This window comes from Hyphomicrobium sp. GJ21, from assembly GCF_001006785.1.
In the GTDB taxonomy this organism is placed as follows: Bacteria; Pseudomonadota; Alphaproteobacteria; order Rhizobiales; family Hyphomicrobiaceae; genus Hyphomicrobium_B.
Genome location: NZ_CDHO01000003.1, coordinates 1,019,877 through 1,245,110 on the forward strand (window position 1 = coordinate 1,019,877; position 225,234 = coordinate 1,245,110).

General features: G+C 60.1%; 224 protein-coding genes and 2 tRNA genes (2 of these 226 running past the window's edge). 127 read left to right on the plus strand and 99 right to left on the minus strand.

From position 1 onward, the window contains the following. Positions 1-503, plus strand: partial view of a CBS domain-containing protein gene (locus HYPGJ_RS18845; RefSeq protein ID WP_052750903.1) — the end only. It extends 730 nt beyond the left edge of the window; only the last 503 of its 1,233 coding nucleotides appear in the window; its start codon lies beyond the left edge, outside the window; its stop codon occupies positions 501-503. A gap of 64 nt (positions 504-567) precedes the next feature. Next, positions 568-1,284, plus strand: coding sequence for a glycoside hydrolase family protein (locus HYPGJ_RS13080; protein WP_046847539.1), 717 nt, complete (start codon positions 568-570; stop codon positions 1,282-1,284). A gap of 17 nt (positions 1,285-1,301) precedes the next feature. Here HYPGJ_RS13080 and HYPGJ_RS13085 read toward each other — a convergent pair whose 3' ends face one another. Genes HYPGJ_RS13085 through flgF form a run of 3 tightly spaced genes read right to left on the minus strand, consistent with a single transcriptional unit; the run spans position 1,302 to position 4,042 of the window. Further along, a complete protein-coding gene (locus HYPGJ_RS13085) occupies positions 1,302-1,892 on the minus strand; it encodes a hypothetical protein (RefSeq protein ID WP_046847540.1) in 591 nt (196 codons plus the stop codon). A 37-nt stretch (positions 1,893-1,929) separates the two neighbouring features. Beyond that, positions 1,930-3,300 carry a FliI/YscN family ATPase gene (locus tag HYPGJ_RS13090; protein ID WP_083984124.1) on the minus strand — a complete coding sequence of 457 codons (1,371 nt, stop codon included), beginning with the start codon at positions 3,298-3,300 and terminating at the stop codon, positions 1,930-1,932. Positions 3,301-3,319: 19 nt separating this feature from the next. Further along, positions 3,320-4,042: a flagellar basal-body rod protein FlgF gene (gene flgF, locus HYPGJ_RS13095; RefSeq protein WP_046847541.1), complete on the minus strand. Its 723-nt coding sequence runs from the start codon at positions 4,040-4,042 to the stop codon at positions 3,320-3,322. 184 nt (positions 4,043-4,226) lie between these two features. Between flgF and motA the strand changes: the two genes are divergently transcribed. The 22 genes from motA to HYPGJ_RS13205 all read left to right on the plus strand — a co-directional run bounded on the left by motA (position 4,227) and on the right by HYPGJ_RS13205 (position 23,089). Continuing rightward, positions 4,227-5,111 (plus strand): flagellar motor stator protein MotA, encoded by an 885-nt coding sequence (gene motA, locus HYPGJ_RS13100; protein WP_046848398.1) that lies wholly within the window; start codon positions 4,227-4,229, stop codon positions 5,109-5,111. A 79-nt stretch (positions 5,112-5,190) separates the two neighbouring features. Next, positions 5,191-6,165 carry a FliM/FliN family flagellar motor switch protein gene (locus HYPGJ_RS13105; protein WP_244466128.1) on the plus strand — a complete coding sequence of 325 codons (975 nt, stop codon included), beginning with the start codon at positions 5,191-5,193 and terminating at the stop codon, positions 6,163-6,165. A 98-nt stretch (positions 6,166-6,263) separates the two neighbouring features. Beyond that, complete coding sequence (locus HYPGJ_RS13110; RefSeq protein WP_101536156.1) at positions 6,264-6,686, plus strand: FliM/FliN family flagellar motor switch protein; 423 nt, start codon at positions 6,264-6,266, stop codon at positions 6,684-6,686. Positions 6,687-6,695: 9 nt separating this feature from the next. After that, a complete protein-coding gene (locus HYPGJ_RS13115) occupies positions 6,696-7,706 on the plus strand; it encodes a FliG C-terminal domain-containing protein (protein ID WP_046847542.1) in 1,011 nt (336 codons plus the stop codon). 23 nt (positions 7,707-7,729) lie between these two features. Continuing rightward, on the plus strand, positions 7,730-8,812 hold the full coding sequence (locus tag HYPGJ_RS13120) for a flagellar type III secretion system protein FlhB (protein ID WP_046847543.1): 1,083 nt from the start codon (positions 7,730-7,732) through the stop codon (positions 8,810-8,812). Between the two features lie 13 nt (positions 8,813-8,825). Further along, entirely contained in the window at positions 8,826-9,248 is a 423-nt protein-coding gene (locus tag HYPGJ_RS13125) for a hypothetical protein (protein ID WP_046847544.1), read from the plus strand. Between the two features lie 107 nt (positions 9,249-9,355). Beyond that, a complete protein-coding gene (locus tag HYPGJ_RS13130; protein ID WP_046847545.1) occupies positions 9,356-9,733 on the plus strand; it encodes a flagellar basal body protein in 378 nt (125 codons plus the stop codon). A 2-nt stretch (positions 9,734-9,735) separates the two neighbouring features. Continuing rightward, positions 9,736-10,155 carry a flagellar basal body rod protein FlgC gene (gene flgC / locus HYPGJ_RS13135; protein ID WP_046847546.1) on the plus strand — a complete coding sequence of 140 codons (420 nt, stop codon included), beginning with the start codon at positions 9,736-9,738 and terminating at the stop codon, positions 10,153-10,155. Continuing rightward, on the plus strand, positions 10,152-10,478 hold the full coding sequence (locus HYPGJ_RS13140; RefSeq protein ID WP_046847547.1) for a flagellar hook-basal body complex protein FliE: 327 nt from the start codon (positions 10,152-10,154) through the stop codon (positions 10,476-10,478). The genes flgC and HYPGJ_RS13140 overlap by 4 nt, the downstream gene beginning before the upstream one ends. An 11-nt stretch (positions 10,479-10,489) precedes the next feature. Next, positions 10,490-11,278: a flagellar basal-body rod protein FlgG gene (gene flgG, locus HYPGJ_RS13145; protein WP_046847548.1), complete on the plus strand. Its 789-nt coding sequence runs from the start codon at positions 10,490-10,492 to the stop codon at positions 11,276-11,278. Then, entirely contained in the window at positions 11,275-11,736 is a 462-nt protein-coding gene (flgA, locus tag HYPGJ_RS13150) for a flagellar basal body P-ring formation chaperone FlgA (protein ID WP_046847549.1), read from the plus strand. The genes flgG and flgA overlap by 4 nt, the downstream gene beginning before the upstream one ends. Then, positions 11,733-12,836, plus strand: a complete 1,104-nt coding sequence (locus tag HYPGJ_RS13155) for a flagellar basal body P-ring protein FlgI (RefSeq protein WP_046847550.1) — start codon at positions 11,733-11,735, stop codon at positions 12,834-12,836. The genes flgA and HYPGJ_RS13155 overlap by 4 nt, the downstream gene beginning before the upstream one ends. Next, complete coding sequence (locus tag HYPGJ_RS13160) at positions 12,833-13,438, plus strand: MotE family protein (RefSeq protein ID WP_046847551.1); 606 nt, start codon at positions 12,833-12,835, stop codon at positions 13,436-13,438. The genes HYPGJ_RS13155 and HYPGJ_RS13160 overlap by 4 nt, the downstream gene beginning before the upstream one ends. After that, positions 13,422-14,162 (plus strand): flagellar basal body L-ring protein FlgH, encoded by a 741-nt coding sequence (gene flgH, locus HYPGJ_RS13165; protein WP_046847552.1) that lies wholly within the window; start codon positions 13,422-13,424, stop codon positions 14,160-14,162. The genes HYPGJ_RS13160 and flgH overlap by 17 nt, the downstream gene beginning before the upstream one ends. Positions 14,163-14,174: 12 nt before the next feature. Beyond that, positions 14,175-14,687 carry a flagellar basal body-associated FliL family protein gene (locus tag HYPGJ_RS13170; protein ID WP_046847553.1) on the plus strand — a complete coding sequence of 171 codons (513 nt, stop codon included), beginning with the start codon at positions 14,175-14,177 and terminating at the stop codon, positions 14,685-14,687. Next, entirely contained in the window at positions 14,684-15,427 is a 744-nt protein-coding gene (gene fliP, locus HYPGJ_RS13175) for a flagellar type III secretion system pore protein FliP (RefSeq protein WP_046847554.1), read from the plus strand. Before HYPGJ_RS13170 ends, fliP begins: the two co-directional genes overlap by 4 nt. A gap of 220 nt (positions 15,428-15,647) precedes the next feature. Then, positions 15,648-16,601, plus strand: coding sequence for a flagellin (locus tag HYPGJ_RS13180; RefSeq protein ID WP_046847555.1), 954 nt, complete (start codon positions 15,648-15,650; stop codon positions 16,599-16,601). A 177-nt stretch (positions 16,602-16,778) separates the two neighbouring features. After that, entirely contained in the window at positions 16,779-18,464 is a 1,686-nt protein-coding gene (gene fliF / locus HYPGJ_RS13185) for a flagellar basal-body MS-ring/collar protein FliF (RefSeq protein ID WP_046847556.1), read from the plus strand. A 29-nt stretch (positions 18,465-18,493) separates the two neighbouring features. Next, the gene (locus HYPGJ_RS13190; RefSeq protein WP_244466131.1) at positions 18,494-19,048 is read left to right on the plus strand and encodes a hypothetical protein; all 555 of its coding nucleotides are present in this window, start codon (positions 18,494-18,496) and stop codon (positions 19,046-19,048) included. Continuing rightward, positions 19,045-20,322 carry a MotB family protein gene (locus tag HYPGJ_RS13195; RefSeq protein WP_046847558.1) on the plus strand — a complete coding sequence of 426 codons (1,278 nt, stop codon included), beginning with the start codon at positions 19,045-19,047 and terminating at the stop codon, positions 20,320-20,322. Before HYPGJ_RS13190 ends, HYPGJ_RS13195 begins: the two co-directional genes overlap by 4 nt. Continuing rightward, entirely contained in the window at positions 20,319-21,593 is a 1,275-nt protein-coding gene (locus HYPGJ_RS13200; protein WP_046847559.1) for a hypothetical protein, read from the plus strand. Before HYPGJ_RS13195 ends, HYPGJ_RS13200 begins: the two co-directional genes overlap by 4 nt. After that, on the plus strand, positions 21,590-23,089 hold the full coding sequence (locus HYPGJ_RS13205; protein WP_046847560.1) for a flagellar hook-length control protein FliK: 1,500 nt from the start codon (positions 21,590-21,592) through the stop codon (positions 23,087-23,089). The genes HYPGJ_RS13200 and HYPGJ_RS13205 overlap by 4 nt, the downstream gene beginning before the upstream one ends. 288 nt (positions 23,090-23,377) lie before the next feature. On the opposite strand, the gene HYPGJ_RS13210 is transcribed toward HYPGJ_RS13205, so the two are convergent. The 3 genes from HYPGJ_RS13210 to HYPGJ_RS13220 form a co-directional block, all read right to left on the minus strand. Continuing rightward, positions 23,378-23,650, minus strand: a complete 273-nt coding sequence (locus HYPGJ_RS13210) for a hypothetical protein (protein ID WP_046848401.1) — start codon at positions 23,648-23,650, stop codon at positions 23,378-23,380. Positions 23,651-23,767: 117 nt separating this feature from the next. Further along, positions 23,768-24,211, minus strand: coding sequence for a molecular chaperone DnaJ (locus HYPGJ_RS13215; protein ID WP_046847561.1), 444 nt, complete (start codon positions 24,209-24,211; stop codon positions 23,768-23,770). Positions 24,212-24,290: 79 nt separating this feature from the next. Next, the gene (locus tag HYPGJ_RS13220; protein WP_046847562.1) at positions 24,291-24,707 is read right to left on the minus strand and encodes a PilZ domain-containing protein; all 417 of its coding nucleotides are present in this window, start codon (positions 24,705-24,707) and stop codon (positions 24,291-24,293) included. Between the two features lie 332 nt (positions 24,708-25,039). Here HYPGJ_RS13220 and HYPGJ_RS13225 point away from each other — a divergent pair, with 332 nt between their 5' ends. The 9 genes from HYPGJ_RS13225 (at position 25,040) to HYPGJ_RS13265 (ending at position 32,380) form a co-directional block, all read left to right on the plus strand. Continuing rightward, positions 25,040-25,870 (plus strand): response regulator transcription factor, encoded by an 831-nt coding sequence (locus HYPGJ_RS13225; RefSeq protein ID WP_046847563.1) that lies wholly within the window; start codon positions 25,040-25,042, stop codon positions 25,868-25,870. Further along, on the plus strand, positions 25,815-27,068 hold the full coding sequence (locus tag HYPGJ_RS13230) for a flagellar hook protein FlgE (RefSeq protein ID WP_046847564.1): 1,254 nt from the start codon (positions 25,815-25,817) through the stop codon (positions 27,066-27,068). The genes HYPGJ_RS13225 and HYPGJ_RS13230 overlap by 56 nt, the downstream gene beginning before the upstream one ends. Positions 27,069-27,096: 28 nt before the next feature. Continuing rightward, positions 27,097-28,560: a flagellar hook-associated protein FlgK gene (gene flgK, locus HYPGJ_RS13235; RefSeq protein ID WP_046847565.1), complete on the plus strand. Its 1,464-nt coding sequence runs from the start codon at positions 27,097-27,099 to the stop codon at positions 28,558-28,560. Positions 28,561-28,564: 4 nt separating this feature from the next. Then, the gene (locus HYPGJ_RS13240) at positions 28,565-29,620 is read left to right on the plus strand and encodes a flagellar hook-associated family protein (RefSeq protein WP_046847566.1); all 1,056 of its coding nucleotides are present in this window, start codon (positions 28,565-28,567) and stop codon (positions 29,618-29,620) included. Between the two features lie 39 nt (positions 29,621-29,659). Next, a complete protein-coding gene (gene flaF / locus HYPGJ_RS13245; RefSeq protein ID WP_046847567.1) occupies positions 29,660-30,004 on the plus strand; it encodes a flagellar biosynthesis regulator FlaF in 345 nt (114 codons plus the stop codon). After that, a complete protein-coding gene (gene flbT, locus HYPGJ_RS13250; RefSeq protein ID WP_046847568.1) occupies positions 30,004-30,420 on the plus strand; it encodes a flagellar biosynthesis repressor FlbT in 417 nt (138 codons plus the stop codon). Before flaF ends, flbT begins: the two co-directional genes overlap by 1 nt. Then, positions 30,417-30,827: a flagellar hook assembly protein FlgD gene (flgD, locus tag HYPGJ_RS13255; protein WP_046847569.1), complete on the plus strand. Its 411-nt coding sequence runs from the start codon at positions 30,417-30,419 to the stop codon at positions 30,825-30,827. The genes flbT and flgD overlap by 4 nt, the downstream gene beginning before the upstream one ends. Further along, positions 30,824-31,093, plus strand: a complete 270-nt coding sequence (locus HYPGJ_RS13260) for a flagellar biosynthetic protein FliQ (RefSeq protein ID WP_046847570.1) — start codon at positions 30,824-30,826, stop codon at positions 31,091-31,093. The genes flgD and HYPGJ_RS13260 overlap by 4 nt, the downstream gene beginning before the upstream one ends. A gap of 270 nt (positions 31,094-31,363) precedes the next feature. Then, entirely contained in the window at positions 31,364-32,380 is a 1,017-nt protein-coding gene (locus HYPGJ_RS13265; RefSeq protein WP_244466133.1) for a GGDEF domain-containing protein, read from the plus strand. A 51-nt stretch (positions 32,381-32,431) separates the two neighbouring features. Here HYPGJ_RS13265 and HYPGJ_RS13270 read toward each other — a convergent pair whose 3' ends face one another. Together HYPGJ_RS13270 and HYPGJ_RS13275 are read right to left on the minus strand one after the other, a co-directional pair. Continuing rightward, positions 32,432-33,295, minus strand: coding sequence for a PilZ domain-containing protein (locus tag HYPGJ_RS13270; protein WP_046848402.1), 864 nt, complete (start codon positions 33,293-33,295; stop codon positions 32,432-32,434). 59 nt (positions 33,296-33,354) lie between these two features. After that, positions 33,355-34,995 (minus strand): EAL domain-containing protein, encoded by a 1,641-nt coding sequence (locus HYPGJ_RS13275; protein WP_244466135.1) that lies wholly within the window; start codon positions 34,993-34,995, stop codon positions 33,355-33,357. Between the two features lie 380 nt (positions 34,996-35,375). Here HYPGJ_RS13275 and HYPGJ_RS13280 point away from each other — a divergent pair, with 380 nt between their 5' ends. The 11 genes from HYPGJ_RS13280 (at position 35,376) to HYPGJ_RS13335 (ending at position 45,288) form a co-directional block, all read left to right on the plus strand. Then, a complete protein-coding gene (locus HYPGJ_RS13280) occupies positions 35,376-35,666 on the plus strand; it encodes a PilZ domain-containing protein (RefSeq protein WP_046847573.1) in 291 nt (96 codons plus the stop codon). Positions 35,667-36,168: 502 nt separating this feature from the next. Next, positions 36,169-38,499, plus strand: a complete 2,331-nt coding sequence (locus HYPGJ_RS13290) for a methyl-accepting chemotaxis protein (protein WP_046847575.1) — start codon at positions 36,169-36,171, stop codon at positions 38,497-38,499. Next, positions 38,499-38,954 (plus strand): STAS domain-containing protein, encoded by a 456-nt coding sequence (locus tag HYPGJ_RS18855; protein ID WP_052750904.1) that lies wholly within the window; start codon positions 38,499-38,501, stop codon positions 38,952-38,954. The genes HYPGJ_RS13290 and HYPGJ_RS18855 overlap by 1 nt, the downstream gene beginning before the upstream one ends. Continuing rightward, positions 38,954-39,316 carry a response regulator gene (locus HYPGJ_RS13300; RefSeq protein ID WP_013217024.1) on the plus strand — a complete coding sequence of 121 codons (363 nt, stop codon included), beginning with the start codon at positions 38,954-38,956 and terminating at the stop codon, positions 39,314-39,316. Before HYPGJ_RS18855 ends, HYPGJ_RS13300 begins: the two co-directional genes overlap by 1 nt. 33 nt (positions 39,317-39,349) lie before the next feature. Continuing rightward, positions 39,350-41,515, plus strand: a complete 2,166-nt coding sequence (locus HYPGJ_RS13305; RefSeq protein WP_046847576.1) for a chemotaxis protein CheA — start codon at positions 39,350-39,352, stop codon at positions 41,513-41,515. A 4-nt stretch (positions 41,516-41,519) separates the two neighbouring features. Continuing rightward, positions 41,520-41,987: a chemotaxis protein CheW gene (locus HYPGJ_RS13310; RefSeq protein ID WP_083984186.1), complete on the plus strand. Its 468-nt coding sequence runs from the start codon at positions 41,520-41,522 to the stop codon at positions 41,985-41,987. Then, on the plus strand, positions 41,984-42,874 hold the full coding sequence (locus HYPGJ_RS13315) for a protein-glutamate O-methyltransferase (RefSeq protein WP_046847578.1): 891 nt from the start codon (positions 41,984-41,986) through the stop codon (positions 42,872-42,874). The genes HYPGJ_RS13310 and HYPGJ_RS13315 overlap by 4 nt, the downstream gene beginning before the upstream one ends. Then, complete coding sequence (locus HYPGJ_RS13320) at positions 42,871-43,920, plus strand: chemotaxis response regulator protein-glutamate methylesterase (protein ID WP_046847579.1); 1,050 nt, start codon at positions 42,871-42,873, stop codon at positions 43,918-43,920. The genes HYPGJ_RS13315 and HYPGJ_RS13320 overlap by 4 nt, the downstream gene beginning before the upstream one ends. Before the next feature lie 9 nt (positions 43,921-43,929). Then, positions 43,930-44,319, plus strand: a complete 390-nt coding sequence (locus HYPGJ_RS13325) for a response regulator (RefSeq protein WP_046847580.1) — start codon at positions 43,930-43,932, stop codon at positions 44,317-44,319. After that, on the plus strand, positions 44,316-44,864 hold the full coding sequence (locus tag HYPGJ_RS13330) for a chemotaxis protein CheD (protein ID WP_046847581.1): 549 nt from the start codon (positions 44,316-44,318) through the stop codon (positions 44,862-44,864). The genes HYPGJ_RS13325 and HYPGJ_RS13330 overlap by 4 nt, the downstream gene beginning before the upstream one ends. 25 nt (positions 44,865-44,889) lie before the next feature. Continuing rightward, a complete protein-coding gene (locus HYPGJ_RS13335) occupies positions 44,890-45,288 on the plus strand; it encodes a hypothetical protein (RefSeq protein ID WP_046847582.1) in 399 nt (132 codons plus the stop codon). Positions 45,289-45,304: 16 nt separating this feature from the next. On the opposite strand, the gene HYPGJ_RS13340 is transcribed toward HYPGJ_RS13335, so the two are convergent. The 8 genes from HYPGJ_RS13340 to HYPGJ_RS13375 all read right to left on the minus strand — a co-directional run bounded on the left by HYPGJ_RS13340 (position 45,305) and on the right by HYPGJ_RS13375 (position 52,008). Beyond that, positions 45,305-45,871, minus strand: a complete 567-nt coding sequence (locus HYPGJ_RS13340; RefSeq protein ID WP_046847583.1) for a hypothetical protein — start codon at positions 45,869-45,871, stop codon at positions 45,305-45,307. Beyond that, positions 45,855-46,313, minus strand: a complete 459-nt coding sequence (locus HYPGJ_RS13345; RefSeq protein ID WP_083984126.1) for a flagellar basal body-associated protein FliL — start codon at positions 46,311-46,313, stop codon at positions 45,855-45,857. Before HYPGJ_RS13345 ends, HYPGJ_RS13340 begins: the two co-directional genes overlap by 17 nt. A gap of 5 nt (positions 46,314-46,318) precedes the next feature. Further along, positions 46,319-46,810 (minus strand): hypothetical protein, encoded by a 492-nt coding sequence (locus HYPGJ_RS13350; RefSeq protein ID WP_046847585.1) that lies wholly within the window; start codon positions 46,808-46,810, stop codon positions 46,319-46,321. A 1-nt stretch (position 46,811) separates the two neighbouring features. Next, positions 46,812-47,168, minus strand: coding sequence for a rod-binding protein (locus HYPGJ_RS13355; protein WP_046847586.1), 357 nt, complete (start codon positions 47,166-47,168; stop codon positions 46,812-46,814). A 33-nt stretch (positions 47,169-47,201) separates the two neighbouring features. Beyond that, positions 47,202-47,618, minus strand: coding sequence for a hypothetical protein (locus HYPGJ_RS13360; RefSeq protein WP_046847587.1), 417 nt, complete (start codon positions 47,616-47,618; stop codon positions 47,202-47,204). Beyond that, the gene (locus HYPGJ_RS13365; RefSeq protein ID WP_046847588.1) at positions 47,611-48,375 is read right to left on the minus strand and encodes a flagellar biosynthetic protein FliR; all 765 of its coding nucleotides are present in this window, start codon (positions 48,373-48,375) and stop codon (positions 47,611-47,613) included. Before HYPGJ_RS13365 ends, HYPGJ_RS13360 begins: the two co-directional genes overlap by 8 nt. After that, entirely contained in the window at positions 48,372-50,465 is a 2,094-nt protein-coding gene (flhA, locus tag HYPGJ_RS13370; protein WP_046847589.1) for a flagellar biosynthesis protein FlhA, read from the minus strand. Before flhA ends, HYPGJ_RS13365 begins: the two co-directional genes overlap by 4 nt. Before the next feature lie 211 nt (positions 50,466-50,676). Then, positions 50,677-52,008 (minus strand): UDP-glucose/GDP-mannose dehydrogenase family protein, encoded by a 1,332-nt coding sequence (locus tag HYPGJ_RS13375; protein WP_046847590.1) that lies wholly within the window; start codon positions 52,006-52,008, stop codon positions 50,677-50,679. Between the two features lie 343 nt (positions 52,009-52,351). Here HYPGJ_RS13375 and HYPGJ_RS13380 point away from each other — a divergent pair, with 343 nt between their 5' ends. The 6 genes from HYPGJ_RS13380 (at position 52,352) to HYPGJ_RS13405 (ending at position 57,072) form a co-directional block, all read left to right on the plus strand. Further along, positions 52,352-52,675 (plus strand): hypothetical protein, encoded by a 324-nt coding sequence (locus HYPGJ_RS13380; protein ID WP_244466138.1) that lies wholly within the window; start codon positions 52,352-52,354, stop codon positions 52,673-52,675. After that, entirely contained in the window at positions 52,672-52,851 is a 180-nt protein-coding gene (locus HYPGJ_RS13385) for a hypothetical protein (protein ID WP_046847591.1), read from the plus strand. The genes HYPGJ_RS13380 and HYPGJ_RS13385 overlap by 4 nt, the downstream gene beginning before the upstream one ends. Before the next feature lie 234 nt (positions 52,852-53,085). After that, on the plus strand, positions 53,086-53,349 hold the full coding sequence (locus HYPGJ_RS13390; RefSeq protein ID WP_046847592.1) for a hypothetical protein: 264 nt from the start codon (positions 53,086-53,088) through the stop codon (positions 53,347-53,349). Between the two features lie 123 nt (positions 53,350-53,472). Continuing rightward, positions 53,473-54,639 carry a ceramide glucosyltransferase gene (locus HYPGJ_RS13395; protein ID WP_046847593.1) on the plus strand — a complete coding sequence of 389 codons (1,167 nt, stop codon included), beginning with the start codon at positions 53,473-53,475 and terminating at the stop codon, positions 54,637-54,639. A gap of 364 nt (positions 54,640-55,003) precedes the next feature. Further along, complete coding sequence (locus HYPGJ_RS13400; RefSeq protein WP_046847594.1) at positions 55,004-55,531, plus strand: DNA starvation/stationary phase protection protein; 528 nt, start codon at positions 55,004-55,006, stop codon at positions 55,529-55,531. Positions 55,532-55,551: 20 nt separating this feature from the next. After that, on the plus strand, positions 55,552-57,072 hold the full coding sequence (locus HYPGJ_RS13405) for an apoptosis inducing factor family protein (RefSeq protein WP_046847595.1): 1,521 nt from the start codon (positions 55,552-55,554) through the stop codon (positions 57,070-57,072). A gap of 2 nt (positions 57,073-57,074) precedes the next feature. Here the strand turns inward: HYPGJ_RS13405 and HYPGJ_RS13410 are convergent, their stop codons facing one another. The 4 genes from HYPGJ_RS13410 to wrbA all read right to left on the minus strand — a co-directional run bounded on the left by HYPGJ_RS13410 (position 57,075) and on the right by wrbA (position 60,018). After that, a complete protein-coding gene (locus HYPGJ_RS13410; protein ID WP_046847596.1) occupies positions 57,075-57,713 on the minus strand; it encodes a flavin reductase family protein in 639 nt (212 codons plus the stop codon). Between the two features lie 4 nt (positions 57,714-57,717). Continuing rightward, positions 57,718-58,359 (minus strand): dienelactone hydrolase family protein, encoded by a 642-nt coding sequence (locus HYPGJ_RS13415; RefSeq protein ID WP_046847597.1) that lies wholly within the window; start codon positions 58,357-58,359, stop codon positions 57,718-57,720. After that, complete coding sequence (locus tag HYPGJ_RS13420; protein ID WP_046848404.1) at positions 58,356-59,291, minus strand: ring-cleaving dioxygenase; 936 nt, start codon at positions 59,289-59,291, stop codon at positions 58,356-58,358. Before HYPGJ_RS13420 ends, HYPGJ_RS13415 begins: the two co-directional genes overlap by 4 nt. A gap of 127 nt (positions 59,292-59,418) precedes the next feature. Then, positions 59,419-60,018 (minus strand): NAD(P)H:quinone oxidoreductase, encoded by a 600-nt coding sequence (gene wrbA, locus HYPGJ_RS13425; RefSeq protein ID WP_046848405.1) that lies wholly within the window; start codon positions 60,016-60,018, stop codon positions 59,419-59,421. 114 nt (positions 60,019-60,132) lie between these two features. Between wrbA and HYPGJ_RS13430 the strand changes: the two genes are divergently transcribed. Further along, complete coding sequence (locus HYPGJ_RS13430; protein WP_046847598.1) at positions 60,133-61,050, plus strand: LysR family transcriptional regulator; 918 nt, start codon at positions 60,133-60,135, stop codon at positions 61,048-61,050. A gap of 1 nt (position 61,051) precedes the next feature. On the opposite strand, the gene cobF is transcribed toward HYPGJ_RS13430, so the two are convergent. Beyond that, the gene (gene cobF / locus HYPGJ_RS13435) at positions 61,052-61,816 is read right to left on the minus strand and encodes a precorrin-6A synthase (deacetylating) (RefSeq protein ID WP_046848406.1); all 765 of its coding nucleotides are present in this window, start codon (positions 61,814-61,816) and stop codon (positions 61,052-61,054) included. 144 nt (positions 61,817-61,960) lie between these two features. Between cobF and HYPGJ_RS13440 the strand changes: the two genes are divergently transcribed. Next, positions 61,961-63,385: a DUF6513 domain-containing protein gene (locus HYPGJ_RS13440; protein WP_046847599.1), complete on the plus strand. Its 1,425-nt coding sequence runs from the start codon at positions 61,961-61,963 to the stop codon at positions 63,383-63,385. A gap of 15 nt (positions 63,386-63,400) precedes the next feature. Here HYPGJ_RS13440 and HYPGJ_RS13445 read toward each other — a convergent pair whose 3' ends face one another. Next, positions 63,401-63,868: a MarR family transcriptional regulator gene (locus tag HYPGJ_RS13445; RefSeq protein ID WP_083984127.1), complete on the minus strand. Its 468-nt coding sequence runs from the start codon at positions 63,866-63,868 to the stop codon at positions 63,401-63,403. A gap of 451 nt (positions 63,869-64,319) precedes the next feature. On the opposite strand from HYPGJ_RS13445, the gene HYPGJ_RS13450 reads away from it, so the two are divergent. The 7 genes from HYPGJ_RS13450 to HYPGJ_RS13475 all read left to right on the plus strand — a co-directional run bounded on the left by HYPGJ_RS13450 (position 64,320) and on the right by HYPGJ_RS13475 (position 68,629). After that, positions 64,320-64,637, plus strand: coding sequence for a hypothetical protein (locus HYPGJ_RS13450; RefSeq protein WP_046847600.1), 318 nt, complete (start codon positions 64,320-64,322; stop codon positions 64,635-64,637). 220 nt (positions 64,638-64,857) lie between these two features. After that, positions 64,858-65,259 (plus strand): hypothetical protein, encoded by a 402-nt coding sequence (locus HYPGJ_RS13455; protein WP_046847601.1) that lies wholly within the window; start codon positions 64,858-64,860, stop codon positions 65,257-65,259. A 32-nt stretch (positions 65,260-65,291) separates the two neighbouring features. Beyond that, positions 65,292-66,137, plus strand: a complete 846-nt coding sequence (locus HYPGJ_RS13460; RefSeq protein ID WP_083984128.1) for a lytic murein transglycosylase — start codon at positions 65,292-65,294, stop codon at positions 66,135-66,137. A 544-nt stretch (positions 66,138-66,681) separates the two neighbouring features. Continuing rightward, positions 66,682-67,227 carry a hypothetical protein gene (locus HYPGJ_RS13465; RefSeq protein ID WP_046847602.1) on the plus strand — a complete coding sequence of 182 codons (546 nt, stop codon included), beginning with the start codon at positions 66,682-66,684 and terminating at the stop codon, positions 67,225-67,227. Between the two features lie 224 nt (positions 67,228-67,451). Further along, positions 67,452-68,135, plus strand: a complete 684-nt coding sequence (locus HYPGJ_RS13470) for a ParA family protein (protein WP_046847603.1) — start codon at positions 67,452-67,454, stop codon at positions 68,133-68,135. A 42-nt stretch (positions 68,136-68,177) separates the two neighbouring features. Continuing rightward, positions 68,178-68,327 carry a hypothetical protein gene (locus HYPGJ_RS19345; protein WP_013216989.1) on the plus strand — a complete coding sequence of 50 codons (150 nt, stop codon included), beginning with the start codon at positions 68,178-68,180 and terminating at the stop codon, positions 68,325-68,327. A 128-nt stretch (positions 68,328-68,455) separates the two neighbouring features. Next, positions 68,456-68,629, plus strand: coding sequence for a hypothetical protein (locus tag HYPGJ_RS13475; RefSeq protein WP_244466139.1), 174 nt, complete (start codon positions 68,456-68,458; stop codon positions 68,627-68,629). Between the two features lie 79 nt (positions 68,630-68,708). Here the strand turns inward: HYPGJ_RS13475 and HYPGJ_RS13480 are convergent, their stop codons facing one another. Next, positions 68,709-68,966 carry a hypothetical protein gene (locus tag HYPGJ_RS13480; RefSeq protein WP_046847605.1) on the minus strand — a complete coding sequence of 86 codons (258 nt, stop codon included), beginning with the start codon at positions 68,964-68,966 and terminating at the stop codon, positions 68,709-68,711. Positions 68,967-69,548: 582 nt separating this feature from the next. Between HYPGJ_RS13480 and HYPGJ_RS13490 the strand changes: the two genes are divergently transcribed. From HYPGJ_RS13490 to HYPGJ_RS13505, 4 genes are all read left to right on the plus strand, one after another. Further along, positions 69,549-69,625 (plus strand) — tRNA-Met (locus HYPGJ_RS13490). A gap of 182 nt (positions 69,626-69,807) precedes the next feature. Beyond that, entirely contained in the window at positions 69,808-70,278 is a 471-nt protein-coding gene (locus tag HYPGJ_RS19350; RefSeq protein WP_083984129.1) for an AlpA family phage regulatory protein, read from the plus strand. A 147-nt stretch (positions 70,279-70,425) separates the two neighbouring features. Then, the gene (locus HYPGJ_RS13500; RefSeq protein ID WP_143440529.1) at positions 70,426-70,947 is read left to right on the plus strand and encodes a hypothetical protein; all 522 of its coding nucleotides are present in this window, start codon (positions 70,426-70,428) and stop codon (positions 70,945-70,947) included. Between the two features lie 344 nt (positions 70,948-71,291). Continuing rightward, positions 71,292-73,307 carry a molybdopterin-dependent oxidoreductase gene (locus HYPGJ_RS13505; RefSeq protein WP_046847608.1) on the plus strand — a complete coding sequence of 672 codons (2,016 nt, stop codon included), beginning with the start codon at positions 71,292-71,294 and terminating at the stop codon, positions 73,305-73,307. 27 nt (positions 73,308-73,334) lie between these two features. On the opposite strand, the gene HYPGJ_RS13510 is transcribed toward HYPGJ_RS13505, so the two are convergent. The 3 genes from HYPGJ_RS13510 to HYPGJ_RS13520 all read right to left on the minus strand — a co-directional run bounded on the left by HYPGJ_RS13510 (position 73,335) and on the right by HYPGJ_RS13520 (position 75,973). Then, the gene (locus HYPGJ_RS13510) at positions 73,335-73,820 is read right to left on the minus strand and encodes a cupin domain-containing protein (RefSeq protein WP_046848410.1); all 486 of its coding nucleotides are present in this window, start codon (positions 73,818-73,820) and stop codon (positions 73,335-73,337) included. 138 nt (positions 73,821-73,958) lie between these two features. Next, the gene (locus HYPGJ_RS13515; protein ID WP_200185737.1) at positions 73,959-74,606 is read right to left on the minus strand and encodes a response regulator transcription factor; all 648 of its coding nucleotides are present in this window, start codon (positions 74,604-74,606) and stop codon (positions 73,959-73,961) included. A 2-nt stretch (positions 74,607-74,608) separates the two neighbouring features. Then, entirely contained in the window at positions 74,609-75,973 is a 1,365-nt protein-coding gene (locus tag HYPGJ_RS13520) for a sensor histidine kinase (protein WP_046847610.1), read from the minus strand. Positions 75,974-76,253: 280 nt separating this feature from the next. Here HYPGJ_RS13520 and HYPGJ_RS13525 point away from each other — a divergent pair, with 280 nt between their 5' ends. The 9 genes from HYPGJ_RS13525 (at position 76,254) to HYPGJ_RS13575 (ending at position 84,975) form a co-directional block, all read left to right on the plus strand. Beyond that, positions 76,254-76,730 carry a DUF3280 domain-containing protein gene (locus HYPGJ_RS13525; RefSeq protein ID WP_244466140.1) on the plus strand — a complete coding sequence of 159 codons (477 nt, stop codon included), beginning with the start codon at positions 76,254-76,256 and terminating at the stop codon, positions 76,728-76,730. Between the two features lie 291 nt (positions 76,731-77,021). Continuing rightward, positions 77,022-78,077, plus strand: coding sequence for a linear amide C-N hydrolase (locus tag HYPGJ_RS13530; RefSeq protein WP_046848412.1), 1,056 nt, complete (start codon positions 77,022-77,024; stop codon positions 78,075-78,077). A gap of 504 nt (positions 78,078-78,581) precedes the next feature. Beyond that, positions 78,582-79,562 carry a helix-turn-helix domain-containing protein gene (locus HYPGJ_RS13540; protein WP_046848413.1) on the plus strand — a complete coding sequence of 327 codons (981 nt, stop codon included), beginning with the start codon at positions 78,582-78,584 and terminating at the stop codon, positions 79,560-79,562. 305 nt (positions 79,563-79,867) lie between these two features. Further along, a complete protein-coding gene (locus HYPGJ_RS13545) occupies positions 79,868-81,682 on the plus strand; it encodes a methanol/ethanol family PQQ-dependent dehydrogenase (protein WP_244466142.1) in 1,815 nt (604 codons plus the stop codon). Positions 81,683-81,795: 113 nt separating this feature from the next. Further along, entirely contained in the window at positions 81,796-82,482 is a 687-nt protein-coding gene (locus HYPGJ_RS13550) for a pentapeptide repeat-containing protein (protein WP_046847613.1), read from the plus strand. 38 nt (positions 82,483-82,520) lie between these two features. Beyond that, a complete protein-coding gene (locus HYPGJ_RS13555) occupies positions 82,521-82,922 on the plus strand; it encodes a hypothetical protein (RefSeq protein ID WP_101536135.1) in 402 nt (133 codons plus the stop codon). Between the two features lie 11 nt (positions 82,923-82,933). Continuing rightward, on the plus strand, positions 82,934-83,362 hold the full coding sequence (pedF, locus tag HYPGJ_RS13560; protein WP_046847615.1) for a cytochrome c-550 PedF: 429 nt from the start codon (positions 82,934-82,936) through the stop codon (positions 83,360-83,362). A 369-nt stretch (positions 83,363-83,731) separates the two neighbouring features. Beyond that, positions 83,732-84,313: a cytochrome c(L), periplasmic gene (gene moxG / locus HYPGJ_RS13570; RefSeq protein ID WP_046847617.1), complete on the plus strand. Its 582-nt coding sequence runs from the start codon at positions 83,732-83,734 to the stop codon at positions 84,311-84,313. Positions 84,314-84,408: 95 nt separating this feature from the next. Next, positions 84,409-84,975, plus strand: a complete 567-nt coding sequence (locus tag HYPGJ_RS13575; RefSeq protein ID WP_046847618.1) for a cytochrome b/b6 domain-containing protein — start codon at positions 84,409-84,411, stop codon at positions 84,973-84,975. A 114-nt stretch (positions 84,976-85,089) separates the two neighbouring features. On the opposite strand, the gene HYPGJ_RS13580 is transcribed toward HYPGJ_RS13575, so the two are convergent. The 5 genes from HYPGJ_RS13580 to HYPGJ_RS13600 all read right to left on the minus strand — a co-directional run bounded on the left by HYPGJ_RS13580 (position 85,090) and on the right by HYPGJ_RS13600 (position 90,675). Further along, positions 85,090-86,550: a methyl-accepting chemotaxis protein gene (locus HYPGJ_RS13580; protein WP_052750905.1), complete on the minus strand. Its 1,461-nt coding sequence runs from the start codon at positions 86,548-86,550 to the stop codon at positions 85,090-85,092. Between the two features lie 761 nt (positions 86,551-87,311). Further along, on the minus strand, positions 87,312-87,593 hold the full coding sequence (locus HYPGJ_RS13585; protein WP_143440530.1) for a PilZ domain-containing protein: 282 nt from the start codon (positions 87,591-87,593) through the stop codon (positions 87,312-87,314). Positions 87,594-88,004: 411 nt separating this feature from the next. Continuing rightward, the gene (locus HYPGJ_RS13590) at positions 88,005-88,703 is read right to left on the minus strand and encodes a DUF4336 domain-containing protein (RefSeq protein ID WP_046847620.1); all 699 of its coding nucleotides are present in this window, start codon (positions 88,701-88,703) and stop codon (positions 88,005-88,007) included. 576 nt (positions 88,704-89,279) lie between these two features. Then, entirely contained in the window at positions 89,280-90,458 is a 1,179-nt protein-coding gene (locus HYPGJ_RS13595) for an alpha/beta fold hydrolase (protein WP_046847621.1), read from the minus strand. Then, positions 90,448-90,675 (minus strand): hypothetical protein, encoded by a 228-nt coding sequence (locus HYPGJ_RS13600; protein ID WP_046847622.1) that lies wholly within the window; start codon positions 90,673-90,675, stop codon positions 90,448-90,450. The genes HYPGJ_RS13595 and HYPGJ_RS13600 overlap by 11 nt, the downstream gene beginning before the upstream one ends. Before the next feature lie 332 nt (positions 90,676-91,007). On the opposite strand from HYPGJ_RS13600, the gene HYPGJ_RS13605 reads away from it, so the two are divergent. Both HYPGJ_RS13605 and HYPGJ_RS13610 read left to right on the plus strand, forming a co-directional pair. Continuing rightward, positions 91,008-91,298, plus strand: coding sequence for a metalloregulator ArsR/SmtB family transcription factor (locus HYPGJ_RS13605; protein WP_244466250.1), 291 nt, complete (start codon positions 91,008-91,010; stop codon positions 91,296-91,298). Next, positions 91,285-92,226, plus strand: coding sequence for an SRPBCC family protein (locus tag HYPGJ_RS13610; protein WP_046847624.1), 942 nt, complete (start codon positions 91,285-91,287; stop codon positions 92,224-92,226). The genes HYPGJ_RS13605 and HYPGJ_RS13610 overlap by 14 nt, the downstream gene beginning before the upstream one ends. A gap of 352 nt (positions 92,227-92,578) precedes the next feature. On the opposite strand, the gene HYPGJ_RS19355 is transcribed toward HYPGJ_RS13610, so the two are convergent. The 17 genes from HYPGJ_RS19355 to HYPGJ_RS13690 form a co-directional block, all read right to left on the minus strand. Further along, positions 92,579-92,761: a hypothetical protein gene (locus HYPGJ_RS19355; protein WP_052750906.1), complete on the minus strand. Its 183-nt coding sequence runs from the start codon at positions 92,759-92,761 to the stop codon at positions 92,579-92,581. A gap of 145 nt (positions 92,762-92,906) precedes the next feature. Next, positions 92,907-93,839, minus strand: a complete 933-nt coding sequence (locus HYPGJ_RS13620; protein WP_046847626.1) for a transporter — start codon at positions 93,837-93,839, stop codon at positions 92,907-92,909. 190 nt (positions 93,840-94,029) lie between these two features. Continuing rightward, the gene (locus tag HYPGJ_RS13625; protein ID WP_046847627.1) at positions 94,030-94,971 is read right to left on the minus strand and encodes an efflux RND transporter periplasmic adaptor subunit; all 942 of its coding nucleotides are present in this window, start codon (positions 94,969-94,971) and stop codon (positions 94,030-94,032) included. Further along, positions 94,968-95,204 (minus strand): DUF3302 domain-containing protein, encoded by a 237-nt coding sequence (locus HYPGJ_RS13630; protein WP_046847628.1) that lies wholly within the window; start codon positions 95,202-95,204, stop codon positions 94,968-94,970. Before HYPGJ_RS13630 ends, HYPGJ_RS13625 begins: the two co-directional genes overlap by 4 nt. A gap of 29 nt (positions 95,205-95,233) precedes the next feature. Beyond that, positions 95,234-96,343, minus strand: coding sequence for a DUF1254 domain-containing protein (locus tag HYPGJ_RS13635; protein WP_046847629.1), 1,110 nt, complete (start codon positions 96,341-96,343; stop codon positions 95,234-95,236). 24 nt (positions 96,344-96,367) lie between these two features. Continuing rightward, on the minus strand, positions 96,368-97,816 hold the full coding sequence (locus HYPGJ_RS13640) for a DUF1254 domain-containing protein (protein ID WP_046847630.1): 1,449 nt from the start codon (positions 97,814-97,816) through the stop codon (positions 96,368-96,370). Beyond that, positions 97,813-98,826: an HAD family hydrolase gene (locus tag HYPGJ_RS13645; protein ID WP_052750907.1), complete on the minus strand. Its 1,014-nt coding sequence runs from the start codon at positions 98,824-98,826 to the stop codon at positions 97,813-97,815. The genes HYPGJ_RS13640 and HYPGJ_RS13645 overlap by 4 nt, the downstream gene beginning before the upstream one ends. Before the next feature lie 21 nt (positions 98,827-98,847). Further along, a complete protein-coding gene (locus tag HYPGJ_RS13650; RefSeq protein ID WP_046847632.1) occupies positions 98,848-100,650 on the minus strand; it encodes an arylsulfatase in 1,803 nt (600 codons plus the stop codon). A gap of 92 nt (positions 100,651-100,742) precedes the next feature. After that, positions 100,743-101,822, minus strand: coding sequence for a DUF3300 domain-containing protein (locus HYPGJ_RS13655; RefSeq protein WP_046847633.1), 1,080 nt, complete (start codon positions 101,820-101,822; stop codon positions 100,743-100,745). A gap of 17 nt (positions 101,823-101,839) precedes the next feature. Then, positions 101,840-102,841, minus strand: coding sequence for a formylglycine-generating enzyme family protein (locus tag HYPGJ_RS13660; protein WP_083984187.1), 1,002 nt, complete (start codon positions 102,839-102,841; stop codon positions 101,840-101,842). 704 nt (positions 102,842-103,545) lie between these two features. Beyond that, positions 103,546-104,238, minus strand: coding sequence for a response regulator (locus HYPGJ_RS13665; RefSeq protein ID WP_046847634.1), 693 nt, complete (start codon positions 104,236-104,238; stop codon positions 103,546-103,548). Further along, positions 104,235-106,955 carry a sensor histidine kinase KdpD gene (locus tag HYPGJ_RS13670; protein WP_046847635.1) on the minus strand — a complete coding sequence of 907 codons (2,721 nt, stop codon included), beginning with the start codon at positions 106,953-106,955 and terminating at the stop codon, positions 104,235-104,237. The genes HYPGJ_RS13665 and HYPGJ_RS13670 overlap by 4 nt, the downstream gene beginning before the upstream one ends. A gap of 3 nt (positions 106,956-106,958) precedes the next feature. Then, entirely contained in the window at positions 106,959-107,537 is a 579-nt protein-coding gene (gene kdpC, locus HYPGJ_RS13675) for a potassium-transporting ATPase subunit KdpC (protein ID WP_046847636.1), read from the minus strand. A 27-nt stretch (positions 107,538-107,564) separates the two neighbouring features. Then, a complete protein-coding gene (gene kdpB / locus HYPGJ_RS13680; protein WP_046847637.1) occupies positions 107,565-109,616 on the minus strand; it encodes a potassium-transporting ATPase subunit KdpB in 2,052 nt (683 codons plus the stop codon). A gap of 10 nt (positions 109,617-109,626) precedes the next feature. After that, positions 109,627-111,336: a potassium-transporting ATPase subunit KdpA gene (gene kdpA, locus HYPGJ_RS13685; protein ID WP_046847638.1), complete on the minus strand. Its 1,710-nt coding sequence runs from the start codon at positions 111,334-111,336 to the stop codon at positions 109,627-109,629. A gap of 19 nt (positions 111,337-111,355) precedes the next feature. Then, positions 111,356-111,442, minus strand: coding sequence for a K(+)-transporting ATPase subunit F (gene kdpF, locus HYPGJ_RS18565; protein ID WP_070104070.1), 87 nt, complete (start codon positions 111,440-111,442; stop codon positions 111,356-111,358). Positions 111,443-111,679: 237 nt separating this feature from the next. Next, the gene (locus HYPGJ_RS13690) at positions 111,680-113,014 is read right to left on the minus strand and encodes a hypothetical protein (RefSeq protein WP_046847639.1); all 1,335 of its coding nucleotides are present in this window, start codon (positions 113,012-113,014) and stop codon (positions 111,680-111,682) included. 341 nt (positions 113,015-113,355) lie between these two features. Here HYPGJ_RS13690 and HYPGJ_RS13695 point away from each other — a divergent pair, with 341 nt between their 5' ends. Further along, positions 113,356-114,300: a magnesium transporter CorA family protein gene (locus tag HYPGJ_RS13695; RefSeq protein ID WP_046847640.1), complete on the plus strand. Its 945-nt coding sequence runs from the start codon at positions 113,356-113,358 to the stop codon at positions 114,298-114,300. A gap of 67 nt (positions 114,301-114,367) precedes the next feature. Here the strand turns inward: HYPGJ_RS13695 and HYPGJ_RS13700 are convergent, their stop codons facing one another. Continuing rightward, the gene (locus tag HYPGJ_RS13700) at positions 114,368-115,324 is read right to left on the minus strand and encodes a PAS domain-containing protein (RefSeq protein ID WP_159108303.1); all 957 of its coding nucleotides are present in this window, start codon (positions 115,322-115,324) and stop codon (positions 114,368-114,370) included. Positions 115,325-115,668: 344 nt separating this feature from the next. Next, positions 115,669-116,892, minus strand: a complete 1,224-nt coding sequence (locus HYPGJ_RS13705) for an FAD-dependent oxidoreductase (protein WP_046847642.1) — start codon at positions 116,890-116,892, stop codon at positions 115,669-115,671. Positions 116,893-117,143: 251 nt separating this feature from the next. Between HYPGJ_RS13705 and pabB the strand changes: the two genes are divergently transcribed. After that, positions 117,144-119,045: an aminodeoxychorismate synthase component I gene (gene pabB / locus HYPGJ_RS13710; protein WP_052750908.1), complete on the plus strand. Its 1,902-nt coding sequence runs from the start codon at positions 117,144-117,146 to the stop codon at positions 119,043-119,045. Here the strand turns inward: pabB and HYPGJ_RS13715 are convergent. The 3 genes from HYPGJ_RS13715 to HYPGJ_RS13725 form a co-directional block, all read right to left on the minus strand. After that, on the minus strand, positions 119,016-119,213 hold the full coding sequence (locus HYPGJ_RS13715; RefSeq protein ID WP_244466144.1) for a hypothetical protein: 198 nt from the start codon (positions 119,211-119,213) through the stop codon (positions 119,016-119,018). The genes pabB and HYPGJ_RS13715 overlap by 30 nt on opposite strands. Before the next feature lie 149 nt (positions 119,214-119,362). Continuing rightward, positions 119,363-119,539, minus strand: coding sequence for a hypothetical protein (locus HYPGJ_RS13720; RefSeq protein WP_244466146.1), 177 nt, complete (start codon positions 119,537-119,539; stop codon positions 119,363-119,365). A 171-nt stretch (positions 119,540-119,710) separates the two neighbouring features. Then, a complete protein-coding gene (locus HYPGJ_RS13725; protein ID WP_046847645.1) occupies positions 119,711-121,519 on the minus strand; it encodes a hypothetical protein in 1,809 nt (602 codons plus the stop codon). A gap of 560 nt (positions 121,520-122,079) precedes the next feature. Between HYPGJ_RS13725 and HYPGJ_RS13730 the strand changes: the two genes are divergently transcribed. Further along, positions 122,080-122,967: an alpha/beta fold hydrolase gene (locus HYPGJ_RS13730; protein WP_046847646.1), complete on the plus strand. Its 888-nt coding sequence runs from the start codon at positions 122,080-122,082 to the stop codon at positions 122,965-122,967. Here the strand turns inward: HYPGJ_RS13730 and HYPGJ_RS13735 are convergent. After that, positions 122,936-123,505: a DUF2147 domain-containing protein gene (locus HYPGJ_RS13735; protein ID WP_244466149.1), complete on the minus strand. Its 570-nt coding sequence runs from the start codon at positions 123,503-123,505 to the stop codon at positions 122,936-122,938. The two genes, HYPGJ_RS13730 and HYPGJ_RS13735, sit on opposite strands and share 32 nt — an antisense overlap. A 356-nt stretch (positions 123,506-123,861) precedes the next feature. Here HYPGJ_RS13735 and HYPGJ_RS13740 point away from each other — a divergent pair, with 356 nt between their 5' ends. From HYPGJ_RS13740 to HYPGJ_RS13750, 3 genes are read left to right on the plus strand one after another with little or no spacing between them, the layout of a single operon-like run. Further along, positions 123,862-124,992 (plus strand): ABC transporter permease, encoded by a 1,131-nt coding sequence (locus HYPGJ_RS13740; protein WP_083984132.1) that lies wholly within the window; start codon positions 123,862-123,864, stop codon positions 124,990-124,992. Then, on the plus strand, positions 124,989-125,741 hold the full coding sequence (locus tag HYPGJ_RS13745) for an ABC transporter ATP-binding protein (protein WP_046847649.1): 753 nt from the start codon (positions 124,989-124,991) through the stop codon (positions 125,739-125,741). The genes HYPGJ_RS13740 and HYPGJ_RS13745 overlap by 4 nt, the downstream gene beginning before the upstream one ends. Next, entirely contained in the window at positions 125,734-126,840 is a 1,107-nt protein-coding gene (locus tag HYPGJ_RS13750; protein WP_046847650.1) for an efflux RND transporter periplasmic adaptor subunit, read from the plus strand. Before HYPGJ_RS13745 ends, HYPGJ_RS13750 begins: the two co-directional genes overlap by 8 nt. Positions 126,841-126,941: 101 nt before the next feature. Here HYPGJ_RS13750 and HYPGJ_RS13755 read toward each other — a convergent pair whose 3' ends face one another. From HYPGJ_RS13755 to bcsS, 6 genes are all read right to left on the minus strand, one after another. Next, the gene (locus HYPGJ_RS13755; protein ID WP_046847651.1) at positions 126,942-128,075 is read right to left on the minus strand and encodes a tellurite resistance TerB family protein; all 1,134 of its coding nucleotides are present in this window, start codon (positions 128,073-128,075) and stop codon (positions 126,942-126,944) included. A gap of 91 nt (positions 128,076-128,166) precedes the next feature. Continuing rightward, a complete protein-coding gene (locus tag HYPGJ_RS13760) occupies positions 128,167-131,301 on the minus strand; it encodes an efflux RND transporter permease subunit (protein WP_046847652.1) in 3,135 nt (1,044 codons plus the stop codon). Next, the gene (locus HYPGJ_RS13765; protein ID WP_046847653.1) at positions 131,301-132,515 is read right to left on the minus strand and encodes an efflux RND transporter periplasmic adaptor subunit; all 1,215 of its coding nucleotides are present in this window, start codon (positions 132,513-132,515) and stop codon (positions 131,301-131,303) included. The genes HYPGJ_RS13760 and HYPGJ_RS13765 overlap by 1 nt, the downstream gene beginning before the upstream one ends. After that, positions 132,512-133,153, minus strand: coding sequence for a TetR/AcrR family transcriptional regulator (locus HYPGJ_RS13770; protein WP_046848417.1), 642 nt, complete (start codon positions 133,151-133,153; stop codon positions 132,512-132,514). The genes HYPGJ_RS13765 and HYPGJ_RS13770 overlap by 4 nt, the downstream gene beginning before the upstream one ends. Before the next feature lie 419 nt (positions 133,154-133,572). Beyond that, complete coding sequence (locus tag HYPGJ_RS13775) at positions 133,573-133,878, minus strand: hypothetical protein (protein WP_046847654.1); 306 nt, start codon at positions 133,876-133,878, stop codon at positions 133,573-133,575. A 26-nt stretch (positions 133,879-133,904) separates the two neighbouring features. Next, a complete protein-coding gene (bcsS, locus tag HYPGJ_RS13780) occupies positions 133,905-134,684 on the minus strand; it encodes a cellulose biosynthesis protein BcsS (protein ID WP_244466151.1) in 780 nt (259 codons plus the stop codon). A gap of 481 nt (positions 134,685-135,165) precedes the next feature. On the opposite strand from bcsS, the gene HYPGJ_RS13785 reads away from it, so the two are divergent. Continuing rightward, positions 135,166-135,594, plus strand: a complete 429-nt coding sequence (locus HYPGJ_RS13785; protein ID WP_046847656.1) for a hypothetical protein — start codon at positions 135,166-135,168, stop codon at positions 135,592-135,594. A 67-nt stretch (positions 135,595-135,661) separates the two neighbouring features. On the opposite strand, the gene HYPGJ_RS13790 is transcribed toward HYPGJ_RS13785, so the two are convergent. Beyond that, positions 135,662-136,273 carry an invasion associated locus B family protein gene (locus tag HYPGJ_RS13790; protein ID WP_101536136.1) on the minus strand — a complete coding sequence of 204 codons (612 nt, stop codon included), beginning with the start codon at positions 136,271-136,273 and terminating at the stop codon, positions 135,662-135,664. A 384-nt stretch (positions 136,274-136,657) separates the two neighbouring features. On the opposite strand from HYPGJ_RS13790, the gene coxB reads away from it, so the two are divergent. From coxB to HYPGJ_RS13850, 12 genes are all read left to right on the plus strand, one after another. Next, the gene (gene coxB / locus HYPGJ_RS13795) at positions 136,658-137,635 is read left to right on the plus strand and encodes a cytochrome c oxidase subunit II (protein WP_052750909.1); all 978 of its coding nucleotides are present in this window, start codon (positions 136,658-136,660) and stop codon (positions 137,633-137,635) included. Between the two features lie 93 nt (positions 137,636-137,728). Next, the gene (gene ctaD / locus HYPGJ_RS13800) at positions 137,729-139,354 is read left to right on the plus strand and encodes a cytochrome c oxidase subunit I (protein WP_046847658.1); all 1,626 of its coding nucleotides are present in this window, start codon (positions 137,729-137,731) and stop codon (positions 139,352-139,354) included. 100 nt (positions 139,355-139,454) lie between these two features. After that, positions 139,455-140,378 carry a heme o synthase gene (locus HYPGJ_RS13805; RefSeq protein ID WP_046847659.1) on the plus strand — a complete coding sequence of 308 codons (924 nt, stop codon included), beginning with the start codon at positions 139,455-139,457 and terminating at the stop codon, positions 140,376-140,378. 11 nt (positions 140,379-140,389) lie between these two features. Beyond that, complete coding sequence (locus tag HYPGJ_RS13810) at positions 140,390-140,551, plus strand: hypothetical protein (protein WP_013216860.1); 162 nt, start codon at positions 140,390-140,392, stop codon at positions 140,549-140,551. Further along, entirely contained in the window at positions 140,551-141,165 is a 615-nt protein-coding gene (locus HYPGJ_RS13815; RefSeq protein WP_046847660.1) for a cytochrome c oxidase assembly protein, read from the plus strand. The genes HYPGJ_RS13810 and HYPGJ_RS13815 overlap by 1 nt, the downstream gene beginning before the upstream one ends. A 134-nt stretch (positions 141,166-141,299) precedes the next feature. Beyond that, positions 141,300-142,235, plus strand: coding sequence for a cytochrome c oxidase subunit 3 (locus HYPGJ_RS13820; RefSeq protein ID WP_046847661.1), 936 nt, complete (start codon positions 141,300-141,302; stop codon positions 142,233-142,235). 226 nt (positions 142,236-142,461) lie between these two features. Continuing rightward, positions 142,462-142,767, plus strand: a complete 306-nt coding sequence (locus HYPGJ_RS13825; protein ID WP_052750910.1) for a DUF983 domain-containing protein — start codon at positions 142,462-142,464, stop codon at positions 142,765-142,767. Positions 142,768-142,769: 2 nt separating this feature from the next. Continuing rightward, positions 142,770-143,555, plus strand: a complete 786-nt coding sequence (locus tag HYPGJ_RS13830) for an SURF1 family protein (protein WP_046847663.1) — start codon at positions 142,770-142,772, stop codon at positions 143,553-143,555. A 103-nt stretch (positions 143,556-143,658) separates the two neighbouring features. Further along, positions 143,659-145,059, plus strand: a complete 1,401-nt coding sequence (gene thrC / locus HYPGJ_RS13835; protein WP_046847664.1) for a threonine synthase — start codon at positions 143,659-143,661, stop codon at positions 145,057-145,059. Then, entirely contained in the window at positions 145,056-146,357 is a 1,302-nt protein-coding gene (locus HYPGJ_RS13840) for a pitrilysin family protein (RefSeq protein WP_046847665.1), read from the plus strand. Before thrC ends, HYPGJ_RS13840 begins: the two co-directional genes overlap by 4 nt. A 7-nt stretch (positions 146,358-146,364) precedes the next feature. Continuing rightward, entirely contained in the window at positions 146,365-146,976 is a 612-nt protein-coding gene (locus tag HYPGJ_RS13845; RefSeq protein ID WP_046847666.1) for a GNAT family protein, read from the plus strand. Next, positions 146,976-150,695, plus strand: a complete 3,720-nt coding sequence (locus tag HYPGJ_RS13850) for an EAL domain-containing protein (protein ID WP_046847667.1) — start codon at positions 146,976-146,978, stop codon at positions 150,693-150,695. Before HYPGJ_RS13845 ends, HYPGJ_RS13850 begins: the two co-directional genes overlap by 1 nt. 35 nt (positions 150,696-150,730) lie before the next feature. Here HYPGJ_RS13850 and HYPGJ_RS13855 read toward each other — a convergent pair whose 3' ends face one another. After that, on the minus strand, positions 150,731-151,348 hold the full coding sequence (locus HYPGJ_RS13855; protein WP_046847668.1) for a YqgE/AlgH family protein: 618 nt from the start codon (positions 151,346-151,348) through the stop codon (positions 150,731-150,733). A gap of 162 nt (positions 151,349-151,510) precedes the next feature. Here HYPGJ_RS13855 and HYPGJ_RS13860 point away from each other — a divergent pair, with 162 nt between their 5' ends. Continuing rightward, complete coding sequence (locus HYPGJ_RS13860; protein WP_052750911.1) at positions 151,511-152,347, plus strand: protein-disulfide reductase DsbD domain-containing protein; 837 nt, start codon at positions 151,511-151,513, stop codon at positions 152,345-152,347. A 51-nt stretch (positions 152,348-152,398) separates the two neighbouring features. Beyond that, a complete protein-coding gene (locus HYPGJ_RS13865; protein ID WP_046847669.1) occupies positions 152,399-152,893 on the plus strand; it encodes a peroxiredoxin in 495 nt (164 codons plus the stop codon). On the opposite strand, the gene rnhA is transcribed toward HYPGJ_RS13865, so the two are convergent. Genes rnhA through ispH form a run of 3 tightly spaced genes read right to left on the minus strand, consistent with a single transcriptional unit; the run spans position 152,890 to position 155,341 of the window. After that, a complete protein-coding gene (gene rnhA / locus HYPGJ_RS13870) occupies positions 152,890-153,369 on the minus strand; it encodes a ribonuclease HI (protein WP_046847670.1) in 480 nt (159 codons plus the stop codon). The two genes, HYPGJ_RS13865 and rnhA, sit on opposite strands and share 4 nt — an antisense overlap. Next, a complete protein-coding gene (locus tag HYPGJ_RS13875) occupies positions 153,366-154,337 on the minus strand; it encodes a homoserine kinase (RefSeq protein WP_046847671.1) in 972 nt (323 codons plus the stop codon). Before HYPGJ_RS13875 ends, rnhA begins: the two co-directional genes overlap by 4 nt. A gap of 26 nt (positions 154,338-154,363) precedes the next feature. Continuing rightward, positions 154,364-155,341 (minus strand): 4-hydroxy-3-methylbut-2-enyl diphosphate reductase, encoded by a 978-nt coding sequence (ispH, locus tag HYPGJ_RS13880; RefSeq protein WP_046847672.1) that lies wholly within the window; start codon positions 155,339-155,341, stop codon positions 154,364-154,366. A gap of 225 nt (positions 155,342-155,566) precedes the next feature. On the opposite strand from ispH, the gene HYPGJ_RS13885 reads away from it, so the two are divergent. After that, positions 155,567-156,193, plus strand: coding sequence for a hypothetical protein (locus HYPGJ_RS13885; protein WP_244466153.1), 627 nt, complete (start codon positions 155,567-155,569; stop codon positions 156,191-156,193). A gap of 89 nt (positions 156,194-156,282) precedes the next feature. Here the strand turns inward: HYPGJ_RS13885 and HYPGJ_RS13890 are convergent, their stop codons facing one another. The 10 genes from HYPGJ_RS13890 to HYPGJ_RS13940 all read right to left on the minus strand — a co-directional run bounded on the left by HYPGJ_RS13890 (position 156,283) and on the right by HYPGJ_RS13940 (position 165,135). After that, positions 156,283-156,774 (minus strand): ATP synthase subunit B, encoded by a 492-nt coding sequence (locus HYPGJ_RS13890; RefSeq protein ID WP_046847673.1) that lies wholly within the window; start codon positions 156,772-156,774, stop codon positions 156,283-156,285. A 9-nt stretch (positions 156,775-156,783) separates the two neighbouring features. Further along, complete coding sequence (locus HYPGJ_RS13895; RefSeq protein ID WP_046847674.1) at positions 156,784-157,347, minus strand: ATP synthase subunit B; 564 nt, start codon at positions 157,345-157,347, stop codon at positions 156,784-156,786. Positions 157,348-157,382: 35 nt separating this feature from the next. After that, positions 157,383-157,607 (minus strand): F0F1 ATP synthase subunit C, encoded by a 225-nt coding sequence (locus tag HYPGJ_RS13900; protein ID WP_013216842.1) that lies wholly within the window; start codon positions 157,605-157,607, stop codon positions 157,383-157,385. Positions 157,608-157,671: 64 nt separating this feature from the next. Then, complete coding sequence (locus HYPGJ_RS13905; RefSeq protein ID WP_200185764.1) at positions 157,672-158,388, minus strand: F0F1 ATP synthase subunit A; 717 nt, start codon at positions 158,386-158,388, stop codon at positions 157,672-157,674. Positions 158,389-158,448: 60 nt separating this feature from the next. Beyond that, the gene (locus tag HYPGJ_RS13910) at positions 158,449-158,850 is read right to left on the minus strand and encodes an AtpZ/AtpI family protein (protein WP_046847676.1); all 402 of its coding nucleotides are present in this window, start codon (positions 158,848-158,850) and stop codon (positions 158,449-158,451) included. 242 nt (positions 158,851-159,092) lie between these two features. Continuing rightward, complete coding sequence (locus HYPGJ_RS13920) at positions 159,093-159,338, minus strand: hypothetical protein (RefSeq protein WP_046847678.1); 246 nt, start codon at positions 159,336-159,338, stop codon at positions 159,093-159,095. Positions 159,339-159,418: 80 nt separating this feature from the next. Further along, positions 159,419-162,880, minus strand: a complete 3,462-nt coding sequence (gene smc / locus HYPGJ_RS13925; RefSeq protein WP_046847679.1) for a chromosome segregation protein SMC — start codon at positions 162,878-162,880, stop codon at positions 159,419-159,421. Positions 162,881-162,940: 60 nt separating this feature from the next. Next, positions 162,941-163,735, minus strand: a complete 795-nt coding sequence (locus HYPGJ_RS13930; RefSeq protein WP_046847680.1) for a DsbA family protein — start codon at positions 163,733-163,735, stop codon at positions 162,941-162,943. A 15-nt stretch (positions 163,736-163,750) separates the two neighbouring features. Next, a complete protein-coding gene (locus HYPGJ_RS13935; protein ID WP_046847681.1) occupies positions 163,751-164,452 on the minus strand; it encodes a DsbA family protein in 702 nt (233 codons plus the stop codon). Positions 164,453-164,583: 131 nt separating this feature from the next. Further along, a complete protein-coding gene (locus HYPGJ_RS13940) occupies positions 164,584-165,135 on the minus strand; it encodes a DciA family protein (protein WP_046847682.1) in 552 nt (183 codons plus the stop codon). 98 nt (positions 165,136-165,233) lie between these two features. Between HYPGJ_RS13940 and mutY the strand changes: the two genes are divergently transcribed. Beyond that, positions 165,234-166,346 carry an A/G-specific adenine glycosylase gene (gene mutY, locus HYPGJ_RS13945; RefSeq protein WP_046847683.1) on the plus strand — a complete coding sequence of 371 codons (1,113 nt, stop codon included), beginning with the start codon at positions 165,234-165,236 and terminating at the stop codon, positions 166,344-166,346. Positions 166,347-166,352: 6 nt separating this feature from the next. Here mutY and HYPGJ_RS13950 read toward each other — a convergent pair whose 3' ends face one another. From HYPGJ_RS13950 to HYPGJ_RS13960, 3 genes are all read right to left on the minus strand, one after another. After that, positions 166,353-167,480 (minus strand): DNA methyltransferase, encoded by a 1,128-nt coding sequence (locus HYPGJ_RS13950; RefSeq protein WP_046847684.1) that lies wholly within the window; start codon positions 167,478-167,480, stop codon positions 166,353-166,355. A 119-nt stretch (positions 167,481-167,599) separates the two neighbouring features. Next, on the minus strand, positions 167,600-168,295 hold the full coding sequence (locus HYPGJ_RS13955; RefSeq protein WP_052750912.1) for a ribonuclease HII: 696 nt from the start codon (positions 168,293-168,295) through the stop codon (positions 167,600-167,602). 30 nt (positions 168,296-168,325) lie between these two features. Next, positions 168,326-169,441, minus strand: coding sequence for a PA0069 family radical SAM protein (locus HYPGJ_RS13960; RefSeq protein WP_046847685.1), 1,116 nt, complete (start codon positions 169,439-169,441; stop codon positions 168,326-168,328). A gap of 143 nt (positions 169,442-169,584) precedes the next feature. Between HYPGJ_RS13960 and HYPGJ_RS13965 the strand changes: the two genes are divergently transcribed. Next, positions 169,585-170,289 (plus strand): glycosyltransferase, encoded by a 705-nt coding sequence (locus HYPGJ_RS13965; RefSeq protein ID WP_046847686.1) that lies wholly within the window; start codon positions 169,585-169,587, stop codon positions 170,287-170,289. Here the strand turns inward: HYPGJ_RS13965 and moaB are convergent. The 3 genes from moaB to HYPGJ_RS13980 all read right to left on the minus strand — a co-directional run bounded on the left by moaB (position 170,286) and on the right by HYPGJ_RS13980 (position 172,494). Continuing rightward, entirely contained in the window at positions 170,286-170,828 is a 543-nt protein-coding gene (gene moaB / locus HYPGJ_RS13970) for a molybdenum cofactor biosynthesis protein B (protein ID WP_046847687.1), read from the minus strand. The two genes, HYPGJ_RS13965 and moaB, sit on opposite strands and share 4 nt — an antisense overlap. 88 nt (positions 170,829-170,916) lie before the next feature. After that, positions 170,917-171,456, minus strand: coding sequence for a GyrI-like domain-containing protein (locus HYPGJ_RS13975; RefSeq protein ID WP_244466155.1), 540 nt, complete (start codon positions 171,454-171,456; stop codon positions 170,917-170,919). Positions 171,457-171,639: 183 nt separating this feature from the next. Then, positions 171,640-172,494: a uracil-DNA glycosylase gene (locus HYPGJ_RS13980; RefSeq protein ID WP_046848422.1), complete on the minus strand. Its 855-nt coding sequence runs from the start codon at positions 172,492-172,494 to the stop codon at positions 171,640-171,642. A gap of 135 nt (positions 172,495-172,629) precedes the next feature. Here HYPGJ_RS13980 and HYPGJ_RS13985 point away from each other — a divergent pair, with 135 nt between their 5' ends. The 3 genes from HYPGJ_RS13985 (at position 172,630) to HYPGJ_RS13995 (ending at position 177,293) form a co-directional block, all read left to right on the plus strand. Then, a complete protein-coding gene (locus tag HYPGJ_RS13985) occupies positions 172,630-174,318 on the plus strand; it encodes an electron transfer flavoprotein-ubiquinone oxidoreductase (protein ID WP_046847689.1) in 1,689 nt (562 codons plus the stop codon). A gap of 208 nt (positions 174,319-174,526) precedes the next feature. Beyond that, positions 174,527-176,344 (plus strand): tetratricopeptide repeat protein, encoded by a 1,818-nt coding sequence (locus HYPGJ_RS13990; protein ID WP_046847690.1) that lies wholly within the window; start codon positions 174,527-174,529, stop codon positions 176,342-176,344. An 82-nt stretch (positions 176,345-176,426) separates the two neighbouring features. Then, positions 176,427-177,293: a 4-(cytidine 5'-diphospho)-2-C-methyl-D-erythritol kinase gene (locus tag HYPGJ_RS13995; protein ID WP_046847691.1), complete on the plus strand. Its 867-nt coding sequence runs from the start codon at positions 176,427-176,429 to the stop codon at positions 177,291-177,293. A gap of 14 nt (positions 177,294-177,307) precedes the next feature. On the opposite strand, the gene HYPGJ_RS14000 is transcribed toward HYPGJ_RS13995, so the two are convergent. Then, a complete protein-coding gene (locus HYPGJ_RS14000) occupies positions 177,308-178,336 on the minus strand; it encodes a polyprenyl synthetase family protein (protein WP_013216823.1) in 1,029 nt (342 codons plus the stop codon). 87 nt (positions 178,337-178,423) lie between these two features. On the opposite strand from HYPGJ_RS14000, the gene HYPGJ_RS14005 reads away from it, so the two are divergent. The 7 genes from HYPGJ_RS14005 (at position 178,424) to glyS (ending at position 184,447) form a co-directional block, all read left to right on the plus strand. After that, positions 178,424-178,657 (plus strand): DUF2007 domain-containing protein, encoded by a 234-nt coding sequence (locus tag HYPGJ_RS14005; protein ID WP_046847692.1) that lies wholly within the window; start codon positions 178,424-178,426, stop codon positions 178,655-178,657. Beyond that, positions 178,644-179,444 (plus strand): methyltransferase, encoded by an 801-nt coding sequence (locus tag HYPGJ_RS14010; RefSeq protein ID WP_046847693.1) that lies wholly within the window; start codon positions 178,644-178,646, stop codon positions 179,442-179,444. The genes HYPGJ_RS14005 and HYPGJ_RS14010 overlap by 14 nt, the downstream gene beginning before the upstream one ends. Before the next feature lie 78 nt (positions 179,445-179,522). Further along, positions 179,523-180,356: a S49 family peptidase gene (locus HYPGJ_RS14015; RefSeq protein WP_046847694.1), complete on the plus strand. Its 834-nt coding sequence runs from the start codon at positions 179,523-179,525 to the stop codon at positions 180,354-180,356. A gap of 20 nt (positions 180,357-180,376) precedes the next feature. Then, positions 180,377-180,586, plus strand: coding sequence for a hypothetical protein (locus HYPGJ_RS14020; RefSeq protein WP_013216819.1), 210 nt, complete (start codon positions 180,377-180,379; stop codon positions 180,584-180,586). Between the two features lie 150 nt (positions 180,587-180,736). Then, on the plus strand, positions 180,737-181,681 hold the full coding sequence (locus HYPGJ_RS14025) for a glycine--tRNA ligase subunit alpha (protein WP_083984133.1): 945 nt from the start codon (positions 180,737-180,739) through the stop codon (positions 181,679-181,681). After that, complete coding sequence (locus HYPGJ_RS14030) at positions 181,678-182,139, plus strand: hypothetical protein (RefSeq protein ID WP_046847695.1); 462 nt, start codon at positions 181,678-181,680, stop codon at positions 182,137-182,139. Before HYPGJ_RS14025 ends, HYPGJ_RS14030 begins: the two co-directional genes overlap by 4 nt. Before the next feature lie 76 nt (positions 182,140-182,215). Next, the gene (gene glyS, locus HYPGJ_RS14035; RefSeq protein ID WP_046847696.1) at positions 182,216-184,447 is read left to right on the plus strand and encodes a glycine--tRNA ligase subunit beta; all 2,232 of its coding nucleotides are present in this window, start codon (positions 182,216-182,218) and stop codon (positions 184,445-184,447) included. Positions 184,448-184,457: 10 nt separating this feature from the next. Here the strand turns inward: glyS and chrA are convergent, their stop codons facing one another. The 5 genes from chrA to HYPGJ_RS14060 form a co-directional block, all read right to left on the minus strand. Continuing rightward, the gene (gene chrA, locus HYPGJ_RS14040) at positions 184,458-185,660 is read right to left on the minus strand and encodes a chromate efflux transporter (RefSeq protein WP_046847697.1); all 1,203 of its coding nucleotides are present in this window, start codon (positions 185,658-185,660) and stop codon (positions 184,458-184,460) included. 84 nt (positions 185,661-185,744) lie between these two features. Further along, entirely contained in the window at positions 185,745-186,056 is a 312-nt protein-coding gene (locus tag HYPGJ_RS14045; protein WP_046847698.1) for a hypothetical protein, read from the minus strand. Positions 186,057-186,230: 174 nt separating this feature from the next. Beyond that, positions 186,231-188,135, minus strand: a complete 1,905-nt coding sequence (gene abc-f, locus HYPGJ_RS14050) for a ribosomal protection-like ABC-F family protein (RefSeq protein WP_046847699.1) — start codon at positions 188,133-188,135, stop codon at positions 186,231-186,233. Between the two features lie 40 nt (positions 188,136-188,175). Next, on the minus strand, positions 188,176-188,526 hold the full coding sequence (locus HYPGJ_RS14055; protein ID WP_046847700.1) for a DUF3147 family protein: 351 nt from the start codon (positions 188,524-188,526) through the stop codon (positions 188,176-188,178). Positions 188,527-188,532: 6 nt separating this feature from the next. Beyond that, positions 188,533-189,960 carry a DUF4339 domain-containing protein gene (locus tag HYPGJ_RS14060; RefSeq protein WP_046847701.1) on the minus strand — a complete coding sequence of 476 codons (1,428 nt, stop codon included), beginning with the start codon at positions 189,958-189,960 and terminating at the stop codon, positions 188,533-188,535. 240 nt (positions 189,961-190,200) lie between these two features. Between HYPGJ_RS14060 and ndk the strand changes: the two genes are divergently transcribed. Together ndk and HYPGJ_RS14070 are read left to right on the plus strand one after the other, a co-directional pair. Then, the gene (gene ndk, locus HYPGJ_RS14065; protein WP_013216810.1) at positions 190,201-190,623 is read left to right on the plus strand and encodes a nucleoside-diphosphate kinase; all 423 of its coding nucleotides are present in this window, start codon (positions 190,201-190,203) and stop codon (positions 190,621-190,623) included. Between the two features lie 70 nt (positions 190,624-190,693). Further along, a complete protein-coding gene (locus tag HYPGJ_RS14070; protein ID WP_046848424.1) occupies positions 190,694-191,209 on the plus strand; it encodes a DinB family protein in 516 nt (171 codons plus the stop codon). A gap of 175 nt (positions 191,210-191,384) precedes the next feature. Here HYPGJ_RS14070 and HYPGJ_RS14075 read toward each other — a convergent pair whose 3' ends face one another. The 5 genes from HYPGJ_RS14075 to HYPGJ_RS14095 form a co-directional block, all read right to left on the minus strand. After that, a complete protein-coding gene (locus HYPGJ_RS14075; protein ID WP_046847702.1) occupies positions 191,385-191,585 on the minus strand; it encodes a hypothetical protein in 201 nt (66 codons plus the stop codon). A 339-nt stretch (positions 191,586-191,924) separates the two neighbouring features. After that, a complete protein-coding gene (locus HYPGJ_RS14080; RefSeq protein WP_046848425.1) occupies positions 191,925-193,286 on the minus strand; it encodes a cytochrome P450 in 1,362 nt (453 codons plus the stop codon). Positions 193,287-193,484: 198 nt separating this feature from the next. Continuing rightward, entirely contained in the window at positions 193,485-194,141 is a 657-nt protein-coding gene (gene purN, locus HYPGJ_RS14085; protein WP_046847703.1) for a phosphoribosylglycinamide formyltransferase, read from the minus strand. A 53-nt stretch (positions 194,142-194,194) separates the two neighbouring features. Continuing rightward, complete coding sequence (locus HYPGJ_RS14090; RefSeq protein ID WP_046847704.1) at positions 194,195-195,274, minus strand: glycosyltransferase family 1 protein; 1,080 nt, start codon at positions 195,272-195,274, stop codon at positions 194,195-194,197. A gap of 225 nt (positions 195,275-195,499) precedes the next feature. After that, positions 195,500-195,760, minus strand: coding sequence for a hypothetical protein (locus HYPGJ_RS14095; RefSeq protein WP_046847705.1), 261 nt, complete (start codon positions 195,758-195,760; stop codon positions 195,500-195,502). A gap of 226 nt (positions 195,761-195,986) precedes the next feature. On the opposite strand from HYPGJ_RS14095, the gene HYPGJ_RS14100 reads away from it, so the two are divergent. Then, positions 195,987-197,804 (plus strand): methanol/ethanol family PQQ-dependent dehydrogenase, encoded by a 1,818-nt coding sequence (locus HYPGJ_RS14100; RefSeq protein ID WP_046847706.1) that lies wholly within the window; start codon positions 195,987-195,989, stop codon positions 197,802-197,804. Between the two features lie 38 nt (positions 197,805-197,842). On the opposite strand, the gene purM is transcribed toward HYPGJ_RS14100, so the two are convergent. Beyond that, positions 197,843-198,973, minus strand: coding sequence for a phosphoribosylformylglycinamidine cyclo-ligase (gene purM / locus HYPGJ_RS14105; protein ID WP_046847707.1), 1,131 nt, complete (start codon positions 198,971-198,973; stop codon positions 197,843-197,845). Positions 198,974-199,189: 216 nt separating this feature from the next. On the opposite strand from purM, the gene HYPGJ_RS14110 reads away from it, so the two are divergent. From HYPGJ_RS14110 to HYPGJ_RS14140, 7 genes are all read left to right on the plus strand, one after another. Continuing rightward, positions 199,190-200,308, plus strand: a complete 1,119-nt coding sequence (locus HYPGJ_RS14110; protein WP_244466157.1) for a DUF2066 domain-containing protein — start codon at positions 199,190-199,192, stop codon at positions 200,306-200,308. Positions 200,309-200,483: 175 nt separating this feature from the next. Then, complete coding sequence (locus tag HYPGJ_RS14115) at positions 200,484-201,038, plus strand: CDP-alcohol phosphatidyltransferase family protein (RefSeq protein WP_046847709.1); 555 nt, start codon at positions 200,484-200,486, stop codon at positions 201,036-201,038. A 53-nt stretch (positions 201,039-201,091) separates the two neighbouring features. Continuing rightward, positions 201,092-202,165: an AI-2E family transporter gene (locus HYPGJ_RS14120; RefSeq protein WP_046847710.1), complete on the plus strand. Its 1,074-nt coding sequence runs from the start codon at positions 201,092-201,094 to the stop codon at positions 202,163-202,165. Between the two features lie 15 nt (positions 202,166-202,180). Beyond that, positions 202,181-202,855, plus strand: a complete 675-nt coding sequence (locus tag HYPGJ_RS14125) for a DnaA/Hda family protein (protein ID WP_013216798.1) — start codon at positions 202,181-202,183, stop codon at positions 202,853-202,855. 89 nt (positions 202,856-202,944) lie between these two features. Then, positions 202,945-205,116 (plus strand): RNA degradosome polyphosphate kinase, encoded by a 2,172-nt coding sequence (locus HYPGJ_RS14130; RefSeq protein WP_046847711.1) that lies wholly within the window; start codon positions 202,945-202,947, stop codon positions 205,114-205,116. A 15-nt stretch (positions 205,117-205,131) separates the two neighbouring features. Beyond that, positions 205,132-206,667 (plus strand): Ppx/GppA family phosphatase, encoded by a 1,536-nt coding sequence (locus HYPGJ_RS14135; RefSeq protein WP_046847712.1) that lies wholly within the window; start codon positions 205,132-205,134, stop codon positions 206,665-206,667. A 78-nt stretch (positions 206,668-206,745) separates the two neighbouring features. Continuing rightward, positions 206,746-207,696, plus strand: a complete 951-nt coding sequence (locus HYPGJ_RS14140; protein WP_046848426.1) for a J domain-containing protein — start codon at positions 206,746-206,748, stop codon at positions 207,694-207,696. 332 nt (positions 207,697-208,028) lie between these two features. Here HYPGJ_RS14140 and rnd read toward each other — a convergent pair whose 3' ends face one another. Continuing rightward, the gene (rnd, locus tag HYPGJ_RS14145) at positions 208,029-209,183 is read right to left on the minus strand and encodes a ribonuclease D (RefSeq protein WP_046848427.1); all 1,155 of its coding nucleotides are present in this window, start codon (positions 209,181-209,183) and stop codon (positions 208,029-208,031) included. Positions 209,184-209,443: 260 nt separating this feature from the next. Between rnd and aspS the strand changes: the two genes are divergently transcribed. From aspS to HYPGJ_RS14165, 4 genes are all read left to right on the plus strand, one after another. After that, entirely contained in the window at positions 209,444-211,240 is a 1,797-nt protein-coding gene (gene aspS / locus HYPGJ_RS14150) for an aspartate--tRNA ligase (RefSeq protein WP_046848428.1), read from the plus strand. Positions 211,241-211,332: 92 nt separating this feature from the next. Further along, positions 211,333-212,277 (plus strand): 2-dehydropantoate 2-reductase, encoded by a 945-nt coding sequence (panE, locus tag HYPGJ_RS14155; protein ID WP_083984135.1) that lies wholly within the window; start codon positions 211,333-211,335, stop codon positions 212,275-212,277. Positions 212,278-212,380: 103 nt separating this feature from the next. Continuing rightward, positions 212,381-212,902, plus strand: a complete 522-nt coding sequence (locus HYPGJ_RS14160; protein ID WP_046847713.1) for a thioredoxin family protein — start codon at positions 212,381-212,383, stop codon at positions 212,900-212,902. Between the two features lie 68 nt (positions 212,903-212,970). Beyond that, positions 212,971-213,057 (plus strand) — tRNA-Leu (locus HYPGJ_RS14165). A 147-nt stretch (positions 213,058-213,204) separates the two neighbouring features. Here the strand turns inward: HYPGJ_RS14165 and HYPGJ_RS14170 are convergent. The 5 genes from HYPGJ_RS14170 to HYPGJ_RS14190 form a co-directional block, all read right to left on the minus strand. Further along, complete coding sequence (locus HYPGJ_RS14170) at positions 213,205-214,557, minus strand: ferric reductase-like transmembrane domain-containing protein (RefSeq protein ID WP_046847714.1); 1,353 nt, start codon at positions 214,555-214,557, stop codon at positions 213,205-213,207. A 439-nt stretch (positions 214,558-214,996) separates the two neighbouring features. Further along, positions 214,997-215,209: a hypothetical protein gene (locus tag HYPGJ_RS14175; protein WP_046847715.1), complete on the minus strand. Its 213-nt coding sequence runs from the start codon at positions 215,207-215,209 to the stop codon at positions 214,997-214,999. Next, positions 215,206-215,565, minus strand: coding sequence for a DUF3240 family protein (locus tag HYPGJ_RS14180; protein ID WP_244466158.1), 360 nt, complete (start codon positions 215,563-215,565; stop codon positions 215,206-215,208). The genes HYPGJ_RS14175 and HYPGJ_RS14180 overlap by 4 nt, the downstream gene beginning before the upstream one ends. After that, the gene (locus HYPGJ_RS14185; protein WP_046847717.1) at positions 215,496-218,660 is read right to left on the minus strand and encodes a CusA/CzcA family heavy metal efflux RND transporter; all 3,165 of its coding nucleotides are present in this window, start codon (positions 218,658-218,660) and stop codon (positions 215,496-215,498) included. The genes HYPGJ_RS14180 and HYPGJ_RS14185 overlap by 70 nt, the downstream gene beginning before the upstream one ends. A 3-nt stretch (positions 218,661-218,663) precedes the next feature. Beyond that, the gene (locus tag HYPGJ_RS14190) at positions 218,664-219,641 is read right to left on the minus strand and encodes an efflux RND transporter periplasmic adaptor subunit (protein ID WP_244466160.1); all 978 of its coding nucleotides are present in this window, start codon (positions 219,639-219,641) and stop codon (positions 218,664-218,666) included. Positions 219,642-219,908: 267 nt separating this feature from the next. Between HYPGJ_RS14190 and HYPGJ_RS14195 the strand changes: the two genes are divergently transcribed. The 5 genes from HYPGJ_RS14195 to HYPGJ_RS14215 all read left to right on the plus strand — a co-directional run. Continuing rightward, on the plus strand, positions 219,909-220,529 hold the full coding sequence (locus HYPGJ_RS14195; protein WP_348270907.1) for a response regulator transcription factor: 621 nt from the start codon (positions 219,909-219,911) through the stop codon (positions 220,527-220,529). Between the two features lie 8 nt (positions 220,530-220,537). Beyond that, a complete protein-coding gene (locus HYPGJ_RS14200) occupies positions 220,538-221,905 on the plus strand; it encodes a HAMP domain-containing sensor histidine kinase (protein ID WP_046847720.1) in 1,368 nt (455 codons plus the stop codon). A 133-nt stretch (positions 221,906-222,038) separates the two neighbouring features. Further along, the gene (locus HYPGJ_RS14205; protein WP_046847721.1) at positions 222,039-223,193 is read left to right on the plus strand and encodes a transporter substrate-binding domain-containing protein; all 1,155 of its coding nucleotides are present in this window, start codon (positions 222,039-222,041) and stop codon (positions 223,191-223,193) included. A 10-nt stretch (positions 223,194-223,203) separates the two neighbouring features. Then, the gene (locus tag HYPGJ_RS14210) at positions 223,204-223,803 is read left to right on the plus strand and encodes an ANTAR domain-containing protein (RefSeq protein WP_046847722.1); all 600 of its coding nucleotides are present in this window, start codon (positions 223,204-223,206) and stop codon (positions 223,801-223,803) included. 219 nt (positions 223,804-224,022) lie between these two features. Continuing rightward, positions 224,023-225,234 carry the 5' portion of a transporter substrate-binding domain-containing protein gene (locus HYPGJ_RS14215; protein ID WP_244466162.1) on the plus strand. Its footprint extends 6 nt past the window's final position, so 1,212 of the gene's 1,218 nt are visible here — the first part of the coding sequence; the start codon lies at positions 224,023-224,025; its stop codon lies beyond the right edge, outside the window.

The following is a 225,234-nucleotide window of genomic DNA, read 5'->3' on the forward strand; positions in this document are numbered from 1 at the left end:
TGTCGGCGCTGCAACGACTGCACGCCGGCAATTGCGAAGGACTGGCTGATCTCGATTGGACTGATCAGATGCGTGTATCCGATATTTTGAAGACCAAGGGCTCGGCCGTGAAAACGATCGAGCCGAACGCAACCCTGCGGACACTGGCGCACAGTTTCAGAAAAGAATCCGTCGGCGCCATGCTCGTGCTCGATGCCGAAAGGCGTCTGCTGGGCATCGTTTCGGAGCGCGATCTTGCTCGCGCCATCGATGATTTCGGCACCGGCTTGCCGGAAATGCGGGTATCCGACCTCATGACGCGCTCGGTCGTGACCTGTGCTCCCGAAGACAGCGTTGCGATCGTCGCCAACGTCATGACGCAGCGCCGCATCCGGCATTTGCCCGTCGTCGTGAACGGCATCGTCGTCGGCCTCATCAGTATCGGTGACGTTCTCAAGCACCGTCTGGATGAGGTGCAACTCGAGGCCGACGTTTTGAGAGACGTGGCCCGCGCCCGCCGCTGACCCGGCCGCGCCGGGTCGTCAAGCAGACCAGTTTGCTGCAAGGTCCGCATGGCAAGCATGGCGCATGCTGGACCAGAGCTATCTCGACGCCATTAAAAAATTCGAAGGTTTTTCCGCCGAAGCCCGCTGGGACTACGCGCAGAACTCGAACGGCTATGGTACGCGCGCGCGTTACGCGGGCGAAGTCATCGACAAGGCGGAAGCCGATCGCCGCTTCGCCGGAGAGATCGAGAAAGCCGCCGATTTCGTCGATCGGTTCGCGCCGGGCCTGGATGACGGCAGCCGCGCGGCTCTGACGTCGCTGACCTACAACGCCGGAACGGCCTGGAGCCAGAGCGGCCTCGGTGAGGCGGTCTCGAACGGCGACATGAACAAGGCGCGCTCGCTTTTCCTGCAATATCACAAGGCCGGCGGCGAAGCCGTCGACGGCCTCGTTCAGCGTCGTCTGCAGGAAGTTGCCTGGTTCGGTTCAGGAGCGTTAGCGGCGCAATCGCAATCGCAATCGACGTCGGTCGTCGCGATGGCGCAGCAGCCGAACTCGGCTCCGCCGACGGAGATCGAAAGCCCTGTCGCGCCGCAGACGGCAGCGTCGCATCCGAGAAGCGTCGTTCGTCTCGCCGACAGCAGTTCGGAACCGCGCTCGTCGCCGGATCGCGCCTTCGCCGATTTGGGTAGCGATCCCGCGTTGCTGGCGCTGCTCGCCCACATCGGAAAAAGTCAGCCGACGCGTGAGGCCGACGATCAGCGCGCTGAGCCTCGGACCGAGCCGCAGGCCGTCTGATTGCGGCAAGCAGACCGCTAGCCCCCAGCCCATTGCACAATCATTGCAACCAGCCAGAACAACACGGCGGCGATGACCGCGAAGCCTAACGGCGAAACGCGGCTGACCAACGCCAATAGGGACGCGGCGCCGCCGAAAGCGCCTAAATTTTCTTGCGCCGCGCGAGATCGTTCGGCGGCGGATGCTGCTTGCCGCTGCACGAACGCTTGCAGATCCGCCGAGACCACGTAGGGCATCGCCTGCATGCGCACTTGATCGGTGCTTGCCTTCGGCTCCGGCAAGCCTGCGTCGTCGCTGCGAACGAACCCATCCGTGGCATACCGGGTCGCGGCGAGCTTGGAAGCCGAGGTGTCGCCGTCAGCCGGGCTTTGCGATTTCGACTGGGGAGCGGCAGCGCTCTCCGCAGCATGCAGTTGCTCGTCGAGGAGTGTCAGCAGAACCGCAGTAACGGCTTTGTTTTCCGTGTCGATCGGAGGCGCTTTCGGTTGCGCAGCCGTTGGCGACGTTTCTGCTGCCGGACCGTCTCGCCGGCGCAGAAGCTCGCGCTCACCGTTCATCAAGGCGCTGTTGGCGAGCAGCCGGCCAACGGCCTCTGGAGTGTTCGCCATCCGTGGTCCACCTCAAAGTCTGCCTGCGTCGCGATCTTTACCGCGATGGCGGAGCATTCGCGCGCGGGTTCGACAGGGTTTGAGCGAGAAACGCAAAAACATCCTCGACGGGCGTTTCGTTGAGATCCTGCTTCAGCGCATCGTAGACGCGCGGCACGGTTTCGAGCGCCCGGTCGAGCGTCAGGTCGCTGCCGGGCCGGTAGCCACCGATGGCGCGGAGATCGCGCGTATCTTCGAAACGGGAAATGCTCTCGATCAGCTGTGTCGTGAATTGCGATTGCTGTTTCGTTCGAATTTTCGGCGCTAGCCGCGATAGCGACGCCAGCGGATCGACAGCCGGCAATCGCCCCTGGCTTGCGATGCTCCGCTCCAGCACGATGTGCCCATCGAGAATTCCGCGTGCCGCGTCCGCAATCGGATCGTTGTGATCGTCGCCGTCGACGAGCACTGAAAGAATGGCCGTGATCGTGCCCGCGCCCTCTTCGCCGGTTCCGGCGCGCTCCAGAAGTCGTGGCAGCGCGCTGAAGACGCTCGGCGGATAGCCACGCGCGACGGGCGGTTCATCGGACGCGAGCGCCAGTTCGCGCATGGCGTGCGCATAGCGCGTCAGCGAGTCGATGATCAGCAGGACGTTCTTGCCCTGATCGCGATAATACTCCGCAATGCACATCGCGGCGGCGGGCGCCAGGCGGCGCATCATCGGGCTCTCGTCCGAAGTCGCGACAACGGACACGACGCGATCGCGCGAGGCGCTGAGCGTATCGTCGAGAAAATCGCGAACTTCGCGACTACGTTCGCCGACGAGCGCGAGAACCGTCACGTCGCTCGAAGGGGCGCGGCTGAGCATGGCGAGCAACGTCGATTTGCCGACGCCCGAGCCGGCGAAGATGCCGATGCGCTGACCCGCGCAGATCGGCGTGAAGAGGTCGATCGCCTTGACGCCGGTCTTTAATTGTTCGCCGAGGCGGCTCCGGCGCATCGCGGCCGGCGGGCTGCCTTGAATCGGAACGGCGCGATCGCCCGCGATGAGCGGCCCCTGATCATCGATGGGATGCCCGAGCGCATTCAGCGTCCGCCCAAGCCACGACTCGTGTGGCGACAACGTCAGCTGGCCCGACAGTGCCGTGACGGATGCGCCAAGCTCGATCCTGTGATCGGCGATGAACGGGGTGACGTTGATGACCTGCGCTTCGATGCTCGCGACCTCGGCCAGCACCGATCCGCCAATGCCCGCGATCGAGACCGCATCGCCGATAGAGACGAATTTCGACAGCCCGGTCACGACGATGTACGTCGGGCTGATGCGCGCGACCCGACCCGAAACCCGATGCGCCGGCCGGCGCGCCGCCGCGAGTGCCAGCATGGCGTCGAGCCGGTCGAACGCGGACGCCGAAGCTGCTGCTGTCACGGGCGGAGCCTATGGGTCATTACGAGCCCGCGATCGTCTTCAGTGAATCCTGCAACGAGGATTCCGTTTCGCGCAGTACGTTGCTGACGGCGTCGAAGCTTCGCTGCAGCGTCGTCAGATGCGTCATTTCGAGGATGGGATTGACGTTCGATTTCTCGACGTATCCCTGGACGACGCCCGTTCGCAAAAAGTCGATCTCCGGCACTGCGGCCTGATCGGTGATGACGGATGCGCCGTGGCCGCGCGTCAGATTTGCGCCCTGCGGCATGCGATAAAGTCCGAAGGCGCCGAGATTGTTGCCGTCCTGCACGATCGTACCGGCCTTGTTGATCGTGATGCGCCCCCCGTCAGGATCGAGCTGCACCGGCGAACCGCCCGCGTCGAGGAACGGATCGCCCGACAGGTTGGTCAGAATGCCGTCGGCGCGCATCTGCATGCGGCCGTCGCGCGTATAGGCCGGGCCGGTCGGCGTCTGTATCGCAAGCCAGGCATCGCCCCGGACCGCGATGTCCAGGGGATTGTCGGTCTGAGTAAGCTCGCCGCCTTCGTTCGAAAGATGGGTCCGGCCCTGGGAAACGAAGCTGACGGCCGTCTGCCCGGATTTCGAGAGCACCTCTTCGAACGACATTTGTTCGGCCCGAAATCCGGCCGTCCCGGCGTTCGCGACGTTGTTGGCGACGGTATCGAGCCGGCGCTGCAGCGCGAGTTGCGCGGAAAGCCCGACGTAAATGTTCGATTGCATGGCTCGTTGGTCTCGCGGGCGCTGTTCGGACTTCGAGAGTTCGGCCCACCGAATTTAGGGATGCGAGCTTGTGGGGGCCTGACGCCGATGTGAGCCCTAACGCCGCTCAGGCGGCCGGGTAAGTCCCGCGCAAGGCGAAGCGCCCCTTATGGGATATCCGAACGAAGCTCTTGAGGGTGCCCGCGTGACAATCCTGATCGGCCTATTCATCACCCTGGCTTGCATGTTGGGTGGCTTCACGGCCATGGGCGGGCACGTCATGGTCATCTGGCAGCCCTGGGAATACGTCATCATCTGTGGCGCCGCGCTCGGCACGTTCGTCGTCGCAAATCCTATGAAAACAATCAAAGATTGCGGCAAAGCCACCACTCAGGCGTTCCGCAACGACGTGCCGACGATGGGAGAGCACATCGAGCTGCTGTCGCTGCTCTTTTTCATGATGCGCGAGCTGCGCGACAAGTCCCGGGCCGAGATGGAAATGATCATCGACGCGCCACAGGATTCGGAAGTCTTCAAGCGCTCGCCGAGCGTCACCGCCAATGACGAGCTGACGACATTCATCTGCGACTATTTCCGCTTGATCATCATGGGCAATGCCCGCACCCACGAGATCGAATCGTTGATGGACGAAGAGATCGAGACGGCGCGCCACGACAAGCTCAAGGCCTATCATGCGCTTGTCGCGGTCGGCGACGGCCTTCCGGCTCTCGGCATCATCGCCGCCGTGCTGGGTGTTGTGAAGGCGATGGGCGCGATCGACCAGTCGCCGGAGATTCTGGGCCACCTCATCGCATCGGCCCTCGTCGGCACGTTTGCCGGCATCTTCTTCTCTTATGCGGTCGTCGGCCCCCTCGCGACGAAGGTCAAGATTGTGCGCGAAAAGCGGCTGCGCTCGTACGTCATCGTCAAGCAATCGCTGCTGGCGTTCATGAACGGCGCCATGCCCCAAGTTGCGATCGAGCACGGACGCAAAGCCATTTCCGCTTACGAGCGGCCGACGATCAACGAAGTCGAAGCGGCAACGATCAGCGGCGGTGCGCGGGCAGCCGAGAGCAAGAAGGCAGCCTGATGATGTCGCGCAGCGCCCTTCCGAGCTCGAAGCCATCGCTGCCGGCTCAGCGTGACTGCGCTCGTTCAACCGGACGGGGATGCCCGTGACGGTCGATGCTCCCGCCGAGCTGATAGCCGCGCACAAGTCGCTGGAGCGCGCCCTGTCGGCTGGGCAAAACCGGCCGGATCGGCTGCCGGGGTTGCAAACGATCTTCGGTCAGTTGCCGCGCATCATGGTCGAGGAACTCGGCAGCGTTGCGTCGTCGCCTCTGAAGGCGCGGCTGCTCGATATTTCGGCGTCGACCATCGGAGAAAGCTGCAATCTGCCGCCCAACACCTATGCCGGCGTTGTTCGCGCCGAGCGCTGGCGGAACTGGCTGTATTTCATTTCCGATCCGACGCTCACCGTGCTTTTCGTCGAATCGGCGCTGGGATGTGAAGGTCTTCCGGCTGGAGGCCTCGCCGAACGCAATCTGACGAAGACCGACGCCAACATCCTCCGCGTGATGTTCAAGCGCGTCGCGCGCGCCCTGACACACGCGTTTTCGCTGCTCGTCGACGTTCAGCTCGACCTTGGCGATGTCGTCGATAAGATCGAACTCGAGCCACAACTCAGCACATCGTCGCCCGTCATCTCGGTGCGCCTTGCGATCGAATATTTCGGCCAAACCGGAATTTTGACCATCGTCATTCCGCAAGCCGCGATCGAGCCTGTCCGCGATTTGCTGGCCGCCGCTTCCGCGGGAGAAGCAGCCGGCGCCGCACCGCCGTCGGCGCGGGCATATGACGACACATCGTGGTCTAAGCAACTCTCGGAAGAGATCGCGCGGGCCTTCATCGGGCTCAACGGCATTCTTGAAGAACGGCCGATCTCGCTTGGCGAAGTCCAGCGCTTTGCCGTTGGGTCCGTCGTCGAGCTGACGAGTACGTCCTTGGCGCGCGTCCGCCTCGACGCGGATGAAATCCCGCTGTTCTGGTGTGAATTGGGCAAGCGCGACGGCACGCTGACGTTACGGATCGAAGACGATTTCGATCAAAACAAAGAGACGATCGATGAATTCTACGGCCTCTAGATGTGCACATGACACAAGGCTGCGGCAGGGTTGAGCGGTAATTATCGCGAATTGGGCGACTAGCGAATCGAAGGCACAAGGCAATGGCGGCGAGCGACATGGACGAAACGGAGCATGGGGGCGAGCCTGCCGTGCAAGACTTCGATCAGCCCTTTGCCGGCATGGGCGCGACCGGTTTTGGCGACGGCGAAAGCTCAGTGGGTTTCCCGGACATCATGCCTGCCGGCTCGGAGGCTGGCGGCATGGAAGAACCGCACATCGAAGTCGACAATAGCGCCATGATCGCGGGCCTGCCCGTGATGATGAAGGTCGTGCTCGGCTCGGCGAAGATGCCCGTCGCGACACTCGCGAAGCTCGCCAAGGGTTCGGTCGTCAAGCTCGACAAGATGGTCGGCGATCCGGTCGATATTCTCGTCAACGGGCATCTGATTGCGCGCGGCGAAGTCGTCATCCTCAATGAAGCATCATCGCGCTTCGGCGTCGTGCTGACGCAAGTCGGCAAGATCAGCCCGGGCAAGTAGGCAAAACGCATGATGCCGCGAGACGCCGGACCCGATTCGCACAATCCTTCTCGTCCGCTGACGGGCGCGGAGAAAGTCGGCGTACTGCTGCTCGCGCTCGGCAAGGAGCGGGCAAGCGGCCTCCTCAAAAAATTCAACCCGGAAGAGCTGAACATCATCGTTCGCTCGACCGAGGTGATGCCGACGATCTCGGCTTCGGAATTGGAAAAGATTGTCGAGGAATTCGAAAGCCAGCTTGGCCTCGGAACGCCTTTCGTCGGACGCCCCGAAGACGTCAAGCGGCTCGTGACGGATGTCATCACCGAAAACAAATCGTCGCTCGATGCCGACTCATTCGTAACGCATCAGGATATCTGGGCGCGATTTGCGGGACTTCCCGACGATATCCTGCATGGCTACATGAAGGCGCAGTCCCCGCAGGTCGCGGCCTATTATCTGGATCGCCTCGGTAGTGAGCGCGCCTCCGGCATTCTAAAAAGTTTTTCGCCCGCCGAGCGCAACGATTTGATGAATCGCATTCTCGGGCTGGGACAGGTCGCGCCGCAGGTTATCGAAGCCCTTGAGACGTCGCTGCACGCGGAGCTGTTCGACAACGATCGCCGCTCTTCGGACAAGCATCTGACCATGGCCGGCATTCTGAACAACATGGACAAGGATGAGTCGGCCGCCATCCTGCAATATCTGACGTCGATCAAGCCGAAAGACGCCGAAGCCATCCGCAAGATGCTCTTCAAATTCGAAGATCTCATCATGCTGCCCGCGCGCGCCATGACGGTGCTGATGGACGGCATTCCGGTTGAGCGGACTGTGATTGCGCTGCAAGGCGCGGACTCTGAGCTTCAGAACAAAGTCCTGGCCGCGCTGTCGCCGCGTGCGCGCCGCATGGCCGAAGCGGAATTGCAAGGCCCTGCCAACGTGGCCGCGCGCGACGTTGCGGAAGCGCGTCGCGCAATCGTCGATTCTGTTCTGCGCCTCTCGGCGGAAGGCAACATCGAAGTTCCGTCTCAAGAAGCCGCCTAACGCGGTAGCGACAGGATCTTCCCGTGTCCGAACAAGATCAACAAAGCCGGACAGAGGAAGCGACCGATAAAAAGCTTCTGGACGCGCGCAACGATGGCAACGTGCCGTCCTCGCGCGAAGTCCCGAACTTCCTGTATCTGATGGCGGCGCTGCTCGTGATCGCCGTCCTCGGACAAACCTTCGCAAGTCATCTCGGCAGCCTGCTCGTCGGACTGCTCGCGAACGCCGGCTCGATTCGCCTCGGAAACGGCGGCGATGTGATGCTGCTGTTCGATGTCGTCGGCAAAGCGGCGGCTGTCGTCACCGCGCCGATCATTCTGGCATTCGGCGCCGCGGGCGTGATTGCATCCGTGGCGCAAAATCCGCCCATTCCGATTGCAAAACGCGTCATTCCCGACATCTCGCGCCTGTCGCCGGCCAAGGGCCTGAAGCGGATATTCAGTCTTTCCGGGCTTTTCGAGTTCCTGAAGCTGTCGCTCCGGCTCGTCGTCGTCGTCGTCACCAGCGTCGCGATCCTGATGTATATGTGGCACGACTTCACGAATTCGATCTGGAACGATCCGTCCGCCATTCTGACGCTGTCGCAGAAAAGCGTCGTCGCGCTTCTGATCTCCCTTGCGCTCCTGTCGTTCACGCTCCTGATTTTCGACCTGCCCGTCGCGCATGTGCTGTGGCGGCGCTCGTTGCGCATGGCGCGGCAGGAAATCAAGGACGAGCAGAAGCAGATGGAAGGCGATCCGCTGATGAAGGCGCGGCGCCGCTCCATCGCCAAAGCCCGCTCGCGTCAGCGCATGTTGAAAGGCGTGTCGAAGGCGACCATCGTGGTCGCCAACCCGACCCACTTCGCCGTCGCGTTGCGTTATGTGCGCTCCGAAGGCGGCGCGCCGCGCGTCGTCGCCAAGGGACAAGACCTGATCGCGCTGAAAATCCGCCGGATCGCAGAAGAAAATGCAATTCCGGTCATCGAAGACAAGGCTCTCGCAAGGTCCCTCTATGCAAAAGTAGAGGTGGATCAAATGATCCCTGCCGAGTTCTACCGTGCCATCGCGGAAATCCTGATCCGCCTGCAGGCACGGCGAAATCGCCAGAACCCTGTCCGCACCTGAAGGGCGCCCGTCGATGATACAAAAGGTTCGCGTCGATCACTCTTTCGAACGTGAGCGAATTCTGGGCGATAGCGTTCGCAGCGTCGCCGCCGATTTGCGGATGATCGACCTGCCCGACATCGTCACGTTCCTGAAATCCGGCCAGATCGGCTGCGTCAGCGCGCTGGTGCAGGCCTCGATCGAGCTGTCTTTCAAACCCGAAACACTGAAATTCGGCCATTCGGGCGACGTCTATCTCGACTGGGGTGACGAGCCGCGCGTTTCATTCGACATGGAATTCCATCATCAGGCCATCCATGTCTATTTCCGTTTGATGCTCGAAGCGGAAGAAGCTGGCGTCGAGATTACCTACATCTCATTCGATGGCGAATCGCTGGCGCCTGACCAGAACACCACGCGCCTGCACGAAGCGCTCGGCGAAGCCCGTCTGAACTGAAATGTCAGCCAACGGCGTGTGCCGCGGCGCACGTCCGCCGGCATCTGTTCAGGCCGACGCAAGCTGGCGCATGCAAACAAGGGTAGAGCCATATCGAGGATCGCCCAATGCAGCCGCTGCAACTCTTTGACCTGGCGTTTCGCCAAAACGAGTGGCTAGCACAGCGCCAGTCGGTGATTTCCCAGAACGTCGCGAACGCCAATACGCCGGGATACAAAGCGCGCGACGTCGAAAGCTTCGAGGATGCGATGCGTAAAGCCGTCCCGATGGCGGTTACGAATCCCGATCACTTCGCGCCCGCGGGCGATGGCCTCGTTCAGGCCCGCGACAACGATCCAAACCAGGCCGAGGTTCTCGTATCCGGCAACGACGTCAGCCTGGAGCAGGAATTCCTGAAATCGGGCGAGGTGATGCGCGGCTATAGCATGAACACGCAGATCATGCGGACCTTCTCCGGCATGCTGCGCTCGGTTACGAAGGGCTGAAGATGAGCGATCCTCTCATCGCATCGACGAGATCCGCGGCCTCCGGGCTCTTCGCGCAGTCGGCGCGCATGCGGGTCGTCTCGGAAAACATCGCGAACGCATCGACCACCGGCAAGACGCCCGGCGCCGATCCGTATCAGCGCAAAACGATCAGCTTTCAGAGCGTGATGGACGAAAACGCGGGAGCCGACCTCGTTCAGGTCGACCAGATCTCGCGCGATGAAACGCCGTTCGAAACACAATACATGCCCGGCAATGCCGCCGCCGACAGCAATGGCATGGTCAAGATGCCGAACGTCAACATGATGGTTGAGCTCGCCGACATGCGCGAAGCCTCGCGCTCGTACACCGCGAACACACAGGTCATCAAACAGGTTCGCGAACTCGTTTCCATGACCATCGATCTTATGAGGTCGACATGAGCTTATCGATTGCGATGCTGTCACCTGAGATCAATCGCATCGGCGGCACTGCGCCGACGACCGCGCCGGCGATCACCCCGCCCGCATCCGCCGGTTCGGCGCCCCAGACCAGTTTCGCCGACACGCTTGCGTCAATGGCGACTGACGCGATTTCGACGATCAAGGCCGGCGAGACGACGGCAACGGCCGGCATGAAAGGCCAGGCCTCGCTGCAGCAGGTCGTGCAGGCCGTCATGATGGCCGAGCAGACGCTTCAAACGGTGGTGGCGGTTCGCGACAAAGTCGTGGGCGCGTACCAGGAAATCAGCCGAATGCAGATTTGAGGACGTAATCGATGAGAGCGCTTTCAATTGCCGCAACCGGCATGTCGGCACAGCAGACGAACGTCGAAGTGATCGCCAACAACGTCGCGAACATCAACACGACGGGTTTCAAGCGGGCGCGTGCCGAGTTCACCGATCTGCTTTATCAGACCGATCGCGCCGCCGGCACCATGGCGCGCGACGATGATACGATGATCCCCGAAGGCAACCAGATCGGCCTCGGCGTGCGCACCGTCGCGATCCGTCACCTTTCGATGCAGGGCGCGTTGTCGCCGACCAGCAACAAGCTCGACTTGGCGCTCGATGGCAGGGGCTATTTTCAGGTTCAGGGCGAAAACAACGAAATTCTTTATACTCGCGACGGTGCGTTCAATAAGGATGCGAACGGCCAGCTCGTGACGCTCGACGGCAACGTCGTCATTCCCAACATCACGATTCCGTCCACCGCAACGGACGTTCAGATCAATGCGTCCGGACAAGTGTACGCGATCATCGGCGCGACGGGGCAGCAACAGCTTCTCGGTCAGTTGAGCATCGCCAACTTCGCCAACGAGGCGGGTCTCGATGCCCTCGGCGGCAACCTGTTCCGTGAAAACCAGGCGTCGGGCGCCGCCGTGATCGGCAATCCTGGCGATTCCGGATTTGCGAAAATCCACCAGGGTTATCTCGAAAGCTCGAACGTCGATCCGGTGAAGGAAATCACCGAGCTGATAGCGGCGCAGCGCGCTTATGAGATGAACTCGAAAGTCATCAGCGCCGCCGACGACATGTTCAGCACCATCACCAAGAACATGCCATGATGAAATCTCTCGCGCTCGGCACAGTTATCATGATGGGGTTCGCTGGCGCGGCATTCGCCGACGATGCCCTGCGCACGGTTTTCGTGCCGAACAACGTCATCTATCCCGGCGACATGATCACGGCCGATGCGCTCGTCCAACGCCAAGTCCGCGTCAGCTCCGGCAATATGGCCGTCTTCGGCGAAAATCCGAAAGACCTGATCGGCAAGATGGCGCGACGCACGCTGCTGCGAAACGAGTATGTGCCCCGCTCCGCCGTGCGCGAGCAGGACGCCGTTCTGCAAGGCAAGCCGTACAAGGTCATTTACAATTCGGAATCGCTCTCGATCGTGGGCGAAGGCATCGCGCAAAAAGCCGGCGCGGTCGGTGACATCATTTCAGTGCGCAATCCCGCCACCGGCGTGATGTTCAAGGCACGTGTGCAGGCGGATCAAACGCTGGCGGTCGACGAGCAATGAGAATTTGCGTCGCATTGCTGCTGTTCATTCTCGGCGCGGGCTCGGCCGCTGCCGCGACGCGTATCAAGGACATCACCGACGTCAAAGGCATTCGCACCAACCAGCTCGTTGGTTACGGCCTCGTTGTCGGATTGAACGGCACAGGCGACACGCTCCGCAACTCGCCCTTCACGCAGCAATCCGTGCAAGCGATGCTCGACCGAATGGGCGTCAATATTCGTGGCTCGCAATATGAGCCGCGCACGCGCAACGTCGCCGCCGTGATGGTCACGGCCGAGCTACCGGCGTTTGCGAGCAAAGGCTCGCGCTTCGACGTCACGGTGTCGTCGATGGGCGACGCAAAATCGCTTGCGGGCGGATCTCTGATTTTGACGTCGCTTTCGGGTGCCGATCAGGTGATCTACGCCGCGGCACAAGGTCAGATCACGATCTCCGGCTATCTTGCGAAGGGCGCCGCCGAAAGTATCACATCGGGCATTCCGACCCGCGGACGCATCCCGAACGGCGCCATCGTCGAACAGAACGCTCCGGGAATGCCTGTCGAGGGAATGCCGCTGGTTCTTGAATTGCGCAATCCGGATTTCACGACCGCGATCCGCATTCAGGATGCGATCAATTCCTTCGCAGGCCAGCGCTACGGCATGAAAGTCGCGAGGGCAGAAGATTTCCAAAGCATCACGCTCAGCCGCCCTCGCGGTCTGTCTGCGACGCGTCTGTTCGCGGAAATCGGCGAGATCACCGTCGATCCCGATCAGACGGCGCGCGTCGTCATTGATGAAAGAACGGGCACGATCGTCATCGGCAGCGAAGTGCGCATTTCGACCGTCGCTGTGGCGCACGGCAACATCACCGTGCGCGTGAAGGAGCAGCCAAGGGTTTCGCAACCGCTCCCGTTCTCGAACGGGGAGACGGTGACGGTTCCCGACACCGAGGTGGACGTCCACGAAGCCGGTGGCAGTATCGAAACCGTGCGTGGCGCGAGCCTGCGAGAACTCGTCTCGGCGCTCAACCGCATGGGTCTGAAGCCCATCGGCATCATTGCGATTCTCCAGGCGATGAAAACGTCGGGCGCGTTGCAGGCGGAGCTGGTGGTGCAATGACGACGTCTGAGCATCATCGGTCCAGCTTATCGCGCGTCGCGTGGTGTCGTGCCGTCGTGTCGGTTTTTGTGCTCGTACTTTTTTGCGCGGCCCCCGTCACTGCTTCGGAAGACTCCAAAGGTGACAAGGACAGGCAGGCGGCTGACTCGCTGCCGTTGCCGCCGGTCACGCCGCAGCAGTTGAGCCCAGCGGAGCAATACTGCTCGAGCGTCGTCGATGCGACAGCCGCCGCGCAGATCGCGCAGCAGACCAGCAATCTGGAAAAGGCCAGCAAGGAGCTTGCCGGTCGCGTCGCCCTTCTCGACGCCAAGACGGCGGAGCTGAAAAGTTGGGTCAAAAAACGTGAAGATTTCACGGCGAAAGCGACCACAGCGCTCCTCGACATCTACAGCAAGATGAAGCCGGACGCGGCGGCGCATCAGCTGACCGAGATGAATGAGCTGACTACCGCGGCGATCATCGCCAAGCTTTCCCCCAAGGTCAGCAGCCTCATTTTGGCGGAAATGGACACGGCGAAAGCCTCACGCATTACGGGAATCATTGCCGGCGCGAGCGAGGTCGCGGCGAAGCTGGAGTCGATGGCCGATGCGCAGCATAAATAGGCCAAGACCGAGCGCACTTTGGGCGACGTGCCTGGCGCTTTTGCTGCCGGCCTGCGCATTAGACCAGCTGAAAGAAGTCAGCCGCGAGCCGGTCATGTCTCCGGTTGGAAGCGGCTTGCTGCCGGAACGCCTGCCGCATGTTCAGCTTCCTGTGACGAAGGCCGCGTATACCTCCGGCAATTCGACGTGGCGCGATTCCGGTGCCGATCTTTTCCGTGATGCGCGCGCCTTCAAGAACGGCGACGTCGTCACTGTCAAAGTCCAGATCAAGGATCAGGCGACGCTCGGCAACACGCTCAACCGCAAACGCGATTCGAGCGTCGGCCTCACGTCCTCGCTCGACTATGATCTTGGTTTCGGCGGCGCCGGCGGTTCCGGTTCCGGCAGCCTGAACGGCAATCTCGATCGCACGACGTCGACGGATTCAAAGGGCGGCATCACGCGGTCGGAAAATATCAACCTGCTCGTCGCCGCTGTCGTCAGCGAAGTTCTGCCCAACGGCAATCTGGTCATCAGCGGCACGCAGGAAGTCCGCGTCAACTTTGAGGTTCGCGTCTTGAGCGTCGCGGGCATCATCCGGCCGCGCGATATCTCGACGGACAATCAGATTTCCTACGACAAGATCGCCGAGGCGCGTGTGTCCTACGGTGGCCGCGGTCGCGTGATGGAGGTTCAGCAGCCTGCTTACGGCCAGCAGATCCTCGACATCATAGCGCCGTTCTAGGACCGGATCGGCATGGCGCAGGCGCTCATACCAAGCAATGGACCTGCTCCGAGCGCCGCGCCGAGCACGGCGGACCTCGTCAAATCCATGATCGCGGCGGTTATTCTTGGGGTCGCGGGCGGCGGCGCATTTGGATATTTCGCTGTTCCGGTCGGCCCTGCACCGGCGCCTGTCGAAGAAGCAAAACCTGCGAGCGTCGCGCCGGAAGCGCCTTCGGCCGGACGGTTTCCGAGCGATGCGCTGGAAATCTCGATCCCTTCGATCATTGTTGACTTGAGTGGTGAACCGAAGGCGCGAGTCCGCCTGGACGTTTCGATTGTCGCCGTGCATGGCACATCAGACGGCAGTGTGCTGAAGAACGAGGTTCGCGAGGATATTATCGCCTACCTCAAGGGGCTGACGGTCGCGGACATTCAGGGCGTCAGGGGCCTGCAGAACTTGCGCGAGCAACTTGAAGATCGCGCGAAGATTCGTGGTCGTGGCGCGATCCTGGGATTGTTGATCGGCGGGTTCGTGATCGAATGAGCAAGCGACTGTTCCTGCTGGCGCTCGCTCTCTCGGCTCTGACGCCGACGATGGCGTTCGCCCAGACGATCGACCTCAACACGCTGTTCCCGGCAGGCGACGCATCGGTCTCGGGACGTATCGTCCAGTTGCTGGTCGTGATGACCGTACTGTCGGTCGCCCCCGGTCTCCTGATGATGGTGACGTCGTTCGCGCGGTTCGTGATCGCGCTGTCATTCCTCCGCTCGGGCCTTGGGCTTCAGACGACACCGAGCAATATGATTCTCGTCAGCCTTGCGCTGTTCATGACCATGTTCGTCATGGCGCCCACGTTCCAGGCGGCCTGGGACAACGGCGTCAAGCCGATGGTCGAGAACAAGATCAGCCAGGAAGAGGGCTACACACGGACGACCGAGCCGTTCCGCGCCTTCATGAAGGCGAACGTCCGCGAGAAGGACATCGCGATTTTCCAGGACCTGTCGGCGGAGCGCTTCGGCGAGGCGAACAAAGCCGGCCCCGACGACCTTCGCGTCCTCATTCCAGCGTTCATGGTCTCGGAGCTTCGCCGCGGCTTCGAAATCGGTTTTCTGGTGACGCTGCCGTTTCTGGTCATAGATCTTGTGGTGGCAACGATCATGACCGCGATGGGCATGATGATGATGCCGCCCACAGTGGTGTCGCTACCACTTAAGATATTGTTCTTCGTTCTAGTCGACGGCTGGAGCTTGCTCGTCGGCGCGCTCGTCAAATCCTTCACATAAAGCCGGTGACGTTTCCGCGCGTCCGTTGTGCCTGGGCCTCATAATAGTTTCGCCCGGCGCCCCCGCTGGTAACCATTAAGAAATAACTCTCCGGTAATTCATGGGCCCATGACAGAGTGGTCGAGTCGAGCCACAGGCATGAAGCCGATCTGCCAAGCCGGCAAACCCGGTATGTCCCCAGTAACGCGCATATTAAGTGCCGAGTAGAAGGACAAGGGACATGGGCATGAATAGCATTAACACGAACGTCGCAGCTATGACCGCGCTGCAGTCGCTGCAGCAGACGTCGAAAGACATGTTGACCACGCAGAGCCGCATTTCGACGGGCTTGCGCGTTGCTTCAGCTTCCGACAACGCCGCTTATTGGTCGATCGCGACCTCGATGCGCTCCGACAACGCCGCTCTTTCGACGGTTCAGGACGCGCTCGGCCTCGGCAAGGGCACCGTCAACGTCGCCTATACGGCGATGAACAGCAGCATCGATCTCGTCTCGCAGATGAAGCAGAAGCTTGCTGCAGCTCTCGGACCGGGCGTTGATCGCAGCAAGATCCAGTCGGACATCACGGAACTCCAGAACCAGCTCAAGGGCGTTGCCGATTCGGCAAGCTTCTCTGGTGAGAACTGGCTCTCGGTCGACTCGTCGGCCACCGGCTACAACGCGACGAAGTCGATCGTTTCGTCGTTCACGCGCAACTCGAGCGGCGCAGTCTCGATCGGCTACATCACGGTCGATACGTCGAAAGCCGTTCTGTTCGACGCCGGCACCGGCACGGGCTCTGGCGGCATCCTCGACTCGCAGCGCGACTCGACCGGCGCCGTCGTCTCGACGGGCGGCACGTCGATCATGAACATCGACATCAGCTCGCTGGACAACAGCGCTGCCGACCAGGCGACGCTCTCGGGCTACGTCCAGGCGGTTTCCAAGGCACTCGACGAGATGACCTCGGCAGCCACCGGTCTCGGCGCCAACCAGACGCGTATCAATCTGCAGAGCGACTTCGTGTCGACGCTGCGCGATTCGATCACGACGGGCGTCTCTCAGCTCGTTGACGCTGACATGAACGAAGAATCGACGAGACTTCAGGCCCTGCAGGTTAAGCAGCAGCTCGGCGTCCAGGCGCTCAGCATCGCCAACCAGTCGAGCCAGAACATCCTCTCGCTCTTCCGCGGCTGATGAATAAGGATCGGCGCTGAGGCGCCGAACCACTCTCACGTCCCTTCTATCAAGACGGGTCGCCGGTCAGCGCCTTGGTTGCCTTTGCAGCCGTGGCGAGGACCTGGCGGCCCGTCACCTTTACACAAGGTTCGCTCTCTACCGTCGGCTTGGAACCATGCCGGTAGGGTCCGAAAGATGGATTGGCGCCAATTCCAGAATCTATACAGCAGTCTCAAAGGTTTGGGACGGCAGCGCCTGATGGCGCTTGGCGCAGCGGGTTTCCTCGTCTTCGCGCTGATCTCGATCGGAAGCTACTTCGCGTCGCGTTCGAGCTTCGAGACGCTTTACGTCGGCCTGACGCCGCCTGACATCTCCAGCATGGGCCGCGAGCTGGCGCAGGCCGGTATCCCGTTCGAAGCCAGTCTCGACGGAACCAAGCTCGGTGTTCCGGTCGGGCAAGCCGAGCAGGCGCGCGCCCTGCTCGCGGAAAAAGGTCTGCCCGGAAGCCCGAATGCAGGTTACGAGCTGTTCGACAAGCTCGGAGCGCTGGGTCTTACCTCGTTCATGCAGGAAGTGACGCGCGTGCGCGCACTCGAAGGCGAACTGTCGCGCACGATCCAGTATTTGAAAGGCATCCGCGCCGCTCGCGTCCACATCTATCTTCCGGACCAGAACGGTCTGAGGACGAAAAAGCAGGCTCCGACGGCGTCCGTCGTCATCAAGACCGATGTCGCGAGCGATGCGACGGCGGCGCCCGCCATCAAGCATCTCATCGCTGCCGCTATTCCTGATATGAAACCGGACGACGTCCAGGTCATCGGCACCGACGGAACGTTGCTCGGCGGCAGCGGCAGCCCAACCGGCGATGTTCCGGTCCAAATGCTCGATCTCGAGCGCACCATCTCGACGCAGGTGCAGGACAGCGTGCGCCGCGCCCTGTCGCCGTACCTCGGCATCGACAATTTCGAAGTGAGCGCAATCGCGCGTCTGAACATCGACAAGCACCAGACGACGGAAACGAAATACGACCCAGAGTCCAAGGTCGAACGCTCGACGCGCGTCATCAAGGAAGCGCAGAGTTCGACCGATGGCTCCGGCAAAACCGACGTCAGCGTCGAGCAGAATATTCCGAACGAAGCGCCGGCGACAAAAGAGCAAAACAAGCGCGCGCAGGACCGCAAAGAGGAAACGACGAACTACGAGATCAGTTCGCACTCCGCCTCCACCACCAGTGAAGGCTACAAGGTCGACAACATCTCGCTCGCCGTCGTCGTCAACAAGAAGCGTATCGCTGAAATCATCGGCAAGGACGCCAAGACCGAAGATATCGACAAACAGGTTGCCGAGATTGAGAAAGTGGCGCTGTCCGCCGCCGGTCTCGACACCAAGCGCGGCGATCGCATCAGCGTTGCGGCTGTCGAATTCGCGCAATCACCCTTTGGCGATATCACGGCGCCCAGCACCGACTGGAGCGTGATGCTGATGGGTCTTGCGGGAACCGGAATCAAATCACTGACCATTCTTCTGGTCGCAGCCATCGTCGTCTTCGCCGGCTTCAAGCCAGCGATGCGTCTGTTGCTGACCGGAAGCGCAGCGACCGCCATCGAAAGCAATGGCACGGTAGCGGCGCTCGCAGGACCGGCGCTCGCGGATGCTGGCGGCGTCGCGGCGCCTCTCGACATGCCCGAGATGGCATCGCCGCTGCTTGAACCCGGGGCCAATCCATTCGATTCCGATTTCGGCTCGTCGGGCTTCGCGGGCGATGGAATGTCGTTCGGCCGCTCGCTTGCGTTTGGTCCCGTCGAGAAGCTTGGCGCGATTATTGATCGTGACGAAGATCAGGCCACTGCCATCATGAAGCATTGGGTCAAGAACGGATGACCGCCAGGGTGCTCAGTCGGGCATTTCCAATGCTTTCGGACTTCGATCATCCGAATGCCGCTGCAGTGAAGCCTGACCACGAAACGGAACTCAAGACGGCGTTCGACGACGGCTACCAGCAGGGATTGTCCGAAGGCCGCGCCGAAGCGCAGGCGGATGCGGAAGTGAGGCTGGCGGAAGCGGAGACGCTGTTTCTCGAACGCCTCAACCTCGAACGCAACGGCTTCCGGCAGGAATGCGCCGACGTCCTTGCGGCCCGCTTGGAAGGTGCCGTGAAGCTCATTGAGCGCGCGGTCGGCGAACGCGTCGCAACGCTGATTCGTCCCTGGATTGTCGAACAACTGCGGGAGCGCGCCGTGCAAGACCTCGAAGCAGCGATCACACGGGCGCTCGTCGAGGGCGCCAAAGTCCATATCGAGGCTCCGGCGGAAATGCTGGAGCACCTGCGCAGCTCGCTGCCGAACGACGCGTTCCAAATCGGCTATTCGGAAAGCACGTCCTCCGACGTTCGAGCGCATATCGAGGACACCGTCATCGAAGCGAACATTGCCGCGTGGATTTCTGAGCTTGAGGCGGCGACATGAGCAACGGCCAGGAAGACGTTTCATCGCAACCGCTCGTCATCGTACGCCGCCGTCGCAGTCACGACGAAGAGCATCACGGCGGCGTCTGGAAGATCGCCTATGCCGACTTCATGACGGCCATGATGGCGTTCTTTCTCGTCATGTGGCTGATCAATGCCGCCGATAAAAAGACGATCGTGCAGGTCGCGGCTTATTTCAATCCGATGCGGCTGACGGATCGCTTCGCCGCGCCCAAGGGCCTCGAAGATCTGAACGAGATCGATGCGAAGCAGAGCGAGGAGAAGACCGAAAAGGGCCTGAGCGAGCACCCGGATCAAGCGCAGAAACGCAGTGCGCCCAAGGCGGGCAAGGCAAACGTCGGCGAGGGGATGGACGAAGAAGCGCAAAAGAAAAGCGCGTCCGCCGGCGGCAAGAGCGCGGAGGCGCAGAAAGAAGAAGCGCTCTTCGACAATCCCGGTCAGCTTCTGGACAAGCTTGCAGACGAAGCCAAGGCCAGCCAGTCCATGACGGCGCCAAGCGCGTCGGACAACAATATCAGCGATCCGTTTGATCGCGCCGATCGCCGGACCGGAAAGTCGTCGGCTACCGAAAGGCTTGCGTCGCAACCCAATCCCGCGCCTGCGGCACCACAAGCGGCAACTGCGAAGGCGTCCCCGCCGCCATCCGGCGTGGCAGGCAAGGACGTCGCGAAGAATGCGCGCGCGCTGGAGGCTCAAGATACGAAACAGGCCGCTACCGCGCTCAATGCCAAAGACCAGAATGAGGCCGCAAATGCGCCGAAACCTTCAGATGCGAGCGCCGACGTAGCCGAGGAAGCAAAAGCCAAAAAGGTGCAGGACGACATCAGCAGTGCCTTGGCGAAAGGTTCCCGTGCCGCGCCCGAGATCGAGGTGAAGGCGACGTCTGAAGGCTTGCTCGTCAGTTTGCTCGATGACGCCGACTTCGGCATGTTCGAGGTCGGCTCCGCGAAGCCGCGTCCCGCGTTGGTTCTCGCCATGAGCAAGGTGGGTGACGTTCTGAAATCTCTGCCTGGCAGCATCGTCGTCCGCGGGCACACCGATAGTCGCGCCTACAAGAACGGCAACTACGACAACTGGCGTCTTTCCGCGGCGCGTGCGCAAATGGCTTATTACATGCTCGTGCGCGGCGGCATTTCTGAAACGCGATTTTCAGCAATCGAAGGCCGCGCCGACCGGGACCCTAAAAATCCCTCCAATCACGAAGCACCGGAAAACCGCAGGATCGATATCCTCATCAAAGAGGCCAAGAAATGAAGCGTCTGGCGTTGATCGCTGGCGCTGCGGTCGTGCTTGCCGGCATAGGGGCAGGCGCGTATTTTTATGTGCTGCCGATGTTCACGTCAGGCGACGCAGCGACGTCGCAACCCAAAGTCAGGGCCGCAGCATCGCCGGGCGATCTGGGCGTCAACACCGAAAAGGGCGCCGAGCTTCGCCGACTGCTCGCACGCTTGGGAGCCGTGCAGGATCTCGTTGTGCACGGCGACGATGGCGCACTGGTCGATCAGGGCCGCCTCTTGTCGGAAATCTCAACTATCGTGCGCGCTTTTGAGAAGCCCGATTGGGACAACTATGCGCAGGTTCGCGACGCTTTCGTTTACGTTTTGAGCGGCGGCGATTACGCGGTGCTGAAGCCGCTGGCGAACGACGAGACGCGCTACGAAGCCGATCGCACGCTGGCGCAAGGCATAATCAAATACGCGCAGGGCCAGACAAGCGCGGCGCGAAAGCTCTGGGCCGACGTCGAACCGCGATCCGTCGATGTCAGTTTGGTCGGACCATTCGCGCTGGCGCGAGCGTCGCTCTATATCGGCAACGACGATGCTAAAGCTGTCGGGCTCCTCGATGAAGCCCGTCTCGCCTGTCCGCATACCGCAATCGAGGAAGCGGCCGTTCGTCGAGAGATTCCGGTGCTTGTCAGCAAAGGTGACACGCATCGCGCCATGCTGCTGCTGACCGACTATCTCCGGCGATACGGAAGATCGATTTACGCCTGGAAACTCTTTCGCGATTTTTCGGCTGCGGCCGCCAAGCGCGACGAATTCGATAGCCGCGATATGGTCGAGAAGCTGACGGAAGCAACGTCAACGGCAGACCGTCAGTCGCGCATCGATCTGCTCCTTGCGATGGCGGCCGCAGCATTGCCGTCGGGCCGCATAAGTCTGGCTCAGGCCGCCGCGAACGAAGCGCTGACATTGAAACCCGATAACGCCGAAGATCTCGACCGGGCCATGCTGTATCAGGCCGCTGCGAACGCGCCGAGCACGCGCGCGGCCGAAGCGCTGTCGGCATTGCGCCAAATCACGGCCGATCGCCTGACCGGCAATGACGTCGAAATCCGTGAGGTTGCGGGCTACATCGCGCAAACGGTCACGCAGAATAAATTTGCGGCAGCGGGCGACGCTCGCAATGCGGAGATGGACGTTTCGCGCGCGGCAACGGAGCTGTCGCGCGTATCGACGGCCGTCAAAAGCGCCGATGCCGCCATCGAAGAAGCCAACATGATCATGTCTGGGACCAAGAAATGACCGAAGTCGCTTCGCGCGCCGCACAGGGCCAAAGCATCATCGATACGATTTCAGGTCGGAGCCCGGCACAAACATATCGCGGGTCGAGGCCGAGTCCGAAGTCGCAGGATACTGACGTATCTAGCGATCGGGTGCGCGATCGTCCCGCCGGGCAAGCAAACGTTCGCGAACAGCGCACCAATCCCAAATCGGTCGACAAGACCACGAAGGTAGATGAAAAATCTCAACGCGAAAGCCGATCGGACGATGATGCGCTGACGTCGTTCGAGGCAACCGTCGACACGCTCGGCGGCCAGGAAGCGCAGCCCGCTCCGGCTTCGATAAATCCGCCGCTGGGATGGAGCGCTCCGCCCGCAACCGTGCCTGCGCCGGAGACGGCATCGAACGACGATAGCGCCGCGACGAGTGTCACGAACGCAGCGATTCCCGGCCACATCCTCAAACAAGCCAGTGTCGTTGCGCTGCTCGAGACGAGGCAGCGCCTGATGGCGGCGCAGGACACGACGCCGGCGCCGCATTGGGGCCCCGCCGAGTCCGACGTCGAAGAAACAGTCACGATGCCCGTGTCGGTTCAATCGCGCGAGGCGCATTGGGTTTTTGACAATAGGAATGCCGGATCGGACAGCCGGATGTTTGACACGTTGACGAACAAGTCCAACGCGGAAAACGCCCTCTCGTCGTTGAGCGCTGCTGCCGGGCGGAAAAGTGATGCGGGCGCACCCAAGCTTTCGACGGATATGATCGGCGCCGCACGAAGCGCGGAGCCGCAGCCGACGACCGGTACAGCGCCGCAGCAAAACTTCAGCGATACGCAAGGCGGCGGAGCGGGATCACACAAAGAGTCCGCAACGCCGGACGCAGGCGCGCGCCGGATTCTGGACGCATCCTCATCCAGGCCTGTCGAAAACATCACGCAGGATGTTCCGGAAACACCGCCTCCCCTGTCTGCCGCGACACAACAGGTTCGCAGCGGCGTGCTCACCGCGCTTGCTGGCGACCACACCAGCGCCGAACCATTCACCCCGCGGCAACCAGCCGATCAGCCTCCGGCTGCAGGCTACGTTTTGCGAAGCATTGATTTGACGCTTTCACCGCCCGATCTCGGCACGGTCAGATTGAAACTCAGCCTCAAAGCCAGCGCTCTCGATATTGACGCCGAGGCATCCAAAGCGGCGACAGCCAAGCTGCTCGACGATGACCGAAAGGGTTTGGAGCAAAGTCTGCGCGACGCCGGCTACGATGTGAAGAATCTGAAGATTTCGGATATCTCGTCCAGCTCCAATTCAAACTTGAACAGCTCACTGAACAACGGCAGTTCGACGTTCCAGGATGGAAGCCAGGCGCGCGCAAACTTGGGTGGCCGCCAGGACGAGGGGATGCCGCGGCGCGAGGGTGAAATGCCGGATCAATCGCAGCAACGACGACGCAATGACAGTCAGCAGCCGTCGAGCGCTGACATTGCAAGCGGCAGGCAGGCAAACGCGATCTATATTTAGGATCTGTTGATATGACGCAGCAGGAATCGCTCGGAGCGGGATTGCGCGGCCCGTTTGATTTGGCCGCCGATACGATCGAAGAAGAGCTGGTCGAAAACTGCCCGGGGGCCTACGCCCTCGGCTTCATCGATAATTTAGGCCGTTTCTCGATCACGTTCGTCGGCAGCGACGGCAGCGATCTGAAGTCCATATTGAAGCAGCGAATTGGCACGGCATCGCAATTCAAGTTTCGCCACTTCGCGCAGCCGCAGCAGGCTTTCGAAAAAGAGTGCGAAATGTTCCACCAGTTTATGCCGGTTGGAAACTTTCTACACCCTGGCCGGCCGGCAGGGACGGATTGGACTTGCCCGCGCTGCCGCAGATAGGGCGCGGCCCTTCGATGAGGCTGACGAGATCGGCAAGCGCCTGATGATAGCCGGAATGCCAGTACGCGCATTCGGCGGTATCGCGATCGAGATGGCGATGCTCGCGCAGTTGATTTGACCAGAGACTATCGAGACGTTCGCCAAGCCCGCTCATGCGCGCGCGAAGGATCTGCAGGTCGAGGGAATTCTCACTCATCATAGGCCCCGTGATTTCATATGGCCGTCTCGGACCATAACGGAGACCATACGCGATATTCGTCGCAACATCGCGAACGGGGCAGGTTGCATTTTAACAAAGTCTGGCTACCGGTTGTTAACCGTTCGAGCGACGCTGTCGGGCGAGATGCCTGTCCATGAGATCGTTTGCAATCATCATGCGTTGCGTCGCGATCTCTCTTAGGTCGGAAGGAACCCGATCGGGATGATTGCGAAGCGCGAATTCTCTGCGGAGTACGGCGATCTCGTGTTCCGTCGCGGCGGAATGCAGACCGAGCTCGCTCAGAATTTTTTGCGGATCGAGCGCGCCGCTCAGCGTGCTCTCGCTCTCGTTGCGATAAGCCGTTCGCCGGGTATCGCGATCCGGATCCTCGCGCTGAGGCGTTGCGCGAGCCTGAGCCGCAACATCCCACGCGGCCTCGAGGCTGCTGATCGAGAACCGATGCGAAGGCGATGGCGCTTCGCTCGGCGCGTCGGCGTCATTGAAGAAATCCGTAAGAAGCGCTTCAAAATTCGACGGCAACGGCGTGCGAATGCGCATGATACGTCTGAAAGCTGACCTCGGCTCAGCAAGAAATAGCAGGCACGCCTTGCGGAACGCTTACGCGGCGTGGCCTTCGCTACGACCGCCGCGTCGCCTTCTGCAGCGTGACGGCCTTCCCGAAAAATGCGCTACCGAGATCCTCGAAGTCGAGGCGGTCGTCGACATTCGGCACTGGGGCGCGAAAAGCGATCCCGATGTGCTTGTCCCGGATCCAAGACACATGCCCATCGACGGGCGTTCCATCGAAAAGCGTCAGTACAACCCGCTCGTCGATGTTCGGGACGGCACCGTCGAGAATTCGGATCTTTGCACCGGTTTCAGACAGATCGACCAGGTCGCAAATCATATTGGCGCTGCGAAAGCGCATCGCCGCATGTTGGCTTGCCGAATGGCGAAAATCGTTGCGCCGCTCGAACGCCCGCACGTCGTCGGCCGTAGCGATATCACGGCCAAATGCATCTCGACGAAGTTTGCGCGTTCTCGTTTGTTTCATCACACTCAATTTCTGTGATGCGCCGTAAGGCCAAGACCTCGATCGGCTACGAATATGTCGGCGAATATCATTCTGTATTGAAACGCAAATTCGCTACGATATCGCTATTCAAATGAATCCAATTGAATGCATTGAGTTAATTATTTGGAATCATATAGGAAAATCAGCCTCGATCGAGGCGATACAACCATCGCATCGCGGACTAAACCTCTCCAAATTGATTTGGTGTGCTTTTTGTGACCCATGCAATTACGAAATAATTGTTAATAAGTCACATGAATCACTGTATCTGCGTTGAAGCGGCGTGCACTGAATTATGCGGGGGAACTTTGATGTTCGTTGTTCTGGACGACCGGTCCACGGTCGCGGGAGGCTGTGTCGCGTGCTTTGAACGCGAGGGCATCGCAGCAGTTGCGGTTGAGTCGCACGAATTTCCTGAATGGTTTGAATCAGTTAATGATTCCGACCTCTCCGTCATCGAAGGATTTCTGATCGGTTCCGTCGAGCATCGGCGGCAGATCTCGTCCCGCATCCGCTCGCGATGCCGGGCACCCCTCATCGGCCTGATCGAGGCAAGGGCGTTGAATGAAACGCTCGAACTTTTTTCACTCGGGTTCGACGATGTCCTCGCCAAGCCTTTTCATGTCCGCGAAGTCCTGGCGCGCAGCGGCGCGATTCGCCGCCGGATGAAAATGGCGGAGCAGTGCGTCGACATCGCCGGCATCCGCATTTTCTTCGACGGACGCGATCCGCTGGTGAACGGCGAAGTGCTGTCCCTGCCGCGCCGCGAACGCCGAATCCTCGAATGCCTCGTTCTCAGCCGCAACACGCGCGTGACGAAGACGCAGATTTTCAATCGCGTGTACGGCATTTTCAACGACGAGATCCACGAGAACGTCATCGAAAGCCACATCAGCCGTTTGCGTAAACGCCTGAAGCAGCGGCTCGGCCACGACCCAATCGATTCCCAGAGGTTCCTCGGATATCGCCTCAAGGAATTTTCGGCGGACGAACAGATGTCCTCAGCGGAAGAGGCTGCAAACAGTCTCACGCAAGGCCCGAATGCTTCTCTTGAGCAAACTATCATTCCCGAGCAGGAGAGCGTCGATGGGCCTTTACGGATTAATGACTACCAGCATCTCAGGCATGGCTGTCCAGTCTGACCGTATGGGAACCGTCGCGGACAACATCGCGAACGTCAATACAACCGGCTACAAGGAAGCTTCTGCGGAATTTGCGACACTCGTCGCTGAAGGTCACGTTGCATCATACGTCCCTGGCTCCGTCTCGACCATCGCCCGCCGTGCGGTGACGCATCAGGGCGACTTGAGCTACACGAATTCGCCGACGGATCTCGCGGTCAGCGGCAACGGCTTCTTCATGGTTCAGAGTCCGTCGGGCACGCCTTACCTGACGCGCGCCGGCAGTTTCATTTCGACAAATGGCGAACTCGTCAATGCCGCCGGGTTTACGTTGCTCGGCTACGATCTTCTCAACGGCGGAAGCTCATCGGTCATCAATAGCGCCGCTGGTCTGGTTCCGGTCGGAACCGCAAACTTGGGATTGAAGGCCACCGCCTCAACGGCCGGCAACTTCCAGGTCAATCTTCCGGCCGACGCCGCCGTCTCGACCAGTCTTCCATCTGCGAACGCGGCTGGCGCCGATTTCGCCGGCAAGACGTCGATCATCACTTACGATAATCTCGGTCACAAGGTTACGCTCGATATTTACTCGGCGAAGACTGGTCCCAATCAGTGGGAAATCTCGGTCTATGACAATGCCGGCGCCAGCGCTGGCGGCGGATTCCCATATGCAGCCGGATCGCAACTCACGACGCAGGCTCTGACGTTCAGCGGAACTACCGGAAAATTGACATCGCCGTCGCCCGCGACGCTTTCGGTCAACGTTCCCAATGGCGCAACGTTGAATTTCAATATGGGTAATACCACGCAGCTCGCCGGCGCCTACATCCCCGTCGACGCAAGCGCGAATGGCAACGGACCGTCCGCTGTCGATCGTCTCGAGATCAGCGCGCAAGGTATCGTCACCGCCGTCTATGCCGACGGCTCTCGCGTCGACGCCTTCAAAATTCCGCTTGCGAACGTCGCGAGCCCCGACAACCTGACGGCAATTTCCGGAAACGTGTTCGCGACGAACAAGGAATCCGGTGACCTTCAGCTTGGAACGGCCAATTCCGGCTCGCTCGGAAAAATCGTTTCCGGTGCTCTTGAAAAATCGAGCGTCGATCTCGCTTCCGAGCTGACGACGATGGTCGAAGCTCAACGCAGCTACACAGCAAACTCGAAGGTGTTCCAGACGGGCACCGAGCTCTTGGATGTGCTCGTCAATCTCGTGCGGTAATCGGGAGTTCTAGGGGAAGGTCCCGCAGATGTCGTTGACGTTGAGTACGGACACAGCGCGGTCAAGTCTGCAGGCAACATCCGAGCAAATCTCGGTGGTGTCGCGCAATATCGCGCGCGTGCACGACCCCGACGCGACGCGCAAAATTGCGACGCTCGTCAGCGGTCCGGGCGTCGGCGTCAGCGTTCCCCGCATCGATCGCACGTCGGATCAACTCCTTTTCAATACGTATCTGACAGCCAATTCGGCGAGCCAGGCGCAGACGTCAATCACATCGGCGCTCGGCCAGCTGCAAAGCACCGTCGACGATACCGATCAGGAACACTCGCCCGCCGCGCTGATCGCAAAGCTCAGCGCGACGCTTCAAACGTATTCCGGTGATCCGCAGAATCCGGCCGTCGCCGCAAGCGTGGTTTCCGCCGCGAAGAACGTGTCGAATGCGCTGAATTCCGCATCCGCGACGGTTACGCAGGTGCGGCAGCAGGCGGATTCCGACATTGCGACGTCCGTTGCTAATATCAACGATCTTCTCTCGCAGTTTGAGAATCTCAACAATCAGGTCATTCGCGGCTCGACCAACGGCCGCGATATCACCGACGTCCTCGACGCGCGCGACGCAGTCCTGAAGCAGCTTTCGACGGAAGTCGGGATACGAACGGTTTCGCGCGATAACGGTGACATGGCGATCTACACCGATAGCGGTGTGACGCTGTTCGACAAGGCGCCGCGCGCCGTCACGTTCCAGCAAACGCAGAATCTTGCCGCCGGTGCGCCGGGGGCTGCGGTCTATGCCGATGGTGTCCCGATCGCGGGAACGTCGCATATCCTCGAGATCCAGTCCGGCAAACTCGCGGGTTTGATGTCGGTTCGCGATGATATCGCCGTGACCTATCAGAGCCAGCTCGACGAGATGGCGCGAGGTCTGATCAACGCATTTGCCGAAACGGATCAGTCGGCAACGCCGACGCTCCCCGCAGCGACGGGATTGTTCACCTATTCGGGCGGACCGGCGATCCCGGGGAGCGCCATCGCAGGCCTCGCAAGCTCGATCAAAATCAACGCCAGCGTCGATCCCGGCCAGGGCGGCAATGCCGAGTTGATCCGCGATGGCGGCATCTCAGGCGCCAGTTACAAATACAATTCGGCCAATGCGCCGGCATTCACGGATCGCATTCAAAGCCTGATTTCAGGCCTGAATTCTGGGCAAACATTCGACGCGTCGACGCAGCTTCCATCATCCTCTTCGGTGATGGACTACGCAAAGAACTCGGTCTCTTGGCTTGAGGCGTTGCGCCAGTCCGCGACCGCCGAGGCCGATTACCGGAGCACCGTTGCGCAACGCGCCACCACTTCACTCTCGCAGGCGACCGGCGTCAATCTCGACGAGGAAATGACCAACCTTCTCGATCTCGAACGGACGTTCCAGGCGTCGTCGCGGTTGATCAACACCGTCAACGAAATGCTTTCAACTCTCATTCAGTCATTGAGCTAAGACGATGCTCACACCGACATTCATATCGACGTCAGCCTTATCGAGCGAAACGAAAGCCTCGATTGCGAGGATTCAGCATCGTCTCGTTGATGTCCAAAAGGAGCTCGCTACCGGCCGTCACGCGGACGTCGGCCTGACGCTCGGTGCGCAGACGGGAGTCGCGGTTTCGCTGCGCCAGGACATCTCGCAAATTCAATCGATCAAGGATACGAACTCGCTTGTGCTGACGCGCATGCAGGCGTCGCAGGCCGCTCTCAATACGCTCGCGACGACGAGCCAAACGTTCCTGAATGCGCTGACGCCGGCACAGTCCACCAGCACAATGTCCGGCACCATCGTGCAGCAGGCCAACGCCGCGATGCAGTCGATCCAGGATCAGCTCAATTCGTCGTTGGATGGTCAGTATCTTTTTTCCGGCATCAATTCTGACGTCAAACCACTCGACGATTATTTCGCAAATCCGCCGTCCGCGAGCGCGCAGGCGGTCAACGCTGCGTTCGTTGCGAAGTTCGGGATGAGCCCGAGCGATCCCGGCGTGTCGGCGATATCAGCGTCCGACATGCAGGATTTCCTCCAAAATGAGTTTGCCGATCTATTCTCGGATCCGAACTGGTCAGCAAACTGGTCGGATGCCTCTGATAAATCGGTAAACAGCAGAATCTCGCGGACGGAAACGGCCAATACGTCGGTCACCGCGAACGACCAGACGTTCCGGCAACTGACGCAAGCATTTGCGATGGTGGCGGGCCTCGGGTTCCAGAATCTGAATAGCTCGACGCAGAAAGTCGTCCTGCAGCAAGCGACACAACTCGTCAGCAACGGCATCGGTGGATTGACGAGGGTGCAAGCGTTCCTCGGCGTAACACAGCAGCGCGTGTCCGACTCCAATGAGCAGATCGATACGCAGATCGATTTTCTCGAAAAATCCATCAGCGGCCTCGAATCCGTGGATCCAGCGGAAGTGACGACGCAGATCTCGGATCTCTCAACGGCACTCGAAGCGGCCTACAGCGTTACAAATCGTTTGAGCAAACTAAGCATCATGGACTTCCTCTCTTGATAACCCGGCGCATGTAGCGCCGAAGGACCGGACTGAAACATGTATAAGTTCTCTTACGAAGAGACGTTGAGCGACTCCGCCGGCCGCAAGCGCGAGAATGAACGCCTCGCGCTCGAGCAGTCCGTATCGATGCTGAGATCCGCTGAAAAAGCTGGCGCAAATTCGCGCGAAGCCGTCGACGCGATCTGTTTCCTCAACCGGCTTTGGAGCTTCCTTCTCGAAGATCTCGTCAAGCCGGAGAATGCGCTTCCGGACGATATCAGAGCGAATTTGATTTCTATCGGAATCTGGATGCTGAAGGAAGCGGACGCCATCAGCAGCGGCAAGTCGAAGAATTTCGCAGGCTTGATCGACGTTTCAAGCGTCATCGCGGAAGGTCTGTGATGGCCGGTGGATTGAAAATCACCCTGCGTGCCGGCGAGCGGATTTTCGTCAATGGCGGCGTGCTCAAAGTCGATCGCAAAGTCAGCATCGAGCTGATGAACGACGTGATTTTTCTCCTCGAGCAGCACGTCATGAAGCCCGAGGAAACGACGACGCCGCTCCGCCAGCTCTATTTCATGGTGCAGATGATGCTCATGGACCCGGCGCTGCACATGAAGGCGCGGACGATGGCGAAGGAGTCGGTCGCAAATCTTCTTGTGAGTATCCGCGACGGAAAAATGCTGCAGGGCTTGATAGAAACAAGCGATTTGCTCGATGCCGATCGCCCCTTTGAAGCACTGAAGAAAGTAAGAATGCTTCTTCCATTAGAGGCGGCAAGCGCCGTCACGCAGGAACCGAGCAAGGAGGTCGCATGACCACGATTCCCCCAACAGGCAACACATCCGGAACGTCAAACGCCGACGCGAATGACAAAACGAAAAACTCCACCCTGAATTACAACGACTTCCTGAAACTTATGGTCGCGCAACTCCGCAACCAGGATCCGTTGAACCCGACCGATTCCACCGAGTACATGTCGCAGATCGCGCAATTCTCGAGCGTTGAGCAGGGCATCAATACAAACGCGAAACTCGACCAGCTGCTTGTGAATTCCAATATCTCGCAGGCGAGCACGATGATCGGCTTGTCGTTGACATCTGCGGATGGCTCGGTGTCCGGCATCGTCACGTCCGTGCGCATCGATTCGACGGGCTCCACAGCGATTCTAAATAACGGCAAGGAAGTTCCGATCACTCAGGGCGTCGTGCTGGGGTATCAATGACGGAAGGCGACGCGCTCGGCATTGTCCAACAGGCGATCTGGCTGACGATCATCCTCGCCGGTCCCGTCATCGCATCTGCGATGATCATCGGCGTCGGCGTGGCCTTTTTTCAGGCGTTGACGCAGGTCCAGGAGATGACGCTGACGTTCGTACCGAAAATCATCGCCGGATTTCTCATTATCCTGATGACCGGAAGTTACAGCGGAAGTCTGCTCAAGGTTTTCACTGAGCAACTCTACCTTCGAATTGCGACGGGATTCAAATAGCGCACAGACAATGATGCTAATACGCTTGATAAGTCGCAGCTGTGCTTAGTTTTTACAGCCTACGAAATTCGTAAATAGCCGATAATGATAATAGAAAAGCGGACGCCAACCGGCTACGGCGTACACTGATATCGCAACCGGATATATTGCACCTCGATTGAGCGGTGGTTTATGGGCACGATAACTTCAAGGCAATTTCCATTTTCGGCCGTGATCATGATTACGAGTCTCGTCGCCGTAGCCTCCGCTTATTTCCTATGGACTTTGTGGATGCGGAGCGACTTCGGGCTTACAACCTGGGGGGAATGGTCCGACATCAGCTGGCAGGTTGCGGAGGTCGATTCTCGCGGCCGCATCATTCGCCTCGGATCGCACCCGATGGCCATTGCGGCATTGGCCGGAACCGTTTCGGTTTGCTTCGTCGCTTTCATGCTTGGCGCTTGGCAGTTTTTGACCGGTAATGAAGTCCGCCGCAAAAAGGATAACGACGCCGCATCAAACCGCATCGAAAAGGTCGGTCAGGAACTCGATGACGAGGTCTTGGTGCTGTTGGGCCTGTTGCGCCAGCATACCGACGTCAGCAGCCTGCACTCCGAAGTGCTGGCAAAGGTCAACAAGACGCTTCCATCGCTGACGACGGCGGATCAGGTGAGAGGCGTCGTGCAGCGTCTGATTGCCGAAAACACAAAGATTCGCAGCGAAGTCGACGTTTTGAACGCGCGCTTGCAGCATTCGCAAACACAGATCGAAAAGTTACGCTCCAGCCTGAGCGAGAGTCAGCATCTCGGAATGCTCGATGCCGTGACTCAGCTCAAAAACCGCCATTGGCTCGAAGCAAATCTGCATCGTGAAGTTAAGGCCGCGTCGGAACTCAACGAGCCCCTTTGCCTCATCATGGCCGACGTGGATCACTTCAAGAAAATCAACGATACGTTTGGCCATACCGTGGGCGACGAAATCCTCAGACGCTTTGGTGAACTGCTGTCGAAGAACATCAAGGGCCGCGACACGGCGGTACGCTACGGCGGCGAAGAGTTTGTCGTGGTGCTGCCGCAAACTCAGATCGAGGGCGCGGATAATCTTGGCGAACAAATTCGCGACGAACTGCAACGAAAGAAATGGATGCACCACAGGACCGGCAAGCCCATCGGTACCGTCACGGCATCCTTCGGCATCGCCGAGCTTCGTCCCGAGGACGGCCCCGAGTCTCTGCTTGAGCGTGCCGACGCGAAACTGTACGAAGCAAAAGCAGCTGGCCGCAATTGCGTGAAATCGGACAGCGATTAAGCCTATCCGCTGAGATAATGCGGTCGCGACGCACATCCCGTGCGTAAAGCGTCAGCCGGATATCAAAGGATCATCATCGGCGAGCGGGCAGTCGAATCGGACGCCAGCCTTGCCGTTCTTCGACCACACGATCAAGCCCGGCACTTTGCGGCCGTTCCGCAGGATGACGACGACAGCATCTTTCAGACGAAACTCCTGATCGCAATCGACGTTCAAATCGTTCCTCGAAGCATCACGCACAAATGCGGAAAATGCACCCGCCTGCGAGAAGATCTTGCATGGCTGCGCCGCGGAAAACCTCGGACTTTGCCGGCGTTGCGGCAGGATCGGCAAGGCCACTTCGCCCTGCTGATTGATGCACGTCTGCGATCCTGTGATGGCCTCTTTCAAAAATCGGCTGAGCAGCAGAGCATTTCCGGTGTAGGCGCCGTTGAGCCGCCAGCGCGTTTCGGGCTCAAGGTCCAACACGGCATCGCGACAATCCTCCGCAAGCTTTCGCCACACGACGGCAATCTGCTCGAGCTTGGCGAGCGGAATTTGCGGACCGGCGAATAGTCCCGCGCTGTCGAGCAACGGCATCGTAAGCTTTTTGGCATCCGCGAGATCGAAGTAGGCGCGTGCAATGGCAGCTGCGAGGTCGCGCGGCAGCCCAATGTCCTGCCACGAGCGTAACGCAATCTTGACGATCGGCGACTCGACAGGAATGAGGTTATTGCAGGCACGTAGCATCCAGCTTCGCCGCGACGCCAGGCTCGCATTCATGCAGGACGCGATCCCACCGATCTGCAGTGCCGTCCAATGAAACTCGCAGACGAGAGCTTCAAATCGCGCGAAGCCATCCGCCGTGCCGCTCACCGGCGGCGAGGCGCGCCGCGGTTTGATAGGCTCGGACGATTTTAAAAGTGCCCCCAGCATTTCGACATTCCCCACGGATTCATATTTCGCAAGCGCGCTTGAAGATCCTTCCTCCAGATTCAAAGCGGCTGCGAAAACAGCTCTCGAATTTTTTCTGACGGAACCGCAGGCGAAAACAGAAAGCCCTGCGCTTCGATGCATCCCTCGGCGCGCAGGAGATCCAGCTGTTGCGTGGTTTCGACGCCCTCCGCGACGCTCGTCATCCCAAGATTGTAGCCAAGCTGAATGATCGAGCGACGCAGCGTTGCCGACCGCTTTTGGTTGGCAGTGTTCGAAACAAACGAACGATCGATCTTGATTTTGTCGAACGGGAAGCTCTGCAGATAGCTTAGAGACGAAAACCCTGTTCCGAAATCGTCGATTGCAAACCGCACGCCGAGCTTCTTGAGACGCTCGAGCGTTGCCGCAGCGCTCTCGCGGTCCGTCATCAAAAGCGTTTCGGTGATTTCGAGGACAAGGCGCGAGGCAGGCAATCGCTTTGAGAGTGCCAAGATCTTGTCAACGAGATTCCCGCCGCTGAACTGTGCCGCGGAGATGTTGACTGCGATCCAAATGTCGTCGGGCCATCGGCTCGCTTCGGCGCACGCTGTCTTGAGAACCCAGTCGCCGATCTGTCCAATGATGCCGCACTCTTCCGCCACAGGAATGAATTCCGATGCCGGGATCAGGCCGCGCTCGGGGTGGCGCCAGCGGATCAACGCTTCGCAGCCGACGATCTTGCGCGTCTTGATGTTGACGATGGGCTGATAGTGAAGCTCGAACGCATTATTGGCGAGAGCTTCGCGCATCTCCGTTTCTATTTGCATGCGCTGGTCGTGCTGCCCGTCATTGGGTGTTCCAAAAAATGCGGCGTTCTCTTGTTCGCTGGTCAGCGAAGTCTGGCGTTCGAGCGGCCTGCTTTGAACATCGTCGTGAGACGGCCGGGCAGATGCTGCCAAAGATTGTCGGCAACCAGAGATATCTGTCGCTATGCTGACAAATCCGCCTCGCGCGAGAGGAATGGTGCGGGTAGCCGTGACGGAACCGTCGGAGTGGTGGCGCTCGATGCCCTGAGCAGCTGGGCTGGCGGCCGACGCAATTTGGTTGCGGACGTAAGCTTCAATATCGGCCGCCGCACATTCGTTGCGTCGCGCCTCAGCGCGATAGAAATCCTCAGCGGTCTGCGGGAGGTCGGAGATTGCCGCGCTGGAGCAGCTGATGGAGTCGAGTTGGCGCTCATTACAAAGAAGAAGCTTGTGATCCTTGTCGAAGGCAGCAACGCTTCCGGGGAAATTGTCGACGATGGTCCGGAGCAGTTCGGCGTTGACGTCCAGTTCGCTGCGCAGCCGCAGAAGCTCCGTGATATCGCGCTGAACCGAGAGATACCCTTTGAGGCCGTTACGGCTGATGAGCGGAACGATCAGGGCGTCAACCCAGTATGTACGGCCTTTCTTGCAACGGTTCATCACCTGCGCGCGCCAAGGCCGTCCAGCCTTCAACGTGCGATAGGCATCAGCCCAAAAGGCCGAAGGGTGATGCAATGAATTCAGGATCGCGTGCGATTGGCCAATGAGTTCGCTTCGAGAATATCCGCTAAGCCGCGCAAAAGCGTCATTGACGTGAAGAATCCGGCCATTTGGATCGGTGATCGAAATAATGCCGAATTGGTCGAGTGCAGAGGCAAAGCCGCGCCGCCCCCAGGACGTTTCCGCAAAATTCACGTTTGCAGGCCGGCGCCGGCCGGAGGAGCGGGCGACCGCAGCATTAGACGCTAAACCGTCGAAATTGAGAGCCATGCCGCCACGTGCCGAGATAGGAATGCCGCACAAGCGATCTCACCATCACAGGTGATATACGCCGATCCGATGCGAACAATTTGATGGAAACATCTTAACGTCGCCTTAGTCGAGTTTCGAAAAGGGGCAACGCAGGCCGGGGAAAGAGACATTTTAAAAAAGCAGAGCCTGCATTGAAATTGGGGCCGCGAATGGAGATTCAGATGCAACCCGGCAAGCCAATTGGATAGAAGGCGAAAAGGCGTTTTAAGGGCCCCGCAAGTTATTCGCGCAATGGTCACCTCGAATATTGAAGTGAGGGTGTCTTGCCTATTGATAAGAGGCCGGAGCGACGGCAATTCGGGAGACGGTCGGTATTCAAATCGGCAGTCATTATCACGAGTGACGGCCGCCGTTTGCCGGGCGCAGTTGTCGATTTTTCCGATGCTGGCGCGCGAATCAAGCTCACGGAAACGGCCGCTGTTGGGCCGGATTTGGAACTCGAAATTCCGGGCGACGATTTCGTCGTGAAATGCCGTTTGGCGCATTCGGAAGGCGTTTATATTGGCGTCAAATATACGAAGCCGCCGCGTCGAATTTCCTGGGCGACGCGCTAGTGGGAAAAATAAAGTCGGAAGGAATGGGCCGTCAGGTATTGAAAAGACTCGCATAATCGCAAGTCGGCAACGAAATCACAAAAATAAATACATCATTTTCGCGGCGTAAACCAATTCGATAACATTGCGAATTATTTTTGCCGAACGGTTGCTTGATAGTTGAAATCATAGGCATGACGCCGCGCAACCGTGTCGGCTACAACCCGACATGTTCCGAGCTCAAAGAAGCAGGAACAAGACGATGGCGCCTTTCACCCGATCATCGGCCCTCGTGCCGATGCGCGCGAATTCAATCGATCGATATGATCTTCGATCCCGCGTAATTCGCGGTCGCAGCTTCCGCTCTTCGCTGCACCAGCGCGCTCCATCGCAAAGCGAACGTGCATTCCAGCAGCGCTGACGAACCAACGAGCCTCGACTGTGAGGCCGTTTCCGAATGCGCATCGGCTACCGATTCCAGCAAGCCGCCTCCCCACCGCCACATCAAACCAGGTCAAAAAAAATGGTCATCGGGCATATCAATAGCAAATGGTCAATGCCGCGTCGGCTTGCACTTATATCGGCCGTATTTCTGATTCCGTCGCTCGGTCAGATGTACATGTATGCGGAGCAGAAGCGCACACAGATCAATGAACTTCAGAAGGAGGTCGAAGGCGCTAAGCTCGCTCGAGCCGTCTGGGACGAGATGAGTAGCGACCAGACTGGCGCCTCTGGAATGAGCAGCCGGTTGGCGACACTTGCGCGAACGACGGGCCGAGGGCTTGGAGTCGAGCCGGCCATCGATACATTTGCGAATGCCAAAACCGCGACCGACAAAAGCAAGGCCGGCTCGGAATTGCTGAACACCATCGCCGACGCATCGGCAATGTCCGCAGATTTGTCGGCCGATACGCACAACGCTCAGAAGATTTTCACTGAAAGCCTGTCGGCGATCGCGCAAAACTTGGTCAGTCTTCGCAGCACGCTCACTGCGCCGCAAGCCAGCGAAGCCGCGCTTGCAATCGACTATGCCGCGCTAAATGGCGCGCTGGAGAATCTGCGCAAGCCGCTTACCGATATCAAGACAATGGATGCCGCTAACGGTGAGCAGCGAGCCCTGGCAGATGCTGGCGTTCAGCTCATCGCTCACATCGATCAAATCGCGTCGGCGATCAAGGCCGCCAACTACCAGCGTCCAGCTCTCGGTGCTGATGTGATCGCCGCTGTGTCTGCGGCACATAAGGCGACGGGTACCATGGCAGCCAATGCGGGCGAGCTGTTCATTCAGCTGGCGGAGGATCGCAATAACGAGGCGCAAACCGGGCTGTATCGCACTCTCGCCTTGCTTATCGCGGCGACCATTCTAGCGGTCGGAGTTGTGACGGTCCTTGCGAGAGGCATGTCAAAGCGGCTCGCGAGCCTCGTCCGCGCCATGGATCAGATCAGCAAGAAGGATCTCAGCGTCGAGATCCCCTGCCTGACGGATCGCAATGAGAACGGTCAGATCGCCCAGGCGCTCGCACGCTTCAAAGAGGCTGCGGTCGAGCAGAAGGCAATGACGGATGCGGCTGTCGAAGCGGCAAAACAGCAGCAGGAGCAAGGCGATCACTATGCCCGCGAACATGAGCGCTTCATGGATGCGTTCACGATGGCGGCAGATCGCATCTCTCGCGGCGATTTCGAGCATCATATCACGGAGAAGGTCATCTCCGAATATGAGCCGATCATCAGCCAGATGAACCTGATGATGAGCCAGCTGGAGCAGGCGCAGGTTCAGAAGCGCGAAGCTGAAAAGCAGATCAACGTCGTCGTCGAGTCTTTAGGCGCCGCGCTTTCGGAACTCGCCGCAGGCGATCTCGAAACGGGTCTCTATATCGACGTCGCGCCGGAGTTCGCAAAGCTGAAGGCGGACTTCAACTCCGCAGCGACGACGCTGAAGAGTACGATTTCTCTCGTCAAAAAAGGCACGGCCAGCATCAAGCTTGGCACGGGTGAAATTTCGCAGGCTTCGGACGATCTTTCGCGCCGGACTGAAAACCAGGCGGCCAGCCTCGAAGAGACGGCGGCAGCGGTCAAGGAAATCACCGACACGGTCAACAAGACGGCGCGCGGTGCAACGCATGCTCGTGAGACGGTCTCCGTCGCAAAATCGGATGCCGAGAAGAGTGGCGAAGTGGTGCGTCGAGCAATCGAAGCGATGAACGGCATCGAAAGCTCATCGAAGCAAATCAGCCAGATCATCGGCGTGATCGACGAGATCGCATTCCAGACCAACCTTCTCGCCTTGAATGCCGGCGTCGAAGCCGCGCGGGCTGGCGATGCGGGTCGTGGATTTGCGGTCGTCGCGTCGGAAGTCCGGGCATTGGCGCAACGCTCCGCCGAAGCCGCGAAAGAGATCAAAGGATTGATCTCGGCTTCCACGGGACAAGTCTCGCAGGGCGTGCAGCTCGTCGGTGAGACCGGCCTCGCTCTGACCCGGATTGTGACGCAAGTCGCCGAAATCAATTCGATCGTCAGCGAAATTGCAGCAAGCGCAAACGAGCAGGCGCATGGGCTCGAGCAGGTGAACACCGCCGTCAACGAAATGGATCAGGTGACGCAGCAGAACGCGGCGATGGTCGAGGAAGCGACGGCGGCGACGCAAACGTTGGCGCAGCAGACCGAAGAACTCGCGACGCTGGTCAGCCGCTTCAAGACTGGCGACGAGACCGTCGTTGACATTGCGCCACGACGCGAAGCGGCAAAACCGGCCGTGCGTGTCAGCAACTCGGCAGGCCGGGCAAAAGTAGCCGCAAACGGCAGCGGTCGCTCGTACGCGGCCGCAGGCGCTGACGCCGGTTGGGAGGAATTCTGATGCCTCGCGCAAAAAAGAAATCAGCTATCCCGAGCCGTGGTCCCAAGAAAACGGCTGCCGCCAAAGGATCAAAGACGAAGGCGAGTTCGGAAGCCATAGCGCCTACGATCGATACCTTTGAATTCGCCGCGGACGAAGCACCAATCTCGACGGCGTCACCGATTGTGGAGGATCAGCCGTCGCAGCCGTTGATGCTGCCGGATTGTCTCGATTCGGCGGCCGCGATCACGATCAAGGAAATGCTGCTGACACAGCGTGGCAATGCCATCGCCGTCGATGCAAGCCAGGTTCGACGCGTCGGCGTGCAGTCGTTGCAGGTGCTCGTCGCCGCGGCAAGATCATGGCAGCGCGACGGCCTCGGCTATCGCCTGGAAAACCCAAGTTCTGAATTTCTCGAGACGATCGCGCTCGTTGGACTGCCGCATCAAGAGTTGCTGCTTGAAGGACATCAGTAATGCAAACGATTCTCACGGTCGACGACTCGCGCACGATGCGCGACATGCTGCGAATGGCGCTTGTCGAAGCTGGTTTTAATGTCGTGCAGGCGGTCGACGGGGTCGACGGCCTCGACGTTCTCCAGCAGTCGACGCCCGACGTCATCGTCACAGACATCAACATGCCGAAGATGGACGGCTTCGGTCTAATTGAAGCGGTGCGCAAGGACAATCGGTACCGGAAGGTTCCCATTCTCGTTCTGACGACGGAAAGCGACGCGGCGAAAAAGCAGCGCGCCAAAGAAGCCGGCGCAACGGGATGGATCGTCAAGCCATTTGAGCCGACGAAACTCATCGCCGCCATTCGGCGCGTCGCGGCTTAACACGGCAATCAGGGGGTGACGGTCGTGGACTCAATGGCGGCAATTCGGCAAACCTTTTTTCAGGAGTGCGAAGAACAGCTCTCCGAAATGGAAATCGGCTTGCTTGCGATGGACGAAGGCAGCACCGATTCCGAAACGGTGAATGCGGTCTTTCGCGCAGTGCACTCGATCAAGGGTGGGGCGGGCGCGTTCAAACTGACGCAGCTCGTGCAGTTTGCGCATACGTTCGAGACGGCGCTCGATTTCGTTCGAAGCGGAAAACTCAATCCGACGTCGGAAATGATGAAAATCATGCTCCGCGCCGCTGACGTTCTTGCCGACCTTGTCGAGGCGTCGCGCGAGGGTAGAGAAATAAATGAAGCGAGCTATGAAACCGTCGCTTCCGACATCAAAAGCCTGACGCTGATCGACGGCAAAGAAGAGGTCGAAGAAGCAATCGACTTCCAGCCGACCGTAATCGATTTTGGATTTTCTGGCGTCTCTGTGGAAGCGGCGCCCGAGGAAGAGGTATCGGCCTCGCACGAGTATCGCATCGGCTTCACACCGCGGCCGGAACTCTACGCCAACGCCAACGAAACGGCCCTCGTACTCCGCGAGCTGAATCGGCTCGGGTCAATGGAGGCAACGTGCGATGCTTCGGCACTACCCGACCTTGAGAACATTGATCCGAACGGCGCATATTTTTCCTGGTCTATCCGCCTAACGTCGGGCCAAGAGATCGCGGACGTTCGTGAAGTCTTCGAGTTCGTCGAGGGCGAAGCCGAACTCTCGATTGAAAGCGACGGTCAGCCGGAAGTCTCCGATGCCGACATCGCTGCGCTGCTCGCGAAAGCGCTTGGAGCCCCGGCAGCCCCGGAGGCAGACGCTGTAGCGGAAAGCGCGATGCCAGCGCAGGAAATTGAAATCGCACCGGTAGTGGCCGAAATAATTCCGGCTCCGGCTGTGGCGGTTGAAGCAACGAAGCCGGACGCCAAATCGGCTGCCGTCCCCGCGCAGACGACGATCCGGGTTGAGTTCGACCGCGTTGATCGCCTGATCAACCTCGTCGGCGAGCTTGTCATCAACCAGGCTATGCTTTCGCAGCGAGTCATCGAGGCAAATTTTTCAGGCTCGTCGTCCGTCATTATCGGGCTCGAAGAGCTCGAGCAGTTGACGCGCGAGATTCAGGAAAGCGTGATGGCGATCCGCGCGCAGCCGGTCAAACCGCTGTTCCAGCGCATGTCGCGCATCGTTCGCGAAGTCGCCGACGCAACGGGTAAGGAAGTCCGTCTCAAGACCGACGGTGAAGCGACCGAAATCGATAAGACGGTTGTCGAGCGTCTCGCCGAGCCGTTGACGCATATGATCCGCAATGCAGTCGATCATGGCATCGAATCGCCCGAGCAGCGACTCGCCGCCGGAAAGCCCGCGGAAGGTTTGGTGCGTCTGACAGCCGCCCATCGCTCGGGTCGTATCGTCATCGAGATTGCTGACGACGGCGCCGGCATCGATCGACCCAAGGTGCGAGCTTCGGCAATCAAGAAGGGGCTTATCCCAGCTGACGCTCAGCTGACGGATAGCGAAATCGACAATCTTCTGTTTCTGCCAGGCTTCTCGACCGCTTCGACGATCTCGAATATTTCCGGTCGCGGCGTCGGCATGGACGTCGTGAAGCGATCCATCCAGGCGCTCGGCGGCCGCATTTCGATTTCATCGCGTCCCGGCCAGGGTTCCACGTTCTCGATGAGCCTGCCGCTGACGCTTGCCGTGCTCGATGGCATGGCGGTTTCCGTCGCCGGACAGACGCTGGTCGTACCGTTGACCGCGATTGTCGAAACGCTCAAGCCGAAGAAGACCGATATTCACGCGCTCGGCGCTGAAGGCCGCGTCATGTCGATTCGCAATACATTTGTGCCGCTGATCGATGTCGGTACGCAGCTCGGATTTCGTGAGACCGCCGCGCAGCCGGAAAACAGCGTCGCGATCCTCGTCGAAACGGGTGGTGGCGCACGGAATGCGCTGCTCGTCGATTCGATTCAGGATCAGCGGCAGGTCGTCATCAAAAGTCTTGAAGCAAATTACGGCACCGTCGAAGGCATCGCTGCGGCGACGATTCTCGGCGATGGGCGCGTTGCGCTCATTCTCGATGTCGACGCCTTGGTGACGGGTTCATTTGAAGAATCAGTGTCCGGCGAGCTTCGCTATGGAACGGGAGGTTAGGATCGTGCAAGAGAACGGACCGGCAGCCAAAGCTGCAAACAGTGAATTCGTAGCGTTTCGCGTCGGCGCGCAGGAATTCTGTATCGACATTATGTGCGTGCGTGAAATTCGCGGTTGGACAATGGCAACCCCGTTGCCGCACGCACCGGACTACGTCCGTGGCGTGATCAATCTGCGCGGAGCTGTGCTTCCGATCGTCGATCTCGCGATGCGTTTTGGACTGGGTCTGACGGAGTCGACGCCGCGCAGCGTCATCATCGTCGTCCATATTCATCAGCAGATCGTGGGGTTGCTCGTCGACGCCGTGTCCGACATTCTGACCTCATCGGCAGACTCGATGCAGCCGACGCCGGATATCGCGTCCGAAATGGCGAAAACCTTCGTCAAGGGCGTGTACGCGGTGGACGGGCGCATGATCAGCATCGTCGCGCTGGACAATGTATTGCCGATTGCAGCAAAGGCCGCGGCATGACACTGGCGGTTCAGCGCGCGCCGGCGAGAGCCGCGGATGCGCCACTTGTCACCGGCGAGTTTGCGTTTGCCGCGGCGGACTTCCGCGCGATTGCGGAAATCGCCAAGGCCGAAGCCGGCATCGATCTCCCGGAGTCCAAAGCGACGCTCGTTTACTCGCGGCTGGCCAAGAGATTGCGCAGCCTCGGACTTCCAAACTTTACCGAGTACATCGACCGGGTTCACGGCGACGACCAGGAGCGCGGCAACATGATCGCCGCGCTGACGACCAACGTGACGCGCTTTTTCCGTGAGCCGCATCATTTCGAATATCTCAAGAAAAACGTTCTCGAACCGCGCGCCGCCCACATTCGCAAAGGCGGACGCCTGCGCCTCTGGTCGTCCGCCTGCTCGAGCGGACAAGAGCCGTACTCGATGGCGCTCACGGTTCTCTCCGTCTTTCCTGACGCGCGGCAACTCGATATCCGAATTCTGGCAACCGACCTCAATCCGAACGTCGTCGCGCATGGCAAGCGCGGTCTCTATCGCAACGAGGAGGTCGCCGAAGTCCCCCAGGCTCTGCGCACGAAATGGCTCGAGCCGGTGACAGGCGACGCCGACAGCATGCGCGTCGGAGAAGCGGCGCGTGCACTGGTTGCGTTTCGCGAACTCAATCTGATGGGCAACTGGCCGTTCAAAGGGCCGTTCGATGCGATCTTTTGCAGAAACGTCGCGATCTACTTCGATCACGAAACGCAGGGAAAAATCTGGAAGCGCCTCGCGAGCCTGCTCGCGGACGGCGGCGATCTTTACATCGGACACTCCGAACGCGTGTCCGGACCGGCAATGAACATCCTGACCGCAAACGGCGTTACGAGTTATCGCAAGAAAAGCGACGCACAGAGATGAAAAGAATAAGAGTTCTCGTAGTTGACGATTCCTCGACGATGCGCGGTCTGATCGCGACGGCGCTCTCGTCGGATGCCGAAATCGAAGTCGTCGGACAAGCGGAAGATCCGCTGCAGGCCCGGCAGGCGATCAAGGCGCTGAATCCAGATGTCGTGACGCTCGACGTCGAGATGCCGAATATGAGCGGCCTCGAATTTCTCGAAAAGATCATGCGGCTGCGGCCGATGCCGGTCATCATGGTGTCGACGCTGACGAGCCGCGGTGCCGAGGAAACTGTGCGCGCGCTCGAGATCGGTGCGGTCGATTGCATTGAAAAGCCAAGGCCCGGCAACGAACACAATTTTGAGGAGCTGCCGTTCAAGGTCAAGATCGCTGCGATGGCACGCGTTCGCCCGCTGACGACCGAAAGCGAGAGACAAAAAAATGCGGTCGAAGCCAGATCCGCGCACGGGCAGTATGCTTCCGATGGGCGCGTGCTCGCGATTGGCGCTTCCACGGGCGGCGTCGAAGCGCTGATCGAACTTCTGTCGCATTTTCCTGAAAACTGTCCGCCGACCGTCATCGCGCAGCACATGCCGGCGTCGTTTACGAAGAGCTTCGCAAACCGCCTCAATCGTCTATGCCCGGCGCAGGTGCAGGAAGCGACGCATGGAGCAAAACTCGCGCCGGGTCAGGTATTCCTGGCGCCGGGCGGATCGCTTCATCTCGAAATTGCCGGCAAGGGTGACTTGCGCTGCGTTATGAAAGCAGGCGACCGGGTCAACGGTCACTGCCCTTCGGTCGACGTTCTGTTTGAATCGGTGGCGCGCTCGTGCGGATCGCGCTCAGTGGGCCTCATACTGACCGGTATGGGCCGCGACGGCGCGTCCGGACTGTTGTCCATGCGCAAAGCAGGCGCCAGAACATTCGGACAGAATGAATCCAGCTGCATCGTGTACGGAATGCCGAAGGCTGCATTCGACATCGGCGCAGTTGAAAAGCAGTTGCCACTCGACCGCCTCGCAGCGGCAATAGTGTCAGAAACGTCAACAATCAAAAAACACTAGGAGGCCAATATGCCCTCAATGCAGCAACTCTCGATCATGGTCGTTGACGATACGTCCGTCAGCCGCGCGCTCTTGACCGACGGCCTCGATCAAATCGGGCTTAAATCGTTCAAAGTCGCCAAGGACGGCGAGGAAGCCCTTAAGCTGATGATGACGACGCCATGTCATCTCGTCATATCCGATTTCAACATGCCGAAAATCGATGGCATTCAGTTGCTGCGTGCTTTGCGTCAGCACGGCCCGACGAGCAAGGTCGGTTTCATCCTTGTGACGGGTAAGGGCGACAAAGCGCTGATCGATGAAGGCAAAAAGTGGGGCCTGAACAATTTTCTCGCCAAGCCCTTCACTGTCCCGGCATTGAAAACGTGCATCGAGGCTGTTGTCGGAAAGCTGACATGACGTCAGGGTTGAGGCGAGATAATCGCGTTCACATCATCCAGGGCGAGTACTTCGTCACCGGTGACAGCGAACTCGTGGTGACGACGATCCTCGGGTCATGCGTCGCGGCCTGCATTCGCGATCCGCTGGCGGGCGTTGGCGGCATCAACCATTTTCTTTTGCCGGGAACGAACACACGGACGAAAGCGGGCGAGGCGGAACGTCTCGGCGTTCACCTGATGGAGCTGCTTGTGAACGGTTTGCTCAAGGCCGGCGCCCGTCGCGAGCGGCTGGAGGCGAAGCTGTTCGGCGGCGCGAGAACAGTGCGAAGCCACAATGATATCGGCAAGCACAATGCGGAATTCGCCGAGCGGTTTCTGCGCGACGAAGGCATCGCCTACGTCGGCGGCAGCACCGGCGGCCTGCAAGGGCGACGGATACAGTATTGGCCGGTTTCCGGACGCGCACGGCAGAGTCTGCTCACCGGCACCGTGGAGATCGAACGTCCGCCTGTGACGGCGCCTCGCGTCGTGGCGAGCAACGCGGGCGAACTCGAACTGTTTTGAATTTTCTGACGGGACGCGGAACAAAATGAGCGGCGACAAAAACAATACAAATGGTGCAGCAGGCGCGCTCGTGCCCGTTCCCGAAGTCCTGACGATGGTGAGCGAAGAAATCCGCATGCTGTCGGACGGCGTCAACGATCTGCAGGAATTGATCGGGAATCTCGTCGTTGCCGGAGCTTTCGGCGGATCGCATTCACTCTACGAGTTGCAGTCTCTGGACCGTATCTCGCAAAGTCTCGAAGCGATCTCCGACTATCTCGGAGGCGCTTCGAAAATATCGTCGCCGGATTGGAAGATCGATGTCGCCGAAGCCTCGCGCTGCGTGAGAATCGCCGAAATGAGCGATCGTTTGAACGGTATCAAACGGGACGACGCATCACATAACGGCGCCGGCGATTTCGACGACTTCGAGCTGACCGCCTAAAGAGATCGCGAGAACATCACGCCCCGACGAATTCGCGCGCTGCATCAATCGAGATGAATCGGCGGCGGCCGATGAGAGTGTCGATCTCGATCGTGCCGTCGTCAAATTCCATATATTCGCGACCTGCCAGCTTGCCGCCGATGAAGGGCGGTCTGGGCGCCGGCGGCGGCAGTGGAGCAGGCTGTTCCGGTGCGAGTTGTTTCCGCTCCAGCAACGGTTGTCGACGTGCGCCGCCCGGGAAAGCGATGCGAACCGAAAGCCCTTTGCCTTCGATCATCGGCAGAACCTTCATCGCGATAGCCCCGATGAGAATGCTCTGCGCCAGCGTCAACGCCATGAGGCGATGAATCCAAACCGCGGGCGTATCGGAAAGCAGCGCCGAATAACCCGCAACAAAAATTGCGGCCGACACGATGACAAGTCCGGCAAGAACGGAAACCGTGGTGGCGCGAGCGGCGAAGTTGGTCCGCCGAGTGCCGAGGTCGGCAAGCGCTTCGTCGACGTTGCGGAGCTTCAGCGCGTTGGCAAGCTCGGATTGACGCAGAACATCCTCGAAGGCGTAGCGATTATGGAGCGCGTTCATGGTTTTTCATCATGTCCTGCTTGGAGAGGTAGGTCCAGCTATCGATCATCACGTCCTTGACGACGTTGCGGCCAAGGCGCTCGTTCGTGCCCGAGGCGATGTTTGCCGATAGCTCTTTGATGGCATTCTTGCGCCCGGCCTTGAGATCCTTCGGCGCAGTTTCGTAGATCAGTCGAAACGCTTCATCGGCGACGAAAGCTTCCGGCTGCACCGAGCTCTCTTTGAGCAGGTCGGCGTCCGCAGTAAACTGAAGGCGTGTCACCACGTAGCCGAGAACCTCCCCATCAGAAAGAATGGGGACGCTGACCATCGGCGTCTTCAGCATCTGCAGTTTATGATTTTCGGATTTGTTCGGCTCCGCGCTCATCGATGATTTCCACGCGACCGCGCCATAGACGCCGCCGACCGTCGAAAGACATGCAACGAAAGCGAGCAGGATCATCCGTATCACGGCGCGTTCCTGTAAGGTCCGATGTTGCGCGTATACGTGCCGTCCGATTCAGCATTCTGGATCGCGTCCGACAGCATCGCTGCGATTTCTTTGACGGCATCGAGATGCAGGCGGATCTTGCGCAGGTTAACCGAGAGCTTTTCGCGGAATTGCGCAAGGCGAAGCTGCAGGTCTGTATTGACGTCGGATTTCTGCAAACGCCGGAGCGCCTGATTGAGGTCGAGAAGCCCCTGGCTTTTGCGATCGTTCGATGTCTTGAAATCGAACTTCAATGACTTGTCCAAGGCGTGCGTTTCTTCGTCGAGATAGCCCTCGATGCGTGCGATCACCGCAAAGACCATCGCACGCGCGACATCCGCATCGTGCGTGCCCGCGCGCGGCATGGCGGGTCGGCGTGCACTCGCGGCGGCCAGGCCGCCCATTGGCGCGGCGGACCTGGCGCTCGGAAGAGGCGTTTTGACTTTTTCGCCGAATGCGCCGGTGCTCATGCTACTTGTCCTTAAGTCGTCCGGTTTCAGATTTGAGGATCATGTTCGCAATGCCGAGCGTGCCCGTCTTGGACAGACTTGTCGCGAGCGTGTCCGTCATCATCGAGCGCCACATCGTGCCCGACGTTCCTTCGCCGAACAGCGATGCGGAATCTTTCGGCATCGACGCGTCGATCATCTGGCGCAGATAGACAGCCTCGAATTGCTGCGCGACCTCTTTGGCTTTTTTCGTCGCCGCAGGGTCGGCCTGCGGTGCGGCTGCTTCCGTGCTGGCGGCAGCCGTCTTCGCCGGCCGGACTGTTTGCCCGGCTGTCCAGGTCGCGACGTCAGCGGCCGAGGTGCGAAGGATGGCGGACATCAAGAAATATCACTTCGAACATGGAAGATTGTCTCAGCTTGGACGCGGAGACTTACCCCGGCCTTGCGCGCCGACGGCTTCCTGAAATTCGAGCAGAGCCTCGAGTTCGGCCTGTTCGCGCTTGCGCGCATCTTCGCCTTTTGCCTCAGCGAGAAGGCGGTCGGCGCTCCGTCCGCGGGCGGCTGCCTCGGCATAACGCTTCAGCGCGATCTCGTGTTCGCGCGACAACTGTTGGATTCGCCGTTCGAGACGGCCGACGCGGCTCGACAGCAGCGCGGTGAAGAGACCGTTGACGGGCGACGGACTTTCTAGGCTGCGAAATATGTCGTCCTGGGCTGCGCGCAGCGAAGCGATCTCTTGCGTCAAATCGCTGACGCGCACGCGCTCCACCGTCTCAAGGTCGTGGAACACATCAGCAATGCGGCCAAGTTTTTTGGTCTGGCTAGCCATTTTGACCCAGCGTTGCGATCGCCTGCATGACGAGCGAAGAAAAGATGCCGATTATTCCGCCGTCGATCTGCAGCAGGATGATGAGTCCACCGAGAACGACGAACGGCGTCGAGACGAAGTATGACGGAATCTGCGGGATCATCTTGTTGAGAAACCCGAACGCGAGGTTCACCATCACGGAATAAACGACGAGCGCCGCGCTGAGCTGCAGCGTCAGCTTGAACGCCGAGCCGAACGTCGAGACGATCATAGAAAGATTGGGAGGCGCTGCGAATTCGGAGCCAACTTTAAGCGCTGCATAGGAATTCTGAAGCATTCGGATGATGGCGATATGCAGATCGGCCACGAAAAACATCACGACAGCGGGCAGCGTTACGAAGACGGAGTACGGCGTCGATGGATCGTTGCCTTCGATCGCGTGCGAGAATGCCGATCCGTAGCCGGCGAGGTTGGCCATCGCGATGGCTGCGAATTCGAGCGCGAGAAAGAAGATGCGTACGATAAAGCCGAGGAATAAGCCCGCCAGGCTTTCAGTGACGATGATCGAAACCAGTCCCTCGGCGGGGCCTGCCGCCACCGGCCGTACGTCGTCGTAAACGATCGGCATGATCGCGAGCGAAATGGCGATCGCGACGAAAAGCCGGAGCTGCACCGGGATGCGGTCGCTCGAAAACCCCGGCAACACCATGAAGCACGCGCCGACACGGCAGAAAACGATAAGCGGCACCAGAAGCGTTTGCTGCGTCAGCTCGCTCATGAAACCGAGCCGAGCGACTGAATCTGCACGCCGCGGCTGATCTCGAGGTGCGAGAGCACCGGCAACGTGCCGTAGAGGCGTTCTGTGACGGTGTGGACGTAAGGTCGCGTCTCGGCGGCCGTGACCAGAACGAATTGATGACCGGCATCCATAAGCGGCTGTACGACGCGCGCGAGGTCGGCGCCGAATTGCTCGATGAGACGCGGATCGATATCGAATTCGATGATCTCGCCCTTGGCGTCGCGGCGCAACGCCTGATGGAACGCGACTTCCCATTTGTTGCCGAGACGAACGATCTTCAGGTAGTTGTTGTCGCTGAGGTCGCCGCAAATTTGCGAAGCCAGCCGCATGCGCACATGCTCGGTGATCTGCTCGGCCTTGCGCGAGAACGGTGCGATTTCAGCAACCGCTTCCAGGATGAGATGCAGGTTGCGAATGGAAATCCGTTCCGCAAGGAGCATCTTCAGAACGCCTTGCAGGCCCGAATAGGAAATCTGCGACGGGCAGATTTCTTCGAGCAGCTTGCGGTATTCGGGGTCGAGCCGATCGAGAAGCGAACGCAGGTCACGATAGGAGAGAAGCTGCGCGAGGCTGTTGCGGATGACTTCCGCCACGTGCGTCAGAAGCACGGAAGAATTTTCGACCGGCACGAAACCGTCGCGCTTCAACGCGTTCGTAAAGATATCGGGCACCCAGATCGCCTTCATGCCGAACGCCGGTTCGCGCGTCTCATCGCCTGGCGTGTCGGGCTTCGGCCCGTCGCCGACAACGACCAGGACGTCGCCGAGTCGAAGCTCTGCGCTGGCGACGACCGTGCCGTGCACCTTGATCTGATAGCTCTTCGACGGCACCGAAAGATCTTCGGCAAGTTTGATTTCCGGAACGACGAAGCCGTACTGCTTCGCGAACTTGCGGCGCATCTTCGCGACACGCTGCGGAAGATCGCTGCTCGGACGCATCAGAACGGTCGAAATCTGCTTGCCGAAGCAGATCTCGATTTCCGTCGTCTTGAGCTGATCGCGAATGGATTGCCGCGATTGCTCTTCCGGCGACAACGCCTGATCGGTTGTCTTGGCCGATGCGGCAGCGCGGGCTCCGGCTTCCTTCTGTCGTGTCAGGCCGATGCTTATGAAACCCAGGACGCCACCGATGGCAGCGAACGGCAGCAGCGGGAGTCCGGGCGCCGTGGCGAGAACGGCCATGACGCCGCCCGCCAGCATCAACGCGCGCGGATAGTTGCCGAACTGGCTGACGATCACGCCTTCGGTCGAGCCCTGCGTGCCGCCCTTGGAAACGAGCAGGCCGGCTGCAAGCGACACGATCAACGCCGGCATCTGCGTGACGAGACCGTCGCCGACAGACAGCTTGACGAACGTATCTAGCGCCCGCTCGAACGGCAGATCGTGGCGCGTCACACCGATGATCACGCCGCCGAAAATGTTGACGGCCGTGATGATCAGGCCAGCGATCGCATCGCCGCGAACGAATTTCGACGCACCGTCCATGGCGCCGAAGAATTGGCTTTCTTCTTCGAGTTCGCGGCGGCGGCGGATCGCTTCCTTTTCGTCGATGGCGCCCGACGAAAGATCGGCGTCGACCGCCATTTGCTTGCCGGGCAGCGAGTCGAGCGTGAACCGCGCGCCGACTTCCGCGATACGCGTCGCGCCCTTGGTGATGACGACGAAGTTGACGGTGACGAGAATGATGAAGACGATGATGCCGATGACGAAATCGCCGCCCATCACGAACTGGGCGAAGCCCGCGATGACGTGCCCCGCCGCCGTCGGTCCTTCCGCGCCTTGCGAAAGAATGAGGCGCGTCGTCGCCACGTTGAGCGCAAGTCGCAATAGCGTTGCGATCAGCAGAATGGTCGGGAACGCGGAGAATTCCAGCGGGCGTCGTATCCACAACGCGACCATCAGAATGACGATCGACAGCGCGATCGACAGCGCCAACCCCATGTCGATCATGAACGAGGGGAGCGGCAGGAACAGGATTGTCAGAATGGCGACGACGCCGACCGCGAGACCAGCGTCGCGCTGGCCCAATACGAGTCCGATGCCGCTGTCTGCGGTCTTTGTTGCTGCCATAAAGCGAGGGTCCCCGATGCGCTGCGCCGGCAAGCTTGCAATCTGAAGCTTGCGCGAGGTCGTCGCCGGAACGGGAAACTCCGCCTTAAATCGGATTTCTGCTGCCGATTCGCCTCACCGATCAGGGCGATAACGATGACGCGTATCGGCAACTTGTCCTATTGGCGAGATGCAATGCCCCGCCAATAGGGAACGCCAAATCGAACGACGATCAGCCGGTCTTTTGGCTGGCCGTGTGCCTGCCGCGGCCGATGCCGGTGTACGCGATGCCAAGCTCCCGGACCGCCGCAGGATCGAGGACGTTCCGCAAATCGACGATCGTGCTGCCGCTCATGCGCGACTTGATAGCTTCGAGATTGAGCGCACGGTATTCGTTCCACTCGGTAACGATCACGAGCACGTCGGCTCCGGTCGCGGCTTCATCGGCGCTTTCGCACCATGTGACGCCGGGAAGCATCGGCTCGGCTTGCTTGCGGCCTTGCGGATCGCAGGCCCGGACCGTTGCGCCGCGTTCCTGCAGCATTGGAACGATCAGCAGGCTCGGCGCATCGCGCATATCGTCGGTATTCGGCTTGAACGTCACGCCGAGGATTGCGACGGTCTTGCCGCGCACCGATCCGCCGGCAGCCGCCTCGATGCGCACCGCCATGGCGAGTTTACGCTCGTGGTTGACCCGTTCGACCTGCTCGATGATCGAGACCGGAGCACGCGCTTCGCGCGCCGTTCTGACCAGCGCCGAGACATCTTTCGGGAAGCACGAGCCGCCATAACCCGGACCCGGATGCAGAAACTTGTCGCCAATTCGCCGATCCCGGCCGATGGCCGATGCAACTTCCTGCACATCGGCGCCGACGGCTTCGCACACGTCGGCGATTTCATTGATGAAGCTGATCTTGAGCGCGAGAAACGCATTCGCGGCATACTTCGCGAGCTCGGCCGATTCCCGTTCGACGAACATGACCGGAGAGCCGCGCAGCGCGAGCGGTTTGTAAAGGCGTTCCATGACGTCGCGTGCGCGCGGGTCGTCGGTTCCGACGAGCACGCGGTCGGGATGCGTGAAGTCCTGGATCGCCGAACCTTCGCGCAGGAATTCCGGATTCGAGCACACCGCGACATCCGCATCAGGGCGTTTCGCCTTGAGTCGTCGTTCGATCTCGCGGCTTGTGCCGACCGGAACCGTCGACTTGGTCGTTATGACGGTGAAGCCGTCGAGATATTGCGCTGTCTCCTCGACCGCAGAGAAGACGTAGGAAAGGTCCGCATAGCCGTCGCCGCGCCGCATCGGCGTTCCAACCGCGAGAAAAACAACGTCGGCATTTGCGACAGATGTTTTGAGATCGTCCGTGAACACCAGCCGTCCGGCTTTGACGTTGCGCTCCATGAGCGCTTCCAGACCCGGCTCATAGATCGGAGATTGCCCGGCTTTGAGTGCGGCCAATCGGTTGGGGTCGTTATCGACGCAGTTTACGGTCCACCCGAAATCGGAAAAGCAGGCCGCCGAAACGAGCCCGACGTAACCCGCTCCGATCATGCAAATCTTCATAAAGGCTCCCCAGGGTGCGATAAATCTGTGCTGAAACAATGACTTGGCGACAGGCGGACGCCTTGCTGCACTGCCGTTTGTTTCGGGTGCGCGATTTGTTTCAGAACCGCCCCGAAAAGCAATCCACTTCTTCTTCTTTTACTTTACGAGGCCACTCGGCTTTCTTGCATCTGTCGGCGCGCCATTGCGTCGGCCGCGGTGATTTCGGAAGCGACTTGCGCCGCGTCATCAAACGCTAAGCCTCACGCACGCCGTGGGCTCCGCAGATGGAGACCGCTATGACTGACCTGATCAAAGATCCCCTGGCCAAGATACCGGGCGCATTCGCGCCGATGTCCTGTTGTTGTGGCTGCTGATCACGTTCCCGCAGTTCAACGCACTGACCCAACAACTTGATGACCAGAGGATGCTGGCGCAACCGCCGGCAACAGATGAACTCATGTCCAAATCGTATGTCATTGAAGTCGGCGACGACCAGGCCGGCGTGATCATTCGCGAAGATGGCGAGCGCGAATATCAGTTTCATGCGGCTCTTCGCAGCTATCACGCGCTCGAAGGCCGCCGTTTCGCAAACGCGCTTCTCGCGGAGCGTGCAGCCATCGCACACGCGGTCAGCCGTCGCCGGCGTCGTCACGCGTCAGCTGCACTGGAGGGCGCGTCGCTATGAGTGAACGCTACAGCTATTTCCAGAGGCTGCGCGGCCAGCCGAAGCGCATTAAAACGCGCGTTTCCCGCGAAGTTTACATTCTTTCGCGCCAGCAGAAGACTGAAACCGGGAACAACCAGGCGGTATGGGACCCACTGCCAGCGATCGCGGCCGTCGGACCGGAACCGGATTTCTGACACCTCCATTAAGCCACGCTTTGCACTCCTGGACTTGGCCGCTCGTTAGAGCGAGCAGAAACTTCAACCGGCGCACAACGCGCCGGTTTTTTCGTTCCGGCCTTTTCGTTTGAGCCTGTCCTGCGAAGTGACGTGCAACGGCTCGCGATCAGCCGCGTCTTTGGTGCCGTCGCTTGACATCCGGCGCGCCGATCGACGATGCAGCTATCTCAGCGTTCGGAGCGAGGGGCTCTCATGGGCGATCATTTCTGGCCTGCACTTTATCCCGGCATCATCGTTGGGCTCTTGTACGGCCTTTCCTTGCGTGGCTTCGCGAACATCGTGCTCGGCACAATCGGCGGCCTTATCGGCTCGGCGATTGCATACTGGGGCCTCGTCAACGCGGGTCTCAACGAAGGACTCCCTTCGGTCGCAGGCATGGTGGCGCTGGCGCTACTCGGCGCTTACGGAGCAACGTCACTCTACACGCGTCTCACGAACAGACCGCCGGCTGGCTGAGACGAAACCTCTTTCGCCGCGCTGCGTGCCAACTCGCGTTCCTGTCATGCACCCGTCGCCGATCCGTCGTCGAAATTTCATCAAATCCTGAAATTCAGCGATAGGCTTTGCGACGGAGGCACGATGGCCGGATTGGCGACGGCGGCATTGATCTTTTGCGCCCTGGCGACGGCAATACATCTCATTACCATCGCTCTCGCACTATTCCGCGTGCTCGCGCGCACAAAGCGCCGCGAACCGGAATCGACGCCGGTCAGCATCGTGCGGCCCGTCTGCGGTATCGACCATTTCGACGAGCTGACTCTGCGCTCGACATTCGAGCTTCAGAGCGATTCCTACGAAATCATCTTCTGCGCCGCGCGCGAAGGCGATGCGGCCGTGCCTCTGGTTCGCAAGCTGATCGCGCAACATCCGCACATTCCGGCGCGGCTGCTGATTGGCGACGATCGTCCAACGAGCAATCCAAAGCTGAACAACGTCGTCAAAGGCTGGGAAGCCGCGCGCCATCCTTGGATCGTGCTAGCCGACAACAATGTCCTGATGCCGCCTGACTATCTCGACGATATGTTCGCGGCTTTCGGACCCGGCGTCGGATTGGTGTGCTCGCCGCCGGTCGGCAGTCGTCCGATCGGTTTTCAAGCCGAGCTCGAATGCGCGTTCCTCAATACCTATCAGGCGCGATGGCAATCGGCGGCCGACGCAGTCGGCTTCGGCTTCGCGCAAGGAAAATCGATGCTCTGGCGGCGCGATATTCTGGACGCCGTTGGCGGCATCGAAGCGCTGGGCCGCGAAATCGCCGAAGACGCGGCGGCAACGAAGATCGTCCGCGCGCGCGGCTTGAGCGTGCGCCTCGTCGACCGGCCTTTCGAGCAGCCACTGGGCCCGCGCAAACTCCGTCAAGTGTGGGACCGGCAGGTGCGCTGGGCCCGCCTGCGGCGCGCGACGTTCCAGCTATTCTATGCGCCGGAGGTCTTCACCGGAAGCTTTTTTCCGATATTGGCAGGCGTCGCCGCCGCGGCGAATTTCGATGTCGATCCGCTCGTGGCTCTGACGGCTCTCGTTGGCGTCTGGTACGGAGCCGAAGCAGTGTTGGCATCCGTCGCAGGTTGGCATCTCCGCCTGATGTCGCCGCTGGCATGGATGACGCGAGACCTTCTGTTGCCGGTGCTTTGGCTCGAAGGCTGGTCGGGCGATACGTTCGTCTGGCGCGGAAACGACATGAGCGTCGCGAAGGGTCAAGAGATCTCGCAATCACCGAGCCATGCGCTGGCCGCCACTAGCGACCGCTGACGCCGCGCCGAGCCCGCACGCGACACAAGCGGCTCAACGCGATTGCATCGCCTTTCAATAAAACCCCGAGCATTAACGCATTTTGGCGCGGGCATGTGCAGGGCCGAGGAACCTTCGGGTTCAATCGGACATCCAAAGCTTGATCGTCGTCAATTGCTCGGATGCCTGGATTCAGCTGGCCGGGCCGGCGGCGGCATGATGCTGGTTGAGCGGCAGCTCAAACAAAAAAAATTGATCAGCTAATCGTAACGAACGGAGCGAATAATTATGTTGCGCGTTGTCCATCTCGCCGAACCAGTCACGGTACGTCTGTTGGATCGACTCTCCCCCTCGTTAGCCAACCCGCATCATAAGGAAGACCGTCATGAAGCCCGAATCCGCCAAAGCCCGGCGCAAGGCGCCTCTCGATACGCCTTCGATCTTCTCCGATAACGCGATCAAGGACATTGCCGGTGCGTTGACCATTCTTCTCGCCGACGTATTCGCAATCTACGTGAAGACGAAAAACTTCCACTGGCACATGTCCGGTCCGCACTTCCGCGACTATCACCTGATGCTCGACGAGCAGGGCACGCAGATTTTCAACATGACCGACGACATCGCCGAGCGCGCCCGCAAGATCGGCGGCACCACGCTCCGTTCGACCGGCCAGATCGCCAAGCTGCAGCGCGTCCTCGACAACGACGCCGATTACGTCACGCCTGAGGACATGTTGTCCGAATTGCGCGACGACAACATGCAGCTCGTCCGTTCGATGCAGGAAGTACACGACCTCTGCGACGAGCATAACGACGTGGCAACCACGAGCCTGCTCGAGAATTGGATCGACGAAACAGAGCGTCGCGTCTGGTTCCTGTTTGAAGCAACGCGGCAGGTGCCGAACGGCGCATAATACGACGACGGAGAATAGGCATGTCATCGAACGAGCAGCAACTTTCCGGCCCGGATTTCGCGCGCGGTGTTCCCGCATCGGACATCGTGGACGGCAAGATGCTGCTCGGTCACTTTGATGGCGAAGCTGTTCTGCTCGCGAAAACTGGCGCCGAAATATTCGCCGTCGGCGCCACGTGCACGCATTACAATGGGCCGCTCGCCGAGGGATTGTTGGTCGGCGACACGGTTCGCTGCCCCTGGCATCATGCGTGCTTCAGCCTGCGGACAGGAGAAGCGTTGCGCGCGCCCGCGCTCAACCCCGTATCCTGCTTCCGGATCGAGGAAAGCGGCGAAACAGTTTTCGTCCGCGAAAAGATCGAGAAATCACCAAAGCAGCAGGTCAAGCCCGACAGTCATGTTCGCTCGGTTGTGATTGTCGGGGGCGGAGCGGCAGGCAATGCGGGAGCAGAAATGCTGCGCCGGCAAGAGTTCAAAGGCACCGTTACGATCCTGAGCGCCGACGACGCGCTGCCCTACGACAGACCCAATCTTTCCAAGGACTATCTTGCGGGAAACGCCTCCGAGGATTGGATCCCACTCCGAACGCCGGACTTCTACAACGAACAGAAGATCGACGTACGGCTCAAAACGCGCGTCGTTGCGATCGATACCGTTGAGCGCGAGGTAACGCTCGCGGATGGAAGCCACGTAGCTTTCGACGCGCTATTGTTGGCGACAGGCGCGGCACCCGTTCGCCTCGATATCCCCGGCGCAGGGCTGCCGCACGTGCATTATCTTCGTACGCTGGATGATAGCCGCGCGCTGTTCGCCAAAACCAAAGATGCGAAGCGTGCCGTTGTCATAGGCGCGAGCTTCATCGGGCTTGAAACGGCCGCATCGCTCCGCGCGCGCGACATCGAAGTTCACGTCGTCGGCCCGCAGTCGCGCCCGCTCGAACGCGTTCTTGGCGCCGAACTCGGCGACATGATCCGTGCGATCCATGAAGAGCGCGGTGTCGTCTTCCATTTCGGAACGACGGCCGTGGCGATCGACGAAGACATGGTGACGTTGAAGTCAGGCGATCGGATTCCCGCTGATCTGGTCGTCGCGGGTATCGGCGTTCAGCCGGATACCGCACTCGCCAAGGCTGCTGGACTGACGATCGACAACGGCGTCGTCGTCGATCAGTATCTGCAAACGAGCGTGCCGGGCGTTTACGCAGCCGGTGATATCGCGCGCTGGCCCGACCCGCACAGCGGCGCGCCGATCCGCGTCGAACACTGGGTGGTGGCTGAACGTCAGGGGCAGACGGCCGCAATCAACATGCTTGGTGGTCGTCAGCCCTTCGATGCCGCGCCATTCTTCTGGAGTCAGCATTTCGACGTCACGGTATCTTACGTCGGCCATGCGGAAAAATGGGATAAGATCGAGATCGACGGCGACCCGTCATCCCGCGATTGCAAAGTCACGTATCTGAAAAGCGGCCGCACGCTCGCCGTCGCGACCGTCTCGCGTGATCTCGAGAGCCTGCGTGCCGAGGTCGAACTCGAGAGCAGCTGAACTCAGCCGCCGCGTGCGGATCGAACGCTGTAGGCCGCCGGCCGTTCGATCTGAAAGATATCGCTGGTCGTCGAATACCAATCGCGTCCATGCAGCCGCCCGATCAGATCAAGCGCTGGCGTATCGATGTAGCGCTTCTCCGCATCGAGCACGAATTCGTCCGCCACGTGCGCGTGTACGATCTCGCCTAGAACGATGAGCTGGCTCGGCGCAACTTCGATCGGGGTGTGCAAACGGCATTCGAACGCGACGGGGCTCGCTGCAATTCGCTCCGGCTTCACCTTCACCGACGGCAACGTTGCAAGATCGGCCATCGACAGCTCGTCGACATCCGGCGGAGCATCGACGGATGTCAGGTTCATGGCCTCGGCCACAGCGCGGGGCACGAGGTTGACGACGAATTCGAGCGTGTCGAGAATGTTGCGCGCGCTGTCTTTCATCGAACCGTCGGCATTGGCTTGTATTCCGATTGCGATGATCGGCGGCGTCTTACTCATGGCGTTGAAAAAGCTGAACGGCGCCGCATTGCGAACGCCGTTCTTGGAGATTGACGAGACCCAGGCGATGGGCCGCGGCACGATCGTGCTCGTCAGGATTTTATAACGGTCGTCGGCCGCGAGCCGTTCGAAGTCGAACTCCATTCCGTCACCCCTCAGACGTGCCTATGCTGCGCAGAATTCTTTCGACGTGGTCGATCTCATCCTGCACGATGGTGTGACCGATACCTGGATAGATGATCTCGGTCACGTCGCCGCCGTGCGCGCGAAGCACGTTGGCCGATTCATGAACCCGCGCCAGCGGAATATGAGAATCGACATCGCTGCACCCGAGGAACACAGGCGTGCCTGCGAGCTGACCGGGATAATCCCAGGTCGTGCCCTCCGGCCCGATCAATGCACCGCTGAGCGCCGCGACTCCGCCGTAGCGCCGCGCATTGCGGACCGCGAACTCTAGAGCCAGGCATGCGCCTTGGGAAAATCCCAGAAGCGCGATGCGCTCGGCCGGGAGGCCCTGCTTCCCGAGATCATCGACGATGTCGGAAAGCATGGTCAGCGCGTGACCGAAATGCGGTTCGTTCCGCGCGAAGGGTGCCATGAACGAGTATGGATACCAGCTTCCCGACGGCGCTTGCGGCGCGATGTAAGCGATGTCCGACGTCGCGAACGCGTTGGCGAGGCCGAGCATGCTCTCGGCGCTCGCCCCGCGTCCGTGTACCAGAACAACGGCCGCACGGGCGGCACCGATGGGTGCGCCCGCGCGGATGACATTGGATTTCAATGTCGTCATGCTGCCTGCTCCAAAGGCTGCAAGCTCGCTTCGATTTCTTGCCGCTGGCTTTCCAGGAATGCAGGCAATTTCAACGCCTGTCCCAGGGTTGCCACCGTTTCGTCGATCGCGAAGCCCGGTTCATCGGTTGCAATCTCGAAGATCACGCCGCCCGGCTCACGAAAGTAGATCGAACGGAAGTAATTGCGATCGATCTGCTCCGTGACGTGCAGGCGATGGCCCTCCACGAGCTTGCGCCGCATTTCGGCCTGCGCTTCGTCCGTCGTCGCGCGGAACGCGACGTGGTGGACGGAGCCTCGGCCCATGTTGCCCGCGAGAAATCCTTTCGCCTCGCGGATCTCGATGACGCTACCGGCCGTCGTTCCGTTGGCAACGAAACGCGTGACCGGACCTTCGACGCCGCCTTCGCTGAAGCCGAGAACATCGGTCAGGATGGCCGCCGTCGGCTTTGCGTCTTCGAGCAGAAGCCTGATGCCGTGAAACCCGCGAATGGCGTGTTCGGCGGCGATACCGCCTCCCAGCCATGCCGCTTCGGTTTCGGCACCTGCGACGCCGACAAGCGCCAGGCTCATGCCGTCCGGATCGGTGAAGCTCAGAACGGACTGCCCGAAGCGCTTTTCGATAGCTTCGTGCGGCACGCCCTTCTCAACGAGCCGATGTGCCCAGTAACCGATCGCTGCTTCGGGAACGCGAAACATCGTCTGCTGCGCAAGCCCGACGCCTGCTCTCCCTTTCGGCGCATGCGCCCAAGGAAAGAACGTGAGGATCGTGCCCGGATGTCCTTCCTCATCGCCGAAATAGAGATGATAAGTCCCCGGATCGTCGTAATTGACCGTCTTCTTCACGAGCCGGAGGCCGAGCACCCGCGTGTAAAAATCCAGGTTGCGAGATGCGTCGCCTGCGATGGCGGTGATGTGATGAATGCCAGACATGACGAATCCTTTCTCCCGTACGAAACGGGATTTCATGGTCGAAACTTCAAATGCTCCTTAGTCTCTGATCTTCAACACGTGGCGGCGTGTGCGGACCGTCGCCAATTCGGCGACGATCCAGCGGTTGTCAGCCAGCGAGACGCGCCGCGATCTGTGCGACGTGACGGCCCTGGAAGTGCGCCCCGGCCAGTTCGTTTGCCGAAGGCTGTCGCGAGCCATCGCCGTCCGCGATCGTCGAAGCGCCGTACGGCGAGCCGCCAGTCACCTCCTTCACGCCCATCTGCCCCTGGAACGAATAGGGCAGCCCGACCACCACCATGCCGTGATGAAGCAGCACGGTGTGCGTCGAAAGGATCGTGCTCTCCTGGCCGCCGTGCTGGGTCGCGGTGGACGTAAATACGCTGCCGACCTTTCCGATCAGCTTGCCGCCAGCCCACAGGCCGCCGGTCTGATCGAGAAAGTTCTTCATCTGCGCCGGCATGTTTCCGAAGCGCGTCGGAACACCGATAATGATCGCATCGTAGTTCGGCAGCTCGTCGACGGTCGCGATCGGCGCGGCCTGGTCGAGCTTGAAATGCGATTTGCGTGCGATCTCTTCCGGCACCAGCTCTGGCACCCGTTTGATCACGACCTCGGCGCCGGCTTCTCGCGCGCCCGCCGCAACGCTCCCAGCCATCGTCTCGATGTGGCCGTAGCTGGAATAGTAGAGAACAAGAACCTTGGTCATTGCGAATGCCTTCTCCGTCCATGCAACTCGTTCGATGAGAGGGAATATGGTTCGTTGACGAAAAACGAGCAATCATGGATATAGTTGCCAGTCTGGTTCCAATTTGGATACAAAATGGATAAGCTGGAAGCGATGAACGCCTTCGCAAAAGTCGTCGCGAGCGGCAGCTACGCGGAGGCGGCAAGACGGCTCAATTTAACGCGCTCTGCCGTCAGCAAGGCCGTCATGGAGTTGGAGCAGGCGCTCGGCGCCAGGCTTCTCGACCGCACGACGCGGCGCGTGACGCCAACCGAGGCGGGCCTCGCCTACTACGAGCGCTGTCTCGCCATTCTCGCGCAGGTGGACGAGACGGAAGCCCAGATTTCCCGTCTCCACGACGAGCCGAAGGGTGTCCTGAAGGTCAACGCGCCGATGTCGTTCGGCACGCTTTACCTCGGAGACGCCGTCGCCGACTTCATGATCCGCTACAGCGATTTGAAAGTCGAGTTGACCCTCACCGACCGTTTCATCGACCCGCTCGAAGAAGGCGTCGACGTGACCGTGCGGATCGGTGCAATGGTGGATTCGAGTTTGATTGCGCGGCGCATTTCTCCGGCTCGCATCGTGCTCGTTGCGTCGCCGGACTATCTGAAGGCGCACGGCACGCCGCAAAGCCCATCCGACCTCGCGGAGCATCGCTGCCTGAGTTACGGCCATATGACGTCGATGCAGCGCTGGCATCTGACCGACAGAGGCGAACCGGTTTCCGTGGCGATCGGCGCCTGCCTGTCGTCGAACAACGGTGACGTGCTGCGCGAAGCGGCGCTGAAAGGCATTGGCATCGCGTTGCTGCCGACGTTCATTGCCGGAAAGGACATCGCCGCGAAACGCTTGCAGATCGTTTTGCCCGAGAACCAGCCGGACGATCTAACGATCCACGCGCTCTATGCGCCAAACCGCTATCTCGCCGCAAAAACTCGCGTCTTTATTGATTTTCTCGTCGATCGTTTCGGGAACACGCCGTCGTGGGACGTCTGCTTCGCGAAACGCTAGCTCATTGCCTCGGTGTCCGGCGTAGCAGGTATGTATCCATGATCCAGCCTTTACGCGCCCGTTCCTCCGCGCGCACACGCTCGATCTCGTCGACCTGATCCGCAAGCTTTCCGGAAGCCAGAACCTCGTCCGGTGTGCCGAGGTAGGCGCCCCAATAGATAGCGACGTCCTCGTCGGCCAGCGCCCGAAGACCCGATCCGTTATCAAGCATCACGACGGCCGTATCGACGCCTTGAGGGAGACCCTCGAGAAGCTTTCGGCCTGTCGTGATGTGCACCGGTTCGCCAATCGCATTGAGCGCGATCTTGTGCTGAGCCGCGAGTGCCTGCACGCTCGTGATGCCCGGGATCACTTCGTAGTCGAAGGCGATCTTTCCCTCGGCGACAATCTGCTGAATGACGCGGATCGTGCTGTCATAGAGCGACGGGTCGCCCCAGACGAGAATGCCTCCGACCTCGCCGTCTTTGAGTTCCGTTGCAATGAGACGGCTGAAAATCGTGGCCTTCTCGTCGTGCCAGGATTTGACACCTGATTTGTAATCAGGGGTGCCGGCATCGCGCACCGGGCTCGCGGCCTCGACGATGCGGTACGCATGGTTGGTGATGAAACGCTCGCAGATCGTCGTCCGGAGCTTGACGAGATCGTCCTTCGCCTCACCCTTGTCGAGAACGAAGAACACGTCGACCCTATTCAGCGCCTTGACGGCCTGCATCGTCACGTAGTCCGGATTTCCGGCCCCGATCCCGATGAGCAGCAATGTCTTCATGTTCGGGGACGCTCCAGCCTCTCGCGCCCGGCGCAGGCGCATACTTTTTTACTTTGCCGCGTTACGCTGCTGTAGAGATTGCAACGGCGGTCATTCAGTGCCAATGCACCGTTTAACCGATCTTGAAAGGGAATTCCCCGGCCAATGGCCAAGCGCGTCGTTTTGGTAACCGGATCGTTGGCGGAGCCGCGCGTCAAGCGTATCGTCGACGATCTGAACGATAAGGACATCGAGCCGATCGTCGCCAATGTCGGCGTCAAGGTCGCGGCACTGATGACGGCGGACATCGTCGAGCGCCGCCTGAAGCTGCCGGAAGATATCGATCGGGTCATCATGCCGGGACGCTTCCGGGGCGACCTTGAGCGCTTGTCGGACTTCTTCGGAACGCGCTTCGAGCGGGGGCCTGAAGAGATCGCGGACCTGCCGTCCTACCTCGGGCACGCCCAGCGAGAGATCAATCTCACCGAATACGACGTCACGATTTTCGCCGAGATCGTCGATGCGACGCTGATGACCTGCGATCAGATCGTCGAGCGCGCGCGCAAGCTGCGCGCCGACGGCGCCAACGTGATCGACCTCGGTTGCTTGCCCGACAGTCCATTTCCGCATCTGGAGGATGCGATCGCAGCGTTGCACGCGGACGGAGCTAAGGTCAGCGTCGACTCCTTCCGCGCCGACGAGCTGTCGCGCGCGACGCGCGCGGGCGCGGACTATCTTCTGAGCCTGTCCGAAAAGACGATCTCGATTGCGGACGAGGGGCCGGCCGTTCCGATCCTCGTGTCCGCGGGCGCCGCCGACATGGAGTCCCTCGACCGCGCGATCGACATCATGATCGCCAAGGGCAAGCCGTTCTATGCCGATCCGATCCTCGATCCCATTCACTACGGATTCACGGCCTCGGTCGCGCGCTATTACGATCTGCGCAAGCGCCGCCCCGATGTTCCGATCCTCATGGGCATCGGCAACGTCACCGAGTTGACCGACGCCGATACGACCGGCATCAACGCCGTGCTCATGGGCATGTGCTCGGAACTGCACGTGACGGCCGTACTCGCCGTGCAAGTCAGCCCGCATTGCCGTACGGCGATCAAGGAATTCGATCGCGCCCGCCGTGAATTCTTCGCCGCGCGCAAGGCCGACGCGCTACCGCAAGGTTTCGGCATGGGATTGATGGCGCTTCGCGATCGCAAGGGTTTCGCGTCTACGCCCGCCGAAATCGAAGCGCTCGCGGCGGTGCTGCGCGATAAGAATTATCGCATCGAAGTGGCCGAGGACGGAGTGCACATCTACAACCGCAACGGTCACTACGTGTCAGACGATCCGTTCAAACTCTATCCGAACCTTCAGCTTGGCGACGACGTGGGACACGCCTTCTATCTCGGCGTTGAAACGGCGCGCGCCGAAATCGCCTACCGGCTTGGGAAGCGCTACGCCCAAGATGAGCCGCTGCCCTTCGGCATTGTCGCCGAGGTTCCGGGCGCCGCCGAAGATGCGCATGCGATGAAGTTCAAGGAAGCGGGTTCGACGTTCGCAAAGCCGAAAGTGGAGAAGGATGCCGGCGCGGAGTAGCGGCCTAAAGCGGCATTAGCGCCGCTGGAACGTCCGCAACAGCTTGCGCAGCGTCGGACGAATGCTTTTCAGTTCTTCGACATGGATCGTCGACAGCTTGTCGATGGTCGCGTTCCCGGACTTCGTCAGCGAGACCTGAATTTTCCGCCCGTCGGTCGGATCGGGATTGCGCTCCACCAGGCCGAGATCCGAGAGCCTGTCGACAAGCTCGACGACGGTGTGGTGGCGAAGCAGCAGCCGGTCGGCGATCTCTCCGACGCTCAGAGAGTCTCGTCCGGGCGCGCCCTTGACCGAGAGCATCAGCTGATGCTGCTGTGGGGTAACGCCCGCGCCGTTCGCGGCCGCCTCGCTGAAGGCAAGAAATTTTCGCAGCTCCCAGCGGAATTCCGCGAGCGCTTCATAATTCGCTTTCGTCACAGTCGACTTTTTGCGCCGCGCCGCCGTCTTGGACGCCGGAGACGATTTCGGATTTTTGGTGACCAAAGGTGGCTCCTGTTTTGGCGGGCAGAGCGGAGGGATGACGACTCGGGAATCCAGCCTGATAGTCCGGCAACTTCCTATTAGCGAATGGCCGCCGCCTTTCAAGCGTTCCGCGGCGCCAATTCGCCGCTGCCGGAAGGCGGGGTATTGGGAATATATATCGGAATGCGATATAAAATTTATCCGCGGAATGTAACGTTATTCTCCCCGCGCCGACGCTTAGTACAGGGAAAAGGCTGCCGCCGTAAACGTGACTTTGGCCTATGGTAACGGGAGCCAGCCGGGGTGTCGTCCCGCCGGCCCGGGAGAACCAACGCCGGTAGCTGACAATAGTTTACGCTCTCTTTTTTCAGCCGGGAGCACTACGGCCCACCCCTCGCCAGCGCTTCTGCATTCAGCAACCATTCAGGCCGGACGGCGTTTCTCACAGTCAGTTTGACTTGGAGTCATCGCCATGAAAACTCTGATCTCTGCCGTTGCGGCCTCGGTAATCGCCAGCTTTGCGCCGGGCGTCGCGTCGGCCGCTGATTTCGGCGGCTACGACGAGCAGGAAACGGTCATCGAAGAGCGCGCCCCCGTCGTCGAACGAGAACGCATTGTGGAGCGCCGCTACTACGAGCCTGCTGACGAATACTACTATGAAGACGACGCACCGGTCGTGACGTATTACAGCCGCCCCTATCGTCGGCCATACCCCTACTACGCCGGCTATCCGTATCGCTTCGGAGCGTATTACGGCCACGGCCACTGGGGCCACCGCGGCCGCTGGTAATTTTCCGGTAACAAATGAGACCGAGCCCGGCCGCTTGCTTCGCTACGGGCTGGGCTCGTTTCGGTTTGGTGTCGACCGAGCCGCGATCACTCCGCTTTGCGCGGCCAGATTTCAGCATTCTCTTAATGCTGATCCGCGATGCACGCGGCATTTTTGCGATAAATTTACCTCGTCCATCAACTCTATGATCTGCACCGTCGGGCGTAGAGGAGAGAAGTGCATGTTGAGCGCGAGACACGGCATCGCCGCCCTGGCTGCGGTGCTGGCCAGCGTCGCCCTTTCTGCGACCGCAGAAGCGACCTATCGCGGCTGCGGGTTCGATCGCTACGGATATCACCCGCCGGACTTCAGAGGTTGCGATCCGGTCGTCGAAGTCGTCGTCGTGCGTCCGCCCGTCGTCCGACGTGCTCCCGTGGTCCGAGTGAAACGCGTGCGAAGAGTGAAGCCGGTTCAACGTGTACGGCCGGCGCCACGTGTGCGCAGCGTTGTCGCGGTTCTGCCGCCGCCGCCCCCTCCGCCGACATTCGACAACTATTACGCGTCCAGGCCCATCCAGCCCGGCTGCTATTTCGATAACGGCTACGATATGCGCGTGCACCGGATCTGCTACAGTGGCTGGTAATCGCCCATTGTGTCAGTAAAAGCAGAGTCCTCATGCGTTTGAATCCAAGCTTCTCGAGAAGCGCGTCGTTGCGGGTCGCGCTCGTATTCGCTTCGCTGTGCGCGTCGGCAACGGCCGGCGTCGCCGCCCAATGTGGTAACGGTCCGCAAGGCTTTGATGCCTGGCTGCAAGGCTTCAAATCCCGGGCGGCCGCGCAGGGCATTAAACCCGAGACGGTTTCGCGCGCATTGTCAGGCGTTACGTACGACCCGACCGTCATTCGCCTTGATCGCTCGCAGCATTCCTTCAAGCTCAGCTTTCAGCAATTCTATGCGCGCCGGGTCAACGGCGCCCTCATCAATCGCGGCAAGTCTTTGATGCGCACGCATCGCGCCACGCTGGACCGCATCGAAAAGCGGTTCGGCGTTCCGGGAGCGGTGATCGTCGCGATCTGGGGATTGGAAACGCATTACGGCGCCGACGCCTCGGCACGCTATTCGATCCTGCGGTCGCTCGCGACGCTGGCCTACGATTGCCGCCGTTCCGAATTCTTCACTAGTCAGCTTCTGGATGCGATCCGGATCGTCGGTCGCGGTGACTTGTCGCCGAGCCAATTGCGCGGCGGCTGGGCCGGCGAAATTGGACAGACGCAGTTTTTGCCGACGCCCTATGTCCGCTATGCCGTTGACTTCGACGGCAACGGCCATCGCGATCTCGTGCACAGCGTGCCGGACATCCTGGCCTCGACCGCGAATTTCCTCGCAAGCCACGGCTGGCAGCGCGGCGGCTCATGGCAGCCCGGATCGGCAAACTATGGCGTCATCGGCCAATGGAATAAGGCTGAGGTCTATCAGCGGACCATCGCCGCAATGGCGACGCAGCTTGCGGGCGGCGGTTGAGCAAAGCGTCCGGAGCGCTCGCGAACTCGGGCGCTCCGCTAAGCCGTTAGTCTCGCTGTCCTTTTGATCGGACCGACAACAAGGAAGGATGCGTCCATCCCGCGCATGCGAAATTTTTTGTCTCTCTCGCGCGCCGAGCCATACGTTGCCCATGATTTCCGTTTGATTGTGGCGCTGCGCGAAAGTCGGCGCGGTATGCAGTCATGGAAATAGGAGTCGGGAGTGGCGTGGGTAAATGGGTCGTCTGACACAGCACTTCAGCCGCTGGTCAGGCAGTTGCGTGATGCGCTGAGAAGCGCTGAAACTGAACTTCAGCGCCGGTGCTTCATCTCTTCTGAAATATCTGAAGCCCTTGCCTCCGCCGATGCGTACCTGGGTGAGCGAGGCGCTGCGCAAGGCTCGACTGTATCTTCTTCTCCCGAGCGCGCACGCCGATTGATCCGACGCGTTTAAGCACGCGCGAAATCATCACGATACGGATAATTCGGTCACGCTGCCGCCTTGCTTCTTAGGTGAAATCTCCTGGGGAGAAGGGCAGTGTTCCATGCGTATTTTTGCTCTGGAAGTTCTCTTCGCTGTCGGCGTCTTCAGCATGCCGGCGGTCGGTTCTGAACAGGTTCGGCAGGACAACGCGCCCCTGCCGCAATTCATGCCAGCGAAAGCTCGTGCCGGCCTCGCCAATACCAGACTGGCGGCGGACGAGACCCGCAAAGCGGCCGAAGAGCTCAGCGCCAAATTTTCCGGCGATCAGGCGTCGTCGCCAGCGAGTGTCGCAACCGATCGCGAGAACTCGGCACCTGTTCCGTCCATTGCAGACGATCCCCGAACGGACGCGCAAACTTCGGCGCGCGTCGCAGTGCTGCGAGCGCGGCCGTCCTCGGCTTCCAGCAAGCCGAAAAGCACGCGTGCAAAGGCGGCGAAATCGAACGTATCGAAATCCCGGTCTGCGAAGTCCGTTGCACGCTCAGCGCGAGGGTCATCCGTCGATGCGCGGGCGAAGGACCTGACGCCAGACACGGTCCCAGGCGCGAAACTCGGCTGGCAAACAGGCGTCATCGGGATGCTGACAAACCCCGCATTCTGGCACTGAGCGCCCCATCGCTTTGCCGCGACTCTGTGCAAATTTGAGACAGTCTTAGTCTGGATCGGAGGAGAAGCCTCGGACAGGCCGTCGGCACGATCTCAGTAAACTATGGCCGAGACTTTTCTCGCGCGGCTCTTACAAGGCCGTCGCGAGCGCCCGCCCGCGTGCTAAGCTCAACCCATTGCGAGGGGTCCGCCTAGTCCTAAGCCGGCGGTAGGGAGAGGAAGGCAATGCCGGTCGTCGTATCGTTTGTGGGTCAGAAAGGCGGCGTGGGAAAAAGTACCCTCGCGCGGGCGTTCGCCGCCATCGCGGCACGCGGCAAACTGAAAGTGAAGCTTGCCGATCTCGATGTAAATCAGCAGACGTCTGTGCGCTGGGCCAGGACGCGCTCCGCGCGCGGGAATGGATATCCCGTCGAAGCGGAAGCCTACACGACATTCGAAGATGTCCTGGCGAACATCAACGGTTTCGATCTCATCATCGTCGACACGCCCGGACACGCAAGTCCCGTTACGCTCGATATCGCGCGGTCTTCGCAAGTCGTTATCCTGCCAACGGGAGCGAGCACCGATGATTTGTATCCGACCGTTCTGCTTCTTTACGAACTGGAGCAGATGGGGATTCCAAAAGAGCGTCTCGCAGTCGCGCTCTGCCGCCTCCTCGAGCAGCGTGAGGAGCATGCGGCTCGAAAATATATCGAGACCGCAGGTTACGAAGCGTTGGTCGGATCGATACCGGAGCGCTCCGGCTATCGTAGCGCGCACAATCTAGGTCAATCGATCACGGAGACGAGCGACCAGACATTGAATCGCCGCGCGCGCACGCTGATGGAAAGCCTGCTCGAAAAGGTGATGAGCCAGCTGCAGGGATCGAACACGTTTCAAAAACGGGAAGGCAACGGCAGCGTCGCCTGATGTTCGGCGGCTTGTGTTGCAAGGCTTGATGGAAGGGATGCCATGCCTCAGGAAGATCGCGCCTCGACGTCCGGAAACCAACGCTTCGCGAAGTGGGCAATCTTTTTAATCTTGGCGGCCGGCCTTGCCTGGCTCGGCGCCTACCTTCTCGGTGAACAGATTTACGATGCCGCCGTTCGGGTGACCCACTGACCTTCGAAATCGCAACGGAAATTTCAGACAGTTAACAGGCACGCGGCTTGCACATCTCGATCCGGCCAGGATCGCGACGTATGGCGATCCGGCTAGGATTAACGGACGCCAATAGCCGGAAGCACGTCATGTCTGAGGACAATGTCATCTGGGTCGATTTTCGCCTGTCGAAGGATATTCGCTCCAAGCAGGAATTGTCGTTCGCCGAGCGGATGAAAAATTACTCGGAACGAACCCGCAATCATCTGCAAGCGTCCAGAACGGCGCTTGAAACGATCCGTCAGTCGCTCGGCGTGAAATGATCGGGCACGCAGTCCATTCATTCGTCAGCAGTCGTACGCTGATGAATGTGGCCTTGGCAGCCGCTGGGCGAAGAGTGCCTTAGTTCCTCGCCGACTCTAACAACGCATCCGCAAGAATTTGCGAAGCTCCGACCATCTCGTGCAGCCCCGTGGAGCCGCCCTTCAAAATGCCGAGCGTGATGCTCTCATTGTCTGTTGCGATGGAAGCGTAGCAAACGGCTTTGAGTTCGCCGAGTTCGGCTTTTGCAAGCAGCTCTTTGAGGCCATTCACGAGGTCGGCCCGTTCCTGCTCGTCTTTCTTTGCGCGCTGGGAATTTAGCAGTACCAAATTGGTCATCTCGCGAACCTCTCGAAGCGATAGCTGCGGGCGCTTGAAGACTCTAACTTTCGAAATGTTGGCATGCCCGCGAGCCGCCTTCGAGGGGGCAGCGCGAATTGCCTGTGGGTTGTCGCTTCAAGTGTTACCATCCGGACTCGCGCCGCAAGTTCGCAACGTCGGATGACGAAAAAAGTTCGCGCAAATTGGGCGTGCCGACTGCTGAAAACGTTCAGCGCCGCAAAGCCCCGAATTCCGGCGCTGATCCTGTGAAAGATGGCCTGCATCAGGTTCGCGGCGCGTGAGACGAGGCGCTTATCCTCCAAGATCCAGTAGCGCGGCGAGATTAGATTGCGGCACCCCCTGTGCTGCGTTTCCAGTGTTGGATGACGCTTCGGAAAAGGCGACCCTGCACCGCGCACGGTCGAGCAGCGACGGCACGGTCTCCCGGCGTTCGGCTGCGCCGATCGGTCCATTGCAGAAAAACCGTCACAAGGGGTTCCCACCCGGATTTTTTGTGCTATAGCCGCGGTCTGGGCCGCTCCGAAACGAGCGGCCTTACTTATCCGGATGGCGTCGCTCGATCAGCACGCCGATTGGTGACGCGGGGTGGAGCAGCCCGGTAGCTCGTCAGGCTCATAACCTGAAGGTCGTTGGTTCAAATCCAGCCCCCGCAACCAACTGATTTTACAGATAAATCTCGAAATTATAGGAATACTGAAAAGGCGTCAAATTCGCGCGCCGTGGCGTATCCGTGGCAAATAGACTTCGGAAGCTTGCGCAACTTGGCGTCTCAGGCTGTTTTGCCTGATAGCGCAAATCACCGACAATATGTGTGGCGGACACAGAAGGTCGACCGCACATGTCCAAGCTAACAGCAGATCAAGCGGAAGCACGTGCTGTGGAGTGGGAAGCGCAGCGCCGAGACTACGAGCGCATGCCGCGCGCCGACCACTTCAGAGAGGCTTCTGCGCTTGACGTCGTCGACACGTGGCGCACCCAGAAGAACCTGGACGGCCGTCGCCTGACTAAGTTTGAATTCGGTTGCTTGGTTGAGCGCTGGACTGAGATTTTTGGAAAGTCCCGAAAACTGATGGCGATACGTCAGGCGATGACGTTTGCAAGCGCGCCTGAGCCAATGCCGGCAGACGACACAATGCTTCGCGTGCCGGACGTTGTGCGCCTTACGGGCATCTCACATACGACGATCAAGCGCATGCAAGCGGACGGGCGTTTCCCAAAAGCCATGCGTCTAGGCGAACGTGCCAAGGGCTGGCCAGCGCGCGAGATAAAGGCGTGGCTGGAAACTCTCGACGAACAACGCCGTCAGTAGCGCGAGACGTCATCACTCCGCGCCTAAGACCTTGCGAGACACCCGAGATGCTGTGCGCGTGGCCAATAGGCGAAAGGCCACCCGCCCCTTTGCGAATAGGCGAGAGGGCACCCGGCACCCAAAACTGCGGCCGGGGCCCCGTGTAGTTTGTATTGGCTCAGACAGACGGGCTCGATTTCCGGACAAGCGGACGAGAAACGAACCGAGGCAGATTTGCTGGTACGCGAGCTGAAACTAGGTGGTGGTGTCGCTAGTAGGTTCTATGGGTTGATTGCAAATTACGGGCAGAGCTGGCTTCGTCCTACGCTTTGGCTTTTCTTGTTTGCGTTTGTAATTTTTCCGCCGCTGTATTTGGTGAACAGCGGCACACTCCCGTTAAGCAGAGCGGGTTTCGATAATTTCGTTTCACACCAAACGCTTCCCTGTCGGAACGGTCCGGAGGGCGATGCACTGTCTGCGGCCTTGGACTTGTCGGTCAAAAACGCGTTGATTGTTGCGTCCGAGAATGAAGCCCGCGACGCTCGTATCGATGCCTGCCTGGGCAACAGCGGACCGCAAGGACGTCAAGGCATGGTCGCGACTTTACTTGAGGCTACGCAGAAAATTCTGACGTTGATTTTTGTATTCTTTATCGGCGCATCAATTCGGCGGCGGTTGCTTATTCGGTAGGTCGCTCTGCGATATGATCGCAATACGATAGCGGCGCCACGTTATGGTTTTAAACGACTTATTTTAGTCAGCGCGAGACTTACTGCAAATTTGGACTTATAGCGTGAGCGTCATTTAACGCGGTTGGCCGGGGCAGCATGCGGAACGTCGCCTTCATTGCGCTTATAGCATCGGCAGAATGCGCCGCAGCAGCCAGAGGACTTCTAGAAAGTTGCTGGCGCCTGAAGTCCGATTTTGGCTGGGCCTCGCCACGCCTGTCCCAAAGTCGTCAATACCGCGATGAATGTTTGAGTCGGGGGATTATCGCTAGTAATGTGGGCTGACTGGCCTGCAGGAGTTCGGCGATGACGGACCGCACCGCAATCCGCACGACATGCCCTCGCGATTGCTACGATGCCTGCGGGATCGTGGTGAGAAAGTCGGAAGACGGCGTCATTAACGTCGTGGGCGATCCCAATCACAGTGTCAGTAGAGGCGCGTTGTGCGGAAAATGTTCGATTGCCTATAATGGTACTTGGCGGGATCCGGACGTTCGTTTGGTCCGTCCGTTAAAACGTATCGGACCCAAAGGCGCAGGAGCTTTTGAGGCCGTAAGCTGGGATGATGCGCTTGCTGACATCGGAGATCGCCTGAACGCGATACGCGACCGCGACGGTGGAGCGGCGATACTGCATACCCATTATACTGGAACATGCTCTCTAATCGCTGGCACATTTCCAATGCGGTTCTTCAATCGCATTGGTGCGACCGAGGTCGACCCAGATACAGTGTGCAACAAGGCAGGCCACGTCGCGTTGCAATTGATGTACGGAGACTCGATGCGCGGTTTCGATCCGCGCACCATCGACGCCTCTGAATGCGTGATGATCTGGGGAGCCAATCCGTCGACATCGGCGCCGCATATCCATCAATATTGGCTCTCAGAGACGCACGCGACCAAGATTGTCATCGATCCTATTCGCCATGAGACCGCAGCTGCGGCTGATATTCATTTGCAGCTCTATCCAGGGACAGATGGTTCGCTGGCGTTTGCGATGTTGCACGCTATACGGGCAGCGGGTCGAATAGATCAGACTTTCCTGGCTGCGCACTCGATCGGCTGGGACGAGATCGATTGCCAATTGGATGCTTGCACCCCAGCGTGGGGTGAAGCGATGACGGGCGTGCCCGCACGCCTCATCCAAGATGCGGCGCTCTTGTATTCAGCGGGACCTTCGCTGCTATGGATGGGGCAAGGCTTCCAGCGCCAATCCTTCGGCGGCAATGCCATGCGCGCGGTCGGACTTTTACCGGCAGCTACTGGCAACATCGGAAAGTGTGGGGCCGGTTTTCTCTATCTCAATGGTTGGGACGCGCGCGGTGTCGATCCGGCCTATTTGACGGCGACCCACATCAATCAAACGCCTGTGCCTGCGATCAGCCACATGGATCTCGCGAGTCGCGTGGAGTCGCCTCAGACGAAGGCGCTCTTTACTTGGAACAATAACATCGCCGTATCGAGCCCCGAACAACGGCGGCTGAGGCGAGCGCTCGAGCGTGAAGACATGCTCCAGATTACGCTGGACCTCTTTCAGACGGATACCGCGAATTACGCTGATTATGTGCTTCCGGCCGCGAGCTTTCTCGAGTTCGACGACGTGGTAATGTCGTATTTCAATTTCTCCATTTCAGCGCAAGTGAAGGCAATGCCGGCCCTTGGGGAGACGTTGCCTAACCAGGAAATCTTCAGGCGTCTCGCGGCGGCGATGGGCCTTATGGAGCCGGAGCTTTTTGAATCGGACACAAGCATGCTCGGTAAGATCCTTGATCAAGCAAAGCCGGGTTTGACGTTCGATGAATTGGCAGCATTGGGCACAATAGTTCATCCAGTCGAACCCGTGGTGCAGTTCGAGCTTCACGATTACAAAACGCGCTCAGGCAAAATCGAACTGAGTGGTAGCGCTTTCATTGATGCGGGACTTCCGCGCGCGCCTTTCCCGTCGGCCGAGGCGAGGCCTGAGGGTGGCGAGCTTCGTCTTTTATCTCCGGCATCGAAATGGCTGATGAACAGCAGCTTCGGAAATGATCCCAAGAACCTGAAACAGCTTGGGGTGGAAGAGGCCTTCATGCACCCAGATGATGCGCGGCAGCGTGGAATTGCGAATGGTGCGCGCGTGAGGATCACAAACCCAACCGGCGGAATTACATTGCGGCTTGCCATTTCAACAGACGTGCCGATGGGCGTCATCCTCGCGCACAAGAGCCGTTGGGCGGCTCCTGGTACTGATGTCAACATCAACGCGCTTAATCCAGGCAGAAAGGCAGATCTCGCCGATAGCTGCGCTGTTCACAGCATCAATGTAGCAGTCGCTCCAGTCTGAACCGGCTGATGCAGTCGGGCTGAGCCTTTATTTACGCGGATCGTCGTCAGGATTGACGTACTTAATGTTCCACGGACCTGTCGCGGTGAGTAGAACGACGCTCTCATCCTCGTTCCACAGGTAGTGGGCGTGGCTGGCGGGCAATGTGAAGCTGCCGCCGACACTCATCTTGTCGCCCTTCTTCCGATCCAGCTTTTCTCCCATACCATTCCAGACCGTGCCTTTGAGTACGGTGACGACTTCGGCAAAGGGGTGAGTATGGGCGGGGATCTCATAGTTCGCGGGGAACTTGAGATAGGCCATGAAGACGCCGGGCTTGGCGGGATCGCCGATCACAAGCGCGCTCTTGGCACCGTGGGGGAGGAGCGGCTCATCTTTCCATGCGATGCTATCGAGCTTGAAATTTTCCATCTTGTCGGTGGCCAAGCGGGAGATTTGATCGTTTTGAGCCAACGCGTAATTGGATAGCACTGCGAGAACCAAGCTCGCCAACCCCGCCACCAGAACCCTCATGCTCATCTCCTCGTCCTCGGTGCGACCTGCCGCACGGCCGTTTCATAGAATTCGAGTGGGGATCTCATGGCAATGGCGATTTGCCTGCTAATGCTTGGGAAAACTGCCCGTCCTAGCGAGTTCCAGGATCGCGTCACATTACGAAATGGGTGGCGTCGCCAGACCTTGCCTCAGGCAGTAGTAGACAAGTTCGATGTCCGTTCGCACTCCCAGCTTCGACTTGATTGCGTAATGATAATTGGCAACGGTCTTCGGACTGAGGTTGAAAGCTTGGGCGATTTCGTCGGTGGTTTTCTCATCTAAAATCATACGCAGAATTTCGAACTCCCGTGGGGACAGAGTTTCGAGCGCGGTGTCCTCGTTGAACAGCCGGCTGGCTGCGATCGCGCTGTTGATTTCTGCGCAGAGTGCGGGACGTCCCGAGAACACGGTGCGGATGGCGCTGATGAGAACGTCAGGCGGACTGCTTTTGGTCACGTAGCCTTGCGCACCGGCTTTGAATGCTTGTTCGGCATAGGATGCGTTCGCGTGCATCGTGAACATGAGAATTCGTGCCTCGGAATCGTAGAGACGGAGTTGACGCACGAGATCGATGCCGCCTCTTCCGGGCATCGAGATGTCGACGACAGTCACGTCAGGCGTAAGATTTTTATACGACTGATAGGCGGAGGCGGCATCGCCTGCCTCGCCAACAACGTCGATTCCGTCCTGGCTTTCAATCAGACGCCGATATCCCTGCCGCACAACGGCGTGGTCATCAACGAGGAGAACACGGATTTTCTCCATCGTCAGGTTCTCGGCCGGGCTAGAAATTCAACACGCAAGCCAAAGCCGCCCGAGGGTTTGGGGCCGGCGGCAAACCGTCCGCTCAATGCGAGAACGCGTTCGCGCATGCCGATCATCCCCCAGCCGCCGAATGTGCTCGTATTTTGCGAAGGCCGCCCGCAACCATCGTCGTCGACCGAGACTTCGATTTTATCGGTTCCGGATTCGTTGAATTTGTGCAGCATCACTTTCACGTTCAAAGCGTGGGCGTGACGCGCGGCATTGTTCAATGCTTCCTGGATAATGCGGTAAACATGAGCGCTTGCTTCGGAGCTCAAGTCTTCAAGGTTGCCGTTCGTTTCCAGTGTATAACGCGTGCTGCCCTGGGCGAGACTATTATACTTCTCAACCAAATTTCGCAGACTCTCGATAAGCCCGAGATCGTCGATTTCGGGAGGGCGCAAGTACGTGAGCGTCTTTCGCAGGGAGATCATCAGCTCCGAGGTCATCGTCTCGAGCTCGTTCGCGTCTTGCGTCGCGGAAGGATCATTGCGGTTGACCTTGCTGCGGACACAAGCCGCAACGGCGTTTATGCCGCTCAGCTGTTGCGCAACGTCATCGTGAAGCTCTCGTGCGATGTGCAGTCTTTCTTGTTCTTGCGCGTCTACGAGCTTGCGCGCCAATTCGGCTCTATCGGCTGTGGCTTTGGAAAGGTCACGCGATAACGCGTTAAAGACCTCGCTGATCCGATTGAGTTCGGCGAGTTGAAATGCCGGCAACCGGCATTCGAGTTCGCCCTGGGCCAAGCGATTGAGGCCGCCGAGGATTTCCTTGGTCGGCGCCAAGGCGCGATCAATGACCCAGTAAGTTACGATGCAGAGCGTTGCGATAAGAGCTGCAGATAGACCGAGCATTGGAGCTATCGTGGTCCAGGCCTGGTTTGCGGTCGCGAGAGGCTCGGAACTGCTCACGACGGTTCCGTGAAGCTTTCCCCGGTATGATATTGGGTAAGACGCAGATGCTTTCGCATCGAGAAACATGCGGTGCGCTGAGAGAAACCAATCCGGGGCGGTGATCGCCGCTGCGTTCACGCCTTGACAGCTAGACCTCAAAATCGAGCCGTTGACGTCGAGAAATCTGATGCACTGCCCTGGCTGCAGAACGAACGACGTCACCATATCCCAATCGGGAAATCTCAGGGGTGTATCTATGGCTGTTCCGATGCGGACCAATTGAAGGTCAAGCTGACGGCCGACGGAATCCGCGAGCCGTTCGTTCTGGCGCTTTACTTTGTTGGCAGTCGCGACAACCGTGAAAGCCGAACCTGCGATAAAGCAAGCCAATGCGACGAACACGATGCGGCGCACCAATAGCCATTTGAGATCCATAGCCACGGGCTCCTTAGGAGTCCAATGGTTAGGGCAACGAGGCGCAGGTGGGAAGAAAGCACGGCGAAGATCGTGTGAAATGCCCAAAGAAAGTCGGGCGATCCGCCGTTGTGAACTTTTACGATAGCTTGGCAGTATTAGCCAAACGCTATTTGGCGATACTTTCCTTCAACCCATGCGAACGGATGGCATCATGTTTGACAGTACGCTTCAATCCGCGCGCGCCGAAGCGCTTCGTCGGGTTATGTCGAGTCTTTGCGCGATGGCAATCGCTGGGCTCATGACTGCCGTAATTTTTGCAGGCACCGCCTATGCGGAGCCGCAACGCATCGCGTTGCTGGGCGTCCACTTCCAGAATGACAACGAGGGCTATGAGCCGACGACCGACGCCGAGAAAAATCGTTTGAATATGATTTCGACGGCTTTCAAAGAACAGCTCGAAGCCTCCGGCAAGTATACCTTTGTCCCTGTTCCAGCCTCTGAGCAGCAAAAGATCGATGCCGGACAGCTTGTCGGCGCCTGCGGTGGCTGTGAATTTGATTACGGGCGCGATCTCAATGTCGAGCACGTCGCCTGGATTCGCGTGCAGAAAATCTCGAATCTCATTCTCAACATTAATGTCTATATGGCGGACGTCGCGAAGCGGAAAGTGACGTTCATTCATAGCGTCGATCTCAGGAACAATACGGATGAATCCTGGATGCGGGGCCTCAATTATCTCCTTCAGAACTATCTTCTGCCCGGCGCGCAGGGCTGAGATTGCTTGTGCCTGAGATCTGGCCGCGGTGGTCCAGCATTATGAGAATTGCGTCCTTCGCCTTTGCGCTATGTGTGGTTTGCGCTTCTCTTCCGGCAAGAGCTGGCGAAATGGCGACACGCGGCGTCGGCCATCTCCGCTTTGCGGTAGGTGCCAATCTCGACCGCGCTACTCGCGGGCGTCGGAGCGGGCAACGCTTGCCCAATTGAGCGGATTTGACTTTCTTCGGCAGGATCGCCTTCATAGGATTTGGCTAGAAGCAATTGGCATCGCTGAACCGGGATGGCCACAATGAGACGTTCGGTCACGACCTGCACTGCGGTCCTCATGTCTGCGGGCGTGATGGTATCTTCCGCGGCCTACGCCTGCACGCGCTTCGTCTACCACGGAGCCAATGATGAAGTGATCACGGCACGTTCCATGGACTGGAAGACCGATGTCGGGACCAACATTTGGATGTTCCCGCGCGGCATGAGGCGGTCTGGAGAAGCGGGACCGAATTCGATCCAATGGACGTCGAAATACGGCAGCGTTATCGCCTCGGGTTATGACATCTCGACAACGGATGGCATGAACGAGGCCGGGCTTGTCGCCAATGTGCTGTGGCTGGTCGAATCCTCCTACCCGAAATACGACGGTAGGATGCCCGGTCTATCGATCGCGGCCTGGGCGCAATATGTCCTCGACAATTTCGCCACGGTGGATGAAGCCGTCGATGCGCTGGCAAAGGAACCCTTCACTATCGTCACGGACAACGTGCCCGGCGATAACAAGCTCGCCACTTTGCATCTCTCGCTCTCGGATGCCGGCGGCGACAGCGCGATCATCGAGTATATCGATGGCAAGCAGGTCATTCATCACAACCGCGACTATCAGGTGATGACCAATTCCCCCACCTTTGAAAAGCAGCTAGCCCTGAATGAATACTGGAAAGACATTGGCGGCACCGTCATGCTGCCCGGCACAAATCGCGCGTCGGATCGTTTTGCGCGCGCCGCCTTCTATGTGAATGCAATCCCGAAGAGCGAGGATCCGGTCGAGGCCATCGCCAGCGCCTTCAGCGTAATCCGTAATGTCTCCGTTCCGTTCGGCATCTCGACGCCTGACCAGCCTAATATATCCTCGACGCGCTGGCGGACAGTCGCCGATCAGAAGCGCAAGCTCTACTTTTTTGAATCAGTGCTCACGCCAAACATCTTCTGGGTCGATCTGACGAAACTGAACTTCTCCGAAGAAACCGGTAAGGTGATGAAACTCGACCTCGGTCCTAACCAGACGCACATTTACGCTGGTGTGGCCAACGGTCAATTCAAGGAAACCGAACCTTTCAAGTTCCTGGGGCTCTAAGCCAAGGAGCGGAAGGTAACGTATCGCAGGGTGCAGCGGCGCCTGCGGATATTTCAATCGTCTCGGGTTGCTCGAAGTATGCGGTTTATTTTTCCGCATAGCCACGCTTTCCGGCGCGGCCGTTAAACCCGTCGCGGCTCATAATCGCGCCACGTTGCGTGGCGGGATGATCGCGCCCGGTTTCGGAAGGTCAAACGTTGTTGGCATTTTCACGCTATCGGGAAACGGTTGGGTCAAGCGAAGCGCAACGAAAAAGCCAGTGAGTGAACTATTCCTTCCAACGCAAAATATTTCGAAATCATTCCAGGAATTATTCCCTGTCGATCGCGTAAACAATTGGCGGTCGTTGTTCGAATTGATGGCTCTGATTGCTGAATAAGGAAGAGAAAAGGCTTCTCTCTACGTAGGTCGAATTGCTTTTTCGAGCGGCGATGAACAGTTTCGCCTCGTCGCCTGTTGCGCAGGACTATTCCATTGGGAACCTCCGCATACGCAGAGCTCAAGATGAACGAGTTCGGAAGAAATGACCGCGAAAGTCATGGGGACTATGTACGCGCTGCTGTGGAATCTATTTCATCAGCGGCGCGATCGTCACTTGCCGCGTCGTGGCGTCGATCATTGCTTTATCACAAGCTTGACCCTGAAGCCGCCTTACGTCCGGAAAGGGTCGAGACATCGATTGTAAAAAAGTCGACCGAGCGGCTCGGTCGTTTGATGAGAAGCGCGGGACCGATACTCGATCATGTTTTCAAAGGCGTGGGTTACTCTGGCTGCTGCGTCTTGCTTGCAAACTCCGAGGGATTGGTTCTCGACCACCGCGCGAAGCCTACGGACGACCAGATGTTCGGAAAATGGGGGCTTTATACCGGCTCGGTCTGGAGTGAAGGCAATGAGGGTACAAACGGCATAGGAACCTGTCTGGCTGAGCAACGTCTCGTGTCCATTCTTGGCAATCAGCATTTCCATATTCGCAATGCCGCAATGAGCTGCATCGGCGCCCCGATTTTCGACGAAAACGCGCGTTTGGCGGCGGTTTTGGACGTGTCGTCTTGCCTCGGTGACGACCAGATAGGAGCGGTAGCTGCGCTTATTGCGATGGTGGTTTCCGATTCCGCGCGAAAAATCGAAAACGAGAATTTCCGTGAAGCATTTCCGAGCTGTCGCATCGTTGTCGCGCCGGGTCACGGCATGCGTTATTCCTCACTGCTTGCCGTCGATCGCTACGACATCGTTATGGGTGCGACTCGAGGAGCGCGCCAGATTCTGAGACTTTCGGAAGATGCACTTTGTCGTCCGCTCTCGGACATTCTCACAGCAGAGAGACAGTTATCGGATCTAAAGGCCGCTGAACGAGCGGAACTCCAACGCGCGCTTTCTCGCTCGAAAGGCGATGTGTCGGCGGCGGCGCGGGATCTCGGTATCGGGAGGGCCACCCTATATCGAAAAATGAAAAAGCTCGGGATCCTCGGCACAACCGCCGCCTGAGAGTTCGTCTCTGAACGTCGCAATATTGTTTGACCTGCCATCTGTCTCAATTGCGAGACACGTAGCCACCGAGCGGTCTCTCGCTCCGATGACATAGGCTGCAATTTATTTTCAAACTGCATTTCCGAGTTTGGTCGATCGTCTGCCCAAGAAACAATGACCGGGCGATCGAGATCAAACGCGAGGCAAAAATCAAAACTGGGAGAAGAAAACGCATGGCAAGGGAATTTTACCATTGCGTAAGCCGCGCGGCGTTATTCGCGGCCACGGCGACGCTCGCTATTTCCACCGCAGATTTTAGAGCGATGAGCGCAGAAGGTGCTCACACGACTAAATCCGTTACCTACGAAGATCTCGCCAACGACGATAAGACCACCAACGACGTTCTGACGTACGGAATGGGGCAGCACATGCTCCGCTACAGCACACTCGATAAGATCAACGTCAACAACATCGGCATGATGAAGCCGAAATGGACGTTCTCGTTCGGCGATGAAAAACAGCGCGGCCAGGAAGGCCAAGCGCTTGTGCACGACGGCGTTATTTACATCACGGCATCCTATTCGCGCATCTTCGCGCTTGATGCAAAGTCGGGTAAAAAGCTTTGGTCCTACAGCGCGCGCTTGCCCGACGATATCCGCCCGTGCTGCGACGTCGTCAGTCGCGGTGCTGCAATCTATGGCGATAAAGTTTTCTTCGGCCAGCTCGATGGCAGCATGACGGCGCTCGACAAAGATACGGGCAAAGTCATCTGGTCGAAAAAGTTCGACGATCATGAAGCTGGTTATGCTTTCACCGGCGCGCCATCGATCATCAAGGATCAGAAGACCGGTAAAGTTTTGCTGATCCACGGGAACTCTGGTGACGAGTTTGGTGCGGTGGGCAAGCTCTATGCTCGCGATCCCGACACTGGGGAAGAAATTTGGATGCGGCCTCTCGTTGAAGGGCATATGGGGCGGTTGAACGGCAAGGATTCAACGACGACGGGTGATGCGAACGCGCCATCCTGGCCTAACAACGCGAAGGGCGAAAAGGTTGAGGCTTGGCATCACGGCGGAGGCGCGCCGTGGCAGACGGCTTCGTTTGACGCAAAGACCAACACGATCGTCGTTGGATCTGGCAACCCGGCGCCTTGGAATGCGCACTATCGTACCCCCGGCGACAGCCTTTTCACATCTGGTCAAGCCTATGTCGATCCGACAACGGGTAACTTGATTGGCTTCTTTTCGCATACGCCGAACGATGCATGGGATTATTCGGGCAATAACCCAATCCTCCTTTTTGACTTTGAGAAGGACGGTAAGACGATCCGCGCCGGCGCCCATGCCGATCGCAATGGCTTCTTGTTCATCACCGATCTCGACAAAATGACGGAGCGCAAGGGTAACAAGAGCAGCGATATTTCGCGGCAGGCCGGCGGAGCGCTCGCGATATGGCCCTTCGTACGCGATATCAATTGGACCAACGGCTGGAATGTTGCGACGGGCCGTCCCAATGAGCCGCAGGGAGCGGATTCCAAGCGACCGCCGGCTCCGCTGCCGGGTAAAGACAAGGGCGAGTCCATTAAGGTCACACCGAATTTCCTTGGTGGCACCAATTGGATGCCGATGTCCTACAATCCTGAAACGAAGCTGTTTTACATTCCGTCCAACGATTGGACGGAAGACTACTGGACCGAAAATGTCACCTATAAGAAAGGTGCTGCATATCTCGGTCAGGGTTTCCGCATCCACAAGCTGTTTGACGACCACATCGGTGCGTTGCGCGCAATTGATCCTGTGACAGGCAAAATTGCCTGGGAATCTCTTGAGCCGATGCCGCTATGGGCCGGTACGCTCACCACCAAGGGTGGGTTTGTAATCACCGGAACGAGCGATGGCTTCGTCAAAGCTTTCGACGCCAAGAATGGTAAGGAACTATGGAAGTTCCAGACCGGGTCCGGCGTTGTTTCGCAGCCGGTCACCTGGGAAATGGACGGAAAGCAGTACGTCGGCATCGCCTCGGGATACGGCGGTGCGGTTCCGCTCTGGGGCGGCGACATGGCTGACCAGACCAAGCAGGTCAGTCAGGGTGGATCCTTCTGGGTGTTCGAAGTTCCAGAGAGCACCGCGTCCAACTGATCTCTCGTCTGGCGCTGTTTAACACTACGCCTTGCCTTTCCCTAGACCAGCCTGGCAGCGGGTTTCTGCACGTGCTTCCGCTGCCTTTTTCCTTTTGCGGGTGAGGAAACCCTATGTTCCGATTTCCAGCTTTCAGCAGAGTGTCAGCGGCTTTGCTTGCGCTGATCGTGACGGTACCGACGATGATGGCGGTGCACGCTCAAGACTATCCCGTCATCGTCAACAAAGAGGAGCGGCCGGATCCCTGGATCGTGAACGGTTGCAAAATCGTACCGAAATCCAATTGCGAGGGAGCAGATTTGAGGCACGCCGATTTGAAGCATGCCAACCTCTTTGGGGCCAATTTGCAGAATGCCAAGCTTACGCGTGCGGACTTGCGCCATGCGAACCTGACCAACGCCAATCTTACAGGCGCCAATCTCGACGCTGCCAAGCTGCAATATGCATTTCTTCCCGGCGCCAACTTGTCGGGCGCATCACTGCGTGGTGCCGATCTCACTTATGTCCGAGGTGCCAAAGCCAATTTCACGAATGCCGATCTTAGCGCGGCAAACCTCGAAGCGGCCTTCTTGAAAGGCGGCAATTTCCTCGGCGCGATTTTTAGAAATGCCGATCTTCAAGAGACAAAATTGTACGAAGCAAATCTCACGTACGCTGTGCTCGAAGGCGCGAAATTGAGGTTCACGATATTTCAGGATGCCGTCATGGACGGTTGTTCGGGCTGCCCCATGAACTGGCAGTACGGCGAAAAGCCGTGGGAGCAGGATGAAAGCCGATGGGAGCCTGCTGCCGGCCAATGAGACGCGTCATCTGCACAGGCATGAGAGGAGCTGCAGTATTGACGGTTCTCGCGGTCGAAACACCTGCGCTTGCCCATAATGAACTTGACGGCGTTCGCGCCTGCTTGCTTCGGACGGAAAGCGCGGATCGGCTAGCCTGTTTCGATCGCGAGGTCCGCAAGCTCGCCAAGCCGACATTCGAGGGACGCCTCAATGTCGTTACCGAACCGTTCGTGATCGAGAAGCCGACGCTGCTTCGATTTCAAAGTGATGGTGTAATTTTTGTTCTCTATCTCAAGAACGGCAACGACGAAGTCATTCAGAATCTTCACATCGGCGGCGGCGGCGAAGGAACCTATCTCATCGCCAAGCCAGGCACGTACTTCCTTCAGATCAACGGAAGTGACCACTGGCGAATTTGGCTGGAACCACAGAATGTTTCTTCACCTCTACAAAATTAAGGGAACTGCGCATGACAACGACGAAAGCTGTTGTTTCGATATTGGCTATATTGGTGGCCGTTGCAGGCGCGAGCCGGGCATTTGCTCACGGTGATATGGCTCCGTCGCCAGTTGATACAACCGGACTCGCACCGCTCGGAGAAGAATGGCGCGCGACAAACCCCTATAGAGGGAATGCGAAAGCCATAGAAATCGGTGCGCGAGGATATAACTCCAACTGCGCGCGCTGCCATGGGCTCGATGTGAAGTCGGGAGGTATGGCACCCGATCTCCGGGGGCTGCCGTCGGATGACGAAGGCGATGCATGGTTTCTCATGCGCATCCGCAGCGGGGCAACGCGCGATGGCCGCGTTAAGATGCCACCGTTCGAAAACATTCTCAGCCAGGAGGCGATGTGGGCAATACGCTCATATATCGAATCCCAGCCCAAAGACCAATGAGCCGGATAGCGGTGGTGCTCCTGGCCGGCATGATCTGCGGCACGGCGCAGGCCGTAACCGCGGAGTATCAGATCAGACGGATCGTCTATCTTAAAACGAGTTGCGGTCTCGAAAGTCTTGTTACTCTCGAAGCATCGTCGGGACGGGAGAGATTCAAGGCTACGTGCAATAATATCTCCGCATACCCCAAAGGATTGGAAATCATCTGCACCGATCCGGTCGACGACCGGTCGTGCATGATCACGACCCGCGCCGTGAGATTCGATCAGCTTCAATTGATGCGGCCAACAAATTGAATGGCAATTGCACTCACGCGAGTTCGCCGCAGCAACGATATGGATTAGGGCGCTGCAGAGGGAAAATTTGCCGATGAAGTTTGCCTTGCTCGTTTCCGCTCTGACTTTCACTGCATTGAGTGTTCTCGCGCAAACGGCAGCCGCGGAACAGGTTTTCCGGAGTACGGCTACTGACGAAATTCTTGATGTCGACGGCACAGCGCGCAGGGGCGGCAGGAATACACCAGCAGTCAAAAAATTCAGGGAAACCGGGGTAGATGCCTACGTCGAAGTTGCAGGCTGCTTGCCGTTGGGTGAGGCGATTTTCGTCGAGTCCTGCTCGGGATGTCATGGCGCGGTGGGGGAGGGCAAGATCGGACCGGCACTCAACGACTCCGTCTGGATCTATTCGAAAAACAAAACCGACAAGGGCATTTTTGAAACCATTTTCGGCGGTGCGAAGGGGCTAATGGCAGCTCACGGACAGGATATTGAACTCGACGATCTGTTGAAGCTCATCGCCTGGCTTCGTCATCTTCAGAAAGACGATGTCACGAATGCCGAATGGCTTACCGCCGAGCAGAAAAAGACATTCAAGTCATTCGATGTTCGGCGATGGAAAGAGACAGAAAGGCCGGCGGCGGAAAAGCAGCAGTGCGCATTTCCTTCGAAATAGCAGCTGAACGAGTCGACGTGATTGTGCGGGATGCAAGTCCCCGTTCGTAAGACATCCCGGAAAGAATGCCGGCGAACCTGAAGCTAGGATGCGCCATGACTAATTTACGTCACACGTTCTTCGCGCCTCCATCCGATCGCCTGCCTTTAGCGACGATCGTGCTCCATTGGGTTGTGGCTATCGGAATGGTTGGGATGCTGCTCTACGGATTGGAGCTGTGGTTGATTCCCAGCGGGCCGGCAAAAGCCGCCCTGATACCGCTTCACAAATCATTCGGTATTGTGGTTGGCGTGCTGGCGCTTCTTCGCGCTTGTGTTCGTATCTATGAGGGATTTCCGACGGCGATCCCGGCGAATGTTAGAGATCGCGAACCCTTGCTGGCGTATTGGGTTCATGTGGCGTTGCTAATAATGACCTTGATTCTGCCGCTGTCGGGGATCGCCAAATCGATCACCTATGCGCGCCCTGTTGCCGTTTTTGGTTTCAACATTATCCCGCAGCTCTTAGACAAAAAGATTGAATTCTGGCACAGCGTGGCATCGCTAACCCACAACGTTGCCGCTGTGCTTTTGACTATTTTTTTATTCGTGCACACAGGGGCGGCCATTTTCCATCACTTTGTTCGTAGAGATGCGAAGCTCCGCCGAATGTTTGGTTTCTAGCCGGCGTTATGAGACGTGAACTGGTCGATTGGGGAGTATGGTAGCGTCTGGGTCACCCGCGAGGTTCGGAATGAGATCCGGAGTGAGAGAGGATGACGCTTTGGCGGTTTCGCCTCAAGACTTCAGACCCATGCGAAATCCACCCCAGTGCCGTCCGCGAATGACAATCGGTGCCGAGATATCTTTCATTAGCGCATGCTGACCGCCGCCCATGTCTCGACGGTAAGTTTGTAGCAGGAAGGGTTGAGTGTTGCGTCCCGCGCGAAGCCCGGTACGGTCGTTAAAGATCCTGCGGTTGCGCGAGTTCGCGGCATTCCAGGACGGATCGGAACCCTGTGGCTTCGAATACGCAAGATTGTGAGTCGGCAGATAGCCATTGCGATCGACGGCCGCACAAAATGCAATCCGGCTCGAACTCGCCAAAACTTGTTCCTGAATCGCAGGAAGAACGCGATCCGTGTAGTCCATGAAGCGCGTTGCCACCTGCTGCGGGTTTGTGCCCGGAATTGGCTTATATTGCTCGTCAAAGAGCGCGTCCTGGGTAATCTCGCCTTTGTCCAGGCCTCGCTCAAAAACCGCTTTTATTTCGGCGGCGGCTTTTTGGCAGGTCAAGATGAGGGCGCTGTCTTTCGTCTCAAACCCTGCCTGGGCGATGAACAACATCAGGTCTTCGCTGATGCTCAGGATGTTCTCAGACCGCTCCCGCGTCTTGCTAAGTTGAGTACCGGCGGTTCCAACAACTGTCACGAGATCGCTGACCCGCTCGCTGACCTGTCGAGAATTCGTGGCATTGCTGTGGACAGGATCACCCAGATCCTCGATGCCGCTGGTCAATTGCTGGACGCTACTGACCAGTGACTGGATTTGTTGCGTCGAGCCCTTCGCGCTGTTCGAAGCCTCGATGGCAGATTGTGCCCACTCAGAATTGTGACGCGCGACTGCGAGCATTTGATCGAGTGTTCCTTGCAACGCTTGTAGGTTCGCCCTGTTCTCGAGAGAGAATTTACGAACCTGATTTGCGAGGGCCTTGATCGACTGGGCAATCACCGCAAAGCCGCGACCCGCGTCGCTGGCCCGCGCTGCCTCCACGCCGGCGTTGATTGCGATCATCTGGGTTTCCATCGAGATCGACTCGATCGCGGCACTTGCCTCTTGCACTTTAGCTATTGTATCGCGTGCTTGTTCGGCCGAGCGTGTGATGCCAATTATGCCCTCGCCCAGTGCCTGCATGTTATCTATGGCAGTCGCGAGAGTATCGGATACCTGCTCCGAACTCTTACTGAGGACGTGCCGCGTCTGATCGGCTGTGGTCTTCAGCTCGCCCATCGCCGTCCTGATCCGGTTATTGGTCTCAGTGCTGCGATCGACCGAGTCGACGACGTTTTCGAGCGTTTCGCGAAGGTGGTTGTTAAGGCCGGCGAGATCTTCGACAATCCCGGCGATATCAGCGATCTCAAGTCCAAGACGCCCCGCCCTATCGCCGATCTCACTAGCACGGGGCACTGCGGCGGTGCTCGCATCCTGGGGATCGAGCGTGGGCAAGGCCGGAATTTTTGCACTGTCGAATTGAGACACCGGCGAAAATCCTTTCGCTGCGGGTTGAAGGCTTGGGCGGCAACAATGCAACTGACCGCGCGTCTTCTATCGGCTTACGAGGTGCGCAGAACGGCCGATTCGCACCCTTATGCCTCGGTGAACTAGCGGATTTGCAATGCGCTGCGTATTGGCACAAAGGGCAATTCTAAGGACTTAGCCGATGCGACGTCTTAGGGCGTGCCATCTGAGGCTAGCAACTGCGGCCCGAACCTCTGGCAAGCTCACTACTTGTGCGTTCTCGCATAGCCTCTCGGCTAAGCGGCTATGCGTCTGAACTTAAAGATTTCTGCGATACAAGTTCGCTCAGCTTGCACGCAGAAAACTCTCACTAGCATCCTGCAGCATTGGCAAGTCAGGTCGCTGAAATTGAACGCCAATGCCGTCCACTGACCTGTGTATGATCCGGCAACCGAGACGGATTTGCAGCGACTCGATATGCAGAACGCAATCGTCGGGTATTGTTCGTTCGACCCATGATGATGAGCTTCGCGCCAACGGCTGAGACGTCAGTCACGACGCAGCTTGCGTACAGCACATCGGCCTTGGTGGAAATGACGCCATTTAAAAGAGACTTGTACCTTGCAGACCGCCGGCGCATGGAACCTCCTCGCGTTGGCGAAGAGGATTAGACCTTGATGTTTAATGCGAGGATACGCTCCATCGAGCGATCGAGCGAAGAGGTTATTAATCCCCAAACTTAATGGATTATTTGATGTACGGCGGAGTGCGTAAATTCTGGCTCAATGACGCTCAAGGGGAACGAATGTCACGCCGATCGTGTCGTCAGTATCCCGATGAACGATGAGGCAATCCTTCAGCACATTGCGGGCGGGAACACTCAATCGCACCCGGCCGTGCATACCCTCGGCTTCCGCCGAGGCGATGCGCGCTCCGGTTTCAGAGAGATCAATCACGATGCATTCAACGGGCTGCCGCCCAGGCATTTCGAGCGTCCCTCTCAAAAATACTTTCTCGCGCCCCTTCTTGCCGCCGCGCCGTTCGCCGCCGTTTTTCATTGGCATCGCCCCCAATTCCCCTCAAAAACGTGACTATTGCTGATGGCGACAACGCTCGCGGACATTGACGCAGATCAATATGAGGGACCACGCCATTCACCGAAGTGTGGCTGCAGGATCTGATCACGGGGTTCTCGATTTGGAGCGTCAGTTGGCGCAAATGGATTTGTGCTTCCGCGGGGTGCCAACAACGGACATCAAGCACTCGCGCGTTTGGCCGGTCCCTGCCGATGACTTATGGCGGCTATGGCGTGATGCAGAGAAAGCGGACGTCAGCCAACATCCAAGTAGGGTAATTGCCAACCATCCGCGGTTTACCGAAAGCGGACTTTGTGGCCGCCTTGTCTGCTAGGGCCATAGCAGACAACTGCGGATCGCTCGTCGATGTTAGCTTGCGACCGGTCGCGGATGATTTCACTAGTGCAGCCATGAAAAGGCGCGTCGCAGAAATGCCTCGCCGTCCTTCCGAATAATCTCTCCATGCGCGACCACCACATGCTCGGGATGCTTGTCCATCAAAGCCTGGATTTTAGGCCGCGCGCTCGCGCGGTGACGAAAGCTGATCCGATAATCGATTGGCGGATAGCCGCACCCATCAATCATCTTCGACAGCCTCGCGATGCGCCGCATCCACCATGGCCAGTGAAGTTTCAGAAACCGCTCGCTAAAGGTCTGCGATAGATCGGCAATGATGACCGTTCGAGAAACACGGTGGAAGAACATGAGTTCGTCCAAAAATGGCGAGTTGGTGAAGTAGGCTTGATCGATCTGTCCGGCCCAGTCCAACGGCGGGTCGTCGGCAAGCGCATCCCAGAATTTGAGGTCGCGACATCTAGCGATCGTCGATGCCGTGGCCCACAACTTCGCAGTTGGAAACGCCGCCTGCCATTCACCCAGGAAGAGGTAGTGCAGTTTGTTAGGGCTGACGATGTGCCGAACCGGCCCCAAGGCTCGTACCGCACCTTCAATTTTCGCATTTTTCTTGATTGGCGACCACAGCCAGAGCCCACCGTCGGCAAGCCGCACGATCACCATCCGTGTCGGGTACTCGAAACCGTGAAACGAGACAATGCCGCCATCGGCAACCCAAACTTCTGGTCCGAGAGAGTCAAGCATGGACGTAGATTTAAGTAGTCAAATGTCCGCTTTCCAGTGAAGACCGCTCAGGGTCGGGGACGAAGGTTCGCTCCGAAGTGGAACCAGCGAAAGAGAGACGACCGCTTTGCACTCGACGGCGGTCTACGTGAGCGGCCCCGCGAAGGCCTGCGTCGGACCAGAAGCGGAATTTCAGCCTTATACAGTTGGGATTTCAGTTGAGCCGACGCGGTGGCTCACGAGTTTCTCCACCGCTGACGACGCGTGCGAGAATCTATGCCACCGACCACTGCCGCCTGAACGGTGTACCCAAGCCGCGCCCTCGCCTGAGGTTCCGCATCCGTCGCTCCGTCGACGAGACTTGCCGCCTTTCAGTGCGCAGCGCATCTAGCGAGTTGGGACATGAACGTCTCGTAGAACGGTCCCATGATCGCCTTGGGCTTCTCGTCGTGCTGGCTTTGGGCCCAACCGAGCGGTGCTGGCGATGAGCAGTGCCGAGAAAGCAGAAGTCGTTTTTGGTGCCGGTTGCCACGGGCATAGCCGTTCGTGCAACGACTGCAGCACCTTCAAGTGCGAGGTATCGGTCATTCGATGAAATTAGTTGCTGCAATCCGTCGGCGCAGACTTTCCTGCGAAGCGGTCCGCGATCCAATCGACGGAGGGTTGTGCGGCATCGCGACTGATCATGCCATGGCCGACGCCGTCGTAGGTCAGCATTTCGATGCGCGAGCCCGCTTCGCAAAGTAATTTCGCATAGGCTTTCGTGACGGGAGGGTCGACGACGTTGTCAACGGAACCCTGGGCAATCAGGACGGGAATATCGGGCGGGAGTTTTCCGATCGTATTTTGTGCGAGCAGATCCTTCCACGGTTGAAGCGCGGTCGGATCTTTGACCTTCAGAAAGTCCTGCGAGAGGTCTTTGCCGATCGCTGCGCGCGGTCGAATATCGATGATGGATTCGAGGCAGATATTCGCCAGACGGTCGACATGGGGAACAGCGTCCGGGACGATAATTTCGCTCATTTGTGCCCCGAACACACGCTGCCAAGACCACAGTGTCATCGCGAGAAGGTTCTTGCCGCCGGCGGTCGTGATATCGTCGCGCAGTAGTGTTCCGAGATCTGTCGCGGGGGCGGCCGCGACGAGACCAAGTACGCTGATATCCGGTGCGTATGATTTCGCGATCTTTGCGGCGTAGAGAACGGCTTGGCCGCCCTGCGAGTGTCCCCAAAGGACGGTGCGAGTTCCAATCCCTGCATCGGCGAGCGTATGCGCCGCTCGGATTGAGTCAAGCACCGCGCGCCCTTCGCTGTCGCCGACGAGATAGGGATGCGGTCCGGGCGTTCCTAAGCCTGGGTAGTCGCTCGCCGCGATGGCGAAGCCGCGCTCCAACATCATGTGCAGCCCGGGAATCTGCTGGTGAAAGAAGATCGCGAGCGTCGGCGCACAGCGGGGAACGATGCCCGTGGTAGGATGCGCCCAGCCGACGACCGGCCAGCCTCCTGTTGGCGGCGTTCCATTGGGCACGATGACGGCGCCGGACACGGCGATCGGTTCGCCCTTGAGACCTACTGAGCGGTAAAGCACCCGCACCGTCCGCGCGCCGAACCAGCTGTCGCTCATCGGCTCTGTGCGGATGATCGAACCCGGCGGCCCCGATATCTCCTTCGGCGATGCCTGATAAAACAGCGTCTGTGCACCTGCGGGTGATGGCAAAAATACTGCGTCCAACGAAAGAAGCGCGGCGACCACCGCCCACAGGATCTTACCGCTCATAGACGAACCTCAAATTTCCATGGGCATTGGCCGTAATGCGAATGCGATCGGGCAGTACAGCAATGCCCTCCAGCGTGTTGATTGCGAGATGACCTTCACGCCGGAAACCGTACGGAAGCTTTTGGTTGAGGTGGTCGTTCGCCGAGGCCATGACGGCATCGAGACGGTCCTTGAAGGAAACGCTAAGGCTATCGTGAAGCGCGAGTGCCGTCCACACATGGGAGCAACCATCGACGCTGCCAAGACGCCGGCGCCTGCTGGCCAGCAGGCGGATAGCTTTCGTCAGATGCGGGTGCTTTGGTCCAATACAGACCGTTCGGCGACACGGATAGCCAAACGGTGTGTGCTTTCCGCGTCTGCAAATCGACGACCCGGGCCAAGGCGTGTCTGCGTTCCAATTGGATGCCTAAGGCGTCTTTGGTCGTCGCTGGACAACGGGATAATTTGCTCGTAAAAACACCAAATGGTTAATTAACATTCTGGTGTCCTACCGTGAAAGACCCTCTAAGCCGCACCTTCGCCGCGCTCGCCGATCCGACTCGGCGCGCGATGCTCGCCAGGTTGTCCGAGGGTGAAGCCAACGTATCCGACCTCGCCGAGCCGTTCCTCACATACATGAGCCCTTCCGCGGTGACCAAACATCTGAAGGTGCTGGAAAACGCCGGGCTCATCACCAAGGGGCGCAAAGCGCAATGGCGTCCCTGCCACCTCAACGGCGAGCCACTGCGCGAGGCAGTGGATTGGATGGAGCAGCACCGGGTTGCAGGGGAAGAGCAGCTCGATCGGCTCGGCGCCTATCTGAAATCGAAAAGCAAAGGAACTCGTCGTGGCCACACATAAGAAGTCAAACATCATCTCGCTCACGCGCGTCTACGACGCGCCGCTGCGGGCTGTCTGGGAAGCGTGGACCATTCCAGAGGAGGTGGCGCAGTGGTGGGGCCCGCGCGGCTTCACGCTGACAACTCACAACCACGACCTGCGTACCGGCGGCCACTGGCACTACACCATGCATGGGCCGGACGGCACCGACTACGAGAATACGACACAGTATCTCGAGGTCGTGCCCATGCAGCGCATGATCTACGACCACGGCGGCCATAAGGATCGCCCGCCGCTGTTCCGTGTGACGGCGCTTTTTACCGAACGCAACGGCCGGACCCAGCTCGACATGAGCATGGAGTTCGCGACGCCCGAAGTCACGACCGAAATGCGCGGTTTCATCAAGAAAGCTGGCGGCGAAGCAACGTGGGATCGCTTGGCCGAGTATCTGGGGAAACGGCACGCGGGAGTGGAGCAGTTCTTCATCGCGCGCACGTTCGATGCTCCCATCGAGCGGGTGTACGAGATGTGGACCGATCCCGATCATCTCGCACAATGGCTGCCGCCGACTGGCGCCACCATGCGGTTCCTGCGAGCCGAACCACGTATCGGAGGCACGTCGTTCTATTCCATGACGATGGCAAACGGCACAGTTCTGTTTGGTCGGGTATCCTACCTGGCACTCGAAAGGCCGACCCGCATCGTCTACAGGCAGCAATTCTGTGACGACAAGGAGCAGGTAATCGTGGCGCCGTTCTTCACACACTGGCCGCGAGCCATGCTCACGGAAGTAGAGTTGGTTTCAGAAGCGCCAGATCGAACCCGAGTGTCTTTACGCTGGGAACCTCAGGAAGCGTCCGCCGCTGACATCGCAGAGTTCATCAAGCAACGTGGCGGCATGACAATGGGCTGGACCGGCTCATTTGATAAATTGGAGGCATTGGCGTAGCGGCGCAGTCGTTGTTACGGTGCATGCGGCCGTTGGGGCCGGGTCTGGCGTTCATGCAGCGCCACTGTAGAGGACACATTCGCAACGGCCGCTTGCTCTGCAAAGCGGCTATCGGTCGGTGTCCCGGGCCCGCCGTGCGGCCCGTGACGGTAAGGGAAGCGCCAGCATCGCGTTGAGTCCGACCTCCGCGCTAGGTCGATCGGTTTAATCCTATGCAGCCTTCAGATCTCTTCCAGCCCGCCAGAGATTATATTGGACCTGCAGGCCTAGCCAGAATTCTGCCGAGCCACCAAACATGCGCTCGAGGCGGAGTGCCATCGGAGCGGTTATAGCCGTCTTGCCGTCGAGCAGGTCATAAAGGGGCTCTGCGGCTAATTCCGAGCTTCGTTGCCGCCTTGATCTTCGTATCGCCGCTGCCCTCGATCGCATCGGCGATCGAAGCGCCGCGATGCGGCAACGGAAAACCCGGATGCGGAGCCGTTGACGGGTGAACGGTGACGATATCGGGGTTGCCCGGCTTGGCCTGTTCCAGCATGCGCTGCTCCAGCCTCGAGTTCGTTCATACGGACGGCCGCTGCCCGAGGGTCACTCCCATTCTCGACCATTGTCACGAGCGCCTTGATCTTGCGCTCGACGGCGGCCAGTCACGTTTCGCTCGCTGTCAATTGTTGAAGGACAGCCTAGAACTTCACCGTTCCGGAGATCATTGTCGAACTACCCTCCCAACGCTTGTCTGCGTTGAATTCCTGATAAAAGCGCGCGCTGAGGATGACCGGTGTCTTATCGACAAGCGTCGTGTACGTGAGCGCCGGACCTATGGCGTCGACGCTTCCTTCAAACGGCCCGAGCACGGCGCCAGTACCGGAGTCACCAGTCAACTGGCGATAGTCATAGCCGGCGACGCCAATGACCAGTCCGGTGCAGACTTCCCGCCCGATTGCCCACTCGAAGTGGAAATCCGTGCCGCTTTGATAATCCGTTGCCGTGTTCTCGAAATTGAATGTCACGCCAACGGTGCCATTAAATTGGAGCTTTGAGGTCTTCTCAGTCCACGTGAAGCTCCAGCCCGTATCGATGCCCGGCCGGTTGAGGCCGATGTCCGGTTTGAACCCCACCTCGTACCGACCGCTTGGCGCAACGACCTGCACATAGGCAGTATGAGCAAAATCTCCGCTCTGCCATCCGAGTTGTGCTCTCGTGGTGATATCGCCCAATCCCCAGCCCGCGGTTTCGCGCTCGACCGGCGGTAGAGGGGGAGCACTCACATTGGCTCTCATGCTGATGTGGCCGGCGGGCACCGTCACGGCAAGACCGAAATTACCGCCAAGGATTTTTCGATCCGGCACGTAGAGGCCGTTGATAAAAGCCTGGAAGAAATCAACGCGAGCGCCTGCGTTGAGAGTCACGTTTCCCAACGTCACCGCGCGGCCGATCTTTCCTGAATAGAAGCCGCTTCCGACGGTTAAATAGGTACCGGGCGGCGGCGTTACGCCCGCGCCAAACGCCGATCCGCCGAGCCCGTAAGAAGAGAAGCCCGCTTCATCTGCGCGTGCGGACGAGACGCCGGACAGAGCAAAAACCGCAATGACCGCGAAAGCAGATTGTGTGCGCATTCCGAGACCCCCATCCCGTCGAAAACGCAAACCGCTTACACAGTACGCTTATCTTCTAATGGTCGTTCAATCTGTTGCGGTACGGTCACGGCAGACTGATTTTAAGCATCGATTGAGCATTCGGATTCATCAAGTCACCCCCGGGCTGGCACGGGAGCCTACACGGATTGCTCACTCGGAAATGCTGAGTTCAATAGGGATTCACATAATTCATAATTGCGCTCATGCGCAGCATCACGCGGCGGATCACGTGTGTGACCTTGGCGTGATCGGTGAAGATCGCGGCATCTCCGGTACTGCCAGCGGGAAGGCTTGCGGCGAGCGACGGATCGTCGAGCGCAATTCGAACGATGAACGGCGCTGACGCGACTTGCTTTGGTGTGACGGCGAGGCCGGAAACCTGAGTCTGGCCTGTCGATACAGCTTGCAGGACAGTTTCCACTTTGCCGGTGAAGACCTGACCTGGGAGAAATTTGAACGTCACCTCTGCGTTTTGGCCCGGCATAACGTATCGAGCGTAGATCTGCGGTATCTCAGCCGCGACAATGGTGTCCGATGTGTCGATGAAGGCCATCACAGGTGATAGCGGAAGCGAAGCGACTCGTGCGCCCTTGCGTAGGGCGAGATTGGTTACGTAACCGTCCGCCGGAGCACGTACGATCGTCTTCTCAAGATTCCATTTTGCGCCCTCTATTTGCGCGTTGAGCTGATCGACCTCCGCCCGCCTTTGCTCTACGTCGAATTGTCTGCCCGCGGCCCTTTCGACGAGCTCTGTCATCTGTCCCAACCGTTGGGTTGAAAGTTTGAGCTGCGCTTCAAGAGCCTTCACTTGCGCTTCGAATGGAACGGGATCGATGCGGAATAGTATGTCTCCCTGCTTCAGCGGCGCATTCGGCTGCACTGGAACATCGACGACCTCGCCAGCGATGTCGGGCGTTATCGCAACGGAATGTCGTCCGACCACGAGTTGCCCCGAAGGCGCGCCCCAGCCCATGGGAATGAAAAGCCCGACGAGCAATGCGAGCATGACGAGGACTGGCGAGATCTTCCAAAAGAGATTGAAGGGAACGACCTTGAACCAGACGAGCAGAAAAAGCAGAAACAGATAACCGTTGAACAGGAAGGCGATCATCGGCCCTCCTCCTTCTTCGGCGTATCGACATAGGCCCAGATCAATGCGACGGGCCAAAGCACAAAGCCGCAAATCAGCGTGACCCACCCCGCAACCGTGACGGCTTGCGTCCAGGGATGGTTCCGAGATTTTGCAATGTAGCCGGGCGCCATGGCCATCGCGACGAATGCCGCCACAGCCGTGAGAAGAAGGAAAATTAAAACGAACCAAGCAAAATAATCGATGAAAGACACGGCTTTCTCCGCGGTCTATTCGTTTTGCGCTAGTTCTTTCCCTCGCCGCTGCTTGCTCCGGTTGCCGAACTTGCCGTTCCAGCGAGTTGCGCTTCGGGGAATTTCCACGAGCCGTCCAGAATCGATGCCTGGGGACGATAGAGCCGCACGGTGTAGTTCCAGCCGGGCATGATCGGCAGGCAATTGACGGTCTTGCCATCGCAGCCGCCAAACTGAATGCCGATCGATCCGTCGGCTGCCTTGCTCGCCGTGATGTCGTTGAGCGAATAGGCGTTGTATTCGTTCTTTTGCAGATAGCCCTTGGCGTTATAGACCGTGACCGACCAGAAGCCGTCGACCGGGACATCTTTGACGTTGAGCTTGTAGATCGCCGCGCCATCGTTCTTCGCGGGTACAAAGCTGAGGTACGTTGCGTCTTTGTCGGGATTTCCACCCCATCCGGCGGCGGTGGCGATCAGGTGCCGTACTGGATCGACTTCGCTCTTGGTGCCGAAAGCATTCTTGAAGCCGCCAGTGAATTGCGACAGCACAAGAAGGGCGTCACGAATCTTCTTTTGCGAGGCTTGATCCCAGTTCGGCACGTCGAATGTGCCGGCGGATTTCTGTTCGACCTTGATCGCATCCTGCAGAGCGTGGACTTCCTTCACATCTTGGGCATCATTAGGATCGACCAGCGTTCGAATGCCAACCGTCATATAGCGTGTTCCAACGTTCTCGCGCGTCAGCGTGTGCGCGCCCTGTCCGTAATAGACGGCGGGAACGTAATGATCCTCGTTGATGACCTGCAGCGTCATGAAGCGTTTGCCCGCGTCGGGCATCGCGATTGTCACCGGCCCTGCGTCGAGGTCGAATACGCCGAAGGAATATAGCGTATCGCGGTTCATTCGGATGACGGTCTGCTTATCGATCGGCGTCGGCTCGCGATTGTGTTTCAACTTCCCGAAGTCGCCGCCCTTGATGGCATTTGCCATGTAGACGTCGGACTCAGCGCGGGGGAAATTATCGACCGTAACGGGAACGTCTTTCGACGAAGTCGATAATCCCTCTTCTGCCGACACCTGATGCACCGCACCGGTGACGGCGAGCGCTGCACAGATGGCCGTTGCAGCGATCGTCCAATTCGGCGAACTGCTTGCCATGACTTTGTCTCCTCGCGAGATTGCTCACTTTCTTCCGTCGCCCGAACCCGAACCCTCCGTGGCCGATTCCACGCTCTGAAGGTCAGGGAGCCTCCACGTCTTCTGAAAGAATTCCGGCTTGGGCCCATAGACACGAAACATCAGCTCGAACTTTCTGGCAGGATCCGTCGGAATCCAGTTTGTCTGCTGGCCAGGAGGCGCCATGGCTCCGATATAGATATCAACCGAGCCGTCCTCGTTCTTCCTCAACTCGGCGGCATTCGACGCGCGGCTGGCGCGATCGACATTTTTAATGAGCGCGTGAGTTTCACGGTCGTACGCAGTCACGGACCAATACTGATCGACCGGCACATTCGGCGGAACATGCAGGCGGAACGTCTTCGCCCCATCGTAGCTATCGCCGTTCTTGTCCTTGATGTTGATGAGATAGAACTGGCCCGCGCCGACGCGCTTGATGCCGATATAGGCGTAAGTATAGGTGAGCCCACGCTGATCGACAGGATAGTCGTTGGGATCGCTCAAGCCCTCGCCAATTGCCTTGATGAATTCGGGATGGCCCGGGTAGGTCCAATGCGTGCCCTCGTAGAACGGCGGCATGCCGGCATCGTATTTCGCCGCGAGCAGCAGCTGTGCTTCGCGCACGCCTGTCGCGAGCGCTTCCTTTGTTGCGTCGTCCGGAGCGAATGCTTTCCCCTTCTCGATGCCGATCGAGCGCAGCTGATCGATTAAGGCGCGATCGCGATCGAGCCAGGGTTCGCTTTGTACAATACGGTTTAGATGCTCGAAAAAGCTTTCGTCATAGCGGATCGTCGAATCGAACGTGACGTCCTTGACGTCAGTGAACACGGTCGGCGGCGGATTTGACGCCTGCGAAAGCGGATAGACTTTGGCTTGCTTGGCATAGGCCGCCGATTTCGAGACATCGGCGTCGTCATGGCTCGAGAGATTGGAGCGGAGCAGGACGTAGCTGCCGAAAGAATCCGGCTTGAGCGGCGTATAGCCGTCAGGAATTTCTTCCGCGTACCCAGGCGGCAAGATGAGGAACTTGATCCCCTTGCCTTTGTCGATCCCAAGTCGTCCGGCGTCCTCGAGTGGCAATTGCCAAACATTGACAAAGTTTGCGTTGAGCGACCCGTTTTCATCCGCAGGCGGAATCTCCACTACGATCGGACCGGCCTCTCGTGTGTCGAAGAAGGACATGAAATAGAGCGTGTCAGGATTGGGCGTTAGCGTCTGGTTTTTCCAGTCGAGCGGACGCCCCCAATAGATGAACTGGTTCACCTTGCCCGAGGTCTTGCTCAGCATCTCTTGCAGCATGAGATCGTAGTTGACCGCAGGCATGCCCCAGATAACCGCCTCCACCGCACGGCTCCGAAGCAGGCGAGCTTTCACGTCTTCGGCAGTGAGCGTCTGTCCTTGGACGGCAGAAAGCGGGAGAAGCAACACCAGCGCAGAAAGCAGCAGCTTCTTCATCGCGCGTCCTCCCTGGAAAACACCGTCTTCCAGTCCTGCTTCATGTCGACGATCGTCCATCCTCTGGCGGTCGCTTCATCGAGCGCCTTGTCGAGACGGCCAACACGAGACGTCCGGTCGTAGGCCCACTCGCGTTCGGCATCGGTGTGATGCACGAGAAGGCAAAGTCGCGCGCCAGGTGGAGTGCAGGTCCATTCGAGCATCTGAAGGTCGCCGTCGGAATTGCCGAAAGCCGCGATCGGTCGTCGGCCGATATGACGCTGGATTCCGACGGGCTTGCCCTCCTTGTCGTCGTTGAGCACGAGGTCGGGCGTCTTCATGATCAGGGGAACTCCATCGCGCATCTCGAATTTGAGACCGCCCGTGCTGCCGATGACCTGTTCGGGGGGGATGCCGTAGACGCGCTCGGCCCAGGGCCGCATGAACTCGATACCGCCGCCAGAAACAATGAACGTCTTGAATCCGTTTTCACGCAGATACGCCAGCAGCTCGAGCATCGGCTGGTAGACCATCTCGGTGTAAAGCCGCCCGGTTTTCGGATGCCGGGCCGTCGCGATCCAGTCGCTGACAATTACCGCAAACTCGTCCGTGCTCATTCCCGCATGCGTAATCGCCATCAGCTCGGCGATACCGGACTCGCCTGACGCCGCAATTCCCGTTGCGTCACCCTTGAGTAGCGATGCGAAAGGCTCTTTGGTCGTCCATTCGGGATGTTGCGAAGCGAGCGTCTTCACGCGGTCTGCGACGAACAGCGCCTGAACGTACATCGGTTGCTCGGTCCACAGCGTGCCGTCGTTATCGAAAACGGCAACGCGTTGTGCCTCGGGCACGTAGTCCGCGCTGCCGTCCCTCGTCACCCTGACGACGAAGTCCATGATGGCTTGTTTGGTTGCACCGTCGTTCCACGACGGAAGCGGCTCCGAAGCGGCCGCTACCGCCATGCACATGAATATGGATGCGAGAATGCCCAGCATCCACGTCCCGTATTTTCGTAAGGTGATCACGGCCATTGGCCGTTCTCCGCTTGCCGCCTACTGGACGCCTTGCAAACGCTCGTCGATCATCCTGTTTAAGCCGCCGCGTATGCGATCGAGGTCTAGGTTTTTCTTGAAGGTTTCCCTCCGCTTTATGCCATCCATCTCATCCTCCATGATGTTTGCCGGATTGAAGCTCGGCGGGAATGAGCGGGGCGGGAAATCCTTAAATGTCGACGCAAATTGGAAGACATCGTCCATCACGCCATACATAGATCCGACGTGGTCGAGCTGCCAATCCCAGAAGGTATTGGATGTGATATCGGCGCGCTCGAACGGATCCTGGAAGATGTTGAAGATCTTCTGCAAACGGAGTGTCGTGAACGGCTCCGCCCATACTTCCATCGTGCCAGGGGATCGTTGCTCGGAAAAGACGTACTTGTAGTCTCCCTGCCGGAAAGCCACGAGCAGTCCATCATCGTTCGAATAGAAGAAACTGTTGCGCGCGCTCTTGAAGCCGTTGTTGTTGGCGGCACTGCCACTGACGGTTTGCAAAAACGCCGATTGGTCGTAGCCGTCGAGATGTACTTTGTAGGCGATGCCATTGGCGGTGTAGCCGGCTTTGAGCTTGTTGACGATGTCAGGCTCGCCCGCGATTGAACAAAGCGTCGGAATCCAATCGTTGTGACTCATAAGCTCGTTGCTGACTGTTCCGGGCTTAATGTGGCCAGGCCAGCGGATAAGACACGGAACACGAAATGCGCCGTCCCAGTTCGTATTCTTTTCGGAGCGGAACCACGTCATGGCGCCGTCAGGCCATGTGTTCATGTGTGGACCGTTGTCCGTCGAATAGACGACGATGGTGTTGTCGGCGATGCCCAGGTCATCCAGCACTTTGAGTAATGAGCCAATCGTGTCGTCATGCTCGATCATTCCGTCGATGTACTCGCTGTCGCCGTGCGTATAGCGGCCCCGATGACCAGACCGGACATGCGTTCGCAAGTGCATACGTGTCGAATTGAACCAGCAGAAGAACGGCTTTCCGGCCGCGTTCTGCCGCTTGATGAAGTCGATGGCGGCACTCGATGTCTCGTCGTCGACCGTCTCCATTCGCTTCTTCGTCAGAGGACCGGTATCCTCGATGATCTGTTTGCCGATTTTGCCGAAGCGAGGATCGACGGTCGGATCGTCAGTATCCGTTGCTTTGCATTTCAAAACGCCTCGGGGGCCAAATTTGGCACGATAAGCCGGGTCTTTCGGGTAATCCGGAAGTTCCGGCTCTTCTTCGGCGTTAAGATGATAGAGGTTGCCGAAAAATTCGTCGAAGCCATTGACGGTGGGAAGAGATTCGTTGCGGTCGCCAACATGGTTCTTGCCAAACTGGCCCGTCGTGTAGCCGAGATTTTTGAGGAGCCCGCCGATGGAGGGATCCAGTTGGCTCATTCCCATCGGAGCGCCGGGGAAGCCGACTTTGCTCAGGCCGCTGCGCATGATGTGCTGGCCAGTCAGGAACGCCGAGCGACCCGCAGTGCACGACTGTTCGCCGTAATAGTGCTGGAGTTTAAGCCCCTCTTTCGCGATGCGATCAATATTCGGGGTCTCATACCCCATCAATCCGTTCGAATACGCGCTGACATTCGCAACACCTATGTCGTCTCCCCAAAGGACGAGGATGTTCGGCTTACCATTGCCCGACGCGGGAACTGCGCCGGGAGCGCCCGATGGCTTTGCATCCTGACCGAGCGCTGAGCTGGTGCAAGTTGCCACAAGCGTAACGAGCGAGGCTCCGCTCAGGAGGATGCTTCGACGATTAAGAGCGGTTTCAGTATCCTTCTCATGCAATGAAATATTGGCAGTCATTTTCGCTACCTCATTCTTTTAGCTACTGCCCTCAGCGTTCCCCGGCACAAAACTCCGCATAGTGACGTTTAAAAAATGATGTCCTGCTTCAATCACCTTCGTCTACCGCGACGGCCCGCGCCGCGATGCTGAACGGCGGGCTTTTTGAAATGAGCCGCTGGCCGCGTCGCCCGACCGCCCGCTCTCTTTTGAAATTTTTTAGCCGCGCTACCACCGCGGGCGTGCGCGGATCGAACGGCACCTGTCTTAGCTTTTGATATATTTCTCGCGTTATTCGGCAGCTGAGCGCCGTGCTCGAATTTCTGCTTGGCATCCGGACGGTTGCCGTCGTGCAGCCGGCGTTCGATGTCTGCGCGGTTGAAATTCTTGTCGCCGCGCCGGAGATCTCCGCGATGTTTCGGATCGTGTTTCCAGACGTTGTTGCTGATGTTGCGGCGGTTGACGTCGATCCGGTTCCAACGGTTGGCATCGATATCGATACGGCGATTGTGCCAATCCCAATGATTCCACCCCCAGATACCGCCAGCGATCGCGATGCCGGCCGCGCCCCAGAAAAACCCATCCGTGAACACGGCGCCAGGATAACCCCAGTAATAGGGAGGATAATCGGGATACCACCATGTCCCGTAGACGACCGACGGCTCATAGACCGGCACATAGACGGTATCGGGATTGGCGGGCTGGATGACATACGCGCCATCCTGTTGTTTCACTGTCTGTTGTGAGTTGCTTTTCAGATGACCGCTTGAATCAGCCTTCGATCGCAGAAACTGGACCTGATCCATCACCTGATCTTGCTGAGCAAGAAAGGCATTCCCGAGATTTTGCGTCCAATCGAGCTGATCGCTCATCATCTTTAGAACGTCAGGAAATTGCACCAGGGCTTTGATGCTCGGGTCCCAGTCTTTTGACTTGAGCGCATCGACAAGTGCGTCCCCCTGCAAGCTGGCGTTTCCAGGCACGCTTCGCCACCGCTGTGCCTCGACGACATCGAGCGGATATGTCGATGCCATAAGGACATTCGACAGAAGATCATCAGGATAGAGCGCGATCGGCGCCAGCATCTGGTCGAGCTGCTGCTTTGTGAATTTTTCCCCCTCTGCTCGTGATGGTACGACTCCAGTTACGGCTAGCGCGAACAGCACCACTAAAGACGTGACGAATATTTTCATCAATCCTCACTCAAAAATCAGCTTTCTGCGCTTGTCCGGACGATGCAGCGAAATCCAACATGGCTTGTCGACGTATCGATCGGCTCGGCGTGGCGTGCCGCTGGCCTGTAGCGCCGGCAATAGTTTGGCGCACAGAGATGAGACCCGCCTTTGAGAACCTTGCGGGGTATGCGGATCTGAGGCTGACAAGGATCCAAGCTTTGATCTCGCCCTGGGCCGCGAGGATTCTTCGGAATGCAACACGCCTTCTGAGCATCCGCAGGATGCTTCGGCGCATACCAATCGCTCGTCCATTCCCAGACGTTGCCGATCATATCGTGGATGCCGTAGCCGTTGGGTGGAAAGGCCTTGGTCGGAGAAGTGCGCTCATAGCCATCGAGCTTCAGGTTCTCGCGCGGGAAAATGCCTTGCCAGGTGTTGGCCATGTACTTGCCGCCTGGCGTCAACTCATCCCCCCATGCGAATTCGGCCCCTTCGATGCCGCCACGCGCGGCGAATTCCCATTCCGCCTCGGTTGGCAATTCCTTTCCTGCCCAATGCGCATAGGCCTCCGCATCGCAATAGGCGACGTGCACGACAGGATGTTCGTCAAGTCCCTTGATTGAACTTCCAGGGCCGTAGGGAAGGCGCCAATTCGCGCCGAAGCGAAATTCCCACCACTGCCCCCAATTCCTGAGATCGATTTCTCCCGCCGGCGGCTTGAAGACGAGTGAGCCTGCCCTCAACATGTGCGGCAACGCGCCTGGATAATCGCTCGCGTTCGGCGTCAACTCGGCAAAAGTTACGTAGTTTGTTGCGTCCACGAAGCGTCGAAACTCGGCGTTCGTAATCGGCGCCTCATCAATCCAGAATGAATCGACGCTGACACGATGCGCGGGCGCTTCCTCGGGATAGTGATGATCGGATCCCATGCGGAACGTCCCGCCAGGAACGAAGACCATGCCGCTATGTAATCGGTCAGCGCTGCCATCGTGACGTTGTGAAATTCCGAGATCGTGCGATGGAAGGCTTTGACTCATCGCTTTGCGCTCCCCCGAAGATGCGATGTGCATCGCGACCCGGCGGAGTTGAAGAACAACGCGAAAAACATCAATTGCGATGAAGGCGAGAAATAAAACGGAGCGGCACGCTGGCAGTAGCTCGCTACTGGTCTGCTTTTGACGCGCAATAGCATCGCCGAACTCGCGCTCGCATGCGTAGCAACCCACCCGTCCGTGGGCGAAAGGGCGCTTGCGGATGTTTTAAGTCAATTGAATTCGTCGTTGCATCGCGAAACGCATGAGCGTCTGGTAAACGAAAACGAATGTTCAAAAAAGAAAAGGCTACCCGTCCGCATCGAGGTCCAGGCCGTCGCGCGCCAGCGTTGCCGAAGCATTCGCGAAATCATCTCTACTCTACGAAATACACTAGGGCTCGCCGTGCTTTGTTGAGGTTACGCTCTTGTCTCGCTCGAAAAGAACAAATTCGATCGAGAGAGTTATCCGCAATAATAGAAATACTAAGAAATAAATGCCGAACACTATCCTCTTTGAATGGTTCGGCGCCGAATAATAGCTTGGCGCGACTCCAAACAAATTCATTCAATTCGCACTAGCGGATATCGCCCGTTCTGGGCTGGAGCGCCAACGTCGGAATAACTTTCAAAAGACGAGCATTTGGTGGCGGACGAGATGAACGTACACTGCGTTACGATCGCCAGATTGCGTTAGCATTTGAGCAGAGGTCAACTTGCGTCGATTTGCAGGCGGTAGCCGATCCCCGGTTCGGTCACGATGAATTCTGGTGCATCGGGCGAAGCTTTGAGCTTTTGCCGGAGCTGACCAACGAAAACGCGCAGATATTGCAGGTCTTCGGTGTGCGCGGCTCCCCAGACGGCCGCGAGAAGCTGGCGGTGCGTCAGCAGGCGTCCGGCGTTGCGAACCAGGATCGCGAGCAGATCGAACTCCTTCGGCGTCAGCTTCACCGCCGCGCCGTTGAGCGTCACCGTGTGCGCCAGAACATCGACCTCGAGGGCTCCCGATTTCAGATGCGTTTGTTCGGAAGCTTGTTGTGCGGCGTGGCGGAGGGCCGTCCGCAAGCGCGCGGTGAGTTCGCCGATGCCGAACGGCTTGTTGACGTAATCGTCGGCGCCGAGATCCAATGCAGCGATCTTTTCGCTCTCCCGGTCGCGCGCCGAAAGCACCAGGATCGGAGTCTTTGACCAGCTGCGAAGATCGCGGATCACGTCCTTGCCGTCCATGTCGGGGAGACCGAGATCGAGCAGGATGATGTCGGGCGATTGCGTGGCGGCAGCCTTCAATGCCTCCTTGCCGGTCGTCGCCACGACGACCTCGTAACCCGCAGCTGTCAGGCTCGGCTTCAGGAAGCGCAGGATTTGCGGTTCGTCGTCGACGACGAGAATGCGCGAGCCGGTCATGCGGTATCCTTGGGAGCCATTTTAGTAGATACGCTCTCTTCGCCGGCAGGAAGCAGGATCGAAATCTCGGTGCCCTTTCCGTCGGCGATAGGACTCTGTGCCGATATCGTTCCGCCCATCGCAGACACGATTCCAGCGCAGATTGACAATCCTAAGCCGGTGCCGGGCGCACGGCCGTCGCCGACATGTGCACGATAGAACTTGTCGAAGACCTTGTTCAATGCCTCGGGTGGAATGCCGATGCCGTCGTCGGTCACGCGGACGTGCAATCCGCCTCCGGTGGCAGGCGTGATGCTGACGCGGGTCACCGACTCCGGCGGACTGTATTTGTGTGCGTTGTCGATCAGATTGAACATAACCTGCTCGAGCATCGCCGCATCGCCGCGAATGAGCGGCAGGTTGGCGGCGATGACAGTCTCGATGTGTCGTGCCGGAAAGATCTTTCTGGCTCGCGCGGCGGCGCCGCGAACGGCGTCGGCCACGTCCACCCAGTCGCGCCGGATGTCGAGAAGGCCGGTTTCGACTTTCGTCATGTCGAGCAGGTTGGATACGAAGGTGGACAGCCGGGTCGCTTCCTCTTCGATGGTTGCCAGAAGATCGGCGCGGTCTTGCTTGCGCATGCGGTCGCCGAGTTGTCTGAGGCTTGTCGCGGAGCCCAGAATGGATGCGAGCGGCGTCCGCAGATCATGAGAGATTGACGATAAGAGCACGCCGCGCAGCCGCTCGCTTTCGGCAGCGGTCGCAGCCTTGGCAGCCTGCTCGAACAGCCGCGTGCGCTCGATGGCGACTGCAGCTTGATCGGCGAAGGATTGAAGCGCGCTCCCGGTCGCCGACGGCAGCGCCTCGTCGGCGTCTCCCGGCACGACCCCGAGTACGCCCACAGGTCCTGCAGATGCGATCAACGGACGGAATTGAAACGCCGCCGAAGGCATCGTCTCCGTCAGGTAGCCTGCGGGCTCGCCATTGCGATGCGCCCACCGGGCCGCCGCCCAATCGGCGGTTCCGAGCGTGTCGTCCGGTGGCCAGCCGCCTGCGATGGAAAGCTCGTTCGCGCGTTCGAGAAGGATGATCGACTTGCCTTTGACGAGCGTCGCCGATTGCGCAGCGAGCAGCCACAGCACGTCATCGATCTCCGTCGTCGCCGAAAGTTTTCCCGAAAATTCGTACAGCGCTTGCGTCGCTTCCGCCCGTTCGCGCGTGGCATTGGCCTGCTCGCGAAGGCGTCCCGCCAGGCCGCCGGTCGCGGCAGCGACGACGAGAAAAATCAGCAGGCCAAAAAGTTCGTACGGTGACGCAATCGTCAGTGTGTAGCGCGGATCGATAAAGAAGAAGTTGAATGCAAGAAAGGACAGCACGGCCGCGGCCACGGCGGAGTAGGTTCCAAAGCGGAGCGCGCAGACGAGAACCGCGAACAGGAAAACCATCGACAGGTTGGGAAGCTGCGTGATCTTCTCGAGCATCCGGCCCGCAAGGACGCCGCCCGCAACGGCAACGACAGCCGCGATCCCGCCGGACCAGAGCTCGCCGATATCGGGAAGATGCCACGGTGAGGAAAGTGCTGCCAACGGCGCATCCGGCGCGACGACGGTGACGGACGGCCCCACCGCTTCGGCCACCAGCTCGGTCGAAAACGATTTTCCACGCCAGCGATCGAGCAGTTGTGGGCGCGAGCGGCCGACGATGATCTGAGTGATGTTGTTGCGCTTGGCATAGGCCAGGACTTCCGCGGTCAGGTCCTTGGCGCGTAGACGTACCGTCGTTGCGCCCAGCCGGTCCGCGAGACGCATCGCTTTTTCCATGCGTCGTACGGAGCCGCGATCTGTCTGTTCGCGTTCGCTTTGCACGACGTGAACTGCGATCCAGTCAGACTTGAGCGCTGTCGCCATGCGCGCCGCGGCGCGGACGACGGGCTCGGCCAGCTCGTCGTCGCCGACGCAAACCATCAGCCGTTCGGCCGTCGGCCACGGCCCTTCGATCCCCTGCCTGCGAAGCTGCGATAGCATTTGTTCGTCGACGCGATCGGCCGTCCGGCGCAACGCCAGTTCGCGCAACGCCGTGAGATTGCCCATCTGGAAGAACTGATCCATCGCCCGTCGCGCATTGTCGGGCAGGTAGACTTTGCCTTCCTTGAGACGCTGGATCAGGTCTTCCGGCGGCAGGTCGACAACGACGATTTCGTCGGCGCGCTCGAGAACCTTGTCGGGGATTGTCTCGCGCACCGTAATTCCGGCGATGCGCTCGACGACGTCGGTCAGGCTTTCGAGATGCTGGATGTTGAGCGTCGTCCAGACGTCGATGCCCGCTTGCAGAACGCCTTCGACGTCCTGATAGCGCTTGGGATGCACCAGACCCGGCGCGTTGGTGTGCGCGAATTCGTCGACGAGGAGCAGCGCCGGGCGGCGCGCGATCGCGGCGTCGATATCGAACTCCATGAGTGTGCGATTGCGATAGGAGACGGTCCGGCGCGGTAGCACGTCCAGCCCGTCGAGCAATGCCGCAGTCTCGGAGCGCCCGTGCGTTTCGACGACGCCAACGACGACGTCGAGTCTCTCGCGCTTCAGTGCGCGTGCCGCAGACAGCATGGCGTAGGTCTTGCCGACGCCCGGCGCCATGCCGAGAAATACCTTAAGCTTGCCGCGCCGTTCGTTGGCGGCAAGCTCCAGAAAAGCCTTGGCTGGGGGGCGGCGTGCATCTTCCGGCCGCAACGTGTTGGCCATGATCTATCCGGAACCCGCTCCGAAAGCGCGGTCAAGAGCCAAATTGAGCAGCAGAACGTTAACGAGCGGCTCCCCGACGAAACCTAAGGTCGGCATATCGGTGCCTTGCGCGACGAGGGCGCGAACGCGATCCGGTGCTACACCGCGCGCCGTCGCGACGCGAGCGACCTGCAGCTCAGCATAGGCCGGACTGATGTGCGGATCGAGGCCGCTGCCCGAGGCCGTCACCGCATCTGCCGGAATAACGGTGGCGCCCGCCTCGCGCAGCTTCGCGGAGTCCTGCGCAACGCGATCCAGAAGCTGCTTGGAAAGTGGTCCGAGGTTCGATCCCGACGACGCCGACGCGTCATAGCCGGACTGGCCCGCCGCCGACGGTCGCCCATGAAAATAGCGGTCCGAAGCGAAGGCCTGGCCGATCAGTCGAGATCCCACGACCGTTCCGTCGCGAACGATTGGGCTTCCGGACGATGCCGTAGGAAAAATGACGGTCGCGGCGCCGGTCAGCGCCAGCGGATAGACGAGCCCGGTCAGCGCCGTGAAAACGACGAACAGAATGATTGCGGGGCGGATGTACGACAACATGGATAGCGCTCCTTGAGCGAGGCCCAGTTAAGCGAGGCCGAAGGCTGAGACGGCCAAGTCGACGATCTTGATGCCGACAAACGGAACGATGACGCCGCCGAGTCCGTAGACGAGAAGGTTGCGCTTTAGCAGCGCCGCCGCGCCGATTGGCCGGTAGGTGACGCCTTTCAAGGCCAGAGGGATCAGCGCGATGATGATTAGGGCATTGAAGATGACGGCGGAAAGGATGGCGCTCTGCGGCGTCGCAAGCGCCATGACGTTGAGCTTGCCGAGCTCCGGATATGTCGCCACGAATAACGCCGGGATGATTGCGAAATATTTCGCGACATCGTTGGCGATGGAAAACGTCGTCAACGAGCCACGTGTCATCAGCAACTGTTTGCCGATTTCGGTGATCTCGATCAGCTTCGTCGGATCGCTGTCGAGGTCGACCATATTGCCGGCTTCGCGCGCTGCCTGTGTGCCCGTCTGCATTGCGACGCCGACATCGGCCTGGGCAAGCGCCGGCGCATCGTTGGTGCCGTCGCCGCACATGGCGATCAGCCGGCCCTTGCGCTGCTCGGAGCGGATATAGGCGAGCTTGTCCTGTGGCGTCGCCTCCGCGATGTAGTCGTCGACGCCAGCCTCGGAAGCGATGGCGGCGGCGGTAACGGGATTGTCTCCGGTCACCATCACGGTCTTGATGCCCATCTGGCGTAGCGCCGCAAAGCGCGTCTTGATCTCGGGCTTGACGACATCCTTGAGGTGGATGACGCCGACGAGATCGGCGCCTTCGGCAACGGCGAGCGGCGTGCCGCCCGTCCGCGCGATCGAGTCGACAGCTTGCCGGAACACGGCTGGAGCCTGTTCGATCGTTTGGCCGACCTGCGCAAGCATCGCATCGACGGAGCCCTTGCGGAAGCGGCGGCCGTCAATATCGACGCCGGACACGCGTGTTTGTGCAGAGAACGGGATGACCTTCGTCGGCGTTAGCTCACTCATTTCCGAAAGTCCGTAATGACCGCGCGCCAGCGCCACGATCGAACGTCCTTCCGGCGTTTCATCGGCAAGCGATGCCAGATATGAGGATTCCGCGACGTCGCGCTCCGAGCGTCCGGGAACAGGTATGAAGGCGCTGGCGAGACGGTTGCCGTATGTAATGGTGCCCGTCTTGTCGAGCAGCAGCGTGTCGACATCGCCAGCGGCCTCGACCGCGCGTCCGGAGGTTGCGACGACGTTGAAGCGAACGAGCCGGTCCATCCCGGCGATGCCGATTGCAGACAAAAGCCCGCCGATGGTTGTCGGAATGAGCGTCACGAGCAATGCAACGAGCACCGTCACCGAAACGTCGGTCGCAGAATAGCGAGCGATGCCCCAGAGCGTCGCAACCGTAATGAGCAGGATCAATGTCATGCCGGAGAGCAGGATCGAAAGCGCGATTTCGTTCGGCGTCTTCTGCCGCTCGGCGCCTTCGACGAGCGCGATCATGCGATCGAGGAACGACGACCCCGCAACCGCCGTGATCCGCACGATGATCCAGTCGGACAACACGACCGTGCCGCCGGTCACTGCCGAACGGTCGCCGCCGGACTCGCGGATGACAGGCGCGGATTCGCCCGTGATGGCGGACTCGTTCACCGAGGCGATGCCCTCGATGACCTCGCCGTCGGCCGGAATAGTGTCCCCGGCCTCAACCAGCACAACGTCGCCCGCTACGAGATCTTGTGCCGGCTTCGCTTCCCACGGATCATCTTTGGTGTCGTCCGGATGAAGCAGCAGCTTCGCCATCGTGTCGCTGCGCGTGCGCCTCAGTGCATCGGCTTGCGCCCGGCCACGGCCTTCCGCGACGGCTTCAGCAAAATTGGCGAAAAGAACGGTGAACCATAGCCAGGCTGCAATCTGCCCGGTGAAGAGAAGCCCGCCCCGGCCCATCGCGACATCGCGAATGAAGATCGCTGTGACGAAAGCCGCCACCACGCCTGTGACGAACATCACCGGATTGCGCACGAGCTTTCGCGGTCCGAGCTTGCGAAATGCGTCGGCAACGGCACGGCGGAGAATAGAGCGGTCCAGCAATCCGTAAACTGCGCGCTTGCTCATCGTCGCCTCCCTAGAATGTTTTGCCAGCCAGCATCAGCAGGTGTTCGACGATGGGACCGAGCGCCAGAGCAGGGAAATACAGAAGACCGCCGAGGATCAGGATCACGCCCGTAAGCAGGCCTGAAAACAAGGCGCCGTCTGTCGGAAACGTACCGGCCGATGCCGCTGTTTTCGTCTTGGTTGCGATCGAGCCTGCAATCGCCATCACCGGCACGACGTACGCGAAACGTCCGAACATCATGGCGAGGCCAAGGGTCGTATTGAACCACGGCGTATTGGCGTTGAGCCCGGCGAAAGCGGAGCCATTGTTGCCGGTCGCCGACGAGTAGGCGTAAAGGATTTCGCTCAGCCCGTGCGGCCCGCCGTTCGCGAGGCTCGTCAGCGCTGCTGGTAGTACCGCCGCAATCGCTGTGAAGCTGAGAATGCAAAACGGCAGTACGATCAGCGCCAGCATCGCGAGCTTCATCTCGCGCGCCTCGATCTTCTTGCCGAGATATTCCGGCGTTCGCCCGACCATCAGGCCGGCGACGAACACGGCAAGCAGCGCCATGACGATCATGCCGTAGAGTCCGGAGCCGACACCACCCGGAAGAATCTCGCCAAGCTCGATCATGAACAAAGGAACCATGCCGCCGAGTGGCGTCAGCGAGTCGTGCATGGCGTTGACGGCGCCGCACGAAAGCCCGGTCGTGGCGGCGATATAGAGTGCGGTCAGCGCTTGTCCGAAGCGAAGCTCCTTGCCTTCGAGGTTGCCGGCCGAAGGATCGACGCCCGCCGCCGTGAGCAGCGGATTGCCGGCCGTCTCGGACGCATAGATGACTGCGGTCCCGGCGATCAGCAGCAGGCCCATGACCGCGAGCAGCGTCCAGCCCTGCCGTCGGTCGCCAACCATGCGGCCGAACGTGAACGTCATCGCCGTCGGAATGAGCAGCATGCTCCAGATCGACAGAATGTTCGACCAGGCGTTCGGATTCTCGAACGGATGTGCGGCATTGGCGTTGAAGAAGCCGCCGCCATTGGTGCCGAGTTGTTTGATGGCCTCTTGGCTTGCGACGGGACCGAGCGCGATCGTCTGCTTTATGCCTTCAAGCGTGGTCGCGGAAATATTGATCGCAAGCGTCTGCGGCACACCTGATGCGACGTAGACGAGCGCCACCACGATCGACAGCGGCAGCAGGACGTAGAGCGTCGCTCGCGTGACATCGACCCAGAAATTTCCGATTTCCCGAACGCCGCTGCGCGTAAACGCGCGGATCACGGCGACGGCAAGCGCAATGCCGGTCGCAGCCGAAAGGAAATTCTGCACGGCAAGCCCCGTCATCTGGACGAGATGGCCCATCGTGGTTTCGCCGGAATACGATTGCCAGTTGGTGTTGGTGACGAAGCTCATCGAAGTATTGAAGGCGAGACCCGGTTCGACGGCGGCGAAACCTTGCGCATCGAGCGGTAGGAGATGCTGCAGCCGCATCAACGCGTAGAGGAAGACGAACCCGATGCCGTTGAAGGCGAGCATGGCAAGCGTATAGGAAAGCCAAGTCTGTTCGGAGTTCGGCTTGACCCGCGCCAACGCGTAAAGGCTGCGCTCCACCGGGCTCAGGATGGACGACAGCTCGGTGCGTTCCCCGGCGAAAACGCGCGCCATGTAGTCGCCGAGCGGCCAGGCGGCCAAGAGCACGGCGGCGAGCACCAGCGCAATCTGAATCCAACCAGCCAATGTCATGGATTAGCCCTCCGGGCCGTTAGAACTTTTCGGGCCTGACGAGCGTGTAGACGAGATAGGCGCCAAGACCGACAGCGACGATCAGGCCGATGATGGGATCGCTCATGGCCGTCTCACAGCCGGCCGCACAGCTTGGCGTAACCGGCCATCAGGCCGAAGCAGCCAAGGCCGAGGACGAGATATGCGATATCGAGCATCCGCTTCGCTCCGCTACGAGTGACTGACGAGCGGAACATGCAGCGACGGGCATCAAGTCTCGATTGGAAAATCGCGACGCCGGTATAAGGAATGCATAAAGACGATCAAACGCCAGATCGGGCGCGTCCTGGGCCGCGCACACTAGCTACAGGGTAACTGTTCGAAGTCTCGTTGACGATGGAAAGTCGGTTCCGATTTCCTTTTGGGGCCCACCGGCACGAGCGATCATTGCAAACAGAAGGATCGATAGCCCCCAGCCTCCCGAGAACAGCAACGTGAAGATGTCCCCCGAGCTGAGCAAGAGGATGAACGTCATGTTGATCGGAAGCGTCAGCACTGGATCGCGCTGGAAAATGATTAGCAGGACCCACGCCACGATAGCGTGAAAGACACCAATCAGCGCCAAGCCCAGCCAGCCAAAATTCGCGTAAGCCGTCATCATCGATGCGGCGTTGACCGTCCCCTTGAGGCCCATTGAGGCCTCAGAGGGGAAAAGATGGTCGTACAGGATGCGAGGGTAATTCTGAAAATTGCAATGGAGCAGCGACGTGAGGAAGCGATAGCCGCATCCCTCGCCGAATGGAATTTGTGCAGGGATGACATCGAACCATTGCCCAACCACTTCGCCGGGCGTCACCAGGACGCGGTAGAGGAGCGACGCGCCGAGAAGATTTGCGTTGCTCGCGTCGTCCGCTGCTGAAATGCGCGGGGAAGGCGTTGAAGCAACATCGGCCGCTGGTTTTGTAATCCTGGTCTTCTGAAGCTCCTTGCTTAAAGTCACCATCGCCGCCGGCCGGACCTGCGGGTTTGCGGCAAAGCCCATGAAAATGACGACAACACCGACGACCGCACTAGTGAGCGCCGCCTTGATGAAATGCCGTGTAGATAGGAGGTAGACGGCGAGCGGCAACATCAGAAGGATAGGGCCGGATTTTTGCATAAGGCAGACGGCGTAAATCAGGCCGACAGCTCCCGTCAGTATCGCCAACATGCGTTGTCCGTTCGCGATGGCGAGTACGATGACGATCGGAAAAAGCCCGTGCGCGGCAATCGAGCTCGCGTATTTCATGAAGCTGGGGAGTGAGGCTGTAACGTTCTGCCGCATTAAAGCGATGGCGATCTGATCGTCTGCGGCGAGGGCGGCCACCAGTGTAAAGCCGTCGAACAAAATGAAATGCAGGAGTGCAATGGCGACAGCGATCACTCCCGCAATCCACAACGCGCCGTTCCGTAGCGACGGCGGAATTGAGAAAATATCCGCCGCACGGCTCACGGCTTCAGCGAGCGCCTTTTGTTGGCAGAGTAGAAAGTATGTGACTGCGGAGCAGCCGAAAAAGAGCAGAAGGCCAGGGAATGCTTTTGCGTGTCCGCTCCATGCGGCTCCGGCAATCAGCCAGAGCCAGACAATGGTCATCAGGATCGCCGGAGCATGCAGTTTTCTGTCCACCACTTCGAATGCTTTTCGGAAGGATTCCGCCATGAAGGCCCCAGAGATGTACGCGACGCGATGCGTTTAACAGGTGCGAGGAACAGCAAAAAGGCGCAGTCGAAAGGCGTGCGCAAATGTCCTCTCTTTATTGTGGATTCACGCAAATCCTTCTTGCGCCGCTTGCATCAAAGCGGCGATCGCTATGCTCGTAAATGTTGTTAGCGGATGAGCGTGTATTCAAACGTGTCATCGCGCGCGCTTCCGTAAGCGCACAGTCGCATTCGCTTGGTAAGATGAGCCTTACGTTTCTGACAGGCGCTGCATGTGCTCTCGCAACCGTGTTTCCGATGCTCTAAAAGGGCCCCATCCTCAAAACGAGATGGACCTTCCGAATGTTGTCAAGCTACGGCGATGCGCAAAGCGGTTCGAAGATCTGGTATGATCTCGTCAATCCATCGCAGGCTGATTTCGCCGAAGCTCAAGCGGCAACGGGGTTGAAGCTCCCTGACCGGGAGAAGCTCTCTGAAATTGAAAATTCCAGCCGAGTATCCGAGCGCGGCGGTGTGCTCTATCTCAGCATGCCGTTTGTGACGAATGCGAGTGCGATCGACGAACCTCCCTCGCCGATCGGCTTTGTTTTGTCCGACAAGGTGCTCGTCACCACCCGATTTTCGGAGCTAAGGGCGTTTAATGCCTGCAAAGCCGGGTTGCTCGAGGGCAAGCAACTGACATCGAGTGCCGAAGCCTTCGCGTCTCTGACGGGCGAGATGATCGACGTGATATCGGATCTGCTCGAGCAAATAGGGAATGAGCTGGATATGCTCTCTCGGCAGATTTTCCCCTCATTGAAAAGCCGTCGCGGCCGCCCGAAGTTGAAATCGAACGCGACACTCAGAAACATCCTGATCGAAGTCGGCAACGCCGGCGAGCGGCTGTCGAATATCCGCGCGAGCATTCTCGGATTGCAGCGCATCGTCCCGCTTCCGTTCGCGAAAGAACGGCCGTGGGTCAGCGCTTCGGTCGTTGGCGATCTCAAAACGTCGCAAGCCGATCTGCTCTCACTCGCGGATTTCGAGACGCAGCTCTACGGCAAAGTGCAGTTTTTGCTCGATGCAGTTCTCGGTTTCATCACGACGAAACAGAACGACATCTTCCAGGTGTTGACCGTCGTATCCGTCGCGGGAATACCGCCGACGCTCGTGGCGAGCATCTACGGAATGAATTTCAAGGATATGCCGGAACTGAATTGGAGCTGGGGCTATCCGTACGCCTTGGCGCTTATCGTTCTGAGCACGATAATACCATTGCTCTGGTTCAAGTGGCGAGGATGGTTTTAGACCTCCGGTCCGTGCTCTTTTGATTGCGCCGCTTAATCTGACGGCGCTTCTGGAAGTGCCCAGATAATTATATCAGGGCCGAGAGCGGCAAGTGCAATTCCGTGACGAGACCTTGGCTGCGCCAGTTTCTGTTCACGGTTCCGCCCGCGCTCTGAACGAGGTGGTCCACCATCTCGCTGCCGAAGCCTTGGCGCAGCGGAGCCTCCTCGATCTTCGGACCGCCCTCTTCAATCCACGAGAGATAGAGTCCGCTTTCTCCGCTGTTCCACTGCACGGAAACAAGTCCATCGTCGGCGCTGAAGGCCCCGTACTTGACCGAGTTGGTGGCGAGTTCATGCAGGAATAATGCGAGCATCGTCATGATAGCGCTGCCGACATAGATCTGGCAGCCGTTCGCCTGGAAGCGATCGCCATAAGGCTTCAGGACTGATTGGACAAGTGAACCCAATTCGATCTGCTTCGTATCGAAGTGCTCGCCAGTTCGGTCGGCAAACGCAGCATCCGATGCGCGCCCCAACGCTTGCAGCTTCTCGCGAAGAATTTTGGTGGCACGAGCGGGGGATTGAAGACTTGCAGCTTCTTTCTCGGAAATGGAAATCAGCGCAGAAACCACCGTGAACAGGTTCTTGATGCGGTGATGCATCTCACGTGAAAGAAGTTTCTCGCGGTGAATCGCAGCTTCCAGCTCCCGCTCGATCCGCATCTTTTCGGTGACGTCGCGCGATACGCAAAGGATCGACTGCACTTGGCCCGCGTTGTCGACGATGGGCGTCAGAAGGTTGTCCCAATATCTGATGCCGTCCGACTCGCTTTGGCCAGGGAAGCGCGCATTATGCCCTTTGGCTGCTTGATGCAGGGCGGCTAGACCGAGTTCATGCACTTGTTCAGGCAGCAATGGCAGCCAAGGCATTCCAAATTCGGATTCTGCGGGAACGTTGAGCGCGAGGCATCCGGCCCTGTTCATCGTCACCAGCTTGCCGTCAACCGACAGGACCTTGATGCAATCCGGTGTCGCATCCAGCATTGCTTTTTGCGTGGCCGAGAGTTGAGGTTCAATTTTCGAATTGACGTCCGGAAAAATGATCCCGGCATACATTCTAGCGGCGACTTCCATGAACCGTCCTACGTTGGAAGGAAGCAGGCTGACACTCAGCCTTCAATATGCTGATGTGCCGAATTCTCATGCCGATGAGAAATCGGCGGCATTTCATGGTTGGGAGTATCTGCGTTCTTAAAAAGCGGCTTTCCGGCTCTTTAAACACGCCGCCCACGCATCCGAAAGTGTTTCGCGCGGGTCAGCAAAAAGAACCAGCAATATACTTTATGCCAAATTGATCCGCGTACCCCATGCGGCTTAAGCTCCCCCCGTCATTCGCTGCGAACATGCTCCGGGCGAAAGCCTAGACCGATCAGACGCCCCGCAAGATGGGCGAGTATTGGCCAGCGCGCGATTTTGCGCATGAAGGCTGGGGGGCCGTCCCGCTTCGCGTCCGTGCTCTCGCGCTTTCGCCGGTCGCGTCGCATCATCAGCTGCAGTTTTTGCGTGGCCTTCGTTGGAAATAACCGCCGCGCTTCGACGTCGGCGAGGTGCTTGTCTGTCAGCGTGTCATCGCGGAGTGGTCCCGCGAGAATATTGGCGGCCGCCACGGCGTCCTGAATCGCGAGATTGACGCCGACGCCGCCGATCGGCGACATCGCATGCGCTGCGTCACCGATGCACAGCAACCCCGGCCGCCACCATTGCTTGAGACGATCGATGCGCACACTCAAAAGATGCACGTCATCCCACGAGCTAACTTCCTGAAGGCGCTCGCGCGGCAGCGGCGAGACGGCGGCGACCGTCGCCCGGAAAGCGTCGAGCCCGCCTGCCTTCAGATCCTCGAAGCTGCCCTTGCGAATGACATAACCACACTGCCAGTAATCGCCGCGATCAACCATGACGAAGCCCTGGCGCGGCCCGCCGTGGCCCATCGTGTAAGGGGGATCGTCGGGAGCATGAGAAAGCTTCATCCAGAGCACTTCGCTAGGATTTCCGAAGCGCTCGATCTCGAGCCCCGCTTTCTCGCGCACGACCGAGTTGCGTCCATCCGCGCCGATCACGAGCCGCGACCGGATTTCGATGTCGCCGTTCACTGTCGTCGCTTGAATGCCGGCAATTTTGCCGCCGTCTGAAATCAGCGCCGTAACGGTGGCAGGCATCACCAACCGGAAATTCGGCAGCTTGCGTGCGACACCCGCCAAGTAGTCGAGAAACTCCCATTGCGGCATGAACGCGATGAAACGGCATTTCGTCGGCAGGCGCGAGAAGTCCGCGATGGTGATATCCTTGCCGCCGATCTCTGCGTGCAGACGCGACGCCTCGGTATGCGGAAGCGCCAGTAGCCCATCCAGCAGCCCAAGCTCGTGCATGACCTCCAGCGTCGACGGATGAATCGTGTCGCCGCGAAAGTCGCGAAGGAAATCGGCGTGCTTCTCGATGACGGTCACGTCGACGCCAGCTCGTGCGAGCATCAGGCCTAGCATCAGCCCCGCCGGGCCGGCTCCGACGATAGCGCAACCGGTTTCGACGCTGGACGCTGCGCTTTCTGTCATCCGATTGTGCCCGTTTCGACGCTTCTTAAAAATCTATGCCAATTCAGTATGCATTGCGCTCCGCGGAGTCGGGAAGCATTTGGGACTTCAATCGCAACGCCGCCACCACCATGCGACCTTTTGCGGGCGTCCTCAGTCGGTTCCATATCGGCAGAACCGTCCGCGCCACATACAATTTTTCAGGACGGCCACGATCCCGCAAGGACCTCGTCAGAGTGGCAATCCCCGCGCGGCCGCGTTAGAACCAGCCGATGACATACCGCTCTTCCGCAAACAATTCCCCCACGACATCCGGCGCCGGTGCGCAAGCGAATTCCACGGCTCATAAGACGCCCGCGCTGGCCGAAGGTTTCGTTCTGCTGGACAACAGCACGTCGCTCGAGGCGGTGTCGCAGTTGTTCGAGCATCCGGCCGAGATCATTCGCGCCGATGGCCCGGAAGAGGTCGACGCCGCGCTGGCCGCGTTGACTTCGGGACTTGAGCGCGGCCTGCACGCAGCTGGCTTTTTCTCCTACGAGCTTGGCTATCTCCTGGAACCGCGGCTTGCGTCGCTTCTGCCCGAACGGCGTAAAATGCCCCTTCTCTGGTTCGGGCTTTATACGTCGCCGCGCGAGTTGATGGGCTCCGAAGTTCAGGAATGGTTGAACCAAGAGGCGATCGGCAACCCGACGCTCGGTGAGCTTGCCCATAGCTGGGACAGCGCCTCGTATCTGAAGCGGTTCGAGCAGGTTCAGAACAACATCAAGAGCGGTGACATCTACCAGCTCAATCTGACCTTCAAGGCGAAGTTCAATCTGCAAGGTTCGCCGCTCGCGCTCTACCGCGATCTGCGTCTGAAACAGCGCGTCGCTTACGCCGGCATCGTCGATACCGGTGACGTCACAATTCTTTCGGCGTCGCCTGAGCTATTCATCAAGCAGGACGGCCGGGTGATCGAGACGCGTCCGATGAAGGGAACGGCGCCGCGCGCCGGAACGCTCGATGCCGACTCGGAGGTGCGCGCTGCGCTTTCGAAGGACGTGAAAAATCGCGCTGAAAACCTGATGATCGTCGATTTGATGCGCAACGATCTGGGCCGCATTTCCGATCCGGGCTCCGTCAGCGTCACTGATCTCTTCACCGTCGAAACGTTCAAGACGTTGCATCAGATGACGTCGGGCGTGCGCGCCGAGCTAAAGCCAGGCATAGGCCTTGTCGATGTCCTGAAGGCGATCTTCCCGCCCGGCTCCATCACCGGCGCGCCGAAGATCCGCGCTATGGAACTGATCCGCGAACTCGAAACCGAGCCGCGCGGCGTTTATTGCGGAGCCATCGGACGGTTCTCCCCCGACGGCACAGCGCTTCTGAACGTAGCGATCCGCACCACGGTCATCGATCGCAAGGGCGCGGGCGAAATGGGGATCGGCTCGGGCATCGTCGCGGATTCCGATGGCGTCAAGGAATATGCCGAATGCCTGCTGAAGATGAAGTTCCTCACCGACCCCGTGCGCCGCTTTGAACTCATCGAAACGATGCTGCATGAGCCGGAGAAAGGGATCTGGCTGCGCGGCTATCATCTCGCACGGCTGGCGGCGTCTGCGGCCTATTTCGGATTTGTGTTCGACGCGAGCAAGGTTCACGACGCGATCGAAGCCGCAATTTCGGGGAACACCAACGAGCGTCTGCGTGTCCGCTTGCTGCTCGATGAAGACGGCGGCGTAACCGTCACGACCGCTCCGCAGCCTGCGGCGCCGGCCGATGCGGTGATGCGGTATGTCGTGTCCGACAGCCGGCTCAACAGCTCCGACCTGTTCCTCTACCACAAGACGACGCGGCGCGAGCTGTACGATCGCGAATGGAAACATTACGCCGACACGCTCGGCGCCGATGAAGTGGTCTATCTCAACGAGGCGGGAGAGCTTGCCGAGGGGAGCCGGACGTCGATCTTTATCGCGCGCGACGGCAAGTTGTTGACGCCGCGTCTGGCGGCAGGCGTATTGCCCGGTACGTTGCGGGCAGCGCTTCTTGATGAGGGACGCGCCGAGGAAGCTCGGCTGACGATCCAGGATCTGAACGGAGCGGCGGAGATTTATCTCGGGAATTCTGTCCGCGGACTGGTGCGGGCCGAGCCGCTGGTGCCGCGTTTAGCGGTGGACCACCGGCAGCACGCCTGACTCGACGCTGACCGGCATCGTCGAGACCGGGCTGAACGTCTTCATGCCCATGGGGCGCGTGTCGCGAGATGCGATGGCGAGCGCGATAAGCGCCGCAAGCGTCAGCGCGACAGCCATCACGATGGCTTTGCTGGAATGGCGCGCGCGCCGCGCAAAAGTCTGAGGCATCTCGTTCGGCATCCCCCTTCGATAGCCAGCGGCTACACGCACCTCCATATCGCGGGTTGCCGCGCGACAGGAGCGCACATCATTGGGATGAAGTGATCGAAAGCGATGTCCAAAGCTCGGTTGCGTTGCAGCACGAGCGATCCATTTCGCTACATCCCGCGAACCATGCAGCCGAGCATGAGGATCGCGTAGGAAGCAAGAAGCGCCCATGATTCATTACCGGTCAGACCGGGAATCTCGGCGCCAAAAAACTTCGACGTCAGAACGATGACCGTAAGGATAACGGAGAGCATGAACGTAATGATCCCCGGCGCCTTCAATCCCATGTCACCAACTCCCTCTTCGTTTCTGAACCGCACGCGCATGATCTTCCCCCTTCGCTATGGGTCCATCAATGACCGTCGAATCGTTATAGCAGGAGCCCGCCTCCGCCGGGACGAGGCAAGGCGGATTGCATGTGGACAGCCTTTGGATAAGGCTGAATTGCAACGTCGGGTTTAAGTCTTGCTCTCCGAGGCCTGCGGCGGACGCCTGCGCCGGAAAAGGCGGGCGAACCAGGCAAGCACAATGAGGCTCAGCAGCCCCGCGGCGGCGACTGCTTGCGGATGCTTGTACCATAAGAGTGACGGCGCGACGCGGCCGTCGAACACCAGCCGCGCATCGTCTACGACGGACCTCGGCGACAGGCCGCTGCTGTCTGCCAGCATCATCCGCGCCGCCATTTCCTGATCCTGGCTCGCGATGATGCCCTCGCGAATGCTCCGCGATGCCAGCAACTGCATCTTCGCGGGGCTTGCCGCGATCGTCTTCAGAACCGCTTCCCGCGGTCCGGGCCTCAGCCCGTCGAGATAACCCGCAAGAGATTCTATTTCGTCCTCGGAAAGAGACCGCAGCAGGAGGTTGAGGTCGGTGACATCGAGACTGAATAGAGCATCGCGCGCTGCGGCTGGCACACCGGCGATCTTGGTGATCGCCGCCCGGTCGTTGAGGTCGAGAATGCGATCGAGTGATCCCGTCGTCAGATCTTTGGGCGACATTCGCCGATGCAACTCATAGTCGACGACGCGGTCGAGCCGCTTGCCTGCCAATGCCGTCCAGGCGAGGCCGGTCGCTACGGAGTTGGTTTCCCGCGCAATCTGCAGGCCCTTGTCCGGCATCAAGTGAACGGCCTGGTTGAGGGAGCCGTCCTGCAGCCTGCGCAGGATCGAGTCCTGACCTTCCGAGGCGGCAAGGATCGACACCACTTCGTCGAGCCGGGGCAGCGACTGCGGATCGACGCGATCGAGAAACGCCCGGAAGTCCCCGTTCCGATCGGCGATCTGAAGGACCAGTGCATGGGCCCGGCGGAAGGTCTGCCAGACTTCGATGACCTGATCGGCGGTCGCCGCCGCGATTTCCTTGATGTGATCGTTCATCTGGGTCGCAAGGGTGTTGGCGAGCTCCTCGCGCACCTTCACCTTGGTCGCGGGCGACTTCATCTCCGTGGCGATGATCGGCAGAACGCCGTTTCGGAAATCCCAGAGATCCTTGGCGATCAACACTAGGCCCACCCCGCCGGCGACCACCGAGACGACCCGCGATAGCACGCTACCGACGATCCGCTGGCCGACGCGCTGGGCGAGGTTGGCGAGCTGTCTCCGGACGATCAGGATCGTCGCGCCCGCGAGGCCCCCTGTCGATTCATTAAGGACCGAACCTGCCGAAACTTTGCCCGACGCCTTGTTGGGATCGACGTTGACGCTCCGGCTGGCGTCTCCTGCGAGCACATTGGCGACCGCTCCGCCGTAGCGAGGCCCGACGAAGGCTTTCAGACACTGAAGCAGCGTGTTCGTTGCGTCAGTGCTTGCGAATTCGATGCTTTTGCCGACTTCCTTCGCGACCCCGGAGGCAAGATCGGCAATCGCCGTCTTCACCGCGTCCGAGCGATAGACGCGCTCCGCGACGGCCGTCGCAAGCTGCTGGGCTTTTTCATTGTCGGCCAGAGTCTTCAGCCGATCGGTCCAGCTCGTCTCGTTGGTGATCTCGGTAACCGCGATGTCGACCCGGTTATCGATGATCTGGTCGAGGTTTCGCTCGCGCCATTGCGCGTCGACAAGGGCGCCGTAGTCGATCGTCTTGGTGCCGTTGGTGATCGCATCGGTCGCGATTGCGACGACCGCGGTTCTCAATCCGGCGTCGTCACGAGCCTGACACGCCTCATATTCGGCGCGGCTGATCTCGGCCGCGATCGTGGGAAGCGAAAGCTGGCTCGATGCGACGGCAATGCACACGAGAAGCGCAATTGCGGAGCGCGGCGAGAAAATCACTGCAATCTAATCCCAGCGGCGTGCGTCGTCGGCATGCGCGTCCAATAGAAAAGTTCCAGCGAGTATAAATCAAAGAATGCGTGCGAACAGTGACTGGCCCGCCAATCCGTCAGAATCTCAGGGATAAATTGCACACCACGGGACGTCGGGAACGCTCGCGGACGACCGGTGTTTGAGTATCGGAAGCGACTTGGGGAGCTGACGTTCACACGGTCCGAACAATCGGGCACGGAGGGATCACGAATGATGCGATATCAATTCGCCGCACGCCCCACCCATTTTATGCCGCATTGCAACATCATGAGTTAGGGCGCCAACTGGCAGTCGATGAGATGGTCCGATAGGCATCAGGTCTTTGTTTACCAACGTGTATTGATCCGGTGTCGAAAGGTGTGGCCATTTCAGATACTTCGTACTAAGTTCGCGAACCAAATCTTAACTGCGGGACGTCCAGGGTTACCCTTAAAATTTACGGTGGCGCGACACATAGTTGCGTTGGCATCTTGGGATGCTGCGTCGTAAAGAGCGTTCGGCTGGTCCTCAGCAAGTGCAAGTAGCCAATGACAAATAAACAGAAATTTCAGCCTACTCGCGGCAGTCTCTTCATTCCGGGCGGATCCTCGGGGGTATTGTTGATTCACTCTCTGGGCGGATCTCCGCTCGAGATGAAATCGGTGGCCCACGCGCTTTCCCGCAAAGGCATGACGGTTTACTGCCCTGTCGTTCCGGGTCTGACATTCGGGACCGACGTTTCCGGTCTTTCGACGTGGCATGACTGGTATCAGACGGTTTCCAAGGCTTTCGACGATCTGCGCAGCACGTGCGACACCGTCATCATCGGCGGCGCTTCGGCTGGCTCAATTCTGGCGCTGAGGCTTGCAGCCTACCGGCAGGATCAGGCTGCGGGCCTGATGCTCTATGCGCCGACGCTGGCCGTGAACGGCTGGGCGATCCCGAAGATGATCAAGCTGTTCCACCTCGTCACCGACAAGTGGACGGCGCGCCTCTTCAAGTTCCGCACTCCGGCCCCTTACGGCATTAAAGATGAGCGTATCCGCAACTTTGCGCTCGACGCGATGCGCGGCGCCGACAACATGCCCGCCGATATCACGGTGCGCGGCGGCGGAACGGTCTATGAATTCTTCTCACTCGTCCGCAATGTCCGGCCGATGCTGTCGCTGGTGAAATTGCACACCCTGATTTTCCACCCCCGCCACGATGACCAAAGCGACATCAAGAATACGATGACGCTGCAACGCAAGCTCGGCGGCGTGGTCGAAGTTTCAGTGCTCGAGGATAGCTATCATCTCGTCACGCTCGATCGTCAGCGGAACTATGTCGTTGATAGAACGGCGGAATTCGTTGATCGCATCTTGGCGGCCGAAGCAGTCAAGTCCGGCCGCAAGCAGGCATCCACTAGTTCGAAGCAACTGGGTGCTGCGGAGTAGCAGCCTTTTTCGGCTTGGGTTTTGTATTAGAGGCCGTCTTGCCGGGTTTGGCCGGTGAGGCGGCCTTTGCATTTGCGGCATGAGGGCTGGTTTCGCCCGGAGCTTCAGCAGCATCCGCAGAGCACGGCGGCAAGTCTGCTGGCGCTCGCGTCCAGATGAGGGATTTGCCGAGGAAGCGCATGCCTTTGTAGCCGGTCACCTTCAGCGTATCTGCATTAACGAGATCAAGGGCAACGCTGTAGGATTTTCCCTCTTTCGGGTCGTAAACCCAGCCGTTATCGAAACCGCCTTCAGCCAGTTGCGACAGATTGCCGAGGACAGGCAACCCGCAGATCGGACGGGTCCGCATCGAGGGCTCGGGATTGTAGCGATCGATCTTCGGTTCGCCGTTGGCGCCGAGCGGCTCCTTGAGCCAGTAGATTTTGCCGCAGAGCGTCGTCGGCGTGCAAATCTCGATTTTGACCGCACCCTTGCCGGTGTCATCGATCCAGACGCCCACCTCGCGCGGATCGGCAAAAGCCGGGACATAACAAAGCACAGCTCCCGCGGCGGCGGTAACCAAGCGAAGCAGACCAGCTGAAAACGGGGAAATAGTTCTAGAACGCATGACAATAAACCGCAGAGTAAAGACCACGTTTTCACTCCTATGCCTCGAAAACGGCGAAACATTGGAGTGAAACTGTTAACCGGCTGCTAAGCCTTTCCGGCGATTTCCGGTGCCGGACCCAATGCCGCGACAGGCTCCTGGCATCAGGACGCGCGCATTTCTCACGGGGTTCGCGATGGCAGCAGGCTCGCATTAGAGCTATACGAAGTCAGGCAGCTGGAGCCGCTGAAAGGCTCTGTACGGAATAAGCCGATATCCCAGTTTGCAACACGAGACCCGGCATTGAGATGATCTTTACTCTCGCGCTTCGCAACTTGCTGCACGATCGTGTGCGCCTCGCCGTGACGCTGATCGGCATCCTGTTCTCGATCGTGCTGGTCGCGGTGCAGCTTGGCCTGTACCTCGGTTCGAGCGAGATGATCACCGCCAATATCGCGCGCTCCAACGCCGATCTCTTTATAACCACCTATGGTGCGAAGAGTTTCGAGGACGGTGGCGTACTGCTCACGGATCGCGAACGCCATCAGGCGCTCGCGACGCCCGGCGTCGAAAGCGTCGTGCCGCTCGTCGTTTCATTCGCGGAATGGCGTAAGCCGTCCGGCGGATCGTCTCGTGTCGTGCTCGTCGGCTCCGACGCCGAGGACCGCGGCCTCGTCCCCTGGTCACTGGTCGAAGGCACGCTCGACGACATCAAGGCGCCCGACGCCATCGCAATCGATCGCAGCTATCTCGGGGAACTCGGCGTCTCCGGCATCGGCGACAGCGCGCAGGCCGCCAACGGCCGCGTTAAAATCAGGGCGCTGACCGAAGGCATCCGCTCGTTCACGCAATCGCCTTACGCCTACACGACGCTCAATCGTGCTCGTCAGCTTCTTGGCGTGCCCGAGGACCGATCGACGTTCCTTCTCGTGAAACTGGCGCCCGGCGCTGACATGGCGAAGGTGCAGGCTGATCTCGCCGGCCGTCTCGAGTCCGCTGACGTGCTGACAAAGGACGAGTTCGAAAGCCGCAGTCTGCTGCAATGGCTGTTCCGCACCGGTGCGGGCTTGGCGCTGATCGGCGGCGCGATCCTCGGCAGTCTCGTCGGCACGGTGATCGTCGCCCAGACGCTCTATTCGAGCACCAAGGATCACATTCACGAATTCGCGACCTTGCGTGCGCTGGGGTCGTCGAAGTCCTACATTCACAAAGTTATTCTGGCTCAGGCCGGTCTCAGCGCGGTGATCGGTTACGTTCTCGGCATGGCGATCGCGTTATTGGTTCTCTACGCCAGCCGTAATTCGTCGCTACCGCTCGTTATGACTCCAGGCTTGGCATTTTGGCTGTTCGCGTTGACGCTTTTCATGTGCTCGATTTCGGCGCTTTCAGCCATCGTCAAAGTCACGAAAATTGATCCGGCTACGGTGTTCTCGCGATGACGACGTCCTCCGTTTTACATGCTGAAAATGTCGTCAAGGAGCTCGGCTCCGGCGCGGGTCTGGTGGTCGCCGTCAAAGGCGTCACACTCGATCTCGTCCCCGGCGAGTTGACGCTTCTCATGGGGCCATCGGGTTCCGGCAAGACGACGCTGCTGTCCATTCTCGGCTGCATCATGAAGCCAACCTCGGGCACGATCCGTATTGCCGATCAGTCGCTCGACGGCCTTTCGGCGGAAGAGTTGGCGAAGGTCCGGCGTGACCACATCGGCTTCATCTTCCAGTCCTACAACCTCTTCCCGACGCTGAACGCGCTCGAGAACGTTCGCATAGCGCTCGACGTGCGCGGCGTGAAAGGTTTCGCAGCCACAAGCCGCTCCGAGGAGGTGCTGCGCGAGGTCGGGCTCGGCCACCGGCTGACGAACTACCCAGGCAACCTGTCCGGCGGTGAGCAGCAGCGTGTCGCGGTTGCGCGCGCGATCGCAAGCTCGCCGTCGATCGTACTGGCCGACGAACCGACCGCCGCTCTCGACAGCGAAAACGGACATGCCGTCATGTCGCTGCTGTCGCGGATCGCGAAGGAACAGAGCCGCAGCGTCCTTGCCGTGACGCACGATCCCCGAACCCTGGGGTATGCCGACCGCGTCGTCCGCATCGAGGACGGCCGGATCGTCGGCGAAGAACGCAGACCCGAGGGCATCAATGCTCCGGAAATCACCGATTTGACGAAGAGGCGAAAGCTGCATGCTTAAAAAGATCGATCCCGCGGTTTCGACCATCCTGATCGCGGCTGCCATCGCAGTCACGCTTGGAGTGGGAATCCAGACGTTCAGCGACCGGACGGCGCTCAGCAACCTTGCAGGATCTGCGCGCGCCGATACGCCGGTTCCTGTTCCGCAGTGGGCAGCCTCAGCTACGGGCCGCGTCGAGCCGAAGGACGGTGAAGTTCGCATTGCAAGCGAAGTCGGCGGCAAGGTCGTCGAAGTCCTCGCCAAGACGAACGATCAGGTGAAAGCCGGCGATCTGCTGCTCCGTCTCGATGATTCCGACTACTACACGAAGGTCGCAGCCGCAGCTTCCGAAGCTGGCGTGCGTGAGCGCGAGCGCAGCGAGGAACAGGTCTCCGGCCTGGCGCAAGATCGCCGCAACGCCGAGGACGATCTCTCAAAGGCGCAGCGCGCGGTATTCGCGGCCCATGAAGCCTTCGACGCGGCCTATCGCTCAGCCAAGGCTGATAAAGGCAGCGACGACGCCGTTGAAGCGGCGCGTAAAGACCTCGTATCGAAAAAGGAAGCTTTAGCAGACGCCAAGAACAAGCTGAGCGAAGTCGAGGCGAAGCCCGGCATGCCTCTGCCGCAGCGACTTGAATCGTCGCTCGCTCTCGCACGTTCCGATCTCACATCGGCGGAACTGGCGCTCGAACGCACGCGCATCCGCGCCCCGGCCGATGGTACGGTTTTGAACATGCTGGCCAAGGTCGGCGAAACCGCCGTGCCGTCGCCCGACAGCGCGCTCGTCGTATTCGGTGATATGTCGAGCCTCAGGCTGCGCGCCGAAGTCGAAGAACGCGACGCGGCGAAGGTTCGCGTCGGCCAGCGCGTCGTCGTCAAGGCAGATGCTTTCCCGGATAAAACGTTCGAAGGAACGGTGACGTCGATTTCGCAGTCGCTTGCTGCTCCGCGCATCGCAACGCGCGGACCCCGACGCCCGAACGATGTCGAAGTCGTCGAAGTGATGGTCGATCTCGACGGCCATCCGCCGCTCTTCACCGGCATGCGCGTCGACACGTTCTTCAAGCTCGACAACAATCAGGCGTCTGCGTCGACGAACAGCACGTCGAAGACGAACTGAACAAAGCCACCTGACGAAACGCAATCAAAAGGCGCTGACCAACCGGTCAGCGCCTTTTTCATGTCACGAATGTTTCCGGCGATCCGAGTGACGACGGGCTATCAGGCCGCCGCCTTCGCCGTCGCATCGACGTGAGCCGCGAGCTTTGGATCGATATTCAAAGCCGCCGCCAGCGATGCGAGGAATTGTTGTTCAGCCGGCGAGTTGTCGGCGACCGCGATGCGCGCCGCCGTATAAAGCTGAATTGCCTCTTGCGGAGAATTCACCGACGCGGCGAGTTCCTGCACAGAGCGCGGCCGGTTCAGCTCTTGCGCAATGAACGCTTCCGCGTCGCTGCCCGCGCCGGCCTGCGTCAGGCTTGCGACCAGCGTTTCATGTTCGCTGGCATCGATCCGTCCATCCGCCGCCGCAGCCGCGATCATCGCCTGGATGTAGTGAACGGCCGCGTCGTTCGTCACCGCCGAAGGCTCGAAGCCCGAGCCAGCCGGAGGCGCGACCGGCGTCGTTGCGCCGGTGATGAGCGGTTTGCCTGCCTGATAGTTTTGCAGCGCCTTGTAGGCGAGCCCGCCGATCATCGCGAGCGCGCCGACCTTGACGGCGCTCGATGCGAGCGAACGTCCCACGGTCGTTCCGAGCAGAAGTCCGCCGAGCCCGCCCGCCGCGGTGCCAGCAGCGAACGGATTGGACTGCAGCACACCTTTCAGCTGATTGAGAATTTCTGCGGCTCTGGGATCGGCTGCAGCACGTCCAAGAGCATCCGACGCACCGGTCGCTTGTCCGACGCGCGATGCGCCTTCGCTCACGCCCTGCGTCGCCTGAGTGAGGATCTTGCCGAGGATGTCCGTAATGCTTCCGCCGTCAGAGACCGCGCCGCCAGCCTGATTGAGCTTATCCTTGATCTGCGCAAGAACATCTCCGAGGTCCGGCGAAGAAGCACCGCCTCGTGAAGCAGGAGACGATGATGGTGCCTGCGGCGGCGAATCCGGCGTTGCGTTGGATGACGGCTGGCCGAACTGCCGTGCGAGATCGCCGAGGATGTCGCCGATGCTCGTTCCCGATGTTCCGGAAGCCGGCGTCTGTCCACCGGCTGGCGCACCGCCTTGTTGTTGCGACAGGCTCCTGCCGATTTCGTTGATCAGATCGCCGAGGCCGCCACCGCCGCCGGTCGCGCCGGAAGGCTGAGAGGATGCTGCACCGCGCACGATGTTTTCGAGAATGGATTTGGCGTCGAACATGGTGGGGGTCCTTCCGTTGCGAACGCTACGGCCGGAAACGTAGTGAGCGCGCCTGTCACGCACAACTCCCCGCGCAAATAACCTTTCCGATTTATTCCGCGGCGAGCGGCAGCTGCCCCTGTTTCGACTGGGCATTATCCTTGCCTTGATCGGCGGCTGGTTGGTCTTCCTCATCCGAAGGACCAATAAAGCGGCCGAAAATGCGCTGCATCAGCCAGCCGAAGTCGTCCATTACGGTAAAGAACGACGGCACGAAGATCAGAGACAGCAACGTCGATACGAGCAAGCCGCCGATCACCGCGATCGCCATGGGCGCTCGGAATTCGCCGCCGTCTCCGAGCGCGAAGGCGCTGGGCAGCATGCCTGCCGCCATCGCCAGCGTCGTCATGATGATGGGACGCGCGCGCTTGCGGCCGGCGTCGACGATCGCCACGCCGCGTTCGATGCCGTTCGCAATCTCTTCGATCGCGAAGTCGACGAGCATGATCGCGTTCTTGGTGACGATGCCCATCAGCATGAGCAGGCCGATGTAAACCGGCATGCTGATCGAATTATCGGTGACGAGTAGGCTCAGCGCCACGCCGCCGAACGACAGTGGCAACGACAGCAGAATTGTCACCGGCTGGAAGACGCTCCCGAACAGCACAATGAGCAAGCCGAGCACGATCAGGATGCCGGTCCCCATCGCGGTGATGAAGCCGTTCGCGACTTCGTCTTGCACCTCCGCGTCGCCTGACGGCTGCAGAGTGACGGACGCAGGTAGATTCTGCTCCTCGATGACTTTCAGGAAGCGGTCGCGCGCAACGCTCAACGGCACGCCACGATCGAGATCGACACCGACGACGGCGCGCCGTAGCCGGTCAAAGCGTTCGATCGCGGCCGGCCCGCGCCCGAATTCGACGGACGCGACGGCCGTCAGAGGAATGGCCTTGCCCTGCGCGTTGGTGAGGCGAAGCTGCTCGATCCGCTTCAAGTCGGTGCGCGTCGCTTCGTCGAGCTGAACGCGGATCGGCACCTGGCGGTCGCCGACCGTATATTTCGCGAGGTTGAAGTCCGCGTCGCCGATCGTGGCAACACGAATGGTTTCGGAAATCTGCTCCGGCGCAACGCCGAGGCGCGCAGCCTCATCGAGACGCGGAACGATCTGAATCTCGGGCCGGTCCGTCGATCCCGAAGCCGCGACGTTGCGGAATCCTGGAACGAGCCGCAGCGCACCCTCGACTTGACCGATCGCGCGATTGAGATCGTCGCCGCTGCGCGACAACATTGAGAAGGAAAGCTCGCGCTCGCCGCGCTCGTTGATGTACCAGGCGCGGCTGTCCGGTTCGTCGGCAAGTTTCGCCGCGATGATCGATTTGAGCTGCTTTTCGGTGAGCTTTCGTTTCGTCTTCGGCACGAGCTGCACGAACAGCGACGCGCGGCGAACATCGAGCTGTCCCGTGGGGCTGGTGCCGCCCAGAACGAAGACCTGTTTCACTTCGGGAATAGCCCGTAGCACGGTCACCATGTGGTCGGTTTTTCTGCTCGTCTCATCGAGCTGCGTGCCAGGCGGTAGCTCGACGGCGACGACGACGCGCGACGTGTCTTCATCCGGAAGGAAGCCTGTCGGAAGCAGCGTCGTCGCGTACACGGAAGCGGAAAAGAGCGCCACGCCGCTGATCAGCGTCAGATAGGGATGCCGCAACGTCAACTGCAGGAAGCGCGTGTAGGCGCGCATCAGGGGGCCATCGACATGCGGCTTCTCAGGGATCGGCCGCATCAAGTAGGCAGCCATCATCGGTGTGATAAGGCGCGCGACCAGAAGCGAAAACAGCACCGCGACGGCGACGGTCATGCCGAACTGACGGAAGTATTGCCCCGCGATCCCGCCCATGAACGAGACGGGCGCGAAAATCGCGACGATGGTCAATGTGATGGCGATGACGGCGAGGCCAATTTCGTCGGCTGCTTCGAGCGCGGCGCGGTAGGGCTTCTTGCCCATGTGCATGTGACGCACGATGTTCTCGATTTCGACGATGGCGTCGTCGACGAGAATGCCGGTCGCAAGCGTAATGCCGAGCAGGCTGACGAGATTGAGCGAAAATCCCATCGCGCTGATCGCCCAGAATGTCGGGATCGCCGCAAGCGGCAACGCGATCGCCGAGATGACCGTCGCGCGGATGTTGCGCAGAAACAGGAACACGACGAGCACCGCGAGCACCGCGCCTTCGATCAGCGCTTCCATTGCGGCGACATAGTTGCCGCGCGTGTAGGCGACCGCGTCATCGATCTTCGTCAGCTTGACCTCGGGGTCGGCCGCCTGAAGCTCCTTCAGCGACTCGTTGACGGCGTCCGAAACGGAAAGCTCACTTGAGCCCTTGGTGCGAAAGACCGAAAACGAAACGACCGGCTCGCCGTTGAGACGTCCGAACGCGCGCTGCTCGCTCGCACCGTCAACGACCGTGCCGAGATCCTTGAGACGGACTTCGCGCCCTCCGGCAAGAATGATCTTTGCATCCGCCAGCGCCGTAACCTGCCGCGCGCCCGCCAGCGTGCGGATGGCTTGCTCCTGGCCGCCGACTTCGCCACGCCCCGACCCGAGATCCACGTTCGTCGCGAAAACCTGCTTGTTCACATCCGCGGCGCTGATGCCGTACGCCAGCAGCTTGTCTGGATCGAGATTGACGCGGATCTCGCGATCGACGCCGCCGTAGCGCTCGACGCGGCCAACGCCCTTGGTCGCCTGCAGCCGACGCTTGATGACGTCGTCCACGTGCCACGACAACTGTTCGAGCGTCATGCCGGGAGACGTCGCAGCGAACGTCAGGATCGCTTGTCCTTCGACGTCGATGCGTTCGATCACTGGTTCGTCGATCGTGCGCGGAAGGTCTCCGCGAACTTTCGCGAGCGCATCCTTGACGTCGTTCAGCGCCCGATCCGTGTTTGTTTCGAGCCGGAATTCGATGATCGTCGTCGACGTTCCGTCGGTCAGCGTCGACGTGATGTGTTTGACGCCGGTAATGTTGGCGACTGAATCTTCGACGATCTTCGTGACTTGCGTTTCAAGCTCGGCCGGTGCCGCGCCCGATTGCGTGATGAGGATCGAGATTAGCGGAATGTCGATGTTGGGAAAGCGCGTGACCGGTAGTTGCCGGAAGCTCAGCAAGCCGAGCAGCATGAGCACCGCGAACAGAACGATCGCCGGAACCGGACGACGGATCGACCAAGCCGAAATGTTGATCCGCATCAGCGAACCTCGCTCAGCTTCGCCTCGGGTATCACGGGGCGCACCGTATCGCCGTCGCGCAGGAACGTGCCGGCGCGCGTCACGACGAGATCGCTGTTGTTGAGGCCGTCTTTGACTTCGACGAGGTCGCCGCTGATCAGACCAAGCCGAACGGCCTGCTTCTTGACTTTGTTGTCGACGACGAGCTGCACGAAGTTTGTGCCCTGATCGAAGGTGACGGCAGACGTCGGAATGCCGAGGCCTCGACTCCGCGCCGTTTCAATGAGGCCGCGCGCATAAGATCCGATCCGGAGCTGCGGATTGGAGCCGAGGAAAATCTTCACGCGCCCAAGACGTGTCGTCTTGTCGACCTCCGGCGAGACCAGTCGAACTTTGCCTTCAAAGTCGCCGATCTGCGGCACATTCACGACGGCCTTCTGTCCGACCTTGACGTTTTTCAGCTCGGTTTCGACGATCTCCGCATCGAGTTCGATTTCGCCTCTTTGAATGATGCGGAACATCGGCTCGCCGATGGATGATGCGAGCGCACCCATGCGCGCGTTCCGCCGGCTGATGACGCCATCCTGCGGAGCGGTCACGTCTGTATTGCTTCGCCGCCATTGCAGTTCGCGGCCTTGAGCTTCGACCTGCGCCTTGTCGGCCTTTGCCGCCGTCAGTCCATCGCGCGCGGCCACGAGTTGCGCGGCAGTCGTGCGCGCGGCGCTCTCGCGTTGGTCATAGGTGGCGCCCGACAGATAGCCGGACTTCTTCAAGGGTTCGGCGCGCTCGAGCTGAGCCGCCGCTTCCTTTGCCTGCGCCTCGGCCTGCGCGATCTGGCTTTCCGCCTGCGCGATAGCCGCGACCGAGCGCGCGAGATTTGCCTGGTTCTGTGCGATCTGCGCGTCGATCTGTTCCGACACGAGGCGGGCGAGAATGTCGCCCTTCTTTACGCGATCGCCTTCGTCGGCGAGCAGCTGCAACACGCGCAAGCCTTCGATCTCCGGCGAAACGAGAATTTCCTCGCGCGGAATGAGCGAGCCGGAAACGACGGCCGTCTCGACGAAGTCGTTCGTCGTCACTTTGGAAACGGTGATGGCAGGAGCGGCTGTGGGCTTTGCAGCCTCCATTCGCTCGGCCTGTATCGCTTCCGTCTGCCGTTTCTCGATGAAGAGATACCCGCCACCGGCGAGGGCGCCGATCACCGCAAGCGTCGTTACGATTTTTCCGAAAGTCATCGGCGCACCTCGAAAGCGGCGGCCTTGCGAGCGACCGGAAGTTCATCAGTCGGATTGAGCAGCGCCCCGACCATTTCGATGATCACGGGCAGAACCGATCGCATGTCCGCTTTCGGTTCGATCGCGCGGCGCCAGAACATGCCGTCGCCGAGCACGCTGAAAACTTTCGCAAGCGTCGGAATATCGACATTCGGTGCGATGCGCCCCTCGTCCTTTAGGCGCTGAAACAACGCTTCGAAGCTCGCGGAGCAGTATTTGTCGACGCCCATGAAGATCTCGGCGATGCGGGGATTGCGTGTCGCCTCGACCCCCATTTCGACGACGAAGCGCTGCTTCTCGTGCGATTCAGCGACGAAGTAGTGTTCGCCGATCGCCGCCAGCGCTTCGAGAAAATCGGGTGCTTCCGCGAGCCGAGCAAAGCGCTCGGCAAACTCTGCGCGATCGCGCTCGCAAAGCCCGGCGATGAGCGCTTCCTTGCTGTCGAAATAGACGTAGAGAGCGCCCGGGCTGATCCCGGCTTCGCGGCAGATCGCCTGCATGGTCGTCGCGTGGAAGCCGCCACGCGCGAAACAGGTGAACGCGGCATCCAGAATATTCTCGCGCCGGGCGCGATGGGTGTCAGGCTTGAGCTTTGGCATCTGCGAAAACAGAGTTTCCGGTTGCGGCATAAATAAAAGAATGCGCGTTCTGTTTGTCGCAAGAATACGGTCGCGTCAAGGCGAATAAGTGTTCGTTTTATAGAATCCGTCTACGTTTGCGCGCGTCACGGAGGCAACCGGTCCGCCAGCACAACAACATGATTTCAATGGATTAATTCTAAAGAAGGCGACGCGGCGCGCCTCTGCGCGAAGAGGAGCGACAGGTCCCGCAGCCTATCGCTCCTACTCGGCGCGTTCGCCTGTGGAGCCCACGGTTTTGAGGGCGTCTGCATGGTCGAATGCTCAAGGAAACAGGTAAAGCCCGGCAGTTGCTAATGCCACTCAAAAATCGCGTTTCGCGCGGATAGCGATGGCGAATGTGGTGGATGCGGTGCTGAGGGGATACGTCCCCGCAAGGGTCACGGCAGGCAGGGCGTGCCGGTGAAGATGCAGACAGTGCCCGCACCGCCCGTAAGACAGCGCTCTTCCGTGTTCTGCGCCCGCGCCCAGTTCGCATAATTGGGACCGAGACCCGGCATCGCGCGAACCTTTTGCCGCCACAGCGCCCGGGCTTTGACCTTGGCCATCCAAACGAAGCGGGATTCCTCGCCCCGAGCCATGACCGAGGTCTGCGAGCACGCTCCGGCCTTGACGGGGCTCGAGATCAGAAACGGAGATGACGCGGCGGCGAGAAGCAGTGCTGCGATCGTGATCGGCTTCGTCATCGCTCTCCAAGTCCCGCTCTGCTTCGCTAGAATTGCAATAGCACGTTCAGGGTGCCGTAAATTGATCTATCCCGCGCTGTCCAGTTTTCGACAGGGCTTGCGAACCCTCCCGCGAGCGACAGTTCTCCGCCCTGCCATTCGTACCGGCCGAAAAGGCCTGCCCGGCCATCCCAGTCGTATCGAACATACCGGCTTTCTTTGTCGTCCCAGAAACCGTCGTCGGTCTCCCTGTTTTTATCGTACCGAAGCTCTGGGCCGACCGAGATCTGCGGCGTAACCCGCCAGCCGGCACGCCATCGAAACGACGTTTCATCGCGCGCCGTCGCGTAGCTGGCATCGAGCGAAGTCCATGCTTTGGGATTGATATCCAGCCATAGTTCCAGGGCGGCCTTGGCGCCAACGTAGGTGCCGTCGCCATTGCCGTTATCGTCTGCAGTTTTTGGAACGTCGGTAATATGCTTCTGACGCGACATGGACGCTCCTGCGAACGCTTTCGCAGTCAGAGCGCCGAGGCGCAGATAGTAGCCGATCAGCAGTTCGGCGTAGGTTTGTCCGACTTTGTAATGCTTTTTGCCTCCGCCCGGATCATCGCAGGCTCCGAGAACAATTTTTTCGCAAGTATCATGGCGTGACGGATCGATATCGTAGCCGTACTGCCCGTATCCCCCGCCGAGGCGCAGGCGCAGCCCGTCGCTGTAAATATCCCGGCTCCAAGGAGCGATCGTCATTCCGGAATAGGCCAGCCATTGATCCCGCGCGGCGTCGACGCCCGTCCAGGCTTCCCGCCATCCGTACGCGACTTGCACGCCCTCCGGCGGAGGATCGATCGGCTGCGAAACCGCTGAATTTACGGAACAAAAGAGCAGGCACGTCGTAGCGCTCGCGCCTACGATCGCGACTCGACGACACCGTTCTCGACCCCCCGAACGCGGCCGCATCTGCACAACTCAAAATGCGAAACAAAACTCTATTCAATTAGGTGACTATATCCGCGGCACGCGGATCAAGTCGTCAACGTGAACAAAGTATGTCCGCGCGAATTCTTATCGATGGGGAGTAGTTTGTGTTCTTTGACCGAACGCCATTGCTTTGCCGTCAAGACACCCCAGATCCAGATCAAGGACGGCCGCTGGCGTTCATGCGAAGCACGTAGCTGTGAAATGCTATCGTCGTAGAGGCGTGATACTCAAAGATCGCGCGCCTCAAGCCTCGCGGAATGAAACGGATCGAGACAAGGGCCGTCTGTTAGTCGGTATTCTGTAAGTTGTTTGTGTCTGGGAGGACGCAATGGCGGGTTTTGCGGAGCAATCTCCGAGAAATACTTCACCGTACTTTTCATTTTACCAAACTCTATTCGACACCATCGATACGACGTCCTTTTTTTGGCAGCCATATCTGAAAGCCATCGGCGGCAGCCAGCTTGAACTGGCTGGGCTCCAGGCTCGGCAGGCGCAGGCGGTTCTTCGCTGGACCCATCAGATGTGTCGGGCATCTTCGCCTGCAGATGCAGCGAAACTCAGCGCCGAGCTTTGGCAGACCATGATTGGAAACTGCACCGACGCCGCTCCGCGCATGTTCGCGGTTGCCAGCACCGCGACCCAGTCCGTTGCTCCAATCGTGTTACCGATGCCGGCCAAGCGCTCTCGCGATACGCTGATCCTTCTGGATCGCGAGCAAGCGCCAACCGAAAGCTACGAGCAGCGCAAGGTCGCGTGACCTTCTCAACGCTTGCCTTCGAAGCCGATGAAGACGACGCGCTCTGCGCGTCGCCGAAGCGGAGCGATTATTTCAGCTCGCCCATCGCCTCGCCGAATCCCTTGAGCGAAATCGGGATTCCGATGCCGGCCTCTTCCGTCTGGAAGATGATGAAAATCGCCGTTTTACCTGTCTTCAGGCGCTCGATGAGCGGGTCGTCGACGACGACCTGGGCATAGCACGCGAAACTATGACAGCGCAGGAACGGCGCATGTCCGACGTCTTTATCGTCGATCTTCAGCCCAATGCCCGGCGGCAACAGGACGCCCAACGGCGCAAAGACGCGAAGCACGCGCGTGCCGTTTGAAAACTTCTGGAAGTAGACGGTGAGCCCGATGTTGTTCTTGTCCTCAGCGGTGACGCTTTGGACGAGCGCGCAGACAGGGCTCTTCGATCCGGCCGGAGGATCTTTGCAGACGACCTGCCAGTCGCCGTGCTGCGACTTGACCGATCCTTCCGGGGTCTCGACAGCAAACGCGGAATTTGACTGAAGAGGCGACGGCACGGCCTGCGCGATTGCGAGGACGATCCCAAGAGCGGCGGCCGACAAGAGCCGGCGCAAGATCCGCGTTCCGGCTCGGTCGCGATGCGGACTCGAGACGCGGCCGAGTTGGCGTCGCTTGAGAATTGACAAGAGCATTTCCCTGGTATGGCGGGCGTTGCCCACCGGACGGAGCCCGAGTGTTCGAACGAGAGGCCGCTTCGTCGACCAGGATTTCGGCCGAATTCTGTTCCTCCCGGCGAACAAATCCTCAGATTTCGCTAAGATGATTCGGCCGCCGCACATGTGGTTTTTTCGCGAACAAATGACGCATAGACTTGACTTGAGTCAATCGTAGCGCTTGTGCTCTGTATCAACCTGCCTTAGCAGATGAACGACGGTTCGGCGCTTGGACGAAGGCGTTCCCGGTCAGAAAAAGCCGGGCAAAAATCGGCGGGGACGGTAGGCCGCGGCGGCATATCGGAAAATGGGAGATTGTCGGTCCTAAGGCCATTGCCGGTCCGACATATTGGGAGCGAAGGAATGTCTAAGAGGATGTTCGGCATGATCGCCGTTTTGGCGATCGCCTGCATGACGCTAGCTTTTGGTGGTACGGAAGCGGCCTTCGCCGGCCTAGGCCAGCCGACGAGCGGTGAACTCGGCCTTCAGGCCTCCGCCAGCCCCATCATGGATCAGATTTCCTCTCTCTTCCATGTCGTGAACACGATCATCATCGTTATCACCCTGTTCGTTCTCGTTTTGATGCTCTGGGTGATGTTCCGCTTCAACGAGAAGCGCAACCCGGTCCCCTCGCGCACGACCCACAACACGATGCTCGAGGTTGCTTGGACGATCGTCCCGATCCTCATTCTCGTCGGGATCGCCATTCCTTCCTTCCATCTGCTCTTCAATCAGTATTCGTTCCCCAAGCCCGATGTGACGATCAAGGCCGTCGGCAACGCTTGGTTCTGGGAACATGAGTACGTGGACGACAAGATCACGATCACGTCCAACATGGTCAATGACGAAGACGTCCTGCGCGCCAAGCTCGGCGACGATGCGTATGACCAGAAATACGGCGCGCTCGAAGGCACTGCTCTGACGGAAGCGCAATACAAGGACTCTGCTCCGATTTGGGCTGAGGATCACAAGATTCGCCGTCTGTCCGTCGACCAGGAAATCGCGGTTCCGGTGAACAAAGTTGTGACCATGCTGGTCACGTCCGCCGACGTTATCCACTCCTGGACGATCCCGTCGTTCGGCGTGAAAATGCAGGCTGTTCCGGGTCGTACGTCAGCCGTTTGGTTCAAGGCGACGAAGCTCGGCACGTTCTTCGGCCAGTGCTCGGTTCTTTGCGGCAAGCTGCACTCCGCGATGCCGATCGTGGTCCGCGTCGTCGATCAGCCGGTTTATGACTCTTGGATGGCCGCTCTGAAGGCCAAGGACAAGAAGAAGGCCCAGCAGATCTTGAACGACGACGCTGCGGCTCACGCCAATCAGTCCGTCGCGGCTGCTCAGTAGACGATGTCTTGTTAACGGTGGGCGTCGCGCCCACCGCTTAACGCGCTGAAACACACACTCGAAGAAACTTCCGGGACAAGGGCTCTAGGAATTATGGGAAGCACAGCACACGCAGCTGGAGACAGTCACGACCACGCTCCAGGATTTTTCCGGCGTTGGTTCTGTTCGACGAACCACAAAGACATCGGCACGATGTATTTCCTGTTCGCGATCCTCGCGGGCATCATCGGCACCATCCTGTCGGTCATGATGCGGCTGGAGCTTCAGGAGCCCGGTCTTCAGTACTTCGCCAATCCCGGCACCTATAACGTCCTGGTCACGGGCCACGGCCTGTTCATGGTGTTCCTCATGGTCATGCCGGCCATGATGGGCGGCTTCGGCAACTGGTTCGTGCCGCTGATGATCGGCGCGCCGGACATGGCCTTCCCGCGCATGAACAACATCTCGTTCTGGCTTCTGCCGGTTGCGATGATCCTGCTGCTGATCTCGCTCTTCGTTCCCGGAACGGCGGATGCGGACGGTGTCGGTACGGGCTGGATTCTCGTGGCGCCGCTGTCGTCCAAGATCGGCCATCCTGGTGCGTCCGTCGACTTCGCGATCCTGTTCCTGCACGTCGCTGGCGCGTCCTCGATTCTCGGCGCCATCAACTTCATCACCACGATCTTCAACATGCGCGCACCCGGCATGACGCTGCACAAGATGCCGCTCTTTGCTTGGTCGGTTCTCGTTACCGCCTTCCTGCTTCTTCTGTCGCTGCCGGTTCTCGCTGGCGCGATCACGATGCTGCTGACCGATCGTAACTTCGGCACCACGTTCTATGACCCCGCAGGCGGCGGCGACCCGCTGCTCTACGCGCACTTGTTCTGGTTCTTTGGTCACCCCGAAGTCTACATTCTCATCCTGCCGGGCTTCGGCATGATCAGCCACATCGTCTCGACGTTCTCGCGCAAGCCGATCTTCGGTTACCTCGGTATGGCGTACGCGATGGTCGCCATCGGTCTCGTCGGCTTCGTCGTGTGGGCGCACCACATGTACACCGCGGGTCTGAGCGTCGACACGCAGGCCTACTTCATGTTCGCGACCATGGTCATCGCCGTTCCGACAGGCGTGAAGATCTTCTCCTGGATCGCGACGATGTGGGGTGGTTCGATCCAGTTCAAGGTGCCGATGATCTGGGCGCTGGGCTTCATCTTCCTGTTCACCGTCGGCGGTGTGACGGGCGTGATGTGCGCCAACGCCGGCATCGACCGCTCGATCCACAACACCTACTACGTCGTGGCCCACTTCCATTACGTGCTCTCGCTCGGCGCGGTCTTCTCGATCTTTGCCGGCTGGTACTACTGGTTCCCGAAAATGTCGGGCTACATGTACAGCGAGTTCTGGGGCAAAGTGCACTTCTGGATGACCTTCATCGGCGCCAACGTGCTCTTCTTCCCGCAGCACTTCCTCGGTCTGTCGGGCATGCCGCGCCACTACGCTGACTATCCGGAAGCGTTCGCTTTCTGGAACCGTATTTCGTCGTACGGCTCCTACCTCACGACCGCTGGTCTGGTCGTGTTCCTCGTCTCGATGTACTACGCGTACTTCATCCGTAAGGAGAAGGCTGCGAGCAACCCGTGGGGTGTCGGCGCAACGACGCTCGAATGGACCCTGCCCTCGCCGCCGGCATTCCACTCGTATGAGACGCTGCCGCGGATTGCAGCAACGGATCATCACTGATCGGTTGCAGGCAAAGGCATCGAGCGGCGGGTAAGCAATCAGCAAACCCGCCGCTCTCGCAAACCCGAGATAAACGGTTGACGCAGGCGACGCACCGGCGATGAGCATTCAAAGCGAAATTGGTCAGGCCGACCTGGTTATGGAGCCGAGTGTCGGCGATTTCATCCAGCTGATGAAACCGCGCGTCATGGCGCTCGTGGTCTTCACTGCGTTGGCCGCGATGTTGGCCGCGCCGGGACACATCAATCCTGTTCTCGGGATGATCGGCATCATCTGCATCGCCGTCGGCGCAGGCGCTTCCGGTGCACTCAATATGTGGTACGACGCGGACATCGACGCCCGCATGGCGCGCACAGCCGCGCGTCCGCTGCCGCGCGGTCGCGTGACGGCCGACGAAGCGCTGAGCTTCGGTGGCGTGCTGTCAGTCGGTTCGGTCGTGACGCTCGGCGTCCTCGTCAATTGGACCGCGGGCGCTCTGCTCGCCCTGACGATCGCCTATTATATCTTCGTCTATACGATGTGGTTGAAGCGCCGCACGCCGCAGAACATCGTGATCGGCGGCGCCGCGGGCGCCTTCCCTCCGATGATCGGCTGGGCGGTTGTGACCGGCAGCATCGGACTTCCGAGCCTTCTTCTCTTCCTCATCATCTTCATGTGGACACCGCCGCACTTCTGGGCTTTGGCGCTGTACCGCTGCCGTGACTACGAGCGTGTCGGCGTGCCGATGCTCCCCGTCGTTGCCGGACCCGATGCAACCCGTCGCCAGATTCTGATCTATTCGATCCTGCTCGTTCCCCTTGCTGTCGTTCCCTATTTTGTTGGACTGGGCGGCTTGGCGTACCTCGGGGTGTCGGTCGTGCTGGGCGTGGTGTTCCTCGCGCTCGCGTTTCGCGTCTACGTCACGCGCGAAGGCCGCGAAGCCGACACCGCGGCGCGCCGGTTGTTCCTCTTCTCGATCCTCTATCTCTATGCGCTGTTCGCGACGCTGTTCGTTGAAGCTCTATTCCACCGCTTGATGGCTTGAGACCTGATCTGATGAGCGACAATCCCAACAATGGCAAACTCGACCCTGCGGCGGAAAAAATTCGCCGGCGCCGGTCGATTGCGATTGGCCTGACGTTGGGCTTCATGGTCCTCGCATTCTACATCGCAACCTTCATCCGCCTCGGCAGCAATGCCGCGAACGGCATGCTCTAATGCGAGAAAGCCCAGACGTGCATCCCGGCAGCGAAATCTCCAGCAAAGGCTCGAAAAGCAACCGCACGGTTGTTCTCGGCTGCCTTGCCGCGCTCGCCGTCATGGGCGGAATAACGGCCTATTCGCCGACGCTCTATCGCATGTTCTGCAGCCTGACGGGTTACGGCGGCACCACGCAGCGCGCCGAGGCACATAGCGACAAGATCCTCGACCGGACGATGACGGTGCGCTTCGATAGCAATATCGCCCCGCACCTCGCCTGGAAGTTCGAGCCTGAAGTCAACAAGATGGACGTCAAGCTCGGCGAGACTTCGATGGCCTATTTCCGGGTCACAAATCTTTCGGACAAGCCGGTGACCGGCAAGGCGGCGTTCAACGTCACGCCTGAAGTCATGGGCATCTACTTCAACAAGATCGCGTGCTTCTGCTTCACAGAGCAGACCTTGAAGCCGCACGAGACCGTCGAAATGCCGGTGACCTTCTACATTGATCCGAAAATGGTCGATGACAACGACACTAAAATTTTGTCGGAAGTGACCTTGTCTTACATTTTCTATCCCGTCGAGCACGCGACGGCCGACATGACGGCCAAGCCTGCAAAATCGGGCGGTTAAAAAAGCAGAAGCGACACGACTGAGAACGAACCGAAATAGCAAAAGAAGCGCGATCGAAAATTGATCTCTTGGGCGCAAGCCCAGCAAGTTCAAGGTTTGATCCGGGAGCACGAACGGGGACGACGGAGACCGAAATGGCAGACACGCATGTGAAACATCACGACTATCATCTGGTGAATCCCAGTCCTTGGCCGCTCCTCGCGTCCGTTGCAGCGCTGATCACCGCCATCGGCGGCATCGCCTGGATGCGCACGCATGTCGACGGCGAAGGCGTGCTCGGAATTAGAGGCTGGTATCTGTTCGCGATCGGCTTTGCGGCGCTCGTTGCGACCGCGTGGGCCTGGTGGGTCGACATCATCCGCGAAGCCAACGAAGGCTATCAGACGCCGGTCGTGCAGCTTCACCTGCGCTACGGCATGCTCATGTTCATCGCGTCGGAGGCCATGTTCTTCGTCGCCTGGTTCTGGGCCTACTTCGACAGCGCACTTTTCCCGGCTGGCGTCCACGAACTGATGAACAATGCCGGCCAGCTCGTCGGACTGACCACACGCGATCAGGTCTTCGGCGGAAAATGGCCGCCGGTACCGGCCGAGACGGCTGCGGCGATTCCGGGTTATTTCAAGCATACGTTCGATCCCTGGGGCCTGCCGCTGGTCAACACCCTCATTCTGTTGACGTCGGGCTGCACGGTGACGTGGGCGCACCACTCGCTGCTGAAGAACGACCGTCGCGGTCTGGTGATCGGTCTGCTTCTGACGGTGCTGCTGGGCATCACCTTCACGATCTGCCAGGCGATCGAATACAGCCACGCGGGCTTCAGCTTCGCCGGCCACAACTACGGTTCGACGTTCTTCATGGCGACCGGCTTCCACGGCGCGCACGTGATCATCGGCACGATCTTCCTGTTCGTCTGCCTGGTCCGCGCGATCAGAGGCGCCTTCACGCCGAAGCAGCACTTCGGTTTTGAAGCCGCTGCCTGGTACTGGCACTTCGTCGACGTTGTCTGGCTGTTCCTGTTCGCCTGCATCTATGTCTGGGGCGCGGGTCCGACCGTAGCGGGAGGCCACTAACTCGGCCCCACAGAAAATAATATTGTAAGAGGCGGCCCTAGAGCCGCCTCTCGCATTTCGGGCCCCGCGTCTCGTATCTTGCGGCGGTTTGTCAAAATGAACTCGCAGGCTCTCTGAGCTTGCGGTGGAAGAAACATCGAGGTCCTTGGTGTCGAGCTCAAGCACATCTCCGTCCCCGTTCGTCTCAGGGCTGAAATGCGCTTGCCCGCGCTGTGGCAAGGCGCCGTTGTTCGCCGGTCCGCTCAACCCGCTCGCCATGCGCGACAAGTGCGACGCGTGTGGCCTCGACTATAAATTCGTCGACACCGGCGATGGCCCGGCTGTCTTCGGAATTTTCATACTGGGATTTCTCTGCGTCGGTGGAGCGCTGATCGCCGAGTTCAAATTCGGCGTTCCGTGGTGGATGCACATTATTCTGTGGGGTATCCTGACGCCGATCTTCGCTGTCTTCCTGCTGCGCTTCCTGAAGGCGACCCTGATCGCCCTGCAGTTTAGCAACAAGGCCGAGGAAGGTCGCGTCGCCAAGGAGTGAAGATGTTTGCGCGCTGGCGTGCCGCTGGTCTCATCCTGCCGTCGCTTTTGACGCTCGCTTTGCTGCCCGTGCTGATCGGGCTCGGCAACTGGCAATGGCATCGTAAGGCGTGGAAGGAAGACCTGATCGCGAAGATCGACGCCCGCCGGACGGCGGAGCCGATCTCCTATCCCGCCGCTCTCGCCAAATATGTCAAAGACGGCGACGTCGAGTACCTGCACGTCCGCGTCACCGGAACGTTCGATCACAGCCAGGAACGCCATCTCTACGCGCCGGAGGCCGAAAGCCAGGGCTGGCACGTTTACACGCCGCTGAAGCCGGAGGGCGGACTGCCGCCCGTCTTCGTCAATCGCGGTTGGGTCCCAGATACCCTCAAGGACCCTTCGAAACGCGCCGAAGGTCAGATCCAGGGTCCGGTGACGATCACGGGCCTCGTCCGCCTGCCCGAACACAAGGGCTGGTTCACGCCCGACAACAATTACGCCACGAACCAATGGTTCTGGCGCGACGTTGACGCCATGCGATGGGGCGCTGCGGGCCAACCGTCGCCACTTCTGTTTTCGGTCGAAAACCAGCAGGCCTACGCGCCGTTCTCGATCGACACCGACCCCTTGCCGGAAAACCCCGGCGGCTGGCCGAAGGGCGGGACGACGATGGTCGTTATCCCCAATTCACATCTGCAGTATGTCGTGACGTGGTACGGCCTCGCCTTGACGTTGCTCTGCATCTTCGTGGTCTATGCGCGCCAGCGGCTGAAAGCGCTGGAAAACGGCCCCCGACAATCTTAATGACCGGGAATCCGGGTGCCGGACCGGCTCACGCCTTGTTCCGCACCATTGAGACCACTACCTTGGCACGGCTCCTCAACACGTCGACTGTGAGATCGCATCATTGAAATACATTTCTACGCGGGGCGGGGCGGAAGCGCTCGGGTTCGAAGATGTCCTGCTTGCCGGATTGGCGCGCGACGGCGGTCTGTACGTCCCCGAAGTCTGGCCGACGCTGACGCCTGACACGATCGCGTCGTTTCGCGACAAGCCGTTCGTCGAAATCGCTGTCGAGGTCATCCATCCCTTCACCGGCGACGAGATCTCGCGCGATGAACTGCGCCGCATGGCGTCGGAAGCCTACGCGACCTTCGACACGTCCGAGGTGACGCCGCTCGTCGAAATCAAACCCGGCCTGACCATCCTCGAACTCTTCCACGGCCCGACGCTCGCCTTCAAAGACGTTGCGATGCAACTCTTGGCGCGGCTGATGGATCACGTGCTCGAGAAGCGCGGCGCCCGCGCCACCATCGTCGGCGCGACGTCGGGCGATACTGGAGGCGCGGCCATCGAGGCCTTCCGCTCGTCGAAGCGCGTCGACGTGGTGATCCTGTTTCCCAAAGGCCGCGTGTCCGACGTCCAGCGCCGCATGATGACGACGCCGACGGAGCCGAACGTCCATGCCGTCGCGATCGAAGGCACATTCGACGACTGTCAGGCGCTCGTCAAAGCGATGTTCAACGATCACGCATTTCGGGATCGCGTCGAGCTATCCGGCGTCAATTCGATCAACTGGGCCCGCATCGTCGCGCAGGTCACTTACTATTTCTGGGCGGCGTCGCGCATCGGAACGAGTGAGCCGTTGTCGTTTTCCGTACCGACCGGAAACTTCGGCGACATTTTCGCGAGCTATGTCGCAAAGCGCCTGGGTCTTCCGATCGAAAAGCTCATCATCGCCTCCAATGAGAACGATATCCTGCCGCGCGCCGTCGCGACGGGCGTCTACGCGATGAAGGACGTCATCGCCACGTCGTCACCCTCGATGGACATTCAGATATCGTCGAATTTCGAGCGCTATCTGTTCGAGGCGTCGGATCGTGACGCCGATTTCGTCCGCAGTTCGATGACATCGCTCATCGCCACGGGGAGTTTCGAGCTTGGCCGCACGGGCTCGCGGCTGAAGCAGGATTTCGCCGCTGTCTCGGCATCGGAAGCCGACGTTGCGGACGCGATCCGCCGCACGAAAACTGCATACGGCTATGTTCTCGATCCGCACACGGCGTGCGCGTTCGTGGCCGCCGAGCGTGTCGCTCCGGAAGGTAACACCGTCATTCTCTCGACTGCTCACCCCGCGAAGTTTCCGGACGCAATCGAGGCCATTACCGGTGCGCGCCCGCCATTGCCCGCGCATCAGGCGCATCTCATGACCGATGCCGAGAAATTCGATACGCTGCCGAACAGTCTCTCGTCGGTGCAGAATTTCGTCTTGAAGCATTGCCGCGTGGCGGCCGGAACCTCGCAATGACCACCGAGCTGACGACACTTTCGAACGGCGTCCGCGTTGCGACCCACCGGATGCCCAATCTTGAAACGGTGTCGCTCGGCGTCTGGGTGGCCGTCGGCTCGCGTCACGAGCGCGACGACCAGCACGGCCTGTCGCATTTTCTCGAGCATATGGCGTTCAAGGGGACGAAGTCTCGGTCCGCCCGCATGATCGCCGAGACGATCGAAAGCGTCGGCGGCGATCTCAACGCGGCGACGGGCCTCGATACCACCGCGTACTATGCGCGCGTGCTGAAGGGAGACGAAGGCGTCGCACTCGAATTGATCGCCGACATCCTGCTCAACTCGAAGTTCGCGCCCGAAGACCTTGACCGCGAGCGCGTTGTCATCCAGCAGGAAATCGCCTCCACCGACGACAGCCCCGACGATATTATCTTCGACCTGATGCAAAGCGTGGCATTCCCCGAGCAGGCGATCGGTCGCCCGATCCTCGGAACGAAGGCCAGCGTCGGCCGATTTCGCGCCGCCGACTTGAGCGGCTATCTCGACGAGCATTATCTCCCTGAAGCGATTGTGGTTTCTGCCGCAGGTGCTGTCCACCACGACGAGATCGTCCGCCACGTTGAAGCCCTATTCGGGGGGCTCACTCAACGCCGTCGTGGAACCGAATCGCTAGCGCGCTATCGGGGCGGATCGACAGCCTCGGCCAAGCCGTTCGAACAGAGCCACGTTCTGATCGGCCTGCCGTCGCCGTCGTGCCTGGAACCTGCATTCTACACCGCTCAGGTCTTTTCCGGACTGCTCGGTGGCGGGATGTCCTCTCGTCTGTTTCAGGAAGTCCGCGAAGATCGAGGCCTTTGCTATTCGATCTATTCGACGGTTTGGGGAGTTAAAGACACCGGAATGCTGGCCGTTCACGCAGCAACGGGACCTGAGATGGTTGACGAACTCGCGGCCGTTGTGGCCGGCGAGTTTGCGTCGCTTGCGGATGCTGGCCCGACCGACGCCGAGTTGCTGCGCGCCAAGGCGCAGTTGAAGGCAGGCCTGCTGATGGCGCTCGAAAGCTCTTCGGTCAACGCGGAACAGATGGCGCGGCAACTTCTGGCGCAGGATCGCTTCGTTGCCATGTCGGAATTGATTGACGAAGTCGAGGCCGTCGACCGCGATCGTATCAGGGATTTCGCCGGCAGTCTGCGAAGCGAGTCCGCTTCGGTCGCGGTGATCGGCTCGGGCAGGAAGTCCGCGGCCCAGGCCGCCCGTGTTGCCGCGTTGTTCAATCCCGTCGCCACCGGCGCTATGATCAGCAAGGGATCGAGGTGACAACGCCGTGGCTTTTCTCCGCACAACCCGTCCGGAAGAAGATTTCGAGGTCATTCGCGGCCGCGCGGTGTTATTGCGGCAGCCGGCGGCCGGAGACTATGCGGAATGGGCGGAGCTGAGGGCGCGGAGCCGCAGCCATCTGACGCCCTGGGAGCCGACCTGGGCGCACGACGATCTCTCTCACGGCATGTATCGCCGCCGCCTGCGCGCCTACGCCAAGGACGTGCGCGAGGATTCCTCGTATCCGTATTTCATTTTCGATACGTCGTCCGGCGCGCTCGTTGGCGGCACGACGCTGTCGAACGTGCGGCGCGGCTCGGCGCAGACGGCATCTCTCGGCTACTGGATGGGCGTGACGTATGCGGGGCGCGGCTACATGCGCGAAGCCGTATCGACGCTGTTGCCCGTCGCATTCGGAACGCTTCGCCTGCACCGCATCGAAGCTGCATCGATGCTGAACAACGCCGCCTCCATTCGCGTCCTCGAAGTATGCGGCTTTGAACGCGAAGGCATCGCCCGGTCATACTTGAAGATCAACGGGCGCTGGGAAGACCACATCCTTTATGCGCGCGTCGCTGGTGCGCCTCTGTCCGAGGTTCCACAGGGCGGAGGGACCTGATGATCCAGGGGGGACGGGGGAACAAAAATTCGGGATTGTCACGGCTCGCGGTGCTGGCCGTCGCAATGCTTTGGATGCTCGGCCTCGCCGGGCACGCCGCCGCTCTGACCCCGATCCCGGTCCAGGACGACCAGGACCGCGTTGAAATCACCAATCTCGGCGAAGCCTACGAAGGCCGCGGCGATAGCCTGCAAGTCGAAACCTCCGCCGGGCAGGACGGCGTGTCGGGCCGCATGACGGTTCGCGCCTCGGTGCCGGGCACCAGTCCCAACTGGATGGTGTTCGCGCTCACCAACAAGACTGATAAGTCGCTCGAACGCCTGCTCGCAGCCGACCGCTATTCCATCGTCGGATCGGGAACGGTCTGGCCGGATCTCGACGCGCGGCGCATCGAAAGCGTCACGCCGTCGGTCGGCTTCGTGCCGGAGCGCATCAAGAGCGACAAGGCGGACGTGTTCCGCATCACGCTCGAGCCCGGCCAGACGATCACCTACGTTGCCGAGCTTGCGGGCGAGCACTTCTCGCGGCTCTATCTTTGGAAGCCGATCGACTACGAAATCAAAAGCCGCGACCGCCAGCTCTTCAACGGCGCCATGCTTGGCCTGACCGGCCTGCTCGCGATCTTCCTGACCGCGATTTTCGCCGCCAATCACAAGCTGATCTTCCCCGCAGCTGCCCTCGTTTCCTGGACGGTGCTGAGCTACCTGTGCGTCGACTTCGGTTTCTTCCACAAGCTGTTCAACCTGCGCCCTGAGGACAACGCCGTCTATCGCGCCGCCGGCGAAGCCGCGATGGCGTCGAGCTTCGTGATCTTCCTGTCGACTTTCCTGCGCCTCGGACTCTGGCACGGAATGGTGCGCATGATGATCGGCGTGTGGATGGTGGCGCAGCTGACTCTCATCGCCGTCGCCGTTATCGATCCGCGTTTGGCCGCAACGTTCGCGCGCATGTCGTTCCTGATGATCGGCGGCGTCGGCGGACTGTTCACGCTCTTCCTCGCGTTCAAAGGCCAGGATCGCGCGCTGTCGCTCGTACCGACATGGCTGCTGCTGCTCGTCTGGATCTTCGCGACCGGAATGACGCTCAGCGGACGCATGTCGGGCGACGTCGTCGTCTCGAGCCTGATCGCCGGCCTCGTGCTGGTCGTGATCCTGATGGGCTTCACGGTTACGCAGTATGCCTTCCGGTCTTCCGATGCGGCCTACGCTGGAGCGCCGACCGAACTTCAGGGCCGCTCTCTCGCGCTGGCCGCGTCCGGTTCGACGGTTTGGGAATGGAACATCCGCCGCGATGAGATCAAGGTCAGCCCCGAAGTCGAAATCGCGCTGTCGCTGATGCCCGGCGAACTCTCGACCAAGGTCGAGGATTTTCTGCGCCACGTCCACCCGACCGACAAAGAGCGCTTCCGCGTCATGATGATGTCGGCGCAGGAACGATCGGGCGTCCGTATCAGAACGGACTTCCGCCTCCGCCATTCCGACAACAGCTGGCGCTGGTTTGAACTCGAGGCCGCGAGCGTCCCGAATTCCGACGGCCGGACGCTTCGCTGCGTCGGCCTGCTGCGCGACGTGTCCGACATGAAGCGCGCCCACGAGCGTCTTCTCCACGACGCAGTCAATTGCAGTCTCACGGGCCTTCCCAATCGAGAACTGTTTCTCGATCGCCTGAAGGGCGTCGTCAGCCGCGCCAAGACCGATGGCGGCGTTCGCCCCGCCGTGATCTTCATCGACCTCGACAAGTTCAAGAGCATCAATTCCTCGTTCGGTCTCGTTCGCGGCGACAGCCTACTTCTAACCGTCGCGCGCCGCCTGCAGCGCCACCTCGGGCCGCACGACACCGTCGCGCGCGTCGGCGGCGACCAGTTCGCGATGCTGTTCGTCGGCGAACGGGAAGCGCGTAATCTTCCCGCGCTTGCGGAACGCGTCCGCCGTTCGCTGCGTGCGCCGATCCCGTTCGCCAACCAGGAAGTCATCCTGACGGGCTCTATCGGCGTCGCCGCATGGGACGAAAATCAATCTGCCGAAGGCGATCTGCTGAAGGATGCCGAGCTTGCGATGTATCGCGCCAAGCGCAGCGGTGCCGATCGCATCGAAGTCTTCGACGCCTCCATGCGCCGCGACCGCGACTCGAACATCGGCGCCGAACTTGCCAAGGCGATCGAGAAGGGTCAGCTGAAGGTCGTCTACCAGCCGATCGTTTATCTGCCGACGAAAGAGCTTGCGGGCTTCGAAGCTTTCGCGCGCTGGGAGCATCCGAAACTCGGCCTCGTCAATCCGGCGTCGGTCATCGATGAGGCCAACGAGCCGGCCGCGATGGTCAAGGTCAGCGCATACCTGCTGCTGCGGGCCGCGAAAGACGCCTCGCGCTGGTTGGCCGAACTGCCGCGTCCTGAACGGCCGTTGTTCGTCACCGTCAACATATCGAGCCCGCACATCTTCAAGCCGGAATCGATCCAGGAGATTCGCCACATCCTCGGCCGCAACATCGTCCCGCCGGGCACGTTGCGTCTAGAGATCGCCGAAAATCTTTTGATGGGCAATCCGGAGCAGGCCATCGAAGTGCTGAAGGTGCTGCGCGGCTCAGGCGCGGAACTCTCGTTGGATGAATTCGGCACCGGCTATTCATCGCTCGCCTATTTGAACCGCTTCCCGTTCGACACGATCAAGGTCTGTCGCGGACTGGTGCGCGGCAGTGGCACCGCGAACGGCGCTGCGATCATGCGATCGATGGTGGCGCTCGCGCACGAGCTTTCGAAGACCGTCGTCGCCGAAGGCGTCGAGCGTGCGGACGAAGCGACGTTCTTGCGCTCGATCGGTTGCGAATACGCGCAGGGATATCACTTCGGCGAACCCATTCCGGAGCGCGCGGTCGCGCAGCTCTTGAAGATGGTGCGCCGCTCCGAACGCAAGATGCAGCCGCGCGGCTTCTTCCGCCCGAAGTTCAAGAGCGCGGCGAAGAAGGTCGTCGCACAAGCGGCGCGCCCGGCGGCAGCGATTGCAAAATCCGTCGCCAACGGCGAGGCGAAGACGACGACCGCGCCGCCCCAGGGTGCGGCCAAGGCTGCGGCGCTTCCGGCAGGATCGGTCGTGCGTCACCGGCACAAACCCGACCCCAAGGCCGTGGCGAACGGCGCAAGTCCGAACCCCGCCGCAAACGGCGGCGCACCCGGCGCGCCGGGCATGCCGTCGAAGAAACCGGCCGATGCGCTCCGTGTGGCAGTTGCCGCTTCCGGGCCGGCATTGCCGCCCGCCGCAGCGCCCTCGCTGCCGCCTGAACTCCTGCAAACCATGGAACGCAGATCGGCGCCGCCGCAAAACCCGCGCGCCCCGGCAAACGGGCACGCCGCGCCCGGCGCTCCGTCGTTCCGTCCGGCTGCCGAACCGGCCCCGGCAGCGCAACCGCGACAGGCGATCCTGGCGCCTTTGTCGGAAGCATTGGCGCGCGCAGCGGCGTCCGATCCGACGACTGGACGACCCGCGCAGCAACGTCCACCGGCAAACGGAACGCCTCCCGTGCAACAGGGCGAGCCACAGCCTCGACGCAATGAAGCGCCGCCGCCACCGCCGCCAGTTAACGTGACGCCGTCGCAACCGGATTTCTCGACGCTGCCGCCCTCGATCGCGGCAAGTCTCGCGCGGCTCGCAGGTAATGCGCCCGCCTCGGGTGAGCCGGAGAACGGCGCGCCGAGAACCGAACAGAAGATCGCGTCGAAGGGATAGAAGACGGGTCGAAGAAATGCGCCGACGAGCCGTGCTCAGGCGTGTCCCGCGTCACTGACGAGATGCGAGAGATCGATCCCGATTTTCGCGAGCGCGCGCGAATATTTGTTGTCGAGATCATCGTCGAAAATCAGATCGGGATCGGCCGGACAATGCAGCCAGCCGTTGGCTTGGATCTCGTTTTCGAGCTGGCCGGGCGACCAACCCGCGTAACCAAGCGCAAGAAGGGCGCGCGCCGGACCATGCCCTTGCGCAATCGCCTTCAGAATATCGATCGTTGCCGTCAGGCAGACATCGTTCTCGATCGCCAGCGTCGAATCTTCCGAAAAATAATCCGAGCTGTGCAGCACAAATCCGCGCCCCGTCTCGACCGGTCCGCCGACCTGAATGGAAAGCGACAAGACCTCGCTCGTGATTTCGTCATCAGGGCTGCGCGGAGAGATGCCGAGCTTCTCGAGCAGATCGGGAGCGGTGATATGATTGGCGCGCTGGTTGATCACCAGACCCATCGCGCCTTCGGACGAATGCGCGCACATGTAAATGACCGAGCGCTGGAACCGGCGGTCAGACATCGCCGGCATGGCAATGAGGAGTTGTCCCTCAAGCTTGATGTCGGAGCCTTCTATGAGGCCCCTCTGGCGCACGGACTTCATGACAGCCAGACTAATCCGGAAGCATGGCGACGTGAAGATGGTTGAAACGCAATAAAATGACTACCTATGTTACGGCGCAGGCTTTTGAGCCGTATAGTGAAAAGGACAAGGGGCCGACGTTCAGGCCGCTTGCCGCAAAAGGTGACGCTTGTGAGCGGAAATATGCGACTGACGATCGGTTTGGCCTTCGCGTGTCTGTCGTTGAATGCGGCGACGGTGCGTAGCGAACCCGGCGCGCCCGTGTCGTCGGATTGGGTTAAGGGTTTCGATAACCAGGCGCGTCTCGTCGCCGGACAAGCCGTTCGCGACGGTCAGACGGCGCTCTATGCCGGCGTTGAAGTTGCGATGCCGGAAGGCTGGAAAACCTATTGGCGCGCGCCCGGCGACGCCGGTGGCGTTCCGCCCGACTTCGATTGGAACGCATCCGAGAACTTGCAGTCGGCCGATGTGCTCTACCCCGCGCCTCACAGGCTCAGCGACAAGGCAGGCGATACCGTCGGCTACAAGGGCGGCGTCATCTTCCCGGTGCGCGTCGTCCCGAAGGATGCCACGAAGCCGGTCGTCCTTCGCGGCAAGGTCGAATATGGCCTATGCAAGGATATCTGCATTCCCGCACAAGCCGATTTAAAAGTCGTCATTCCTCCGAACGTCGGCGCGTCGGCGGAACTGACCGACACATTGGCGCGCGTTCCTCAGACGAGCCCGCGCTCGGGCGTCGATCCGAAGCTCGACACATGGCACTTCGACCCATTGGCGCAGAAGCCAAAGCTGGTTCTGAATGTTGAGACGTCGGCTCCCGATAAAGCCGATGCCTTCGTCGTCGCCCCGGGCGGCATTTACGTGCCGCTGCCCAAGCGCGTGGCGAACGCGTCCGGCAAAGCTGTGTTCGAGGTCGATCTATCGGTCGATGTCGACCTCAAGGACCTCAAGGGCAAGGCGCTCACGGTCACGATGGTCGACGGCAAGGGCCAGTCCGAAACGACGATCACGTTGAAGTAACCGAACGCCCCGCGAGCGCATCGCGATAATCGAAACATGAGGAAACGCACGATGATCAACGTTGGCGACAAGCTGCCTGACGCGAAGTTCACGGTGATGGGGCCCGATGGGCCGACGCCGAAGACGGTCGCCGAAGTCTTTGCGGGAAAGAAAGTCGCGCTGTTCGCGGTGCCGGGTGCCTATACGCCCACATGCTCGAACAAGCACATGCCGGGCTTCGTCAATCGTGTCGATGAACTGAAAGCCAAGGGCATCGATGCGATCGCCTGCACCGCAGTCAACGATATCTTCGTGCTGACCAACTGGGCGAAAGATACGGGCGCCGCGGGCAAGATCGAAATGCTGGCGGACGGCTCCGGCGATTTCGCGAAGGCCATTGGCCTCGATATCGATCTTTCAGGTTTCGGCCTCGGACTGCGCTCGAAGCGCTATGCCATGCTGGTCGACGACGGCGTCGTCAATGTCTTGAACGTCGAGGACAGTCCGCCGGTCGCTGAAAAATCGAGCGCGGAAACCCTGTGTTCGATGATCGATCGCTCGCTTTAGGTTTTGGCCGGATTGGACGGCCGAGGCGCCAGCTTGAACGGCGCCATGGCGAGGCGCGCCAGCTCATCGGCGCGCTCGTTCTCCGGATGCCCGGCATGGCCTTTCAACCAGTGCCACTCGACGTCGTGCTTGTTGCGCAATGCGTCGAGCGCTTGCCAGAGTTCTACGTTTTTGACTGGCTTCTTGTCCGCCGTCCGCCAGCCGTTCTTTTTCCAGCTGTGAACCCAGCCCGTGATGCCGTTCTTGACGTACGCGCTGTCGGTATAGAGCGCGACCTCGCTGCGCTTCTTCAAGGCTTCGAGCGCTGAGATCGCTGCCAGCAACTCCATGCGGTTGTTGGTCGTCAGAACCTCGCCGCCGCTGATTTCCTTGCGATGCTTTCCTGAAATGAGGACGGCGCCCCAGCCGCCGGGGCCGGGATTCCCCGAGCACGCGCCGTCGCTATAAATCAGAATCTTGGGCGCCTCAGCGGTCATCGGGCAAGCTCGAAGCCATAATCCTCGATGCAACGGACGGTCTGGTGAAAGCGCAGCCTGCGCACATAATCGATCGGGTCCTTGCGGGCGACGAGCGCATCCTTCGGCGTATTCAACCAGTCGTAACTACGGGTCAGCAGGAACCGCATCGCGGCGCCCCGCGCGAGGGTGGGAAACGCCCCTCGCTCGGCGTCCGTCAACGGCCTGACGCTGTTGTAGCCTTCGAGCAGCGCCCGGCCCTTGCCGGCGTTGAACTCGCAATCCGGCTCGAAGCACCATGCGTTGATTGACACGGCAATGTCGTAGGCGAGCGCGTCATCGCAGGCGAAATAGAAGTCGATCAGCCCTGAAAGCTTATCGTCGATGAAGAAGACGTTGTCCGGAAACAGGTCGGCGTGGATCACGCCTTGCGGCAGATCGGCGGGCCAGGATTTTTCGAGGAATGCGAGTTCGTCGGCAATGAGCGTTTTGAGCTCTGGCAGAATTTCCGCAGCACGCGGCGAGAACTTCTCGAACAGCGGCCGCCATCCTGGAAGCCCGAGCGCGTTAGCGCGATGCAACGCGAAGCCTGTGCCCGCGATGTGCATGCGCGCGAGCGCTTTTCCAAGCTCCAGGCAGTGCTCGACTTTCGGATGCGTCGGCCACATGCCTTCGAGGAATGTCACGAGCGCGGCGTGCCGCCCGGCAAGCTCGTTCAGAACGCGGCCCTCGGAGTCGCGCACCGGCAGCGGACACGTCACCCCCCGCGCCGAGAGATGCTCCATCAGCCCGAGAAAGAACGGCAGATCCTTCGGGTCGACGCGCTTTTCGTAAAGCGTGAGGATGAAGGCACCCTTCGTCGTATGCACGAGATAGTTGGTATTCTCGACGCCCTCGGCAATGCCCTTGCACGAAAGCAGGCTGCCCAGCTCGTAGGAACGAATGAAGCGCGCGAGCTCGTCGTCGCTGATTTCGGTATAGACCGCCATTTCTGTCCTTGACGCCGGATGGAGGTCTAATGCTGCTCGGCCGGGGCGCGTGGCGCCCTGACTTCCCGTGGCACGTTGAAGACAACGCGCTCTTCGAGCGTCGTGACGATTTCGATATCGAGGTCGTAGCGTTCGCGAATGGCTTCGATGACCTCTTCGACGATGACCTCTGGCGCCGATGCGCCGGCCGTGATGCCGATCGTGTGCGCGTGCTCAAGATCGCCCCACGGAATATCCTTGGCGCGCTCGACCAGATACGAAAACTTGCAACCGGCCTTTGCGGCGACTTCGACCAGCCGCAGCGAATTCGAGCTTTTCGGACCACCGATCACCAGCAGCCCGTCGATTTTCGGCGCGATCGCCTTGACCGCGTTCTGCCGGTTGGTCGTCGCGTAGCAGATGTCTTCCTTTACCGGCCCGCCGATCTCGGGAAAGCGCTCCTTGAGCACGGCGACGATCTCCGCTGTGTCGTCGAGCGACAGCGTTGTCTGCGTGACATAGGCCAGCTTCGATGCATCGCGCGGCGTAAAGCTGCGCGCGTCTTCTGGTGATTCGACCAGATGGATGGCTCCCGCAGGCAGCTGCCCCAGCGTCCCGACCACTTCCGGATGGCCGTTATGGCCGACGAGGATGATTTCGCGGCCCTGCTCGTGGTGCCGCGCCGCCTCCATGTGAACCTTCGATACCAGTGGACAAGTCGCGTCGACGACGAACATGTTCCGGTTTTTCGCCCTTTCCGGGATAGCCTTGGCCACTCCGTGTGCCGAAAAAATCACGGGTTGAGTCGTATCCGGGATCTCATCCAGCTCCTTCACAAAAACGGCGCCTTTAGCTCTCAGGGAATCAACAACATAGCGGTTGTGTACGATTTCGTGTCGGACGTAGACGGGGGCTCCGAATTTCGTCAAAGCCTGTTCCACGATCTGGATGGCGCGATCAACGCCGGCACAGAAGCCGCGGGGCGCAGCGAGCAGGATTTTGAGTGGTGGCTTCGGCACGATCACTTCAATTGGTTAAGGCCGGACATGAAAGAACGATGGTCTTTATACTCATCCGCCGCATCTGAAAATGCTGTTGGATGCAGGCTTGGCCGGATGGTACGGTCCTTTTTTGACAATACAAGGGGCCGCGCTTCGGAACCTCAGGGGGTATTGTTGCAGAACTCAAGTCCGCAGCATCTTTGGGACAGGGATGCGGGGTTAGCACGCAGCCGGATGACGCCCGTTTCCGTGGCGGCACTGGTTGTGACCGGATTTTCGGCGCTCGCGCTCGGCGGCTGCGGAATGTCGTCGCTGACGTCGGGCCTCGGCGGCGGAATGTTCGGCGGCGGATCATCAGGTTCGCAGGTCTCGACCGTTTCCGAAGACCAGCTGCTCGATGCGGCCAAGTCATCGGACTCCAGCGCCACCGGCAGCACGAACATCGGCGAAATCGAAGCCGGCTGCCCGCGTCTGCGGATCGCGCCGCACGACAACTACATCACCTTCTACGAGCAGGGCCACGTCGGCGACGCCATGTCGGTGACGCAGCGAGGCGAAATCACGAAGACGGCGCGCGAATGCCAGGTCGAGCCCGGCCGCGTCGTCGTCAAATACGGCTTTTCCGGTCGCGTTCTGCTTGGCCCGAAGGGCCAGGCCGGTGCTTTGACCCTGCCCGTCGCGGTCATCGTCAACAATTCAAAGCGTGACCGGGTCGCAGCCGATACGATGAAGATCGACGTCAACATCGGTGCCGATAAGCCGATCAGCTATTTCTCAGCCGTGCACACGATCAGCTTCGCCATCCCCGAGGGATCGCGGCCGGGTGAATTCGAACTCGTCATTGGGTTCGACAGCCGTGCATCGGGCTCTGGCTGAGATCGACAGCCCAGCCAAGTCATCGGACAAATAAAAAAGCCAGGCAAAACGCCTGGCTTTTGTTTTTCTGTCAGATTGGGCGGCGTCGCCTAGTTCAGCTTGCCGCGAAGGTCGTTGATCGACTGAGTGATCAGTGAATCGCCAACCGAACCGCCAGCGCGAGTCTTCAAAAGCTCATGCGCTGCGGAAATTGCCGTATCGACTGCGGTTGCGCGGACTTCGCTCAGAGCCTGCGTCTCCGCACGTGCGATCTTTTCTTCGGCAATCTTCGAGCGCCGTTCGAGGCTTTCGGCAAGCGACTTGCGGGCATCGACGGCCAAAGCCTCGGCCTCGCGTTTCGCCTGATCGATGATCGAGCGCGCTTCGTTTTCCGCCTCGCGTGCCTTCCGCTGATAGTCTGCGAGAAGCGCCTGAGCGTCTTCGCGAAGCTTGCGAGCTTCGTCGAGTTCCTTGCGGATTGCATCCGCGCGGTCGTCGAGCATTTTGCCGATCAGCGCGGGCACACGATAGTAGAGCACCAGCGCAACGAATGTCAGGAAGGCAACCAGAACCCAGAAAAGTGGATTGTTCGGATCTAACATTGCTTATCCTTACTCGGCCGGTGCCGGCTGGAGCACTTTCTTCACGTCCTCGGGCGAAACATCGTGCCCGATGAGCTTAGAAACCACCGCCCGCGCCGTCTCCGTCGCAACTTCGCCGATCGCCGACACGGCCTTCGACTTCGTCGTCGAAATACGCGCTTCGGCGTCCTGAAGCTTCACGGCGATCTGAGCATCGACCCGGTGCCGCTCAGCCTCGGTTTCCGCCGCGAGCTTTTCGCGGGTTTCCTTGGCAATGCCCGACGCGTTGGAACGTGCATCCGCCAGCGCCTTTTCGTAGTTGGCGAGGGCAGCGTCCGTTTCGTCCTTCAGGCGTGCGGCGGACTCGAGATCGCGCTTGATGCGGTCACGGCGTTCATTCAGAACGTCGCCGACGCGCGGCAGCGCAATCCTGCTCATGACGAACATCAGGGCGACAAATGTCAGAACCAGCCAAAAGAGCTGACCCGTGAAGTGTTCGGGGTTGAGCTGCGGTAGCCCGCCCCCTTCGTGCTTCGCGGCCCCCTCGGCCGCCTCGGCGGCGGCCGCAAAAAGCATGGTGGTGCCGGCAAACATCGTTAGCCTCCGGTTTGAGTGTGCCGTACCCAGTCTCAACCGTAGAGAATGATGAGTGCGATCAGCAGGCCGAACAGACCCGTTGCTTCGGCGAGAGCGAAGCCGATCAGAAGGTTCGTGAACTGTCCCGGAGCAGCCGACGGGTTACGCATTGCGCCCGACAGGTAGTTGCCGAAGATGTTGCCGATACCGACGCCAGCGCCGATCAAAGCGCTGCACGCGAGGCCCGCGCCGATCATCTTCGCTGCTTGAAGATCCATTTCAAAGTCTCCCTTTGCTGTAACTCTTGAGTTTGAAGGTGCGCACCGGATCAGGACGATCCGGTTAGTGATGCATGTTGATGGCGTCGTTCAGATAGATGCAGGTCAGAACCGTGAAGATCAGAGCCTGCAGGAACGCGACCAGGAGCTCGAGGCCCGTGAAAGCCACCATGAAGCCCGCTGGAGCGATCTTGCCCCACCACGGCAGCATGACCGCGAAGCCTGCGAACACTTCAAGCATGGTGTGGCCGGCCATCATGTTTGCGAACAGACGCACCGAATGGCTGATGGGGCGGATGAAATACGAGATGAGCTCGATCGGCACGATCACGACCAGCAGCCAGAGCGGCACGCCGTGCGGAACGAAGAGCCGGAGATAGCCCGCTCCGTGCTTCCAGAAACCGATGACCGTCGCCGTGATCCACACCATAGCGGCCAGCGCGAACGTGACGATGATGTGGCTGGTGACGGCGAAGGAGCCGGGCAACAGGCTCATGAAATTGAGGAAGAGAATGAAGATGAAAATCGAGAAAATCCAAGGGAAGTACTTCATTCCCTCTTCGCCGAGGCTCTCTTTGACGATGCCGGCGACGTATTCATACGTGATTTCTGCGAGAGACTGCACACGAGACGGTATCAGCGAGCGCGAGCGCATCGCAAAGACCATGAATGCCGTGACCAGGAACAGCGCGATGATCATCATCAGCGACGAGTTCGTGAACGAGACATCGTGCCCGAACACATTGAGCGAGATGATCCGGTGGATCTCGAACTGCTCCATCGGACCGTGATGGGCAACTTCTCCAGCAACTTCGGCAGCCAAGTTCCTACCCCCTGCGTCTCATTCGTCGTCGTCTTTTACCGAAGGCGCTGCTCTTTGCAGCGGCTCATTTTTTGCCTGCGCCTGTTGGGCGGCGCGGACAACATTCAGAAGACCTGCAGCGAAGCCCATGATGACCAGAACGATCATCAACCAGGGCGCCGTGCCAAGATGCTGGTCGAGCGCCCAGCCGAGCGCGCCGCCGACAACAACACCGACGACCAACTCGGCGGCAAATTTGAAAGCAGCCCCGAAATCACCGGACTGGCTTCCGTTTTTGACCGACCGCTCGGCCTTGGCCCGCTGCGTTTTTAGCGCGTCGAGCTTTTGACCAAGTTCTTCGGACCGTTTGCGGATTGCTTCACGGTCTTCCGGGCTAATTTCGCCGTTGCCCGGAGACTGACCCTTGCCATCGCCTGACATGGTTCAAACCATCCAGAAATTGCGGAAAATCGGCCGCTACGGGAGATCGACGGCGCGGACCATAGATAGGGGGTATTGGGGTGTCAAGAAAATGGGAATGCACGACCGCCCCGGCAGGTACGGCGAAACGGCGCAGCTATCGGCTTTGTCGCCTGAAAGTAGCAGGTCCCCGCCCGCGCTGAACACGCATAACATATTTCGCGTGTTCATTAGATAAAATCTAAACGCAAAGCGGCTGCTGATTAGGGCCGCGGAGCCGTTTGGGACCCGGTCGCGGGCTCGCTGGTCGACGGCTGCGGGCCGCTCGACGCATCCATCGGCTTCGAGGTCTTATTGAAGAAAACGATCACGAACCCTGCAAATATTGCGACGATCAATGCGGTCGAAATCAGCAGAACCCGAAAATTCATCGTCTTTCGGTTGGCCTGCCGCGCGTCAGTTGGTTCGATAACCTCGCCTTTCGTCGGCGAATATTTCGGCCTTTCCACGGGCGACCTCCATTCCTGTGAGATTGGAGAACGCCGGCCGGGAATAGCGGTTCCGCCTTACCGGTGCACAACAGCCGGGATTAACCCGCTTCCCGGAAGCTCTGTGCGGTCTGAAGGTCGACCGAGACGAGCTGCGACACGCCCTTTTCCGCCATTGTGACGCCGAACAACCGGTTCATGCGCGCCATCGTCATCGGGTGATGCGTGATCGCGAGGAACCGCGTGGCTGTCTCGCTCGCCATCTGCTCCATCAGGCGGCAGAAACGATCGACGTTGGCATCGTCGAGCGGTGCATCGACCTCGTCCAGGACGCAGATCGGCGACGGGTTGGTGAGGAAGACCGCGAAGATGAGTGATAGCGCCGTCAGGGTTTGTTCGCCGCCCGAAAGCAACGACAGCGTCGCGGGCTTCTTTCCTGGCGGCTTGGCGATGATCTCAAGGCCGCCCTCCAACGGATCTTCCGGACTCTCGATCATCTCGAGCCGCGCTTCGCCGCCGCCGAACAAATGCGTGAACAGCCGCTCGAAGTGCGCATTGACGGTCGCGAAGGCTTCGTCGAGCCGCGCCTTGCCTTCCTTGTTCAACTGCTGGATGGCGCCGCGCAGCTTTTGAATCCCCTGCTCGAGATCGTTCTTCTCCGCGCCAAGACCTTCGAGCTGTTTCGAGACCTCGGCGAGGTCATCATCCGCTTGCAGATTGACGCCGCCGAGCCGTTCGCGATCGGCCTTCAGCCGCGTCAGTTGCTTTTCGACTTCCGCAAGCGAAGGAATGGTCGAAAATTCGGACACCGCAGCAAGTGCGAGGCAATCCTCCGGCGCGACTTCGAACGTCTCGCGAATGTGCCGGGCCGCCTCCTGCCGACGCAGACGCCCGTTTTCGAGCCGCGTTTCAATTCGGGCATTGGCTTCGCGTGCGCTTGAGACTTCCGTCTGCGCCGCTCGCAAACCTTCCGTCGCCGCGCGCAACGAAGCTTCGACAGTGGCAAGCGCGTCTGCTGCGGATTTACGATCTTCGTCAGCGCGCGAAAGCGCCGACAGCAGCGTCTCGCGCTGAGCCGCGATGCGCGCGGGCAGATCGGCGTTGGCTTCGATCTCGCCCCGCGTTTCGGTGAGCCGTGCTTCGAGCGCCTGCACCTGCTGTTCGGCGCTCTCGTGCCGGCCTTTCCAGCGCGCGATGTCGGCGTTGGCGTGACGAATGCGTTCCGCTCGGATTTGACGATCCCGCTCAATGCTTCCGACACGCACGCGCGCTTCGGCGACCTCGCGCCGCGCCTGCTCGGCTTCGGTCTGAGCCGTCTTGAGCAGCGGTTCGAGATCTTCGCCCGCGCTCATCGTGACGATGTGCGCCTCGATCTCGACGTGCCGCGCCTGCGCGTTCGTCAGGTCTTCGTCAGCACGCGCCCGTTGCGCGGTGACAGCCGCAAGCCGCGTCTCGCTTTCGCGCTGAAGCTTTTCGAGCGACGTCAATTTCTGCCGGACTTGTGCGAGTTCGTTTTGCTTGTCGCGCCACAACTGCCGCAGCCGCCGCTCGTCCGCTTCGGCTTTTTGTGCGGCGTCGGCTGCAGCGCGCTCGGATTCGATCGTATCCTTGGCTTCGTTCAGAACCGCCTGAGCCTTGCGATCGAGTTCGAGCAGCCGGTTCTTGTGCGCGAGCCGCTGCGCGGCGGGCGTCACGCCACCCGCAGCCGCGACAAAGCCATCCCAACGCCAGAGATCGCCTTCGAGCGAAACGAGACGCTGGCCGGGCTTCAAGTGCGGCTGCAGCAGCGGCCCGGCGGACCTGTGCACCACACCGATCTGACGTAGGCGGCGCGTCAGCTCTTGCGGCGCTTGGACGTGCATCACCATCGGCTCGGCTTCGGCAGGCAGCGCGTGCTCTTCGGCCGGAACATCGAGATGCCGCCAGTGGACGCTGGCTTCCGTTGCCAGCGGCGCTTCGAGATCGTCACCGAGAGCCGCGCCGAGCGCAGTTTCATATCCGGGCGAAACGCGGATCTGATCGACGGCGGGCGGATACGCGCCTTCGTCGGCAACGGCCAGAAGCTTGGCGATCGTCTCGCGCTCGGTCGAGAACGCATTCGCCGCGAGCCGGACGCGCTGGGCTTCATCGCGCCGCGACTTGGCCTCGGCCTGCGTCGTCTTCACGGCCTCTTCCGCGGCGACCGTCTGCGCCTCGATGTCGGTGATTTCCCGCGACAGCGCATGACCGCGCTCGGAAACCTCATCGAGCTGCTGCCGGTCCGGCGCCTTGGCTGTGATGTCGGCGATCTGCGCATCGAAGGACGCGACCTGCCGCGTGATTTTCGTGACGAGATCCTTGCGCTCTTGCAGCGCTTCCTCGAGGCTTCTGAGACGCGCTCTCGCTTCCGCCGCGCGGTGGGTGATGTCGGCGAAATGCGCGTCCGTTTCGACGCGCCGCGCCTCCGCCTTTTCGAGATTGCTCCGCTCGCTTGCTTCCTCGTCCACCGCCTTGGCGTCCGCTTCGGAAATGGCCGTCAGATCGGCATCGAGATGAACGAGCGTTTCCTTCGCTTCTCGGATGAATCCGGATTCGCGCGTGAGATCGGCTTCGAGCTGTTTCAAGCGCGCATCGAGTTCGCGCGCGCGATCGGCCGCACGCTGCGCCTCGCGCTCCAGGTTTTCCTGCTCGATTTTGAATCGCGCCAGCGCCGCGGCTTTCTCGGCTTCAGCTTCGCGAAGCGGCGGCAATCCTTCCGCGAGACGAAGTTCCTCGTTGAAGGATTTCGCTTCCGCTTCCGTCGCGGCTCCAAGACGCGCCATGGCGTGCGCGAGCTGCGCCTCGTCCTGGTCGACACTCGCCTGCGCATCCTGCCAGGTCAGATGCATCGCCAGCGCTTCCTGCTGGCGGATTTCGCCCGAAATCTCCTTATAGCGGCGGGCCTGACGTGCTTGCCGTTTCAAGGAATCCGATTGCGATTGCAGTTGTCCGACGACATCGCTCAGACGTTCGATGTTCGCCTCAGCCGCCTTGAGTCTCAGTTCCGCTTCATGACGGCGCGTATGCAGACCGGCGATGCCCGCCGCATCTTCAAGAATGCGCCGCCGATGCTCCGGCTTGGCGTTGACGAGTTCGCCGATCTGTCCTTGTCGCACGAGAGCGGGCGAGCGCGCGCCCGTCGCCGCATCCTCGAACAGAACTTTGACGTCGCGAGCGCGAACTTCGCGGCCGTTGATACGGTAAGCGGACCCCGCCTCGCGCTCGATGCGGCGCGTGATTTCAATCGTATCGTTGTCGTTGAATTCGGCCGGCGCCCGTCGCGCGCTGTTGTCGAGGAACATCGTGACTTCGGCGCTCTGACGCTCGGGACGTCCTCCGGAACCCGAAAAAATCACGTCGTCCATCGCCGCGGCGCGCATGGATTTATGCGACGACTCGCCCATCACCCAGCGAAGCGCTTCGAGCAGGTTCGACTTTCCGCATCCGTTCGGACCGACCACGCCTGTCAATCCGGGCTCGATGACGAGCTCGGTCGGATCGACGAACGATTTAAATCCGAGAATCCGGAGACGCGTAATTTTCATTTCGCCGTAGTGTCCTCAATGCCTGCTCAGAGTGGCCAAGGACCTGTCGCGAGATCAGCGCTAAGGACTTGCCGCCGCCGTTGGCGTCCCACCGTGCTGCTCGGCTTGTTGGACGTAGTCGGCAATCTCCGCGATCGTCAGCTCTTTCTTGATGAGCTTGCTGCCGATGAAAAAGTTCGGCGTTCCAACGATGCCGAGCTTGCGCCCACGATCCTTTACCCACTTGAGGTTTTCGATCATGCCTTGATTCTGCAAGCAGGCGTCAAACTGCGGGCGAGTCATCCCCACCTGTCGCGCCACGGCATAAATCGCGTCGAGCCGCACTTCCTGGGACACCCACGAAGACTGCTGCTCCATGAATTTCCCGAAGAGATCTAGGTACTTATCGGGCGGCGCACACCTGAGTGCGATCGTCGCGTTCCCGGACGTTTTCCCGATGGGGAACTCGCGCAGGATGTACCGGACCTTCCCCGTGTCGATGAAGCGCCGCTTGAAATCCGGATAGACGGTCAGGTGGAAGTTCCGGCAATGCGGGCAGGTGAGCGACGCATATTCGACGATCGTCACCGGCGCATTGGCGTTGCCCCAGCTCATTTCCGGAAGCGGACTCGGCGCCATCACGTCGGCGATCGTCGGATTCGCAATGACCTCGCGGCCCGTGCGTGCGGGTTCGTCAGCCGCGCCGAACGGCTTCGGAACGCCTTCCGGCTGCTCCGATGCGATCGACGGATAAGCAGCGCCTGCGTTTCCGTCGCTCGTTATGCTCGCCGTTTGCGGAAGCGTCGCGCCGCATCCGCCGACCGCTGCCGCCACGGCAATGGCGGTGCAAAAGGCCAGAACGCGGATCAGCGGCATGAAGAAGTCCCGAGGTTACTTCGCCGCCAGCAGCGGCTCGATCACCTTATCGAAAGCTTCGAGCGTTGGCGTTTCCTGAAGCTTCTTGCCGTTGATAAAGAATGTAGGTGTGGCATTGACGCCAAACGTGTCGCTGGCGCGCGTGCGCTGGGCCGTGATCTGATCCAGAAGCTTCTGGTCGGTCAGGCACTTGTCGAAGCTTTCCTGCGTAAACCCAGCCTGCTTGGCAATGTCGAAAAGCTTCGGCACCGGGTTGCCTTGCGTAAACGCCCAGTCGGCCTGCTTGGCGTAGAACGTCTGGATCAGCGGGAACGTCTTATCGCCGCCTGCGCAGCGAGCGAGCATCGAGACGGCGGCCGCGAGGTTGTCGAGCGGGAACTCGCGATAGACGAAGCGAACTTTGCCGCTGTCGATGTATTTCTTTTTGAGGTTGTCGAAAACGTCGTTTTCGAAATGCGCGCAGTGCGGGCAAGTCATCGATGCATATTCGACGATCGTAACTTTTGCGTCCGCCGATCCGAGCGTGAGATCGGGAAGGTCCGACGCCTTCATCAGCTCATCGACCGAAACTTCGGACGGGCCCTGTTTGCGCTGAGCATACGAAGGTCCGGACGCGGCAATCGCGAAACCGCTGACGGCGATGGTTGCCGCCAAGCCGAGCCATGCTGCACGGCGCGACACGGAACGCCCCGAAAGAAGGTCATTGAATGCGCTCAAGGTCGTGACTCCTCTTCGGGTTATGTCGCGCACAGGACCGCACGTCCGGCGCTGGCACGTTTATCGCGCTCGAATAAGCCGAAAGCGCGCTGAATAGCAACTGAACGCTTATTTAATGAAGTTGCGGCGGCTCAGCGCGGTTGCGAGGCGGCCTTGATATTGTTCGCAAGCGACGCGAGCGCCCCGCTCAGACCTTCTGCGATCGGCGATGTCGCGCCCTGAGCAGGGACGGCTGGCGCATAGCGAACTGGCTCGGTCTTGGCCGGTGTTTCCGCCTTTGGCGCCTGAACGATGCGCAGCTGCGCGATCGCGCGGTAGCCGAAGTAGCGGTTGATCCGGTCGATGATTTCCTGCGTCCGGTACGAAACCTCGAGCGCAAACGCGGGGTTGGAGGCGAGGATGAGCGTCGCCCCGGCCGTCTGTGCGTCATCGTCGGACGCAACCCGCCCCTTGGCGCCGCGCGGCCACTTGATGGCGTCGGGACGTGTCAGCCGCGCAAGATCGGCACCGACAATCGTTTCCCACGACGTCATGATTTCGGCAGTGTGAAATCCGTATTTTTCGAATGCCGCCGCTACAACTTTCGGCACATATGCACCAACCGAGCGGGCGAAATAGCCCTTGGACACGCGCTTGTCGGCCGGCAGCGGCCGCGCAACGGCTGTGGGTTGTTTGCCGTTCATGGCAATCCGACGCTCGAGTTGGCTTGTGGTATCGTACAGGACAACTACCATTGTCGACGCGATTCGAGAGTCCGGCGCAACCAGAGATCGGGAGACGCATGGGCGCTCCTCAGAAAACTCAGAAGCAGTTGCCTCTCCGGCCGGCAGGTCCGGACACCGTCGCGGCGTTGCTCCGCTGGTACGAGGCCGAGCGCCGCGATCTTCCCTGGCGTTACGGACCGCGCAAGAAAGCTGATCCCTATCGCGTCTGGCTGTCGGAGATCATGCTCCAGCAGACGACGGTGAAGGCCGTCATTCCATACTTTCAGAAGTTCGTCGCACGCTGGCCGAACGTCGCCGCGCTCGCCGCCGCTCAGCTTGAGGAAGTCCTGCAGCAGTGGGCGGGCCTCGGCTATTATTCCCGCGCGCGCAATCTCAAAGCCTGCGCCGACGCCGTCGTCCGCGACTTTGACGGCGTGTTTCCACGCACTGAAGGCGAACTGCGTGAGCTACCGGGCATCGGCCCCTACACGGCAGCGGCGATTGCGGCGATTGCCTTCGGCGAGAAGGCGACGCCCGTCGATGGTAATATTGAACGCGTCGTCTCGCGATTGTTTGCGGTTCAGCAGCCGCTTCCTGCGGCAAAGTCGGAAATCCGCAATCTCGCCGCCACGCTGACGCCAGCCCGGCGCGCCGGAGACTTTGCGCAGGCGGTGATGGACTTGGGTGCGGAAATCTGCACGCCGAAAAATCCCTCCTGCCTTGTGTGTCCCGTACAGCCCGATTGCGCCGCGAGCGCGCGCGGAATTGCGGAGACCCTGCCGATCAAAGCCCAGAAACTGGCACGTCCGTCGCGCTTCGGCATCGCGTTCCTGGTCCAGCGCGAGGACGGCGCGGTGCTCCTCCGCCAGCGGCCCGAAGCGGGATTGCTCGGCGGCATGCTGGAAGTTCCTTCGACCCATTGGGGTGATGCGTCCCCCTCGAAGCGAGAAGCTCTGCGCTCAGCGCCCGTGACCACGTCGTGGATCACGGTGCCGGGATCGGTCGTGCACGTGTTCACGCATTTCCGGCTCGAACTCGTCGTCTATCGCGCGATCGTGCCGGTCGATGCGAGCTTCACGCTTTGGGCCGAGCAGGATCGCTGCCGCTGGGTTCAGCGTCGCTATCTGCACGCCCAGGCGCTCCCGAGCGTGATGAAAAAAGTCATCGCGCACGGGATGAACGCCGAGTGAGATCGGTTATTTGCCCATCGATGCCGAGCTTGAACCGCCGAGCCCGAGCTGCCGCTTGGCTTCGCCGCGCAGCACGTCGATCGGCCTCAGTTTCCCTTCCGCCTCGAAGTGCCAGTACGTCCAACCGTTGCACGCAGCCTTGCCCTGCACCATCGCGCCGAGGCGATGGATCGATGCTTGCTGACCGGCGCACGCGAGCGTTCCGTCGGCGCGAACTTCAGCGCGCACTTCACGACGCGGTCCGAACAGTTTCTGTCCGGGTTCGAGAATGCCAAGCTCGAGAATTTGCCCGAACGGAATGCGCGGTTCGTTGCGCTTCGACGGGATCGCCTCGATCGCGTCGAGATCGAGCGGCCGGACTTTCGCGATGCGCTCATCGGCGGCGCGCGCATAGTCGGTGTCGCGCTCGATGCCGATGAACTTGCGTCCGAGGCGCTTCGCAACCGCGCCCGTCGTGCCCGTTCCGAAGAAGGGATCGAGGACGGTGTCGCCCGGCTTCGTTGACGCGATCATAATGCGATGCAGAAGCGCTTCCGGTTTCTGCGTTGGATGCGCCTTGCGTCCGCCGTCGTCTTTCAGCCGCTCAGGGCCCGAGCAGATCGGGAACAGCCAGTCGGAGCGCATCTGCAGGTCGTCGTTCGACGCCTTGAGGCTTTCGTAATTGAACGTCACGCGCGATTTGCGATCGCGGCCCGCCCAGATCATCGTCTCATGCGCGTTGGTGAAGCGCTTGCCGCGGAAGTTCGGCATCGGGTTCACTTTGCGCCAGATGACGTCGTTCTGAATCCAGAAGCCGAGATCCTGGATCGCGACGCCGAGGCGGAAGATGTTGTGATAGGAGCCGATGACCCAGATCGCGCCGTCGGGCTTCAGCACGCGCCGGCATTCCTTCAGCCACGCGCGGCAGAACGAGTCATACTCGGCGAAGTCCTGGAACTTGTCCCAGGCGTCGTCGACGCCGTCGACTTTCGTGTTGTTGGGCCGGAGCAGGTCGCCCGCGAGTTGCAGATTGTAAGGCGGGTCGGCAAAAACGAGATCGACACTTGCCGTGGCGATCTTCTTCAGTTCGTTGATGCAATCACCAACGAGAATCCGTCCGCTCTCGGAGCGGCCCTTGACGCGACGCGACACCATACACACTACCCGTAACGCTACGATCACTGAGGCGTCGCCGCGAGATATCCACAGGCGTGCCGACGATCTTTGTACATGATCGGCGGCGTCTGGGAATACGCATCAAGGTGCGAAGAAATTTATATTTTCGATTCCACCTGCAACCCGAATCCGAGCTGCGCACGCCGTCGCGAAGCCTTTTCGTCGACGAGGCCCAACGCCAATTGCACCGGCCGGAACGAGCGGCGGTGCAGCGCCGAGACGCCAAGTTTTGCAATGGCTGCTTGGTGTTCCGGCGTTCCGTAACCTTTATGCCGTTCGAAGCCGTAGCCCGGATAGGCGCGCGCGAAATCCATCATCAAACGGTCGCGCGTAACCTTGGCGACGATCGATGCCGCCGCGATGGAGAGACATTTTGAATCACCCTTGACGATGGCGCGGACCGACATCGGGATGCGCGGAGTCTTGTCGCCGTCGACGAGGACGAGCTTGGGCGTTTCGCCGAGCTGGCTGACGGCCTCAGCCATTGCCCACAGCGTCGCGCCGAGAATGTTCTCGCGATCGATGCGTTCGACGTCCGCAATGCCGACGCCGACGATCGCGACCTTCATGATACGCCGGTAAAGGAACGCGCGCGAATCTTCATCGAGCGTTTTGCTGTCGTCGATGTTCGCCGGGATCTTGTCGGGATCGAGGATGACTGCCGCCGCCACGACCGGCCCGGCCCAAGGTCCGCGTCCGGCCTCGTCGACGCCCGCGATCGGACGCGATCCGAGCTGATGCTCGGCGGCTTCGAGTTCGAACGTCGGCTTGATGCGCGAATCAGCAATCTTCATGCGCGAGAGTGATCATCGCGCAAGCACCCGTCAAAGCAGCTTCAGTTGTTTTCCCCTGTCGCCTGGTGCCTCGAACAGATCTGTTCGCATCGCGCCGCGTTCGCCGCCGAGCCCGAGCCGCTGCTTCGCGAGCCTGAAGCGCAATGCGATCTGCGTCGCATAGGGGCCTTTGCCGCGCTGGCGCATCCCAAACTCGGGCGTGTAATCCCGCCCGCCATGCATGGATTGTAGAAGCGAGATCACCCGGCTCGCGCGCCCCGGAAATTCCTCCGCGAGCCACTCGCGAAACAGCGTCTTGATCTCCAGCGGCAGCCGCAGAAGCACGTAACCGGCATCCCGTGCGCCCGCCTCGCGTGCAGCCTCCAGGATGGGCTCGATCTCGTGATCGGTAAGTCCCGGAATGATCGGCGCAACCATCGCGGTGACTGGAATTCCAGCTTGCGAGAGCTGTCGCACGGTTTCGAGGCGCCGGGACGGGGTTGCGGCCCGTGGCTCCATCGCCCGTGCAACATGCCGGTCGAGCGTGGTGATCGAGACGGCGACTTTCGCAAGGCCCTTCGCCGCCATCGGCTGCAAAATATCGATGTCGCGCGCGACGAGCGCCGACTTGGTGATGATGCCGACCGGGTGGTTCGTCCGCGCCATGACTTCGAGGATCGACCGCGTGATCCTTCGCTGCCGCTCGATCGGCTGATAAGGATCAGTGTTCCCGCCAAGCGCGATCGTTGACGGCCGGTAGCCGGGCTTGGCGAACTCGCGCTCCAAAAGCGTGGCGGCTTCCGATTTCGCGTAGAGCTTCGTTTCAAAATCGAGCCCGGCCGAGTGCCCGAGATAGCAATGGCTCGGCCGCGCATAGCAATAAATGCAGCCATGCTCGCAGCCGCGATACGGATTGATCGACGCTTCAAACGAAATGTCGGGACTGTCGTTGCGCGCGATGATTGATTTCGCGGTGTCCTCGAACACCTCGGTCTTGAACGCGCCGAGTTCGGCCAAGCTTTCCCAGCCGTCGTCAAAGACCTCGTGCACGTCTTTCTCGAAACGCCCGCTGGCGTTCGAGCGCGCACCCCGGCCGCGCCGGCGCTCCACATCGACGACGTGAACGTGGCGATCGTTGGGATGTTCGGGTTCGCGAGAGGAAGCCACGGCAGCCTTTCATTTGCGATGCCCTCTTGTAGCAAAGAAGCGAGAACAAATAAAGAACAAAACTCTTCCGGAATCTTCGCGCTGGGCGGCATGCGGCGAGGACTGCGCTTGTCGCTCGGGTGATCGCGTGCCAGTAAACACGCATGATCACGGTTATCGTCGCTGCGCATAATTCGGAGCACACGCTCGGGGCCGCGCTAACCGCCCTCGTGCCGGCGGCGATCGACGGTATCGTCCGCCAGGTAATCGTCGTCGACGGCGGCTCAACGGATCAAACCGCGAAAATCGCAGATCTCGCAGGCGCCGATTTCATCTCGAACGCGCCAGGACGCGGTCGGCAGTTCGCGCAAGGCGCGGCCCGGGCACGCTTTCCGTGGCTATTGTTTTTGAGCGCCGACACGGTTCTCGCGGAATGTTGGGAGCGCAGCGCCACCGCCTTCATGCGCAGCGTCGATCTCGGCGAGCGCTCGCCCGCTGCCGCCGCATTCGCTTTTCGCATTGATGACACCGGATTCAAGCCGCGCCTGTTGGAGCGTCTGTTCCAAATGCGATGCAAACTCTCGCCGATGCCGTACGGCGATCAGGGCTTGCTCATTTCGCGTCAGTTGTTTGACGCCGTCGGCGGTTATCAGGACTTGCCGGTGCTCGAAGACGTCGATCTGGCGCGCCGCCTCGGCCGTCGGCGCTTGGCGATGCTCGACGCGCAAGCCATCGCGTCGTCCGAACTCTACCGGCGCGACGGCTATCTGTTGCGCTCGCTGCGCAACCAGATCTGTCACGCGCTCTTTGGCTTGGGGCTTCCGATCAACGTGATCGCGCGGCTCTATCGCGCGGGCGCGGCGTCTTAACCCGCGTTCCGGTGTTCTTCGAGCCTCGGCATGATCTCGACGAAATTGCAGGGCTGGTGCCGCGCGTCGAACTGAAACTTCAAGATGCCGTCCCACGCGTCACGGCACGCGCCGGGCGATCCCGGCAGGCAGAAGATATACGTTCCGTGTGCGACGCCCGCACAAGCGCGGGACTGAACGGTCGACGTACCGACTTTCTGATACGACAGCATGTGAAACAGGATCGAAAAGCCTTCGATGTCCTTTTCGAACAGCGGCTTCACGGCTTCCGGCGTCACGTCGCGGCCTGTAAAGCCGGTACCGCCTGTGGTGATGACGCAATCGATCTGCGAGTCGTCGATCCAACCTTTGACGGCGGCTGTGATAGCGTTCGCGTCGTCTCGGACCAGTTTGCGATCGGCGACGACGTGGCCCGCTTCGGTGATGAGCTTCGCCAGCAGGTCGCCTGATTTGTCTTCGCTTGCCGAGCGCGTGTCCGACATCGTCAGAACGGCAATCCTGACCGGAATGAAAGTACGATTTGGGTCGATGCCGGCCATTGGAGAGTCCTCGCGTCACGGACGAACAGAGGCACGAACTTTGGCCGTATGGCTGATCTTCGTCCAGCGGCGAAAGCGCCGCGTCGGCCTAAAAGTTCGCGGCCATGCGTGATGGGATGATCTCTTCGACGGTGCTTACCGGCACGCAGATATCGGAGCGCAAATCCTGGTCTGCATAATTGTTCGGATTGTCCATATAGATCGAAACGACCGGGCGATGTTGATCAAAACAAAGTCCCGGCAACGGCTGGAACCGCGCGTAAACATTTTCGACGGCGGACCGCATCTGGTCGTAGCTTCCCGAGAGACGGTGGCAGGCGTAGGGACCGGCGGGAAGCGTCGTGATCCCGAACTCGGGCAGCGACCTCTCTTCGATGCTGGATCGGATTTCAACGCAGGCGTCGTATCGGCAATTCTTGGAACCGACGTCGAGCGGATTATCGTGCGCCATGCCGTAACCCCGCCCGATCGACTCGTAGAGTCCGCGGTCGTCGAGCAGCCGGAACAGACGCTCCCAGGCTTTAGGAATGACGTCGCCATAGGATCCTGTCGCGCGGACGTAGATCAAGCGCGTCGGGCGCAGATAGAGCAGGATCGAGTGAGGATTGTACATTGCGGCACCGGCCACTCGGAGGCCGCCCTACTGAAATACGTGAATTGGTCCGTATGCACCATAAGGCGCGTGCAGTTTTCCCTCGGCTTAAGTGAATGTCTAAAATTTTATCGAATTTTGAGATGCGGGTCGCTTCACTGCGAAGAACCGGAAGCACGGTGAAAGAAGCATCAAATTAACAGAATATGCTTCGGATGCTCAAAGCTTGGATCGGATCTGCAACAGATCCAGCCATGCCAGGTTTTTTGCGGCCGGAGTCCGCAACAAGTAGGCGGGATGCAGCGTCGCGAGCGCCTGGATCTTGCGGTCGCCGACCGTCAACTCCCGCCACTTTCCCCGCAGCCGCATGATGCCTTCGGCAACTCCGAAAAGCTCCTTTGCGGCGGACCCGCCGACGGCCACGACGATTTTCGGAGCGACTAGCTCTATCTGGCGCTCGAGAAACGGGCGGCAGGCGAGGGCTTCCTGTGGCGTCGGCGTGCGATTGCCCGGCGGCCGCCAGTAGACGATGTTGGTGATGTGCACGTCGGATTCACTGAGCCCGATGGCGGCGAGCATCTTGTCCAACAGCCGGCCCGCGCGGCCGACGAACGGCTTTCCTTCCAGATCCTCATCGCGGCCCGGCGCTTCGCCGACGATCATGAGGTCGGCGGCCGGAGCGCCGCGATAGAAGCAGAGTTTCGTCGCGGTCGCCTTGAGGCCGCAGCCGTCGAAGCTCTTGAGCGCGGCTTCGAGCGCTTCGAGCGATGGCGCCTCGCGCGCGATTCGCCGGGCACCAGTCTCGGCTTCGCTGGCGCCGAGCGGTGTCGCAGCCCTCGGGCGGGTTACGTCCGCCGGCGGATTTTGTGGCACGGGACGTCGCGACGACGCGCTCTCGGGCGGCACTCGCGCTGGCGCATCGTCCGGCCGAGGCCAGGCGAACGCCGCGCCGGGGGGCGTCGGACCGCGTGCCAGCCAGTCGCAACTCGTTTCATCCACAGCGGCATCGGCCCCCATGGCTTGAAACCAATCGAGCAGCGCAAGCATTTCCTCTCGGGAAGCCAGTTTGGTCATCGGGGTCAGGATAAAGGTATTGTTCGCCGGATGCACGCGGCGGCGCGCCGCTGGCGGCAAGATCTTCGCTCAACTTGACGCCTCCAGACGGGCGACCTAATCGAAATCGATGGTTTTTCAGAAAACGGATACAAAATGACGATGACCGCGGAGGAAACGGGTTTGCCCCCGCGCGAGGCAATGGAATTCGACGTCGTGATCGTCGGCGCAGGACCAGCCGGTCTCGCGGCCGCCATTCGCCTCAAGCAGAAAGCTGCAGCCGCGGGCGCGGAAATTTCCGTCGTCGTCGTTGAAAAGGGGTCCGAGGTCGGAGCCCATATCCTGTCGGGCGCCGTCATCGATCCGATCGGCCTGAACCGCCTGATCCCGGATTGGAAAGAACGCGGAGCGCCCGTCGAAACGCCCGTTACCGAAGACGTGTTTCTCGTGCTCGGACCGGAAGGCGACGTTCGCCTCCCGAGCTGGCCGATGCCGCCCTTGATGAAGAACCACGGCAACTACATCGTGAGCTTGGGCTCGCTCTGCAAATGGCTCGGCGAGCAGGCGGCCGAACTGGGCGTTGAAATCTATCCGGGCTTTGCCGCCGCGGAAGTTCTCTATGACGACAATGGCGCGGTCGTCGGTATCGCGACCGGCGACATGGGCGTCGGCCGCGACGGTCAGCCGAACGACGCGTTCGTGCGCGGCATGGAACTGCGCGCCAAGTACACGCTGGTCGCGGAAGGCGCGCGCGGCTCACTGTCGAAGGGACTGATCCGCCGCTTCGATCTCGCCAAAGGACACGAACCGCAAAAGTACGGCATCGGCCTAAAAGAGTTGTGGCAGGTTGCACCGGAGAAACATCGCCCCGGATATGTTCAGCACTCGTTCGGATGGCCGCTGAACAACAGAACGGGCGGTGGCTCGTTCCTCTATCACTACGGAGACAACCTGGTCTCCGTCGGGTTTGTCGTTCACCTGAATTACGAGAACCCGTATCTCTCGCCTTACGAAGAATTCCAGCGCTTCAAGACGCATCCCGCCATTCGCGACGTCTTCGAAGGCGGCAAGCGCATCGGCTACGGCGCCCGCGCCATCACCGAAGGCGGTTGGCAGTCGATGCCCGATCTCGTTTTCCCGGGCGGCGCGCTTCTGGGATGTGCGGCCGGAATGGTGAACCTGCCGCGGATCAAGGGCAGTCACAACGCTATGCTGTCGGGCATCGCTGCGGCCGACGCCGCGTTCGATGCGATTGCAGCCGGCCGCCAGCACGACACGCTGACCGCCTATGAAGCCGATGTCCGCAGTGGCGACATCGCGCGCGATTTGAAGCGCGTGCGGAACATGAAACCCTATTGGTCGAAATTTGGAACCATTCTCGGCGTCATGCTCGGCGGCATCGACCTATGGCTCAACACGCTGATTTCGGGCATCGGCCTTGGTTATACGCTGAAGCATGGAAAGAATGACGCTGCCGCCACCGGCAAAGCGGCGGATTTCAAGCCGATCACCTACCCGAAGCCTGACGGCAAGCTGACGTTCGATCGGCTAACGAACGTCTCGTTTTCGGGCACCAATCACGAGGAAGACCAGCCGGTTCATTTGAAGCTGCTCGATCCGAAGATCCCGATTGCCGTGAATTTGCCGCTCTACGCCGAGCCTGCGCAGCGCTATTGCCCGGCTGCGGTGTATGAAATCGTCCGCGACGATAAGGGCGATCCAAGATTTCAGATCAACGCCCAGAACTGCGTCCACTGCAAAACATGTGACATCAAAGACCCGAGCCAGAATATCAATTGGGTTTGCCCGGAAGGCGGCGGCGGTCCCAATTATGCCGGAATGTGAGGCGCTAGGTGCCTGGCCGAAGGGCGGAGCCGGCGTATCCGGCTGATGTGATGGGCAAGGTCGAAGCGGAATAAGGCAAGCGCTGTCCGCGAGCCATCACCCGTTCATTTCCTATTTTTCACCTAAAGCGTGTCGCCAAGGGTGTATCAGGTTTGCTAGGCTTGCTTCTTCGGAATCAGTGCGGCTCCGTAACATAGAGGAACGTTCAATGCGGGGATCCCTCGGACGTGCGCTAAGCGTGGGGCTGGGCGCCGTCGCCTTGACGATCGCCGGATTCTTCAGCCAAGCGCCAGCCCGCTCTCAAGATCAGGACCCCAGTCCGGACTCGCTCACGACATCGGCGCTTGGAAATTACCTCGCTGGGCGCTTCGCACGCACGGCTCAGGATACGAAAGATGCTGCGCAGTTTTACGGCCGCGCGCTCGAGCGTGATCCATCGAATGAGGTCCTTCTGGAACAAGCCTTCCAGATGGAGACGATGTCTGGCAACTGGTCGAATGCCGTGCCGCTTGCCGAAAAACTCGCGAGCACGCGCGAGTCGCATCGCATGTCCCAATTCCTTCTCGGTGTGACGGCGTTCAAATCCGCAGCTTATCCGCAAGCCGAAAGCCATTTCAAAGCCGCTGCCGAAAATCCGATCGGTGAACTGACGAGCGCGATCGCGCTCGGCTGGACGCGCCTCGCCGCAGGCGACACGGACGGCGCGCTGAAGGCTGTCGATCTTCCCAAGCAACCCGACTGGGCGCAGTTTTATTTGCGCTACCATCGCGCGCTGATGGCAGACATCGCCGGGCGCAAGGCAATCGCCAACGCGACCTACGAGAAGATGTTCCGCCAGGACAGCCGGACTCTCAGAACGGCGTTGGCCTACGCTCAGCACGCCGCGCATTACGGCGACTTCAAGCTCGCGAAGCAGATCATGCGCGAGCAGCTTTCCAAGACCCAGGGCGATCCCCATCCGCTCGCGAAGGAAATGCTGGAGCGCATCAACAAGCGCGAAAAAACCGAACTGCTGATCGCAACACCATCGGAAGGTCTTGCCGAACTCTTTTACGGCTTGGGCGAAGCGTTGACCGGCGAAGGCGGCGTCAGCCTCGGCACGATTTATCTGCAGCTTGCCCTCGACGTGAAGCCGGACCACGCCTTTGCTTTGGCCGCGCTGGCCAACGCTCAGGAAGCGGCCAAGCGTTACGACGATGCGATCGCGACGTACGATAGAATTCCGAAGGGCACGCCGCTGCAGAGCGCCATCGACATCCGCAAGGCGTTCAATCTCAATTCGCTCGACCGCGTCGACGAGGCAAAGGCCATTCTCGAGCGCCTCGCTGCGAAGGATCCGAAGGACGTCCGCCCGTTGGAAGCGCTCGGCAACATCCTGCGCGCGCGCAAGGAGTACGCCGAGGCGATCAAGTATTTCACGCGTGCGCTCGCCGCGCTGGGCAAGCACGATCCGCGCTACTGGGGCTATTATTACGCACGTGGAACGTCCTACGAGCGCCTGAAGAACTGGCCCGCCGCTGAAGCCGATCTCAAGAAGGCGCTCGCACTCGCGCCCGATCAGCCGCTGGTTCTGAACTACCTCGGCTACTCGTGGATCGATCAGGGCAAGAACCTCAAGGAGGGCATGCGCCTGATCGAGAAGGCCGTGCAGTTGAAGCCCGACGATGGCTATATCGTCGATAGCCTTGGCTGGGCCCACTACAAGCAGAACAACTTCAAGGAGGCTGTCCGCTTCCTCGAGCGCGCCGTCGAGATCAAGCCGGAAGATCCGACCCTGAACGATCATCTTGGCGATGCGTTCTGGAAAGTCGGGCGCGAACGTGAAGCGCGCTTCCAGTGGAGCCAGGCGCTGTCGCTCAATCCGGAGCCCGAGGACGTCGACAAGATCAAGGCGAAGATCGAACGCGGCCTCGATACCAAAGCTCAGGCCAAGGCCGTCGAGAAGACCCGGCAAGTTCAGAGCATGGAGTCGTCGCGCCGGCGTAGTGAAAACAAAACTGCTCCGAGCGGCCGGGCCGTAGAGTAACGGTCGCTCCTGCTGTTAGAGAAATACGAACGGGCGCAGCAGCGCCCGTTTTCATATGTTCTGGATACTATCGAAACAGCCCATGCTGCAGTCTGAATTCGCTCCCGCCAAGATCAACCTCACGCTGGAAATTCTCGGGCGGCGTGCCGACGGGTATCATGAGCTTCGCAGTCTCGTCGCGTTCGCGCACGACGCCGGCGACGTGGTCACGCTCGCGCCGGGTTCATCTTCAGGCGTCGAAACGACGGGATCGTTCGCGGGCGACATCTCGGGCAGCAATCTTGTCGACAAAGCCATCTCGGCGTTCGCCGCGAAGGCGCCGAACATGACGCTGCGCCGGCTGATGCTGGAAAAAAATCTGCCTGTGGCGAGCGGCATCGGCGGCGGCTCGGCCGACGCGGCCGCGACGCTTCGGTTACTCTCTAAAGTTTATCCCGGATTATCCGATCGCGATCTTCACGCGATCGCACGTACGTTGGGCGCGGACGTGCCCGTTTGCGTCAGAGCGCAGCCCGTCATCATGACCGGCGTCGGCGAAACGCTCGAAGAAATCGCCCTGCCCCGCGATCTTCATGCGGTGCTCGTCAATCCGCTCCTTGCCGTGCCCGCGAACAAGACGTCTCAAGTCTTCGCGGCCTTGGGCGCGGCGCCACTCACCGCTCCGCCTGAAACCGAACCGGCGCCCCGCCTGTCAGACGTGCATGACGTCGGCGCCTACGCCAAGGCGCGAGGTAACGACCTGCAAGCGCCTGCGCAAAAACTGTTTCCTGAGATCGAGACCGTGCTCGCCGAGCTTCATCGCACCGAAGGCGCTTTGCTCGCTCAGCTTTCCGGCGCAGGCCCGACGTGCTTCGCCCTGTTCGCGACGAAGCAGGAAGCTGAGGCCGGAGCGTCGGCGCTCCAGCAACGGCAGCCCAATTGGTGGATCAGACCGACACGGCTTGGCTAGAACGACGCGCCGCTTTAGTGCGAGCGGCCGATACAGAATGCGATGACTTGCTCAAGCGCGTCTTTCTCGCGGCTGTCCGGGAAAATCGCCAGCGCATCGCGCGCGATTGCACCGTAAGACCGCGCGCGTTCGAAGGTCGCTTCGATCGCCTTGTGCTTGCGCATGAAGCCGACGGCCTGCTCGAGATCGCCATCGTTGATGTCGCCGTCGGCAATCGTCCGGTTCCAGAATTGGCGTTCCTCGGGCGAGCCGCGACGGAACGAAAGAATGACCGGCAGCGTGATCTTGCCCTCGCGGAAATCGTCGCCGACCGATTTGCCGAGACGCGAGCTGTCGCCCGCATAATCGAGCGCATCGTCGACCAACTGGAATGCCAAGCCGAGGTTCTTGCCATACGAGCGAAGCGCCGATTGCTCTTCCGGCGGGCGCTGCGTCAGCGCCGCGCCCGACTCCGCCGCTGCCGAAAACAGCGCGGCCGTCTTGGCGTTGATGATCGCCAGATAGTCGTCTTCGGTCGTCGAGGTATTCTTGGCGGCCGCGAGCTGCATCACTTCGCCTTCCGCGATCGTCGCGGCGGCGTTCGACATGATGCGCAGCACCGGCAGCGATCCGACGTCGACGAACATCTTGAACGCTTGTCCGAGAAGGAAATCGCCGACCAGAACGCTCGCCTGGTTGCCCCAGATCATCCGCGCCGTCTTGCGGCCGCGCCGCGTCGCGCTTTCGTCGACCACGTCGTCATGCAGCAGCGTTGCCGTGTGCATGAACTCCACCGCGGAGGCGGTCCGGATGTGCCCGTTGCCGCCGTATCCGCACAGCTTCGCCGACGCGAGCGCCAGCATCGGACGCAGCCGCTTGCCGCCGCTGTCAATCAAGTGGTGCGCGAGTTCCGGGATCATCTCGACGTCGGAAACCGCTTTATCGAGGATAATGCGATTAATCGCCTCGAGGTCGTCCGCGACCAGGGCGAGAAGCGGTTCCAGCTTCTGGCCCGTCTCGCGAAGGTCGTCCAGTGGTATCACACGGCCCAAGTTGATCCCCATTCAAATGCTGGCATGCTATTATATAGTGGAAATGACGCTGCCGCGTTGCGGCCCCGCGTCCGACCCTGTCTTTCGCCGAGTGTCGATATGCGCGAACTGGTTATGACGAATGACCTTGTCCTGATCAGCTACGTCGAGGCCCTGCTTGCCGATCAGGGTATCGAAGCGGTGGTATTTGATCGAAATATCAGTCTGATGGAAGGGTCAATCGGCGCCTTTCCGCGACGGGTGGTTGTAGCCGACGAGCATTGGTCCCGCGCAAGTCGCGTTTTGAAGGATGCCGGTCTCGGTCAATGGATTGTCGAGAATGAACGCCTTTGAGGCGCCCGGACGAACGGTCGCGCCGACGACGGACGATCTGTTCCTGGGTGGCGCGCTGACCGTCCTCCAGCCCCGGAATGGTTACCGGGCTGGAACGGATGCCGTTCTGCTGGCATCGATACTGACGCCTGAAACGCTCGGCTCGGGGGCGGTGCTCGACGTCGGCGCGGGCGTTGGCGTGATCGGCCTCTGCGTGGCACGCCGTTGCCCAAGTGCGCGCGCCGTGCTCCTCGAACGCGATCCAATCCTCGCCGCATTGGCCCGCGACAACGTCCAGCGGAACGAACTGACCGGCCGCGTTTCCGTCGTCGAGACGGATCTCGCACGCGCCACGGCGGCGCTGGAAGTGGCCGAAATCAAATCCGAGTCTTTCCCTGTTGTGCTCGCCAATCCTCCCTATCACGACGATCGCCGCAGCACGCTCGCTGAAAGCCCGCTGAAGGCCGTCTCGCACCAGATGCCGGACGACCTGCTGGATGTCTGGGCGCGGTTCATGTGTCGGATGGCGGCCCCTGGCGGACGCGTCGCGATGATCCACAAAGCCGACGCCCTGTCGCGCATTCTCGAGACGTTCGAAGGCCGCTTCGGATCGATCTCCGTGCTGCCGATCCATGCCCGCGCCGGCGAACCCGCCATCCGCGTCATCGTCGAGGGGATCAAAGGCAGCCGCGCCCCGATGTCGATACGGCCCGGCCTTGTGCTGCACACGCCCGAGCAGGCATTTGTGCCCGAGATCGAAGCGATATTTCGCCACGGGGCGCCTCTTCCGCCACAATACCGAGGCTGATCGCTGGCTAGGCCTCTCCGCTTGTAATAGAGCCGCAGCGCTCTATGTCAGACCCGAACTCGTGCAGGAGCCTGTTCTATGTGGCCATTTTCGCGCCGACCCTTCGTGCCCGTTCTGCGCTTTCACGGGCCGATCGGCATGGCGACGCCATTGCGGCCGGGTTTGACGCTCGGAGCCTATTCGAACGCGATCGAGAAAGCGTTTTTGGTCTCTAAGCTGCCGGCCGTGGCCGTGATCGTGAATTCGCCGGGCGGTTCGCCGGTTCAATCCAATCTTCTGTTCAAGCGCATCCGCCAGCTCGCCGTTGAGAAGAAAAAGCGCGTCTACGTCTTTTGCGAGGACGTCGCGGCATCCGGCGGCTATTTCCTCGCCATCGCAGGCGATGAAATCTACGCCGATCCGTCGTCGATCATCGGCTCGATCGGCGTCGTGTCGCGCAGCTTCGGATTTGTCGATCTCCTGGAGAAGATCGGTGTCGAACGCCGGGTTTACACGGCAGGCATCAACAAGAACCAGCTCGACCCGTTCCTCCCCGAAGACGGCGACGACGTTGCCCGCCTCAAGGCCATTCAGCGCGACGTGCACGATATCTTCATCGGCCTCGTCAAGGAGCGCCGCCTCGGAAAACTGAGGGCACCGGACACCGAACTGTTCTCTGGTGCTTTCTGGTCGGCAGCCCGCGCCGTGGAGTTCGGCCTCGTCGACGGCATTGCCGACATTCGATCCAAAATGCAGGACATTTTTGGCGAGAAAATTCGCCTTAAAGTCATCGAGCCGGAAAAGCCGGGCCTCCTGGCACGGCTGCGGCGGACGCCCGGCGCGATCGGCATTCAAACGCCGGCTCTTGCTTTTGCCGATGATCTGGTGTCGGCTGTGGAAACTCGAACGCTCTGGTCGCGTTTCGGTCTCTGATCTAGCTTTGGAGGGCGTCGATGCCGCCAGTCATGTTGCTCGCCCTCGTCGGAGCGGCAGGATTTGCCGGCTACAGGATTGTTTCGAGCCTTCTCGAAAGCTCGAAATCGTCTGGCCGCAACCGGGCGAAAGAGATGCGTGGCGCGACCTCGTCGGCACGCGACCTCGGCAAGCTCGAATGGGACGAAGACGCGGGTGTTTACCGCCCGATCCCGAAACGCGAGCATTGAATTCTTTCAATCGGGCGGCGAAAATTGGAGCAACGCCGTCTCCGTCCATGCATTCGGCCAAAAGTCGAGCAAAAACGGGGTATCTACGCGTGACAAGGACCCTTTAGCGCGTATATTGCGCCGCGACTTAAGCCGGAAAGAACCCCAACGATGTCAACGACGACGGTCTCGATGAAGGCCGCACGACCTTCCGCGTTGCGCCCCAGGCAAGCCTTCCAAGATCTTATCCTGACGCTGCAGACCTTCTGGAGCAACCAGGGCTGCGCCATACTCCAGCCCTACGACATGGAAGTCGGCGCCGGCACCTTCCACCCGGCAACGACGCTGCGCGCGCTCGGCCCGAAACCCTGGGCCGCGGCCTACGTTCAGCCCTCGCGCCGCCCCAAGGACGGCCGCTACGGCGAGAACCCGAACCGCCTGCAGCACTACTATCAGTTCCAGGTCATCATGAAGCCATCGCCTGCGAACATTCAGGAGCTCTATCTCGCGAGCCTCGACGCGATCGGCATCGACACGGCGCTGAACGACATCCGCTTCGTCGAGGACGATTGGGAAAGCCCGACGCTCGGCGCCTGGGGGCTCGGCTGGGAAGTATGGTGCAACGGCATGGAAGTTTCGCAGTTCACATACTTCCAGCAGGTCGGCGGCTTCGACTGCAATCCCGTTGCGAGCGAGATTACCTATGGCCTCGAACGTCTCGCCATGTACGTCCAGGGCGTCGACCGCGTTTTCGATCTCAATTTCAACGGCCGCGACGACGACAGACGCCTGACCTACGGCGACGTCTTCCTGCAGGCCGAGCGCGAATATTCTCGCTACAACTTCGAGCACGCCGATACTGAAATTCTATTTCGCCACTTCAAGGACGCAGAGGCTGAGTGCAAGGCCCTGCTCGAGAAGGGTGCGACGGATGGGGAGCACTTGCTCGCGCTTCCCGCCTACGATCAGTGCATCAAAGCGAGCCACATCTTCAACCTGCTCGATGCCCGCGGCGTGATTTCGGTCACGGAGCGGCAAAGCTACATTCTGCGCGTTCGCGATTTGGCGAAAGCTTGTTGCGCCGCGTGGCTCAAAACTGAAGGAGGACACGCGTGATCGAAGTCAACAATACAGTGCTCGGTCTTGTCGCGGCGGCCGTTCCGCTGCTCATCATCGGCTTTTTCATTCTGCGGCGGCTGCCCTGGATCTTCGCGTTCTTTGTGGCTCTTCTGGCGGTAGGTCTCGGTTATCTCGAAACGACCGGCGCCATCCGCGATTTCGGGCACAACGTTCGCACCGTGCTGCCTGAGGGCATCCTGAAGCACAGGACGCACGAAACGGAACCGGCGGCAGGCCCGGCTATGGCGCCTGCCGAAACGCCGGCAGATGGCCCGGCAATGGCTCCGGCATCGCCGCCGGCTGCCGAGCCCGCGACGCCGGCACCTGAGGCGACCCCGGCTCCGGCCCAGGAACCCGCCGCTCCGGCTCCGGAAGCGACGCCCGCACCGGCAGCGCCCGAGACGACGCCTCCGGCAGAGCCTGCTCCGGCGCAGCCTCAGCCTTCGACGCCATAACGACAAGCTTTCGCCCCGTGATGCTGGGTCACGGGGCGAAGGCATTCACGGCCCGCATCTCACGAGATTGATCTGAATGTCCGAATTGCTGCTTGAGCTTCTGTCGGAAGAAATCCCCGCGCGTATGCAGGCGCGCGCCTCGGATGATCTGAAGCGTCTGATCGTTGATGGCCTGAAAGCGCGCGGTCTCGATGTTGGCGAAGCGCGTAGCTTCGCGACGCCGCGCCGTCTGACGCTCGTGATCGAAGGCGTTCCGGCGAAATCGCCCGCCATCTCCGAGGAAAAGAAAGGTCCGCGCGTCGGCGCGCCCGAACAGGCGGTGCAAGGATTTTTGAAGTCGGCAGGTCTCGCGTCGATCGAGGACGCAACCGTCGTCAAGGACGAGAAGAAAGGCGACTTCTACGTCGCGAAGATCGAGAAGCCCGGCCGCGCAGCCGCCGAGATCATCGCTGAAACCATCGTCGAAGTTGCTGCCAAATTCCCTTGGCCGAAATCCATGCGCTGGGGATCGTCATCGTTCCAGTGGGTGCGCCCGTTGCAGTCGGTGCTGTGCCTGCTCGACGGCAAGGTCGTGCCGTTCGAACTCAACGGGATTGAAGCGGGTAACGAGACGCGCGGTCATCGGTTCCTCGGACCCGGCCCGTTCAAGGTCAAGAATTTCGCGGACTATGAAGCGAAGCTCGCTGCGCATCATGTGATGCTCGATCCCGCGAAGCGCGCCGCCGCCATTTCCGAGCAGGCGCACGCGCTCGCCAAGGACGCCAAGCTCGAGTTGATCGAGGACGACGCGCTGCTCGCTGAGAACGCTGGTCTGACGGAATGGCCCGTCGTCCTGATGGGCACGTTCGATAAGGCCTTCCTCGAAGTGCCCGCCGAAGTCCTGACGACCTCGATGAAGACGCATCAGAAATGCTTCTCGCTGCGTGAGACGCGCTCCAAGAAACTCGCGAACAAGTTTCTGCTCGTTTCCAATCTCGTCGCGAAAGACGGTGGCGCAGAAATCGTGTCTGGCAACGAAAAGGTCATTCGCGCGCGGCTCTCCGACGCCAAGTTCTTCTGGGAGCAGGATCTGAAGCATCCGCTCGGCGAGATGGCGGGCAAGCTTTCGGGCATCACGTTCCACGAAAAGCTCGGCAGTCAGAAGGATCGCGTTGACCGCATCGAGGCGCTCGCATTCGAGCTGGCGGGCGCTTGCGACGCCATTCCTGAAGACGCGCGCCGCGCCGCGGGCCTGGCGAAAGCCGATCTCGTCTCCGGAATGGTTGGCGAGTTCCCGGAGCTGCAGGGCCTGATGGGCCGCTACTACGCCGAACACGTCGGCACCAAGCCCGAGATCGCCCGCGCACTGGAACTGCACTACAAACCGAAAGGCCCGACCGATACGGTTCCGCGTGAGGATCAGGGTGACGCCGTCGCGGTCGCCGTCGCGCTTGCCGACAAGCTCGATACCCTCGTCGGCTTCTGGGCCATCGGCGAAAAGCCCACCGGCTCAGGCGACCCCTATCAGCTCCGCCGCGCCGCCTTGGGCGTTATCCGCATCGTGCTGGAGAATGATCTGCGAATTCCCCTTCGTGGAATATTAGCCAAGCATGCTGCATGGCTATATGGCTACGTCGAAACTGTCGAACTCCGAAAAAAACGATCTATAACACATGATCTACGTGTAGCGGGTGTTAGCGCTGAAGAAACTCGCAAAATTCAGGACATCATTGCGGATAGTCATTTGAAGCCATTTGCGCCGGAGGAAATTCCCGGAGTTTATAGGCAAGTAGTCGGAACTGCAGATGACCTCCTCTCCTTCTTCGCCGACCGCCTGAAAGTCTTCCTGCGCGATCAGGGCAAACGCCATGACCTGATCGACGCCGTGTTCGCGCTCGGCGGCCAGGACGACCTCGCGCTCATCGTCCGCCGCGTCGAAGCGCTCGACACGTTCCTGAAAACCGACGACGGCGCGAACCTGCTCGCAGGCGTCAAGCGCGCGGCGAACATCCTCGCCATCGAGGAAAAGAAGGATAAAAAATCCTACGCTGGCCCCTACGATCTGAAGCTGATCACCGAGAAGGAAGAAACGGCTCTCGCCGCTGCCATCGAGGCGACGAAGCAGGACACCGTCGCCGCCATCAACGTCGAGAATTTCGCCGGCGCCATGCGCGCGCTGTCGGAACTCCGAGCGCCGGTCGATGCGTTCTTCGAGAAAATTCTCGTCAACGCCGACGATCCGAAAATTCGCGAGAACCGTCTGCGATTGCTGTCGGAAATCCGCGCAGCCACGCAAACGGTCGCCGACTTCTCGAAAATTAGCGGCTGAGTTCCCTTCGCTAGGCAAGCGTCGCGAGCGCTTGCCCGGCAACCGCGCTCAGCACGACGACCAGCCACGGCGGCGCTTTCCAAAGATAGAGCAGCGCGAAATCCGCCGCGGCGAGCGCAAAATCGCTCTTGCTCAAAATCCCTGATGTCCACACGGGATCGTAAAAGGCCGCCAGCAAAAGGCCGACGACGGAGGCGTTCACGCCGCGTAACATTGACTGCGCAATCGGGAGACGTCTGAGTTCCTGCCAGAACGGCAAAACCCCGATGACCAGCAGGAACGACGGCAGAAAGATCGCCGCCAGACACAGCACGGCCGTGCCCGCTCCGCCGATCACCGCGCCGAGATACGCGGCGAACGTAAATAGTGGACCGGGGACGGCCTGCGCCGCTCCATAACCCGCGAGAAATGCGTCGTTGCTCACCCACCCTGGCGACACGACTTCGGATTGCAGCAGCGGCAGAACCACGTGACCGCCACCGAATACCAGCGCCCCCGTACGAAAGAACTTGTCGAACAGAGCAAGGTCTTGGCTGTGGCTCGCGGCGGCCAGCAACGGCAGCCCGACAAGCAAGCCAGCGAACAGCGCGAGACAGACCGTGCCTGCTGTACGATTAACGGTCAGGGGCAAGTGCGCCTCGCCTGCGGGCGAACCGCCGCCGCGAAGCAACAGCGCTCCTGCAACGCCACCGAAAATGATCGCCGCAATCTGTCCGAGCGATGAAGGCACCGCGAACGCGATGAGCGTTGCGACAATGGCGAGCGCCACGCGCTGGCGGTCCGGCGTCAGCGTTCGCGCCATGCCGAGAATGGCGAGCGCGACGACCGCAACGGCGGCCACCTTCAATCCGTGCAGCCAGCCGCTATCGAGCGGAACGCCGCTCGCGGAAATGCCGTACGCGAACAGAACGAGCGCCAACGCCGACGGCAGCGTGAAAGCGGTCCATGCCGCGAGAGCGCCCGCGAATCCGGCGCGCGACAGCCCGATCGCGATACCGACTTGGCTCGAGGCGGGCCCAGGAAGAAACTGGCATAATGCGACGACGTCGGCATAGGCCGCTTCATCGAGCCATTTACGCCGCTCGACGAACTCCTGCCTGAAATAGCCGAGATGCGCGATCGGCCCACCGAACGACGTCAGGCCGAGTTTCAAAAATGCAAAGAAAACTTCGGCAACGCACCTAGCCGAATCCGATCGGTGAATGGCGGACATGCGCGCAGGGTTCCGACGACAGACGAATTCGGAAACCGATACAGCGGCGAACCCCTCACATCAATCTATCGGCAGCTGACGAACTCAGCGTCCGCTTTGCTTGTTCGCGGACTTGAACGGCTTGACGACCGGAAGCATCGCGAGCTGTGTCGATGGCGCCGGTACGGTGCGAGTTTCCGCGAGGAAGCTCGGCTTCACTGCCGCGTCAAGCCATTTGACGGTGATGTTCGCCGCATACGTGAAGGTAATGATCGCAATCACGACCGCAATCGAAAGCATCGCGACATACGCGAGATATTCCTTCACTGCGACCGTAGCGTCGGCAGTCTGTACGCGTGCCGGCCGTACCACGGCATTGCGAGGAGCGAGTTTGTGATAGACGAATTCTTGTTTCATCGTTGAGACCCGTTGCGCAGGTACGCGGGGGGCACTGGCCCTGCGCCTCATGAACGCCGCATTCCGAAAATCGGTTCCGGACCGCTTCTTTTCCAGATGTGGAAATCGCGGCAAATCGCAACGCTCCGCGTGCGCGCCGCCACCAAAGCCGGATTCGATAACGGATTGAGCGGCTTATGCGTCCGCGACGGCCGCGGCGTCCTCGTAGGCTTCGGTCGCCAGCAGCCAGGACTCTTCCGCCTCACCAAGCTGTTTGCTGAGTTGGCCGCGTTCTTGCGCCGTGCTCTGGGCGCGTCCCGGGTCCTTTGTATAGAGCGCCGGATCGGCAAGCAGCGCATCGAGCGCCGCGATCTCTTTCGTCAGCTTGTCGACGAGCTTTTCGGCTGCAACCATCGTTTTCTTCAAGGGCGCAAGCTCGGCCCGTTTCTCGGCGGCAGCACGACGCTGATCTGTACGCGATGCTTTCGCCTCGCCGTCGGTGCGATCGTCGCGCCGCTCCGCCGTCCGCGCCCCGCGCTCTTCGAGAAGCAGCGCGCGATAGCTTTCCATGTCGCCGTCGTAGGATTTCACCGTGCCGTTGCGCACCAGCCAGAGACGATCCGCCGTCGCTTCGATCAGATGCCGGTCGTGACTGATGAGGATGACGGTGCCGTTGTATTCCATCAGCGCATGCACGAGCGCTTCACGGCTATCGATGTCGAGATGGTTCGTCGGCTCGTCGAGGATGAGGACGTGCGGACCGTGAAACGCCGTCAGCGCCAATAGCAGCCGCGCCTTCTCGCCGCCGGAAAGCTTTCCGCATTGTGTATCGGCTTTGTCGGCACTGAAACCGAACGTGCCGAGCTTCGTACGCCGCTGCGCCTCCGTTGCCTCAGGCATCAGTTTCAGCATGTAATCGTAGGGCGTCGCCGTCGGCAGCAAGTCGTCGAGCTGATGCTGCGCGAAATATCCAACCTCGACCTTTTGCGCACCGAACACGTTGCCGGACAGCGGCGTCAGCCGACCTGCGATCAGTTTCGCCAACGTTGACTTGCCGTTGCCGTTCTGGCCGAGCAGAGCGATGCGATCGTCGTTGTCGATGCGCAGATCGAGGCCGGTTAGAATAGGCGTCGCTGTATCATATCCGGCGCTCGCCTTTTCGATCCTGAGCAGCGGGCTCGCGATCACCTTCTGCGGATCGGGAAACCGAAACGGCACAACGCGATCATCGACCTGCGCCGCGATCGGCTGCATCTTCGCGAGAGCTTTGACGCGGCTTTGCGCCTGCGCCGCCTTGCTCGCCTTCGCCTTGAAGCGATCGATGAAAGCCTGCAGATGCCGGCGCTGCTCGTCCTGCTTCTTCATCAGCTTCATTTCGAGGCGCTGCTTTTCCCGCCGCGTTTCCTCGAAGTCGTCGTAGCCGCCTGCGTACAGCGTGAGCTTGCCGCGATCGAGATGCAGGATCGAGCCGACGGCGCGGTTCAACAGATCGCGATCGTGGCTGACGATGAGCACGGTATGCGGATAGGCCTTGAGATGGTTTTCGAGCCAGAGCGTACCTTCGAGATCGAGATAGTTCGTCGGCTCGTCGAGCAGCAGAATGTCGGGCTTGAGAAACAAAATGGCGCCGAGTGCGACGCGCATGCGCCAGCCGCCAGAGAACTCGCGGCACGCCCGTCGCTGTGCCTCCTCGTCGAAACCCAGCCCCGACAGAATGCGCGCCGCGCGCGAGGGCGCGGAATGCGCGTCGATGTCGGTCAGACGAATCTGGATTTCCGCAATCCGCTGCGGATCGGTCGCATGTTCGGCTTCCGCGAGCAGGCTGGCGCGCTCGGTGTCGGACGAAAGCACCCAGTTGAGCAGGCTGTCGTCGCCGCCCGGCGCTTCCTGCGCGACGTGGCCGAGGCGCGCGTTGCGCGGAATCGAGATCGACCCATCGTCCGGCGCGATCTCACCCTTGAGAAGACGCAGCAGGGTCGTCTTGCCGGCGCCGTTGCGCCCGACGAGGCCGACTTTGTGGCCGGAGGGAATCGCGACAGTCGCCTGCTCGAGGATCGGCCGTCCCTCGATCCGATAGGTCAGATCGTTGATATGAAGCATGGGACGAGCCGATAGCCTGTCCGCCCGCGCCTGTCACGCCTCACAGGGTGATGCCGAAGCGCGCAAGCACGGCCGTCATCAGCAGGTACGCCGCAAAAGTCGCAGCCGACGCGATCAGAAGGCTCGGCCAGAATCCGAACCCGCGCGTCAGCAGCAGCGGCAAGACGATGAACAGAACCAGAGACGGCAGGACGTACCAGAAGACGCTCGTCGAGAGCTGGGCGACCTTCGACGCGTCGCCGGTCTCGCCGTAAAGCCAGATGATCGCCAGAAGCGACGTCAACGGCAGCGATGCGACGAGCCCCCCGAGAACGCTGGAGCGTTTCGCCACTTCCGAAATTGCAACGACGAGCAGGGCGGTCAGCAGAACTTTGATGGCCGCGTATGCCACAACGCGTCAGCCCGACACGACGGGCTTGAGCGTCTCATACAACAGGCGATCGCGGGTTGCTTTGTCCTGTACCGCGAGGTGAGCGACGAACCACTCCTGCACCATCTTGCAGACCTGCTCCGGCTCGCGCTTGGCGAGCAGCTTCGGATTGGAAAAGACCTGAAGGTCGTCTTCCTTCCAGCCGAGCTTGGCAAGTTCCTTGATCAGCACGTCATAGTCGCTCTTGACGGCCGAGTCGTGCTTCACCGGATTCTTGCGGCCTTCGGAAATCGCCTGGAAGATCGCGTCAGCCTGGGCATTGAGCGCCGTCGCCGTTTCCGGATGCTCCATCATTTGCACGACGGCAGGGCTCGTCTCGCCTTTGGAAATGAAGCCGAAACAGGCGCTCACGCTTTGCGAGCGGAGCGACTTCAGATGTGCGAGAAATGCGACCGCGATGGCCTGCAGCTTTTCAGAGCTGGCCGCGAGCGCCTTGTCGGCGTTCTGACGGCGGAGATTGACAAGGCCCTGCGCGAGCGACATCGCGACTTCGTTGTCGGACTTCTTATCGGCGACCATCTTGTTCGCCGTGGAAATCTGCGACGTGTACCAATCCGGATATTCGGACTTGATCAGCTCCCAAACCGGCACTTTCTGCAGGCGCCCGTCGAGCGACGATCCATCGATGGCGGCCGGAGGCGCAGGCTCCGGCGCCTCGGGTTCAACGGCGGCAACCTGCATGTCCGATCGACCCTGTGGCGCAACGCTCGTTCCGCCGAGCTTCGAGACGGAAGCCGTCGTCGTTTGTGGATCACTTGAGGACGGGGTCTGTTGCGGTTGCGCCGGGCTCTCGGCAGTCTGCTGCTGAGGTTCCGGCGTTGCGGCCGGAATGACATCGTTGGGGGCTGGCGGCGTCGGCTCGGAATTCGCCGCATCGGCTTTCGGCTGCGCGTCGGCAAGCTTCGCCTCGTCCGGCGCCGCGACGACAGGCGCCTGGTCGCCGCTTGCAGGATCGGATGCGCCCGAGACAATCTCCATCAGCGGGCCATGATAGGTCGCAAGCGCAAACGCGCCGCCGCCGATTACCGTCAGCGCAACACTTGCGATGGCAAGACGCTTGACGAGATTGCCGCGTTGCGGGCGCGCGTCTGCGCCGTCGAAACCGGAATGAGGAGCATACTGCGCCGACGAATTGGATTGCGCCGTATACGTCGGAGCGGGCGCCGCGCGATGCGCTTGCGGGATAGCCTGAGGCTGTTCGCTGCCGCCGTGAAACGCCGCCGGGAAAACAGCGGGTGCGGCTTGCCATTCAGACATGCCAGGGCGCCAGATCAGATCCGTTTGGCGAAGGTAGCTATGCGCGATGAAGGTTCGCAGCTCAACATCGGTCAAGGGACCGTGCTGTTTGCCATCCCGTGCAATATACCACTGAATGTCGTCGGCTTGTCCGGTCATTCTCGCTTCTTCGCACACGCGGGTCTCTCAACCCGTTTCAAGAGACCGAGTGTTCCCCCCGGCCACACTGTTCACAGCCAGTTGCGCGCGTCAATCAGGCGATTATGCGGTGAACCGGTCAAATTTCGTGCGACGTGCAACCGACTGCTTCAACTCGACCGCCTCCGCGCGCTTGCCGGTGTGAACCCTCGCGGTTATAAGCCCGCCAACTCTCAGGAAACCGCAAAGCGAGGCAGACTTATGGCCGTTGAACGTACGTTTTCAATTATTAAGCCGGACGCAACGCGCCGCAATCTGACCGGCAAGATCAACGCCGTGATCGAAGGGGCCGGCCTCCGCATCGTCGCTCAGAAGCGCGTGCGCTGGACCCGGGCGCAGGCCGAGAAATTCTACGAGGAACACAAGGCGCGTCCGTTCTACGGCGAACTCGTGGATTTCATGACGTCCGGCCCGATCGTTCTGCAGGTGCTGGAAGGCGAGAATGCGATCGCCAAGTATCGCGAAGTCATGGGCGCGACCGACCCCAAGGAAGCCGCCGAAGGAACGGTTCGCAAGCTCTTCGCGGAATCGAAGGGTTCGAACTCGACGCACGGTTCGGACAGCCCTGCTGCCGCCGATCGCGAAATCGCGCTGAACTTCCGCCTCGACGAAATCGTCGGCTAAGCGCGTCGATACAATTCTCCGGGTGGCGCTATGAGCAGTGCCGCCCGGCCTCCGATGCGAGGTGCAGGCAATGATCTCAGCCGCCTACGTTCAAACGATGGCTCGCTACAACGCGTGGCAAAATCGGAACGTCTACGATGCGGCGGAAAAATTGACCGATGCCCAACGCCGCGAAAATCGCGGCGCATTCTTCGGTTCGATCCACGCCACGCTGAACCATCTCTTGTGGGCCGATCAGATATGGCTGTCGCGCTTCGGCGCGGCTTCCCCGCCTGCCGCGCGGACAATTCCGGACGGGCTGATCGCAATCGATGGCTGGGACGAACTCGCAAGGGCGCGTCTGCGCTTCGACGACCAGATCCAACGCTGGGCTGATGGCATCGACGACGCAGCCCTCGCGGGCGACGTCAGCTGGTTTTCGGCAGTCGCGGGCCGCGAATTATCGGCTTCAAAAGCACTGCTCGTCGCCCATCTCTTCAATCATCAGACACACCATCGCGGTCAGGTGAATGCGCTGCTGACCGGATTTGGCATCGATCCTGGCGTGACCGATCTGCCGTTTGGTTCGGCCGTCAAAAGGATCTGATCGGGCCGCTCGCTATGTCGAACGGCAACCTGAATATTCACAGATTGTGCTTCTGAATTAGATCGCCGCAAGGGCCGCCGGAACTCTATACGTCGGTCGGCCCTCGGGGCGCTTCGCCCGGTTCTGTACGGGTGTGGAGGTCACGCACCTCAACGATCCGGACGGTAACCGGCGCTTAGGCGGCCGCGACCCAACTGCCAGCGACGAACCCGAAGGCGACTGCATCGGGATTGCGGCGTGCAGTTTCGATGAGTTTTTCTGGCGCTTCGACGACAAGCGTATGCGAGTGCTTGCCTTGGAATGTCGTTTTGCGCGATCTCGCTCCCGTGAGCAAAAATACGGGCTTACCGAGGACTGTGGTTTTCACGGACTCCATGGCCGGGGGGTCTCCTGGAGTTGGAACCAAGTATTTACAAGTTAACTGACGCTCAGAATTCCTTGATAAATCTATAACGTGCCCAGACTATGACAGCATTAACCTCATGCGTACACCTGCAACTCTCGCAGATGCGAGGCTGCGGCAGCGGCGGTTTGCAATTCTCTGAGAATTTCCAGGAGGCAGGTGTGATGATGCAGTGCCGTATGAAGCTGTGGAAAACCAGCTCAACGCCTGCAAACGCGCAGGCTTGGCGCCATCACGTTTAGGTGATGCGTTTCGTCGGGTTGGGACGTTAGACAAAAATAGTGGAGGCGACACGCGCCTCCAGCTTGCAGATCAGCCCAGCTCTCTGATCTTGAAGGGCAGGCCGCCCTTCGGCGTCAGCGTCACGGTCGCGTTGAGGCGCGCTGGATCGGTGCCGACGTATTCCGGCCGGAACCGGCGAAGCAGCAGCGACAGCGCCAGCGTATTTTCGACCTGGCTCATCGCGCCGCCGATGCACGAACGCTTGCCGCCGCCGAACGGAATGTAGCTGTACTTGACCTGCTTCTTCGCGTTGCCCGCCATCCAACGCTCGGGCTGGAACGACTCGGGATCCGGCCAGAACTTCGGATTGTGGTGGGCGGCGTAAGCAAAGAGCGTGACGCGATCGCCGGGATTGATCTTGACGCCGCCGATCTCATCTTCGCCGACCGCAACGCGGATCAGGCCCCAGATGGGCGGATAGATACGCATCGTTTCCTGAATGACGGCGCGCGTATAGACGAGGCCCGAGTAGTCGGCGGCCGTCGGCTCGCGGTCGCCATAAACTTCCTCGCCCTCGCGGCGGATGCGCTCGGCCGCTTCGGGACGACGCGACGTTTCGTAGAGTGCCCAGGCGAGCGTCAGGGCCGTCGTCTCGGTGCCGGCCCAGAGGTACTGCTTGAGTTCGTCGACCGCCTGCGCGGCGTCGAATTCCGGAACCGACGGATCGTCAACGGCGTCCTGGATCATCTTCAGCAGCGTGCGCTCGCGCTCCTCGCGCGGGTCCGCGCCGATCACGGCCGGCGGCACGCTCGCCCAGACTTCCATCGCCTTTGCTGCGTTTTCTTCCGTCATCTCGAACACTTCGCCCGCCTGCTTGCGCAAGCGAATGTCGCGATGGTTCATCACGTCGGTGTACGTCTTCACGCACTTGAACACGACGTGCGGATTGAATGGCATGTTCCGATCGAACAGCGCCTTGCAGATCATGTCCGCAGCAAGCGTCCACGTCTGCTCGACCATTTCGACCGTCTCGCCGCTTTTCGCGAGATCGCCCCACAGCGCCATCTTCGTATCGATGGCCTTGAGGAAGTACGGGATGTACTCGGCGAACATATCGGGATGGAACGCCGGCTGCTGCGGCATACGGATCTTCTGCCAGAGCACGCCGTCGTTCGTGATCATCGATTTGCCGAAGATCGGCTTCAACCCGTCGAAGTATTTGACGTAGTTGTCGACCTTCGTGACCAGCACATGCTTGAAGTATTCGGGCTCTGAAATGAGAACGACGCGCTGGTTCGCCATGTTGACCGGCAGCACCGGTCCATAGCGATCCATCATGTGCATGAGGATACGCATCGGGTTTTCCGGATCGCCCCGCAGCAACGGCGTGAGCTTGAACCAGATGCTCGACTCCTCGCCAAGCCCGATGGTGTGGCTGGGTGTCGTTTCCATTTTCATGCCTCCATTTCGGAGCAGCGAACCCGTGCCTTGGAGCGCAGCCGCTAGGCGCTTTTGAACAACCAGCTAAACTCGGGTCGGCACTTCAATTTCCCGGATATCCCTCATCGGGCAACTTAAAAATACCACGCTTCGGGGGGGAGCTGTCCATGCGACCGCCAGCGCAAGGTAACTAGAAAGTAGTTTTCCACTTCATAGACTTGGTGAATAAATCGGCAAACCCGGGTTACTCTCATGAAGTGTAATGACTTTTTCGCCTTCGACCCGCGCGAGCCCCGAAGCCACCAGCTTTAACGATGCCGGGTATAGACGATGCTCTGCGGCAAGGACGCGCGCCGCAAGTGTTGCCGGATCATCACCGCTGAGCACCGGGACGGCGGCCTGGCCGATGATCGGACCCTCATCCATTTCGGTCCGCACGAAGTGAACGGTGCAGCCGGCGATCTTCACGCCTGCAGCTAGCGCGCGCTCGTGCGTATGCAACCCCTTGAAGCTCGGCAGCAGTGACGGATGGATGTTGATCATCCTGTCGCGCCAATGTTCGACGAAGTCCGACGTCATCAGCCGCATGAAGCCCGCAAGCGCTACGAGCTCGGTCCCAGCCGCCGCGAGTGCATCCTGAAGCGCCGCCTCGAAAGCGTCCCGCGTTTTATATTTCTTATGATCGATCGCGAGTGTCGGCAGCCCGCGCGCGTTTGCCCATTCGAGGCCAGCAGCGTCCGGCCGATTGGATGCGATCAGGACGATTTCTGCGGGATAATCGTCGGCCTGCGCAGCCTCAACGAGCGACTGCATGTTCGAGCCGCGGCCCGAAATCAGAATAGCGGTGCGAACTTTTTTGAACGTCATGGATGCGGCTTAGCACACCCGGAATGGAAAGTGCGAGAGCGTGCCTCGAAGCCTTAAGCGATCGGCTTAGGGCTCCCTTTGATCTGAGGCGATTTACCCTTGGCTTTAACGGACCGCCCGGCCGGCCTCGCGGCGCCGCGTGCCCGGTAGACGTTGTCGATGAAGATTTCGCCGACGCTCGACCAGTCGAAATTCTTCGCTTCGGCGCGGACCTTGAGCGGATCGAGTTCAAGCGCCTGCAACGCCGCCTCGCGGAGGTCTTCCGACAATATGCCGGTAAGGCCCGGCGTTACGATATCGATCGGACCCATCACCGGAAAAGCCGCAATCGGCAGGCCGGATGCCATGGCCTCCAGCATCACCAAGCCGAAGGTATCGGTCCGGCTTGGGAAAACAAAAACATCCGCCGCCCTATACTCAGCCGCGAGCGCGTCGCCCGTCTTCGCGCCTTTAAATTCGACCTCCGGATGCTGCTCCTTCAGCGCGTTCAGGAGGGGACCGTCGCCGACGACCACCTTGCGTCCAGGCAGGTCGAGATCGAGGAAGGCACCGATGTTTTTTTCCGGAGAAACCCGGCCGACATAGAGAAACGTCGGCATCGCGGTATTTCTTTCGACGTTCGATCGTGGATGGAACAACGTCGTGTCGACGCCGCGCGCCCAGAGCATCAGCCGCTCGAATCCGCGCCGCTCCAGTTCGGTCTTGAGCGACGGCGTCGCGACGAACGTACCGATGCTGCGACGATGAAAGCGCCGCTGCACGTGATAGCTGATGGATGCGGGCAAGCCGATGTAGGTTTCCATGTACTCGGGAAAGCGCGTGTGAAACGATGTCGTGAAGCGAATTCCGTAACGCAGGCAGATTGCGCGCGTCGCCCAGCCGATCGGTCCTTCCGTCGCGATATGCACATGCTCGACGCCGCTTCTGAGAACGTACTCGGAGATCCGGCGCATGTTCGGCACCGCTAGCCGTATCTCGCGATATCCGGGACAAGGCAGTGTCATGAAGTCGGACGGCGAGAGCACGACGACCTCGTGGCCCGACTCCTCCAGCGCATTCCGCAGATTTTCATAAGTCCGAACGACGCCGTTGATCTGCGGCCGCCAGGCATCGGTGGCGATCAGGATGCGCATCGCTCGACTCCCAGGCGGGACGCAGTGCGCACGGAGAGGCGGGTGGGCTTGTACGAGCCGCGCTCCCGGCCAGCCGCCGAGCACGAGAGCCTGTGGAATTGAGGGCGCTGCTGCAAAGGCTGTTCCGAATCTGTCCGAACACCTCTGCTTGTGACGCCCGCCTTTTTCGTTTGTATGACAGCCCCGGCGTAAACCCGGTCCGCAGCCGGTTTGACGGATATTCGGTTAACTTTGCAGCGGACTTGCGAAGGCGTCTTCCGAGCCGGGAAGTCGCCGCCAGGTCATATATGCGCGGATGTCGGTCAGCTGGCCGTCCGCGAGCCGCGCCATGGGCGGCGCGTCGTTGTCGTTATGAACGATGCGAGCCGAGATCCATCTCTCCGTAAAATCAGAGGATGACCCGCTAAGTCCCAAACGGGAGATGCGATATTTAATCTCGATGAGCTCTCCGACCATCAAAGTCGCGGTGGAAGGATAGGCCGTCATCTGAAACCTCGGGGGAAGTTGATTCGTCCGCGGAGGCTACGTTTCAAATCTTTCAATTCGGTGGCAGTCGAAGGGCGCTTTTGCGGGCAGTGTGCTCGCGCGCGTGGTTTCGCCCCGGCTTGCGGCAATGGGGGCAACCGCCGGCTTCTTGATCGACCAAGCCAACGCTCAGTACTTTCGACGAGAACAATGGCTGCGGATGTGCCGCGCACGACCGGAGACTGGCATGATCGATTGCAGATGGGGCGCGATCGCAGTTGCGATGCTCGCATATTCTCCTTGTGCACATGCAAATCAGAACGTCACCCAGCTTTCACGCAATCCTGAAAATTGGGCGATCCAGTCGGGAGACTATGCCGGCACGCGATATTCTGCGCTCGATCAGATCACGACCGCCAACGTCGGCGAACTGAAGGTCGCCTGGACCTTTTCGACCGGCGCGCTTCGCGGTCACGAGGGCGGCCCGCTCGTGATCGGCAATATCATGTACGTGCATACGCCCTTTCCGAACGCGGTGATGGCGCTCGATCTCAACGACGAGCAGAAGATCATCTGGAAGTACGAGCCGAAGCAGGACGCATCCGTCATTGCCGTGATGTGCTGCGATACGGTCAATCGCGGCGTCCAGTATGCCGAAGGCAAAATCCTGCTGCACACGGCGGACACGTCTCTGATCGCACTTGACGCCAAGACAGGCACCGAACTGTGGAAGGTGATGGATGGCGATCCGAAGCAAGGCGCGACGGGAACTGGCGCTCCGCTGATCGCGAAGGACAAAGTCATCGTCGGCGTATCGGGCGGCGAGTTCGGTGTGCGCGGCTATCTCACGGCGTACGATCTGTATTCGGGCAACAGGATCTGGCGTGCCTATTCGATGGGACCCGATTCCGACATTCTGGTCGATCCGGAAAAGACCACGTCGCTTGGCAAGCCGGTCGGCGAAAATTCCTCGCTCGACACCTGGAACGGCAATCAGTGGGAAATCGGCGGCGGTCCGACGTGGGGCTACATGGCCTACGATCCCGAGTTCAATCTGATCTACTACGGCACTGGAAACCCATCGACGTGGAACCCCGCGCAGCGCGCTGGGCCGGATCGCAAGCCGATCGACCAGAAATGGGCGATGGCGATATTCGCACGCGACCTCGACACAGGCGTTGCGAAGTGGGCGTATCAAATGACGCCGTTCGACCAGTGGGACTACGACGGAATCAATGAGCCGATCCCGGCGGATCTCGAAATCAACGGCCGCATGCGCAAGGCGGTCACGCATTTCGACCGCAACGGCTTCGCCTACACCTTGGATCGCGTGACGGGGGAGCTTCTCGTCGCTGACAAATTCGATGCTTCAGTGAATTGGGCGTCCGAAATCGACATGGACAAGTCGAGCCCGACCTACGGCCGCCCGAAGCTCCTCGAAAAATATGAGCCTTTCAAAACCGGCGTCGATGAAGTCACCAAAGGCATCTGCCCGTCGTCGCTCGGCGCAAAAAATCAGCAGCCTGCGTCCTATTCGAAGCTGACGGGCCTTTTCTACGTGCCGACCAACCACCTCTGCATGGACTACGAGCCGTTCAAGGTGCGCTATACCGCCGGACAGCCTTACGTCGGCGCGACGCTCGCGATGTATCCAGCGCCCGATACGCCCGATCTCGGTAACTTCATCGCGTGGGATGGCGCGAAAGGCAAAATCGTCTGGTCGAAACCTGAGCGCTTTTCGGTCTGGTCCGGAGCCCTGACGACAGCGGGCGGCGTCGCGTTTTATGGAACGCTCGAAGGCTATTTCAAAGCCGTCGACCAGAAGGACGGCCGGGAGCTGTTCAAGTTCAAGACGCCGTCCGGCATCGTCGGCAACGCGATGACGTACATGCACGGCGGCAAACAGTACGTCGCGGTTTATTCCGGCGTCGGCGGCTGGGCGGGCATCGGCCTCGCTGCCGATCTGACCAATCCGGAAGACGGCTCGGGAGCGGTCGGCGGATTTGCTAGTCTCTCCGCATACACAAGCGCAGGCGGCTCGCTCACCGTATTCGCGTTGCCTTGACGGCTGATGTTCAAATCTGACGCAACGGCTCTCTCGCTTCAGCCGAACTGAAGCTTCCCGTCATATTTCACAGCCCAGGCCTCGCCCTTGCCCTTGGCCTCGGATTTCTCGCCGGTCGGCGGCACGACGTCTCCGACAACGACCGGATCTTCGCCCGCCGATTTGAGCGCCGCGATGACCTCATCGGCGCGCGCCTTGCTTACGATGACGATCATGCCGATGCCGCAGTTGAAGGTGCGCAGCATCTCCACGTCGTCAAGCTGTCCCTCTTTCGCGAGCCACCCGAAAACCGCTGGTGCTTTGAACGATGAAAGATCGATCCGCGCAGAAGCATCCTTCGGCATCACGCGCGGCAGATTTTCCGACAAACCGCCGCCGGTGATGTGCGACAGGGCCTTGATCGCGCCATTTGCGCCAGACCCGCCGGTCGCGCGGATCGCATCGAGCAGCGGCTTGACGTAAATGCGCGTCGGCGTCAGCAGCGCTTCCGCATAGGTTTGACCATGCGCGAAGGACGCCGTGGCGCTCCAGTCGATCCCCGCACGTTCCGCGAGCTTGCGAACCAGACTGTAGCCGTTGGAATGCACGCCCGACGACTTGAGCCCGATCAGAACGTCGCCGACGGCAATGTCCGCACGCGGAAGGATTTCCCCGCGCTCTACCGCTCCGACTGAGAAGCCCGCGAGGTCATAGTCGCCCGCCTTATACATGCCGGGCATTTCGGCCGTTTCGCCGCCGATCAGTGCGCAGCCCGCTTGCTTGCAGCCTTCCGCGATGCCCGCGATGACGTCGCGCGCTACATGCGTGTCGAGTTTCCCGACCGCGAAGTAATCGAGAAAGAATAACGGCTCCGCGCCCTGCACGACGAGATCGTTGACGCACATCGCAACGAGATCGATGCCGATCGTCGAATGCTGCCCGCTGTCGATGGCGATCTTGAGCTTGGTTCCGACGCCGTCGTTGGCGGCAACGAGAATGGGATCGCGAAATCCCGCCCGCTTCAAATCGAACAGCCCGCCGAAGCCTCCGAGGTCGACGTCCGCGCCCGCCCGGCTCGTGGCTTTGGCGAGCGGCTTGATCGCGGCGACGAGCGCGTTCCCGGCATCGATGTCGACACCGGCGTCGGCGTAAGTCATCGGCTTCTGGGATTTATCTGTGGGCGACGACATCTATCCTCGGAAAAAATTAGAGCGAGGCGGAAGCCTCAGCATCTTTGTGGGCGAAGCGAGCGTGGCGTGTCGTTAAACTCACTTTTGCCCCATTGCCAACACGTCATGGCGGTCGTAGCAGCCCTGACGAATGAGGGCAACGAAGCCTCCGCCGACTGAGGCATTCGGGCCGGGGTATCCACGACGAAGGGGAATGCAGTGCGCGCCGGTCGCTCCTTGGCAGTTGCTTTAACCTTCTGGGCGATAGCTGCGGCTTTGACGGGGCATGCGACTGCCGCCGGCTCCAATATGGCCTACACGGTCGCCAACTACCCGGTCGAGGCGACGGCCGGCAATGCCGTGGCGGCCAAACAGCAGGCGCTGGCCGATGGTCAGCAGGCCGCGTTCCGCTCCCTTCTGAAACGCATCGTTCCGGTCACGGCCTATAAGCAACTCACGCGCATCTCCAACGTCAAGGCCGCCGATCTCGTGTCGGGCGTGACCGTGCGTTCCGAGCGCAACTCCGCGACCGCCTACATCGCGAACCTGGATTTCTCGTTTCAGCCCGACGGCGTGCGATCGCTCCTGTCGCACCAGGGCATTCCGTTCGTCGACGAGCAGGCGGCCCCGGTCACCGTCGTCACAGCGTCGCTACAAGGCGAACCCGCGAAACCAGCGAACGACAGTGGCGTCTGGCACCGCGCCTGGACGGGCCTCGATCTCGATCACACGATCACGCCCGTCAGCATCGCCGATCTGAAGCCCGACATACAATCCGACACGGTTGCGAAAGTGCTTGCTGGCGACGACGCAGGCCTGCGCGCCTTGAACGATGCCTACGGCACGAAACTGATCGTCCTGGCCGTCACCGAGCCCGACCTCGCGGCCAAGAAGCTCACGGTGACGCTGGCGGGCCGCGATACGGTGGGCACAATTCTGCTGAAGCGCACCTACCGCATCTCGGACGGCGACGTTGATTATGCCTCGCAGCTCGCAGCCGTCGTCGCGCTGGGCGTTCTTGAAGGCCGATGGAAGGCGACGAAATCCGGCGTCACGACGGCGGCTTCGCAGGCTGCGGCTGATACGCCCGTTTGGGAAGCCACGACCGGAGGCGGCGGCGAGGATGTGACATTCGTCGCCGAGTTTTCGAGCCCCGCGCAATGGGACCAGATTCGCACCCAGCTCCTCGACACCCCGGGCATCGACAGCCTCAACATTCTTTCGGTGTCGGACCACGATGCGAACATCACTTTGAAATTCACCGGCGGCATTCGTGGTCTTGCGAACACATTGGGTGCGCGCGGTCTTAGATTCGCAAATACTGAGACAGGCTGGGTTCTTAGACCGCGATATTGAGACTCAGGTGCGCGTATTGTTGGCATAAAAACCCCGCACCGGTGGTTTTTTTGCATCCATTTTCGCAGATGTGCTCGACGAGACGAACTCCAAGAGGCTAGGTAGGGTCGAGCAGTTCTGAACGAGCCGCGCAACCGAACGCGGGGGCGGCCGCGAGCACAGGATCCAATTCGGCGTGAGTATCCCTAATCTTATTACGCTTGGTCGCGTCATCCTCGTGCCCGTCGTGTTCTGGCTGCTGCTGACGGGAGAACTGCAGCCGGCGTTTCTTGCATTCGTCATCGCGGGCATCTCGGACGCCGTCGATGGATTTCTGGCGAAGCGTTTCGGCTGGGAAACCGAACTCGGCGCCTACCTCGATCCGCTGGCCGACAAGCTGCTGATCGTCTGCATATTCATCGCACTTGGTGTCACCGCGCGGCTGCCGTCCTGGCTTGTCATCCTCGTAGTGTCGCGCGACTTACTGATCATCATCGCCGTCGTTCTGTCGTGGCTGCTCGATCGTCCGACGCCGATGAAGCCGCTGGCCATCAGCAAGATCAACACCCTCGTACAGATCGTGCTTGCAGGCACCGTGCTGGCCGACGAAGCCTTCCTTCTGAACCTCAACGGACCGGTGCAGCTCCTGATCCTGCTCACCGCAGCGACGACCATCGCCTCTCTCGCAGTCTACCTGCGTGTCTGGCTGCATCACATGACGTATTCGGAATCGACGGACCCCAAGGCATAGAACCTCTCGCTCATTCCCGAAGCTCACAAATGCCGACTGGAGGAAAAGAAGCCATGCAGATTGAGCGGCACGCTCTGTTCTGGATCGTGACCGCCGTCGTGTTCCTCTATCTCGCGCAACTTCTCGCGCCGGTCCTGCTGCCGTTCGTCATCGGCCTCGTGCTCGCATATTTTTTCAATCCCGTCGTGGATGCGCTCCGCCGTTTAGGTATTCCGCGCTGGGCGTCATCCATTCTCCTGCTTGCGCTCGTCCTGTTTCTGATCGTCCTGGCGCTTGTGTTCCTCGTTCCGATCCTGGTGCAGCAGGCGGCGGGTCTCGTCGAAGCGGCCCCTCGCCAGATCGAACGTATCAAGCTGATGATCGAGACGAGCGCCCGCGATTATCTCGGGTCACGCTACCCCGAAGCGGAAGCAACCGTTCGCTCGGCGCTTGATTCGTTTGCCTCTTCGATGCCGTCGTTCATGGCCGGCGTTGCGCAAAGCATCTGGAACCAGGGCGCTGCGGCCTTTAACTTCGTCTCGTTCGTTCTGATCACGCCGATTGTCTTTTTCTACACGCTGAAGGACTGGCCGAAGATCATCGCCAGCGTCGACTCCTGGCTGCCGCGCGACAACGCAGGAGAGCTTCGCGCGCTCGCGGTGGAAATCAATCAGCGCGTTTCGGCCTTCATTCGCGGGCAAGGCGCAGTCTGTGTGCTGCTGGCGGCATTTTATGCCGTGGCATTGAGTTTGGCCGGCCTTGAATACGGCCTGCTCGTCGGATTGTTCACCGGACTTGCGGCCTTCATCCCTGTCGTCGGCTGGACGCTCGGCACGGCGACCGCGATCACGCTTGCGATATTGCAGTTCTGGCCCGAGACGATGCCGATCTTGATCGTCATCGGCATCATGCTCGCGGGCCAGGCGCTCGAGTCCGCGATCCTGTCTCCGAACATCATCGGCTCCGAGGTCGGGCTGCATCCCGTCTGGCTGATCTTCGCGTTGCTGACGTTCAGCTATCTGTTCGGATTTCTTGGTCTTCTCGTCGCCGTGCCGGTTTCCGCCGCAATCGGCGTGCTCGTACGCTTCGCGCTCAAGACGTATCTATCGTCTTCGGTCTACACCGGCCGCGACAGCGCTGAAGCATAAAGTGTCGATACCCTAATGGCGTCCATGCCGGAGCAACTCGTTTTTGAAATGCCGCATCGTGCCGCGATGGGGCTCGAGGACTTTCTCGTCTCGGACTCGAACGCGGCCGCCGTGGCTCTCATCGACCGCTGGCCGGATTGGCCCATCGGCGCGGCGATCCTTGTTGGACCAAGAGGCAGCGGAAAAACGCATCTCGCCAACGTCTGGCAACTTCGCTCCGAGGCGGCGCTGCACCCGGCGGCTTCGCTGACACGTGAAAACGTCCCGGCCGTCGCGTCGGCGGGAGCTGTCATAATTGAAAATATCGAGACGCTGACTGACGAAGCCGCTCTCTTTCACCTGCTCAATCTTGTGCGCGAGCAACGCTTGCAGGTCCTGCTGACGACCGACACCGCGCCGGGCGATCTCAAGATTGCGCTTCCTGACCTTCTTTCCCGGCTGAAGGCGCTGCCGCTGGCATCGATCGAGGCGCCGGACGACGCCCTTTTGCGCGCGGTTCTCGTCAAACTATTTGCCGATCGCCAATTGAGCGTCGAACCCCATATTGTTGACTATGTCCTGGTGCGCATGGAACGCTCGATGTCGGCCGCGGAGCGGTTCGTCGCCGAAGCGGATCGCCAGGCCCTCGTGCTGCAACGGCGTGTCACCCGCGCGATCGCGGCCGCGGCGCTCGATTCACTCGGATATTAGTCCAGCAGGCGCTTGTTTTGCGCCGCTTTCGCAATTTAGATGTAAACCAACGATCGGCCCTTCGGCCGAACTCAGAGTGCATCCCAATCATGGCTACCGCAAAGAGCAGAGGCGTCGCGAAATCAGGTGCCGAGGAGGTCCCGAAAGGACCGGATCGCTTTTACAATCGCGAGCTGTCTTGGCTGCAGTTCAACCGTCGCGTCGTCGAGGAAGCGGCCAACACGCAGCATCCATTGCTGGAACGCCTGCGCTTCCTGTCGATCGCCGCCGCGAACCTCGACGAATTCTACATGGTCCGCGCTGCCGGCGTTTACGGCCAAGTCCGTGCGGGCATCACCACGCTGTCACAAGACGGCATGACGCCGATGCAGCAGCTTGCGTCCATCAACAAGTTCGCGGCGAAGCTCGTCGCGGAAGAGCAGGCGCTCTGGCAGACGATCAAATCCGAGCTCTCCCAAGCTGGACTCTCGGTCCTGCAGGCGGAAGAGCTGTCCACCTCGGAACGCGATTGGCTCGAGCAACTGTTTCTGACACGCATATTCCCGATTCTGACACCGATCGCCGCCGACCCCGCGCATCCGTTCCCGTTTATCCCGAACAAGGCGATGGTGATCGTCGTGGAATTGGTCCGCCCGGCGGACGGCAAGGCCATGAACGGTCTGATCCCGATTCCCGGAGCGCTTGAACGATTTATTCGCCTCGAAACGAATCCCGCGAAGCCGAAAGACATTCGCTTCGTCCGTCTCGAAAGCGCCATCGGCCTTTTCATCGGCGAGCTTTTCTCGGGCTTCGATATCAAGAGCCAGGGCGCATTCCGCGTTCTGCGCGACAGCGATATCGAATTGCAGGAAGAGGCCGAGGATCTCGTTCGTTCCTATGAAAGCCAGTTGAAGCGGCGTCGGCGCGGCAACGTGATCCGCCTCGAGATCGAAGCGCGCATGCCGGAGCGCCTGCAGAAATTCGTCATTGAAGAATTGGAGGTGCGCGAGGAAAGCGTGTTCGTGAAGGACGGCATCCTTGCGCTCGCCGACACCTCGCAGCTGATCATCGGCGATCGCCCCGATCTGATGTTCAAGCCGTTCCCGATCCGCTTTCCCGAACGTATCCGGGAATTCAGCGGCGACTGCTTCGCGGCCGTGCGCAAGAAAGACATCGTCGTTCATCACCCTTACGAGAGCTTCGACGTCGTTGTTCAATATCTGCGTCAGGCCGTCGCCGATCCGAACGTCATGGCGATCAAGTGGACGCTTTATAGAACGTCACGCGACAGCCCCATCATTCAGGCGCTGAAGGAGGCGGTTGAAGCGGGTAAATCGGTGACCGCCGTGGTCGAGCTGAAGGCGCGCTTCGATGAGGCCGCGAACATCCGCTGGGCGCGCGATCTCGAAAGCGCAGGCGTCCATGTGGTTTATGGTTTCACCGAACTTAAGACGCACGCCAAGCTCGGACTGATCGTCCGCCGCGAAGGCAGCGAGCTGACGACGTACTGTCATATTGGTACGGGCAACTATCACCCGCAGACGGCGCGCGTTTACACCGACCTCTCGCTGTTTACGACCGATCCGGTGATCGCCCGCGACATCACGCGCATTCTGAATTTTGTGACAGGCTACGGCGAGCCGATCGAACTCGAATGCATGGCGGCAAGTCCGCACGGCATCCGCAATCGGATTATGACACACATCGCGGAAGAGATTCGCCACGCCAAGGCTGGCAAGCCGAGCGGCATCTGGTGGAAAATGAACTCGCTCGTCGATGCGCAGATTATTTCCGCGCTATATGACGCAAGCAACGCTGGCGTGCCGATTGATCTGATCGTGCGCGGCGTTTGCTGCCTGAAACCGGGCATTCCGGGCCTTTCAAGCAACATCCGTGTGAAAAGCATCGTCGGTCGCTTTCTAGAGCATGCCCGCATTTACTGTTTTGCAAACGGACGGCCCTTGCCTTCACCCGATGCCGCCGTCTACATCAGCTCCGCCGATATGATGCCGCGCAATCTCGACCGTCGCGTCGAGGCAATGGCGCCGGTGAAGAATCCTACCGTCCACGAGCAGGTGCTCAACCAGATCATGGTCGCGAACTTGAGAGACAACCAGCAGAGCTGGCGGATCAATCCGGACGGAAGCGCAACGCGGATCGCGCCGGAGCCCGGTGAGGAAGCCTTCAACGCTCATAAATATTTCATGACCAATCCGTCGCTCTCAGGTCGTGGGCAGTCGCTCAAAGAGAGCTTCCCGCTCCGCTTTCTGAAGCCGGATTGAGGTTGAGGCGCCTGCTTGACGCGTTGGAAGGAAATCCTGGGTGCAAACGAGCGCACCAATGAATTGGAGCCTATCGGCGTCATCGACGTCGGCTCCAACTCGGTGCGTCTCGTCGTTTATGAAGGCGCCGTTCGCGCGCTGACGCCGGTCTTCAACGAAAAGGTCTTGTGCGGCCTCGGGCGCTCGGTCGCGACGACCGGAAGTCTCGGCGAAGAAGCCGTCGAACGCGCACTCGCCGCGTTGGCGCGGTTCAAGGCCATCGCGCGCATCCTGAGCGTCAAAAACTTGATGGTCATTGCGACCGCCGCCGTTCGCGATGCGCAGAACGGACCGTCCTTCATCCAGCGCGGCGAGCGCATCCTCGACACCTCGATCGAAATTCTTTCGGGCGAGAAAGAAGCGCGGCTCGCGGCCCAAGGCATCATGATGGGCTTCGTCGACGACGACGGCATCGCCGGCGATCTTGGCGGCGGTAGTCTTGAACTCGTCGATCTCGCGAAAGACCGGCTGAAAGAAGAGGCGACATTGCCGCTCGGCGGCTTGCGCCTCATCGACACCACCGGCAACAAGATCGAGCGCGCGGGCGATCCGATCGACAGCGCGCTCGCAAGCCTGCCGTGGCTTGGCAACGGCGAAGGTCGAACATTTTATGCGGTCGGCGGAACCTGGCGCTCGCTCGCCAAGCTGCACATGGAGCAGATCCGTTATCCGCTGCACGTGATGCAGGGCTACAAGCTCTCGGCGCGCGAAGCGATCGATCTCTGCGAGCAATTCCGCAAGACGAAGAAGCCGCTCGATATCCCGGGCATCGCAAGCGTGGCGCGCGCCCGTCGCGAAGTTCTGCCCTTCGGCGCTCTCGTTCTCGAACGGCTCATCAAGCGAATGCAGCCGCGCCAGATCGTCTTTTCGGTGTTCGGTATCCGCGAGGGACTGATCTACGGCCTGCTGCCGCCGCATGAGCAAGCGCGCGATCCGTTGCTGAGCTTCTGCGAAGACTATGCGGCTTTGCGGTCGCGCTCCGTCGAGCACGCCTGGGAGTTGTGCCGCTGGACGGATCGCATTTTTGCCGATCCCGCACTCGAAGAGACGGCCGACGAGCGGCGCCTTCGCCATGCCGCCTGTCTGCTGTCGGATGTCGGCTGGCGCGCTCACCCCGATTATCGCGGCGAGCAAAGCCTCAACACCGTCGCCCACGCGGGCCTCGGCGGCGTCGATCATCAAGGCCGGATTTTCCTTGCCCTCTCGGTCTTTCACCGCCACGAAACGTCGGAAGCCAACGGCGAGCAGCTTTCCGAGCGGCTGCGAAGCCTCGTCAGCAAAAGGGTCCAGCGCCGGGCCCGAATCGTCGGTGCCGCGATCAGGGCCGCCCATATGCTGTCGATCGGCATGGCCGGGATCATCGACCAGACGCCCCTGACCTACGAAAACGGTCTGCTCGTCCTGACCATTCCGCGAGCCTATGCCGCGCTTGACGGCGAGCGGCTGCGCCGCAGATTCGAAGCCTTGGCGGACCTCCTCGGCAAAAAGCCGAAAATTAGAATAAGCGGGTAAAAGGCGGTACGCCTCGCTTGTGACGCAAGAAATTCTGATAGAGTGCAGGCACAAGCTTGCAGGATGAAGACGGCCTCCATGGCGGATGACCTCTACGACATTTTGGGCGTCTCAAGACGCGCGACCGACGAGGACATCCGCAAAGCGTTTCGCAAACTGGCGAAAGCGAACCATCCGGACGTCAATCCCGGCAACGCCGCGGCAGGCGAGCGCTTCAAGAAAATCACCGCAGCAAACGACATCCTGAGCGATCCGGAAAAGCGCCGGCAGTACGACGCGGGTGAGATCGACGGCAAAGGCGATCCGCGCCGGCCGTTCTGGGGACATGCGGGCGCGGGAGCCGGGGCAGGCCCGGGCGGTCCGAGGCGTCCGCAGGCGGCGCGCGGCGGTCAGGCCGGAGCGTTCGAGGATTTCAGCTTTTCCGATATTTTTTCTGACGTCTTCGGCGCCGGAAGCGCAGGCGGTGGCGCGGGAGCCGGTCGCCGCGAGGGCTTCGGCTTCGCGGCGCGCGGGCAGGATCTCCGTTACTCTCTCGAAGTCGATTTCCTAGAAGCCGTGCTCGGTGCGAAGAAGCGCGTCACGCTTCCGGACGGCGGTGTTCTCGATCTTGCCGTTCCCGAAGGTGTGACCGACGGTCAAACGCTGCGCCTCAAAGGCAAGGGGACTCAGGGATCGCTCGGCGCTGAGGCAGGCGATGCGCTGATCGAAATCAAGGTGCGTCCGCATCCCGATTTCAAGCGCGACGGCGACGACATTCTTTTCGAACTTCCGATTACGATCGATGAAGCCGTGCTTGGCGGCCGCGTCGAAGTCCCGACGCCGTCCGGTCGCGTGCAGTTGGCGATCCCGAAAGGCACAAGCTCCGGCAAGACGTTCCGCCTGAAGGGCAAGGGCGTCCGCACGCGTGCTGGCTCCGGCGATCAGCTCGTCACTGTGAAGATCGTCCTGCCGCACGACATCGACGAAAGCCTCTCATACTTCTTTTCAGAGTGGCGCCAGAAGCACGGTTACGATCCCGGCCGGAAATAGGTCGCGCTCCCGTTATTCTCGGCCGAGTCCGCCGCAGGCGCCTCGAAGGCCGGGACTTCGGCATAGGTTCGCTGCAACCTCTATAATGAGCCTTCGGCAGTTTTGTGCTGGATCCCCACGCTTGCTCGCATCGGCTCGCGACGCGTGAGGATGACGACGGTCACTAGTGTTTATGCGCGATTGGCGGCCGGCTCGCGGAACGCGAGTCGCCAATCGCAATCAAAAACCCTCAGGATTGGCGGCCGGCTCGCGGAACGCGTTTAGCCAATCGCCATTTTCTCTTGTCCGCGATTGGCGGCCGGCTCTCCGGAGGAGAGTCGCCAATCGCCACATTAAAGACTCGCAGGAACCGCGCGCACTTCGCCGTTGACGAGCGTGAGCGCGAGTTCGCCGCGCTTGAGCTTCAGGGCCGCTTCGCCGAACAACGAACGACGCCAGCCTTGCAGCGCCAGAACATCGGCTTCGTTCGATACGGCGAGCTGCTCGAGGTCTTCGCTGCTTGCGATAATACGCGGCGCAACGCCATGCTCGGCCGCAGCTGCCTTCAGCAGCACCTTCAAAAGCTCGAGCGTCGCGCTTGCCTCGGCCGACAAGGATTCGTTGCGCTCGATTTTCGGCAGCGTCTTTGGATCGCGCGCAACGCCAGCCTTGACCGCTTCCAGAATTTCCTTCGCGCGTTGCGACCTTGCGAAGCCGTCCGACAGCGTGCGCAGTTGGCCGAGCGCTTCGACATTCACCGGAATCTGGTTGGCGATGTCGTACAGAGCATCGTCGCGCAGCACGCGTCCGCGGGGAACATCGAGCTGTTGCGCCAGGCGTTCGCGCCAAGCCGCAAGCTCCACCAGAACGCCGAGCGATTTGCGGCCTTTGACGCGCAGCCTCAGACGTTGCCAGGCGTTCTCCGGCGACGTGTCATACGTCGCGGGACTGGTGAGAACGCCCATCTCTTCCTGCAGCCACGGCGTGCGCCCGGTCTTATCCAGCGTCTGCCGCAAACGCTGATAGACGTCGCGCAGATACGTGACGTCGGCCAGCGCGTAGTCGAGCTGCTTCGGCGAGAGCGGCCGTCGGCTCCAGTCCGTGAAGCGCGAGCTTTTGTCGAGGTCGGCGCCCGTCGTTTTCTTCACCAGGTTGACGTAGCTGATGCTGTCGCCGAAGCCGCAGACCATCGCCGCAACCTGCGAGTCGAAGACCGGCGTTGGTACAACCCCGGATTTGAGAAAAACGATTTCGATGTCCTGCCGCGCGGCGTGGAAAACCTTGACCGTCGAGGTGTCGGCCATCAGCTGGTAAAACGGCGTGAGGTCGAGCCCCGGCGCCAGCGGATCGACGATTGCCTCGGCCTCGGGGCCAGCAAGCTGGATCAGGCATAGCAACGGCCAGAACGTCTGCTCGCGCAGAAATTCGGTATCAACGGCAACGTAGTCGCTTCTGGAGAGGGTTTCGCAAAGTGCGGCCAGCTCCGGCGTGGTGGTAATGGTCTGCATTGAGCGACGCCTATAGCGTATCGATTTTCCGTTGTCGCCATCAGCTTGGTCGCGGCCCGATCTGAAGGCGATTCGCGGCGTTCTTGGGTTGCTTAGCACCGGCGCCCGGCGCCAGCGGGCCGATTGATTAAAACTTGCGGGGACTTCAGGTACTTCGGCCGCTCCCTGGTAACCTTGACTTTCGCCCGCCCGCATGCGCTTTTCCGCGGCGATTTCCACCCATACCGAGCAAAGGGTTTCCGGCAATGGCCGAGGCAAAACTGCATCGTTATCGCTCGCACACCTGCGGCGCGCTTCGCAAAGCCAATGTCGGCGAAACCGTTCGGCTGTCGGGCTGGGTGCACCGCGTGCGTGACCACGGCGGCGTGCTGTTCATCGATTTGCGCGACCACTACGGCGTCACGCAGGTCGTCGCCGATCCCGACAGCGCCGCCTTCAAGGCCGCCGAGGCCGTCCGTTCAGAGTGGGTCATCCGCGTCGACGGCAAGGTCCGCGACCGGCCCGACGGCACGGTGAACGTCGAGCTTCCGACCGGCGAGATCGAACTCTACGCGACCGAGATCGAGGTGCTTTCCGCCGCGAAGGAACTTCCCGTTCCCGTGTTCGGCGAGCCGGACTATCCGGAAGACTTGCGCCTGCAGTATCGCTTCCTCGACCTGCGCCGCGAAACGCTGCACGCGATCATCATGAAGCGGCTCGAAATCACGCGTGCCATTCGCAAGCGTATGCACGACGCCGGCTTCAACGAATTTCCGACCCCGATCCTGACGGCATCGAGCCCCGAAGGCGCGCGCGACTTCCTCGTGCCGAGCCGCATTCACGAGGGCAAATTCTACGCGCTGCCGCAGGCCCCGCAGCAGTACAAGCAACTGCTGATGGTGTCGGGCTTCGACCGCTATTTTCAGATCGCGCCCTGCTTCCGCGATGAAGACCCGCGCGCCGATCGCCTTCCCGGAGAGTTCTACCAGCTCGACGTCGAGATGAGCTTCGTCGAACAGGAAGACGTGTTCTCGACGATGGAGCCGGTGCTCACTGGCCTTTTCGAGGAATTCGCCAACGGCAAGCCGGTGACGAACAACTGGCCGCGCATTCCCTACGACACGGCGATCGCGAAGTATGGCTCCGACAAGCCGGACCTTCGCAACCCGATCGAAATGCAGGACGTGACCGAGCATTTCCGCGGCTCAGGCTTCAAGGTCTTCGCGGGTATGATCGAGAAAGATCCGAAAGTCCGCGTCTGGGCGATCCCCGCGCCAACCGGCGGCTCGCGCGCCTTCTGCGATCGCATGAATTCGTGGGCGCAGGGCGAAGGCCAGCCGGGCCTGGGCTATATCTTCTGGCGCGACGGCGAGGACGGCGGCGCAGGTCCAATTGCGAAGAACATCGGGCCGGAACGCGCCGGTGCAATCAAGGCGCAGCTTTCCCTCAAGGACGGCGACGCGGTGTTTTTCACGGCTGGCAACCCGGCGAACTTCTACAAGTTCGCAGGCGCCGCGCGCGATCGCGCCGGTCAGGAATTGAAGCTCGTCAAGGAAGACCAGTACGCGCTCGCCTGGATCGTCGACTTCCCGTTCTACGAGTGGAACGAGGAAGAAAAGAAAATCGACTTCTCGCACAATCCCTTCTCGATGCCGCAAGGCGGTGGCGAAGCGCTCGATGCCGCAACGACGAACGAAGATCGGCTGAAGCTCAAAGCCTATCAGTATGACATCGTCTGCAATGGCTACGAGATCGCCTCCGGCGGCATCCGCAATCACAAGCCCGAGGTGATGATCAAAGCCTTCGGCATCGCGGGACTTGGACCCGAGGTCGTTGAGCAGCGCTTCGGCGGATTGTTCCGCGCCTTCCAGTACGGCGCGCCTCCGCACGGCGGCATGGCGGCCGGCATCGAACGCATCGTCATGCTGCTGACCGGCGGCAAGACGGTTCGCGAGGTCGCGCTGTTCCCGATGAACCAGCAGGCCAACGACCTGCTGATGGGCGCGCCGAGCGACGTCACGCCGAAGCAGCTGCGCGAACTTTCCCTCCGCGTCGTCGCACCGGAGAAGAAGGCTTAGCGTTGAGCCGGGACGCGCTGATCAAACGCGGCGCGTCCTATTGGTGAAACGCGTAGATCGGAATACGACATAAATCTCGAGAGGGGTATTTCATGTCGATGCGAATTCTGATCCTTGGAGCAGGCGCAACGGGCGGCTACTTCGGCGCCTTGCTCGCAAAAGCAGGCGTAGATGTCACGTTTCTGGTCCGGCCAACGCGGCGCGACCAGTTGCAACGTGACGGCCTCGCGATCAAAAGCCATCTCGGCGATGTCACGACGCCGGTAAAGGCCATCACGCGCGACGAGATTTCGGGAACGTACGACGCCATCGTTTTGAGCAGCAAGGCGTATGGCCTCGCGGACGCGATCGAAACGATCCGCCCGGCCGTCGGTGATAAGACGCTCATCCTTCCGCTGCTCAACGGCATGCGCCATCTCGACGATCTCGATCGCGCGTTCGGAGCAGAACACGTGCTCGGAGGTACCTGCCATATCAGCGTTGTTCTCGACGCCGACGGAACGATCCGCCATCTCAGTCCGTTCGCCTCGCTGACTCAGGGTCCGAGAACGGCCGCTCAACGCGAAGGCGCAACACGTCTCCAGCAGGAACTCGAACGCGGCGGCTTCGAGGCAAGATTTTCCAGCGATGTCATCGGCACGATGTGGGAGAAATGGTTCTTCCTCGCGACGCTCGCCGCCTCGACCTGCCTCATGCGCGCGTCCGTTGGCGAGATCGTGCGAACCGACGAAGGCGAGCGCCTGATCTCAAGCATGCTCGCCGAGTGCTCAGCCGTGGCGGACGCGTGCGGTCATCCACCCTCTCCCGCCGCGCAAGAAGGTGCGCGCGCGACGTTGACGGATCGGCAATCAAACATTTCCGCATCGATGCTGCGCGATATCCAGCGTGGCGGCGAGATCGAGTCCGATCATATCGTCGGCGATCTCATTCGCCGCGGCCGCGAGCAGGGCATGCCGACACCTTTGCTCGACGTCGCCTATGTGCATCTTCAGGCCTATCAAAACAGGTTCAAGGGCGCGTCGGAAACCGCAGTCTGAGAGACCAGACATGACGGGACATTAATTCTACTGCGCTCCAGTCGGCCTTGTGTTTGCCCAGCAAAAGCGGGACAATTCGGCAAGTGAAAACGGGACCTTCAGTATGCCGCGCGCCCTTGTACCGGTTGTTTGTCTTCTGATCGCGATCATCTCGACGGCAGCCCTCGCACGCACGCCCAATCATGCCGAAGACTGGAACGGTGCCGAAATCAATTGGCGCGACGCTCGCTCCGGAATTTATGAATCGTCACAGACAGGCCGTCCCGTCATCATGGTTTTCCATGCGACGTGGTGTTCGGTGTGCAAGCGCTTCAGGGAAATCTTCAAAGACCCCGGAATTGTCGCGGCGTCCCGTGATTTCGTGATGATCCTCGTCGATGGCGACGCCGAAAAGGAACTGAATGGCGCGTTCTCGCCCGACGGCGTCTACGTGCCGCGAACGCTTTTCATCGATTCCGAAGGCAACGTCTCCGATAAGCTGGTCGGCGCGGACCCGCAGTATCCGCACTCGCTCGCCGTCGACCGGCCCGACGAACTCTTGGCGCTGATGAAAAAAGCCCACGGCGTTTTCAACATGACGCCGAAGACTTCGCCACCGGCCACCTCCGGTGCGGATCGAACCTGACGCAGGGTCGAATTCCGTTCACTGTTCAGTTGCGCTCGCGTTATTCGGCCGTCATAAGGACCGTCGATGCGGACGTGGTGGAACCGGTAGACACACAGGACTTAAAATCCTGAGACGGTAACGTCGTGTGGGTTCGACTCCCACCGTCCGCACCAATAAAATCAATGAGTTAAATGATTTTAGAGTAGCGCGAGCCGATCGTTTGCACGCTCCTACCGCCCCGATTGCTCCGCCAGCCGTCTGCTTACGGCGATACGATCCCAATATCTCGATGGCCCAATCCAATAGGAAGAGGCCAGCGTTCAGCGCATCTCAAAAAGTTCCTGGTGAAACCGTTCGTGGACAGGGAACCGCTTCTGGGCAAAATCCGCTCGCAGGGCGTCGCCGAACTTCACCGGACCGCAAAACCAGATACTTGCTTCCGGCCAGTCCGGGATCTCGGCACGGATGCGGTCGCCATTGAGACGCCCATCGCGCGCATCGACAAGAAAATGCAGCCGCACGCCGGCGGCCTCGGCATCTGCTCTGAGCTTGCGCTCCGCAACCTCGTCGTAATCGGCCGTCGGATGAAAGAGATCGATCTTCAGAGAGGGAAGTTCTTCGCCATTGCTGCGGAGCTGCGCGAGGTATTTCATTCGGGCAATGAACGGCGTGATGCCGATGCCGGCACCGATCCAGATTTGATGCGGGCAGGCGTCATCAAACGTGAAGCAACCGTAAGGCCCTTCAATACTGACCTCTTGTCCTACGACAAGTTTGTCTTTGAGCCGCCGGGTATGGTCGCCGAGTTCCTTCACAATGAAATTGATGCGGTGGTGAGTTGCGTTCCACGCGGATGCGATCGTGTAGGGGTGTGCGCCCTCGCTCGCATCTGACGTGGCGAAGGCGAATTGACCAGGTTGATGGCCAGGCCATCCCGAGGGAACGTCGATCTCGGCTTCGAGAACTCTCACACCGGAATAGTACTCGAGAGACGCGATGCGGCCCGGCACGCGCCGGTGAATGCCCACGCGTCCCAGGAGAAGGATGACGGCGGCCCATACGCCACCCGCCAACAACACCGCAGTGATGATGCCGATCGGAGACGACCAGTAAGTGAACTTGATCAGAACGACGGAGTGAAAGACCAACACGAGATACGCAACGGCGAGCAGCTTGTGGGTCTGATAGAAGAAACGATAAGGAATGCGCTGGATGAGGGCGATGACGATGAGCAGAACGGCCGCGTAGAACGCCCATTCTCCAATCTGCTCGGCACTCTGACGGAGATTCGCGAAGGTCTGCTCGATCTGACTCGTTGCCGGCGGCCTCGGTCCGCGGGTCGGACGTTCGAGAACCCCAAGGCTCACAGCCCATTTTGGACCTTTGGCCCATAGCCAGTGCAAGACGGCGATAACTAAAGCGCCGACGCCCAGCCACTTGTGCAGACGGTACATCTTGTCCAGGCCGCCGAGCCAGGGCTCGGGCCATCGCGGGCGAAGCGCGAGTATCATGGCCAGGCTCATGCAGCCGATGGTGAGAATGCCCGAGTATTGAACCATCACCGAGCGGAAAGCGAAGAAACTATCCGGTGCAAATGCCCTCGGCTCGGCGACAAGCCACAGCACCGTCAACGCCGCTAAGAACATCGAGAAAGAGTATTTGATCACACGCATGTTTCAAGCAACTTTGCTGCATAAGTCCGTGAGGTCTTAGGGCTAACCCTGCGACCGCAATATAGCATGAGCCATCTCGGTCTTTTCGGCCATTGTCGGCTGTCGCTTGAACTATGACTTATCCAGAGTGCGTGTCGGACGCTCGGATGCGTCTCGAGGCTTTTGCCTGTCTTGGCTCGGCGTATCCGACAGCGGCGGCCAATTCATCGGAAGACGATCGCGCCGGTGGCAGTAAACGCGCGTGTGGATGTTGTGGCAGTGCCGATAATCGCGCGCGTCTGCAAGATGCACCAACCCTCCAAGAGGTGTGCCGTTCGCCGAAGGGCTCAAGGGTGAAGCGTTGGCTTGTCCGAAGGGAACGCCGCCAGCGCTGAGACTCGCCATTGTGCCAAACAACAATAGTGCGGTGATGCTGCGCATCTTTGATTCTCCTAAACTGTTAGCGGGTTGTGTCTTTGGTCGTGTCCTTGAAGGACCGCGCCGTCGTCGGTTTTGATTTTGGCGGCGGACTGGCGGGGATAAGCCGGCGGAGCCACTCGGTGCGCGCATCGGGAAGGTTGAGCGCCCAAACCGCCAGAGCCCAAACACACCCCACAAACAGAAGCGGCCCGGCGCTGGTCAGAATGGTTTCGGCGAGCAGATCGAGACTCATTGGTGTGTCGCCCGATCGGCGGGATGCGTGCTGGTCGGCTTCAACGCCTGCAGCCGGCCGAAGCTGTCGACAGGCTCGATCCAAAAGGTGAGGTGAGGAACCGCCGCTTTTTGCGCGACGAGTTGCAAAAGACGCTCTGCTTCGGCCCGCTCGATGACTGTAGTTATGAGGCTTCTCTTGACGTGACCGCGAACGCGCTCGCTCACCGTAGCGCCGACGAATCCAAAGCCATGCCCTTTCGCCTCCCATGTCGTGAAGCCTGGGATCGGCGGATCCAGCGAAAGCATCAGTTCGACGATGCGCTCGGTGCTGTCCGGAGGGCAGACGAGCGTGAGCCTGCAAAGGAATTTGTCCATGCGAGTTGTCCGATTGTGTTGGCTGGGCGCTGTCCGGATATTCCGAAACGGCGAAATAGGATCGGCAGCAGAATGAGTGTGAGCGCGGTCGAGGTCGCGAGACCGCCAATGACTACGATGGCGAGCGGTTTCTGGATTTCGGACCCTGGGCCGTTGGCGAACAACAACGGGACGAGCCCGAACGCCGCGATGCTGGCGGTCATCAGCACCGGCCGAAGCCGTCGAAGCGCTCCTTCAAACACGGCCTCGGCAACGCTTGCGCCTGCGGCCAGCAGCTCATTGAAGTGGCTGACAAGCACAAGTCCGTTCAGCACCGCTATGCCAAGCAGTGCGATGAAGCCGACCGAAGCAGGGACCGACAGATATTCGCCGGACATCCAGAGTGCGAGAACGCCGCCGACAAGAGCAAACGGTATGTTGACTAGGATAAGAAGCGCCTGCCGGATCGAGCGGAGCACGGCGAAGAGGACGCCAAAGATCAGGCCGAGTGCAATCGGTACGACGATGACGAGACGGGCGGCGGCGCGGCGCTGATTCTCGAACTGTCCGCCCCAGACGAGGTAATAGCCTTGGGGCAGCTGCACTTGAGAGGCGACGACGCGTTGGGCCTCTTCGACAAATCCCACGAGGTCGCGGCCGGTAACGTAAGCCTGCACAATGGCAAAACGCGACGCATTCTCGCGATCGATCTTGACAGGGCCTGCGACGCGCTCGAGCTTTGCAACATCGCCGACGCGAACGAGCCCGCCATCGCCCGACGAGAGCTGCGTCGCGGCAAAAATCTCCGGCGCCTCGCGAACGGCCTGTGCGCCGCGCAGGATGATATTGGTTCTGCGTCCGGGCTCTGCGACGATGCCAGCTGCGGAGCCCTCAAGAGTTGAGCGAAGCTCGTCTTGAAGTCTTGTCGGCGAAAGGCCAGTGCGGCCCGCCGAGAGGCGGTCGACATTGATTTGAAGATAGTCGACGGTGTCGTTGGCGACTGTCGAAACTTCCGCGGCGCCCGCGACATTGCTCAGGGTCGCCTGAATTTTCCCCGCAAGATCCGAAAGCGTTTTGATGTCTGGGCCGAAAATTTTGACGGCGAGGTCGCCACGCGCCCCCGTCAGCATTTCATTGGTCCGCATCTCGATTGGCTGCGTAAACGCGAATTCATAGCCCGGGAGATCGGCCATTGCGGCGCGAAGCTGTTCCAGGAGCCACGCCTTATCCGGGACGCGCCACTCATGCTTCGGCTTAAGAACCATGAACGTGTCAGTCTCGTTGAGGCCCATAGGATCGAGCCCCAATTCGTCTGAACCGACGCGCGCAACGATGCGCTCGATCTCCGGCACCTTTTCTTTCAGCACGCGCTGAATTTGAAGATCGCCTTCGATGCTCGCCTGCAAATTGATCGATGGGTGCTTGGTGATCTGCATAATCACCGCCCCCTCATCCATCGTCGGCATGAACGATTTTCCGACTGCGCCGTACGCGACGGCCATGAGGCCGATACCCATGACGGCGACCAGATAAACCGGCAGCGGGAAGGCAAGGCAGGACTTGAGCAGCGCGCGATAACCCCGATTGAGAAACCGCATCAGCAGCGGCTCCGAATGTGGACCGGCGTTGAGCATCAGCGAGGAAAGAACGGGGATCAGCGTGAGTGATAAAATCAGCGAGCTGCTTAGAGCGAAGATGATCGTAAGCGTGACCGGGCCGAAGAGCTTGCCTTCGAGGCCCTGCAGCGACAGCAACGGCAGAAATACGAGACAGATGATCAGAATGCCGGCCGCGACAGGTACGGCGACCTCACTTGCGGCCCGATAGACAGTGTGCAGCTTAGGCACCGCAGCCGGCCCTTGATTGTGCTGAAGCCGTTCGACCGTGTTCTCGACAACGACGACCGCAGCATCGACGATGAGGCCGATGGCAATCGCCAGTCCGCCGAGGCTCATCAGGTTTGCCGACATGCCGAAGAGATGCATCATGACGAACGTCATGAGAGCGGCGAACGGCAACGTAACAGCGACGACGAGCGCCGCGCGCAAGTTGCCCAGAAAGGCGACGAGCAGGAGCACCACGAGAACGGTAGCTTCGATCAGTGCTTTTTTGACTGTGCCGACCGCGCTGGCGATGAGATCGGAGCGATCGTAGAAGACGTCGATCCGCACGCCGGGCGGAAGACTTGCCTTGAGATCATCGAGCCGTTGTCGAACAGCCTTGACGATGGCGCTAGCGTCGGCGCCGCGCAACGACAACACCAAGCCCTCAACGGCTTCGCCCTTTCCGTCTTCGGTGACGGCGCCGTATCGCGTCAGGCTCCCGATCTGGATCTTCGCAACGTCACCAAGACGCAACACGCGCGGACCATCCAGTTTCAGGACAATCTGTGCGAGGTCGTTGGGCGTCGCGATGGCGCCCTGAGCGCGGACGACGAGTGCCTTTTCGCCTTCGACCAATCGCCCGGCGCCGTCGTTGCGATTGTTCGCCTCGATGGCGGCGGCGAGATCCGGAATGCCGAGACCTGCAGACGCAAGCGCGGCTTGATTGGGAATGATTTCGAATGTCCGAACCATGCCCCCGAGCGCATTGACGTCGGCAACGCCGGGAATGGTACGAAGAGCCGGACGTATCGTCCAATCAAGTAGACTTCGGCGCTGTTCGAGCGTCAGGTCTCCGCCCTCGATCGTGAACATGAAGATGTCTGAAAGCGGTGTCGAGACCGGCGCCAGGCCGCCCGTGACGTCCTTGGGCAGATCGCCGCGCACGCCCGCCAGGCGTTCCGCAACTTGCTGGCGCGCCCAGTAGATGTCGGTCCCATCGGCGAAATCGAGCGTGATATCGGCAATCGCGTACTTTGCTGCCGACCGCAGGATCGTTTGCCCCGGGATGCCAAGCAGCTCCATCTCGATCGGCGTGATGATCCTTGTTTCCACCTCCTCCGGCGTCATGCCCGGCGCTTTCAGAATCATCTTCACCTGAACGGGCGAGATGTTCGGAAACGCGTCGATTGGAATCGTCCGGAACGCATAGAAGCCGCCAGCCGCGACAAGGCCGGACATCGCAAGGATAAAGATCCGCTGCGTGAGTGCGAACTCGATCAGACGGCGCAACATTCGCTACTCTCCAGCCAACATGCGCTCGAGCTGGGGTAGACCGCTCGTTGCCACCTGCGCTTTGCTTGTCACCGAGCCTGAGATCGTTGCGTTGTTGGGAGAGCTGCCGCGCAGTTCCACCGCCACGAGCGTGAATCCCGATTCATTGCGCACGAATACCGCTGGCCGATTGCCGATTTTGACGATGGCCGAGGAGGGCACATTCAGAGCGTCGGTAACGGTCGGACGCAGAATGCTGACGGTGACCATCTGCCCGGTGCGCAGACGGGAGCCGGCCGGGATGCTTGCAAACATCACCGTGGAGCGCGTCATCCGATCGAGAGAGCCTCCGACCGAAACCACTTTGCCCGCTGGTCCGTCGGTGATCTGTACGACGTCGCCGGGTTTGACGTTGGCAATGACGTCGGCGGGCGCCTGTATCTCGACCCATAGCTCATCGCTGGTGTCGATGGTGACAGTCGCGGCCATTGCCTCGATTTTGTCGCCGGGCATGACGCGTGTTTCCGCCACCGTTCCATCGGACGGCGCCGGGATGGTGTATTGTCCATTCTCTCCGGCGATTATTCCGTTTAGCGTCGTCGCGCGCTTATGCTGCTCTAGAACGGCGCGGACTTTCGCCACCTGAGCCTCGGCTTCATCTGCCAGTGTGGGATTTTGATAGTTTTTATCGGCAAGCGTGCGCCTTCGCCGTGCGACGGCGTCAGCCGTCTGCAGTTCAGCCTCAGATTGAGCGAGCTGGCTTTGAGCTTCGAGCAGTTCGCGGCTCGAAACCGTGATCATGGGCATGCCCTTGACCACGCGTTGACCCGGCAGCACGTGCACTTGGTTCACCGTTCCCGCGAAGGGTGCGGCGGCAACAAGCCGAGAGTTCAAGGGCGGAACAACGGTACCGGGAAGGACAGCGACCGTTTCCGTGCTCGCAGATCGAACGGGTTCAAGCTTGATGTTGAGGCGTCTGACCTGCTCAGGTGTAACGCTCACGTCCTTTGCCGCAACGGACTCCGGCGCAAGTGCGGCGATGATAGCCAGAACGCGAAAAACTAAACTTCTTCCAGGCATCCAAGCATCCCTTTTCGCGGCAGTGCCGTGCCAGGGGGAGATGCGATGCCGAGCTGAAAGGAACCTGAATTGAACCTGCAGTAAGGCTGACAGCCGTTTTCAGGTTCAATTCAGGAAGATGCTGCTAGAAAGCGTGAATACGCGGGAGACGCGCCCATTCGCATACTGCTGATAGAAGATGACGATGAAATCGCCGGCCGACTTGTAGCCGGTCTTGCGCGAACAGGATTTACTGTCGAACGCGCGGACAACGGGGCTGATGGTTATGCCATGGGATTGGACGAGACGTACGCCGCGGCGATCCTCGACCTCGGACTTCCGCAGATGCAGGGTCTTGATGTTCTCAAGCGCTGGCGCGCGTCCGATCGCAAGCTCCCCGTTTTGATTCTCAGTGCACGGGGCACATGGGCGGAGAAAGTCGACGGTCTTAACGCAGGTGCGGACGACTACATCACCAAGCCGTTCCACGTCCCCGAAGTTGCGGCAAGGCTTAAAGCGCTGATCCGACGCGCCTCGGGAATTGCGAGTCCGGTGCTCACGCACGGTGGCATCTCGCTCGATACGACGTCGAACCGCGTCTGCCAAAATGGCGAGAGCATCGAATTGACCGCGCGTGAACTCAAGATGCTGACCTACTTCATGCATCGCATTGGCCGCATCGTTTCGCAGGCCGAGCTGGTCGATCATCTCTACGCGCTCGAGGACAGCCGGGAGTCAAATACCATCGAAGTTTACATCAGCCGTTTACGGCGGAAGCTCGGCGCCGACGTCATCACCACTGTTCGTGGACTCGGATACCGGATGGACTGAGCGGCGGCATGACGAGCTTGAAACAACGACTGATCCTGGCCGCCACGCTGTGGATTACAATCGGAATGATCTCGGCGGGTTTCGTTCTGTCGGGAGTATTCAAGCGCCACGTGTCCGATCAGATCTATATCGAAATCTACGAGCATCTGGATGAACTCGCTCACTTGGCGGAATTCAAGTCCGGCACGCCGCCTCGTCTCTCACGTCAACTCAGCGACCCTCGCTACGACATCCCGATGTCGGGATACTATTGGGAAATCCAGACAGCAGATAAAGTTCTAGCGAAGTCCGCTTCTCTGGAAAATTCGGTGCTCTCGATGCCGCCGGATTTTCCGATAGATACCGGCACGCACGCCGGCAAAGCTGCAGGACCAACAGGAGCTGTTCTCTTTGCCGCGCGTACCGACGGGACGCTCGAGGGCTCGCCGGTACGGTTCGTTGTCGGAACAGATCAACGTCACGTCGACGTCGCCGTGTCTCGGTTCCGCAGCATTCTGTCGTGGGCTCTGATAGGATTCGGATTTTCCATGATCGCCGGCGCTGTACTCCTGATTTTGTACGCGCTGAAGCCGCTAAACACATTGCGAAGCTCGCTGGCGGATGTGCGAACGGGCGCTTCCAGGAAGCTGGACGGAGCATACCCGCTGGAAGTCCTCCCCTTGGTCAACGACCTCAATGCCCTGCTCGTCTCGACCTCAGAGCTGATACAGAGGGCGCGGACGCAGGCCGGAAATCTGGCACACGGATTAAAGACTCCTCTCGCCGTACTGACGGACGAGGCCTATCGCATCGAGGAAAACGGCCTGCCTCAATCGTCGGCGACGATCCTGACTCAATGTCGCAAAATGCAAACCCAGATCGACTACCAGATATCGCGAGCCCGCGCCGTTGCGCTCCGCTCGATACCGGGCACTGTGGCAGAGGTTCGCAAAGCTGCGGAGGAGGTCGCAAGCGCCCTTCGCAGGCTGTACGGAGAAACCGGCGTGGCGATTACCGTCGACGTCTCCGATGGTCTTCTAGTCGCCTGCGATCCTCAAGACCTCAATGAAATGCTGGCGAACATTGTCGACAACGCCTGCAAGCACGCAAAATCTCGTGTTCGCATCTCGTGCCACGGGCCGACCTCCGACAAGACTTTCGATCTGCACGTGGAAGATGATGGGAAGGGGTTGCCGCCGGAAGCGTTCGAGGTTGTGTTTGACATCGGCGAACGATGGGATTCTCGCGAGGCGGGCTCCGGCCTCGGGCTTGCCATCGTACAAGATCTTGCGCAGCTCTATGGTGGCGATATCAAACTTCAAAAATCAAGCATGGGTGGACTCTGGGTCGTGCTCAAGCTGCCGACGGCGGATACAAGCGATGTTGCAGGTGTCTAGCCTCAGTCGCTGACAATATGATTTCAAAATCCGACGCACAGTTTGAATTCGTGTAACGACTGTGTGAAGCTGGGCTCAAGCGATCCCCCGCACGGGATCGTAAATAATCAACGAATTTACTGGGAAGACGGCTGTGGCGGAAGGCGAATGGAAAATCGGCGTCCTGTTCTCTAAGACAGGAGTTACAGCGGGCGCGGAAACGTCAGAGTTGAACGCGGCGATCCTGGCAATTGAAGAAATCAACGCCGCTGGAGGTGTCCTGGGTCGAAATCTTAACGCTATCCATTATGATCCGGGTTGTTCGCCGCCCAAGTATCAAGAGTATGCGATCCGGCTGCTGAAGGAGGATAGAGTTCGTATCGTCTTCGGCTGCTATATGTCATCGGAAAGAAAAGTCGTTCTTCCTCAGATCGAAGCCTTCCGGGGACTGCTATTTTATCCCACATTTTACGAGGGTTTTGAGTACTCGAGCCGTTGTTTTTACGGAGGCGCCGCCGCCAATCAAAACGCCGTCGCACTAGCCAAGTACCTTATCGAGAAGTTCGGCAGCCGGTTTCTTCTGGTGGGCTCGAATTACGTGTTTCCTCGCGAATACAACCGGGTGATTTCGGAGCTGGTGGAGCTGTCCAGAGGGGAAGTCGTGGACGAGATTTACGTGCCGGTTGAGTCGACGGCCGAAGATTTCGAGAAAATTATACGGAGCATAAAAATTCATGCGCCGGACGTCATTGTCTCGACCGTGGTCGGCACGGGATCGCAGCAATTGTTTGAGAGATTTCATGCAGCGGGTCTGAACCCGCGCGACACGCCGATCGCGAGCCTGACGATGACCGAAGCAGAAGTTTCCAACGTCCTGCCCGAGATCGTGGCCGGCCATCTAACGTCTGCTTCATTCTTTGAGAACCTGGATCTTCCCGAAGCACGACGATTTGTTGCCGCATTTAAAGAGAGATTTGGCGCTTCCGCACCGATTACATCGAGCGCCGAAGCCGTTTATTGTCAGGTTCATCTTTTCGCAAAGGCGCTAGCGCTAGCGGGAGACGACGATCCTGAACTCATAGCCAAGCATCTTCGCGGGATGGAATTTAATGCCCCACAGGGGCGAATAAGGATCGATCCAGACAACCATCATACCGAACTTTGGTCACGCATTGCCCGCATAAATGAAGCCGGGCAGTTCGACATCGTATGGCAATCGGAAAACAGGATACGCCCGGACGTTTATTTTGTAACGTCCTCGGGCGAAGCCCGCCATACGCCTAAAGCCCAGTCCAATTACGGAATCTAGCGGGTTGCCGGTGTCCAGAGAGCTGCTTCAAAGTCTAAAGGGTTTGCGCATTCAGGTTCTGCATCCGCCGGATGCGGAAGGCAAAGTGCTCATTGAGCATCTTAACCGCATAGGCTGCACATGTGAGGCCACATGGCCACTGCCGGAGGAGATAAGTCCGACGGCATCGGTGGTCATCATCGCGATTGAGCCGTCCCATCGTGAGCAAATCTTGAAGTTGTTTCGCCCTGTAGAGCCGTTGGATCCAGCGCTCTTGGCGGTGATCTCTTTTGAAGATCCGTCTACTGTTCAAATTGTTTTGGAGTGTGGCGCGCTCGGTGTGATCGAACGACCGATCAGGCCTTTTGGTTTACTGACTAACCTCATGATCACGCGTTCGATTTGGCTCGAGAGGCAGAACGCAAGCAAACGCATCAGAAAGCTGGAGCGACGCGTTCGAAGCAGCAAACAGATCCTCCGTGCGAAAGAGATTCTGATGCAAACTCGCGGGATGGCGGAAGATGCTGCCTACGAATGCATCAGGCAGCAAGCGATGGCGAAACGCATCTCAATGGATGAGCTTGCCGACGCAATTATTGCAGCGCACACGCTATTGACGAATAATCCGTAGGGTGCCTATATCCGCGTGAACTAACGCTCAGCACACGAGCGATTCCATTTCTGATACCCGACAGTGCCGTCGTGTATCGCAAGGCTATGAAGCCCACGTTCCCTCTTCACCGAGGGGACGTGGGCTTTTTTGTGTTTTGGCCAGCGCAAGCCGCGAAAAAAGCGGCAGCGCCAAGGGAGGGAAATAAGGAAAATGAAAAATCCCGATAGACGTCAATTTATGAAAGTTCTCGGAGTTGCGGCGGGTGGCTTGGCCGCGCCGACAATACTTGGCTCTCGCGCGCTCCGAGCTGAAGAAACGATCCCTGTCGGCATTCTTTACTCGCTGACGGGAACGACCGCGATCGTCGAAAAATCGATGAATCAATGCGCGCTGATGGCGATTGCCGAAATCAACGCGAAAGGCGGCGTACTTGGGAAGCAGCTTCGCCCCGTCATTGAAGATCCGGCATCGGAGCCAAGAACCTACAGCGAAAAAGCACGTAAGCTGACGATTGAAGACAAGGTGCCGGTGATATTCGGTTGCTACACGACGGCAAGCCGGAAAGCTGTTCTTCCGGTCGTCGAGCGTCGCAGCGGACTGCTCGTTTGGCCGACATGGTACGAAGGAGAAGAATGCTCGAAGAACGTTCTCTATGCTGGCTCGGCCGTGCCTAATCAGCAGCTTGAGAATTCAATTCCGTGGTTGAAAAACAAGCTCGGCAAAAACAAGCTTTTCATTGTTGGCTCCGACTATGCATTTCCGCGCGGCATGGCGAAGACGTCGAAGACGCTTTGCGCCAAGATCGGAATGGAAGTCGTCGGTGACGAATACTTGCCGCTCGGTCACACCGAATGGGCGTCGATGGTTTCCAAAATCGGATCGAGCGGTGCCGATGTGATTTTCTCCAACGTGGTCGGAGACTCGATCGTCGCGTTTTATCGCGAGCTGCGGAACCAAGGTTACGACTTCGAAAAACTTCCGCTCTGCGCCTCGACCACGACCGAGGTCGAGGTCCGGGCGATGGGGCCGGAATATGCAAAAGGCAGCTATGTTTCGCTGCCGTACTTCCAGACAGTGGATACGCCGCAAAACAAAGCCTTCGTAAAGGCGTTCAAGGAATTTGCAGGACCAGACTCGGTCACGCACGCGGCTATGGAAGCAGTCTACACGGGCGTCCATATGTGGGCCATGGCAGCCGCCAAGGCAGGCGACGTTTCTTCCAAGGCTGTCGTGGGTGCCGTGGGCGGAATGTCATTCGATGCGCCCCAAGGCAAAGTCACGATTGATTCTGAAAATCTTCATTCGTTCCTCACTCCGCGTATCGGCAAAGCACGCGCAGACGGCATGTTCGACATCGTCGATCAGTATACCGAGCCACTCGTCCCGTTGCCGTATTCGAGCGTCGGAGAAACCGCAGACAAGCGCGTTTGCAAGGTAAGTGGTGCCGCT

What these genes read in the sequence shown, in the direction of transcription:
- HYPGJ_RS13360 (WP_046847587.1), bottom strand. Translation starts at nt 47,618, where the DNA reads ATGGCTAGCCAGACCAAAAAACTTGGCCGCATTGCTGATGTGTTCCAC.
- HYPGJ_RS13125 (WP_046847544.1), top strand. Translation starts at nt 8,826, where the DNA reads ATGATACAAAAGGTTCGCGTCGATCACTCTTTCGAACGTGAGCGAATT.
- HYPGJ_RS13290 (WP_046847575.1), top strand. Translation starts at nt 36,169, where the DNA reads ATGGTCATCGGGCATATCAATAGCAAATGGTCAATGCCGCGTCGGCTT.
- HYPGJ_RS13635 (WP_046847629.1), bottom strand. Translation starts at nt 96,343, where the DNA reads ATGGCAAGCAGTTCGCCGAATTGGACGATCGCTGCAACGGCCATCTGT.
- HYPGJ_RS13450 (WP_046847600.1), top strand. Translation starts at nt 64,320, where the DNA reads ATGAAAACTCTGATCTCTGCCGTTGCGGCCTCGGTAATCGCCAGCTTT.
- purM (WP_046847707.1), bottom strand. Translation starts at nt 198,973, where the DNA reads ATGTCGTCGCCCACAGATAAATCCCAGAAGCCGATGACTTACGCCGAC.
- ndk (WP_013216810.1), top strand. Translation starts at nt 190,201, where the DNA reads ATGGCCGTTGAACGTACGTTTTCAATTATTAAGCCGGACGCAACGCGC.
- HYPGJ_RS13775 (WP_046847654.1), bottom strand. Translation starts at nt 133,878, where the DNA reads ATGACGAAGCCGATCACGATCGCAGCACTGCTTCTCGCCGCCGCGTCA.
- HYPGJ_RS13595 (WP_046847621.1), bottom strand. Translation starts at nt 90,458, where the DNA reads ATGAGCGGTAAGATCCTGTGGGCGGTGGTCGCCGCGCTTCTTTCGTTG.
- HYPGJ_RS13415 (WP_046847597.1), bottom strand. Translation starts at nt 58,359, where the DNA reads ATGACGACATTGAAATCCAATGTCATCCGCGCGGGCGCACCCATCGGT.
- HYPGJ_RS13240 (WP_046847566.1), top strand. Translation starts at nt 28,565, where the DNA reads ATGCTCACACCGACATTCATATCGACGTCAGCCTTATCGAGCGAAACG.
- HYPGJ_RS13755 (WP_046847651.1), bottom strand. Translation starts at nt 128,075, where the DNA reads ATGTTCGACGCCAAATCCATTCTCGAAAACATCGTGCGCGGTGCAGCA.
- HYPGJ_RS13180 (WP_046847555.1), top strand. Translation starts at nt 15,648, where the DNA reads ATGGGCATGAATAGCATTAACACGAACGTCGCAGCTATGACCGCGCTG.
- HYPGJ_RS13690 (WP_046847639.1), bottom strand. Translation starts at nt 113,014, where the DNA reads ATGGCGGAATCCTTCCGAAAAGCATTCGAAGTGGTGGACAGAAAACTG.
- HYPGJ_RS13830 (WP_046847663.1), top strand. Translation starts at nt 142,770, where the DNA reads ATGTTTGCGCGCTGGCGTGCCGCTGGTCTCATCCTGCCGTCGCTTTTG.
- HYPGJ_RS13330 (WP_046847581.1), top strand. Translation starts at nt 44,316, where the DNA reads ATGACGTCAGGGTTGAGGCGAGATAATCGCGTTCACATCATCCAGGGC.
- flgH (WP_046847552.1), top strand. Translation starts at nt 13,422, where the DNA reads ATGCGCAGCATAAATAGGCCAAGACCGAGCGCACTTTGGGCGACGTGC.
- HYPGJ_RS13455 (WP_046847601.1), top strand. Translation starts at nt 64,858, where the DNA reads ATGTTGAGCGCGAGACACGGCATCGCCGCCCTGGCTGCGGTGCTGGCC.
- HYPGJ_RS13740 (WP_083984132.1), top strand. Translation starts at nt 123,862, where the DNA reads ATGATCTTTACTCTCGCGCTTCGCAACTTGCTGCACGATCGTGTGCGC.
- HYPGJ_RS13200 (WP_046847559.1), top strand. Translation starts at nt 20,319, where the DNA reads ATGAAGCGTCTGGCGTTGATCGCTGGCGCTGCGGTCGTGCTTGCCGGC.
- HYPGJ_RS13080 (WP_046847539.1), top strand. Translation starts at nt 568, where the DNA reads ATGCTGGACCAGAGCTATCTCGACGCCATTAAAAAATTCGAAGGTTTT.
- flgC (WP_046847546.1), top strand. Translation starts at nt 9,736, where the DNA reads ATGAGCGATCCTCTCATCGCATCGACGAGATCCGCGGCCTCCGGGCTC.
- HYPGJ_RS13545 (WP_244466142.1), top strand. Translation starts at nt 79,868, where the DNA reads ATGAGCGCAGAAGGTGCTCACACGACTAAATCCGTTACCTACGAAGAT.
- HYPGJ_RS13375 (WP_046847590.1), bottom strand. Translation starts at nt 52,008, where the DNA reads ATGAAGATTTGCATGATCGGAGCGGGTTACGTCGGGCTCGTTTCGGCG.
- HYPGJ_RS13520 (WP_046847610.1), bottom strand. Translation starts at nt 75,973, where the DNA reads ATGGATCTCAAATGGCTATTGGTGCGCCGCATCGTGTTCGTCGCATTG.
- moaB (WP_046847687.1), bottom strand. Translation starts at nt 170,828, where the DNA reads ATGGCCGGCATCGACCCAAATCGTACTTTCATTCCGGTCAGGATTGCC.
- HYPGJ_RS13220 (WP_046847562.1), bottom strand. Translation starts at nt 24,707, where the DNA reads ATGAAACAAACGAGAACGCGCAAACTTCGTCGAGATGCATTTGGCCGT.
- HYPGJ_RS13910 (WP_046847676.1), bottom strand. Translation starts at nt 158,850, where the DNA reads ATGTCAGGCGATGGCAAGGGTCAGTCTCCGGGCAACGGCGAAATTAGC.
- HYPGJ_RS13215 (WP_046847561.1), bottom strand. Translation starts at nt 24,211, where the DNA reads ATGCGCATTCGCACGCCGTTGCCGTCGAATTTTGAAGCGCTTCTTACG.
- HYPGJ_RS13695 (WP_046847640.1), top strand. Translation starts at nt 113,356, where the DNA reads ATGTTGTCAAGCTACGGCGATGCGCAAAGCGGTTCGAAGATCTGGTAT.
- HYPGJ_RS13650 (WP_046847632.1), bottom strand. Translation starts at nt 100,650, where the DNA reads ATGACTGCCAATATTTCATTGCATGAGAAGGATACTGAAACCGCTCTT.
- HYPGJ_RS13575 (WP_046847618.1), top strand. Translation starts at nt 84,409, where the DNA reads ATGACTAATTTACGTCACACGTTCTTCGCGCCTCCATCCGATCGCCTG.
- HYPGJ_RS13665 (WP_046847634.1), bottom strand. Translation starts at nt 104,238, where the DNA reads ATGACCGGCTCGCGCATTCTCGTCGTCGACGACGAACCGCAAATCCTG.
- HYPGJ_RS14170 (WP_046847714.1), bottom strand. Translation starts at nt 214,557, where the DNA reads ATGCGTGTGATCAAATACTCTTTCTCGATGTTCTTAGCGGCGTTGACG.
- HYPGJ_RS14185 (WP_046847717.1), bottom strand. Translation starts at nt 218,660, where the DNA reads ATGTTGCGCCGTCTGATCGAGTTCGCACTCACGCAGCGGATCTTTATC.
- HYPGJ_RS14005 (WP_046847692.1), top strand. Translation starts at nt 178,424, where the DNA reads ATGCGCGAACTGGTTATGACGAATGACCTTGTCCTGATCAGCTACGTC.
- HYPGJ_RS13420 (WP_046848404.1), bottom strand. Translation starts at nt 59,291, where the DNA reads ATGTCTGGCATTCATCACATCACCGCCATCGCAGGCGACGCATCTCGC.
- HYPGJ_RS13260 (WP_046847570.1), top strand. Translation starts at nt 30,824, where the DNA reads ATGACGGAAGGCGACGCGCTCGGCATTGTCCAACAGGCGATCTGGCTG.
- HYPGJ_RS14015 (WP_046847694.1), top strand. Translation starts at nt 179,523, where the DNA reads ATGTGGCCATTTTCGCGCCGACCCTTCGTGCCCGTTCTGCGCTTTCAC.
- HYPGJ_RS13955 (WP_052750912.1), bottom strand. Translation starts at nt 168,295, where the DNA reads ATGAAGATTGCTGATTCGCGCATCAAGCCGACGTTCGAACTCGAAGCC.
- HYPGJ_RS14020 (WP_013216819.1), top strand. Translation starts at nt 180,377, where the DNA reads ATGCCGCCAGTCATGTTGCTCGCCCTCGTCGGAGCGGCAGGATTTGCC.
- HYPGJ_RS13205 (WP_046847560.1), top strand. Translation starts at nt 21,590, where the DNA reads ATGACCGAAGTCGCTTCGCGCGCCGCACAGGGCCAAAGCATCATCGAT.
- mutY (WP_046847683.1), top strand. Translation starts at nt 165,234, where the DNA reads ATGGGCGCTCCTCAGAAAACTCAGAAGCAGTTGCCTCTCCGGCCGGCA.
- fliF (WP_046847556.1), top strand. Translation starts at nt 16,779, where the DNA reads ATGGATTGGCGCCAATTCCAGAATCTATACAGCAGTCTCAAAGGTTTG.
- HYPGJ_RS13810 (WP_013216860.1), top strand. Translation starts at nt 140,390, where the DNA reads ATGAGCGACAATCCCAACAATGGCAAACTCGACCCTGCGGCGGAAAAA.
- HYPGJ_RS14180 (WP_244466158.1), bottom strand. Translation starts at nt 215,565, where the DNA reads ATGGACAAATTCCTTTGCAGGCTCACGCTCGTCTGCCCTCCGGACAGC.
- HYPGJ_RS13720 (WP_244466146.1), bottom strand. Translation starts at nt 119,539, where the DNA reads ATGGGATTGAAGGCGCCGGGGATCATTACGTTCATGCTCTCCGTTATC.
- HYPGJ_RS19345 (WP_013216989.1), top strand. Translation starts at nt 68,178, where the DNA reads ATGCCTCAGGAAGATCGCGCCTCGACGTCCGGAAACCAACGCTTCGCG.
- HYPGJ_RS13770 (WP_046848417.1), bottom strand. Translation starts at nt 133,153, where the DNA reads ATGCCAAAGCTCAAGCCTGACACCCATCGCGCCCGGCGCGAGAATATT.
- HYPGJ_RS13875 (WP_046847671.1), bottom strand. Translation starts at nt 154,337, where the DNA reads ATGGCGGTCTATACCGAAATCAGCGACGACGAGCTCGCGCGCTTCATT.
- HYPGJ_RS14025 (WP_083984133.1), top strand. Translation starts at nt 180,737, where the DNA reads ATGTCAACGACGACGGTCTCGATGAAGGCCGCACGACCTTCCGCGTTG.
- HYPGJ_RS19355 (WP_052750906.1), bottom strand. Translation starts at nt 92,761, where the DNA reads ATGCTGGAACAGGCCAAGCCGGGCAACCCCGATATCGTCACCGTTCAC.
- HYPGJ_RS14095 (WP_046847705.1), bottom strand. Translation starts at nt 195,760, where the DNA reads ATGACGGCCTATCCTTCCACCGCGACTTTGATGGTCGGAGAGCTCATC.
- HYPGJ_RS13265 (WP_244466133.1), top strand. Translation starts at nt 31,364, where the DNA reads ATGCGGAGCGACTTCGGGCTTACAACCTGGGGGGAATGGTCCGACATC.
- HYPGJ_RS13900 (WP_013216842.1), bottom strand. Translation starts at nt 157,607, where the DNA reads ATGGATCTTCAAGCAGCGAAGATGATCGGCGCGGGCCTCGCGTGCAGC.
- HYPGJ_RS13855 (WP_046847668.1), bottom strand. Translation starts at nt 151,348, where the DNA reads ATGAAGTCCGTGCGCCAGAGGGGCCTCATAGAAGGCTCCGACATCAAG.
- HYPGJ_RS13195 (WP_046847558.1), top strand. Translation starts at nt 19,045, where the DNA reads ATGAGCAACGGCCAGGAAGACGTTTCATCGCAACCGCTCGTCATCGTA.
- HYPGJ_RS13660 (WP_083984187.1), bottom strand. Translation starts at nt 102,841, where the DNA reads ATGAGTCAAAGCCTTCCATCGCACGATCTCGGAATTTCACAACGTCAC.
- HYPGJ_RS13670 (WP_046847635.1), bottom strand. Translation starts at nt 106,955, where the DNA reads ATGGCCAACACGTTGCGGCCGGAAGATGCACGCCGCCCCCCAGCCAAG.
- HYPGJ_RS14045 (WP_046847698.1), bottom strand. Translation starts at nt 186,056, where the DNA reads ATGAAACAAGAATTCGTCTATCACAAACTCGCTCCTCGCAATGCCGTG.
- HYPGJ_RS13515 (WP_200185737.1), bottom strand. Translation starts at nt 74,606, where the DNA reads ATGGAGAAAATCCGTGTTCTCCTCGTTGATGACCACGCCGTTGTGCGG.
- flgD (WP_046847569.1), top strand. Translation starts at nt 30,417, where the DNA reads ATGACCACGATTCCCCCAACAGGCAACACATCCGGAACGTCAAACGCC.
- HYPGJ_RS14140 (WP_046848426.1), top strand. Translation starts at nt 206,746, where the DNA reads ATGGCGGATGACCTCTACGACATTTTGGGCGTCTCAAGACGCGCGACC.
- HYPGJ_RS13965 (WP_046847686.1), top strand. Translation starts at nt 169,585, where the DNA reads ATGATCACGGTTATCGTCGCTGCGCATAATTCGGAGCACACGCTCGGG.
- HYPGJ_RS13790 (WP_101536136.1), bottom strand. Translation starts at nt 136,273, where the DNA reads ATGCTCTTGTCAATTCTCAAGCGACGCCAACTCGGCCGCGTCTCGAGT.
- HYPGJ_RS13385 (WP_046847591.1), top strand. Translation starts at nt 52,672, where the DNA reads ATGAGTGAACGCTACAGCTATTTCCAGAGGCTGCGCGGCCAGCCGAAG.
- HYPGJ_RS13700 (WP_159108303.1), bottom strand. Translation starts at nt 115,324, where the DNA reads ATGCTGGATGCGACACCGGATTGCATCAAGGTCCTGTCGGTTGACGGC.
- HYPGJ_RS13335 (WP_046847582.1), top strand. Translation starts at nt 44,890, where the DNA reads ATGAGCGGCGACAAAAACAATACAAATGGTGCAGCAGGCGCGCTCGTG.
- HYPGJ_RS13395 (WP_046847593.1), top strand. Translation starts at nt 53,473, where the DNA reads ATGGCCGGATTGGCGACGGCGGCATTGATCTTTTGCGCCCTGGCGACG.
- HYPGJ_RS14125 (WP_013216798.1), top strand. Translation starts at nt 202,181, where the DNA reads ATGGCGTCCATGCCGGAGCAACTCGTTTTTGAAATGCCGCATCGTGCC.
- HYPGJ_RS13475 (WP_244466139.1), top strand. Translation starts at nt 68,456, where the DNA reads ATGTCTGAGGACAATGTCATCTGGGTCGATTTTCGCCTGTCGAAGGAT.
- HYPGJ_RS13110 (WP_101536156.1), top strand. Translation starts at nt 6,264, where the DNA reads ATGGACGAAACGGAGCATGGGGGCGAGCCTGCCGTGCAAGACTTCGAT.
- kdpF (WP_070104070.1), bottom strand. Translation starts at nt 111,442, where the DNA reads ATGAGCGATCCCATCATCGGCCTGATCGTCGCTGTCGGTCTTGGCGCC.
- HYPGJ_RS13715 (WP_244466144.1), bottom strand. Translation starts at nt 119,213, where the DNA reads ATGCCTCAGACTTTTGCGCGGCGCGCGCGCCATTCCAGCAAAGCCATC.
- purN (WP_046847703.1), bottom strand. Translation starts at nt 194,141, where the DNA reads ATGACGTTCAAAAAAGTTCGCACCGCTATTCTGATTTCGGGCCGCGGC.
- HYPGJ_RS13745 (WP_046847649.1), top strand. Translation starts at nt 124,989, where the DNA reads ATGACGACGTCCTCCGTTTTACATGCTGAAAATGTCGTCAAGGAGCTC.
- HYPGJ_RS13160 (WP_046847551.1), top strand. Translation starts at nt 12,833, where the DNA reads ATGACGACGTCTGAGCATCATCGGTCCAGCTTATCGCGCGTCGCGTGG.
- HYPGJ_RS13940 (WP_046847682.1), bottom strand. Translation starts at nt 165,135, where the DNA reads ATGAACGGCAAACAACCCACAGCCGTTGCGCGGCCGCTGCCGGCCGAC.
- HYPGJ_RS13400 (WP_046847594.1), top strand. Translation starts at nt 55,004, where the DNA reads ATGAAGCCCGAATCCGCCAAAGCCCGGCGCAAGGCGCCTCTCGATACG.
- HYPGJ_RS13930 (WP_046847680.1), bottom strand. Translation starts at nt 163,735, where the DNA reads ATGCCGCTGATCCGCGTTCTGGCCTTTTGCACCGCCATTGCCGTGGCG.
- HYPGJ_RS13465 (WP_046847602.1), top strand. Translation starts at nt 66,682, where the DNA reads ATGCGTATTTTTGCTCTGGAAGTTCTCTTCGCTGTCGGCGTCTTCAGC.
- HYPGJ_RS13470 (WP_046847603.1), top strand. Translation starts at nt 67,452, where the DNA reads ATGCCGGTCGTCGTATCGTTTGTGGGTCAGAAAGGCGGCGTGGGAAAA.
- HYPGJ_RS13405 (WP_046847595.1), top strand. Translation starts at nt 55,552, where the DNA reads ATGTCATCGAACGAGCAGCAACTTTCCGGCCCGGATTTCGCGCGCGGT.
- HYPGJ_RS13895 (WP_046847674.1), bottom strand. Translation starts at nt 157,347, where the DNA reads ATGTTTGCCGGCACCACCATGCTTTTTGCGGCCGCCGCCGAGGCGGCC.
- HYPGJ_RS13705 (WP_046847642.1), bottom strand. Translation starts at nt 116,892, where the DNA reads ATGACAGAAAGCGCAGCGTCCAGCGTCGAAACCGGTTGCGCTATCGTC.
- HYPGJ_RS13210 (WP_046848401.1), bottom strand. Translation starts at nt 23,650, where the DNA reads ATGAGTGAGAATTCCCTCGACCTGCAGATCCTTCGCGCGCGCATGAGC.
- HYPGJ_RS13785 (WP_046847656.1), top strand. Translation starts at nt 135,166, where the DNA reads ATGGCGGGTTTTGCGGAGCAATCTCCGAGAAATACTTCACCGTACTTT.
- HYPGJ_RS13950 (WP_046847684.1), bottom strand. Translation starts at nt 167,480, where the DNA reads ATGGTGTCGCGTCGCGTCAAGGGCCGCTCCGAGAGCGGACGGATTCTC.
- HYPGJ_RS13995 (WP_046847691.1), top strand. Translation starts at nt 176,427, where the DNA reads ATGCTGCAGTCTGAATTCGCTCCCGCCAAGATCAACCTCACGCTGGAA.
- rnhA (WP_046847670.1), bottom strand. Translation starts at nt 153,369, where the DNA reads ATGACCGCTGAGGCGCCCAAGATTCTGATTTATAGCGACGGCGCGTGC.
- HYPGJ_RS13410 (WP_046847596.1), bottom strand. Translation starts at nt 57,713, where the DNA reads ATGGAGTTCGACTTCGAACGGCTCGCGGCCGACGACCGTTATAAAATC.
- flhA (WP_046847589.1), bottom strand. Translation starts at nt 50,465, where the DNA reads ATGGCAGCAACAAAGACCGCAGACAGCGGCATCGGACTCGTATTGGGC.
- moxG (WP_046847617.1), top strand. Translation starts at nt 83,732, where the DNA reads ATGAAGTTTGCCTTGCTCGTTTCCGCTCTGACTTTCACTGCATTGAGT.
- HYPGJ_RS13640 (WP_046847630.1), bottom strand. Translation starts at nt 97,816, where the DNA reads ATGAAGAAGCTGCTGCTTTCTGCGCTGGTGTTGCTTCTCCCGCTTTCT.
- abc-f (WP_046847699.1), bottom strand. Translation starts at nt 188,135, where the DNA reads ATGCTTCATATCAACGATCTGACCTATCGGATCGAGGGACGGCCGATC.
- HYPGJ_RS13225 (WP_046847563.1), top strand. Translation starts at nt 25,040, where the DNA reads ATGTTCGTTGTTCTGGACGACCGGTCCACGGTCGCGGGAGGCTGTGTC.
- pedF (WP_046847615.1), top strand. Translation starts at nt 82,934, where the DNA reads ATGACAACGACGAAAGCTGTTGTTTCGATATTGGCTATATTGGTGGCC.
- HYPGJ_RS13155 (WP_046847550.1), top strand. Translation starts at nt 11,733, where the DNA reads ATGAGAATTTGCGTCGCATTGCTGCTGTTCATTCTCGGCGCGGGCTCG.
- HYPGJ_RS13305 (WP_046847576.1), top strand. Translation starts at nt 39,350, where the DNA reads ATGGCGGCAATTCGGCAAACCTTTTTTCAGGAGTGCGAAGAACAGCTC.
- HYPGJ_RS13860 (WP_052750911.1), top strand. Translation starts at nt 151,511, where the DNA reads ATGCGACTGACGATCGGTTTGGCCTTCGCGTGTCTGTCGTTGAATGCG.
- HYPGJ_RS13390 (WP_046847592.1), top strand. Translation starts at nt 53,086, where the DNA reads ATGGGCGATCATTTCTGGCCTGCACTTTATCCCGGCATCATCGTTGGG.
- HYPGJ_RS13505 (WP_046847608.1), top strand. Translation starts at nt 71,292, where the DNA reads ATGACGGACCGCACCGCAATCCGCACGACATGCCCTCGCGATTGCTAC.
- HYPGJ_RS13905 (WP_200185764.1), bottom strand. Translation starts at nt 158,388, where the DNA reads ATGGAGCAGTTCGAGATCCACCGGATCATCTCGCTCAATGTGTTCGGG.
- HYPGJ_RS14075 (WP_046847702.1), bottom strand. Translation starts at nt 191,585, where the DNA reads ATGGAGTCCGTGAAAACCACAGTCCTCGGTAAGCCCGTATTTTTGCTC.
- HYPGJ_RS13365 (WP_046847588.1), bottom strand. Translation starts at nt 48,375, where the DNA reads ATGAGCGAGCTGACGCAGCAAACGCTTCTGGTGCCGCTTATCGTTTTC.
- wrbA (WP_046848405.1), bottom strand. Translation starts at nt 60,018, where the DNA reads ATGACCAAGGTTCTTGTTCTCTACTATTCCAGCTACGGCCACATCGAG.
- HYPGJ_RS13105 (WP_244466128.1), top strand. Translation starts at nt 5,191, where the DNA reads ATGCCCGTGACGGTCGATGCTCCCGCCGAGCTGATAGCCGCGCACAAG.
- HYPGJ_RS13510 (WP_046848410.1), bottom strand. Translation starts at nt 73,820, where the DNA reads ATGAGGGTTCTGGTGGCGGGGTTGGCGAGCTTGGTTCTCGCAGTGCTA.
- cobF (WP_046848406.1), bottom strand. Translation starts at nt 61,816, where the DNA reads ATGAAGACATTGCTGCTCATCGGGATCGGGGCCGGAAATCCGGACTAC.
- HYPGJ_RS13350 (WP_046847585.1), bottom strand. Translation starts at nt 46,810, where the DNA reads ATGAGCACCGGCGCATTCGGCGAAAAAGTCAAAACGCCTCTTCCGAGC.
- HYPGJ_RS13270 (WP_046848402.1), bottom strand. Translation starts at nt 33,295, where the DNA reads ATGCTGGGGGCACTTTTAAAATCGTCCGAGCCTATCAAACCGCGGCGC.
- HYPGJ_RS13585 (WP_143440530.1), bottom strand. Translation starts at nt 87,593, where the DNA reads ATGCCAATGAAAAACGGCGGCGAACGGCGCGGCGGCAAGAAGGGGCGC.
- HYPGJ_RS13480 (WP_046847605.1), bottom strand. Translation starts at nt 68,966, where the DNA reads ATGACCAATTTGGTACTGCTAAATTCCCAGCGCGCAAAGAAAGACGAG.
- HYPGJ_RS13820 (WP_046847661.1), top strand. Translation starts at nt 141,300, where the DNA reads ATGGCAGACACGCATGTGAAACATCACGACTATCATCTGGTGAATCCC.
- HYPGJ_RS13730 (WP_046847646.1), top strand. Translation starts at nt 122,080, where the DNA reads ATGACAAATAAACAGAAATTTCAGCCTACTCGCGGCAGTCTCTTCATT.
- flgG (WP_046847548.1), top strand. Translation starts at nt 10,490, where the DNA reads ATGAGAGCGCTTTCAATTGCCGCAACCGGCATGTCGGCACAGCAGACG.
- chrA (WP_046847697.1), bottom strand. Translation starts at nt 185,660, where the DNA reads ATGTCCGCCATTCACCGATCGGATTCGGCTAGGTGCGTTGCCGAAGTT.
- HYPGJ_RS13430 (WP_046847598.1), top strand. Translation starts at nt 60,133, where the DNA reads ATGGATAAGCTGGAAGCGATGAACGCCTTCGCAAAAGTCGTCGCGAGC.
- HYPGJ_RS13530 (WP_046848412.1), top strand. Translation starts at nt 77,022, where the DNA reads ATGAGACGTTCGGTCACGACCTGCACTGCGGTCCTCATGTCTGCGGGC.
- HYPGJ_RS13540 (WP_046848413.1), top strand. Translation starts at nt 78,582, where the DNA reads ATGAACGAGTTCGGAAGAAATGACCGCGAAAGTCATGGGGACTATGTA.
- HYPGJ_RS13590 (WP_046847620.1), bottom strand. Translation starts at nt 88,703, where the DNA reads ATGCTTGACTCTCTCGGACCAGAAGTTTGGGTTGCCGATGGCGGCATT.
- HYPGJ_RS14130 (WP_046847711.1), top strand. Translation starts at nt 202,945, where the DNA reads ATGGCTACCGCAAAGAGCAGAGGCGTCGCGAAATCAGGTGCCGAGGAG.
- HYPGJ_RS19350 (WP_083984129.1), top strand. Translation starts at nt 69,808, where the DNA reads ATGTCCAAGCTAACAGCAGATCAAGCGGAAGCACGTGCTGTGGAGTGG.
- HYPGJ_RS13190 (WP_244466131.1), top strand. Translation starts at nt 18,494, where the DNA reads ATGCTTTCGGACTTCGATCATCCGAATGCCGCTGCAGTGAAGCCTGAC.
- HYPGJ_RS13990 (WP_046847690.1), top strand. Translation starts at nt 174,527, where the DNA reads ATGCGGGGATCCCTCGGACGTGCGCTAAGCGTGGGGCTGGGCGCCGTC.
- HYPGJ_RS13805 (WP_046847659.1), top strand. Translation starts at nt 139,455, where the DNA reads ATGAGCATTCAAAGCGAAATTGGTCAGGCCGACCTGGTTATGGAGCCG.
- flaF (WP_046847567.1), top strand. Translation starts at nt 29,660, where the DNA reads ATGTATAAGTTCTCTTACGAAGAGACGTTGAGCGACTCCGCCGGCCGC.
- HYPGJ_RS13760 (WP_046847652.1), bottom strand. Translation starts at nt 131,301, where the DNA reads ATGCGGATCAACATTTCGGCTTGGTCGATCCGTCGTCCGGTTCCGGCG.
- HYPGJ_RS13170 (WP_046847553.1), top strand. Translation starts at nt 14,175, where the DNA reads ATGGCGCAGGCGCTCATACCAAGCAATGGACCTGCTCCGAGCGCCGCG.
- kdpC (WP_046847636.1), bottom strand. Translation starts at nt 107,537, where the DNA reads ATGTTGTCGTACATCCGCCCCGCAATCATTCTGTTCGTCGTTTTCACG.
- HYPGJ_RS13440 (WP_046847599.1), top strand. Translation starts at nt 61,961, where the DNA reads ATGGCCAAGCGCGTCGTTTTGGTAACCGGATCGTTGGCGGAGCCGCGC.
- HYPGJ_RS14090 (WP_046847704.1), bottom strand. Translation starts at nt 195,274, where the DNA reads ATGCGCATCCTGATCGCCACCGATGCCTGGCGGCCGCAGATCAACGGC.
- flgA (WP_046847549.1), top strand. Translation starts at nt 11,275, where the DNA reads ATGATGAAATCTCTCGCGCTCGGCACAGTTATCATGATGGGGTTCGCT.
- HYPGJ_RS13300 (WP_013217024.1), top strand. Translation starts at nt 38,954, where the DNA reads ATGCAAACGATTCTCACGGTCGACGACTCGCGCACGATGCGCGACATG.
- HYPGJ_RS13130 (WP_046847545.1), top strand. Translation starts at nt 9,356, where the DNA reads ATGCAGCCGCTGCAACTCTTTGACCTGGCGTTTCGCCAAAACGAGTGG.
- HYPGJ_RS18855 (WP_052750904.1), top strand. Translation starts at nt 38,499, where the DNA reads ATGCCTCGCGCAAAAAAGAAATCAGCTATCCCGAGCCGTGGTCCCAAG.
- HYPGJ_RS13460 (WP_083984128.1), top strand. Translation starts at nt 65,292, where the DNA reads ATGCGTTTGAATCCAAGCTTCTCGAGAAGCGCGTCGTTGCGGGTCGCG.
- flgK (WP_046847565.1), top strand. Translation starts at nt 27,097, where the DNA reads ATGTCGTTGACGTTGAGTACGGACACAGCGCGGTCAAGTCTGCAGGCA.
- HYPGJ_RS13230 (WP_046847564.1), top strand. Translation starts at nt 25,815, where the DNA reads ATGGGCCTTTACGGATTAATGACTACCAGCATCTCAGGCATGGCTGTC.
- HYPGJ_RS14010 (WP_046847693.1), top strand. Translation starts at nt 178,644, where the DNA reads ATGAACGCCTTTGAGGCGCCCGGACGAACGGTCGCGCCGACGACGGAC.
- HYPGJ_RS13550 (WP_046847613.1), top strand. Translation starts at nt 81,796, where the DNA reads ATGTTCCGATTTCCAGCTTTCAGCAGAGTGTCAGCGGCTTTGCTTGCG.
- HYPGJ_RS13320 (WP_046847579.1), top strand. Translation starts at nt 42,871, where the DNA reads ATGAAAAGAATAAGAGTTCTCGTAGTTGACGATTCCTCGACGATGCGC.
- HYPGJ_RS13355 (WP_046847586.1), bottom strand. Translation starts at nt 47,168, where the DNA reads ATGTCCGCCATCCTTCGCACCTCGGCCGCTGACGTCGCGACCTGGACA.
- HYPGJ_RS14070 (WP_046848424.1), top strand. Translation starts at nt 190,694, where the DNA reads ATGATCTCAGCCGCCTACGTTCAAACGATGGCTCGCTACAACGCGTGG.
- kdpA (WP_046847638.1), bottom strand. Translation starts at nt 111,336, where the DNA reads ATGACATTGGCTGGTTGGATTCAGATTGCGCTGGTGCTCGCCGCCGTG.
- glyS (WP_046847696.1), top strand. Translation starts at nt 182,216, where the DNA reads ATGTCCGAATTGCTGCTTGAGCTTCTGTCGGAAGAAATCCCCGCGCGT.
- HYPGJ_RS13840 (WP_046847665.1), top strand. Translation starts at nt 145,056, where the DNA reads ATGACCACCGAGCTGACGACACTTTCGAACGGCGTCCGCGTTGCGACC.
- HYPGJ_RS13625 (WP_046847627.1), bottom strand. Translation starts at nt 94,971, where the DNA reads ATGATCGCCTTCCTGTTCAACGGTTATCTGTTTCTGCTTTTTCTGCTC.
- HYPGJ_RS13655 (WP_046847633.1), bottom strand. Translation starts at nt 101,822, where the DNA reads ATGAAAATATTCGTCACGTCTTTAGTGGTGCTGTTCGCGCTAGCCGTA.
- HYPGJ_RS13980 (WP_046848422.1), bottom strand. Translation starts at nt 172,494, where the DNA reads ATGACCAAACTGGCTTCCCGAGAGGAAATGCTTGCGCTGCTCGATTGG.
- HYPGJ_RS14175 (WP_046847715.1), bottom strand. Translation starts at nt 215,209, where the DNA reads ATGAGTCTCGATCTGCTCGCCGAAACCATTCTGACCAGCGCCGGGCCG.
- HYPGJ_RS13850 (WP_046847667.1), top strand. Translation starts at nt 146,976, where the DNA reads ATGATCCAGGGGGGACGGGGGAACAAAAATTCGGGATTGTCACGGCTC.
- HYPGJ_RS13865 (WP_046847669.1), top strand. Translation starts at nt 152,399, where the DNA reads ATGATCAACGTTGGCGACAAGCTGCCTGACGCGAAGTTCACGGTGATG.
- rnd (WP_046848427.1), bottom strand. Translation starts at nt 209,183, where the DNA reads ATGCAGACCATTACCACCACGCCGGAGCTGGCCGCACTTTGCGAAACC.
- HYPGJ_RS14160 (WP_046847713.1), top strand. Translation starts at nt 212,381, where the DNA reads ATGCCGCGCGCCCTTGTACCGGTTGTTTGTCTTCTGATCGCGATCATC.
- HYPGJ_RS13115 (WP_046847542.1), top strand. Translation starts at nt 6,696, where the DNA reads ATGATGCCGCGAGACGCCGGACCCGATTCGCACAATCCTTCTCGTCCG.
- ctaD (WP_046847658.1), top strand. Translation starts at nt 137,729, where the DNA reads ATGGGAAGCACAGCACACGCAGCTGGAGACAGTCACGACCACGCTCCA.
- HYPGJ_RS14080 (WP_046848425.1), bottom strand. Translation starts at nt 193,286, where the DNA reads ATGGAAACGACACCCAGCCACACCATCGGGCTTGGCGAGGAGTCGAGC.
- HYPGJ_RS14120 (WP_046847710.1), top strand. Translation starts at nt 201,092, where the DNA reads ATGCAGATTGAGCGGCACGCTCTGTTCTGGATCGTGACCGCCGTCGTG.
- HYPGJ_RS13085 (WP_046847540.1), bottom strand. Translation starts at nt 1,892, where the DNA reads ATGGCGAACACTCCAGAGGCCGTTGGCCGGCTGCTCGCCAACAGCGCC.
- coxB (WP_052750909.1), top strand. Translation starts at nt 136,658, where the DNA reads ATGTCTAAGAGGATGTTCGGCATGATCGCCGTTTTGGCGATCGCCTGC.
- HYPGJ_RS14060 (WP_046847701.1), bottom strand. Translation starts at nt 189,960, where the DNA reads ATGACCGGACAAGCCGACGACATTCAGTGGTATATTGCACGGGATGGC.
- HYPGJ_RS13140 (WP_046847547.1), top strand. Translation starts at nt 10,152, where the DNA reads ATGAGCTTATCGATTGCGATGCTGTCACCTGAGATCAATCGCATCGGC.
- fliP (WP_046847554.1), top strand. Translation starts at nt 14,684, where the DNA reads ATGAGCAAGCGACTGTTCCTGCTGGCGCTCGCTCTCTCGGCTCTGACG.
- HYPGJ_RS13345 (WP_083984126.1), bottom strand. Translation starts at nt 46,313, where the DNA reads ATGATCCTGCTCGCTTTCGTTGCATGTCTTTCGACGGTCGGCGGCGTC.
- HYPGJ_RS13325 (WP_046847580.1), top strand. Translation starts at nt 43,930, where the DNA reads ATGCCCTCAATGCAGCAACTCTCGATCATGGTCGTTGACGATACGTCC.
- HYPGJ_RS13890 (WP_046847673.1), bottom strand. Translation starts at nt 156,774, where the DNA reads ATGTTAGATCCGAACAATCCACTTTTCTGGGTTCTGGTTGCCTTCCTG.
- smc (WP_046847679.1), bottom strand. Translation starts at nt 162,880, where the DNA reads ATGAAAATTACGCGTCTCCGGATTCTCGGATTTAAATCGTTCGTCGAT.
- kdpB (WP_046847637.1), bottom strand. Translation starts at nt 109,616, where the DNA reads ATGAGCAAGCGCGCAGTTTACGGATTGCTGGACCGCTCTATTCTCCGC.
- HYPGJ_RS13340 (WP_046847583.1), bottom strand. Translation starts at nt 45,871, where the DNA reads ATGAACGCGCTCCATAATCGCTACGCCTTCGAGGATGTTCTGCGTCAA.
- flbT (WP_046847568.1), top strand. Translation starts at nt 30,004, where the DNA reads ATGGCCGGTGGATTGAAAATCACCCTGCGTGCCGGCGAGCGGATTTTC.
- HYPGJ_RS13605 (WP_244466250.1), top strand. Translation starts at nt 91,008, where the DNA reads ATGCTCGCCAGGTTGTCCGAGGGTGAAGCCAACGTATCCGACCTCGCC.
- HYPGJ_RS13645 (WP_052750907.1), bottom strand. Translation starts at nt 98,826, where the DNA reads ATGGCCGTGATCACCTTACGAAAATACGGGACGTGGATGCTGGGCATT.
- pabB (WP_052750908.1), top strand. Translation starts at nt 117,144, where the DNA reads ATGACATACCGCTCTTCCGCAAACAATTCCCCCACGACATCCGGCGCC.
- panE (WP_083984135.1), top strand. Translation starts at nt 211,333, where the DNA reads ATGTCGATGCGAATTCTGATCCTTGGAGCAGGCGCAACGGGCGGCTAC.
- HYPGJ_RS14100 (WP_046847706.1), top strand. Translation starts at nt 195,987, where the DNA reads ATGATCGATTGCAGATGGGGCGCGATCGCAGTTGCGATGCTCGCATAT.
- HYPGJ_RS13765 (WP_046847653.1), bottom strand. Translation starts at nt 132,515, where the DNA reads ATGACTTTCGGAAAAATCGTAACGACGCTTGCGGTGATCGGCGCCCTC.
- HYPGJ_RS14200 (WP_046847720.1), top strand. Translation starts at nt 220,538, where the DNA reads ATGACGAGCTTGAAACAACGACTGATCCTGGCCGCCACGCTGTGGATT.
- HYPGJ_RS14000 (WP_013216823.1), bottom strand. Translation starts at nt 178,336, where the DNA reads ATGGGGATCAACTTGGGCCGTGTGATACCACTGGACGACCTTCGCGAG.
- HYPGJ_RS13525 (WP_244466140.1), top strand. Translation starts at nt 76,254, where the DNA reads ATGACTGCCGTAATTTTTGCAGGCACCGCCTATGCGGAGCCGCAACGC.
- HYPGJ_RS13750 (WP_046847650.1), top strand. Translation starts at nt 125,734, where the DNA reads ATGCTTAAAAAGATCGATCCCGCGGTTTCGACCATCCTGATCGCGGCT.
- HYPGJ_RS13985 (WP_046847689.1), top strand. Translation starts at nt 172,630, where the DNA reads ATGACGATGACCGCGGAGGAAACGGGTTTGCCCCCGCGCGAGGCAATG.
- flgF (WP_046847541.1), bottom strand. Translation starts at nt 4,042, where the DNA reads ATGCAATCGAACATTTACGTCGGGCTTTCCGCGCAACTCGCGCTGCAG.
- HYPGJ_RS13620 (WP_046847626.1), bottom strand. Translation starts at nt 93,839, where the DNA reads ATGCGCACACAATCTGCTTTCGCGGTCATTGCGGTTTTTGCTCTGTCC.
- HYPGJ_RS13815 (WP_046847660.1), top strand. Translation starts at nt 140,551, where the DNA reads ATGCGAGAAAGCCCAGACGTGCATCCCGGCAGCGAAATCTCCAGCAAA.
- HYPGJ_RS13315 (WP_046847578.1), top strand. Translation starts at nt 41,984, where the DNA reads ATGACACTGGCGGTTCAGCGCGCGCCGGCGAGAGCCGCGGATGCGCCA.